Source organism: Ancylobacter oerskovii (assembly GCF_018390555.1).
Taxonomy (GTDB): Bacteria; Pseudomonadota; Alphaproteobacteria; order Rhizobiales; family Xanthobacteraceae; genus Ancylobacter; species Ancylobacter oerskovii.
Genome location: NZ_JAHBGB010000002.1, coordinates 734664 through 962851 on the forward strand (window position 1 = coordinate 734664; position 228188 = coordinate 962851).

198 protein-coding genes, 1 other RNA gene, 1 pseudogene and 2 riboswitches (2 of these 202 cut by a window edge) are annotated in these 228188 nt (G+C 69.8%); of the genes and pseudogenes, 93 read left to right on the top strand and 107 right to left on the bottom strand.

What is annotated here, in order from left to right:
* A protein-coding gene (gene sthA, locus KHC19_RS03670; protein WP_213350649.1) for a Si-specific NAD(P)(+) transhydrogenase crosses the window boundary here: on the bottom strand, window positions 1–636 show its start. 759 nt of this gene lie to the left of the window's left edge; only the first 636 of its 1395 coding nucleotides appear in the window; it begins with the start codon at window positions 634–636; its stop codon lies beyond the left edge, outside the window.
* Between the two features lie 205 nt (window positions 637–841).
* Here sthA and KHC19_RS03675 point away from each other — a divergent pair, with 205 nt between their 5' ends.
* The 5 genes from KHC19_RS03675 to glnT all read left to right on the top strand — a co-directional run bounded on the left by KHC19_RS03675 (window position 842) and on the right by glnT (window position 6320).
* Entirely contained in the window at window positions 842–1450 is a 609-nt protein-coding gene (locus tag KHC19_RS03675; protein WP_246548228.1) for a helix-turn-helix domain-containing protein, read from the top strand.
* Between the two features lie 272 nt (window positions 1451–1722).
* Window positions 1723–2604, top strand: coding sequence for a class II glutamine amidotransferase (locus KHC19_RS03680; RefSeq protein ID WP_213350652.1), 882 nt, complete (start codon window positions 1723–1725; stop codon window positions 2602–2604).
* Window positions 2601–3326 (top strand): GltB/FmdC/FwdC-like GXGXG domain-containing protein, encoded by a 726-nt coding sequence (locus KHC19_RS03685; protein WP_213350654.1) that lies wholly within the window; start codon window positions 2601–2603, stop codon window positions 3324–3326. The genes KHC19_RS03680 and KHC19_RS03685 overlap by 4 nt, the downstream gene beginning before the upstream one ends.
* A 123-nt stretch (window positions 3327–3449) precedes the next feature.
* Window positions 3450–4787, top strand: a complete 1338-nt coding sequence (locus KHC19_RS03690; RefSeq protein WP_213350655.1) for an FMN-binding glutamate synthase family protein — start codon at window positions 3450–3452, stop codon at window positions 4785–4787.
* A 231-nt stretch (window positions 4788–5018) separates the two neighbouring features.
* Entirely contained in the window at window positions 5019–6320 is a 1302-nt protein-coding gene (gene glnT, locus KHC19_RS03695; protein WP_213350657.1) for a type III glutamate--ammonia ligase, read from the top strand.
* A gap of 54 nt (window positions 6321–6374) precedes the next feature.
* Here the strand turns inward: glnT and KHC19_RS03700 are convergent, their stop codons facing one another.
* Entirely contained in the window at window positions 6375–7118 is a 744-nt protein-coding gene (locus tag KHC19_RS03700; protein WP_213350659.1) for a DUF1194 domain-containing protein, read from the bottom strand.
* Between the two features lie 127 nt (window positions 7119–7245).
* On the opposite strand from KHC19_RS03700, the gene KHC19_RS03705 reads away from it, so the two are divergent.
* Window positions 7246–7566, top strand: coding sequence for a winged helix-turn-helix domain-containing protein (locus KHC19_RS03705; RefSeq protein WP_213350661.1), 321 nt, complete (start codon window positions 7246–7248; stop codon window positions 7564–7566).
* A 40-nt stretch (window positions 7567–7606) separates the two neighbouring features.
* Here the strand turns inward: KHC19_RS03705 and KHC19_RS03710 are convergent, their stop codons facing one another.
* Window positions 7607–9052, bottom strand: a complete 1446-nt coding sequence (locus KHC19_RS03710) for a helix-turn-helix domain-containing protein (RefSeq protein ID WP_213351034.1) — start codon at window positions 9050–9052, stop codon at window positions 7607–7609.
* Window positions 9053–9420: 368 nt separating this feature from the next.
* On the opposite strand from KHC19_RS03710, the gene KHC19_RS03715 reads away from it, so the two are divergent.
* The 10 genes from KHC19_RS03715 to KHC19_RS03760 all read left to right on the top strand — a co-directional run bounded on the left by KHC19_RS03715 (window position 9421) and on the right by KHC19_RS03760 (window position 21938).
* Entirely contained in the window at window positions 9421–10953 is a 1533-nt protein-coding gene (locus KHC19_RS03715; RefSeq protein ID WP_213350662.1) for an acyl-CoA carboxylase subunit beta, read from the top strand.
* A 147-nt stretch (window positions 10954–11100) separates the two neighbouring features.
* Window positions 11101–13116 (top strand): acetyl-CoA carboxylase biotin carboxylase subunit, encoded by a 2016-nt coding sequence (locus tag KHC19_RS03720; protein WP_213350663.1) that lies wholly within the window; start codon window positions 11101–11103, stop codon window positions 13114–13116.
* Between the two features lie 177 nt (window positions 13117–13293).
* Window positions 13294–15159 (top strand): methylmalonyl-CoA mutase family protein, encoded by a 1866-nt coding sequence (locus tag KHC19_RS03725; RefSeq protein ID WP_213350664.1) that lies wholly within the window; start codon window positions 13294–13296, stop codon window positions 15157–15159.
* Between the two features lie 43 nt (window positions 15160–15202).
* The gene (gene scpA / locus KHC19_RS03730; RefSeq protein ID WP_213350666.1) at window positions 15203–17356 is read left to right on the top strand and encodes a methylmalonyl-CoA mutase; all 2154 of its coding nucleotides are present in this window, start codon (window positions 15203–15205) and stop codon (window positions 17354–17356) included.
* A gap of 258 nt (window positions 17357–17614) precedes the next feature.
* Window positions 17615–18370 carry a GntR family transcriptional regulator gene (locus KHC19_RS03735; protein ID WP_213350668.1) on the top strand — a complete coding sequence of 252 codons (756 nt, stop codon included), beginning with the start codon at window positions 17615–17617 and terminating at the stop codon, window positions 18368–18370.
* Between the two features lie 3 nt (window positions 18371–18373).
* Entirely contained in the window at window positions 18374–19171 is a 798-nt protein-coding gene (locus tag KHC19_RS03740) for a transporter substrate-binding domain-containing protein (protein WP_213350670.1), read from the top strand.
* Window positions 19172–19503: 332 nt separating this feature from the next.
* Complete coding sequence (locus KHC19_RS03745) at window positions 19504–20175, top strand: amino acid ABC transporter permease (protein WP_213350671.1); 672 nt, start codon at window positions 19504–19506, stop codon at window positions 20173–20175.
* Window positions 20176–20185: 10 nt separating this feature from the next.
* Window positions 20186–20845, top strand: coding sequence for an amino acid ABC transporter permease (locus KHC19_RS03750; RefSeq protein WP_213350673.1), 660 nt, complete (start codon window positions 20186–20188; stop codon window positions 20843–20845).
* Window positions 20823–21551: an amino acid ABC transporter ATP-binding protein gene (locus KHC19_RS03755; protein ID WP_213350675.1), complete on the top strand. Its 729-nt coding sequence runs from the start codon at window positions 20823–20825 to the stop codon at window positions 21549–21551. The genes KHC19_RS03750 and KHC19_RS03755 overlap by 23 nt, the downstream gene beginning before the upstream one ends.
* 45 nt (window positions 21552–21596) lie before the next feature.
* Window positions 21597–21938 carry a (2Fe-2S) ferredoxin domain-containing protein gene (locus KHC19_RS03760; RefSeq protein ID WP_246548134.1) on the top strand — a complete coding sequence of 114 codons (342 nt, stop codon included), beginning with the start codon at window positions 21597–21599 and terminating at the stop codon, window positions 21936–21938.
* A 2-nt stretch (window positions 21939–21940) separates the two neighbouring features.
* Here the strand turns inward: KHC19_RS03760 and KHC19_RS03765 are convergent, their stop codons facing one another.
* The 6 genes from KHC19_RS03765 to KHC19_RS03790 form a co-directional block, all read right to left on the bottom strand.
* Window positions 21941–22933 carry an FUSC family protein gene (locus KHC19_RS03765; RefSeq protein WP_213350677.1) on the bottom strand — a complete coding sequence of 331 codons (993 nt, stop codon included), beginning with the start codon at window positions 22931–22933 and terminating at the stop codon, window positions 21941–21943.
* Between the two features lie 3 nt (window positions 22934–22936).
* Window positions 22937–23917: an HlyD family secretion protein gene (locus KHC19_RS03770; protein ID WP_213350679.1), complete on the bottom strand. Its 981-nt coding sequence runs from the start codon at window positions 23915–23917 to the stop codon at window positions 22937–22939.
* A 92-nt stretch (window positions 23918–24009) separates the two neighbouring features.
* On the bottom strand, window positions 24010–25728 hold the full coding sequence (locus tag KHC19_RS03775; RefSeq protein ID WP_246548135.1) for a dipeptide ABC transporter ATP-binding protein: 1719 nt from the start codon (window positions 25726–25728) through the stop codon (window positions 24010–24012).
* Window positions 25729–25739: 11 nt separating this feature from the next.
* Window positions 25740–26615: an ABC transporter permease gene (locus tag KHC19_RS03780; RefSeq protein ID WP_213350680.1), complete on the bottom strand. Its 876-nt coding sequence runs from the start codon at window positions 26613–26615 to the stop codon at window positions 25740–25742.
* Window positions 26616–26625: 10 nt separating this feature from the next.
* Window positions 26626–27651, bottom strand: a complete 1026-nt coding sequence (locus KHC19_RS03785) for an ABC transporter permease (protein WP_246548230.1) — start codon at window positions 27649–27651, stop codon at window positions 26626–26628.
* Between the two features lie 451 nt (window positions 27652–28102).
* Window positions 28103–29731, bottom strand: a complete 1629-nt coding sequence (locus tag KHC19_RS03790; protein WP_213350681.1) for an ABC transporter substrate-binding protein — start codon at window positions 29729–29731, stop codon at window positions 28103–28105.
* A 212-nt stretch (window positions 29732–29943) separates the two neighbouring features.
* On the opposite strand from KHC19_RS03790, the gene KHC19_RS03795 reads away from it, so the two are divergent.
* Both KHC19_RS03795 and lhpI read left to right on the top strand, forming a co-directional pair.
* Window positions 29944–30615: a GntR family transcriptional regulator gene (locus tag KHC19_RS03795; protein ID WP_213350682.1), complete on the top strand. Its 672-nt coding sequence runs from the start codon at window positions 29944–29946 to the stop codon at window positions 30613–30615.
* A gap of 147 nt (window positions 30616–30762) precedes the next feature.
* On the top strand, window positions 30763–31695 hold the full coding sequence (gene lhpI, locus KHC19_RS03800; RefSeq protein ID WP_213350684.1) for a bifunctional Delta(1)-pyrroline-2-carboxylate/Delta(1)-piperideine-2-carboxylate reductase: 933 nt from the start codon (window positions 30763–30765) through the stop codon (window positions 31693–31695).
* Window positions 31696–31715: 20 nt separating this feature from the next.
* On the opposite strand, the gene KHC19_RS03805 is transcribed toward lhpI, so the two are convergent.
* The 5 genes from KHC19_RS03805 to KHC19_RS03825 all read right to left on the bottom strand — a co-directional run bounded on the left by KHC19_RS03805 (window position 31716) and on the right by KHC19_RS03825 (window position 36989).
* Window positions 31716–31937: a hypothetical protein gene (locus KHC19_RS03805; protein WP_213350685.1), complete on the bottom strand. Its 222-nt coding sequence runs from the start codon at window positions 31935–31937 to the stop codon at window positions 31716–31718.
* Between the two features lie 194 nt (window positions 31938–32131).
* Window positions 32132–32962, bottom strand: a complete 831-nt coding sequence (locus KHC19_RS03810) for an ABC transporter permease (RefSeq protein ID WP_213350687.1) — start codon at window positions 32960–32962, stop codon at window positions 32132–32134.
* A 375-nt stretch (window positions 32963–33337) separates the two neighbouring features.
* Window positions 33338–34189 carry an ABC transporter permease gene (locus KHC19_RS03815; protein ID WP_213350689.1) on the bottom strand — a complete coding sequence of 284 codons (852 nt, stop codon included), beginning with the start codon at window positions 34187–34189 and terminating at the stop codon, window positions 33338–33340.
* 312 nt (window positions 34190–34501) lie between these two features.
* A complete protein-coding gene (locus tag KHC19_RS03820; RefSeq protein WP_213350690.1) occupies window positions 34502–35788 on the bottom strand; it encodes an ABC transporter substrate-binding protein in 1287 nt (428 codons plus the stop codon).
* A gap of 106 nt (window positions 35789–35894) precedes the next feature.
* Window positions 35895–36989 carry an ABC transporter ATP-binding protein gene (locus KHC19_RS03825; protein WP_213350692.1) on the bottom strand — a complete coding sequence of 365 codons (1095 nt, stop codon included), beginning with the start codon at window positions 36987–36989 and terminating at the stop codon, window positions 35895–35897.
* Window positions 36990–37317: 328 nt separating this feature from the next.
* On the opposite strand from KHC19_RS03825, the gene KHC19_RS03830 reads away from it, so the two are divergent.
* A complete protein-coding gene (locus KHC19_RS03830) occupies window positions 37318–38322 on the top strand; it encodes a Bug family tripartite tricarboxylate transporter substrate binding protein (RefSeq protein ID WP_213350693.1) in 1005 nt (334 codons plus the stop codon).
* 61 nt (window positions 38323–38383) lie between these two features.
* Here the strand turns inward: KHC19_RS03830 and KHC19_RS03835 are convergent, their stop codons facing one another.
* The 3 genes from KHC19_RS03835 to KHC19_RS03845 form a co-directional block, all read right to left on the bottom strand.
* Complete coding sequence (locus KHC19_RS03835; RefSeq protein WP_213350694.1) at window positions 38384–39607, bottom strand: URC4/urg3 family protein; 1224 nt, start codon at window positions 39605–39607, stop codon at window positions 38384–38386.
* Window positions 39608–39667: 60 nt separating this feature from the next.
* Entirely contained in the window at window positions 39668–39970 is a 303-nt protein-coding gene (locus tag KHC19_RS03840; RefSeq protein ID WP_213350696.1) for an alkylphosphonate utilization protein, read from the bottom strand.
* Window positions 39971–40039: 69 nt separating this feature from the next.
* The gene (locus tag KHC19_RS03845) at window positions 40040–41308 is read right to left on the bottom strand and encodes a GTP cyclohydrolase II (protein ID WP_213350698.1); all 1269 of its coding nucleotides are present in this window, start codon (window positions 41306–41308) and stop codon (window positions 40040–40042) included.
* Between the two features lie 217 nt (window positions 41309–41525).
* Here KHC19_RS03845 and upp point away from each other — a divergent pair, with 217 nt between their 5' ends.
* From upp to hemA, 6 genes are all read left to right on the top strand, one after another.
* Window positions 41526–42188: a uracil phosphoribosyltransferase gene (gene upp / locus KHC19_RS03850; protein WP_213350700.1), complete on the top strand. Its 663-nt coding sequence runs from the start codon at window positions 41526–41528 to the stop codon at window positions 42186–42188.
* 19 nt (window positions 42189–42207) lie between these two features.
* A complete protein-coding gene (gene nikR / locus KHC19_RS03855) occupies window positions 42208–42639 on the top strand; it encodes a nickel-responsive transcriptional regulator NikR (RefSeq protein WP_213350702.1) in 432 nt (143 codons plus the stop codon).
* Between the two features lie 407 nt (window positions 42640–43046).
* Window positions 43047–43673: a HupE/UreJ family protein gene (locus KHC19_RS03860; protein WP_213350704.1), complete on the top strand. Its 627-nt coding sequence runs from the start codon at window positions 43047–43049 to the stop codon at window positions 43671–43673.
* A 98-nt stretch (window positions 43674–43771) separates the two neighbouring features.
* A riboswitch (guanidine-I (ykkC/yxkD leader) is annotated at window positions 43772–43905 on the top strand.
* Between the two features lie 91 nt (window positions 43906–43996).
* Window positions 43997–45202 (top strand): agmatinase family protein, encoded by a 1206-nt coding sequence (locus tag KHC19_RS03865; RefSeq protein WP_213350706.1) that lies wholly within the window; start codon window positions 43997–43999, stop codon window positions 45200–45202.
* Window positions 45203–45367: 165 nt separating this feature from the next.
* A complete protein-coding gene (locus KHC19_RS03870; protein WP_213350708.1) occupies window positions 45368–45883 on the top strand; it encodes a hypothetical protein in 516 nt (171 codons plus the stop codon).
* Between the two features lie 194 nt (window positions 45884–46077).
* Window positions 46078–47304 (top strand): 5-aminolevulinate synthase, encoded by a 1227-nt coding sequence (gene hemA / locus KHC19_RS03875; RefSeq protein ID WP_213350709.1) that lies wholly within the window; start codon window positions 46078–46080, stop codon window positions 47302–47304.
* A 41-nt stretch (window positions 47305–47345) separates the two neighbouring features.
* Here the strand turns inward: hemA and KHC19_RS03880 are convergent, their stop codons facing one another.
* The 9 genes from KHC19_RS03880 to KHC19_RS03920 form a co-directional block, all read right to left on the bottom strand.
* Window positions 47346–48461, bottom strand: coding sequence for an AbrB family transcriptional regulator (locus KHC19_RS03880; protein ID WP_213350711.1), 1116 nt, complete (start codon window positions 48459–48461; stop codon window positions 47346–47348).
* 114 nt (window positions 48462–48575) lie between these two features.
* Window positions 48576–49349 carry a glycosyltransferase family 2 protein gene (locus tag KHC19_RS03885; protein WP_213350713.1) on the bottom strand — a complete coding sequence of 258 codons (774 nt, stop codon included), beginning with the start codon at window positions 49347–49349 and terminating at the stop codon, window positions 48576–48578.
* A complete protein-coding gene (locus tag KHC19_RS03890) occupies window positions 49346–50305 on the bottom strand; it encodes a hypothetical protein (protein ID WP_213350715.1) in 960 nt (319 codons plus the stop codon). Before KHC19_RS03890 ends, KHC19_RS03885 begins: the two co-directional genes overlap by 4 nt.
* Window positions 50305–51090, bottom strand: a complete 786-nt coding sequence (locus KHC19_RS03895) for a hypothetical protein (RefSeq protein WP_213350717.1) — start codon at window positions 51088–51090, stop codon at window positions 50305–50307. The genes KHC19_RS03890 and KHC19_RS03895 overlap by 1 nt, the downstream gene beginning before the upstream one ends.
* A gap of 26 nt (window positions 51091–51116) precedes the next feature.
* Entirely contained in the window at window positions 51117–52190 is a 1074-nt protein-coding gene (gene galE / locus KHC19_RS03900; RefSeq protein WP_378296130.1) for a UDP-glucose 4-epimerase GalE, read from the bottom strand.
* A 21-nt stretch (window positions 52191–52211) separates the two neighbouring features.
* Complete coding sequence (locus tag KHC19_RS03905) at window positions 52212–53186, bottom strand: UDP-glucuronic acid decarboxylase family protein (protein ID WP_213350719.1); 975 nt, start codon at window positions 53184–53186, stop codon at window positions 52212–52214.
* A gap of 179 nt (window positions 53187–53365) precedes the next feature.
* A complete protein-coding gene (locus KHC19_RS03910) occupies window positions 53366–55288 on the bottom strand; it encodes a M10 family metallopeptidase C-terminal domain-containing protein (RefSeq protein WP_213350720.1) in 1923 nt (640 codons plus the stop codon).
* 44 nt (window positions 55289–55332) lie between these two features.
* The gene (locus KHC19_RS03915) at window positions 55333–56904 is read right to left on the bottom strand and encodes a protease (RefSeq protein WP_213350722.1); all 1572 of its coding nucleotides are present in this window, start codon (window positions 56902–56904) and stop codon (window positions 55333–55335) included.
* 539 nt (window positions 56905–57443) lie between these two features.
* The gene (locus KHC19_RS03920) at window positions 57444–59345 is read right to left on the bottom strand and encodes a M10 family metallopeptidase C-terminal domain-containing protein (RefSeq protein WP_213350724.1); all 1902 of its coding nucleotides are present in this window, start codon (window positions 59343–59345) and stop codon (window positions 57444–57446) included.
* Between the two features lie 290 nt (window positions 59346–59635).
* Here KHC19_RS03920 and KHC19_RS03925 point away from each other — a divergent pair, with 290 nt between their 5' ends.
* Together KHC19_RS03925 and KHC19_RS03930 are read left to right on the top strand one after the other, a co-directional pair.
* The gene (locus KHC19_RS03925; RefSeq protein ID WP_213350725.1) at window positions 59636–61438 is read left to right on the top strand and encodes a type I secretion system permease/ATPase; all 1803 of its coding nucleotides are present in this window, start codon (window positions 59636–59638) and stop codon (window positions 61436–61438) included.
* The gene (locus KHC19_RS03930; protein WP_213350726.1) at window positions 61435–62745 is read left to right on the top strand and encodes an HlyD family type I secretion periplasmic adaptor subunit; all 1311 of its coding nucleotides are present in this window, start codon (window positions 61435–61437) and stop codon (window positions 62743–62745) included. The genes KHC19_RS03925 and KHC19_RS03930 overlap by 4 nt, the downstream gene beginning before the upstream one ends.
* 55 nt (window positions 62746–62800) lie before the next feature.
* On the opposite strand, the gene KHC19_RS03935 is transcribed toward KHC19_RS03930, so the two are convergent.
* Window positions 62801–64702, bottom strand: coding sequence for a class I SAM-dependent methyltransferase (locus KHC19_RS03935; protein ID WP_213350727.1), 1902 nt, complete (start codon window positions 64700–64702; stop codon window positions 62801–62803).
* A 113-nt stretch (window positions 64703–64815) separates the two neighbouring features.
* Window positions 64816–66024: a pyridoxal phosphate-dependent aminotransferase gene (locus KHC19_RS03940; RefSeq protein ID WP_213350729.1), complete on the bottom strand. Its 1209-nt coding sequence runs from the start codon at window positions 66022–66024 to the stop codon at window positions 64816–64818.
* 306 nt (window positions 66025–66330) lie between these two features.
* Here KHC19_RS03940 and KHC19_RS03945 point away from each other — a divergent pair, with 306 nt between their 5' ends.
* Window positions 66331–66948, top strand: coding sequence for a class I SAM-dependent DNA methyltransferase (locus KHC19_RS03945; RefSeq protein ID WP_213350730.1), 618 nt, complete (start codon window positions 66331–66333; stop codon window positions 66946–66948).
* Between the two features lie 32 nt (window positions 66949–66980).
* Here the strand turns inward: KHC19_RS03945 and rfbB are convergent, their stop codons facing one another.
* Together rfbB and mscL are read right to left on the bottom strand one after the other, a co-directional pair.
* Window positions 66981–68036, bottom strand: coding sequence for a dTDP-glucose 4,6-dehydratase (gene rfbB / locus KHC19_RS03950; RefSeq protein WP_213350732.1), 1056 nt, complete (start codon window positions 68034–68036; stop codon window positions 66981–66983).
* Between the two features lie 1126 nt (window positions 68037–69162).
* On the bottom strand, window positions 69163–69582 hold the full coding sequence (gene mscL, locus KHC19_RS03955) for a large conductance mechanosensitive channel protein MscL (protein ID WP_213350734.1): 420 nt from the start codon (window positions 69580–69582) through the stop codon (window positions 69163–69165).
* Window positions 69583–69759: 177 nt separating this feature from the next.
* On the opposite strand from mscL, the gene KHC19_RS03960 reads away from it, so the two are divergent.
* Complete coding sequence (locus tag KHC19_RS03960) at window positions 69760–73338, top strand: PAS domain-containing hybrid sensor histidine kinase/response regulator (protein WP_213350736.1); 3579 nt, start codon at window positions 69760–69762, stop codon at window positions 73336–73338.
* Between the two features lie 649 nt (window positions 73339–73987).
* Here KHC19_RS03960 and KHC19_RS03965 read toward each other — a convergent pair.
* Complete coding sequence (locus tag KHC19_RS03965) at window positions 73988–74653, bottom strand: response regulator transcription factor (RefSeq protein ID WP_378296120.1); 666 nt, start codon at window positions 74651–74653, stop codon at window positions 73988–73990.
* Between the two features lie 178 nt (window positions 74654–74831).
* A complete protein-coding gene (locus KHC19_RS03970) occupies window positions 74832–75296 on the bottom strand; it encodes a secondary thiamine-phosphate synthase enzyme YjbQ (RefSeq protein ID WP_343207642.1) in 465 nt (154 codons plus the stop codon).
* A 366-nt stretch (window positions 75297–75662) separates the two neighbouring features.
* On the opposite strand from KHC19_RS03970, the gene KHC19_RS03975 reads away from it, so the two are divergent.
* Window positions 75663–76667: an alpha/beta hydrolase gene (locus KHC19_RS03975; RefSeq protein ID WP_213350740.1), complete on the top strand. Its 1005-nt coding sequence runs from the start codon at window positions 75663–75665 to the stop codon at window positions 76665–76667.
* 23 nt (window positions 76668–76690) lie between these two features.
* Here KHC19_RS03975 and KHC19_RS03980 read toward each other — a convergent pair whose 3' ends face one another.
* The 3 genes from KHC19_RS03980 to KHC19_RS03990 form a co-directional block, all read right to left on the bottom strand.
* Window positions 76691–77248 carry a hypothetical protein gene (locus KHC19_RS03980; RefSeq protein ID WP_246548136.1) on the bottom strand — a complete coding sequence of 186 codons (558 nt, stop codon included), beginning with the start codon at window positions 77246–77248 and terminating at the stop codon, window positions 76691–76693.
* Window positions 77249–77289: 41 nt separating this feature from the next.
* Entirely contained in the window at window positions 77290–77910 is a 621-nt protein-coding gene (locus tag KHC19_RS03985) for a 2-hydroxychromene-2-carboxylate isomerase (RefSeq protein WP_213350741.1), read from the bottom strand.
* Window positions 77911–78113: 203 nt separating this feature from the next.
* Window positions 78114–78542, bottom strand: a complete 429-nt coding sequence (locus tag KHC19_RS03990) for a MerR family transcriptional regulator (protein ID WP_213350743.1) — start codon at window positions 78540–78542, stop codon at window positions 78114–78116.
* Between the two features lie 378 nt (window positions 78543–78920).
* On the opposite strand from KHC19_RS03990, the gene KHC19_RS26290 reads away from it, so the two are divergent.
* The gene (locus KHC19_RS26290; protein ID WP_213350744.1) at window positions 78921–81953 is read left to right on the top strand and encodes an SEL1-like repeat protein; all 3033 of its coding nucleotides are present in this window, start codon (window positions 78921–78923) and stop codon (window positions 81951–81953) included.
* Between the two features lie 61 nt (window positions 81954–82014).
* On the opposite strand, the gene pdeM is transcribed toward KHC19_RS26290, so the two are convergent.
* The 3 genes from pdeM to KHC19_RS04010 all read right to left on the bottom strand — a co-directional run bounded on the left by pdeM (window position 82015) and on the right by KHC19_RS04010 (window position 86451).
* Window positions 82015–82740, bottom strand: coding sequence for a ligase-associated DNA damage response endonuclease PdeM (gene pdeM / locus KHC19_RS04000; protein ID WP_343207654.1), 726 nt, complete (start codon window positions 82738–82740; stop codon window positions 82015–82017).
* Complete coding sequence (locus KHC19_RS04005) at window positions 82724–85249, bottom strand: ligase-associated DNA damage response DEXH box helicase (RefSeq protein WP_343207643.1); 2526 nt, start codon at window positions 85247–85249, stop codon at window positions 82724–82726. Before KHC19_RS04005 ends, pdeM begins: the two co-directional genes overlap by 17 nt.
* A gap of 272 nt (window positions 85250–85521) precedes the next feature.
* Window positions 85522–86451, bottom strand: coding sequence for a class I SAM-dependent DNA methyltransferase (locus KHC19_RS04010; RefSeq protein ID WP_213350746.1), 930 nt, complete (start codon window positions 86449–86451; stop codon window positions 85522–85524).
* 116 nt (window positions 86452–86567) lie between these two features.
* Between KHC19_RS04010 and KHC19_RS04015 the strand changes: the two genes are divergently transcribed.
* Genes KHC19_RS04015 through KHC19_RS04030 form a run of 4 tightly spaced genes read left to right on the top strand, consistent with a single transcriptional unit; the run spans window position 86568 to window position 91100 of the window.
* Window positions 86568–87641, top strand: coding sequence for a ligase-associated DNA damage response exonuclease (locus KHC19_RS04015; RefSeq protein ID WP_213351040.1), 1074 nt, complete (start codon window positions 86568–86570; stop codon window positions 87639–87641).
* Entirely contained in the window at window positions 87638–89482 is a 1845-nt protein-coding gene (locus KHC19_RS04020) for a cisplatin damage response ATP-dependent DNA ligase (RefSeq protein ID WP_213350748.1), read from the top strand. The genes KHC19_RS04015 and KHC19_RS04020 overlap by 4 nt, the downstream gene beginning before the upstream one ends.
* 18 nt (window positions 89483–89500) lie before the next feature.
* Window positions 89501–89770: a DUF6460 domain-containing protein gene (locus tag KHC19_RS04025; RefSeq protein ID WP_213350750.1), complete on the top strand. Its 270-nt coding sequence runs from the start codon at window positions 89501–89503 to the stop codon at window positions 89768–89770.
* A gap of 4 nt (window positions 89771–89774) precedes the next feature.
* Window positions 89775–91100 (top strand): MATE family efflux transporter, encoded by a 1326-nt coding sequence (locus KHC19_RS04030; RefSeq protein WP_213350752.1) that lies wholly within the window; start codon window positions 89775–89777, stop codon window positions 91098–91100.
* On the opposite strand, the gene KHC19_RS04035 is transcribed toward KHC19_RS04030, so the two are convergent.
* Both KHC19_RS04035 and KHC19_RS04040 read right to left on the bottom strand, forming a co-directional pair.
* Window positions 91097–92173: a quinone-dependent dihydroorotate dehydrogenase gene (locus tag KHC19_RS04035; protein ID WP_213350754.1), complete on the bottom strand. Its 1077-nt coding sequence runs from the start codon at window positions 92171–92173 to the stop codon at window positions 91097–91099. The two genes, KHC19_RS04030 and KHC19_RS04035, sit on opposite strands and share 4 nt — an antisense overlap.
* Window positions 92170–92517 carry a DUF952 domain-containing protein gene (locus KHC19_RS04040; protein ID WP_213350756.1) on the bottom strand — a complete coding sequence of 116 codons (348 nt, stop codon included), beginning with the start codon at window positions 92515–92517 and terminating at the stop codon, window positions 92170–92172. The genes KHC19_RS04035 and KHC19_RS04040 overlap by 4 nt, the downstream gene beginning before the upstream one ends.
* Before the next feature lie 185 nt (window positions 92518–92702).
* Here KHC19_RS04040 and KHC19_RS04045 point away from each other — a divergent pair, with 185 nt between their 5' ends.
* On the top strand, window positions 92703–93329 hold the full coding sequence (locus KHC19_RS04045; protein WP_213350758.1) for a S24 family peptidase: 627 nt from the start codon (window positions 92703–92705) through the stop codon (window positions 93327–93329).
* Window positions 93330–93388: 59 nt separating this feature from the next.
* Here KHC19_RS04045 and KHC19_RS04050 read toward each other — a convergent pair whose 3' ends face one another.
* Window positions 93389–93652 carry a hypothetical protein gene (locus KHC19_RS04050; protein ID WP_378296114.1) on the bottom strand — a complete coding sequence of 88 codons (264 nt, stop codon included), beginning with the start codon at window positions 93650–93652 and terminating at the stop codon, window positions 93389–93391.
* 176 nt (window positions 93653–93828) lie between these two features.
* On the opposite strand from KHC19_RS04050, the gene KHC19_RS04055 reads away from it, so the two are divergent.
* A complete protein-coding gene (locus KHC19_RS04055; RefSeq protein ID WP_213350760.1) occupies window positions 93829–94464 on the top strand; it encodes a peroxiredoxin in 636 nt (211 codons plus the stop codon).
* Window positions 94465–94561: 97 nt separating this feature from the next.
* Here the strand turns inward: KHC19_RS04055 and KHC19_RS04060 are convergent, their stop codons facing one another.
* From KHC19_RS04060 to def, 3 genes are read right to left on the bottom strand one after another with little or no spacing between them, the layout of a single operon-like run.
* Window positions 94562–95005: a GNAT family N-acetyltransferase gene (locus KHC19_RS04060; protein WP_213350762.1), complete on the bottom strand. Its 444-nt coding sequence runs from the start codon at window positions 95003–95005 to the stop codon at window positions 94562–94564.
* On the bottom strand, window positions 95002–95922 hold the full coding sequence (gene fmt, locus KHC19_RS04065) for a methionyl-tRNA formyltransferase (RefSeq protein ID WP_213350763.1): 921 nt from the start codon (window positions 95920–95922) through the stop codon (window positions 95002–95004). The genes KHC19_RS04060 and fmt overlap by 4 nt, the downstream gene beginning before the upstream one ends.
* Window positions 95923–95961: 39 nt before the next feature.
* Window positions 95962–96507, bottom strand: coding sequence for a peptide deformylase (gene def, locus KHC19_RS04070; RefSeq protein WP_213350765.1), 546 nt, complete (start codon window positions 96505–96507; stop codon window positions 95962–95964).
* A gap of 100 nt (window positions 96508–96607) precedes the next feature.
* On the opposite strand from def, the gene KHC19_RS04075 reads away from it, so the two are divergent.
* The 3 genes from KHC19_RS04075 (at window position 96608) to KHC19_RS04085 (ending at window position 99094) form a co-directional block, all read left to right on the top strand.
* Window positions 96608–97780 (top strand): DNA recombination protein RmuC, encoded by a 1173-nt coding sequence (locus tag KHC19_RS04075; protein WP_213350766.1) that lies wholly within the window; start codon window positions 96608–96610, stop codon window positions 97778–97780.
* Between the two features lie 110 nt (window positions 97781–97890).
* A complete protein-coding gene (locus tag KHC19_RS04080) occupies window positions 97891–98790 on the top strand; it encodes a LysR family transcriptional regulator (protein ID WP_213350767.1) in 900 nt (299 codons plus the stop codon).
* Window positions 98791–98920: 130 nt separating this feature from the next.
* Complete coding sequence (locus KHC19_RS04085) at window positions 98921–99094, top strand: DUF1328 domain-containing protein (protein WP_213350769.1); 174 nt, start codon at window positions 98921–98923, stop codon at window positions 99092–99094.
* 174 nt (window positions 99095–99268) lie between these two features.
* On the opposite strand, the gene KHC19_RS04090 is transcribed toward KHC19_RS04085, so the two are convergent.
* Together KHC19_RS04090 and KHC19_RS04095 are read right to left on the bottom strand one after the other, a co-directional pair.
* Complete coding sequence (locus KHC19_RS04090; RefSeq protein WP_343207644.1) at window positions 99269–99823, bottom strand: sigma-70 family RNA polymerase sigma factor; 555 nt, start codon at window positions 99821–99823, stop codon at window positions 99269–99271.
* Complete coding sequence (locus KHC19_RS04095; RefSeq protein ID WP_213350771.1) at window positions 99820–100017, bottom strand: NepR family anti-sigma factor; 198 nt, start codon at window positions 100015–100017, stop codon at window positions 99820–99822. The genes KHC19_RS04090 and KHC19_RS04095 overlap by 4 nt, the downstream gene beginning before the upstream one ends.
* Before the next feature lie 247 nt (window positions 100018–100264).
* Here KHC19_RS04095 and KHC19_RS04100 point away from each other — a divergent pair, with 247 nt between their 5' ends.
* From KHC19_RS04100 to KHC19_RS04130, 7 genes are all read left to right on the top strand, one after another.
* Entirely contained in the window at window positions 100265–101068 is an 804-nt protein-coding gene (locus KHC19_RS04100) for a response regulator (RefSeq protein WP_343207645.1), read from the top strand.
* Between the two features lie 8 nt (window positions 101069–101076).
* Window positions 101077–102402, top strand: a complete 1326-nt coding sequence (locus tag KHC19_RS04105) for an HWE histidine kinase domain-containing protein (RefSeq protein ID WP_213350774.1) — start codon at window positions 101077–101079, stop codon at window positions 102400–102402.
* Between the two features lie 175 nt (window positions 102403–102577).
* A complete protein-coding gene (locus KHC19_RS04110; protein WP_213350776.1) occupies window positions 102578–103105 on the top strand; it encodes a hypothetical protein in 528 nt (175 codons plus the stop codon).
* Window positions 103106–103233: 128 nt separating this feature from the next.
* Entirely contained in the window at window positions 103234–103785 is a 552-nt protein-coding gene (locus tag KHC19_RS04115; RefSeq protein WP_213350778.1) for a PRC-barrel domain-containing protein, read from the top strand.
* A gap of 185 nt (window positions 103786–103970) precedes the next feature.
* On the top strand, window positions 103971–106838 hold the full coding sequence (locus tag KHC19_RS04120; protein ID WP_213350780.1) for a [protein-PII] uridylyltransferase: 2868 nt from the start codon (window positions 103971–103973) through the stop codon (window positions 106836–106838).
* 74 nt (window positions 106839–106912) lie between these two features.
* Window positions 106913–107338, top strand: coding sequence for a hypothetical protein (locus tag KHC19_RS04125; RefSeq protein ID WP_246548138.1), 426 nt, complete (start codon window positions 106913–106915; stop codon window positions 107336–107338).
* 113 nt (window positions 107339–107451) lie between these two features.
* A complete protein-coding gene (locus KHC19_RS04130; protein WP_213350781.1) occupies window positions 107452–109605 on the top strand; it encodes a transglycosylase domain-containing protein in 2154 nt (717 codons plus the stop codon).
* Between the two features lie 420 nt (window positions 109606–110025).
* Here the strand turns inward: KHC19_RS04130 and KHC19_RS04135 are convergent, their stop codons facing one another.
* Window positions 110026–110805 (bottom strand): M48 family metallopeptidase, encoded by a 780-nt coding sequence (locus KHC19_RS04135; protein ID WP_213350782.1) that lies wholly within the window; start codon window positions 110803–110805, stop codon window positions 110026–110028.
* 111 nt (window positions 110806–110916) lie between these two features.
* The gene (locus KHC19_RS04140) at window positions 110917–111426 is read right to left on the bottom strand and encodes a GcrA family cell cycle regulator (RefSeq protein ID WP_213350783.1); all 510 of its coding nucleotides are present in this window, start codon (window positions 111424–111426) and stop codon (window positions 110917–110919) included.
* 391 nt (window positions 111427–111817) lie between these two features.
* Here KHC19_RS04140 and KHC19_RS04145 point away from each other — a divergent pair, with 391 nt between their 5' ends.
* From KHC19_RS04145 to KHC19_RS04165, 5 genes are all read left to right on the top strand, one after another.
* On the top strand, window positions 111818–112198 hold the full coding sequence (locus tag KHC19_RS04145; RefSeq protein WP_343207647.1) for a GCG_CRPN prefix-to-repeats domain-containing protein: 381 nt from the start codon (window positions 111818–111820) through the stop codon (window positions 112196–112198).
* Between the two features lie 24 nt (window positions 112199–112222).
* Window positions 112223–112732 (top strand): Spy/CpxP family protein refolding chaperone, encoded by a 510-nt coding sequence (locus KHC19_RS04150; RefSeq protein WP_213350785.1) that lies wholly within the window; start codon window positions 112223–112225, stop codon window positions 112730–112732.
* Between the two features lie 209 nt (window positions 112733–112941).
* Entirely contained in the window at window positions 112942–114144 is a 1203-nt protein-coding gene (locus KHC19_RS04155) for an aspartate aminotransferase family protein (protein ID WP_213350787.1), read from the top strand.
* The gene (gene argF / locus KHC19_RS04160) at window positions 114141–115079 is read left to right on the top strand and encodes an ornithine carbamoyltransferase (RefSeq protein ID WP_213350789.1); all 939 of its coding nucleotides are present in this window, start codon (window positions 114141–114143) and stop codon (window positions 115077–115079) included. The genes KHC19_RS04155 and argF overlap by 4 nt, the downstream gene beginning before the upstream one ends.
* A gap of 102 nt (window positions 115080–115181) precedes the next feature.
* Window positions 115182–116231 carry an Hsp33 family molecular chaperone gene (locus KHC19_RS04165; protein ID WP_213350791.1) on the top strand — a complete coding sequence of 350 codons (1050 nt, stop codon included), beginning with the start codon at window positions 115182–115184 and terminating at the stop codon, window positions 116229–116231.
* Window positions 116232–116547: 316 nt separating this feature from the next.
* Here KHC19_RS04165 and argE read toward each other — a convergent pair whose 3' ends face one another.
* The 4 genes from argE to KHC19_RS04185 form a co-directional block, all read right to left on the bottom strand.
* Entirely contained in the window at window positions 116548–117711 is a 1164-nt protein-coding gene (argE, locus tag KHC19_RS04170; protein ID WP_213350793.1) for an acetylornithine deacetylase, read from the bottom strand.
* 71 nt (window positions 117712–117782) lie between these two features.
* Window positions 117783–119234, bottom strand: coding sequence for a TrkH family potassium uptake protein (locus tag KHC19_RS04175; RefSeq protein ID WP_213350795.1), 1452 nt, complete (start codon window positions 119232–119234; stop codon window positions 117783–117785).
* Window positions 119235–119335: 101 nt separating this feature from the next.
* On the bottom strand, window positions 119336–119728 hold the full coding sequence (gene apaG / locus KHC19_RS04180) for a Co2+/Mg2+ efflux protein ApaG (protein WP_213350796.1): 393 nt from the start codon (window positions 119726–119728) through the stop codon (window positions 119336–119338).
* 282 nt (window positions 119729–120010) lie between these two features.
* Entirely contained in the window at window positions 120011–121225 is a 1215-nt protein-coding gene (locus tag KHC19_RS04185) for an O-succinylhomoserine sulfhydrylase (protein ID WP_213350797.1), read from the bottom strand.
* Between the two features lie 47 nt (window positions 121226–121272).
* Window positions 121273–121354: riboswitch (SAM riboswitch) on the bottom strand.
* A gap of 187 nt (window positions 121355–121541) precedes the next feature.
* Here KHC19_RS04185 and KHC19_RS04190 point away from each other — a divergent pair.
* Window positions 121542–122684: a 2'-deoxycytidine 5'-triphosphate deaminase gene (locus KHC19_RS04190; protein ID WP_343207648.1), complete on the top strand. Its 1143-nt coding sequence runs from the start codon at window positions 121542–121544 to the stop codon at window positions 122682–122684.
* Between the two features lie 134 nt (window positions 122685–122818).
* On the top strand, window positions 122819–123346 hold the full coding sequence (locus KHC19_RS04195; protein WP_213350800.1) for a hypothetical protein: 528 nt from the start codon (window positions 122819–122821) through the stop codon (window positions 123344–123346).
* A 47-nt stretch (window positions 123347–123393) separates the two neighbouring features.
* On the opposite strand, the gene nudC is transcribed toward KHC19_RS04195, so the two are convergent.
* Both nudC and KHC19_RS04205 read right to left on the bottom strand, forming a co-directional pair.
* Complete coding sequence (gene nudC / locus KHC19_RS04200) at window positions 123394–124365, bottom strand: NAD(+) diphosphatase (RefSeq protein WP_213351046.1); 972 nt, start codon at window positions 124363–124365, stop codon at window positions 123394–123396.
* A gap of 11 nt (window positions 124366–124376) precedes the next feature.
* Complete coding sequence (locus KHC19_RS04205) at window positions 124377–124802, bottom strand: HIT domain-containing protein (RefSeq protein ID WP_213350801.1); 426 nt, start codon at window positions 124800–124802, stop codon at window positions 124377–124379.
* 222 nt (window positions 124803–125024) lie between these two features.
* On the opposite strand from KHC19_RS04205, the gene pip reads away from it, so the two are divergent.
* Window positions 125025–125993 carry a prolyl aminopeptidase gene (gene pip, locus KHC19_RS04210; protein ID WP_213350802.1) on the top strand — a complete coding sequence of 323 codons (969 nt, stop codon included), beginning with the start codon at window positions 125025–125027 and terminating at the stop codon, window positions 125991–125993.
* An 86-nt stretch (window positions 125994–126079) separates the two neighbouring features.
* Here the strand turns inward: pip and KHC19_RS04215 are convergent, their stop codons facing one another.
* Window positions 126080–127216, bottom strand: coding sequence for a PLP-dependent cysteine synthase family protein (locus tag KHC19_RS04215; protein ID WP_213350804.1), 1137 nt, complete (start codon window positions 127214–127216; stop codon window positions 126080–126082).
* Between the two features lie 131 nt (window positions 127217–127347).
* Between KHC19_RS04215 and ffs the strand changes: the two genes are divergently transcribed.
* From ffs to KHC19_RS04230, 3 genes are all read left to right on the top strand, one after another.
* An RNA gene (gene ffs / locus KHC19_RS04220) (signal recognition particle sRNA small type) lies at window positions 127348–127443 on the top strand.
* Between the two features lie 370 nt (window positions 127444–127813).
* Window positions 127814–129769, top strand: a complete 1956-nt coding sequence (locus tag KHC19_RS04225; protein ID WP_213350806.1) for a DNA polymerase III subunit gamma/tau — start codon at window positions 127814–127816, stop codon at window positions 129767–129769.
* Window positions 129770–129807: 38 nt separating this feature from the next.
* A complete protein-coding gene (locus KHC19_RS04230; RefSeq protein WP_213350808.1) occupies window positions 129808–130128 on the top strand; it encodes a YbaB/EbfC family nucleoid-associated protein in 321 nt (106 codons plus the stop codon).
* 11 nt (window positions 130129–130139) lie between these two features.
* Here the strand turns inward: KHC19_RS04230 and KHC19_RS04235 are convergent, their stop codons facing one another.
* Together KHC19_RS04235 and KHC19_RS04240 are read right to left on the bottom strand one after the other, a co-directional pair.
* Window positions 130140–130766, bottom strand: coding sequence for a TetR/AcrR family transcriptional regulator (locus tag KHC19_RS04235; protein WP_213350810.1), 627 nt, complete (start codon window positions 130764–130766; stop codon window positions 130140–130142).
* Window positions 130763–134176 (bottom strand): acyl-[ACP]--phospholipid O-acyltransferase, encoded by a 3414-nt coding sequence (locus tag KHC19_RS04240; protein ID WP_213350812.1) that lies wholly within the window; start codon window positions 134174–134176, stop codon window positions 130763–130765. Before KHC19_RS04240 ends, KHC19_RS04235 begins: the two co-directional genes overlap by 4 nt.
* 227 nt (window positions 134177–134403) lie before the next feature.
* Between KHC19_RS04240 and KHC19_RS04245 the strand changes: the two genes are divergently transcribed.
* The 4 genes from KHC19_RS04245 (at window position 134404) to cysG (ending at window position 137774) form a co-directional block, all read left to right on the top strand.
* Complete coding sequence (locus tag KHC19_RS04245; protein WP_213350814.1) at window positions 134404–134694, top strand: hypothetical protein; 291 nt, start codon at window positions 134404–134406, stop codon at window positions 134692–134694.
* A 66-nt stretch (window positions 134695–134760) separates the two neighbouring features.
* Complete coding sequence (gene msrA, locus KHC19_RS04250; RefSeq protein ID WP_213350815.1) at window positions 134761–135414, top strand: peptide-methionine (S)-S-oxide reductase MsrA; 654 nt, start codon at window positions 134761–134763, stop codon at window positions 135412–135414.
* 252 nt (window positions 135415–135666) lie between these two features.
* A complete protein-coding gene (locus tag KHC19_RS04255) occupies window positions 135667–136164 on the top strand; it encodes a TIGR00645 family protein (protein ID WP_213350816.1) in 498 nt (165 codons plus the stop codon).
* Window positions 136165–136262: 98 nt separating this feature from the next.
* Window positions 136263–137774 (top strand): siroheme synthase CysG, encoded by a 1512-nt coding sequence (cysG, locus tag KHC19_RS04260; protein ID WP_378296096.1) that lies wholly within the window; start codon window positions 136263–136265, stop codon window positions 137772–137774.
* A gap of 381 nt (window positions 137775–138155) precedes the next feature.
* Here the strand turns inward: cysG and hisG are convergent, their stop codons facing one another.
* From hisG to KHC19_RS04295, 7 genes and pseudogenes are all read right to left on the bottom strand, one after another.
* A complete protein-coding gene (gene hisG / locus KHC19_RS04265; RefSeq protein ID WP_425514509.1) occupies window positions 138156–139139 on the bottom strand; it encodes an ATP phosphoribosyltransferase in 984 nt (327 codons plus the stop codon).
* On the bottom strand, window positions 139136–140254 hold the full coding sequence (locus KHC19_RS04270) for an ATP phosphoribosyltransferase regulatory subunit (RefSeq protein ID WP_213350818.1): 1119 nt from the start codon (window positions 140252–140254) through the stop codon (window positions 139136–139138). Before KHC19_RS04270 ends, hisG begins: the two co-directional genes overlap by 4 nt.
* A gap of 385 nt (window positions 140255–140639) precedes the next feature.
* A pseudogene (locus KHC19_RS25760) lies at window positions 140640–141062 on the bottom strand (zinc-binding dehydrogenase); the annotation flags it as partial.
* A gap of 576 nt (window positions 141063–141638) precedes the next feature.
* Window positions 141639–143129, bottom strand: coding sequence for a histidine--tRNA ligase (gene hisS / locus KHC19_RS04280; protein ID WP_213350822.1), 1491 nt, complete (start codon window positions 143127–143129; stop codon window positions 141639–141641).
* A gap of 437 nt (window positions 143130–143566) precedes the next feature.
* Entirely contained in the window at window positions 143567–144367 is an 801-nt protein-coding gene (phnX, locus tag KHC19_RS04285; protein ID WP_213350824.1) for a phosphonoacetaldehyde hydrolase, read from the bottom strand.
* 76 nt (window positions 144368–144443) lie between these two features.
* On the bottom strand, window positions 144444–145565 hold the full coding sequence (locus KHC19_RS04290) for a TIGR03364 family FAD-dependent oxidoreductase (RefSeq protein ID WP_213350825.1): 1122 nt from the start codon (window positions 145563–145565) through the stop codon (window positions 144444–144446).
* Between the two features lie 93 nt (window positions 145566–145658).
* Window positions 145659–147656: a tetratricopeptide repeat protein gene (locus tag KHC19_RS04295; RefSeq protein WP_213350826.1), complete on the bottom strand. Its 1998-nt coding sequence runs from the start codon at window positions 147654–147656 to the stop codon at window positions 145659–145661.
* Window positions 147657–147917: 261 nt separating this feature from the next.
* On the opposite strand from KHC19_RS04295, the gene aptA reads away from it, so the two are divergent.
* From aptA to KHC19_RS04310, 3 genes are all read left to right on the top strand, one after another.
* Window positions 147918–149267, top strand: a complete 1350-nt coding sequence (gene aptA / locus KHC19_RS04300) for an omega-aminotransferase AptA (protein WP_213350828.1) — start codon at window positions 147918–147920, stop codon at window positions 149265–149267.
* Between the two features lie 111 nt (window positions 149268–149378).
* Window positions 149379–151865, top strand: coding sequence for an ATP-dependent helicase HrpB (gene hrpB, locus KHC19_RS04305; RefSeq protein WP_213350830.1), 2487 nt, complete (start codon window positions 149379–149381; stop codon window positions 151863–151865).
* Between the two features lie 205 nt (window positions 151866–152070).
* Window positions 152071–152256 (top strand): hypothetical protein, encoded by a 186-nt coding sequence (locus KHC19_RS04310; protein WP_246548141.1) that lies wholly within the window; start codon window positions 152071–152073, stop codon window positions 152254–152256.
* 43 nt (window positions 152257–152299) lie between these two features.
* Here the strand turns inward: KHC19_RS04310 and KHC19_RS04315 are convergent, their stop codons facing one another.
* Window positions 152300–153619, bottom strand: coding sequence for a hemolysin family protein (locus KHC19_RS04315; RefSeq protein ID WP_213350833.1), 1320 nt, complete (start codon window positions 153617–153619; stop codon window positions 152300–152302).
* Window positions 153620–153776: 157 nt separating this feature from the next.
* On the opposite strand from KHC19_RS04315, the gene aroC reads away from it, so the two are divergent.
* From aroC to KHC19_RS04330, 3 genes are all read left to right on the top strand, one after another.
* On the top strand, window positions 153777–154898 hold the full coding sequence (gene aroC, locus KHC19_RS04320; RefSeq protein WP_213350834.1) for a chorismate synthase: 1122 nt from the start codon (window positions 153777–153779) through the stop codon (window positions 154896–154898).
* A gap of 298 nt (window positions 154899–155196) precedes the next feature.
* Window positions 155197–156504, top strand: a complete 1308-nt coding sequence (gene ribB / locus KHC19_RS04325) for a 3,4-dihydroxy-2-butanone-4-phosphate synthase (protein ID WP_213350835.1) — start codon at window positions 155197–155199, stop codon at window positions 156502–156504.
* A gap of 183 nt (window positions 156505–156687) precedes the next feature.
* Entirely contained in the window at window positions 156688–157536 is an 849-nt protein-coding gene (locus KHC19_RS04330; protein ID WP_213350837.1) for a DUF1194 domain-containing protein, read from the top strand.
* A 224-nt stretch (window positions 157537–157760) separates the two neighbouring features.
* Here KHC19_RS04330 and KHC19_RS04335 read toward each other — a convergent pair whose 3' ends face one another.
* Genes KHC19_RS04335 through dxs form a run of 3 tightly spaced genes read right to left on the bottom strand, consistent with a single transcriptional unit; the run spans window position 157761 to window position 161805 of the window.
* Window positions 157761–159044 (bottom strand): class I SAM-dependent RNA methyltransferase, encoded by a 1284-nt coding sequence (locus KHC19_RS04335; RefSeq protein WP_213350838.1) that lies wholly within the window; start codon window positions 159042–159044, stop codon window positions 157761–157763.
* Window positions 159045–159046: 2 nt separating this feature from the next.
* A complete protein-coding gene (locus tag KHC19_RS04340) occupies window positions 159047–159847 on the bottom strand; it encodes a TlyA family RNA methyltransferase (RefSeq protein ID WP_213350839.1) in 801 nt (266 codons plus the stop codon).
* Window positions 159848–159864: 17 nt separating this feature from the next.
* Window positions 159865–161805 carry a 1-deoxy-D-xylulose-5-phosphate synthase gene (gene dxs, locus KHC19_RS04345; protein WP_213350841.1) on the bottom strand — a complete coding sequence of 647 codons (1941 nt, stop codon included), beginning with the start codon at window positions 161803–161805 and terminating at the stop codon, window positions 159865–159867.
* Between the two features lie 414 nt (window positions 161806–162219).
* Between dxs and KHC19_RS04350 the strand changes: the two genes are divergently transcribed.
* The 3 genes from KHC19_RS04350 to KHC19_RS04360 are packed head-to-tail and all read left to right on the top strand — an operon-like array spanning window position 162220 to window position 164419.
* Window positions 162220–163524 carry an alpha/beta fold hydrolase gene (locus KHC19_RS04350; protein WP_213350843.1) on the top strand — a complete coding sequence of 435 codons (1305 nt, stop codon included), beginning with the start codon at window positions 162220–162222 and terminating at the stop codon, window positions 163522–163524.
* Complete coding sequence (locus tag KHC19_RS04355; protein ID WP_213350844.1) at window positions 163521–164108, top strand: protein-S-isoprenylcysteine O-methyltransferase; 588 nt, start codon at window positions 163521–163523, stop codon at window positions 164106–164108. Before KHC19_RS04350 ends, KHC19_RS04355 begins: the two co-directional genes overlap by 4 nt.
* A 59-nt stretch (window positions 164109–164167) precedes the next feature.
* Window positions 164168–164419, top strand: a complete 252-nt coding sequence (locus KHC19_RS04360; RefSeq protein WP_213350846.1) for a DUF1272 domain-containing protein — start codon at window positions 164168–164170, stop codon at window positions 164417–164419.
* Here KHC19_RS04360 and KHC19_RS04365 read toward each other — a convergent pair.
* The 3 genes from KHC19_RS04365 to KHC19_RS04375 form a co-directional block, all read right to left on the bottom strand.
* Window positions 164385–164882: a DUF1284 domain-containing protein gene (locus KHC19_RS04365; RefSeq protein ID WP_213350847.1), complete on the bottom strand. Its 498-nt coding sequence runs from the start codon at window positions 164880–164882 to the stop codon at window positions 164385–164387. The two genes, KHC19_RS04360 and KHC19_RS04365, sit on opposite strands and share 35 nt — an antisense overlap.
* 36 nt (window positions 164883–164918) lie before the next feature.
* Entirely contained in the window at window positions 164919–165164 is a 246-nt protein-coding gene (locus KHC19_RS04370) for an exodeoxyribonuclease VII small subunit (protein ID WP_213350848.1), read from the bottom strand.
* A 62-nt stretch (window positions 165165–165226) separates the two neighbouring features.
* Window positions 165227–166156 carry a histone deacetylase family protein gene (locus KHC19_RS04375; protein WP_213350850.1) on the bottom strand — a complete coding sequence of 310 codons (930 nt, stop codon included), beginning with the start codon at window positions 166154–166156 and terminating at the stop codon, window positions 165227–165229.
* A 358-nt stretch (window positions 166157–166514) separates the two neighbouring features.
* On the opposite strand from KHC19_RS04375, the gene KHC19_RS04380 reads away from it, so the two are divergent.
* The gene (locus KHC19_RS04380; protein ID WP_378296088.1) at window positions 166515–167504 is read left to right on the top strand and encodes an L-threonylcarbamoyladenylate synthase; all 990 of its coding nucleotides are present in this window, start codon (window positions 166515–166517) and stop codon (window positions 167502–167504) included.
* A gap of 122 nt (window positions 167505–167626) precedes the next feature.
* A complete protein-coding gene (locus KHC19_RS04385) occupies window positions 167627–168988 on the top strand; it encodes a cell wall hydrolase (protein WP_213350852.1) in 1362 nt (453 codons plus the stop codon).
* 818 nt (window positions 168989–169806) lie between these two features.
* Here KHC19_RS04385 and KHC19_RS04390 read toward each other — a convergent pair.
* The 6 genes from KHC19_RS04390 to smc all read right to left on the bottom strand — a co-directional run bounded on the left by KHC19_RS04390 (window position 169807) and on the right by smc (window position 176447).
* Entirely contained in the window at window positions 169807–170289 is a 483-nt protein-coding gene (locus tag KHC19_RS04390) for a F0F1 ATP synthase subunit B family protein (RefSeq protein ID WP_213350853.1), read from the bottom strand.
* Between the two features lie 6 nt (window positions 170290–170295).
* Window positions 170296–170919, bottom strand: a complete 624-nt coding sequence (locus tag KHC19_RS04395; protein ID WP_213350855.1) for a F0F1 ATP synthase subunit B — start codon at window positions 170917–170919, stop codon at window positions 170296–170298.
* Window positions 170920–170992: 73 nt separating this feature from the next.
* Window positions 170993–171220: a F0F1 ATP synthase subunit C gene (locus KHC19_RS04400; protein ID WP_029350478.1), complete on the bottom strand. Its 228-nt coding sequence runs from the start codon at window positions 171218–171220 to the stop codon at window positions 170993–170995.
* A gap of 65 nt (window positions 171221–171285) precedes the next feature.
* Window positions 171286–172044 (bottom strand): F0F1 ATP synthase subunit A, encoded by a 759-nt coding sequence (locus tag KHC19_RS04405; protein WP_213350857.1) that lies wholly within the window; start codon window positions 172042–172044, stop codon window positions 171286–171288.
* Window positions 172045–172292: 248 nt separating this feature from the next.
* Window positions 172293–172673 carry an AtpZ/AtpI family protein gene (locus KHC19_RS04410; RefSeq protein WP_213350859.1) on the bottom strand — a complete coding sequence of 127 codons (381 nt, stop codon included), beginning with the start codon at window positions 172671–172673 and terminating at the stop codon, window positions 172293–172295.
* 273 nt (window positions 172674–172946) lie between these two features.
* Window positions 172947–176447 (bottom strand): chromosome segregation protein SMC, encoded by a 3501-nt coding sequence (smc, locus tag KHC19_RS04415; protein WP_213350860.1) that lies wholly within the window; start codon window positions 176445–176447, stop codon window positions 172947–172949.
* Window positions 176448–176860: 413 nt separating this feature from the next.
* On the opposite strand from smc, the gene KHC19_RS04420 reads away from it, so the two are divergent.
* The 3 genes from KHC19_RS04420 to KHC19_RS04430 all read left to right on the top strand — a co-directional run bounded on the left by KHC19_RS04420 (window position 176861) and on the right by KHC19_RS04430 (window position 179233).
* Window positions 176861–177412, top strand: coding sequence for an Lrp/AsnC family transcriptional regulator (locus KHC19_RS04420; RefSeq protein ID WP_213350861.1), 552 nt, complete (start codon window positions 176861–176863; stop codon window positions 177410–177412).
* 143 nt (window positions 177413–177555) lie between these two features.
* The gene (locus KHC19_RS04425; protein WP_213350862.1) at window positions 177556–178524 is read left to right on the top strand and encodes a DMT family transporter; all 969 of its coding nucleotides are present in this window, start codon (window positions 177556–177558) and stop codon (window positions 178522–178524) included.
* Window positions 178525–178579: 55 nt separating this feature from the next.
* Window positions 178580–179233 carry a methyltransferase family protein gene (locus KHC19_RS04430; protein WP_213350864.1) on the top strand — a complete coding sequence of 218 codons (654 nt, stop codon included), beginning with the start codon at window positions 178580–178582 and terminating at the stop codon, window positions 179231–179233.
* Here the strand turns inward: KHC19_RS04430 and KHC19_RS26295 are convergent.
* Window positions 179230–179991 (bottom strand): FUSC family protein, encoded by a 762-nt coding sequence (locus KHC19_RS26295; protein ID WP_343207650.1) that lies wholly within the window; start codon window positions 179989–179991, stop codon window positions 179230–179232. The two genes, KHC19_RS04430 and KHC19_RS26295, sit on opposite strands and share 4 nt — an antisense overlap.
* 29 nt (window positions 179992–180020) lie before the next feature.
* On the opposite strand from KHC19_RS26295, the gene KHC19_RS04440 reads away from it, so the two are divergent.
* The 3 genes from KHC19_RS04440 (at window position 180021) to KHC19_RS04450 (ending at window position 182249) form a co-directional block, all read left to right on the top strand.
* Entirely contained in the window at window positions 180021–180170 is a 150-nt protein-coding gene (locus KHC19_RS04440; RefSeq protein WP_213350868.1) for a hypothetical protein, read from the top strand.
* Window positions 180171–180413: 243 nt separating this feature from the next.
* Entirely contained in the window at window positions 180414–181604 is a 1191-nt protein-coding gene (locus tag KHC19_RS04445; RefSeq protein ID WP_213350870.1) for a site-specific DNA-methyltransferase, read from the top strand.
* A 39-nt stretch (window positions 181605–181643) separates the two neighbouring features.
* The gene (locus tag KHC19_RS04450) at window positions 181644–182249 is read left to right on the top strand and encodes a glutathione S-transferase family protein (protein WP_213350872.1); all 606 of its coding nucleotides are present in this window, start codon (window positions 181644–181646) and stop codon (window positions 182247–182249) included.
* A 60-nt stretch (window positions 182250–182309) separates the two neighbouring features.
* On the opposite strand, the gene KHC19_RS04455 is transcribed toward KHC19_RS04450, so the two are convergent.
* Complete coding sequence (locus KHC19_RS04455) at window positions 182310–182498, bottom strand: CsbD family protein (RefSeq protein WP_213350874.1); 189 nt, start codon at window positions 182496–182498, stop codon at window positions 182310–182312.
* A gap of 85 nt (window positions 182499–182583) precedes the next feature.
* Window positions 182584–183690 carry an A/G-specific adenine glycosylase gene (gene mutY / locus KHC19_RS04460; RefSeq protein WP_213350876.1) on the bottom strand — a complete coding sequence of 369 codons (1107 nt, stop codon included), beginning with the start codon at window positions 183688–183690 and terminating at the stop codon, window positions 182584–182586.
* 156 nt (window positions 183691–183846) lie between these two features.
* Between mutY and KHC19_RS04465 the strand changes: the two genes are divergently transcribed.
* On the top strand, window positions 183847–184338 hold the full coding sequence (locus KHC19_RS04465; RefSeq protein ID WP_213350877.1) for a DUF721 domain-containing protein: 492 nt from the start codon (window positions 183847–183849) through the stop codon (window positions 184336–184338).
* A gap of 140 nt (window positions 184339–184478) precedes the next feature.
* Complete coding sequence (locus tag KHC19_RS04470) at window positions 184479–185162, top strand: DsbA family protein (RefSeq protein WP_213350878.1); 684 nt, start codon at window positions 184479–184481, stop codon at window positions 185160–185162.
* A 697-nt stretch (window positions 185163–185859) separates the two neighbouring features.
* On the opposite strand, the gene KHC19_RS04475 is transcribed toward KHC19_RS04470, so the two are convergent.
* Both KHC19_RS04475 and KHC19_RS04480 read right to left on the bottom strand, forming a co-directional pair.
* Window positions 185860–186339, bottom strand: a complete 480-nt coding sequence (locus KHC19_RS04475; RefSeq protein ID WP_213350880.1) for a VOC family protein — start codon at window positions 186337–186339, stop codon at window positions 185860–185862.
* Between the two features lie 463 nt (window positions 186340–186802).
* Complete coding sequence (locus KHC19_RS04480) at window positions 186803–188065, bottom strand: PA0069 family radical SAM protein (protein WP_246548145.1); 1263 nt, start codon at window positions 188063–188065, stop codon at window positions 186803–186805.
* A 197-nt stretch (window positions 188066–188262) separates the two neighbouring features.
* On the opposite strand from KHC19_RS04480, the gene KHC19_RS04485 reads away from it, so the two are divergent.
* Window positions 188263–188844 (top strand): glycosyltransferase family protein, encoded by a 582-nt coding sequence (locus tag KHC19_RS04485; RefSeq protein ID WP_343207651.1) that lies wholly within the window; start codon window positions 188263–188265, stop codon window positions 188842–188844.
* Between the two features lie 61 nt (window positions 188845–188905).
* Here KHC19_RS04485 and moaB read toward each other — a convergent pair whose 3' ends face one another.
* The 4 genes from moaB to KHC19_RS04505 form a co-directional block, all read right to left on the bottom strand.
* Entirely contained in the window at window positions 188906–189484 is a 579-nt protein-coding gene (gene moaB / locus KHC19_RS04490; RefSeq protein WP_213350883.1) for a molybdenum cofactor biosynthesis protein B, read from the bottom strand.
* Between the two features lie 93 nt (window positions 189485–189577).
* Window positions 189578–190486 carry a KPN_02809 family neutral zinc metallopeptidase gene (gene ypfJ, locus KHC19_RS04495; RefSeq protein ID WP_213350885.1) on the bottom strand — a complete coding sequence of 303 codons (909 nt, stop codon included), beginning with the start codon at window positions 190484–190486 and terminating at the stop codon, window positions 189578–189580.
* A gap of 176 nt (window positions 190487–190662) precedes the next feature.
* On the bottom strand, window positions 190663–191319 hold the full coding sequence (locus KHC19_RS04500) for an alpha/beta hydrolase (RefSeq protein WP_213350887.1): 657 nt from the start codon (window positions 191317–191319) through the stop codon (window positions 190663–190665).
* Between the two features lie 70 nt (window positions 191320–191389).
* Window positions 191390–192334, bottom strand: coding sequence for a ring-cleaving dioxygenase (locus tag KHC19_RS04505; protein WP_213350889.1), 945 nt, complete (start codon window positions 192332–192334; stop codon window positions 191390–191392).
* Window positions 192335–192492: 158 nt separating this feature from the next.
* On the opposite strand from KHC19_RS04505, the gene KHC19_RS04510 reads away from it, so the two are divergent.
* A complete protein-coding gene (locus KHC19_RS04510) occupies window positions 192493–193449 on the top strand; it encodes a LysR family transcriptional regulator (RefSeq protein WP_213350891.1) in 957 nt (318 codons plus the stop codon).
* Window positions 193450–193452: 3 nt separating this feature from the next.
* On the opposite strand, the gene KHC19_RS04515 is transcribed toward KHC19_RS04510, so the two are convergent.
* Entirely contained in the window at window positions 193453–193902 is a 450-nt protein-coding gene (locus tag KHC19_RS04515; RefSeq protein WP_213350892.1) for a MarR family winged helix-turn-helix transcriptional regulator, read from the bottom strand.
* A gap of 220 nt (window positions 193903–194122) precedes the next feature.
* Here KHC19_RS04515 and KHC19_RS04520 point away from each other — a divergent pair, with 220 nt between their 5' ends.
* Both KHC19_RS04520 and KHC19_RS04525 read left to right on the top strand, forming a co-directional pair.
* Window positions 194123–195142 (top strand): sugar-binding transcriptional regulator, encoded by a 1020-nt coding sequence (locus KHC19_RS04520; RefSeq protein WP_246548147.1) that lies wholly within the window; start codon window positions 194123–194125, stop codon window positions 195140–195142.
* Between the two features lie 97 nt (window positions 195143–195239).
* Window positions 195240–196574, top strand: coding sequence for an NAD(P)H-dependent oxidoreductase (locus KHC19_RS04525; protein ID WP_213350895.1), 1335 nt, complete (start codon window positions 195240–195242; stop codon window positions 196572–196574).
* 823 nt (window positions 196575–197397) lie between these two features.
* On the opposite strand, the gene gndA is transcribed toward KHC19_RS04525, so the two are convergent.
* The gene (gndA, locus tag KHC19_RS04530) at window positions 197398–198831 is read right to left on the bottom strand and encodes an NADP-dependent phosphogluconate dehydrogenase (protein ID WP_213350897.1); all 1434 of its coding nucleotides are present in this window, start codon (window positions 198829–198831) and stop codon (window positions 197398–197400) included.
* A gap of 34 nt (window positions 198832–198865) precedes the next feature.
* Window positions 198866–199153: a hypothetical protein gene (locus KHC19_RS04535; RefSeq protein ID WP_213350898.1), complete on the bottom strand. Its 288-nt coding sequence runs from the start codon at window positions 199151–199153 to the stop codon at window positions 198866–198868.
* Window positions 199154–199770: 617 nt separating this feature from the next.
* On the opposite strand from KHC19_RS04535, the gene KHC19_RS04540 reads away from it, so the two are divergent.
* Entirely contained in the window at window positions 199771–199980 is a 210-nt protein-coding gene (locus KHC19_RS04540) for a hypothetical protein (RefSeq protein ID WP_213350900.1), read from the top strand.
* A 46-nt stretch (window positions 199981–200026) separates the two neighbouring features.
* Here the strand turns inward: KHC19_RS04540 and KHC19_RS04545 are convergent, their stop codons facing one another.
* On the bottom strand, window positions 200027–200689 hold the full coding sequence (locus KHC19_RS04545) for an exopolysaccharide biosynthesis protein (RefSeq protein ID WP_213350901.1): 663 nt from the start codon (window positions 200687–200689) through the stop codon (window positions 200027–200029).
* Between the two features lie 417 nt (window positions 200690–201106).
* Between KHC19_RS04545 and KHC19_RS04550 the strand changes: the two genes are divergently transcribed.
* A complete protein-coding gene (locus KHC19_RS04550) occupies window positions 201107–202561 on the top strand; it encodes a sensor domain-containing diguanylate cyclase (protein ID WP_213350903.1) in 1455 nt (484 codons plus the stop codon).
* 33 nt (window positions 202562–202594) lie between these two features.
* Here the strand turns inward: KHC19_RS04550 and KHC19_RS04555 are convergent, their stop codons facing one another.
* Complete coding sequence (locus tag KHC19_RS04555) at window positions 202595–203014, bottom strand: VOC family protein (protein ID WP_213350905.1); 420 nt, start codon at window positions 203012–203014, stop codon at window positions 202595–202597.
* A 177-nt stretch (window positions 203015–203191) separates the two neighbouring features.
* Between KHC19_RS04555 and KHC19_RS04560 the strand changes: the two genes are divergently transcribed.
* Entirely contained in the window at window positions 203192–203965 is a 774-nt protein-coding gene (locus KHC19_RS04560; protein ID WP_213350906.1) for a ferredoxin--NADP reductase, read from the top strand.
* 73 nt (window positions 203966–204038) lie between these two features.
* Here the strand turns inward: KHC19_RS04560 and KHC19_RS04565 are convergent, their stop codons facing one another.
* Both KHC19_RS04565 and KHC19_RS04570 read right to left on the bottom strand, forming a co-directional pair.
* Window positions 204039–204344, bottom strand: coding sequence for a hypothetical protein (locus KHC19_RS04565; protein ID WP_213350908.1), 306 nt, complete (start codon window positions 204342–204344; stop codon window positions 204039–204041).
* 18 nt (window positions 204345–204362) lie between these two features.
* On the bottom strand, window positions 204363–204545 hold the full coding sequence (locus tag KHC19_RS04570; RefSeq protein WP_213350909.1) for a hypothetical protein: 183 nt from the start codon (window positions 204543–204545) through the stop codon (window positions 204363–204365).
* On the opposite strand from KHC19_RS04570, the gene KHC19_RS04575 reads away from it, so the two are divergent.
* Window positions 204544–205041: a GNAT family N-acetyltransferase gene (locus tag KHC19_RS04575; RefSeq protein WP_213350910.1), complete on the top strand. Its 498-nt coding sequence runs from the start codon at window positions 204544–204546 to the stop codon at window positions 205039–205041. The two genes, KHC19_RS04570 and KHC19_RS04575, sit on opposite strands and share 2 nt — an antisense overlap.
* Window positions 205042–205326: 285 nt before the next feature.
* Here the strand turns inward: KHC19_RS04575 and ahcY are convergent, their stop codons facing one another.
* From ahcY to KHC19_RS04605, 6 genes are all read right to left on the bottom strand, one after another.
* A complete protein-coding gene (gene ahcY / locus KHC19_RS04580) occupies window positions 205327–206733 on the bottom strand; it encodes an adenosylhomocysteinase (RefSeq protein ID WP_213350912.1) in 1407 nt (468 codons plus the stop codon).
* Window positions 206734–207331: 598 nt separating this feature from the next.
* A complete protein-coding gene (locus KHC19_RS04585) occupies window positions 207332–207625 on the bottom strand; it encodes an HPr family phosphocarrier protein (RefSeq protein WP_213350913.1) in 294 nt (97 codons plus the stop codon).
* Window positions 207622–208023: a PTS sugar transporter subunit IIA gene (locus tag KHC19_RS04590; RefSeq protein WP_213350915.1), complete on the bottom strand. Its 402-nt coding sequence runs from the start codon at window positions 208021–208023 to the stop codon at window positions 207622–207624. Before KHC19_RS04590 ends, KHC19_RS04585 begins: the two co-directional genes overlap by 4 nt.
* 276 nt (window positions 208024–208299) lie before the next feature.
* Window positions 208300–208785, bottom strand: a complete 486-nt coding sequence (locus KHC19_RS04595) for an HPr kinase/phosphorylase (protein ID WP_213350916.1) — start codon at window positions 208783–208785, stop codon at window positions 208300–208302.
* A gap of 8 nt (window positions 208786–208793) precedes the next feature.
* A complete protein-coding gene (locus tag KHC19_RS04600; protein ID WP_378297090.1) occupies window positions 208794–210575 on the bottom strand; it encodes a stimulus-sensing domain-containing protein in 1782 nt (593 codons plus the stop codon).
* A 154-nt stretch (window positions 210576–210729) separates the two neighbouring features.
* Window positions 210730–211428: a response regulator transcription factor gene (locus tag KHC19_RS04605; protein ID WP_213350918.1), complete on the bottom strand. Its 699-nt coding sequence runs from the start codon at window positions 211426–211428 to the stop codon at window positions 210730–210732.
* Window positions 211429–211706: 278 nt separating this feature from the next.
* Here KHC19_RS04605 and KHC19_RS04610 point away from each other — a divergent pair, with 278 nt between their 5' ends.
* From KHC19_RS04610 to KHC19_RS04620, 3 genes are all read left to right on the top strand, one after another.
* Window positions 211707–212498, top strand: a complete 792-nt coding sequence (locus KHC19_RS04610; RefSeq protein WP_246548150.1) for a HugZ family pyridoxamine 5'-phosphate oxidase — start codon at window positions 211707–211709, stop codon at window positions 212496–212498.
* Between the two features lie 140 nt (window positions 212499–212638).
* On the top strand, window positions 212639–214171 hold the full coding sequence (locus KHC19_RS04615) for a phosphoenolpyruvate carboxykinase (ATP) (protein ID WP_213350920.1): 1533 nt from the start codon (window positions 212639–212641) through the stop codon (window positions 214169–214171).
* Window positions 214172–214264: 93 nt separating this feature from the next.
* Window positions 214265–214783, top strand: coding sequence for a DUF3016 domain-containing protein (locus KHC19_RS04620; RefSeq protein WP_213350922.1), 519 nt, complete (start codon window positions 214265–214267; stop codon window positions 214781–214783).
* A gap of 103 nt (window positions 214784–214886) precedes the next feature.
* Here the strand turns inward: KHC19_RS04620 and KHC19_RS04625 are convergent, their stop codons facing one another.
* A complete protein-coding gene (locus KHC19_RS04625; protein ID WP_213350924.1) occupies window positions 214887–216311 on the bottom strand; it encodes a sodium:proton antiporter in 1425 nt (474 codons plus the stop codon).
* 154 nt (window positions 216312–216465) lie between these two features.
* Here KHC19_RS04625 and recR point away from each other — a divergent pair, with 154 nt between their 5' ends.
* Window positions 216466–217086, top strand: coding sequence for a recombination mediator RecR (gene recR, locus KHC19_RS04630; protein WP_213350926.1), 621 nt, complete (start codon window positions 216466–216468; stop codon window positions 217084–217086).
* Window positions 217087–217137: 51 nt separating this feature from the next.
* Here recR and KHC19_RS04635 read toward each other — a convergent pair whose 3' ends face one another.
* The 7 genes from KHC19_RS04635 to KHC19_RS04665 all read right to left on the bottom strand — a co-directional run.
* On the bottom strand, window positions 217138–218208 hold the full coding sequence (locus KHC19_RS04635) for a D-alanine--D-alanine ligase family protein (RefSeq protein ID WP_213350927.1): 1071 nt from the start codon (window positions 218206–218208) through the stop codon (window positions 217138–217140).
* 137 nt (window positions 218209–218345) lie between these two features.
* Entirely contained in the window at window positions 218346–219533 is a 1188-nt protein-coding gene (locus KHC19_RS04640; RefSeq protein ID WP_213350928.1) for a GGDEF domain-containing protein, read from the bottom strand.
* Between the two features lie 50 nt (window positions 219534–219583).
* A complete protein-coding gene (locus KHC19_RS04645) occupies window positions 219584–220945 on the bottom strand; it encodes an AmpG family muropeptide MFS transporter (RefSeq protein ID WP_213350930.1) in 1362 nt (453 codons plus the stop codon).
* 119 nt (window positions 220946–221064) lie between these two features.
* A complete protein-coding gene (locus KHC19_RS04650; protein ID WP_213350932.1) occupies window positions 221065–222024 on the bottom strand; it encodes a transglutaminase family protein in 960 nt (319 codons plus the stop codon).
* 16 nt (window positions 222025–222040) lie between these two features.
* On the bottom strand, window positions 222041–224554 hold the full coding sequence (locus KHC19_RS04655; protein ID WP_213350933.1) for a circularly permuted type 2 ATP-grasp protein: 2514 nt from the start codon (window positions 224552–224554) through the stop codon (window positions 222041–222043).
* A 57-nt stretch (window positions 224555–224611) separates the two neighbouring features.
* The gene (locus KHC19_RS04660) at window positions 224612–227923 is read right to left on the bottom strand and encodes a transglutaminase family protein (protein ID WP_213350935.1); all 3312 of its coding nucleotides are present in this window, start codon (window positions 227921–227923) and stop codon (window positions 224612–224614) included.
* 245 nt (window positions 227924–228168) lie between these two features.
* Window positions 228169–228188, bottom strand: the end of a protein-coding gene (locus tag KHC19_RS04665; RefSeq protein ID WP_213350937.1) for an efflux RND transporter permease subunit. 3175 nt of this gene lie beyond the right edge of the window; 20 of the gene's 3195 nt are visible here — the last part of the coding sequence; its start codon lies off the right edge, out of view — the gene reads right to left on this strand; the stop codon is at window positions 228169–228171.

The following is a 228188-nucleotide window of genomic DNA, read 5'->3' on the forward strand; positions in this document are numbered from 1 at the left end:
GAAATCGAGGAAGCTGGAGCGCGGCTCGATCAGCGTCACCTGCACGTCGAGCGCGCTGAAGATGGTGGCGTATTCGACGCCGATCACCCCGGCGCCGATCACCGCCAGGCTGCGCGGCAGGCGCGGCAATTCGACGATCTCGTCGCTGTCGAAGACGCTGGTGCCGTTGAACGGCACATAGTCCGGCCGGAACGGCCGGGTGCCGACCGCGACGAGGATATGCGCGCCGGAGACCGTGGTGTGCTCGCCGGTCTCGCCGGTGATCTCGACGTCGTGCGGCGACACGAAGCGGGCCTCGCCGCGGGCGGTCCTGACGCCGTTGCGGCTGAACTGATGCTCGAGCACCTCCACCTCGTGGTCGAGCGTCTTGTGCAGCCGCGCCATCAGGTCGGGCGCGCCGATATCCTGCTTCACCCGGTAGGAGCGGCCATAGAAACCGCGCTCGCGCCAGCCCGACAGGTTGAGCACGGTCTCGCGCAGCGTCTTGGAGGGGATGGTGCCGGTATGCACGGAGACGCCGCCCACCCGGCGGCCTTTCTCCACCACCAGCACCGACTTGCCGAGCTTGGCGGCCTGCACCGCGGCGCGGCGCCCGGAAGGACCGCTGCCGATGACGATCATCTCATAGTCATGCATGCCCGGCGTCGCTCCTCATGGCCCATCTGCGCCAAATGCACGATGAATGCCAAGCCGGTATGACGTTCCGCGTTCCCGCCCGGGCATTTCCCGGCTAAAACGGCACCCACCAGCATGAGGGAGAGGTGCCTTGGCAGGACAGCGGCGGCAGGCTGAGGGCGGCGCGAAGACGGCCGACGCGGCGGAAGCGACCGGCGCGGACGAGCTGCGCACCGGCTCGGGGGCGCCGGCCACCAATGAGCGCACGCTGGAACAGGCGCTCGGCCTGCAGGTGCGCGCCATCCGCCGCGAGCTCGACCTCACGGTCTCCGATCTCGCCAGCGCCGCCGGCATCTCGGTCGGCATGCTGTCCAAGATCGAGAACGGGCTGATTTCCCCCTCGCTTGGCACCCTGCAGGCGATCTCAACCGTGCTGAACGTGCCGATCTCCAACCTGTTCGCCGGATTCGAGGAGAAGCGCGACTGCTCCTTCGTGCCGGCCGGACAGGGCGTGCATATCGAGCGGCGGGGCACCAAGGTGGGGCACCAATACGAGCTGCTCGGCCATGCGCTGGGCGGCGAGGTGGCGGTGGAGCCCTATCTCATCACGCTGAGCGAGGAAGCGGTGCCCTATACCGGCTTCCGCCATGCCGGGGTGGAGTTCCTCCACATGCTCAGCGGCGAGGTCGTCTACCGCCACGGCGACCGCACCTACCACCTGCGGCCCGGCGATTCGCTGATGTTCGACAGCGCCGCCACCCACGGCCCGGAAGAGCTGCTGGTGCGGCCGATGACCTATCTGTCGATCATCATCTACCCGCGCGATCCGCTCTGAGGGGTGACGCAGTTCTCGCTTTCCTCCCAGTCCCCCTCATCCTGAGGTGCCCGGCGCCAGCCGGGCCTCGAAGGATGGTCTCCGGGTGCGCCAAAGCGAGCCTCCTTCGAGGCTCGCCGCGCTCGCACCTCAGGATGAGGGTGTGTGGGTTGGCTGGAAGGTGAAGGCCCTGTTATTTCCTCACAGGAAAAATTTATTCCGCACAGATTGACGACCTGCCGGCTTGCCCGTACATGTCGATCCGACATCAAGTGCAGCGGGGAGACGCGCTCATGTGCGGAATTGTCGGCCTCTTCATCAAGGATCCGAAGCTGGAGCCGCAGCTTGGCGCATTGCTCGCCGAGATGCTCGACATCATGTGCGACCGCGGGCCGGATTCGGCCGGCTTCGCCGTCTATGGCAGCGGCAAGGACGGCACGGTGAAGCTCACCCTGCGCGGCCCGGCCGGCACCGACTTCGCCGCCATCGGCACCGCGCTCGGCCATGAGGTGACGCCGCGCGACACCCATGCGGTACTCACCGTGCCGGCCGCTGCCGAGGCGGATGTGCGCGCCGCGCTGAAGAGCCGGTTCCCGGCCATCGACGTGATCAGCACCGGCGCCCGCATGGAGCTCTACAAGGAGATCGGCCTGCCCGCCGACGTCGCCAAGCGCTTCAAGCTGGAGACGATGAGCGGCACCCACGCCATCGGCCACACCCGCATGGCGACCGAGAGCGCGGTGACGACGGATGGCGCCCACCCCTTCTCCACCGGCTCCGACCAGTGCCTGGTGCATAACGGCTCGCTGTCGAACCATGCCGGCCTGCGCCGCCGGCTGGAGCGCGAGGGGCTGACGCTGACGACCGAGAACGACAGCGAAGTCGCCGCCGCCTATCTCACCTACCGGATGCGCGAGGGTGATACGCTCGGCGAGGCGCTGGAGCATTCGCTCGGCGATCTCGACGGCTTCTACACCTTCGTGGTCGGCACCGAGAGCGGCTTCGGCGTGCTGCGCGATCCGATCGCCTGCAAGCCGGCTGTGATGGCCGAGACCGATCAATATGTCGCCTTCGGCTCGGAATACCGCGCGCTCGCCGGCCTGCCGGGCATCGAGAACGCTCGCGTCTTCGAGCCGGAGCCGGCCAAGGTTTATTTCTGGGACCGCGCAGCATGACCCTCTCCGTGACGCAGGCCGTTCTCGACGGCGCCAAGCTGGTCGACCTCTCCACCTCGAGCGTGCGCGAGCTGAACGCCGCGCTGCACGCCCTCGCGCCCGACAGCAACGAGACCTTCTGGAAGGTGGCGCATCCCAATGGCCGCCACGCCATCGCCGCCGGCCTCGACGCCGACATCGACATCGAGATCGACGGGCCGGTCGGCTATTACTGCGCCGGCATGAACAAGCGCGGCCGCGTCGTGATCAACGGCAATGCCGGTGTCGGCGTCGGCGAGAACATGATGTCGGGCTTCATCCATGTGAAGGGCGACGCCAGCCAGTCGGCCGGCGCCACCGCCCATGGCGGGCTCCTCGTCATCGACGGCAACGCCTCGGCGCGTTGCGGCATCTCGATGAAGGGCATCGACATCGTGGTGAAGGGCTCGGTCGGCCACCTCTCGGCCTTCATGGGCCAGGCGGGTTCGCTCGTCGTGCTCGGCGACGCCGGCGAGGCGCTGGGCGACAGCCTCTACGAGGCCAGGCTGTTCGTGCGCGGCACCGTCGCCGGCCTCGGGGCCGACTGCATCGAGAAGGAGATGCGCGACGAGCACAAGGCGCTGCTGGCCGAGAAGCTTAAGGCCGCCGGCATCCTCGGCGAGGTCGATATCGGCGAGTTCCGCCGCTACGGCTCGGCCCGCACGCTCTACCATTTCCACGTCGACAACGTGTCGAGCTACTGAAATGGCTTCATCCAAGTCCCTATCGGATCACGTCATGCCCGCGCTCGGCGCGGGCATCCACGCCTTGGCCGCGAATTCGTGGATGGCCGGGACATGCCCGGCCATGACGGAGGAAACAGCGCGATGAACGATCTCACCAACACGCCCCGCACCAAGCCCCGCGCCTCGGCGACCTTCGACGAGTACACGCTGTCGGAGATCCGCCGCGCGGCGGCGACCGGCATCTACGACATTCGCGGCGCCGGCGCGAAGCGCAAGCTGCCGCATTTCGACGACCTCCTGTTCCTCGGCGCCTCGATGTCGCGCTACCCGCTCGAGGGCTATCGCGAGAAGTGCTCGACCGAGGTGGTGCTCGGCACCCGCTTCGCCAGGAAGCCGATCGAGCTGAAGATCCCGATCACCATCGCCGGCATGAGCTTCGGCTCGCTCTCCGCCAACGCCAAGGAGGCGCTCGGACGCGGCGCCTCGGCGATGGGCACCTCGACCACCACCGGCGACGGCGGCATGACCAATGAGGAGCGCGGGCACTCGACCCAGCTCGTCTACCAGTACCTGCCCTCGCGCTACGGCATGAACCCGGACGATCTCAAGCGCGCCGACGCCATCGAAGTGGTGGTCGGCCAGGGCGCCAAGCCCGGCGGCGGCGGCATGCTGCTCGGCCAGAAGATCACCGAGCGCGTCGCCGGCATGCGCACTTTGCCGGTCGGCATCGACCAGCGTTCGGCCTGCCGCCACCCGGACTGGACCGGCCCGGACGACCTCGAGATCAAGATCGAGGAACTGCGCGAGATCACCGACTGGGAGAAGCCGATCTATGTGAAGGTCGGCGCGGCGCGTCCCTATTACGACACCGCGCTCGCCGTGAAGTCCGGCGCCGACGTGGTGGTCGTCGACGGCATGCAGGGCGGCACGGCGGCGACGCAGGAGATCTTCATCGAGCATGTCGGCATCCCCACCCTCGCCGCCGTGCGGCAGGCGGTGAAGGCGCTGCAGGATCTCGGCATGCACCGCAAGGTGCAGCTGATCGTCTCTGGCGGCATCCGCAACGGCGCCGACGTCGCCAAGGCGCTGGCGCTCGGGGCGGACGCGGTGGCGATAGGCACCGCGGCACTGGTGGCGCTCGGCGACAACGACCCGCACTGGCAGGGCGAGTACGAGAAGCTCGGCACCACCGCCGGCGCCTATGACGACTGGCACGAGGGCCGCGACCCCGCCGGCATCACCACGCAGGATCCCGAGCTGATGAAGCGGCTCGACCCGGTCGCCGCCGGCCGCCGCCTCGCCAACTATCTCGCGGTGCTGACGCTGGAGTGCCAGACCATCGCCCGCGCCTGCGGCAAGAGCCATGTGCACAATCTGGAGCCGGAAGACCTCGTCGCGCTGACCATCGAGGCGGCGGCGATGGCCAACGTGCCGCTGGCCGGCACCAACTGGATCCCCGGCAGCAACGGGAATTTCTGACCGCTTACTTTACCTCCCTCTCCCCGGTGGGGAGAGGTGGCCCGCGAAGCGGGTCGGTGAGGGGGAACCACATCGGGAAGCGTTGCTGCCCCCTCACCCCACCCTCTCCCCGCGGGGAGAGGGAGCAGGGTCGCCCATACGCCGCCCTTGAAGAAGGCCGGCAAGTAAATTGCACCACGATGATTACACGACACGAGCCCTAAATGGGTCGCAGGGGAACAGGACGACAGCATGGCCAACGATCTCGCCCACGCCGCCAAGGAACTCGGCATCAAGTATTTCCTGATCTCCTATGTCGACCTGTTCGGGGCCCTGCGCGCCAAGCTGGTACCGGCGCAGGCGATCGGCGGCATGCAGAAGGCCGGCGCGGGCTTCGCCGGCTTCGCCACCTGGCTCGACATGAGCCCGGCCGATGCCGACCTGTTCGCGGTGCCGGATGCCGACAGCCTGATCCAGCTGCCGTGGAAGCCGGAAGTCGGCTGGCTGGCCTCCGACCTCGTGATGAACGACGAACTGGTGAGGCAGGCGCCGCGCAACGTGCTGAAAAGCACCATGCTGGGGGCCGAATCCATCGGCTACCAGATGAAGACCGGCGTCGAGTGCGAGTTCTTCCTGACCACGCCGGACGGCACCAAGATCTCCGACGCTTCCGACGACGCCACCAAGCCCTGCTACGACCAGTCCGCCCTGATGCGCCGCTATGAGGTCATCAAGGAGATCTGCGACGGCATGCTCACTCTCGGCTGGGGGCCGTACCAGAACGACCACGAGGACGCCAACGGCCAGTTCGAGATGAACTGGGACTTCGACGACGCCCTCGTCACCGCCGACCGCCACGTCTTCTTCAAATACATGGCGCGCTCCATCGCCGAGAAGCATGGCCTGCGCGCCACCTTCATGCCCAAGCCGTTCATCGACCTCACCGGCTCGGGCTGCCACATGCACACCTCGCTGTGGTCGGGCGACACCAACCTGTTCGAGGACGAGGACGGCGAGCTCGGCGTCTCCGACCTCTGCTACAACTTCATCGGCGGCCTGATCCACTCGGCCGACGCGCTGTGCGCCTTCACCAACCCGACGGTGAACTCCTACAAGCGCATCAACGCGCCGCGCACCGTCTCCGGCGCCACCTGGGCGCCCAACACCGTCACCTATACCGGCAACAACCGCACCCACATGATCCGCATCCCCGATGCGGGCCGGCTGGAGCTGCGGCTGCCGGACGGCGCGGCGAACCCGTATCTGGCGCCGGCGGCGGTGCTGGCGGCCGGCCTCGACGGCATCCAGAACCAGCGCGATCCCGGCAAGCGCCTCGACATCAACATGTACACCGACGGCCACAAGGTGCGCGGCGCCAAGAAGCTGCCGCTGAACCTGCTCGACGCGCTGCGGGCGCTGGAGAAGTCCTCGGTGCTGAAGAACGCGCTCGGCGCGCCGGTGGTCGAGGGCTTCCTCAAGCTGAAGCACGAGGAATGGAACGCCTATTCGCGCCATCTCACCCAGTGGGAGCGCGACAACACGCTGGATATCTGAGCCTCGCCGACGATCGAGCCTCGCGGAACAGCGGGGCTCACGGGCCGGCCGACGTCACGGCCGGCTCTCCGCCATCCGGTCCGGCCTCGGCGCCCCCGCGATCTCGCGGATCAATTTCCGCCGGACCGCGGCGGGAAAGGCCTCGGCCGAGCGCACCGGCTCGACAAAAGCATTCTCCCCGCCGATCACCTCTTCGATGAAATAGCGGATGAGCTGATCGGGGGGGAAGGTCGTCTCGTCCTCCACCGCGTCCTTGTAGACCAGCGGCAGGCCGTTGATGGTGATGCCGCGCCTCACCACCTCGGCGCGGACCCGGGCGAGTGCGCGGCCGCGATTGCTCAGCCCATCGCCGGAAAGGTCGATCACCCGCCGCTCGCCGGCATAGCCGCCCCGCCCGAACAGGTCGGCGCAGAACCAGAGCGCATCGCCCATGGCGGTGCCATAGGTGAGACGCCCGGGCGAGACTCGGGCGAGGCGGTCGGCGAAATCGACGGAGGCCGCGGCACCGTCGATCAATGTCCAGGGCAGGACGATCTGCGCGCGCCTTTCCCCGCCCCACTCCACATAGGTGACGGCGATGCGCCCCCGGCGTCCCTGGCGGATGGCGCCGATGACGGCAGCGTCGCGAAACGCCGCCGCGAAGCCGGCAAGCTGGAGCTTCTTTTCCCCACGATCCATCGAGGTGGAGACATCGGTGGCCAGCAGCTCCAGATCGACCTCCATGGGCGGCCCCGCCTGTGCCGGTCGCGGCGGCGCCTGCGCGAGCGCCAGCGACAGCGCCAGCCAGCCCGCGAACACACACCACCTCCGCATGGCGCCCCCTCGCCTTTTGGACACGGGGATCAGCCCGCTGGGCCGGAACGTTGCGCGCCAATTGTTGCAGTAGTGTTTGAACTCCCGGCAGGGCGGGCAGGGGGACGGCGCGATGACGGGGCGCTCATTCGACGGCGTCACCTTCGACGAGGGGTTCCTGTTCGCCACCCGCGGGCCGGGCGACGAAATCCGCTTCACCCGTTCCGAGCGCGCCGTGCTGAGGGCACTGACCAGCAATGCGCGGCGGGTGATGAGCCGTGGCCAGTTGCTCGACGCCATCGCCGGCATCGATGCGAACTCCACCGACCGCAGCGTCGACTTCATCATCAACCGCCTTCGCGCCAAGCTCGGCGACCGGGCAAGGGCCCCGCGCTTCATCGCCACGCAATATGGCGAGGGCTATGTCTGGATCGCCCGGCCAAGTCGCATGTGAACGGCCGCATATGACCGGCGGTATGTGACCGGCCGCGCGCTCAGAAGCGCAGCTCGTCCTTCACCTCGAACGGCACCACGCCGCGCCGGTCGGGATCGAGCACGATCTCGCGGTCGAGCGGCGGGAAGGCCCGGTCCGGGCAGGAAGCGCGCGGGCAGATGCGGCAATTGACGCCGAGCGGCGCCACCGCCGCCGCCTTGAGGTCCAGCCCGTCGGCATAGACGATCTCCCCCGCATAGGAGAGCTCGCAGCCGATGCCGAGCGCGTAGCGCCGCTCGCGCTGGCCGAAGCGCTGGACAGGCTTCACCGTTCCCCGCGCCAGGCAGAGATAGCGCACCCCGTCCGGCATCTCGCCCAGTTGCGCCAGCGGCCGCGAGGGCTGCTCGAAGGCCTCGTGCACGTTCCACACCGGGCAGGCGCCGCCATAGCGGGCGAACTGGAAGCGGGTGGCGCTGTGCCGCTTGATGACGTTGCCGGCGCGATCCACCTTCAGGAAATAGAACGGCACGCCTTTCTCGCCCGGCCGCTGCAAGGTGGAGAGCCGGTGGCACACCTGTTCCAGGCTGGCGCCGGTGATGGAGGTGAGCAGGTCGAGATCGTGCCGCTTCTCGCGCGCCAGCCGCGCGAAGCGGCGATAGGGCAGGATGAGCGCGCCGGCATAATAGTTCTGCAGGGACAGGCGGCAGACCTCGCGGGCGGCGCTGCTGCGAAAGCCCGCCTCCGCCACGTGCCGGTCGATCAGTTCGCTTTGCTCGAAACGGGCGACGAGGGTGGCCAGGCGGAAGATCCGGCTGGCCGGATCCAGCCCCCGCGCCAATGTCGCCACCCGGCGGTGACGGTCGAAGCGCAGCAGCGGCGCCTCGACCGCATCCGGCGGCGCGCTCTCGACGCCGATGTCGTGACGCTCGCGCAGATGCCGCTCCAGCACGGCGCCGGCATCGGGGCGAGCGAAGAGATCGAGCGCGGCGCTCTTCTCCTCCGCCGCCCGGTCGAGGCCGTCGACGTAGTTGTCGATATAATGGAAATGGTCGCGCACCTCGTCATAGGGCGCGAGGTTGCGCGTCTCGCCATCCGCCTCGCCGCTGGCGACCGCCACCTCGTCGAGCGCGGCGCGGCGTTCCACCATCCGCCGCATCGCCCCGTGCAGGCGCAGGAAGGCATGGGCGAAGGCCGGGGCATGGGTGGTGGCGTTCTTCAGGTCCTGCAGGCTCGGCTCCAGGCCGCGGAACACCGGATCGGCCAGCGCCTCGCGCAGGTCGGCGACGATGCGGTCGAGGTCGTCGGCGCCGAAGCGGGTGATGTCGAGATCGAAGGTCCGGCCGATGGCGAGCAGCACCGCGGCGGTCAGCGGACGCTGGTTGCTCTCGATCTGGTTGATATAGCTCGGCGACAACGAAAGGCGGCGCGCGAAGTCCATCTGGGTAAGGCCCAGCCTTTCGCGCAGATTGCGCACCGCATGGCCGGCAAATACCTTCTTGGACATGATACCTCCGCGGAGATGATCGTGGGAACGCCGTCATCCGACCAGCTTCCCTCTCCCCGCCCGAACTCGGCTGCTGCCGAAGTCGGTTCCGGCAAGGTCGAAACTGGCAACATCCGGTTTCGACGGAGAGGTGGCCCGCGCAGCGGGTCGGTGCGGAGAGACGCCATTTGAGGGGTGTGGAAGGCCCCTCACCCCAGCCCTCTCCCCATTGGGGAGAGGGAGCAGGGCCGGCTCTCTCGCTTCGCGCATCGACCTTGTGAAATTTTTACAGTTTTACGATCCGCATTTTCACAGCTTATCGTGCGGGTCACAAGGGCTTAGAAGAGACGAAGCGACCGGGCGCCACATGCGCGCCCCGAAAGGTGCGGGCCATGAAGCATATTCTCGACGAACTCGACCACCGTCGCGCCGAGGCGCGTCTCGGCGGCGGCGAGAAGCGCATCGCCGCCCAGCACAAGCGCGGCAAGCTCACGGCCCGCGAACGCATCGAACTTCTGCTCGACACCGGCTCCTTCGAGGAGTTCGACACCTTCGTCGAGCATCGCTGCACCGATTTCGGCATGGAAGCGACCAAGATCCCCGGCGACGGCGTCGTCACCGGCTGGGGCACGGTGAACGGCCGGCAGGTCTTCGTCTTCGCCAAGGACTTCACCGTGTTCGGCGGCTCGCTGTCGGAAAGCCATGCCGCCAAGATCACCAAGATCCAGGACATGGCGCTGAAGACCCGCTCGCCGATCATCGGCCTGTTCGATGCCGGCGGCGCCCGCATCCAGGAAGGCGTCGCCGCGCTCGGCGGCTATGGCGAGGTGTTCAAGCGCAACGTCACCGCCTCGGGCGTCATCCCGCAGATCTCGGTGATCATGGGACCCTGCGCCGGCGGCGACGTCTACTCGCCGGCGATGACCGACTTCATCTTCATGGTGCGCGACACCTCCTACATGTTCGTCACCGGCCCGGACGTGGTGAAGACGGTGACCAACGAGACCGTCACGGCGGAAGAACTCGGCGGCGCCAAGGTGCACACGACGAAATCCTCGGTGGCCGACGGCGCCTTCGACAACGACGTCGAGTGCCTGTTGCAGATGCGCCGGCTGATCGACTTCCTGCCGGCCAACAACCGCTCCGGCGTGCCGCAATGGCCAAGCTTCGACGATGGCGAGCGGCTCGATCCCTCGCTCGACACGCTGGTGCCGGACAATCCGAACAAGCCCTACGACGTCAAGGAACTGATCGCCAAGGTGGTGGACGAGGGCGATTTCTTCGAGATCCAGCCCGCCTTTGCCGCCAACATCGTCACCGGCTTCGGCCGGGTGGAGGGGCGCACGGTCGGCATCGTCGCCAACCAGCCGATGGTGCTGGCCGGCGTGCTCGACAGCGACGCCTCGCGCAAGGCGGCGCGCTTCGTGCGCTTCTGCGACGCCTTCGAGATCCCGATCGTCACCTTCGTCGACGTGCCGGGATTCCTGCCCGGCACGGCACAGGAATATGGCGGGCTGATCAAGCACGGGGCCAAGCTGCTGTTCGCCTATTCGCAGGCCACCGTGCCGCTGGTGACGGTGATCACCCGCAAGGCGTTCGGCGGCGCCTATGACGTGATGGCGTCCAAGCATGTCGGCGGCGACGTCAACTATGCCTGGCCGACGGCGCAGATCGCGGTGATGGGCGCCAAGGGGGCGGTGGAGATCATCTTCCGCGCCGATATCGACGATCCCTCGAAGATCGCCGCCCGCACCAAGGAATATGAGCAGCGCTTCCTCTCGCCCTTCGTGGCGGCCGAGCGCGGCTATATCGACGAGGTGATCACCCCGCGCTCCACGCGCAAGCGCATCGCGCGGGCGCTCGCCATGCTACGTTCCAAGCATGTCGAGGCGCCGGCCAAGAAGCACGACAATCTGCCGCTGTGACACAACAGGGCACCGTCATGCCCGGGCTCGGCCCGGGCATCCACGACTTCCACCGCAACGCGCGTCCAGTCCAAGATGTGGATGGCCGGGCCAAGCCCGGCCATGACGTCGCCTCCAGTTGAAGCCGGGCATCCGAGGATCCGTCGCATGTTCAAGAAAATCCTCATCGCGAACCGTGGCGAGATCGCCTGCCGCGTCATCAAGACCGCCCGCCGCATGGGCATAAAGACCGTCGCGGTCTATTCCGACGCCGACAAGGACGCGCTGCACGTCGCCATGGCGGATGAAGCCGTGCCTATCGGCGCCGCGCCGGCCGCGCAGTCCTACCTGCTGATCGACAGGATCATCGACGCGTGCAAGCAGACCGGCGCCGAGGCGGTGCATCCCGGCTACGGCTTCCTCTCCGAGCGCGCCGCCTTCCCGCAGGCGCTCGCCGCCGAGGGCATCGTCTTCATCGGCCCCAATCCGGGAGCCATCGAGGCGATGGGCGACAAGATCGAATCCAAGAAGGCGGCCGCTGCCGCGAAGGTCTCGACCGTGCCCGGCTATCTCGGGGTGATCGAGGACGCCGAGCAGGCCGCGAGGATCGCCGACGAGATCGGCTATCCGGTGATGATCAAGGCCTCGGCCGGCGGCGGCGGCAAGGGCATGCGCATCGCCCATTCCCGCGACGAGGTGCAGGACGGCTTCGACCGCGCCCGCTCGGAGGCGAAGTCCTCCTTCGGCGACGATAGGGTGTTCGTCGAGAAGTTCATCGTCGATCCCCGCCACATCGAGATCCAGGTGCTCGGCGACAAGCACGGCAACGTCGTCTATCTCGGCGAGCGCGAATGCTCGATCCAGCGCCGCAACCAGAAGGTCATCGAGGAGGCCCCCTCGCCGCTGCTCGACGAGGCGACGCGCCGGAAGATGGGCGAGCAGGCGGTCGCGCTCGCCAAGGCGGTGAACTACGACAGCGCCGGCACGGTGGAATTCGTCGCCGGGCAGGACAAGAGCTTCTACTTCCTGGAGATGAACACCCGCCTGCAGGTGGAGCATCCGGTCACCGAGCTCGTCACCGGCATCGACCTCGTCGAGCAGATGATCCGGGTCGCCGCCGGCGAAAAGCTCGCCATCGCGCAGAAGGACGTGACGCTGAAGGGCTGGGCGGTGGAGAGCCGCGTCTATGCCGAGGACCCCTACCGCAACTTCCTGCCCTCCATCGGCCGGCTCACCCGCTACCGCCCGCCGGCGGAAGGGGTGCGCGAGGGCGTCACGGTGCGCAACGACACCGGCGTCTATGAGGGCGGCGAGATCTCGCTCTATTACGACCCGATGATCGCCAAGCTGATCACCCATGCGCCGACGCGGGCGGAGGCCATCGCGGCGCAGGCGGACGCGCTCGACGCCTTCGTGCTCGACGGCATCCAGCACAACATCCCCTTCCTCTCCGCGCTGATGGACCATCCGCGCTGGCGCGAGGGGCGGCTCTCCACCGGCTTCATCGCCGAGGAATACAAGGGCGGCTTCACCGGCGCCGCGCTCACGCCGGCGCTCGCCCGCACCCTCGCCGCGGTGGCGGCGGTGATCGACAATATCGGCAATGCCCGCAAGCGCTCCATCACGCACCAATTGCCGGGGCGCACGGTGATGTTCCAGCACCGGCGGGTGGTGCGGCTCGGCGAGGTGTCGCTTCCCTGCGAGGTGGACCGCGCCGCCGGTGGCTATATCGTCACCTTCCTCGACGAACATGGCCGGCCGGCCGGCACCCATGAGCTGCGTTCCGGCTGGAAGCCGGGCGAGCCGGTGTGGCAGGGCGTCTTCGACGACGAGCGGATCAGCGTGCAGGTGCGCCCGCGGCTCAACGGCGTGACGCTCGGTTATCGCGGCGTCTCGGTGGAGGCGGTGGTCTATACCGAGCGCGAGGCCGAGCTCGCGGCGCTGATGCCGGAGAAGGTGGCCGCCGGATCGGGCAAGCAGCTGCTGTGCCCGATGCCGGGCCTCGTCGTTTCCATCGCCGTCGCCGAGGGGCAGGAGGTGAAGGCCGGCGAAGCCCTCGCCGTGGTCGAGGCGATGAAGATGGAGAACGTGCTGCGCGCCGAGCGCGACGCCACGGTGAAGAAGGTGCTCGCCAAGGCCGGCGACAGCCTCGCGGTGGACGCCGTGATCCTCGAATTCGCGTGAGAACCTGACTCGTCGGGAGGGGAGTTGGCCAATGACAACGGTTTCTCCCTCTCCCCATTGGGGAGAGGGGTCTTCTTCGCTCCGCAATGTCGTCGCCCCTCACCGACCCGCGGCGCGGGCCACCTCTCCCCAACGGGGAGAGGGAAAGAAAGAGTCGGATTGCATGGAGCCACGTCCATGACCCTCGATCTCGACCTCGGCAGCTTCCCTGCCGCCAGCCGCGAGGATTGGCTGGCGCTGGTCGAGGGCGTGCTGAAGGGCGCGCCCTATGAGCGGCGCATGGTGGCGCACACGCTCGACGGGCTGGCGCTCGACGCGCTGCCGCCGCGCCGGTCGCACGCCGGGCCCGTCGCGGCGCGGCCGGCGGGGACGGCCTGGAAGGTGCTGACCCGCATCGACCACACCGACCCGGCCGCCGCCAATGCGCAGGCGCTCGAGGATCTGGCGAACGGCGCCGACGGGCTCGCCCTGATGTTCGCCGGCGCGCCCTCGGCCCGCGGCTTCGGGCTGCCGGTGACGCGCGAGGCCATCGCGGCGGCGCTCGACGGGGTGATGGCCGATCTCGTCACGCTGCGCGTCGAGGCCGGGCGCTTCCAGGGCCGTGACATCGCGCTGGCGCTGGCGGCGTTGCTGGAGCCGCACGACCCGGCGCGGCTCGACATCCGCTTCGGGCTCGATCCCATCGGCGACCTCGCGGCACTCGGCACCGCGCCGATCGAGTGGGACGCGCTCGGCGCCCGGCTCGGCCAGACCGTCGCCGCCCTGCGCTCGCGCGGCTTTGCCGCGCCGATGGTGCGGGCGGACGGGCGCCTCCACCACGCCGCCGGCGCCACCGACGCGCAGGAGCTTGCCGCCGTGCTGGCGACCGCCGTCGCCTATCTGCGGGCGCTGGAGGCTTCCGGCCTCGCTATCAAGGAGGCCGCGCCGCTGATCGAGGCGACGCTGACCGCCGATGTCGACCAGTTCCTCACCCTCGCCAAGCCGCGGGCGTTGCGGCTCCTCTGGGCGGCGGCGCTGGCGGCTTGCGGCATCGAGAGCCCGCCGCCGCTGGCGGTACATATGGAGACCGCCTGGCGCAGTCTCACCCGGCTCGACCCGCACACCAATCTGCTGCGCGGCACCCTCGCCGCCTTCGCCGCCGGGGTGGGCGGCGCCGACAGCGTGACGGTGCTGCCCTTCACGCAGGCGCTGGGCCTGCCGGACGGCTTCGCCCGGCGGCTCGCCCGCAACACCCAGTTGATCCTGATCGAGGAATCCAACCTGCACCGCGTCGCCGATCCCGGCGCCGGCGCCGGCGCCATCGAGGAGCGGACCGAACAGCTCGCCGCCGCGGCCTGGGACCTGTTCCGCGCGGTGGAAGGCGAAGGCGGCCTCGTCGAGGCCCTGCAATCCGGCAGCTGGCAGCGGCGGATCGCCCAGGCGCGGGCGGCGCGGGCGACGGACGTCGCCACCCGCAAGGCGCCGATCACCGGCACCTCGGAATTCCCGCTGCTCGGCACCGCGGTGCCGGCCGTGCTGGCGCCGCTCCCCCGGCTCGACGCCGCCCCGCCGGCGGAAGGCGCGCTGCTGGTGGAGCCCCTCGTTGCCCACCGCCTCGCCGAGCCCTTCGAGGCCTTGCGCGCCGCCGCCGAGCGGGCCGAACCGCGCCCGGCGATCTTCCTCGCCACGCTCGGCACGCCGGCCGACTTCACCGCCCGGGCCGGCTTCGCCCGCCACCTGTTCGAAGCCGGCGGCCTCGCCGCCCTGCCTCATGACGGCGCCGACGACGACACGGCATTGGCCACCACCTTCCGCGCCTCCGGCGCCCGGCTCGCCTGCCTGTGCTCCTCCGATGCGCTCTATGGCGACCGCGCCGCTGCCGTCGCCGGCGCGCTGAAGGCGGCGGGGGCGCTGCGGGTCTATGTCGCCGGCCGGCTGCCCGAGCGGGAGGACGGACTGCGCGCGGCCGGGGTGGACGGCTTCGTCTTTGCCGGCGGCGATGCGCTGGAGATGCTGCGCGCCGCCCATGGCGCGCTCGGGCTGAAGCCGGGAGCGGAACCATGACCGCCCGCCGTGCTTTCCTTTCCTGCGGTCTGGAGGCCTCTCGATGAGCCGTATCCCGGATTTCGCCGGCCTCGGCTGGCGCGCCCCGCGCCGGCCCGCCGTGCCGGCGACGGCGGCCCCGTGGCCGACCCCGGAAGGCATTGCGGTGAAGGGCGCCTACGGCCCGGCCGACCTCGCCGGCCTGCCCTTCGTCGACAGCTATCCCGGCCTCGCGCCGTTCCTGCGCGGGCCGTATCCCACCATGTACGCCACCCAGCCCTGGACGATCCGGCAATATGCCGGCTTCTCCACCGCCGAGGATTCCAACGCCTTCTACCGGCGCAACCTCGCCGCCGGCCAGAAGGGGCTGTCGGTCGCGTTCGATCTCGCCACCCATCGCGGCTATGACAGCGACCACCCGCGCGTCGCCGGCGATGTCGGCATGGCCGGGGTGGCCATCGATTCCATCCTCGACATGCGCACGCTGTTCGCCGGCATTCCGCTCGGCGAGATGAGTGTGTCGATGACCATGAACGGCGCGGTGTTGCCGGTGCTGGCGCTCTATGTCGTCGCCGCCGAGGAGCAGGGGGTGCCCCCGGCGCGGCTCTCGGGGACCATCCAGAACGACATCCTCAAGGAGTTCATGGTCCGCAATACCTATATCTACCCGCCCGCGCCCTCGATGCGGATCATCTCCGACATCTTCGCCTTCACGTCATCGGCGATGCCGCGCTTCAACTCGATCTCGATCTCCGGCTACCACATGCAGGAGGCCGGGGCGACGGCCGACCTCGAGCTCGCCTATACGCTGGCCGACGGCCTCGACTATGCCCGTGCCGGCATCGCGGCGGGGCTGCCGATCGACAGCTTCGCGCCGCGGCTCAGCTTCTTCTGGGCGATCGGCATGAACTTCTTCATGGAGGTCGCCAAGCTGCGCGCCGCCCGGCTGATCTGGGCGAAGCTGATGGCCGATCTCGGGGCGCAGAACCCGAAGTCGCTGCCGCTGCGCACCCATTCGCAGACCTCCGGCTGGAGCCTCACCGCGCAGGACGTGTTCAACAACGTCATGCGCACCATGGTCGAGGCGATGGCGGCGACGCAGGGGCACACCCAATCACTGCACACCAACGCGCTCGACGAGGCGCTGGCGCTGCCCACCGACTTCTCCGCCCGCATCGCCCGCAACACCCAGATTCTGCTGCAACAGGAGAGCGGCACCACCCGGGCCATCGACCCGTGGGGCGGCTCGTTCTTCGTGGAAAGGCTCACCGCCGATCTCGCCGCAAAGGCGAGCGCGCATATCGCCGAAGTCGAGGCGCTGGGCGGCATGGCGAAGGCCATCGAGGCCGGCATCCCCAAGCTGCGCATCGAGGAGGCGGCGGCAACCACGCAGGCGCATATCGATGCCGGCGCGCAGACCGTGGTCGGCGTCAACAAGTACCGCCCCGACCGCGAGACGCCGATCGACGTGCTGAAGGTCGACAACTCCGCCGTAAGGGCGGCGCAGCTGGAAAAGCTGAGGCGCCTGAAGGCCGAGCGCGACCCGCAGATGCTGGAGACGGCGCTCGACGCCCTGCGCGAGGGCGCCGCCGGCGGCGGCAACCTGCTGGCGCTCGCCATCGACGCCGCGCGGGCGCGGGCGACGGTAGGCGAAATCTCCGATACGCTGGAGAGCGTGTTCGGCCGGCACCGCGCGGAGATCCGCGCCGTGTCGGGCATCTATCGGCGGGAGGCCGGGCAGATGGGCGACAAGGTGGCGCGGGTGCGCCAACGGGTCGAGGCCTTCGAGGCCGAAGAGGGCCGGCGCCCACGCATCCTGGTCGCCAAGGTCGGGCAGGACGGGCACGACCGCGGCCAGAAGGTGATCGCCTCCGCTTTCGCCGATCTCGGCTTCGACGTCGATATCGGCCCGCTCTTCGCCACCCCGCAGGAAGCGGCGCGCCAGGCGGTGGAGAACGACGTCCACGTCATCGGCATCTCGTCGCTGGCGGCGGGCCATCTCACGCTGGTGCCGCAGGTGAAGGCGGCGCTGGACGCCGAGGGACGGCCCGACATCATGATCGTGGTCGGCGGCGTGGTGCCGCCGCAGGACCATGACGCGGTGCGCGCCGCCGGTGCCGAGGCGATCTATCCGCCCGGCACGGTAATCGCCGAGGCGGCGGAAGAGCTCGTCGAGGCCATTGCCCGCCGGCTCGGGCATAGCCGGGCAGCGGCATGAGCAGAAAAACGGCAGAAACCGACTGCTGATGCCGCGATAGGCATGGACCCGGCGGAGGGGGCCGGCGCCTCCTTCATCCGCTCCCGGCGGCAAGTAGCCGCGATAGAGCCGATGTCGCCGACGTATCCCCCGTAAGCGAGTTGCTCCCGCCTTAAGACCGCCTGACGACCGCGGCCACTGAGAGCAGCGTCCGCCCCTTCCGACTTTGGCACAACGCTTGCTTGACAGCCTTGTATACAAGGCTGCGAGCCCAGCGTGATGAACCCGTCCACCGCCAATATCGAGGAAGCCATCCTCTCGGCCATCCTCGCCGGCCGCATCCCGCCGGGAACCCGGCTCGGGGAGCAGAAGCTCGCCGACCTGTTCGGCGTCTCCCGCACCCGCGTGCGCGAGGCGATGATGCGGCTGGAGACGCGCGGCATCGTGCAGGTGAGCGCGCGGCGCGGCTGGTTCGTGGTCGAGCCCTCCGCCGACGAGGCGCGCGAGGCGTTCCAGACCCGTCGCGTCATCGAGACCGGGCTGTTGCAGACCGTGCGCGAAGTGCCGCCGCCGGTGCTGGCGAGCCTCAAGGAACATGTCGCCATCGAGCGGCAGGCCATCGAGACGGGAGACGTGTCGTCGCGCGCGTGCCTGCTCGGCGACTTCCACATCCACCTCGCCGATGCGCTGGGCAACCGGATGCTCACCGAGATCATCCGCGACCTCACCGCCCGCACCACGCTGATCTCCATGCTCTACCAGCCGACCGAGAAGGCGGCGGAATCCAGCCACGACCACGAGGACATCGTCGCGGCGATGGAGGCCGGCGACCTCGCCGCCGCCGCCCGGCTGATGGAGGAGCACATCGGCAAGGTGGAGGCGGGGCTCGACCTCTCCGCCAAGCCCGATCCGCTCGCCTCGCTGCGCGAATTGCTGACCCCGTCGACCTTCAACGACGTGGCTCCTTCCATGCCGCACGCCCATGGGGTCGCGGTGCCGCATGCGCCTCACCATCCATCGAAGACAGAGGACTGATCCATGAACCGCCGCACGCTTCTCGCCCTTCTCGCCGGCGCCGTGGTCGCCGCACAGGCGCTGCCCGCCCTGATCCCGCCGGCGCATGCCGACGCGCTGGCCACCATCGAGGCGGGCAAGGTCATCCGCATCGCCGTGCCGCAGGACTTCCCGCCCTTCGGCAGCGTCGGCGCCGACATGGCGCCCAAGGGGTATGACGTCGACGTCGCCAGGCTGATCGCCGACAAGCTCGGCGTGAAGCTGGAGCTGGTGCCGGTGACCAGCGCCAACCGCATTCCCTATCTCCAGACCAGCAAGGTCGACCTCGTCATCTCCTCGCTGGGCAAGAACGCCGAGCGCGAGAAGGTGATCGACTTCTCCACCGCCTATGCGCCGTTCTTCAACGGCGTGTTCGGTCCCGCCGATGCGGCGGTGAAGGAGGCCAAGGACCTCTCCGGCAAGACTGTCGGCGTCACCCGCGGCGCGGTGGAGGATCTGGAGCTGACCAAGATCGCTCCCGCCGATACCACCATCAAGCGCTACGAGGACAATAACGGCACCATCTCCGCCTTCCTGTCCGGCCAGGTCGACCTCATCGCCACCGGCAACGTGGTCGCCGCCGCCATCCTCGCGCGCAACCCGCCGAAGAAGCCGGAAATCAAGTTCCTGATCAAGAACTCCCCCTGCTTCATCGGCCTCAACAAGAACGAGCCGGCGCTGCTGGCCAAGGTCGACGCCATCATCGCCGACGCGAAGAAGGACGGCGCGCTCGACGCCATCTCGCAGAAGTGGCTGGGCGCCAAGCTGCCGGCGGATCTGTGAGGCTGCCGGGCCCGGCAGGGCGATGTCCTGCGCGGTACTTCCGCCGTAGGTATCTCCTGACAGCCAGCACGTCGGGATGAGGGTAAACGGACGCCATCAGCACCGGATCTCTTTCCTGCCCTCTCCCCGTTGGGGAGAGGTGGCCCGCGCAGCGGGTCGGTGAGGGGGGACGACACTGGGAAGCGCCGAGCCCCCTCACCCCACCCCTCTCCCCGACGGGGAGAGGGAGCATCCCGGTGGCCCCGTCGCCTGACACGCGTTCCCACGGGCTGGCCTCTTCCCCGGAGAGGCCTTCCAGCTTCCCATCACCCCACCAGCGGGAGTTCAGTGCCATGAACTACGCGTTCGATTTCGGCTGGCTGGCCGATTACTGGCCGGTGCTGCTCAAGGGCATCGGCATCACCGTCGAGCTCACGCTGGTCGGCGGCGTGCTGGGGATCGGCCTCGGCATCGCCTGCGCCTGGGCGCGGGCGCTCGGTCCCGGCTGGCTCAAGCCCATCGTCGCCGCCTATGTGGAGATGATCCGCAACACGCCGTTCCTGATCCAGCTGTTCTTCATCTTCTTCGGCCTGCCGGCGCTCGGGCTGCGCATGGGCGAATTACCGGCCGCCAACCTCGCCATGGTGATCAATCTCGGCGCCTATGGCTGCGAGATCATCCGCGCCGGAATCCAGGCGACGCCGCGCGGCCAGTTCGAGGCCGGCGCCAGCCTCGGCATGAGCCGGATCGAGACCTTCCGGCATGTGGTGCTGGTGCCGGCGCTGCAGCGCATCTGGCCGGCGCTGTCGTCGCAGATCGTCATCGTGATGCTCGGCTCGGCGGCGGTGTCGCAGATCGCGGCGGAGGATCTCACCTTCGCGGCGAACTTCATCCAGTCGCGCACCTTCCGCGCCTTCGAGACCTATGTCGCCGCGACGCTGATCTATCTGGCGCTGGCCATCGCGCTGCGCCAGCTGCTGCGCGGCATCGGCTGGACCATCTTTCCCAAGCGCGCGGCACGGTGAGGGAACGGCGATGAGCGACTTCACCACCTGGGACATCCTGCGCAACCTCCTCCTGTCGGCGCGCTGGACCGTCCTGCTCTCCATCGTCTCCTTCGTCGGCGGCGGCCTCGTCGGCGGCGCACTCCTGTTCGCGCGCATCGGCAAGGGGCGGCTCGGGCCGGCCTTCGCCAGGACCTATATCGAGCTGTTCCAGGGCACACCGCTGCTGATGCAGCTGTTCCTCGCCTTTTTCGGCCTCGGCCTGTTCGGCATCGACGTGCCGGCCTGGCTCGCCGCCGGGGTGGCGCTGATCCTGTGGACCGCCGCGTTTCTCGCCGAGATCTGGCGCGGCTGCGTCGAATCCATCGCCAAGGGCCAGTGGGAGGCATCCTCCTCGCTCGGCATGGGCTATCTGCAGCAGATGCGCTGGGTGATCCTGCCGCAGGCGCTGCGCATCGCCGTGCCGCCCACGGTCGGCTTCTCCGTCCAGGTGGTGAAGGGCACGGCGCTCACCTCGATCATCGGCTTCGTGGAGCTCTCCAAGGCCGGGACCATGGTGACCAACGCCACCTTCGAGCCCTTCACCGTCTACGGCTTCGTGGCGCTGATCTACTTCTGCCTGTGCTGGCCACTGTCCAAGTCCTCCCAGATCCTCGAGAGGAAGCTCAATGTCGCTCATCGAAATCACTGAGGTGAAGAAGCGCTTCGGCGACAACGAAGTGCTCAAGGGCATCAATATCGACGTCGAGCCGGGCGAGGTCATCGCCATCATCGGCAAGTCCGGTTCCGGCAAGTCGACGTTGCTGCGCTGCATCAACGGGCTGGAGACCATCGACGAGGGCTCCATCTCCGTCGCCGGCGCGCAGTTGCTGCCGGACGAGCTGCACCTCAAGGCGCTGCGCCTCAAGGTCGGGATGATCTTCCAGGGCTTCAACCTGTTCCCGCATCTCACCGCCGGCCGCAACGTCATGCTGTCGCAGATGGTGGTGAAGAAGACGCCGAAGGCCGAGGCCGAGGTGATGGCCAAGAAGATGCTGGAGCGCGTGGGCCTCGGCCACAAGTTCGACGCCTACCCGGACCAGCTCTCCGGCGGCCAGCAGCAGCGCGTCGCCATCGCCCGCGCGCTCGCCATGCAGCCCATCGCCCTGCTCTGCGACGAGATCACCTCGGCGCTCGACCCGGAGCTGGTCAACGAGGTGCTGGCGGTGGTGAAGGAGCTCGCGAGCGAGGGCATGACGCTGATGATGGTGACGCACGAGATGCGCTTCGCCCGCGACGTGTGCTCGCGCGTCGTGTTCATGCATCAGGGCCGGGTGCACGAGATCGGGCCGCCGGAGGAGGTGTTCGCCGCCCCGAAGACGCCGGAGCTCAAGCAGTTCCTCGGCGTGACGCACTGACGGACGGCGCTTCACTTCCGATCCGCCGCGTGGCAGACCGGCGCCATGAAACCGATGAAGCCCATCGCCTCCGACTGGACCGACGTGGTGCTGGTCTGCCGCAAATGCGCGAAGAAGCTCAAGAAGGGCTTCGGCGAGGAGGGCGACGACCGCCTCGCCCCGGCGCTGCGCGACGCGGTGGCCCGGCGCGAGGGCGGCAAGCCGGCCAGGAAGCCGCGCCGGAAGGGTGCCCATGTCGCCGTGGTAGAGGTGGATTGCCTCGGCGTCTGCCCGAAGGGCGCGGCGGTGGTGGTGCCGGCCGGCATGCCGGAGCGCTGGCGGCTGGTGCGGCGCGGCGACGACCTCGCGAGCCTTCTCGACGAGATTGCCCCGGCGCGCCGGCCCTGAGCTCAGCCCTTGCTCGCTTCCTCGGCGGCGATCTGCCGGGCGTTCAGCGCCCAGACCAGCGTCGTCATGATGCTGACGCCGATGACGATGCCGACCAGCCGCTCCACCGGCGGATCGAGCGTGACCGGCGGGCCGGTCGACACCAGCGTGACCAGATAGGCGATGGCCGACTGGGTACCGATATAGGTCTGCGCCGACTTGGCGAGATGGACGCGGGCGAAGAAGAACACGCCGAGGAACAGCGCCGTCGCCCACCACCATTCCTCGGTGGCGTCGAGGCCGATCACCACGAGCCCGGCGGTGCCGCCGATGATGCAGCCGACGATGCGCTGGAAGCCGCGATGGCGGGAGGCCACCGGGTCGGCGTCGATGAGCACGAGGCAGGAGATCAGCACCTGCGGCAGCTGCGGCAGCGCGAAAAGCGACCAGGCCACCACCAGCACCGATGTCCCGAGCGCGGCGATGAGCGATTGCTTCAGCGCCCCCTCATGCGTGGCGGTGGTGGGGGTGGCCACGAGATGGCCGAGCTCGCCGGCGCGCGGGCCCAGCGCCCAGTTCGCCAGCGTGCCGCAGGTGACGCCGATGCCGATCTCGTAGCAGCGGTTCCAGGCGAGGGAATAGAGGTCCTGCGGCTGCTGCATGGTGTAGAGCACCACCAGCGCGAAGGTGATCCCGCCATAGAACCAGGCATAGCCATAGGTGCTGCGCTGGCGCCCATAGGTGCTGATGCCGGCCGCCAGCGACGCGAACGCCATCTGCTGGACCGGCAGTCCCTCCAGCCACTGCCCGGCCAGATAGCCGAGCGACACCCCCACGATGGTGCCGGTGATGCGCAGCACCCCCTTGGTGAACAGCTGGTCGCGGTCGACATTGGCGATGATCATCACCGAGAGCGCCGCCCAGTAGGGATCGGCGAGCCCCATGGCGAGCGAGATATAGACCGCGGCGAGGACACCCGAGGCGGTGGCGAGGGCCTGGCGGGTGACGTCGTCCATCGCCTAGAACCAGATCAGCGTGCGCGCATCGGCGCCGTTGAACAGGCCGAGCCCGGCCGGCCAGTCGTCGAGGGTGATCTCGATGGGGAAGCGCTGCGGCAGCCGCACCCAGTCGGTCGTCGGCTCGACATAGGGCACCACCTGCGGATTGCTCGGCGAGCGCGACACCCCGGCGGCAACGCCGCTCACCCGCCCATAATGGATCACCCAGGGGTCCGAGCCGAGCGTCAGCCACACGCGCTGGCCCGGACGGATGCGGGCGAGGTGCCGCTCGGGCATGTTCGCCACGATCCGCCGGCGGCGGTCGGTCACGATCGCCAGCACCTCGGTGCCGGGGCTGAGATAGTCGCCCAGCCGGATGGTGAAGGGCGCGATGCGGCCGGCCTCCGGCGCCCTCATCGTGGTCTTGGAGAAATCGTACTGCGCCTTGTCCAGATCGGCCTTGGCCGAGGCGATGGTAGCGCCCGCCACCACCACCCGGCGGTTCGACACGTCGAGCGCCGCCTGGGCGGTCTGCACATTGGCGGTGGCGGTGGCGACGTCGCGGGTGGCGACGTCGAGCGACGCCTCGGGCGAGAAGCCCTCGGTGGACAGCGATTTCACCCGGCCGAGCTGGGCCTGCGCATTGGTCAGCACCGCCTGGGCCGAGGTGACGCCGGCCTTGGCCGAATTCACCTCGTCGCGGGCGAGCTCCAGGTCGGCCTGCGCCTGCTGCAGCGCCGCCTGCGTCTGCTCCACCTTGAGCCGATAGGGCGTCTTCTCGATCTCGAACAGCAATTGCCCGGCGGCGACCGACTGGTTGTTCTGCACCGCCAGCCGCGAGACCGGCCCCGCGATCTCCGAGGAGACCACCAGTATGTCGCTCATCACATAGGCATCGGCGGTATAGGCAAAGAAGCGGACGCTGATCTCGTACAGCACGAACAGCGCCACGATGACGCCGATGATGAGCTTCACCGGATGGCGCAGCAGAGCCGTGAACATGCAGACCGAATCTCCGCCGCCCCCGCGACGGGGCCCGCGGCATCATCGCGGCTTTGGCAGGTGAGCTCAATCCGCCGCGAGCGCTACCGCGCTCAGATCGGCGGATGCGGAATCGACGCCAGCAATTCGCGCGTATAGTCCGCCTTGGGCGCGGTCATCACCGTCTCGGTGGCGCCCGCCTCGACGATGCGCCCGGCGCGCATCACCATCACCCGGTCGCAGAGCAGGCGCACCACCTCGAGGTCGTGGCTGACGAAGATGTAGCTCATGCCCAGCCGCTGCTTGAGGTCCTGCAGCAGGTTCAGCACCACCGCCTGCACGGAGACGTCGAGCGCCGCCGTCGGCTCGTCGAGAATGACGAGATCCGGGTCCGGTGCGATGGCGCGGGCGATGCCCACCCGCGCCTTCTGCCCGCCGGAAAGCTGGTGCGGGAAGCGGTCGAGCAGGTTCACCGGCAGGCCGACGAGGCCGGCCAGTTCCTCCACCTTCGCCCTGAGCGCCTTGCCGGACAGGCCGGAACCCATCCGCAGCAGCGGGTCGGCGATGGCGCGGGCGGCGGTGTAGCGCGGGTTGAGGCTGTCGGTCGGGTCCTGGAACACCAGCTGGATGCGCGAGCGCCATTTCGAGCCGGCGAAGCGCCTGGCCGGAATGGCCGACAACTCCTCGCCCTTGAACACGATGCGCCCGGAAGTGGGATCGAGCAGCCGCATCAGCATCATCGAGGTGGTGGACTTGCCGCAGCCGCTCTCGCCGACGAGGCCGAGGCTCTCCCCGCGCGCCACCGAGAAGCTGATGCCGTCCACCGCGCGGAACGGATCGGCCGCCGCCCCCTTGATGCCGAACGCGCCGGCGAGCCCGGTTGCGGGCGCCTGGCGCGGATATTCCTTCACCAGGTTCTCGACGACCAGCAGCGGCGTGCCGGCACCTTCCACCGGCGCGGTCGGCGCGGCAGCGGCGGGCGCGGCGTCCACCGGCAGCAGGTCGCGCAGGGTGACGCCCCTGCGCGGCGTCGCCCGCATCAGCTTGCGCGTATAGGGATGCTGCGGGGCGCGGAAGATCTCGGCGGCGGTCGCGGTTTCCACCACCCTGCCCTTCTCCATCACCATCACCCGGTCGCAATAGGCGCTCGCGAGCCCGAGATCGTGGGTGATGAGGATGGTGGACATGTTGCGCGCGCGGGTGAGCTCGACCACGAGGTCCATCACCGCCTTCTGCGTGGTGACGTCGAGGCCGGTGGTCGGCTCGTCGGCGATCAGCAATTGCGGCCGGCAGGCCAGCGCCAGCGCGATGACGATGCGCTGGCACATGCCGCCGGACAGTTCGAACGGATAGGCGTGGTAGCGCTCCTCCGGCCGGGCGATGCGCACCGCCTTCAGCACCTCGATGGCCTTCTCCCTCGCATCGGAAGGCTGCGCCTGCACATGCTCGATCAGCACGTCCTCGATCTGCTTGCCCACCTTGCGGATCGGATTGAGCGCCGCGCGCGGGTTCTGGAAGATCATCGACATCTCCCGCCCGCGCAGGGCGCGCACCGCACCCTCCGGGGCCGTGCCGATGTCGACGCCGCCCAGGGTGATCGTGCCCTCGGCGATTCGGCCGGCGCGGTCGAGAATGCGCATCACCGCAAAGGACGTGACCGATTTTCCCGAGCCGGATTCGCCGACGATGCCGAGCGTCTCGCCCTTGGCCAGCGTCAGGTCGATCTTCTCCACCGCCCGCACCGTGCCGCGCCTTGTGGCGAATTCGACGGTGAGGTCGCGCACCTCCAGCAAGGGCGGCTGCATGTGATTGGCTCCGGCATGCATGTTCATGGGAGCTCTCCTCAGGTGCGCCGCTGCGGATCGACGAGGTCGCGCAGGCCGTCGCCGAGCAGGTTGAAGCAGAACACCGCCAGCATCAGCGTCACGCCGGGAAAGAAGGCGATCCACCATTCGCCGGAGATGATGAAGGAGGCGCCCTCCGCCACCATGATCCCCCATTCCGGGGTGGGCGGGCGCACGCCCAGCCCGATGAAGGAGAGGCCGGCCGCGTTGAGGATGGCGTAGCCCATGGTGAGCGACACCTGCACCATCATGATCGGCAATATGTTCGGCGCGATGTGGCCGAGGAGAATACGCATCTCCGAATTGCCGGCGAGCCGCGCCGCCTGCACGAAGCCGGCCTCGCGGCGGATATTCGCCTCGGCGCGGGCGACGCGGACATAGAGCGGGAAATTGATGATGGCGGTGGCGATGACGATGTTGGTCACCGTGTTGCCCAGCGCCGCCACGATGCCCATCGCCAGCACGAACAGCGGAAAGGCCATGATGGTGTCGGAGACGCGGCCGACGATGCGGTCGGTCCAGCCGCCGCAATAGCCCGACGCGATGCCGGCGAAGCCGCCGCCTACGAACACCAGCGCCACCGAGGCCACCGCGATGATCATGTCGAGCCGCGCCGCCACCACCACGCGCGAGAAGATGTCGCGCCCGAGCTGGTCGGTACCGAACCAGTAGGTGGCGGAGGGCGGCTGCAGCGCCGCCGAGGTGTTGCTCGCCAGCGGGTCGTGCGGCACCACATAGGGGCCGATCAGCGCGGCAAGCGCGAACAGCGCGAACAGGCCGAAGGCGAGGCCGGTGACCGGGTTCTCGGCGACGATGTGCCGGGCATGGGAGAACAGGCTGTCCTTGGGCGCGGCGTCGGTGGCGGCAAGGGTCATGGCGCCCTCCTCAGGCTTCGATGCGCACGCGCGGATCGACGAGGCCGTAGAGGATGTCGATCGCGAGGTTGAGCAGCACGTAGAGAATGGCCATGGCGAGCACGAAGCCCTGCACCGGCGCGTAGTCGGAGGTGATCAGCGCCTCGATGGCGTAGGAGCCGATGCCCGGCCAGGCGAACACCTTCTCCACCAGCACATTGGCGCCGAGCAGGAAGGAGAACACCATGCCGAGCGTGGTGATCACCGGCAGCAGCGCGTTGCGGAAGGCGTAGCCCATCACGACCTTGGAGGGCTTCAGCCCGCTCGCCCGCGCGGTGCGCACGAAATCCGAGGCCAGCACCGAGAGCATGGAGGCGCGGGTCATGCGGGCGATCGGCGCCAGCGAGAAGATGGCGAGCGTCACCGCCGGCAGCCAGATCTGCGACCAGGCGGCGCGGAACACCTCGAGATCGCCGGCGAGCAGGCTGTCGATCAGGTAGAAGCCGGTGACGGTGTCGGGCGCGGTGTAGAAGAAGTCGAGCCGGCCCATCGGCGCCGGCGCCCAGCCGAGCTTGTAGTAGAACACATAGACCAGCAGCAGCCCGGTGAAGAACACCGGCAGCGACACGCCGGCGGTGGCGATCACCCGGCACAGATGGTCGATCCACGAGCCCTGCCGCACGGCGGCGAGGATGCCGAGCGGCACCGACACCGCCACCGAGAGGATGAGGCCGAGCAGCGTCAGCTCGGCCGAAGCCGGCAGCCGGGCGCGGATATCCTCGAACACCGGCTGGCCGGTGGTGAGCGACATGCCGAGATTGCCGGTGGCGAGGTCCTTCACATAGGCAAGGAACTGCACCGGCAGCGGCCGGTCGAGGCCGAGCTGGGCCTTGATCTCGGCAATGGCCTGCGGGGTCGCCGCCGGGCCGGCGAAATAGGCGGCGGTGTCGCCGGGCAGCACCCGCGTCAGCAGGAAGGTGACGATGACAACGCCGATCAGGCTCGGGACGGCGGTGCCGAGCCGGCGGACGATCTGCTTGAACACGGTGGCCTCCATCCAATGGTCGATGAGATGTCCGGTACGCTCCGTCCCGTCGTCATGGCCGGGCTTGACCCGGCCATCCACGTCTTGCCGCCGCCGAAGTCGTGGATGCCCGGCCCAAGGCCGGGCATGACGGCCATCCACATGTTGCTCCCGCTACGCCTTCCACGGCGTGCGGCAGTGGGGTGCCGGCGCGACCGGCTCCCTCTCGCCGCACCGAACTCGGTTGTTGCCGAGTTCGGCACTCGGAGTAGTCGCCATCGGATGCATCCGGCGGTGACTGAGAGGGGTGGGGTGAGGGGTCTTCCTGGCTTCCCAATGTCGTCCCCCCTCACCGACCCGCTAACGCGGGCCACCTCTCCCCACCGGGGAGAGGAAAAGATAGGGAGCCGCCGTCACGCTGCTGTCTCGACCCGCAGCGCATCGATACATGAGGAGAGCGTCAAGGAGACCAATCCCTGCCTCCTCACGCCTTCCTGAGCGTGCGGTAGTCCAGCTGCCGGTGGAACCAGTATTGATAGCCGGCAATCGATTTCTGCATGGCGACGCTGAGATAGGGCTGGAACACCGGCACCCGCGGCATTTCGGCGAAGGCGAGGTCGATGAAGCCGGTGACATCCTTGTCGTAGACCGGCCAGTCGCCGGCCGCGGCGGCGGCGCGGGCGCCGTCGACCAGCCTGTCCATCTCCGAATTCTTGTAGCCCATGGTGTTGAACACCGCGTTCTGGCCGTGATAGCCCCAGAAGAAGAAATATTCCGGGTAGTCGAGCCAGCCGGAGAAGAAGTTGGAGATCAGCGGCATCTCCTTCTTGGTGATCTCGCCGCGCCAGTTGGCGCCCGGGACCTTGTTCAGCGTCACCTTGATACCGATCTGGCCGAGGCTCTCCTGCACCAGCGTGCACAGCGGCTCGTTCACCACGGCCGCGCCGAGATCGAAGGACAGCGTGGTCTCGAACCCCTCCGGGTAGCCGGCCTTGGCGAGCAATTCCTTGGCCTTGGCAAGGTCGGTATTGTAGCCATGCGCCTGCGGCCACACCGGCTGGCTCACCTTGTTGGACGCCGCGCCGAACAGCGGCTTGCCGAGGCCGAACAGCACCGCGTCCATGATCTTCTGGTAGGGAATGGCATAGGCCACCGCCTGGCGCACCTCCAGCTTGTCGAAGGGCGGCTTGGTGACGTTCATGCCGATATACTGGACGCCGTTGCTGACCGGGTTGGACACCACCTTCACCTTGCCGGCCTTGTCGAGCTCGACGAAGTCCTTTGCCGGCAGGTCGAAGGAGATGTCGGCATCGCCGCGCTCGATCAGCGCCCTGCGGTTTCCGGCGGACGGCACCATGCGCCACACCACCCGCTTGATCGAGGGCGTCGGGCCGCAGGCCCATGTATCGTTGCGCTCGAAGATCACCTCGGTGCCGGAGGTCCACTTCACCACCTTGTAGGCACCGCCGCCGGCGGTGTTCTGCTTGGTGTATTCCATGCCCCACTTGTCCTGCTCGGTGGCCTTGGACTGCACCAGCTTCGAGTTGAACACCGAGGGCACGATCACCGCGAGATCCGGCATGGTCAGCCGGTCGGGGCGGATGAAGTCGACGCGGAAGGTGTGGTCGTCGACCACCACGAACTGCTCCGGCTTCTCCAGCGAGCCGGCCTTCATCTGGAAGGTCGGGAAGCCGCCCACCGACACCGCGCGGTCGAACGACCACTTCACGTCCTGCGCGGTCACCGGCGAACCGTCGTGGAAGGTGGCGTTCCGGCGCAGCTTGAAGGTGGCGGAATTGGCGGAGACGTCCCAGCTCTCGGCAAGCTCGGGCACCAGCTTGTTCTGGTCGTAGCTCACCGAGCCGTCCGCCAGCGTCTTGGTGCCGTAGCTCATCAGCCGGTCGTAGCAGTTCCACGCCACCTCATAGCCGGGACGATTGGTGCCCACCCCGTGAATGTCGAGATTGTTCGGGCCGGATTCGCTCACCAGAAGCAGCGTCTCCGCCCGCGCCGACTGGGCGCGCGCCGACGACCACACCGCCGGTGCCGCCACGCCGGTGGCGGCGAGCGAGGAAAGGGCGGAGGCGGACTTCAGGAATTCGCGACGATTCATCAGGCGAAGCTCCAGGAATGAGGCCGGGCGGCGTGGCGATGGGAACAAGCGGGGGAATGCTGGGTTCGACAAATATTGTGCATGCAATTTTGAAATCTTGCGTGCTTAAATTGCCGTCATGGACGCTGAAATTCTGTGCTGTATGCCCAGGGCGATTCATGCGATGACATCGGGAGATAGGCGGGCAACCCTTCGAGCAGGCGCATTCCGGCATGGTCGATGAACGGCAGACGCGCACCGAGAAGCTGGCCGGCGAGATCGCCGACGCGATCATCGACGGGTCGCTGGAACCCGGCACGCGCCTCGACGAGCACATGCTGGCGGCGCGCTACGGCACCTCGCGCACCCCGGTCCGCGAGGCGCTGCGCAAGCTCGCCACCACCGGGCTGATCGAGCTGCGCCCGCGCCGCGGCGCCATCGTCGCCGAGATCACCTCCGAGCAGCTGGAGACCCTTTTCGTCGCCATGGGCGAGTTGGAGGCCACCTGCGCGCGCCTCTCCGCGCTCAGCATGACGCCGATCGAGCGGCGGCGGCTCGGCGCCCTGCACGACAGCATGGCGGACATGGTGGTGCGCGACGATGTCGAGGCCTATGCCGCCGCGAATATCGGCTTCCACACCCTGTTCTATGCCGGCTCGCACAATCCGGTGCTGGCGGATATGGCGGCGACGCTGCGGCGGCGGCTGGCGCCGTTTCGCCGCGCCCAGTTTCGCGCCCCCGGCCGGCTGGCGCTCTCACATTCCGAGCATGGGGCGGTGATGCGGGCGGTGCTTGCCGGCGATGCCGCGAGCGCCCATGCCGCCATGCTGCACCATGTCAGCCTGGTGGAGGATGCCTTCGAGCAGCTCGCCGCCCCGCCCGCCGCCCGACGGCAGGCGCTTTGACGCTCGGCCTGTCTGATCGGCGCCGACGCAGATCCCCCGGATGCCCCCGGCGCGCCGGGTACCGGGCGCGGCGAAAGCCGCATTCCGCCGGCGCGGAACATGCACTAGCTTCCCCCGGATTCTGCCGCACCTTCAGGAGACCCGCCGATGCGCTTCTACGCCGCCGAGGAAATCGAGGCCGCCCTCGACTATCCCCGCCTCATCGCGGCGCTGCGCGAGGCCTTCGCCACCCATGACGAAGCCCTGCCGGTTCGCGGCGCCTTCGACGTCGGCACCGGCGAGGCCCCCGGCCATCTGCTCACCATGCCGGCCTGGAAGCGTGGCGAGGCGATCGGCACCAAGCTCGTCACCGTGTTCCCCAACAATGCGGCGCACGGGCTCGGCGCCGTCGCCTCGCTCTATGTGCTGTTCGACGGCGTCACCGGCCAGCCGCAGGCGGTGATGGAGGGCGACGCGATCACCAATCGCCGCACCGCCGCCGCCTCGGCGCTCGCCGCCTCCTTCCTCGCGCGGCCGGACAGCCGCACCCTGCTGATCGTCGGCACCGGCCATGTCGCGGCGCAGCTCGCCGCCGCACACCGCGCCGTCCGGCCGATCGAGAAGGTGCTGGTGTGGGGGCGCCGCGCGGAGAAGGCCGACGCGCTCGCCACCGCCATCGCGGCCAGCGGTATCGAGGCCACGGCGGTGGACGCCCTGCCCGCCGCCCTCGCCGAGGCGGACATCGTCAGTTGCGCCACCACCTCGACCGAGCCGCTGGTGAAGGGCGCCGACATCCGCCCCGGCACCCATGTCGACCTGGTCGGCGCCTTCAACCCGGCGATGCGCGAAAGCGACGACGCCCTGGTCGCCCGCGCCGAGGTGTTCGTCGACACCCGCGCCGGCGCGCTCGCCGAGGCGGGCGACCTGCTGCAGCCGCTCAAGGCGGGACGCTGGTCGGCCGACGCCCTCCGGGCGGACCTGCACGACCTCGCCCGCGACCGCCATCCCGGCCGGCGGACGGCGGAAGAGGTGACGCTGTTCAAATCGGTGGGTGCGGCGCTGGAGGATCTCGCCGCCGCGCGCCTGGTGGTGGGAAGCTGATTCGCCTCAGCGGCGAAGGGTCAGCGGATGAACTCGATGGTATCGAGCGCGATCAGCTGGTTGCCCTGGTAGTTGTTGTCGTGCAGACGGCACAGCATGAAGCGATCCGCCACCTCGATCGGCCCATAGGCGGTGACGGTGTCGCCGCTGCGCAGCTTGATGATTAGCGCGTGCTTGCGGTCGTCCTTGGCCACTTCCCTGAGCAGATCGCAGATGGTGCGGTCCGTGGTGCAGATGTTCATGGCGTTTCTCCCATAACGTCCACGCCGCTTCGGCCCGGTGGGTTCCAGCCGCACGACTTATTCTGGACATCAACCCGCCACGAACTATCCGGTTCCTTGCGCCCCCCGGCAAGCACTTTCTGCGCAAGCCTCTGTGAGGCCGAATATTTCCGCAACGGCAGGACGATTCGGCGAAAATCGGGCGGCGCCGGGGGTCAGCCCGCCACCCGGCGCGCCCGGCGGCGCCTCATCACCGCGATGGCGACGAGCGCCAGCACGATGATCGCCATCGAGAACAGCGTCGTCACCGTGCCCAGCGCATAGAGCACCGGCGTGGTGACGTTGGTGGTCATGCCGTAGATCTCCAGCGGCAGGGTGTTGAAGGTGCCGGCGGTCATCAGCGAGCGGGCGAACTCGTCATAGGACAGCGTGAAGCCGAACAGGCCGACGCCGACCAGGCTCGGCAGGATGATCGGCAGCACCACATGCGCGAAGCTCTGCCACGGCGTGGCGCCGAGGTCGCGCGCCGCTTCCTCGTAGGCCGGGTTGAAGCGGTTGAACACCGCGAACATGATCAGCAGCCCGAAGGGCAGCGTCCAGGTGAGATGCGCCCCGAAGCCGGAGGAATACCAGGCGGTCTCCAGCCCGGTCACGTTGAAGGCGAGGCCGATGCCGAGCGAGACCAGGATGGAGGGCACGATCAGGCTGGCGATGGTGAGGTAGAACAGCGGCCCGGCGCCGAGGAAGCGCCGGCGGAAGGCGAGGCCGGCCAGTAGCGACACCACCACGGTCGCCGCCATGGTCATCAGCCCGAGGACGAGCGAGCGGGAGAAGGCGCCGCCGAAATCGCCCACCGCCTGCTGCTCGAACAGCAGGTTCCTGAACCAGTGCAGCGAGGTGCCGTTCATCGGGAAGGTGAGCCCGCCATTCGGCCCCTGGAAGGACAGGATGAAGATCGTCGTCAGCGGGCCGTAGAGGAACAGCACGAACAGCACGAAGAAGGCGGTGAGGACATAGAAGCCGGGGCCGCGCCGTTCCGAGTTCATGGTTCACTCCTTCCGTGTCCGGCCGTGCTGCCGGCGTCGACCGACCTGCGTGCGTCGAGGCGCGCCGGCGCTCGCGCCTCGACACGACGAGGAATGATCGAAGCCGCGGCCCGCGCCCGGCTCCCGCCGGGAGCGCCGTCGTCCCGAGAGCCTGACCGGCACGTCCTCCGAGGATGAAGAGGTGCGCCGTCATGGCCGGGCTTGTCCCGGCCATCCACGTCTTCCGGCCGGGTACAGGCGGAAGCCAAGGCGTGGATCCCCGGGACAAGCCCGGGGATGACGCTGCGCACAGAATGTCCGCTCAGGCTCCGAGGTGCCCGGCCAGCGGCCGGGCCTCGAGGGAGGCTCGCCTCGCACACCCGCCCCGCCCGCATCTCACAGCTCCTTGCGGATGTTGACGATGCGCAATATGCCGCCGACCAGCAGCAGCACGATGATCAGGAGGATCACCGCATTCGCCGCCGCCGCCGGGTATTGCAGCAGCGCGATCTGGTTCGCCATCATCAGCCCCACCGAGGCGGACTGGCCGCCGGACATGAAGCGCACGGTGATGAAGTCCCCCATCACCAACGTCACCACGAAGATCGAACCGATGGCGATGCCGGGCTTGGCCAGCGGGATGATGACGTTGGTGAGGATCTGCCAGCCATTGGCGCCGGCATCCCGCGCCGCCTCGATCAGCGCCCGGTCGATGCGCATCAGCGTGTTGAAGATCGGCGTCACCATGAACAGCGTGTAGAGGTGCACCATGGCGAGCACCACCGCGAAATCCGAGAACAGCAGGAACTCCAGCGGCTGGTCGATCAGCCCCATCTGCATCAGCGTCTGGTTCAGGAGCCCGTTGCGGCCGAGGAACGGGATCCAGGAGATCATGCGGATGATGTTCGAGGTCAGGAACGGCACGGTGCAGACGAGGAACAGCACCATCTGCGTCGTCGTCGAGCGGATGTGGAAGGCAAGGTAATAGGCCACCCAGAAGCCGACGAACAGCGTCGCCGCCCAGACGATCGCCGTGTATTTGAACGTGTTGAGATAGGTGTTCCACGTCACCGGCGAGGTGATCGTCTCCTCGTAATTGGTGAAGACGAAGGCCGGGAAGATCTGGATGGAATCATAGTCCCAGAAGCTCACCATCACGATGGTGGCGATGGGCAGCACCAGGAACGCCGCCAGGATCAGCGTCAGCGGCGTCGCCTGGAGATAGGGCGCGAAGCGTGAAAGCGTCATGCGGGCGTTCCGGTTCGAAGCAACGGCACGGCATTGGCGGGCAGAGACAGCGGCACGGTGCCCGGATCCTTCGAGGCTCGCTGCGTTCGCAGCTCAGGATGAGGGGCTCCTTCGGTCAGGCTCGGAGGACCAGGATGCCCGGGCAGGGATCGGAAGAAGGAAGGGGCGGACTTTCCCGTTCTTCCGCTCCTCATGCTGAGGTGCGAGCGACAGCGAGCCTCGAAGCACGCTGACGCTCGCCCCCCCTCACCCCACCCCTCTCCCCCCACGGGGAGAGGGAGAAGGAGGCGTTGCCTCGGCAGGCGCCCTTCCTCACGCGGCGATGAACTCGTTCCAGCGGCGGACCATGTAGCGGTCCTCGTCCATCACCGAGTTCCAGCAGGCGACCGCGCCCATGCGCTCCTTGAAGGAGCCGCCGTCGCGCACCGCGCCCGCCGTGTACATCACCTTGCCCTCCGGCGAGAGGATGTCGGCCTTGGCCGGCTGGCCGAGCATCCAGAACGCCCATTCGTCCGGGGTCATGTTCTTCTCGGCGGTGGAGAGCACCGCGGAATAGTAGCCCTGGCGGTTGAGATAGGCGCCGACCCAGCCGGACAGGTACCAGTTGATGTATTCATAGGCGGCGTCGAGCTGCGCGCCCTTGAGATGCTTGGCGATGCCGAGGCCGCCGCCCCAGGCGCGATAGCCTTCCTCCAGCGGCTGGTAGACGCAGGGGATGCCCTTGGAGCGCACCGCCGCCACCGCCGGCGACCACATGGACTGGATCACCACCTCGCCGGAGGCCATCAGGTTCACGCTCTCGTCGAAGGTCTTCCAGAAGGCGCGGAACTGGCCGGCCTTCTTGGTCTTGATCAGGAAATCGACGGTGCCGTCGATCTCCGCCTTGGTCATGTTGCCCTTGTCGCCATAGGTCATGATGCCGGCGCTCTCGCAGATCATCGCCGCGTCCATGATGCCGATGGACGGGATGTTGATGATCGAGGTCTTGCCCTTGAAGGCCGGGTCGAGGATGTCCTTCCAGTTCTTGATCGGCCGGCCGACGAGGTCGGGGCGGATGCCCAGCGTGTCGGCGTTGTAGATGGTGGGGATCAGCGTCATCCACTGGGTGGGCGCCTTGGCAAACACCTTGGAGTCCGGTCCCTCGACGAAGCCCACCGTGTTCGGCGCCGTGCCCTGGGCGATCTTCGATTCCGGCGTCAGCTTGCCGGTGGTGAAGATCGGCACGATCTGGTCGTAATACTTGATCTTGGTGACGTCCATCGGCTGCAGCGTGCCGGCCGGGAACACCTTCTTGCAGATCCAGTATTCGATGTCGGCGATGTCGAAGCTGTTCGCCTGCGTCACCACGCGCTGCGACACCGCGTCGGAATCGAGCGCGGTCATCTGCAGGGTGATGCCGAGGTCGGCCTTGCACTTCTCGGCGATGGCGTTGAGGTTCGAGACGCCGGTGCCGAACTGGCGCAGCGTGATCGGGTTCTGCGCCCAGATGGTGGGAAAGCCGGTGACGACGCCGGCACCGGCGGCGAGGCCGCCGGCCGCGGCCGCGCCCTTGAGCAGCTGGCGGCGGCTCACGCCCTTCGAGTTGGTCTTCTTCGTCATGTCTGTCTCCCGAGATGTCGTTTGGCCGGGATCTCGCGCCACGGCCATGTCTTCGTGTCGGCGTCTTCGTGTCGGCGTCTTGGTGTCGGCGTCTGTCGTGTCGGCGTCAGGCGGAAGGCGAAGGCTTGAGGAGGTGGATGTCGTCCGGCGTCCAGGCGAGCGGCACCGCGTCGCCGATGGAGAGCGGCCTGGCGAAGAAGGCGGATTCCGGCACCTGAACCGCGAAGTCGTCGACCCCGGGCGCGGCCAGCGCCACCTGCACCTTCTGGCCGTGATATTCGATGTTCTGCACCAGTCCGGTCAGGCCGCAGCCGGGCGTCGACGGCTCGCCGATGCGGATGCGGTCGGTGCGCACCGCGATCTCCACCGGCGCGCCGGCCTCCAATCCTTCCTCGTCCGGCGCCTTGAAGGTGGCGCCGCCCGGCACCTCGAAGGTGAAGCCGTCCCCCGCCCGCCCGGCGACCCGGCCGGCGATGACGTTGTGGTCGCCCATGAAGCGGGCGACGAAGGCGGTGGCCGGCCGGTTGAACACCTCGCGCGGCGTCGCCGCCTGCTCGATGCGCCCGCCATTCATCACCACCACCAGGTCGGAGAGCGCCATCGCCTCCTCCTGGCTGTGGGTGACGTGGATGAAGGAGATGCCGAGCTGCAATTGCAGCTTCTTCAGCTCCTGCCGCACCTTGATCTTGAGGAAGGGATCGAGGGCCGAGAGCGGCTCGTCGAGCAGCAGCGCCTGCGGGTCGGTGATCAGCGCGCGCGCCAGCGCCACCCGCTGCTGCTGCCCCCCGGAGAGCTGCGCCGGCCGCCGCTCGGCAAGGTGGTCGAGTTGCACCAGCTTCAGCATTTCCAGCGCCCTGCCGCGGCGCGTGGCCTTGTCGATGCCCCGCATCTTCAGCGAGAAGGCGACATTGTCGACGCTGTCGAGATGCGGGAACAGCGCATAGCTCTGGAACATCATCGCCGTGCCGCGCCGGGCCGGCGGCAGGTCCGTCACCACCGCCGGGCCGAGGCGGATGTCGCCTTCGGTGATGCTTTCATGCCCGGCGATCATGCGCAGCGTGGTGGTCTTGCCGCAGCCGGAAGGGCCGAGCAGGCAGCAATAGGTGCCGGCGGGGATCTTCAGCGTCACCGCGTCGACCGCCAGCGCCAGCCCGTAGCGCTTGGTCACCCGGATCAGCTCGATGTCGGCGCCCTTGCTCATCTGGCCTGCCACCCTCTCCGCTCGTCGGATCCGGGCATCGCAAGGCCTGTGCCAGTTGCCGCAGGGATGGGCGGGCGCCGGTTTCGGCGCCGGGCAGGCGCGGCGGGGAAAAGGAGCCGCCGGGCCGGCGCCCAGCTTTTGGGCATCCCGGGCCACGCTTGCCTAGATAGGATACGATTTTTCCACGGATCGAATACAATCGAAGAAAACTCGCCGTCCATTGGTCGAACTTGCCCGAGCAACCGTTGAGCCCGGCCGCCAAATCGGGGAACGTGGCGCAAGGGCACTCTCACAAGATGCCGCCATCCGTCCCCATGGGAGATCCGCCATGTTCCGCCTTCCGCCCCGCGCCGCCCTCGGCGCCACGTTCCGCGCGCTCCTCGCCGCCGCCGGCGCCGCGACCTTCGCGCTCGCCGCCGGTCCCGCCGGCGCCCAGGGCTTTCCCGAGCGCCCCGTCACCCTCGTCATTCCCTTCCCGGCGGGCGGCTCCACCGATCTCGTCGGCCGTCTGGTCGCCGAGCGCATGAGCGCCGAGCTCGGCCAGCCGGTGGTGGTGGAGAACAAGGGCGGGGCCGGCGGCAATCTCGGCGCGGCGCAGGTGGCGAAGGCCAACCCGGACGGCTACACCATCCTCATGGGCACCGTCGCTACCCACGCCCTCAACCCGGCGCTGTACAAGAAGATTCCCTACGACGCGGAAAAGAGCTTCGCGCCCATCTCGCTGCTGGTGGTGGTGCCGAACGTGCTGGTGGTGAACCCGGACTTCCCGGCGAAGACCGTGCCGGAACTCGTCGAGCTGCTCAAGAAGAACCCCGACAAGTACAGCTACGCCTCCTCCGGCAACGGCACGCCGCTGCATCTTTCCGGCGAGCTGTTCAAGAGCCTGGCCGGGGTGCAGATGCAGCACATCCCCTATCAGGGCGCCGGGCCGGCGCTGAACGACGTGCTGGCCAACCAGGTGCCGATCATGTTCGACAACCTCCCCTCCTCGGCCGGCCACATCAAGAGCGGCAAGCTGCGGGCGCTGGGCGTCACCACCGCCAAGCGCGCCCCGTCCTTCCCGGATATCCCGGCCATCGCCGAGACCATACCGGGCTACGAGACCTATACGTGGAACGCGCTGTTCGCCCCGGCCGGCACGCCGCCGGAAGTGGTCGCCAAGCTGAACGCCGCCGCCAACAAGTCGCTCGCCGACCCGAAGGTGCAGGCCCGCCTCGCCGATTTCAGCGCCACCGTCGTCGGCTCGACGCCCGAGGAGCTCGGCGCGCATGTGAAGGCCGAGCTCGCCAAATGGGCGCCGATCGTGAAGGCGTCGGGCGCCCAGGTCGACTGAGGCGCCCCTCCCGCAACAGCGTCATGCCCGGGCTCGTCCCGGGCATGTGCGTCTTCAGGGCCTAGAACACCGTGCCATCGGCATCGATGGCGATGGGGGGCGGGCCGCCCGGGCGCTTCTGCGCCGCGATCTGCCGGCCCGCCGTCCATGTCCCGCCCTGCAGCAGCTTGGCCAGCGGAAACGCCGCCGCATCCAGCCCCAGCCGCTCGCGCACCCGGTCGGCGAGCCGGTCCATCAGCGCCACGGTGAGCGCCCGCCACTCGACGATCATCTCCGAATCCACCGGATGCTTCTGCGCCGGGTCGACGGGCGCGCGCGGCACGATCAGCCCGAGATCCACCAGAAGGCCGCCATTGCGGTATTCCGGCAGCGCCGTGAGGTCGTCGAGGTCGACCACCGCCACGCCGGCCGCCTCGAAGGGCTCCAGCAGCGAGTAGGTCAGCCACTGCGACAGCTTGTGGAACGGCACCAGCCCGGCCGAGCGGTCGGGTACCACGATCGCCGGATGCCGGCCGACATCGCCCAGCACCACGCCGTCGACCACCAGCCCCGCCGGCCAGATCGAGGACAGCCCGTCGAGCAGCGCCTCCAGGATGCGGGCCGCCGGCAGCCGGCCGAGCCGCGCCTGCGGCAGCAGCGCGTCGATCAGCCCGCCCGGCCGCGTCGCACCGTCGCCGAACAGGTCCGGGCGAGCGGCCATCGCCGCGCCGAGCCGGTTGAGCAGCGCCACCCGCCCCTCGAGCCCCACCAGCGGGTTGTCGGGCCCCACCTGGAAATGCCGGGCCAGCGTCGTGGCGTCGAGACCGATGAGCGCCTGCGCGTCGACGCGCAACGGCACCGACGGATCGGAGGAGAACGCCCCCGCCTCGAACATGCGCAGGCTGGCGACCCCCAGCCCTTCCGAGCGCGTCACCGTCAGCCCGGTGGCCGCCTCATGGTAGCGCCAGGCGTCGCCCGCCCCGGCGTCGAGCAGCACGCTCGCCACCGCGAGGTCGACCATGATCCGCGCCGTCTCCAGCGGATCGGCCTCGAGCCGTGCGGCCAAGGCCTCCCAGCGGGCCACGCCGCCGGCATCGAAATGCCGCCAGCGGCTGTGATAGGGAATGTCGAGCGTGGGATAGGCGCGGCGCGTCACCTCCGCCACATAGTCCGCCACCGTGTCGAGCGCGCCCTCGTCGAGGGTGAAATACGGCGAGTTCCCCGCCTGCACATGGTCGAGCACGCTGTGGCTGCGGGCGCGCACGGCATGGGGGGAGCGCAGGGCGGCGAGTTCGGGCGGGATCATGCGGCGTCCTTGTTCGAATGACGGGAAGGCGGCGCTCGCCGCCTTCCGGGCCGGCGGTCCTCAGCGCTTGCGCACGAATTCCGTGCGCAGCACCAGGCCCTTGATGCTGTCGTGGCGGCAGTCGATCTCCTCGGGATTGTCGGTGAGGCGGATCGAACGGATCACCGTGCCCTGCTTCAGCGTCTGGCCGGCGCCCTTCACCTTCAGGTCCTTGACCAGCACCACCGAGTCCCCGTCGGCGAGGATGTTGCCGGCGGCGTCGCGCACCGCGCTCGCCAGCGCCGCCTCGGCCTTCACCTCGGAGGCCGGCCGCCACTCGCCGGTCGCCTCGTCATACACATAGTCTTCGTCGTCGCCGGCCATGCCCGCCTCTGCTGTTCAGGAAAACGCCCGACGCACGCAGGCGCCGGGCGCGGATGACAGGGGCCGCGGCTAGTCCTTCAACCCCCGCCCCTGCGTCGCATCATACTGGCTCTGGAAGCCGGCACCGTAATAGCCGGCCGAGACCTTGGCTTCCATCTCGACGCGCGCATCCGGCGGGATCAGCTCGTCGGGGATCGGCACCCGCTCGACCACCTCGATGCCGGCGCGGTCGAGCGCGTTGAACTTCATGTCGCTCATCGAGGCGAAGCGGTCGATCTTCGTAATGCCCAGCCAGTGGAACACGTCCGGCATCAGCTCCTGGAAGCGCATGTCCTGCACGCCGGCGACGCATTCGGTCCGCTTGAAATAGGCGTCCGGCCGGTCGCCGCCCTCCTGCCGCTTGCGGGCGTTGTAGACGAGGAACTTCGTCACCTCGCCGAGCGCCCGGCCCTCCTTGCGGTTGTAGACCACGAGGCCGGTGCCGCCCTTCTGCGCCATCTCCACGCACAATTCGATTCCATGCGCGAGATAGGGCCGGCAGGTGCAGATGTCGGAGGAGAACACGTCGGAGCCGTTGCACTCGTCATGCACGCGGCAGGCGATGGGGGTGACGCCGTCGCCGATCTTCGACGGGTCGCCGAACATGTAGAGCGTCATGCCGCCGATGGGCGGCAGGAACACCTTCAGGTCGCCGCGCGTCACCAGTTCGGGGAACATGCCGCCGGTATATTCGAACAGCGCCCGCCGCAGCTGCCCCTCGCCCATGCCAAAGCGCTGGGCGATGCCGGGCAGGTACCACACCGGGTCGATCGCCGCCTTGGTGACGCGCACATCGCCCTTGGGGCCGATGATGTCGCCGTCGATCCTCAGGCGCCCGGCGCGGATGGCGTCGCGGATCTCCGGCATGTCGATATGGGCGCGGGTCACTGCGATGGTGGGGCGCACGTCGAGCCCCTGGGCGATCAGATCGCCGAACGCCTCGCCGATCATGTGGCCATAGGGATCGATGGAGACGATCTTCGCCGGGTCGGCCCATTGCGGATGCGGGCCGATGAGATCCGACGGCGCGGTATTGGTGAGGTCGGCCTTGAAGTCGGCCGGCAGCGCCCCGGCGGCGATGGCGAGCGCGCGATACACCGAATAGCCGCCGCCATGGGTGCCGATGGCGTTGCGTCGCTTCGGATCGGTGAGGGTCGCCACCACCGGGCCGCGCTGGGCCGCGGTCGGCGCGCCCCAGTCGAGCGCGGGCGCGGTTCCCGACACGCCGGTCGGGGCGCCGTGGGAGGTGAGGACGATGTGATTGCGGGAACGACCGCCGGAACCGGTGGTGACGGACATGATGGGCTCGCTTCTCGCCCGGCCTTGGCGGCCGGTCCTCGGGAAGCACTGAATGTGAGCGCGATATGTGACGTTCTGCAAGAGGGGCGGCGCCGAACCGCGAAAAATTTCGGACGGACTGGTCCGAAATTTGTATCGCCGAATGTATCGTCCTTCGCGTTTCCGCTAGCTTGTGGAACTCTGCGTCGCGTTTCATCCAGCCTTCAGCGAGCATCCCATGGCCATGCCCGACACCGCCACCGTCACCGCCCCGGCCTCCACCGTCGTGGTCGATCACCCGCTGATCCAGCACAAGCTCACGCTGATGCGCCGCTCGCGCACGCCGGCCAACGAGTTCCGGCTGCTGCTGCGCGAGATCAGCATGCTGCTCGCCTATGAGGTGACGCGCGACATGCCGCTGGAGATGATCGAGATCGAGACGCCGCTTACCACCATGCAGGCGCCGATCCTGTCGGGAAAGAAGCTCTGCCTCGTCTCGGTGCTGCGCGCCGGCGGCGGCATCCTGGAAGGCATGCTGGAGATCCTGCCGGCCGCCCGCGTCGGCCATGTCGGCCTCTACCGCGACCCGGTGTCGCTGCAGGCGGTGGAATATTATCTCAAGCTGCCGCGCGACATTTCCGAGCGCACCGCCATCGTGCTCGACCCGATGCTGGCCACCGGCAATTCGGCGGCGGCGGCGGTCGACCAGGTGAAGGCGGCCGGCTGCCAGTCGATCAAGTTCGTCTGCCTCATCGCGGCGCCGGAAGGGCTGAAGGTGTTCCACGACGCGCATCCCGACGTGCCCGTCTACACCGCGGCGGTTGACAGCCACCTCAACGACCACGGCTATATCGTGCCCGGCATCGGCGACGCCGGCGACCGAATCTTCGGCACCAAATAAGGCTCCAGAGCGAGGCAGCATGCAGCGCGTGACCGTGACCATCGACGACGCGCTGCTCGCCGCCCTCGACGCCCATGCCGCGCGGCACGGCTACGGCAACCGTTCCGAGGCGATCCGCGACGCCCTGCGCACCGCCCTCCTCGGCACCGACGCCGCCCCGGCGGCGGACACCGCGCCCTGCGTCGCCACGCTCAGCTATGTCTATGAGCACGAGAAGCGCGAGCTCGCCCGCCGCCTCGCTCAGGTACAGCACGGCCATCACGACCTCACGGTGGCGGCGCTGCATGTCCATCTCGATCACGGCACCTGCCTCGAGGTCTCGGTGCTGCGCGGGCCGGCCGGCGAGGTGAAGCAACTCGCCGACGCCGTCGTCACCCAGCGCGGCGTCCGCTACGGGCAGTTGCATCTGGTGCCGGCCGGGGAGGAGCCGCACGCGCATCGGGACGACTGAGGCGCGTGCGGGGTCAGTGGAAACCGCGTGCGTGCTTCGAGACGCAGGGCTCCGCCCTGTTCCTCGGCAGGAGGAGGTATCCCGGCCACTCCTCGATGCTTTGCTCGAACAGCCATCCCGGCTCGCCCCAACTCCCCGGCATGAGAAGGTTCGACCTCCACTCGGCCCATCCTCATCCAGAGGTGTCCGGCGCAGCCGGGCCTCGAAGGACGCAGGCCCTTCCCCGCCCTCGCTCCCACCTCGTTCACTCCCGGTGAAAACCTCTTCGCAGATGCGAAAACCGGATTGACCCACCTCCACCCCGGCGTATGCTGATTCAGTCAAATCGTCATATGCAGACGTACGCACCGGGCCTCTCCCGCGCCGGGAATCCCCGAAGGCGGCCTGCCTGTCCAACGGGGCCTGTCATGTCGAATGCCGTCTCCACACGTCTCCGCCGCCACACCGCCCGTGCTGCGCTCGCCGCCGGCTTCGCGCTCGTCCCCGCCCTCGCCTTCGCCCATCCCGGCCATGGCGAGGCAGCCGGCCTCGTGCACGGCTTCCTGCATCCGATCGGCGGGCTCGACCATGTGCTCGCCATGGTGGCGGTCGGCATCTTCGCCGCCCAGCTCGGCGGCCGCGCCATCTGGGCGGTGCCGGCCACCTTCGTGGCGCTGATGGCCGCCGGCGGCGCGCTCGGCATGTGGGGCGTCGACCTGCCCTTCGTCGAGCTCGGCATCGTCGGCTCCATCGTGGCGCTCGGCCTCGTGGTCGCGCTGGGCTGGAAGAACGCGCCGCTCGGCGCCGCCATGGCGCTGGTCGGTTTCTTCGCGGTGTTCCACGGCCATGCCCATGGCACGGAGATGCCCACCGACGCGTCCGGCCTCGCCTATGCCGCCGGCTTCCTGGCCGCCACGACGGTGCTGCACCTCGCCGGCATCGGCATCGGCCTTGCACTCGGCAAGCTCGGCGAGACCCGCGCGCCGCGCCTCACCCAGGCGCTGGGCGCGGTGGTGGCGGTGGCCGGCCTCGGCCTGCTGTCCGGCGTGATCTGACGCGCGCGCCACTTCGCGTCGCCGCCGAAATTTTCGGCGTTCCGGCACGCAGGTGCCGCTATTCCGGGCTTCCGATCCATCGGGAGCCCGTTTATTTTCGGCACTGTCCCTAGGGTTCCGGCATCGGCGATGCGTCTGGTCCGAGAGGGACAACCCGGCGGCCGGAGCTTCCTCCCGGAGGTTCGCTCCACCACATGCGCCGGGTCCACGGCGGGATAAAAGCCCGGGAGGCTCGCGCGAGCGGTTCGCGGCGTGACCCTCCGGCTCATCCCGAGGGCTCTCCAAGGACCGGTCGCAAGGACTGATCGCAAGGAGAGAACCTGATGCGTTCCCATCCCACCCGTTCGACCCGTTTCGCCGGCCTCGCCCCGGCCCCCGCCCGCAAGCGCCGCCACCATCCCAATTTCGAGATCAAGGGAATGCAGGGCTGGAAGGCGCTGGAGGCCGAGGAAGGCCTCTCCGAGGCCGGCTGGCGCAAGGAACAGCAATGGGCGCTCGACATGGGCCTGCCCGGCGCCGACAGCATCACCGACAAGTCGATCCCGACCTTCGCGCGCGGCGAGCTGCCGCATTTCGCCGGCATCAACACCTTCCTCAAGGCGCCCTATGTCGAGAATGTCCGCGACGTCGGCAAATATGACGCCGCCGTCATGGGCATTCCGTTCGACAGCGGCACCACCTATCGCCCCGGCACCCGCTTCGGGCCGCAGGGCATCCGCCGGATCTCCGCGCTCTACACGCCCTACAATTACGAGCTCGGCGTCGACCTGCGCGAGCAGATGACGCTGTGCGACGTCGGCGACGTGTTCACCATTCCCGCCAATCTGGAAAAGAGCTTCGACCAGATCTCGCGCGGCGTCAGCCACGTCTTCTCCTCCGGCGCGCTGCCGATCATGCTGGGCGGCGACCATTCGATCGGCTTTCCCTGCGTGCGCGGCATCGCCGAATGCACCTCCAAGCGCATCGGCATCATCCATTTCGACCGCCACATCGACATCCAGGAGAAGGATCTCGACGAGCGGATGCACACCACGCCGTGGTACTGGGCGACCAACCTGCCCAACGTCTCGCCGAAGAACCTCGTCCAGCTCGGCATCGGCGGCTGGCAGGTGCCGCGCTACGGCGTGCAGGAGGCGAGGAAGCGCGGCACCAACGTGCTGACCATCGACGACATCGAGAAGATCGGGCTGGAGAAGGCCGCCGAGATCGCGCTGGAGCTCGCCTGGAAGGACGCCGACGCGGTGTACATCTCCTTCGACGTCGACAGCATCGACTGCGGCTTCGTGCCGGGCACCGGCTGGCCGGAGCCGGGCGGCTTCCTGCCGCGCGAGGCCCTGAAGATCCTCGGCCTCGTCGCCGCCGAGGGCCTGTGCGGGCTGGAGGTGGTGGAGGTCTCGCCGCCCTACGACACCTCCGACATCACCGCCCTGTTCGGGCTGCGCGTCGTCGTCGAGGCGCTCGGCTCGATGGTGGCGCACGGCAAGATGGGCGCCCACAGGCACATCATCGACAAGCCGGTGAATTTCTGAGGCGGTTCGTCGCTCTTCAAACAGTGCGCCGTCATGCCCGGGCTCGGCCCGGGCATCCACGACTTCAGCGAAGCACACCGGCGCAAGACGTGGATGGCCGGGTCAAGCCCGGCCATGACCGATCCTGTACCTGAGCCGTGACAGAACGAATAGGGACGTTTTCCAATGCATCGCGGACACGACCACGATCATCCTCACGACCACGGCGCGGGAAGCCACACTCACGGCCATGCCCACGCCCATGCCCACAGCCACTCCCACGCCGGGCACAATCACGGCCACGGCCCGGCCCGCGTCGCCCAGTGGCAGACCCCGCATTTGCCCGATGCCCCGCCGCCGGAGGATCACCATCACGACGAGCCCGATCTCGACCTCGTCGAGCAGGCCTTCGTCGAGGGCTTCGCGAGCGCCTCGGATCCCACCAGCTTCCTGCGCCTCGCCCGCGTGCCCTTCGACGCCCGCGCCGAGGACGGCACGCGCCTCAGCCTGCTGCGGGTGGAAAGCCATGCCGCCACCGATGTCGGCGCGGTGATGCCGCATCTGGGCGGCGGCAGCTTCCGCTACGATCCCTTGCCGAAAGCCATGGTGTCGCGCCGCCAGCAGCTGCGCTTCGTCTATTTCGACGGCGCGGCCACGCGCGCGCTGCCGCTGGCGCAAGTGCGCAAGCTGACGGAGATCTAAGCCGCGACAGGCCGTTCCGCTCGCGCAGTCGTGACATCGGCGTGTCGCAATGCCACGCGTCTGGGGGCCGTATGGGCGTTTTGTCCGGTTGATCGGAACCGATCCAAAGTTCATCTTGCCCGCGACGCCCGTCGGGGCGGGCGGCCGCCGGCATGACGGCCACGCCTGCCCGGCGAAGCAGAGTGGATGCATTGATGGATTATACCCGGATCTTCGAAGCCGCCGTCGAGACGTTGAAGAGCGAGCGGCGCTACCGCACCTTCGCGGAGATCGAGCGCGACGTCGCCCGCTTCCCGCGCGCCACCTGGCATTCGCCGAAGGGCGCCCGCGAGATCGTCATCTGGTGCTCGAACGATTATCTGGGCATGGGATGCCATGAGAGCGTCGTCGAGGCGATGTGCGCCTCCGCCCGCACGGTCGGCGCCGGCGCCGGCGGCACCCGCAACATTTCCGGCAACAGCCACGCCATCGTCGAACTGGAGCGCGAGCTCGCCGACCTTCACGGCAAGGAGGCCGGCCTCGTCTTCACCTCCGGCTACATCTCCAACGAGACCGGCATCTCGACCCTCGCCCGGCTGATCCCGGACTGCCTGATCCTTTCCGACGCGCTCAACCACAATTCGATGATCGAGGGCGTGCGCCATGCCGGGCGCGACAAGGCGGTGTTCCGCCACAACGACCTCGCCCATCTGGAGCAGCTGCTCGCGGGCGCCGGCGACCGGCCGAAGCTGGTGGTGTTCGAGAGCGTCTATTCGATGGATGGCGACGTGGCGCCGATCGGCGCCATCTGCGATCTCGCCGAGAAATACGGCGCCATGACCTATCTCGACGAGGTGCACGCGGTCGGCATGTACGGCCCGCGCGGCGCCGGCCTCGCCGAGCGCGACGGGGTGATGCACCGGGTCGACGTCATCGAGGGCACGCTGGGCAAGGCCTTCGGCGTGGTCGGCGGCTACATCACGGGCAAGCGGGCGGTGATCGACGCCGTGCGCTCCTATGCGCCGGGCTTCATCTTCACCACCGCCCTGCCGCCGGCGGTCGCCGCCGCGGCCGCCGCCTCGGTGCGCCATCTCAAGGCGTCGAGCGTCGAGCGCGACCGCCAGCAGGAGCAGGTCGCCAAGGTGAAGAACGCCTTCGAGGCCGCCGGCCTGCCGCTCGTCGTCACCGACACCCACATCGTGCCGGTGATGGTGGGCGATGCCGAGCTGTGCAAGGCCGCGAGCGACCTGCTGCTCGCCGAGCACGGCATCTACATCCAGCCGATCAACTATCCCACCGTGCCCCGCGGCACCGAGCGGCTGCGCATCACCCCCGGCCCGCGGCACGACGACGCCCTCGTCGAGGCGCTCACCGCGGCGATGGTGGATGTGTGGACACGGCTCGGCCTGCGCTTCGTCACGCAGGCGGAAGCGGCCGAATAGGCCGGAAGCAGGGAGCCGGCCACCCGCGCCGGCCGGGCGGGTCAGTCCTTCGGATCGGCATCGGGATCGGAGGTGCCGGGCTTGGGCACCGCCGCCGGGCCGAACACGAAGCGCACGACCAGCGGCAGCGCCAGCGACAGCCCGACGAAGCGCGCCAGATGGTGGGCGGCGACGAAGGCCGGATCGACGCCCAGCACGAAGGCCATGATGGTCATCGCCTCCAGCGCGCCGGGCACATAGGCGAGGAACACCTTGGGCAGCGGCTCGCCGGCGATCCAGGCCGCCGCGAGGGCGAACAGGAAGGCGACGCTCACCGCCACCGTCAGGGCCACCAGCCCGTCGATGAAGAAGCGCCGCAGCGTCGCCATCGAGGTGCCGGCGAAGCGCGCGCCGGAATTGGCGCCGAGGATCACGAAGCAGACGATCAGCAGCAGATCGGGCAGCCGGCCCTCCACGAGGCCGGCCCCGTGCAGCACGCCGCTGGTCAGCATGGCGCCGACCATGGCGCCGCCGGGAAAGCGTACCCGCTCGAACAGGAAGCCGCCGAGCGCCCCGGCGCCGAGCGACAGCAGGAGATTGTAGAGATCCGGCGCCACCGGGTTGATCGGCAGCGTCCCGGCGGGCTGGTGCCCGAGCCCGCCCATCGCCGCCGGCAGCAGCGCCACCAGCACGAACAGCCGCAGCGACTGGCCGAACACCACGCGCCGCACGTCGGCGCCCGAGGTCTCCGCCATGATCAGCACGGCGGACAGCGCCCCCGGCGCGGCGGCGAAGAAGGCGCTGCGCCGGTCCCATTTGGCGACCTTCTCCAGATAGAGCCCGACCGCCAGCATCATCGCCGGCAGCGAGATCATCAGGATCGCCATGGTGGCCGGCCAGCTGGCGATGCCGCGCAGCGTATCCGGCGACACCGCCGAGCCCATGGAGGTGCCGAGCAGCACGAAGGTGACGTCGCGCAGCCGGCGGCCGATCCCGACCGGCGCCCCGGCCAGCGAGGCGACGGCGCAGGCGACCAGCGCCCCCGACAGCCAGCCGGCGGGCATGCCGAGAAAGGCGAACAGCCCGCCGCCGGCCAGGGCCAGCGCCAGCGTCGCGGCGGTTCGGGCAAGTCCGCGCAGGCGGTTGCGGCGGGGTTCGGAAGACTGCGGATGCGGCATGAACGGCGATTTGGGTTGCTGGGGATCAATGCGCCACCCGGCACCGAAGGTCAATTTCGATGCCGGGCCGGCATGCGGTTTTTCCCGCCGGCCACCCTTCCCGTCACGCCGGCGCTACAGCCAGCCTATGTCGGGATGGTAGATGCGCCGCCCGTCGAAGCCGAGCGGCAGCCCGCTCTTGCGCTGGGCATAGACGCGCCGCATCTTCGAGTGGTCGAACTGGGTGGTCTGGATCATCGACAGCGGCGCGACGTGATAATAGCCCAGCACCATCGGCACGAAGACCAGCAGCCGGTCTTCCGCGCACAGGTGCAGCAGCAGCTCCCAATCCTCATGCGCCGCGGCGTGCTTGCCGTAATAGCCGCCGAGATCCTCGATCTGGTCGGCATCGACCAGCGAGAACGCATCGATATAGTTCATGTCCAGGATGCGCTCGTCGACGAAGTCGTTCGACAGCAGCCCGATCGAGCGCTGCCCGTTATGCATCACCAGATTGCCGTAGGTGATCGCCGCGCCGGTGTCCCGCGCCGCCCGCCAGAAATGATGCAGGTTTTCCGGCACCAGCTCGTTGTCGGCGTCCATGAAGCAGACATGCCGGTAGCGCGCATGGCGCATGGCGAGATTGCGGGTCGCCGCCAGCCCCTCATTGCCGGTGGCGAGGATCGGGTCGAGCACGCCGAGCCGGTCCGCCAGCGCCAGCGACGCCAGCAGGCGCTGCGAGCCGTCGCGGGAAAAATCGTCCACCACGATCACCTGGCAGCCGATTCCGCGGGCGCGCAGGTTCTCGGCGGCGCGCAAGGCGCTGCCGATCGACCGGCCGAGATAGTTGCGGTGGTTCCAGTTGGGAATGCAGATCGACACGCCGTCAGGATTGCGCCCGTCCATCATGGCGCGACCTCCGCGCCCCGCTCCGCCCCGGCGAGCTGGCGCGCCGCCGGGCACCAGGGGGCGATGGCCCGGGCGACATTGGCCGCCAGCCGGCCGTGCCGCTCGATGAAGTCGAACGCCGCCTGATACAGCGCCGCGAGCCCGAACCGCTCCTTCGCTTCCCGCACCGCCTGCAGATGCGGGTAGACCCAGGGCACATGCGCGAAATGCGCCGCGTTCAGCGGATCGACCTTGGCCGGCACGGCCCCGGCCGCCACCGCGTGCAGCGCCCGGAAACCCTCGTGATAGGGGAAGCTGTGGTGGCTGCTCCACAGATAGAGGTCGGCGCGCGCGAGCACGCGGGCGATCTCCGCCGCCTCCAGGCCGGATCGCCGCTCATAGGGGCGGTGCGGCGGCAGGAAGGCGAAGCCGTCGCCGCCCAGCGTCTCCATGGCGGCGGAGAGGAAGGCGGCCCGGTCGGCGGTGGCATGGCCGAGCATGGCCCATGGCAGCGGGCGGCCGGCCTGCCAGCGCCCGAGCGAGGCGCGCTCGCGGGCGGAAAACGCCTCCGGCGCCCAGGCATAGGGCACCCCGCGGATGAAGGGCACCTCCACCTGCCGCACCATGGTCAGGTCCACCACGGCGGTGACAGGAGCGGCATCATGCGGGAACTGGTTGCCGAACCAGTGCGAATAGACGGTGTCGTAATTGACGAGGATCCGGTGCTCGAACCGCTCCAGCGCCGCGTTGAGCTCGGCGCGCCGGCCGGCGCGTTCCGCCGCGATCAGGCATTCGGAATAGTTGACGATCAGCACCGTGTCGCCGGCCCGCGCGCGCAGCGCCGCGACGTCGGCGGACGCCAGCGCCGCCGCCGGCAGGCCGAAGGCCGTCAGGTCCTGCGCCAGGTTCTCCGCCTGGCTCTCATAGAACCAGTTGATGCCGAAAGGCGCGATGACGGGGAGCATGCCGTCGCTCATCAGGGCAGATCCGCGGCGCCGCCGAGATGCCGGATGCTCTCCTGCTGCAGCGTCGCATAGCGGCGCAGGCTGGCGACCTCGTGCTCCAGCTCGGCAATCCGCGCCTTCAGCGCCTCGGCGTCGTCGGGCGCCGCCTGCGGGCGACGGGCGGCGGCGCGCAGTTCCTGGATCTGGTCGAGCAGGAAGAACGGGTCGATGGCGCGGTCGGCCAGGAGCGTCGACAGCTGCGCCAGCAGGCGGTCGCGGTCGGCGCGCCGCTCGTCGGCGGCGAGCAGGAGCAGCGAGGATTTCCACAGCGCCGGCGACAGGCCCGCCAGCGGCCGGCCATGCACGCCCCCGACGGCGGCGCCCTCCAGGCCCTGCCAGTCGCGCCCGACGCCATGGACCAGCACCACCGCCCCGGCAGCGCCGAGCGCCGCCCGGCCGGCCCGTTCCATCGCCGCGGCCGGATAGAGCCGCACCTCGTCACCGGCCGGCGTCTCGTCCGCCGCCTCGACGAAGGAGATGGCGGGATCGACGCGGCAATGTTCGAGCCGGCGCGCCAGCTCGGCCTCCCCGACCGCCACCCTGCGGGCGCCGGCAAGCCGGGCGATCACGCCGGCGAGGAAGACGTCGACCTCGTTGAGGCCCGCGTCGCCGCCGGCCGTCTCGCTCAGTTCCCGCCAGTTGCGGCGGGCGTCGAGATGCAGGGCGAGCAGGTTCACCCAGGTCTGCCGCGGCTCGCGCCGGCTCGCGAGCGGCGGCAGCGGCGAGGCGTCCCGGGCGGGCCCGGAGGTGTCCGGCATGGCCGTCTCTCCCGAAAGCGCGTCCATCACCGGCTCGCGCGACGGCCGACGGCATCGGCGGCCACCACGTCGGCGGCCACCACCTCCGCCGCAACGGCGCCGACCGGCGCGTTGCGCCGGGGATGCGCGCGAAGATGCCACCGCCAGGCGGTCTCGATGATCTGCCGGAGGCCCGAATGCCGGGTCTCGAAGCCGAGCTCGTCGCGGGCGCGCGTCGCATTGGCCACCAATATGGCCGGATCGCCCGCCCGCCGGCCGCCGACCACCTCGGGCAGCCGCAGGCCGGTCACGTCCTCGATCACCCCCAGCACCTGCCGGATCGAATAGCCCTCGCCGGTGCCGAGATTGAAGGTGCCGCCGGTCTCGCCGCGCAGCAGCCGCTGCAGCGCCAGCACATGGGCGTCGGCCAGGTCCACGACATGGATGTAGTCGCGCACCGCGGTGCCGTCCGGGGTCGGGAAGTCGGAGCCGAACACGGCGAAGTCGTCGATATAGCCCTGCAGCGTCATCAGGGCGCGCGGGATGATGTGGGTCTCGGGGTCGCGTAGTTCGCCGAGCTCGCCGGCGAGATCGGCGCCGCAGGCGTTGAAATAGCGCAGCACCACCGATTTCAGGCCATAGGCCATGCCGAAATCCGCCAGCATGTGCTCGACCATGCGCTTGCTCTGGCCATAGGGATTGACCGGCACGGTCGGCACGCTCTCGTCGATCGGCATGTGCTCGGGCTGGCCGTAGACGGCGCAGGTCGAGGAGAACACCAGCTTGTCGCAGCCGGCGGCCCGCAACCCGTTGAGCAGCGACAGCGAGCCGACGACGTTGTTCTCGTAATATTTGGCCGGGTTGACCATGGATTCGCCGACATAGGCCGAGCCGGCGAAATGGATGGCGGCGACCGCCCCATGGGTGCGCACCGCGGCGGCCACCGCGGCGGCGTCCCGGATATCGCCCTCCACCAGCGGCCCCCAGCGCACGAAGTCGCGATGGCCGGTGGAGAGGTTGTCATAGGTCACCGGCAGGAAGCCCGCCAGCGCAAGCGCCTTGCAGGTATGAGCACCGATATAGCCGGCACCGCCGACGACCAGAATTCGTTCCGCTGTCACCGCGACCATCCCCGCGTTCGCTCAAACAGCGATAACACGCTGCACCAATCCTTGCGAAACGAGCGATTCGAAATAGGGAATCGTCCGCTTCACGCCCTCGCGCAACGGTACCGTTGCCTGCCAGCCAAGCTGTTCGCGCGCCCGGTCCACCTGCGGCCGGCGCTGGCGCGGATCGTCTTCCGGCAGCGGCCGGTGCACGATCCGGGACCGCGATCCGACGAGCTCGATGACGAGGCGGGCGAGCTCCAAAATGGTGAACTCGGCGGGATTGCCGAGGTTGATCGGCCCCGTCACCTCGGCTGGACTTTCCATAAGCTTGATCAAACCATCAATCATATCATCGACATAGCAAAAAGAACGCGTCTGCTCCCCACTCCCGTGGACCGTAATATCCCGATTCAGCAAAGCCTGCACGATGAAACTCGAGACCACGCGCCCGTCATTGGGATGGGTTCGCGGGCCATAGGTATTGAAAATACGGGCAACCTTGACCTGCAATTCGTGCTGGCGCCAGTAGTCGAAGAACAGCGTTTCTGCGCAGCGCTTGCCTTCATCATAGCAGGAACGCGGACCGATGGGATTCACATTGCCCCAATAGTCTTCCGCCTGCGGATGCACATGGGGATCGCCATAGACCTCGCTGGTGGACGCCTGCAGGATGCGGGCGTTGAGCCGCTTGGCCAGCCCCAGCATGTTGATGGCGCCCAGCACGCTGGTCTTGGTCGTCTGCACCGGGTCGCGCTGATAGTGCACCGGCGAGGCCGGGCAGGCGAGATTGTAGATCTCGTCCACCTCGACATAGAGCGGATGGGCGATGTCGTGCCGCAGCAGCTCGAAGCCGGAATGGCCGATGAGATGCTCGATGTTGCGGCGGGTGCCGGTGAAGAAATTGTCGACGCACAGAACCTGGCAGCCCTCGCCCAGCAGGCGCTCCGCCAGATGCGACCCCAGGAAGCCGGCTCCGCCGGTGATGAGGACGCGACGCTCGAGATGCATGAATCGGCTCCAGGTGCCGCCGGCGTGGACGGATTCGTCCTGCCTACAGCAGTCGCCATGAAGGTTTCGCTAAAATCACCCGATGTGAAACGGCCGCGTCCGGCAGTCGAACGCGGCCCTGCCCGCCCGCGACGCGCCGCAGAACCGGCCGCCGCGCCGGCCGGAGCGTCGAATGCCTGCTAGACGAAGATGAAATTGCTCGTCGTCAGTTCCGTCAGCTTGGCGTTCTGCAGCACGATGCCGTCGGCCCCGTCCCAGATCACCACGTCGGTGCCGCTCTGCAACGCCGCCGTCAGCACCGCGCCGATCGAGGAGAAGATGTCGCTGTCGAACGCCACCCGGTCCTGCGCCACGTTCCAGTCGACGAAATAGTCGACCCCGCCGCCCGTCTCGATGATCGCGTAGTCGTAGCCGGCACCGCCGTAATAGGCGTCGGTGCCGCGGCCGCCGGTCATGTAGTCGTTGCCCGCCTCGCCGAACAGCCGGTCATTGCCGTTCTTGCCATAGAGGCTGTCCGAGCCGCCGCCGCCATAGAGATTATTGCCGAGTTCGTTGCCGGTGACGATGTTGGCCTTGCTGTTACCGCCGGCATCTGTGGCGGTGCCGAACAGCACGATGTTCTCGAAATCGGCGTCCAGCCCGCGATTGACCGAGGTCCACAGCGTATCGGTGCCCTCGCCCGGCTTCTCGAACACGACGTCGGAAAGGCTGTCGACGACATAGGTGTCGTTGCCGAGGCCGCCGATCATGGCGTCCGCCCCGGTGCCGCCATCGAGCCGGTCGTTGCCGGCATTGCCGTAGAGCTCGTCGGCGCCGGCGCCGCCATGCAGGGTGTCGTTGCCGGCATTGCCGCCCATGAGATTAGCGCCGGAATTGCCCCACACCTCGATATTGCCGAAGCCTTCCTCGACCCTGGCCCGCTCGACATTGGCCGGCAGCACATAGCCGCTCACCCGCACATAGGCGATGTCGGTGCCCTCGCCCGCCGCCTCGACGATGATGTCGCCGAGATGATCGACGACATAGCCGTCATTGCCGGCCAGCCCGGTCATGGTGTCGGCGCCGGCGCCGCCGTTCAGCACATTGTCGGCGATGTTGCCGCGCAGCGTGTCGTTGCCGGTGCCGCCGATGGCGTTCTCGATCAGCGAGGCCGGGTTGTCCTCGAACAGATAGGCATTGTAGACGTTGCCGCGCGCATAGACGCCGTCGCCGAGAGAGGCGCGCCGCGACGCCGAGAACAGGCTCGCCCCGCCCGGCGCCAGGTCGACCGATACCGCGCTGCCATAGTTCGAGAAGTCGTAAGTATCGACGCCGCCGCCGTCCCAGATGGTCATGAAGACCTTGTTGCCGCCCGGTATGCCCTTGCCTTCGCCGTTCACCGACATCTGGCCGTTGGCGGGATCCCATGTATAGACGTCGTCGGTGGCGTAATAGCTGTAATCCGCGCCGTAGAGCGTCTGCAGCGCCAATATGTCGAGCGCCATGTAGGTCTGCGGGTTGTCCCAGGTTCCGGTGGTGTAGTCGGTGCTCGCGGGGCCGCCCGGATAGGAGCGGTGGCTCATCACCGTATATTCCAGCGCGTCCCGGTCCGCAGGCACCACGGTGTCGCCGGCGCCGCCGGCCGCGCTCGCCACCTTCAGCCCCAGCGCCGCGCCCACCATCTGCAGATGGATCAGATAGGCGTAATTGCCGAGCTGCGGGTTTTCGAGGTCGCGCGGCGTGCCGTCCAGGGCGGTGCCGAACACCACCTCGGCACCATCCGCGGAGGGCGGCGAGCCGGTCGCCAGGGGATTGGCCGCCGCCGAATTATAGATGAAGATGTCCCCGCCTTCGACGGACTTCTCCACCAGACTTATATTGGTGATCCCGGTCACATGGCCGTATCGCTGTACGTGATCCTCGTTGGTGTAGTAACTCCTTGCGATCAGGAAGGTCCTTATCACCTGCCTCTGCTGCTGGGAGGTATCGAGCACGGCGGGATCGTCGCTCGAGCCGTACCAGTCGCCGACGGTGAACGAGACCGGGCCCGACCATTTCGTGTCGCCCAGCAGCCCGTCAATATAGGGATTGCCGGTCGGATCGACAGTCACAACGCTCGCCATGAGATCCTCGTCATTCCGGGCGGCCCGGCACGCCCCTCGCGCGCCTATACGAACAGGAAGTTGCTGGTGGTCAGGTCGGCCAGCCTGGTGTTCTGCAGCACGACGCCGTCGCTGCCGTCCCAGATCACCACGTCGGTGCCGTTCTGGAACGCCGCGCTCATCGCCGCGCCGATCGAGGAGAAGATGGCGCTCTCGAACACCACCCGGTCTTCCGACGCCTTGAAGTCGACGAAGTAATCCACCCCGCCGCCGTTCTGGATGATGGCGTAGTCATAGCCCGCGCCGCCATAATAGGCGTCCCGGCCGGTGCCGCCGGTCATGTAGTCGTTGCCCTCCTCGCCGAACAGCCGGTCGCTGCCGACATGGCCGTACAGGCTGTCCGAGCCGGCGCCGCCATAGAGGTTGTTCGCCAGCGCATTGCCAGAGACGATGTTGTCGAGGCCATTGCCGCCGGCATCGGTCGCCGTGCCGAACAGCGCGATGTTCTCGAAATCGGCGTCGAGGCCGCGATTGACCGAGGTCCACAGCGTGTCGACACCGTTGCTCGGCTTTTCAAAGACGATATCCGCCAGGCTGTCGACGATATAGGTATCGTCGCCATAGTCGCCGATCATCTTGTCCGCTCCGGCGCCACCGTCGAGGTGATCGTTGCCCCCGGCACCATAGAGCGTGTCGTTGCCGGCATTTCCATAGAGCGCGTTGTCGGTATAGTTGCCGAACAGCACATTGTTCAGCGCATTGCCATGCAGGTCGAACACCCCGGCAATGTTCTCCGTCCTGCCGTTCTCGACATTCGCCGGCAGCACATAGGAAGCCAGCCGCGAATAGACGAGATCGGTGCCTTCGCCGCCGGCCTCGATCACCACGTCGCCGACATTGTCGACGACGTAGCTGTCGTTTCCGGCGAGGCCGGTCATGATGTCGGCGCCCACGCCGCCATTCAGCAGATTGGCGGCGATGTTGCCGCGCAGCGTATCGTTGCCCGACCCGCCCAGCGCGTTCTCGATCAACGATGCCGGATTATTGTCGAACAGGAAGGCGTTGTAGATGTTGCCCTGCGCATAGACGCCGTCGCCGAGCTGGGCGAGCTGCGCTTGCGAAAACATGCTGTGGCCGCCCGGCGTGAGATCGATCGACACCGACGTCTTGTAGGCCGACAGGTCGTAAATATCGATGCCGCCGCCGTCCCAGATGGTGCGGAGGATCTTTGTGCCCCCCGGCACACCCGACGACCAGCCGTTGACAAAGGTGTCCCCTTTCGCCGGATCCCAGCGATAGCTGGTGTTGCGATCATTGTAGCTGTAGTCGGCACCGCCATAGAGACTCTGCAGCGCCAGAATGTCCAGCGCCATATAGGATTGCGGATGTCCGTACTTCTCGACGGTATAGGCGCCGACAGGACCGCCCTCATAGGAGCGCCGGCTCATCACGGTGTATTCGAGCGAATCCATATCCGCCGGCACGGCGATATTGGCCACGCCGCCGAGGTCGCTGGCATATTTCAGGCCCAGGGAAATGCCGACGCCCTGCATATAGGTGAGATAATCAACATCTCCGATCTGGGGGTTATATGCAGGATCGAAAAGAATATCCCCACCATCGGCCGGAGAGCTCATGAATGGCGGAGCGTTCCACGCATTGCCGACACGAATATTTCCATCCCCAGATTGCGGAGATTCTTCATTATATTTTACGACGTACCGCAATTTTATATTAGTGATTGCGATTATATATTGATATTTAACGTGAACCGAATGTATGTAATCGTAGCTGACATACGGATTGGCATTATTGAATGAATACGTCGTATCCCCGGCCCATTTGCTGCCCTGCAGCAGGCCGTCGATATAGTCGTCGCCGGTCAGGCCGACATTGACAGGAAGTCCCACGCCCGCTCTCCTTGCCTAGCGCAACCGGCGCTCATCTGCCTTCCGCAGCATCATCCATGTTATGCCGGGCAAGACAACCGGCAGATGAAATAATGCGCGTGCCCGCACAGATCTTGTCGACGGTAACGTCAGGCGGCGCCTCGGCCTGCGGTGCCCCCCCCCGCGGGCGGGCCGGCGCGATCGCGCGCATGGCTCGACGCAGGCGTCGACAGCCCGGCTCCGCCGCCCTCGCACGGGCAGCGAGAGGCGCGATGCGGGAGGATGCCTCACGCGATGAGGAAGTTGCTCGTCGTGAGGTCGGCCAGCCTGGCGTTCTGCAACACGATGCCGTCGCTGCCGTCCCAGATCACCACGTCGGTGCCGTTCTGGAACGCCGCATCCATCGCCGCCCCGATCGAGGCGAAGATCGCGCTGTCGAACACCACCCGGTCGCGGCTCGCATTCCAGTCGACGAAGTAATCCACCCCGCCGCCTTCCTCCAGGATCGCATAATCGTAGCCGGTACCGCCATAATAAGCGTCGGTCCCCTTGCCGCCGGTCATGTAGTCGTTGCCGTCCTCGCCGAACAGCCGGTCATTGCCGTTCTTGCCATAGAGGCTGTCCGCGCCGCCGCCGCCATAGAGATTATTAGCCAGCTCGCTGCCGGTGACGATGTTGGCCTTGCCGTTGCCGCCGGCATCGGTCGCCGCCCCGAACAGCACGATGTTCTCGAAATCGGCGTCGAGCCCGCGATTGACCGAGGTCCACAGCGTGTCAACGCCCTCGCCCGGCGCCTCGTAGACGACGTCGGAGAGGTGGTCGACGACATAGGTATCGCTACCGAGACCACCGATCATCTGGTCCGGCCCGGTGCCGCCATCGAGGGTGTCGGCACCGGCCATGCCGTAGAGCACGTCAGCTCCCGCCCCGCCATGAAGCGCGTTATTGCCGGCATTGCCGGCGAGCAGATTGGCCTCGGCATTGCCCCAGATCTCGACATTGCCATAGCCTTCCTCGATTTTGGCCTGCTCGACATGGGCCGGCAGCACATAGCCGGTGGCTCGCACATAGACGGTGTCCGTGCCCTCGCCCGCCGCCTCGACCACCACGTCGCCGACATAGTCGACGACATAGCTGTCATTGCCGGCGAGGCCGATCATGGTGTCGGCGCCGCCGCCGCCATTGAGGATGTTGTCGGCGACGTTGCCGCGCAGCGTGTCGTTGCCGGAGCCGCCGATGGCGTTCTCGATCAGCGAGGCCGGATTGTCATTGAAAAGATAGGCATTGTAGACATTGCCCTGCGCATAGACGCCGTCGCCAAGATAGGCCAGCTGTTCCTGCGAAAAAAGACTGACCCCGCCGGGCGACAGATCGACGGATACACCCTCATCGTAATTGAGAAAACTATACGTATCCACCCCTCCGCCATCCCAGAGAGTCATGTATATCTTGTTGTAACCCGGCATCGAACCTTGCGCAGAATTGTTTACGGTCATCCGTCCGGTTTCGGAATTCCAGCGATAAACACTATCACTGCTGTTTCTGCCGTACTCCGCTCCGTAGAGCGTTTGCAACGCCAGAATATCGAGCCGCATGAACGTCTGAGGAAAATCGCGTTCTTCGCCCACATCATAGAGATCGGCCGGCCCACCGACATAAGAGCGCTGGCTCATTACAGTATATTCGAGAGAATCCTTGTCCTCGGGCACGACAACATCGCTCACGCCGCCGGGCGCGCTTGTCAGCTTCAGGCCTCGCGTGTAGCCAAGCGCCTGTGCGTGGATGAGATAGGCGAAATCGCCGGCGCTGGGAGAACCCAGATCCCGAGCGGTTCCCCTCCACAGCCAATTGAATCGTATGTCAATATGAACGGCCTGCCCGCCCAGCCATGGGTCGACCTCATCTTCAACAATGACCGGGGAAACATCAAAAGGCCCACCCGCGATTTCTTCATGCGTGAACCTCAAATTTCCATTGTTATAATAAACATAATCATCAATCTCGTCACTGTAGTGATGAGGCGGTTCGCGGTTGAGAAGACCGTGGTCTCCTCCCGTAGAAACCAGCCAGCCAATGGCCGGATTATAACCCCACGCACTGTATGTAGTCTTGCCTTCCCATTTGAACCCAGCAAGAATACCATCGATATAATCATCGCCCGTCGGGTCGACATTCACCACATCAGCCATAATGCGATTTCCCGCTGCACCTGATAACAGTCGACATGGTCGCTCGCCCGAACGCCGGCTCCGGTTGCGCAGGACATCGCTCGACCAGGCCGACACATGGATACGTCAGCCCGACAGGACGAACGTCTCGCGCCACTCACAAGATACTGGTTTTCAACTGGCTTGCCGGATATAGCGCAAGAAGAGGGCGTCATCTACAACTACGCGCAGGACCATGCGCTGCCTGCCGTTCGGCACCATGGATCAATCCGTATCGGGCATGGCCCGCCCGTCAGCAGGGTAGTCGCCTCATGACTTCCGACCTCGCCAAAGCCATGCAGGCCTGCCGCACGGCCTTCATCGGCATCGGGCTGATGACCGGCGTCATCAACATCCTCTACCTCACCGGCTCGATCTTCATGCTGGAGGTCTATGACCGGGTGCTGCCCAGCCGCAGCATTCCCACCCTGGTCGGCATCGCCCTCCTCGCGGCGATGCTCTACGCCTTCCAGGTGGCGCTCGACATTCTGCGCCTGCGCATCCTGTCGCGCATCGGCCTCGCCCTCGACGAGGGGATCGGCGCGCGGGTCTATGCCGCGGTGGTGCGGGCGCCGCTGCGCGCGGTGCCGGCCGGCGACGGCCTGCAGCCGATGCGCGATCTCGACCAGCTGCGCGGCTTCCTCTCCGGCCTCGGCCCGACCGCGCTGTTCGACCTGCCGTGGATGCCGCTCTACCTCGTCATCTGCTTCCTGTTCCACCCGCTCATCGGCGTCACCGCGCTCGCCGGCTGCCTCGTGCTCGTGGCGTTCACCGCCGTCACCGAGATGACCACCCGCAAGCCGGTGCGCCAGGCCATGCTGGAGATGACGGCGCGCAACGCGCTGTCGGAGGTCGGGCGGCGCAATGCCGAGGTGCTCGCCGCCATGGCGATGACCGAGCGCTTCGGCACCGTCTGGGCGGAGGCGAACCGGCGCTACACCCTGCAGCAGCAGCGCGCCGCCGATATCGGCAACGGGCTCGGCTCGCTGTCCAAGGGGCTGCGCCTCGCGCTGCAATCCACCGTGCTCGGCGTCGGCGCCTGGCTGGTCATCCGCGGCGAGGCGAGCGCCGGCATCATGATCGCCGCCTCCATCCTCAGCGCGCGGGCGCTGGCGCCGGTGGAGCTCGCCATCGCGCACTGGAAGGGCTTCGTCGCCGCCCGCCAGGGCTGGAAGCGGCTCGGCGAGCTGCTCCGGGCCTTCCCCGCCGCCGGCGAGCCGATCGCGCTGCCCCGGCCCCACAGGACGCTGGCGGTGGAGGCCATCTCCGTCGCCCCGCCCGGCAGCCGCCGGCTGGTGGTGCAGGAGGTCGGCTTCACGCTGGAGGCCGGCCAGTGCCTCGGCGTCGTCGGCCCCTCCGGCTCGGGCAAGTCCAGCCTCGTACGGGCGCTGGTCGGCGTCTGGCAGCCGGCGCGCGGCAAGGTGCGGCTCGACGGCGCCGCCTTCGAGCAGTGGCGGTTCGACGACCTCGGCGCCGCCATCGGCTATCTGCCGCAGGACGTCGAATTGTTCGCCGGCACGGTGGCGCAGAACATCGCCCGCTTCCACCCCGATCCCGACCATGGCGCGATCATCGCCGCGGCGGAGGCGGCCGGGGTGCATGCGCTCGTCCTCAGCCTGCCGCAGGGCTACGAGACGCCGATCGGCGAGGGCGGCGCCGCGCTCTCCGCCGGCCAGCGCCAGCGCATCGCCCTGGCGCGGGCGCTGTTCGGCGCGCCCTTCCTGGTGGTGCTCGACGAGCCGAACTCCAATCTCGACGCCGATGGCGAGGCGGCGCTCAACCAGGCGGTGGCCGGGGTGCGGGCGCGCGGCGGCATCGTCGTCATCGTCGCGCACCGCCACAGCGCGCTGGCCAGCATCGACAGGCTGCTGGTGATGCAGGAAGGCCGCCTCCGCGCCTTCGGCCCCAAGGAGCAGGTGTTGCGCAAGCTCGCGCAGCCCGCCGCCGCTCCGGTGCCGGCCGGCGGTGCCGACGTCGTCGTGATGAGCGGGCGCGGCGAGCGTCCGCCGCGGCCGGGCGCCGGGGCCGGAGCCGCCGGCGCGGAGCCGGCCGAGAAGGAGGGCCTGCTGCCGTGAGCGATCCGACGCCGGCCGGCCCCCATCGTTCCATCCGCCGCCATCTCGCCCTGGGGCTCGCTCTGGTCGTCGCCGTGGTGTTCGGCGTCGGCGGCTGGGCGGTGGCGACGCAGATCTCCGGCGCCGTCATCGCGCCCGGGCAGCTCGTGGTCTATTCCAGCCTCAAGAAGGTGCAGCACCCCACCGGCGGCATCGTCGGCGAGCTGCTGGTGAAGGAAGGCGACGAGGTGCGTGCCGGCGACGTGGTGCTGCGCCTCGACAAGACGGTGGCCGAGGCCAATCTCGCCATCCTCGCCAACAATCTCGACGAGCTGCAGGCCCGGCAGGCCCGCAACGAGGCCGAGCGCGACGGCATCGCCGAGCTCGGCTTCGCGCCGGAGCTGCGCGCCCGCGCCGAGCACCCCGATGTCGAGCGCATCCTCGTCGGCGAGCGCAAGCTGTTCGAGACCCGCCGCTTCCTGCGCGAGGGCCGCAAGGCGCAGCTGAAGGAGCGCATCGCCCAGCTCGGGGAGGAGATACGCGGCCTCGACTTCCAGCTCGGCTCCAAGGACCGGGAGATCGCGCTGATCGGCACCGAGCTCAAGAGCGTGCGCCAGCTCTGGACCGACAATCTCGTCTCCATTCAGCGCGTCACCGCGCTGGAGCGCGACGCCGCGCGGCTGGAGGGAGAGAAGGGCCTGCTGATCGCCAACATCGCCCAGACCAAGGGCCGCATCGTCGAGACCGAGCTGCAGATCCTGCAGATCGACCAGGACATGCGCAGCGAGGTCGCCACCGAGCTCGCCGACATCCGCGCCAAGCTGTCGGAGACACGCGAGCGCATCGTCACCGCGCAGGACCAGCTCAGCCGCGTCGAGATCCGCGCCCCGCAGGACGGCACCGTGCACCAGTTGGCCGTCCATACCATCGGCGGCGTGGTGGGCCCCGGCGAGCCGATCATGCTGGTGGTGCCGAAGAACGACCAGCTGGAGGCCGAGGCGCGGGTGGCACCGCCCTTCATCGACCAGCTGGCGATCGGCCAGCCGGCGGTGATCCGCCTCTCCGCCGGCGCGCAATGGGAGACGCCGGAGCTCAACGGCACCGTCAGCCGCATCTCGGCGGACATCGTGCCGGACCCCGTCACCGGCGAGGGCTTCTATTCCGTGCGCATCGCCCTGCCGCCGAAGGAGCTGGCCCGGCTCGACGGGCTGAAGCTGGTGCCGGGCATGCCGCTCGAGGCCTTCATCAAGACCGGCGACCGCACCGTGCTGTCCTATCTGGTCAAGCCGCTCACCGATCAGGTGGCGCGCTCCTTCCGCGGCCGCTGAGCCGGCGGACGCCTCGTCACGGAAGCGCGCCCGCGGCGGCGCGACGGCCGGCGGCTCAGCCGTGCAGCCCCGCGCCTTGCTCGGCCGGCGCGGGGCGCAGGCCGTAGCGCCAGAACCGGTCGGGCAGCGTGTCGGACAAGGCCGCGCTCGGCGCATGCAGCGAGCGTCCCTCGCGGAGGCCGTGGCGCAAATAGTGCAGCAGCGGGTTCTGGTCGGAGGGTACGTCGCGGTTGCCGCGGAAATAATCGGCAGTGCTGAACAGCAGGCTGGGATTGGCGCCCTGGCGAAAGCCGGTGTCGAGATAGTGCCGCGCCGCCTCGTGCGGCTCGACGCCATGGGTCTCGGCATACCAGGCCCTGTCGAACAGCGCGCTGGATTCCAGCAGCCGGATATCGTCGTCCTGCGGATCGGGCACCCGCGGCGCGATCTCCGCCGTCTCGGCGCTCGGCTCCACGGGCGGCGCGGGTTCGGCCGCCTCCCATGCGGCGAGCGGAGCGGTGATCAGGTGGCGCAGCTCCCGGCACTGGGCGAGGCAGTCCTGCGCCAGCCCGGCGGCCCGCTGCGCCGCCGCCTGCGCCACGGCGCCGGCGCGCCGCTCGCGCCCGGTGCGCCCGTTCAGCCGCAGCCGCTTGCGCAGGCGCGAGGGCACGCAGGAGACCAGCCGCTGCCGCAGGGTCTTGGAGCGGATCGAGAGCGCCCGGGCCTCCTCGCCATGGGCGGCATGCAGGGCGAGAACCAGCTGCTCGGCCTGCTCGATCCGCGGCGGCATGCCGGCGGCGAGCTCGGCCCGCTCCCGCTCCGCCGCCTGGCAGCGTGCGCGCAGTTCCCGGCACTCCTCCTCCAGCGCGACGATCTCCTGCCGGTGCGCCGCCTCCGCCTGCGCCAGCCGCGCCCGGCGCTCGGCCTCGACGGCGCTCTTCAGCCGGTCGATCTCGCGCGCCAGCACCTCGTCCTTCTCGGCGAGCCGGCGCAGCTGCGACAGGTGGGCCTCGCGCTGCTCGGCGATCACCGCCGCCTGCGCCTGGATCAGCGCCTGCCGCTCGTCGAGAATGCGCAATTGCTCGCGCAGCGTCGCCTCCTGGCCGGCCAGCCGTCCATCCTTCTCCGCGCCGGCCGCCTGCAAGGCCGCCACCTGCGCGGTGAGGCCGTCATAATCGGCGATGGCCTGCCGGCGCACGCCATCCAGCGTGCCGGCCAGCTCGTTGCCCCAGGCCTGCAGCGTCTCGATCGCCCCGGCGCCGCTGGCACCGCCGTCGATGAGAACCGAATCCGCCGGCACCGCCAGCGGCGCATCGGAGCAGACGGCGAGCAGGAACACCGGCCGGGCCGGCGGCAGCGGCGCCCGCGCCGGCGCCTCGCCGTGCAGCCACCACATGTCGGCGGCCCCGGCCCTTTCGTCGGCGGCGGCGATCATCGAGGCGAGCCCGACCGCCTGCCCGCGCAGCGCGACATGCGCGAAGAGCCGGCGCAGCTCGCCCTCGAACTCGCCGGCCGACAGCTCGGCGAGGTGGAACTGGTTGCGGTTGTTGAGGACGCCGGAATAGACGTCGCGGTCGGGGGTGGAGACGATCAGCGTCCCGCCCGGCTTCAGCACCCTTCGGAGCTCGGCGAGCGCCCGGCGCGGATCGGCGACATGCTCGACGGTCTCGAAGCTCACCACCGCGTCGAAGCTGTGGTCGGGAAAGGGCAGCGCGCCGACGTCGCCGGCCTCGAAGCCGAGATTGCCGATGCCGGCATAGCGGCGGGCGGCGTGGGCGACCGCCTGCGCGTCGAGATCGACGCCCACCACCCGACCGGCATGGCGGGCGAGGAACGCGGCGCCGTAGCCCTCGCCGCAGGCGACATCCAGCACCGCGCCCCCGGCGATCAGCCCGGCGGCGAAGGCGTAGCGGTGCTGATGCTCGGCGGCGATGCTGCCGGCGGTCCCGGGAATGAAGCGCTCGCCCGTGTCGTCCATGGTCCGTCCCCGCCCCGCCTGACGCGACGCCGCCCGGCGCGCCTCTTCATCCCATGGGTAATGCAAAGCCGCCGGCATCACCAGACATGGGGTGTCCGGCGGCCGCCTTCGGCTCAGCGGGTCAGCCAGGCCGCGAGGCGGCGGGTCGCCTCGGCCAGCTGCGCCTCGCCGCGGGCGAAGCACAGGCGGATGAAGTCCTCGCCGCCCGGCCCGAAGGCGGTGCCCGGCGCCAGGCCGATATTGGCCTCGTCGACCAGCTTCAGCGCCAGCTGGCGCATGTCGGTTTCGCCCTCGACGCCGAAGAAGGCGTAGAACGCCCCCGGCGGCCGGGCGAGCCGCACCCGGTTGGTGGGCAGCAGCCCGTCGGCGACGATGTCGCGCCCGCGCCGCGCCCGCTCGATCTGGTGGGCGACGAAGCTCTCGCCGCGCTCCAGCGCCGCCACGCCGCCGCGCTGCATGAAGGCGGCGACGCCGGAATTGGTGTACTGGATCAGGTTCTCGATGACGTCGCCGAGCGAGGGATGCGCCTCCAGCCAGCCCATGCGCCAGCCGGTCATCGCCCAGTTCTTCGAGAAGGTCTGCAGGAACAGGATGCGGTCCTCCGGCTCCATCACGTCATGGAAGGAGGGCGCGCGCCCGCCTTCGCCGGCCTCGTAGTAGAAGCGGCCATAGATCTCGTCGGCGATGATCCACAGCCCGTGGCGGCGGGCGATGTCGAGCACGCCGGCCAGCACCTCGTGCGAGGCGACGAAGCCGGTCGGGTTGGCCGGGGAGTTGATGAAGATGGCGCGGGTGCGCGGGCTCACCGCGTCCTCCAGCCGGCCGAGATCGAGCGAGAAGCCCTCCGCCGGATCGAAGCCGAACGGCACGAAGACCGGCCGCGCCCCGGCCGCCTGCGCCGCCGCCGCGGCATTGGGCCATTCCGGCGAGGGGATGATCACCTCCTCCTCGGCGCCGACGGTGAGCGCCAGCGCGATCTGGATGGCGTGCATGCCCGAGCCGGTGACGAAATAGCGTTCCGGGTCCTCGGCGATGCCGTAGAGCTTCGTCATGTAGCGGGCGATGGCGGCGCGCAGGTCGGGAATGCCGCGCTGCCAGGTGTAGAAGGTCTCGCCGGCGGCGAGCGAGCGGGTCGCCGCCTCGCTGATGAAGGCCGGCGTCGGCAGGTCGCCCTCCCCGGCCCAGAGCGGGATCAGCCCCTCGCGGGTGCGCCCGTAGTTGAACACCTCGACGATGCCGCTCTCCGGCAGCGCCAATGCCTGCGGACGCACGAAGTCGAGGAGCGAGGGGCTCGGCACGAAGGGGCTGGCGGCGACGGACATGAGGGCTTCCCGGCTGGTTCGGCGACGCTCCTACCATAGCCGCGCCGCGGCGTCCCATTCATCAAAAGCTGTGCGACGACCCATCTGCGGTGGTGATGGACGGCACCGCTCGCCGGCACCGCGCGTCCCCATCCCGCCCGCAGGCCCGATGGCGGCGCGGCGCGGGTAAACGGTCGTCCGTTGTGAAACGCGCCGGTGTCGCGTAAGCCCGTGTCGCGCAAGCCGGGCTCACGCCGGACGTCGCTTTCGGCCGGCCGTGGATTTCCGGCCGCGGCGCCTGCGAAAGCCGAGACAGGACGACGCCCCGTGACCGACCTCTCCGACCGGATCGTCGATCTCTACCGCCGCCATGCGCAAGCCTGGGCCGGCGCGCGCACCGCGATGCCGCCGGGCGCCTGGCTGATGGAGGAGGCGTGGCTCGCGCGGTTCCTGGCTCTCGTCACGCCCGGTGCCGCCCTTCTCGACATCGGCTGCGGCCCCGGCCTTCCCATTGCCGGCCACCTCGTCGCGCACGGCCATCGCGTCACCGGCATCGACAGCGCGCCGGAGATGATCGCGCTGTTCCGCGCCAACCTGCCGGAGGCCGAGGCCCGCGTCGCCGACATGCGCGAACTCGCGCTGGGCCGCCGTTTCGGCGGGCTGATCGCCTGGGACAGCTTCTTCCACCTGTCGCCGGGCGACCAGCGCCGGATGTTCGCGATCTTCGCCGCCCATGCCGAGCCCGGCGCGCCGCTGCTGTTCACCTCCGGCCCGGCGGCGGGCGAGGCGATCGGCACGCTCGAGGGCGAGCCGCTCTACCATGCCAGCCTCGATCCGGCGGAATACCGCGCGCGGCTGGACGAAGCCGGCTTCGACCTCGTCGCCCACCGCGCGGAAGACCCCGGCTGCGGCGGCCACACCGTGTGGCTGGCCCGCCGCCGCTAGCCCGGCGCCCGGAGCCCGCCGCCAGCGGGCCGCTAGCCGGCGGTGCCCAGCCGGGCGCGGTCGTAGCGCGCCTTCAGCGGCTCCCACCAGGAGGCGTTGTCGAGATACCAGCGCACCGTCTTCTCGATGCCGGTCTCGAAGGTCTCGGCCGGCGTCCAGCCGAGCTCGTCCTTCAGCTTGCCGGCGTCGATGGCGTAGCGCGCATCGTGTCCCGGCCGGTCGGTGACGAAGGCGATCAGCGCCTCGCGCGCGCCGATCCGCGCATCCGGCACCACCCGGTCCATGATGGCGCAGATGGTGCGGACGACATCGATGTTGCGGCGCTCATTGTTGCCGCCGACATTGTAGCTCTCGCCGAGCCGCCCGGTGGTGGCGATCAGCTCCAGCGCGGCGGCGTGGTCGTCGACATAGAGCCAGTCGCGCACATTCTCGCCGCGGCCATAGACCGGCAGCGGCTTGCCCTCCAGCGCGTTGAGGATGGTGAGCGGGATCAGCTTCTCGGGGAAATGGTACGGCCCGTAATTGTTCGAGCAGTTCGACATCACCACCGGCAGGCCATAGGTGTGGAACCACGCCCGCACCAGATGGTCGGAGGCCGCCTTGGAGGCCGAATAGGGCGAGTTGGGCTGGTAGGGCGTGTCCTCGCGGAACAGCCCGTCGGCGCCCAGCGAGCCGAACACCTCGTCGGTGGAGATGTGGTGGAAGCGGAAGCCCTTCTGCGCCCCGGCGTCGAGCCCGCGCCAGTAGCGCAGCGCCTCCTGCAGCAGGTTGAAGGTGCCGACCACATTGGTCTGGATGAAGTCGCCCGGCCCGTCGATCGAGCGGTCGACATGGGATTCGGCGGCGAGATGCATCACGAGGTCGGGGCGGAACGTGTCCAGCGCCTCGCGCATCGCCCGTCCATCGCCGATATCGGCCTTGAGGAAGCGGTAGTTCGGCCGGTTGTCGATCTCGTTCAGCGAGGCGAGGTTGCCGGCATAGGTGAGCTTGTCGACATTCAGCACCTCCCAGCCGTCCCTGACGAGCCGGCGCACCACTGCCGATCCGATGAAGCCGGCCCCGCCGGTCACAAGCACACGCCGCGTCATGTCGTTCCTGCCACGCCTGTCGAAGCTGGCGGACTATCACAGGGCGAAAGCGCTTGCCTAGAGGCGCCGCCGCGCACCGACCGCCACCGCCCACGCGCGCCCCGCCTCCGAACGCCCCGCCCGCCGGCGCGACCGGCCCCCTCTCCCCGCACCGAACCCGGCTTTTGCCGAGTTCGGCATTCCATAAGGTCAAAATCGGAGACATCCGATTTTGACGGAGAGGGCCGGGGTGAGGGGTCTTCACCTCTTCCCGATCGTCAGCCCCCCTCACCGACCCGCTGCGCGGGCCACCTCTCCCCAGCGGGGAGAGGGAAGAGAGCAGGAAGGAAACGCCCCTCAGCCGCCTTTTGGAAGCCACAAGCCCCCGAACGCCTCGCCCTCTCCGCCGGCGCGACCGGCGCCCTCTCCCCGTCGGGGAGAGGGCTGGGGTGAGGGCTCTTCCCGGCTTCCCAATCGTCAGACCCCCTCACCGACCCGCTGCGCGGGCCACCTCTCCCCAATGGGGAGAGGGAAAGGAGACAGGAAGGAGGCAGCCCTTCAGCCGTCTTTCGGAAGGAAGGAAACGGCCCCAGCCATCATTTCGGGAGCAGCAAGGCCCCGAACGTCCCGCCCTCTCCGCCAGCGCAACCAGCTCCCTCTCCCCATTGGGGAGAGGGGTGGGGTGAGGGGCCTTCTTCGCCCCCCAATCGCCAGACCCCCTCACCGACCCGCGGCACGGGGCACCTCTCCCCAATGGGGAGAGGGAAAGGGGACAGGAAGGAGGCAGCCCTCAGCCTCCTTTCGGAAGGAAAGCAACGGCTCCGGCCGCCTTTCGGAAGCAGCATGCGTCCCGCCCCGGAGCTTTCGAGGCAAGCAACAACGACCGAATGCGGAACAGCCCCCGCCATCCCCGACGACAGCCAGAGCGCCCTGAGAAGCATGGGCAAAGCCGCCCGCAGGCGTCACGCGTCGGCCGGGATGACGACAGAACGGAAAATCGACGAAGCCGAAAGCCCCCCGAGCCGCCATCCCATCCGGCACCGCACGGAACGTCGCACGGGACACCCCGCGCGCCGCCCGTATCGCGGCTCCACACCGGCTCCGTGCCCCGGCGACGCCCCGGTGCGGGGCGGTCGCCGGGCGGGCCTCAGGCCTTGCGGGCGAGGATGTCGCGAATTTCGCCCAGCAGCACCTCTTCCTTGGTCGGCGGCGCCGGCGGCGGCGGGGCATCGGCCTGCTTGCGGTGCAGCCTGTTGATCCCCTTCACCACCATGAACAGGATCCACGCGATGATGAGGAAGTTGATCACCACGGTGAGGAAGTGGCCATAGGCCAGCACCGCCCCCTGCTCGCGCGCGGCGGCCAGCGAGGTGGCAGTAACGTTGGAGGCGAGCGGCAGGAAGTAGTTGGAGAAGTCGAGGCCGCCGAAAATCGCGCCGACCACCGGCATGAAGATGTCGCCGACGATGGAGGTGACGATGGCGCCGAAGGCCGCGCCGATGATCACGCCGATGGCGAGATCGACAACGTTGCCCTTCATGGCGAATTCCCGGAATTCCTTGAGCATTTCTTTCCTCCGGCCGAATCGCGCGGCTCCCCATGGCCGCGTTGCCCGGATATTCTTACCCCGGTAGCGCAAGGCGGCAAGCCAGCGCCGCCCGCGCCCCCCGCCACCCGCTTGCCGCGCCCGGCCCGGCGGGCGCATAAAGGGCCACGTCGCCGCCCGCCCCTCACCGGAGATCCCATGCTTCAGGCCTGGGTCATCATCGCCGTCGCCCTCGCCTATATCGGCTTCCTCTTCGCCGTGGCGAGCTATGGCGATCGCCGGCAGGCGCGCGGCAAGGGGGGCACTCGCGGCCGGCCGGTGATCTATTCGCTGTCGCTGGCGGTCTACTGCACCTCCTGGACCTTCTTCGGCTCGGTCGGCCTCGCCACCACGCAGGGGGTGGACTTCCTCACCATCTATGTCGGGCCGATCCTGGTGTTCGCGCTCGGCGTGCCGCTGCTGCTGCGGCTGGTGCGCCTCGCCAAGGCGCAGAACATCACCTCCATCGCCGATTTCATCGCCGCCCGCTACGGCAAGAGCCCGGGCGTCGCCGCGGTGGTGGCGCTCGTCGCCATCCTCGGCTCGCTGCCCTACATCGCCCTGCAGCTGAAGGCGGTCGCCATCTCGCTGGTGGCGCTGCTCGGCGATTTCGAGGGGCTCGGGCTGCACTACCCGGTCATCGGCGACCTCGCCTTGCTGGTCGCCATGGCGATGGCGGTGTTCGCGGTGCTGTTCGGCACCCGCCACATCGACGCCACCGAGCACCAGGAAGGCCTGATGCTGGCGGTGGCGGCGGAATCCATCGTCAAGCTGGTCTCCTTCCTCGCCGTCGGCCTGTTCGTCACCTTCGTGATGTTCTCCGGGCCGTTCGACCTCGTCGCGCAGGCGCAGGAGAGGGACGTACTGCCGGTGCTGACCCGGCACTTCTCGCTCGGCGACTGGGGCACCATGTCGGTGCTCTCCGCGCTGGCCATCCTGATGCTGCCGCGCCAGTTCCACGTCGCGGTGGTGGAGAACACCTCGGAGGGCGAGCTGCGCACCGCCGCCTGGCTGTTCCCCACCTATCTCGTCGCCATCAACATCTTCGTCATTCCCATCGCCATCGCCGGCCTGGTCTCCTTCCCGCCCGGCTTCATCGACGGCGACATGTACGTGCTCGCCCTGCCGATGTCGGCCGGGGCGCAGGGCATCGCGCTGCTCGCCTTCGTCGGCGGCCTGTCGGCGGCCACCGCCATGGTGATCGTCGAGACGGTGGCGCTGGCGGTCATGGTGTCCAACGATCTCGTCATGCCGCTGCTGGTGCGCGCGCGACGCCATAGCGCCGAATCCGCCGCCATCCACGCGCCGCGGCCGGGCGGCCTGCCCGCCGACGCCGCGCCGCCGGCCTCGGATATGGGGCACAAGCTGCTGCTGGTGCGGCGGGCGGCGATCTTCGCCATCCTGCTGCTGGCCTATCTCTATTACCGCATCACCGGCGAGGCGCAGCTGGCGCAGATCGGCCTGCTCTCCTTCGCCGCGGTGGCGCAATTCGGCCCGGCACTGCTGCTCGGCCTGGTCTGGCGGCGCGGCACCGCGCTGGGGGCGATGGCCGGCATCGCCGCCGGCGTGGCGCTCTGGGCCTATACGCTGCTGCTGCCCAGCCTCGCCGATGCCGGCCTGGTGGCCCGCGCTTTGCTGACGGAAGGCCCGTTCGGCCTCGGCTTCCTGCGCCCGCAGGCGCTGCTCGGCCTGCACGCCGCGCCGCTCACCCATGGCGTGCTGTGGAGCCTCAGCGTCAACCTCATCGTCTTCGTCACCGTGTCGCTCATGCGCCAACCGAGCCCGATCGAGCGGCTGCAGGCCAGCGTCTTCGTCGAGGCGGACCGCAGCCCGTCGGCGCCGTCCTTCCGGCTGTGGCGCTCGCCGGTCACGGTGGGCGAGCTCACCGCCACGGTGGCCCGCTATCTCGGCGAGGAACGCACCCGCGCCTCCTTCGAGAGCGTGTCGGCGATGCGTGGCCTGTCGCTCGATCCCGCCCGCGAGGCGGATTTCCAGCTCATCCGCTATGCCGAGCACCTGCTCGCCTCGGCGATCGGCGCCGCCTCCTCGCGCCTCGTGCTGTCGCTGATGCTGCGCAAGCGCACCGTCTCCACCAAGGCGGCGCTGAAACTGCTCGACGATGCCTCCGCCGCCATCCAGTACAATCGCGAGATCCTGCAGACCGCGCTCGATCATGTGCGCCAGGGCATCGCGGTGTTCGACCGCGACCTGCGCCTGGTGTTCTGGAACCGGCAGTTCGGCGAGATGCTGGACCTGCCGGCCGAGGCGGTGCGCATCGGCGTGGGCATCGACCAGATCCTGCGGGTCAGCGCCAGCGGCGGGCTGTTCGGCCCCGGCCCGGTGGAGGAGCTGGTGCGCGAGCGGCTCGCCCGCTTCACCCGCCGCAACGCCAGCTTCATGGAGCGCCTGGCGCCGCGCGGCGTGGTGATGGAGGTGCGGGTCAACACCATGCCCGATGGCGGCGTGGTCGTGACCTTCACTGACATCACCCCGACGGTGGAGGCCGCCGAGGCGCTGGAGCGCGCCAACGAGACGCTGGAGAAGCGGGTGAAGGAGCGCACCAAGGCGCTCGAGCACCTCAACACCGCCCTCGCCCAGGCGAAATCGGAGGCCGAGGACGCCAACATCTCCAAGACGCGCTTCCTCGCCGCCGCCTCGCACGACATCCTGCAGCCGCTGAACGCGGCGCGGCTCTACGCCACCAGCCTGGTGGAGCGCGCCATCACCCCGGAGAATGTCCGCCTCGCGCAGAATGTCGACGCCTCGCTGGAGGCGGTGGAGGAGATCCTCTCCGCCCTGCTCGACATTTCCCGCCTCGACACAGGGGCGATGAAGCCGGAGCTGGCACCCCTGCGGCTCGACGACATGTTCCGCCAGCTGGAGGTGGAATTCGCGCCGCTCGCCAAGGAAAAGGGCCTGCGCCTCACCTTCGCCCCCACCACGGCGGCGGTGCGCTCGGACCGGCGCCTGCTGCGGCGGCTTTTGCAGAACCTGATCTCCAACGCCATCAAATACACCCCGCGCGGGCGGGTGCTGATCGGCGTGCGCCACCGGCGGGGCCGCGGGCGGCTGCGCATCCAGGTGTTCGATACCGGGCTCGGCGTCCCCGCATCCAAGCAGAAGCTGATCTTCAAGGAGTTCCAGCGCCTCGACCAGGGCGCCAAGGCGGCGCGCGGGCTGGGGCTGGGGCTCTCCATCGTCGAGCGCATCTCCCGCGTGCTCGATCATCCCATCGAGCTCGCCTCGCAGACCGGGCGCGGCAGCATGTTCGCGGTGGATCTGCCGGTCGCCCCGCCGATCCCGGCGGAAGCCGGGCCGGCTCCCCGCGCGGCGGCGGCGCCGGTCGCCGGGCTCCACGGGCTGTCGGTGCTGTGCATCGACAACGACCCCTCGATCCTCGACGGCATGGAAACGCTGCTGTCGGGCTGGGGCTGCCGGGTGTTCAAGGCCGCCGACGTGCCCGGCGCGCTCGCCATGCTGCGCGAGGCGCGGGCGCGGCCGGACGTGCTGCTGATCGACTATCACCTCGACGAAGGCGACGGCATCGAGGCGACCAAGCATCTGCGCTGGAAGCTCGACCAGTCGCTGCCGGCGGTGCTGATCACCGCCGACCGCTCGAAGAAGGTGCGCGACACCGCCAAGGCGACCGAGATGGAGGTGCTGAACAAGCCGGTGCGCCCGGCGGCACTCAGGGCGCTGCTCGCCCAATGGCGCGCCGCGCGGATGGCGGCGGAATAGGCCCGCCCCGCCGCCTCCGCTCTTCCCGCGTTCGCCTTCGCCAGTTCCCTCGTCCGAAGCGCCCCCTCCCGCCAGCACGACCGGCTCCCTCTCCCCGCACCGAACTCAGCTGTTGCCGAGTTCGGCATTCCATAAGGTCAAAATCGGAGACATCCGATTTTGACGGAGAGGGATGGGGTGAGGGGTCTTCTTCGCTCCCCGATCGCCAGAGCCCCTCACCGACCCGCTGCGCGGGCCACCTCTCCCCAACGGGGAGAGGGAAAGGGAGCAGGAAGGAAGCAACCCAGCCGCCTTTCGGAAGGAAGAAGCGGCCCCAGCCATTATTTTGGGAGCCACAAGCCCCCAAACGCCTCGCCCTCCCGCCGGCGCGACCGGCTCCCTCTCCCCGCACCGAACTCGGCTGTTGCCGAGTTCGGCATTCCATAAGGTCAAAATCGGAGACATCCGATTTTGACGGAGAGGGCTGGGGTGAGGGGCCTTCTTCGCTCCCCAATCGTCAGCCCCCCTCACCGACCCGCTACGCGGGCCCCCTCTCCCCAACGGGGAGAGGGAAAGGGAGCAGAAAAGAAGCAACCCAGCCGCCTTTGGAAGGAAAGGAGCGCCCTTGGGCCACTCCGCGCCAGGCCTCAACGCCGCCCGCCGGGGTCCCCTACCCCGCCACCTGCGACCACTGCCCGGCCTCGATCTTGGAAGCCGCGATCACCGCCTGGGTGCGGCTTTCCACGCCGAGCTTCTGCAGGATCGCCGAGACATGCGCCTTCACCGTCGCCTCGGAGACGCCGAGCTCATAGGCGATCTGCTTGTTGAGCAGCCCCTCGGACAGCATCATCAGCACCCGCACCTGCTGCGGGGTGAGCGTGGCGAGCCGCGCCACCAGCGCCGCCGCCTCCCGGTCGCTGCCGGCGGAGAGGTCGACATCCGGCGGCGTCCAGGTGCGGCCCTCCAGCACGGCGCCGATGGCCTCGCGCATGGTCTCCACCGCGCTGGTCTTGGGGATGAAGCCGGCGGCGCCGAACTCCATGCAGTGGCGGATCACCCCGGCCTCCTCATTGGCCGAGACCACCACCACGGGAATGGCGGGATATTGCGCGCGCAGGTACATCAGCCCGGAAAATCCCCGCACGCCGGGCATGGTGAGGTCGAGCAGCACGAGGTCCATCTCGCTCTCGCGCTCCAGCAGCGCTTGGAGATCCTCGAAGCCGCCGGCCTCGAACAGCTCCGCCTGCGGAAACTGCCGCGTCACCGCCTCGCGCAGCGCGCCGCGAAACAAGGGATGGTCATCGGCGATGGCCAGCCGGAAACTCGTCGTACCCACCTGCAAAAGGCCCCCTCGGTTTCAGCCGGCATACGCCATTGGTCGCATATGCCCCGCCGCGATCATGGTTCGGTCGCACCACGCATGCAAGCGCTGCCATTGCCTGAATGAGCGTCGGGATGCCCTATCCCGGGCCGCGTCGGAGGCAGGCTTGAACATTCGTCTCCGACGAAGAGCTTTAGTTGCCATCGCCGACGAATGCCACCGTCAATTCGCGGCGATGCGGCCGGACGCGGTGCTCCACCAGGTAGATCCCCTGCCAGGTGCCGAGCCGCATGCGCCCCTCCACCACCGGGATGGCGAGATGGATGCCGGTCAGCACCGCCTTCACATGGGCGGGCATGTCGTCCGGCCCCTCCATGTCGTGCACCCAGCCGGCATCCTCCGGCGCCAGCCGGTCGAGCGCGGCGAGCAGGTCGACCCGCACGTCGGGATCGGCATTTTCCTGGATGGTCAGCGACGCCGAGGTGTGGCGGCAGAACAGCGACACCTCGCCGTCGCCGGCGCCGATCCCGGCGAGGAACCGCGCCACCACGCGGGTGATGTCGGTAAAGCCGCGGCCCGGCGTTTCGATGACGAGTTCGGCGCTCACCCGCCGCGTCACCCGGGTCTCGCGCGGTTCGCCCTGTCGGATCTCGGCCACGGCCCGGCCTCCCTGTCTCGGTTGCATCTCTCGGCTGTCCGGCCTCAAAGCCCGACCGCGCGCGGCGAGGCAAGGCAAAATCGGCGGCTCGGGCGGGAAACGGGCGGAAAACCGCATTCCGGCCGGCAACCGCCTCCGCTGCCGTCGTCTTCGCCGGCGTCCTGGCCGGCGTCTCCCGGCCCGAAAGCCGCCGATCGAGGTCTTGCCGGCCATTCCTTTGCTGCACTGCACTGGACGAATGGGCGCCGCTGGGTTTGGATAGGGCGGAACCGCACCGGATGCACGCCTCGATCCGAACCCCCAAGGTCCACCTTGCGTCGGACCTCGATGTCCTCGGCCCACGCCATCATGGAGCGCACCCTGCTTATGGCTGCCCAGAGCTCTACGCCCGCTTCGGCCCTTCCGGGCCGCGACACGTCCCCCCTCCTCCTCGATCCCGCGCTGTTCGACCCGGCGGCGGTGTCGCCGGAAACCCGCGCGGTGAATGCCGGCATCGTCAAGGCGCTGGGCGCGGTGCCGGATCGCTGGGTGTTCCCCATGGCGCTGCTGCGCAAGCTGCGGCTGGACGGCAAGGGCCCCTTCCCGCTGGCGCCGGAAAGCCCCTATGCCAGCGTGGAGGAGATCGACGGCCCGCAGGGCCCGGTCTCGCTGCGCCTCTACACCCCGCCGGAGGCGCCGAAGGGCGTCTACCTGCATCTTCACGGCGGCGGCTGGTGTCTCGGCTCGGCGCGCGAGAATGACGGGCTGAACCACCGCCTGGTCGAGCGCACCGGCTTCGCCGTGGTCTCGGTGGATTACCGGCTGGCCCCGGAGCAGCCCTGGCCGGCGGCGCCGGATGATTGCGAGGCGGCGGCGCTGTGGCTGCTGCGCGAGGGCAAGGCCCGCTTCGGCACCGACCGCTTCGTCATCGGCGGCGAATCCGCGGGCGCCAATCTCGCGGTGGCGACGCTGCTGCGCCTGCGCGACCGGCACGGCCTCGCGCCGTTCCGCGGCGCCAGCCTGAACGCCGGCTGCTACGATCTCGGCCTCACCCCGAGCGCCCGCCGCTGGGGCGAGGAGCCGCTGGTGCTGAACACCCGCGACATCAACGTCTTCGTCGGCCATTACCTGCGCGAGGGCGGCGACGTGGCGACGCCGGACATCTCGCCGCTGCAGGCAGATCTCTCCGGCCTGCCGCCGGCGCTGTTCACCATCGGCACCCGCGACGCGCTGCTGGACGACACGCTGTTCATGGCGCCGCGCTGGCTCGCCGCCGGCAACCGCGCCGAGCTCGCCGTCTATCCCGGCGGCTGCCATGTCTTCATCGGCTTCCCCGGCTCCATCGCCAACCAGGCGCTCGCCCGCATCGCCGGCTTCCTCGCCGCCAGCTGAGCGGCCCCCGGAGGCGCCCGCCGTCAGAGCTTCTCGCCCTGCGGCGGGTTGTCCCTGAGCCGCTCCAGCATCTCGTAGAAGCGGCGGAACATCGTCTCCGCCCGGCGCATGGCCTCCTCCATCGCCGCGTCGAAGCGCCCGCGCTCCTCGTCCGGCTTGGCCGGCGGGGCGGCGTCCGGCGCCGGCGCGGCGGAAGGCGGCTCGCGCGGCGGCCCGGCAATGTCCGGCACGCCGCCACCGCCGGCCGCCAGCCGCTCGCGCAGCCGGGCGATCTCCGCCTCCAGCGCCGCCCGCTCGTCCGGCAGCGCCTCGCAGCGCCACACGCCGCCGCGGCTGGCGCAGAAGCTCATCGTCCCGGAGCGGGTGTCGAGCCGCAGCACCCCGCCCTCCACCGGCTGCATGGTGAAGTTCGGCGCCTCGCGGGAGGACGCGCCGGCGCCCGGCGGCGGAGGCGGCGGACCGCCGGGGGCCGGCTGGGCGCGGCCGGCGCTCGCGAGAGCCAGCGCCATCACGGTCGGTACCGCGATGTTGGCAAGGATGCGGCTGGCAAGCACCCGGCGAGCAAGGACGATACGAATCATGGGGGAGCCTCCCTCGTTGAGGCGGCGCCGCCGGCGCGCCTTCAGCCCTCCGGCGTGAACGGCGCCCGGCCACTCGACAACGCCGCGTCGAGAAGATCGATCCGATCCTGCCCCCAGAACACCTCGCCGTCGAGCACATAGGCCGGCGAGCCGAACACGTCGGCCTCCACCGCCCGCTGGCGGTTGGCCTCGTAGAGCGCGCCGACGGCCTCCGAGCCCGCCGCCTCCAGGAGCACCGCCGGCAGGCCGAGCTCCGCCAGCACCGCGGCGAGCTGCGCCGGGTCGGCCATGTCCTCCTGGCGCTGCCACACGCCGGAGGTCAGCCGCCGCACCAGCGGGTCGGCATCGTGCCCCTCCGCCGCGGCGGCGAGCACCAGCCGGTCAGCCAGGGCGCCGTCGAACGGCCAGTGCGCGGGGTGGAGATGGAGGTCGAGCCCGCGCGCGGCGCGCCAGCGCTGCAGCTCGACGAGGCGGTAATGCTGGCGCGCCGGATGCCGCTTGGGCAGCGGCAGGCCGCCGGTCTGCGCGAACAGCCCGCCGAGCTGCACCGGATGATAACGCACGGCGACCCCGTGGCGCTGCGCCACCGCCATGAAGGCGGCATGGCCGATGAACGCCCAGGGGCTGACAACGGAGAAGAAATAATCGATCGAACGGCTCATCCGCGCCTCGCTGGAGCCGGCGGGCCGGCGGCATGCCCGGACGCGCGAGGCCCTCATGTCCATGCCGGCGGCCGGGGCGGCCGCGGCGCCTCCTTTGAAGCGCAGTCGCAGCGGCGCATCAAGTCCGGCGCGGGCGGGAAGGTATGCCCGGAAACGAAAACGGCGCCCGTCGGGCGCCGCTTCGAAGGTCGGTGGCAGCGCGCTCAGGCGGCGTTGCGCACCGGATAGGAGGCGATCATCTGCTTCAGCTCGCCGATGGCTTCCTCGATCTCCGCCTTCTGCTGCTCGAGCAGGCCGAGCTGCTCCACGCACTTCTCGCGGGTCAGGGCGAGGCCGGCCATGGTGGCGGTGCCTTCGCGCAGGGCGACCATCGCCTTGATCTCGGCGAGGGTGAAGCCGAGCTTCTTGCCCTTGAGGATGATGGCGAGGCGCGAGCGGTCGGACGGGGTGTAGAGGCGGGTCAGGCCCTCGCGGCGCGGGGAGAGCAGGCCCTTGTCCTCATAGAAGCGCAGCGCGCGCAGCGTCACGTCGAATTCGCGGGCGAGGTCGCCAATGGTGAAATAGAGAGCATCGCCCGAGGAAGCGACGGCGGTGTCGACGGCACGATCCTGCTCGAAGGAAGTGAAGTCCATGGCGGGAATCTCCTGGTCGGTTGACGATACGCAAGGGGACGCCGAAGCGATCGCGTCAGCAGCGTTGTCCGAATGTGTACCGACCCACCTGCCGTAACGGGAGAAAGTAGCACCCTCCGTTAGGGAAACTTACTGTTAAACGTACATGTAAAGTCATGTTACATATCGATAAATACGATATTACCTTCATACGCGATCCCTTACCCTGGCGGCAGGTAAAGTCGGATGCCGCGCCCGAGGGGAGGTAGGAAGATGCCGGAGGCGGATCGGCATTAACCCGTCATTTACCAAGAACCGAAACAGTCGGCGCCAGCAGCCTCCAGCGTCGCGACGGGTGATTCTCCCGCTTCGCCGACGCCTGACGCGACGGAGAAGACGGTGAGGCAAGGCGCCCCCACCCAGGCCGGCGAGATCCCTACCGCCGCCTGGACCGCGATGAACGAAGCCGCCCGGCGCGCCGGCCTGCCGCTGGACGAGTGGCTGCACCAGCGCCTGCTCGGGCATCTCGGCCGCGACGAGCGCGGCGGAGCGGTCGGCGATATCGCCGATCTGCGCCGCCGCATCCGCGAGCTCACCAGCACCATGAGCCGCCTCGCGACGCCGCCGGATCCGGCCGGCGCGGTCGCCGCCGCCAGTTCGCGCGTCGAGGTCGCCCTCGACGACATCCGCTCGCAGCTCGATGCGCTGGTGGGCGATCCGCGGGCGCGCCTGCGCCCCGCCCTTTCCGCTTCCGCCGCGCCGTCGGCTCCGCCGCGCACCGCCGCGCCGCGCGAGGCCGCCACGCCCAGCGTCGCCAGCATCGAGGCCGCCGTCGCCGAGATCGCCGCCCGCCAGCGCGAGCTGGACGTCGCGCCGGCCGCCGAACGCGCCGCCGCCTCCCGATCCGCCGGGAAGCCCATGGCCGAGCGGGCCACGGCCCCCCGGCCGGGCCCGACGGCGACACCCGCTGCGGCGTCGCCTCCCGCCGATCCCGCCCCCTTTTTCACCGCCGCCCTCGACACGCTGCGCGGCGACCTCGCCGGCCTGCGCGCCGCGCTCGGCGCGATAGCCCCGCGCCAGGCGGTGGACGAGCTTCAGCGCACCGTCACCCGGCTGGCCGCGCGGGTGGAGGCTTCCGGCCTGCGCGACAAGGAGCTGTGCGCCACCCTGACGGCGCTGCGCGACATGATCGCCGCGCTGCGCCTGCCCGATTATCCCGCGGTGATGCAGGGCCGCCTCGACGCCCTGTCCCGCAAGCTCGATCTTCTCGCCGCCAAGCAGGTGGACGGCGCCGCCATCGCCCGCCTGCAGGCGCAGCTCGGCGAGATCCGCGGCGTCATCGGCCGCGCCCTGTCCAACGATACCGTGCGCCAGCTGGTCGAGCAGGTGACGCTGCTGGTCGGCCGCGTCAGCCGCGAGGCCGGCAGCCAGGAAGGCGCGCTCCGCCTCGCGCTGGTCGGCATCGAGGAGCGCCTCGGCCAGCTCGCCGCCCGCATCGAGGCCCAGGCGGCCCGGCCGGCGGAGGTCGATCTCGGCGGCGTCTATCGCCGCATCGACGATCTCAGGGAGAACATCGCCGAGAATTTTTCGGCGCTCCGCCGCGAGACGCCGCCGGGCATGGAGAAGCTGCTGCAGGGCCTCGACGCCCGCTTCGAGCGGTTCGGGCGCCAGGAGCGCCCCGGCGCCGCCACGACGCCAGCGCCCGACACCGCCGCCTTCGAGACGCTCGGCCGCCAGATCGCCACGCTGGCCGACCGGCTGGAGGCGCAGAACGCCCAGCCGAACCGGCTCGCCGGCATCGAGCGGGCGCTGAACGACCTGTTCATCCAGATGGAGGAAACCCGCGCCACGCTGGTGAGCGTTCCGCCGCCGCGCGCGCCCTCCGAGCCGACGCCCCCCGAGCCGACGCCCCCCGCGCCCTCCGGCCCGGCACCGGCGCCCGCCGCCGCGCCGACGGCCCCCGCGCCGACGGCCGCCATGGCGACGGCATCACCCGCGCCGCTGGCCGGGACAGCTCCCGCCGCCACAACGCCGGAGGCATCGGACCTCGCCGAAACCGCCGGTACGGTCGTGGCGGCAGGCTCCTCCCCCACCCCCTCCGCCCCGGCGGCGCCGCTGGTGACGCCGCCGCCGCGCGAGCCGTTCGTCGCCGAGGCCCCGGACGGCACGCCGGAAGCGCCGGCCGACGCCGCGGATCGCGAAAACCCGGAAGCCGGCGGCGGCGGCCCGGCCCGCATCGATTTCATCGCCCAGGCCCGCCGCGCCGCGCGCGGCCTCGCGCACCCCGCCTCGCCCGGCAGCCCGGCCACGGGTCCGGGGGCGGCTCACGTCGCGACGAAGGGACCGGCGCGCGGCGCCGTGGGAAGCGCCCTCAGGGGCGCCCTGCCCGGCCTGCCGCTGGGCCCCCGCATCGCCGAAGGACGCGGCAGCCGCGCCCGCTCCACCCGCTGGCTGGCCCGCTTGCGGGCGATGTTCCTGGTCGGCATTTGCGGCTCGGCGCTGGCCTTCGCCTCCTGGCACCTGCTCAGCGGCATGAAGGAAGGTCGCCTGCGCGCCAGCGCCCCCGCCGCCACCTCCACTGCCCGCTCGCTGCCGGCCGAGCCGACCCCCGACGACATCACCGGCTCGGTATCGCCGCGTCCCGCCGCCCCGCCTGCCACGCCAGAAGCGCCGGCCGGCCCGGAGTTGCCCGCCCTGCCGGCGCCGCCAGCCCCGCTGCCGGGCTCCTCCAGCCTCGACCTACCCTTGGGCGACCTACCCTTGGGCGACCTGCCGGGCGCCATCGGCAGCCAGGGGCTGCGGGTGGCGGCGCAGGGCGGCGATCCGGCCGCCGCCTATGAGGTCGCCCATCGCTTCCTGGAAGGCGACGGCATTCCGCCCAGCACGCCGCGCGCGGTGCAGTGGTTCGGCTTCGCCGCCGCGCATGGCTCGATTCCCGCCGCCTACCGGCTCGGCGCGCTCTACGAGAAGGGCACCGAAGGCCTGCCGCGCGACCTCGCCCGCGCCCGCGCCTTCTACGAGGCCGCCGCCGGCGGCGGCAATGTGCGGGCCATGCATAATCTCGGCGTGCTGCTCGCCGATGGCACGACGCCGGATTATGCCGGCGCCGCGGTGTGGTTCCAGAAGGCCGCCGGCTATGGCGTGCGCGACAGCCAGTACAATCTCGGCGTGCTGTATGCGCGCGGCTACGGCGTCGAGGCCGACCAAGTACAGGCGTGGCGCTGGTTCGCGCTCGCCGCCCAGCGCGGCGACCAGGAAGCGGGGCTCAAGCGCGACGAGATCGCCGCGCGCCTCGATGCCGACACCCTCGCCACCGCCCGCAAGGCGCTGCAGCTCTGGACGCCGGCGGTGGTCGACGCCAAGGCCAATAGCGGCTCCGGCCTGCCGGAGCTCGATCTCGCCCCGGCGCGCAAGACCGCCTCGCGCAGTTAAACGGTCCGCCTCGCGCAGTTGACGGTCCGCCTCGCGCAGCTGAAGCACCGCCGCCGGACGCTCAGCGATCCGGCACGCACATATGGTGGGCGATGCGGTAGGTGCGCGCGCCGCCGATCAGATGCGCCTCGAAGGACATGGCGAACAGCCCGGACAGCGCCCGATCGCGCACATTGAGGCCCCCCGCATAGGCGCCGAGCGCCGGCATGACGAGGCGCGCGCCGTCGGTGGCGAAGCAGCGCCGGCGCACCGAGCGCCCGCGCCGCACGATCCGCGCCACCGGATGCAGATGCCCGGCGATCTCCCCCGCCGCCGGCCCCGCGCCCGGCTCATGCCGCAGGACCAGCCCGCCGGTGCGGAGCTCCGGCAGATGCGTGCCGCCGAGCTCGGGCACCGCGTCGGGATCGTGGTTGCCGGCGACCCACACCATCTCCCGCCCGCGCGCGATCCCCGCCAGCAGCTCCCGCTCCACCGGCCCCAGTCGGGTGCCGGCGCGGCGGTCATGCAGCGTGTCGCCGAGCGCGAGCACGATGCGCGGCCGCCACCGCTCCACCATGTCCGCCAGCAGCATGAGGGTGGAGCGGCTGTCATAGGGCGGCAGGGCGATGCCGCGGGCGGCGAAGGAGGAGCCCTTTTCGAGGTGGAGATCGGCGACGATCAGCATCCGCTCGGCCGGCCAGAACAGCCCGCCGGCCGGATCCAGCCGCAATTCGATGCCGGCGAGCACCGCCAGCCCGGCCGGACCGGACAATTCGGCCGGATCATACACCTCACCGCACGCGGAAATCGCCACGCATCGCCTCCTCGACCAGTTCGTCCTCCGCCTCGGCGAGGAGGGCGTCCGCCGCCTCGCCGCCGACCATCTCGCGGCCGATCTCCAGCATCACCGGCACCGCCAGCGGCGACACCCGCTCCAGCGCGACATGATCGATTCGCCCGCGGATGCGCGTCAGCATGCCCGAGAGGCGCCGCAGGTCCATCAGCCCGGTGGCGGCGTCCTGCCGGGCGGCCCGCAAGAGCACATGGTCGGGCTCGTGGGAGCGCAGCACGTCATAGACGAGGTCGGTCGACATCGTCACCTGCCGCGAATTCTTCTCCTTGCCGGGGAAGCGCCGCTCGATCAGCCCGGCGATGATGGCGCATTGGCGGAAGGTGCGCTTCATCAGTGCGGCCTCGGCGAGCCAGGCCTCGAGATCGTCGCCGAGCATGTCGGCGTCGAACAGCACGCCGAGGTCGAGCCGCCCCTGCCCGATCGCCAAGGAGAGATCGGAAACCGCATAGATCGCAAGGGCATAGTCGTTGGCGACGAAGCCCAGCGGACGCAGCCGGGCCCGCTCCAGCCGTCGCGTCAGCAGCATGCCGAGCGTCTGGTGGGCGAGCCGCCCCTCGAAGGGATAGGCGACGAGATAATGCCGCCCGCCGCGCGGAAAGGTCTCGACGAGCAGGTCCTCGCGGCCCGGCATCCGCGAGCGCCGGCGCTGGATCTCCAGCCAGTCGCGGACCTGTGCCGGCAGGCTCTTCCAGCGCGCCGGGTCGGCCAGCATGGCCCGCACGCCGGCGGCGAGGAAGGTGGAGAGCGGAAACTTGCCGCCCTCATAGGAGGGCACCTTGGGCTCCCGAGCGGTGGAGCGCACCACCAGCACCGTGTCCTCGACAATGGCGCGGTATTCGAGGATTTCGCCTGCGAAAACAAAGGTATCGCCGGGGCTCATCGTCTCGACGAAATACTCCTCCACCTCGCCGAGCACCCGCCCGCCATAGCGGGCCGGCGACTTCCCCTTGCCGCCGACAAGGCGCACCTTCAGCATGGTCGCCTCGACGATGGTGCCGACATTCAGCCGGTATTGCTGCGCCACCATCGGGTTGGCCACCCGCCAGCGTCCGTCCTTCATCTGGCGGATGCGGGCGAAGCGCTCATAGGCGCGCAGCGCGTAGCCCCCCGTCGCATCGAAGGCCAGAACGTCGTCGAAATCCTTGCGCGGCAAGGCGGCATAGGGCTCGGCCGAGCGGACCTCCTCATAGAGCGCGTCGGCGTCGAACGGCCCGGCGCAGGCCATGCCGAGTACGTGCTGGGCAAGCACGTCGAGCGCGCCGGAGCGTTCCACCGCCGCGTCCTGCGCCCCGGCGCGCACCGCCTCCATGGCGGCGCGGCATTCCAGCACCTCGAAGCGGTTGGCCGGCACCAGCACGGCGCGCGAGGGCTCGTCGAGCCGATGGTTGGCGCGCCCGATCCGCTGCATCAGCCGCGAGGACCCCTTGGGCGCCCCGACATTCACCACGAGGTCCACCGCCCCCCAGTCGATGCCGAGGTCGAGCGAGGAGGTGCACACCACCGCCTTCAGCCGTCCCTCGCCCATCGCCGCCTCGACGCGCCGACGCTGCGCGACGTCGAGCGAACCGTGATGCAGGGCGATGGGGAAGTTCAACTCGTTGATATGCCACAGTTCCTGGAACAGCAGCTCCGCCTGCATGCGGGTGTTCACGAACACCAGCGTCGTGGTGTTGGCGGCGATCAGCGTGTAGATTTCGCTCAGGGAATGCTTGGCCGTATGCCCGGCCCAGGGCACATGGGCGGCACTGTCGAGCATGGACAGTTCCGGCGCCGCCCCCGCCTCGGCGATGACGAGGTCGCCCATTTCGAGCTCCCCTCTTTGCGGCACGAGCCAACGGCGCAGCGTGTCGGGATCGGCCACCGTCGCCGACAGGCCGACCGTCTGCGCCTCAGGTGCCAGCGCCCGGATGCGGGCGAGGCCGAGCGAGAGCAGGTCGCCGCGCTTGGAGCCGGCGAGCGCGTGCAGTTCGTCGAGCACGATGCGCCGGAGGTCGCCGAACAGGTGCGGCGCGTCGGCGGAAGCGAGCAGCAGCGCGATCTGCTCGGGCGTGGTGAGCAATATGTCCGGCGGGTCGCGGCGCTGGCGCTGGCGCCGCGAGGCCGGGGTGTCGCCGGTGCGGGTCTCCACGCGGATCGGCAGCGCCATCTCCGCGGCCGGCCGCTCCAGATTGCGGGCGACATCCACCGCCAGCGCCTTCAGCGGCGAGATGTAGAGCGTGTGCAGGCCGGGTGGGCGCACGCTGTTGCGCTTTCTCGGCCGCTCGGCGAGTTCCACCAGCGTCGGCAGGAAGCCGGCCAGCGTCTTGCCGGCGCCGGTCGGGGCGATCAGCAGCGTCGAGCGCCCCTGCCGGGCGTGCTCCAGCAAGGCGAGCTGATGCGCGCGCGGCGCCCAGCCGCGGCCGGCGAACCAGCTGCGGAACGGCTCGGGCAGGTCGCCGCCATGGAGAGGGTTGGGTGTCGTCACGCGCGTGAAGCTAACGCCTCCGGCGCAAAAAGCGAGGGTAAAACGGGAACAACTTTCGTTTTCCCGCACACCGCTGCCACGGCTTGGGGCGCCGTCCTCCCCCAAGCCCGGCGAAAAGGCATGGATGGCCGGACCAAGTCCGGCCATGGCGTGGCATGGGTGAAAAAGGCGCCGGGAAGCTGTACCCGTCATGCCCGAGCTTGGCCCGGGCATCCATGTCTTCGGCCGGGAACAAGCCTGCGTCGACGGAGACGGCGAAACCGGCCGCCGCCTTAACCCTCCCGCATCGCCGCGACCACCAGCCCCGGCACCGGCACGCCCTTTTCGGTACGGGTGGAGGCGGTGTCGCAGGAGAGCAGCGCCAGCCCCGCCGCCTCCAGCGCCTGCCGCACATAGTCCTCCGCATGGGCGTAGCGCAGCGTGTCGCGCAGCAGAATGCCGTCGCCCGCATGCGTTTCGGCGGTGAAGGCGAGAAGCCCGCCGCCCTCCAGCACCCGCCGGCTCTCGGCGAGCACCGGGCCGAGATCGCCCAGATAGCAGAAGGCGTCGCCGGCGAAGACGAGGTCCGCCTCGCGGGCCGGCAGCGCCGCGAGATACTCCACCATGTCGCCGGCCACCAGCCGGTCGTAGAGGCCGCGTTCCCGGGCGAGCGCGATCATGTTGGGCGAGAGGTCCACCCCGTCCATGCCCCCGACATGATCGGCGAGACGCACCCCCACCAGCCCCGTTCCGCAGCCGAGATCATGCGCACGCGCAAAGGCGAAGGATCGCCCGAGCCCCGCGCAGGCCGCCGCCAGCGCGCCGTGGATCAGCTCCGGCCCGCGATAATCGAGCCGCTCCAGCGCCTGGTCGAAGCGCCCCGCATATTGGTCGAACAGGGTGCGGACATAGGCGGCGCTCATCTCGGGCGGCTCCTCCCGGCCGAGGCGGGCGAGACGCAGCGCGACGCCGAGCCGGTCCTGCGGGTCGAGCGTCCGGGCGCGGGCATAGGCGTCGCCCGCCCCCGCGGCATCGCCCAGCGCCTCGCGGGCTTCGCCGAGCAGGAACCAGCCGGGCAGGAACCCCGGCGCACGCAGCGTCACCTCGTCGAGCAGCGCCGCGGCGTCGGCGGCGTTGCCTTCCGCCAGCAGCGCGCGCGCCCAGTCGACGCGGCGATCGAGGGTGGGATCGCCGGACGAAAGCAGAAGCGGGGCGCCAGCCATGGGAGGTCTCTGTAGCCGACATCGCGGCAAATCGCGGGGCGACGCCCTATATCCTCCCTCGACCCGCTTGATAAGAGAGTTTCGCAAGGCCCATGGCATCTCCCACGCGTTCCACGATGCGCCCGGAAGAGCTGCTGCGCTCGACGCCGCAGGGCCTCTATTCGCCCGCCGGCGATTTCTTCATCGATCCGATGCGGCCGGTCCCGCGCGCGCTGGTCACGCACGGCCATTCCGATCATGCCCGCGCCGGCCATGGCGCGGTGCTGGCGACGCGCCAGACGCTCGACATCATGGCGATCCGCTATGGCGAGGGCTTCGCCGGGCGCACGCAGGCCATCGCCTATGGCGAGAGCGTCGAGGTCAACGGCGTGAAGGTCGCCTTCTTCCCGGCCGGGCACATCCTCGGCTCGGCGCAGATCCGCGTCGAAAAGGACGGCTGCCGCATCGTCGCCTCCGGCGACTACAAGCCCGGCCGCGATCCCACCTGCGCGCCCTTCGAGCCGGTCTCCTGCGACGTGCTCATCTCCGAGGCCACGTTCGGCCTGCCGGTGTTCCGCCATCCCGATCCGACGGAGGAGATGGGCAAGCTCATCGCCTCGCTCGCCCTGTTCCCTGAGCGCACCCACATCGTCGGCGCCTATGCGCTCGGCAAGGCGCAGCGGGTGATCGCGCTGCTGCGCGCCGCCGGCCACGACAGGCCGATCCTGCTGCATGGCGCCATGGAGCGTCTCACCGCCTATTACGAAGCCCAGGGCGTCGCGCTCGGCCCGGTGAAGCTCGCCCGCGAGGCGGCGGCGGACGAGCTTCCCGGCGCCGTCGTCATCGCCCCGCCGGGCTCGCTCGCCGAGGTGTGGTCGCGGCGCTTCGCCGATCCGGTGACCGCCTTCGCCTCCGGCTGGATGCGCATCCGCGCCCGCGCCCGCCAGCATGGCGTCGAGCTGCCGCTGGTCATCTCCGACCACGCCGATTGGGACGATCTGCAGCACGCCATCCTCGCCACCGGCTGCAATGAGTTGTGGGTGACGCACGGCCAGGAGGACGCCCTGGTGCATTGGGCGGGACAGGCCGGGCTGGCCGCCCGCCCGCTGCACCTCGTCGGCTATGGCGAGGAGGAGGAGGCGGAGAGCGGTGGCACCCCGGCCACGGACAAGGAGAACACGGCATCGCCCGGGGAGGCCCCCGCGTCGTGAACCGCTTCGCCGCCCTCATCGACCGCCTCGCCTATGAGCCGCGCCGCAACGGCAAGATCCGGCTGATCGCCGATTATTTCCGCCATGTGCCGGACCCGGACCGCGGCTATGCGCTCGCCGCGCTCACCGGCGCGCTGTCGTTCCGCAACGCCAAGCCGGGGCTGATCCGCCAATTGATCGCCGAGCGCACCGACCCGGTGCTGTTCGCGCTCTCCTACGACTATGTCGGCGACCTCTCCGAGACGGTGGCGCTGATGTGGCCGGCGCCGGCGCGGCTGGAAGGCCCCTCACCCCACCCCTCTCCCCGACGGGGAGAGGGAGCCGGGCGCACGGCTTCAGAAGCCCTCTCCCCGGCGGGGAGAGGGTTGGGTGAGGGGGAAGCGCGCTTTCACGAGGGGGAGGCTCGCCCCACCCCCGGCATCCCCCTCGCCGAGGTCGTGCACATCCTCACCCATATGGGCCGCACCGAAATGCCCGCCGTGCTCGCCGGCCTGCTCGACCGGCTCGACGAGACCGGCCGCTGGGCGCTGCTCAAGCTGATCACCGGCTCCCTGCGCATCGGCGTCTCCGCCCGCCTCGCCAAGACGGCGGTCGCCGCGCTCGGCACGCTCGCCCCGGACGACATCGAGTTGGTCTGGCCCGGCCTCGCCCCGCCCTATGAGGAACTGTTCGCCTGGGCGGAAGGACGCGGCCCGCGACCGGAGACGGAGGACCCGACGCCGTTCCGCCCGGTGATGCTGTCGCACCCTCTCGAGGAAGCCGACCGCGCCGGCCTCGACCCGCAGGCCTTCCGCGCCGAATGGAAATGGGACGGCATCCGCATCCAGGCCGTGCGGGCGCGCACCGCGGACGGCCTCGCCACCACCCGCCTCTACAGCCGCACCGGCGAGGACATCTCCGGCGCCTTTCCCGATCTCGCCGAGGCGCTCGCCTTCGAGGGCGCGGTGGATGGCGAATTGCTCATCCTGCGCGAGGGCCGGGTGCAGTCCTTCAACGTGCTGCAGCAGCGGCTCAACCGGAAGGTGGTCTCGACGAAGCTGATCGCCGAATTCCCGGCGCATATCCGCGCCTATGACCTGCTGGTCGACGGGACCGAGGATGTGCGCGACCTGGCTTTCGACGCCCGCCGCGCCCGGCTGGAGGCGCTGGTCTCCGCCCATCCCGCCGATGGCCGGCTCGACCTCTCGCCATTGGTGCCGTTCGCGAATTGGGACGAGCTGGCCGCCGCCCGCGCCGATCCGGCGTCCCACGGCGCCGGCGTCGACGCGGAGGCGGTGGAAGGCGTCATGCTGAAGCGCGCCGACAGCCTCTATGTCCCCGGCCGGCCGAAAGGCCCGTGGTGGAAATGGAAGCGCGACCCGCACAGCGTCGACGCGGTGCTGATGTACGCCCAGCGCGGCCACGGCAAGCGGTCGTCCTTCTATTCCGACTACACCTTCGGCGTCTGGACGGGAGAGACCTCCGGCGAGGGCGAGCTGGTGCCGGTCGGCAAGGCCTATTTCGGCTTCACCGATGCCGAGCTCGCCGAGATCGACCGCTTCGTGCGCCGGAACACGGTGAACCGCTTCGGCCCGGTGCGGGAAGTGGTCCACACCGCCACCGAGGGCCTGGTGCTGGAAGTCGCGTTCGAGGGATTGGCCCGCTCCGCCCGCCACCGCTCCGGCGTCGCCATGCGCTTTCCCCGCATTGCGCGGCTGCGCTGGGACAAGCCGCCCGGCGAGGCCGACCGGCTGGCGACGCTGGAAGCCCTGCTGCGTGCCGAAGGCGCGGAACCCGATCCGCAGGACACGGCGCGGCCCGCCTCCCGCCGCGCGCCCCGGCGTGATACGCAAGCATCCTGAACCGGGAGTGCCGATTCCATGTCCGACAACCAGATTTCGCGGCTGATGGGCGGCTCGCCGCTCTGGGTGCTGGTCCGCCTCGTCATCCTCTCCGTGGTCATCGGCGTGATCATGAGCGCCCTCGGCCTCGATCCACTCAACATCCTCGACAGCCTGGAGCGGCTGGTGCGCGGGCTGTTCAGCTTCGGCTTCGAGGCGTTCGGAAAGCTCTGGCGCTACTTCCTGCTCGGCGCCGTGGTGGTGGTGCCGCTCTGGCTGATCATGCGCGTCGCCCAGCGCGGTCGGTGAGTCCATGAGCCTCGCCGCCGCCGGCCGGGTCGAGGTCACGCACCGGCGCTTCCTCGCCATCGCCCTGCCGGCCACGCTCGCCCAGATGACGACGCCGCTGCTCGGCCTCGTCGCCACCGCGGCGGTCGGCCGCCTCGGCGACGCGGTGCTGCTCGGCGCGGTGGCGGTCGGCGCCCTGTTGTTCGATTTCCTGTTCTGGGTGTTCGGCTCGCTGCGCATGGGCACGGCCGGGCTGACCGCGCAGGCGCTGGGGCGCGGCGATGCGCTGGAGGTGCGCGCCACCCTCGCCCGCGCGCTGCTGCTCTGCGGCGCCATCGGCCTCGTCATCATCGTCCTGCATGTGCCGGTCGGCGCGCTCGCCTTCCGCCTGATGGGCACCAGCGAGGCGGTGACCGCCGCGGCGGCGGTCTATTTCTCCATCCGCGTGTTCTGCGCTCCCTTCGCCATCGGCAATTTCGCGCTGCTCGGCTGGCTGGTCGGCATCGCCCGCACCGATGTCGGCCTCGGGCTGCAGGTCTTCATCGCCGCGATCAACGCCGTGCTGACCCTGCTCCTCGTCCTGCACTGGGACATGGGCATCGCCGGCGCCGCGCTGGCCAACGCGCTCGCCGAGCTGGCCGGCACCGTCGCCGGCCTCCTCGTCGCCCGGCGGCTGATCGGCCCGGCGTGGCGGCTACCGCTGGCCACCGTTCTCGACCGCGCGCGCCTCGTCGAAACCATCGGGGTGAACGGCGACATCATGATCCGCACCGGGCTGCTGATGCTGGTGCTCATGTTCTTCACCGCCCAGGGGGCGCGGGCGGACGACGTGACGCTCGCCGCCAATGCCGTGCTCTACAACATGGTGATGGTGACCGCCTTCTTCCTCGACGGCTTCTCCACCGCCGCCGAGCAGATCTGCGGCCAGGCCGTCGGCGCCCGCGACCGCGAGGGCTTTCGCCGCTCGGTCGGCCTGGTACTGTTCTGGGGCTTCGGCTTCGCGGTGCCGGCGACGCTGGCGCTGCTGCTGGGCGGCGGCGCGGTGATCGACGCGCTCACCAGCAATCCCGCGGTGCGCGAGGTGGCGCGCGCCTATCTGCCGCTCGCCGCGCTCACCCCGGTCATGGGGGTGACCGCCTTCGCCTATGACGGCATCTATGCCGGCTCCACCTGGTCGCGCGACATGCGCAACCTCATGCTCGGGGCCGCCGTGATGTTCTTCGCCGCCTGGTGGATCGGCCGGCCCTTCGGCAATACCGGCCTGTGGTGCGCCTATCTCGCCTTCATGGCCGGCCGCGGCGTGCTTCAGGCCCTGCGCGTGCCGGCGCTGATCCGACGCACCTTCGCCTAGCCGGGGAACGGCTCCGCCACGCGCTCGCGCGCCGTGGTTCCCACGAGTTCCGACAGCAGCCGGCCATCGGCGGCGAGATAGGCGGAAAGCCCGTCCCGGATGCGCCCGACAAGGCCCAGCCCCTCATAGACCAGGGCGGAATAGAGCTGGACCAGCGTCGCCCCGGCCTCGATCTTGGCGATCGCCGCCTCCGGGCTGTCTATGCCGCCGGCGCCGATCAGCGGGAAGGCACCCTCCGCCCGCACATAGGTCTCGGCCAGCATGCGGGTGGCAAGCGGGAAGAGCGGCCGGCCGGAGAGCCCGCCCGTCTCCTTCCGGCGCGCCGAGCGCAGGCTCGCCGGGCGGGAGATGGTGGTGTTCGAGACGATCAGCCCGTCCACCCGGCGGCGGCGCGCCACCTGCACCACCGCGTCGAGATGGGCGAGCCCGAGATCGGGCGCGATCTTGATCAGCAGCGGCACGCCCGGCGCGGCGCGCTCGCGCGCGTCGAGCAGATGCGCGATGAGGCTGTCCAGCGCCCGCTCCTCCTGCAGGTCGCGCAGGCCCGGCGTGTTGGGCGAGGAAACATTGGCGGTGAAGTAGCTGGCGACGTCCCCGAACGCCTCGACGCCCGAAACATAGTCGACGACCCGGTCGGCGGCTTCCTTGTTCGCCCCGATATTCACCCCGACGATGCCCGGGCGGCCGCGGCGGTCGTGCAGGCGCTCGCGCGCCGGGTCCTGGCCGCCGCTGTTGAAGCCGTAGCGGTTGATCACCCCGCGATCCTCGGCGAGGCGGAAATTGCGCGGCCGCGGATTGCCCGGCTGCGGCCGCGGCGTGATCGTGCCGACCTCCACGAAGCCGAAGCCGAAGCCGAGCATCACGTCCGGTATCTCGGCCTCCTTGTCGAAGCCGGCGGCAAGGCCGATGGGATTGGGAAAATCGAGGCCGAAAGCCCGCACCGCGAGGCTCGGATCGTCCGGCGGCGGCGTTCCCGCCGGCAGGCAGGAAAGCGTGCGGATGGCCAGCCCATGCGCCGTCTCCGGGTCGATCAACCGGGCGAAGGGCAAGGCGAGGTCGAGCAGGGCGCTCATGCGATCTCTCCGAACTGGTGCGTGCCGTCCGGGCCCAGCGGCAGGTCGCGGACGAAGGCCACCGCGCTCATCGGCAGCGGCGCGTAGAGATGCGGGAAGAGAGCGCCGCCGCGCGAGGGCTCCCAGCGCAAAGCGAGCGGATCGAGCGCCTCCACCCGAATCGCCGCGAGAACGAGATCCGCCTGGCCGGAAAAATGCCTGGCAGCGGTCTCGCGAACCTGGTTCGCGGTGGAAAAATGAATGAACCCGTCGGCAAGGTCGACCGGCGCGCCGTCGAAACGGCCGGCGGCCTCGGCCTGCGCCCACGCCCCGCGGGGGGAGATCTTGTAGATGAAGCCGGCCATGCACGATCCCATCATCCGGCCTTGCCCGTCACGCGAGCCGGCCGCCCCGTTCCCCACCGCCCGCCCGTATGGCGCCTGTAACCCCGCGGGACGTCGCTTGCAAGCGGCACTGGACGGCTCGGGCAATAGGGTATAATTCCTAATCTTGGATTGCATTAACCATAATAACACCTCTGGATTGCATCATGCTCACCCATGCCCAGATCTGGCGAGCGGTAGACCGGCTCGCCGAGCGCCACGGTCTGACGGCATCGGCATTGGCCAAGCGAGCGGGGCTGGACGCCACCACCTTCAACCGTTCCAAGCGCGAAGCGCCGGACGGGCGCCCGCGCTGGCCCTCGACCGAGAGCATCGCCAAGATTCTCGACGCGACCCGCACCAGCATCGACGACTTCATGCATCTGGTACAGAGCCCGCAGGGCGGGCGGCGGATTCCGCTGATCCGCCTGGCCCAGGCCGGCAACGGCGCCTTTTTCGACGAGGCCGGGCTGCCGGTCATCGGCGGCGGCTGGGAGGAAACCTTCTTTCCCGATCTCGCCGAGGACCACGCCTATGCGCTGGAGATCGCCGGCGACGCCTTCACGCCGCTCTATCGCGATGGCGACATCGTCATCGTGTCGCCCACCGCCGCGGTCCGGCGCGGCGACCGGGTCATCGTCAGGACCCGCCGCGGCGAGGTGATCGCCAAGGAACTGAAGCGGCGCACCGCCCGCACGCTGGAACTGCGCTCGCTCGCCCCCGGCCTGCCCGACCAGATCGTGCCGACGGCCGACATCGCCTCGGTCGCGCGGGTGCTCTGGGCAAGCCAGTAGAGGCCCGACGCGCGAACGGCCCCCGGTCGGGGGGCCGCCCGCTTCACATGTGCCGGCGATCAGCGGCAGGGCACGCTCACCGTGCGACCCCAACGGTCCCGCGCATAGCAGTCGCCCGGCGAGGTCGCCGCGCCGATGACCGCGCCGGTGCCCGCGCCGATCGCGCCGCCCACCGCCGCGCCAGTGCCGCCACCGGCGATGCCGCCGATGATGGCGCCGGTGCCGCCGCCGATCAGCGCCCCACCGGTCGCGCGGCGCTCGGTGGTGGTGCAGGCCGCGAGGCTGAGCGCCACGGCGGAAATGGCAAGAATCTTGATCATCATGGTCTCTCTCCAGAACACCCAGCGGTGGAACGAGGTTCCACCGGTAGTAACGTCATCCCCCGGCATCGGTTCCCTCCGTAAGATACCGCAGTAACGACGATCTTCTTCCCCAAAGCATGATCGTGGTTTATAATATATATACACGATTTATTTGTGGATAAGTTTGGAGCCTTCCGATGAGCATCCGCCTTGGCGACGTCGTGCCCGATTTCGAAGCCCAGACCACCGAGGGGCCGATCCGGTTCCACGAGTGGCTCGGCGACAGCTGGGGCGTGCTGTTCTCCCACCCGAAGAACTTCACGCCGGTCTGCACCACCGAACTCGGCCAGGTCGCCCGGCTGAAGCCGGAATTCGACCGCCGCGGCGTCAAGGTGATCGGCCTCTCGGTGGACCCCCTCGACGCCCACGCCAAATGGTCGCAGGACATTGCCGAGACCCAGGGCTACGCGCCGAACTTCCCGCTGATCGCCGATCAGGACCGCACCATCTCCGGCCTCTACGACATGATCCATCCCAACGCGTCGGACACCATGACCGTGCGCTCGGTGTTCATCGTCGGGCCGGACAAGAAGCTGAAGCTCTCGCTCACCTATCCGGCGAGCGCCGGCCGCAACTTCGACGAGATCCTGCGGGTGATCGATTCGCTGCAGCTCACCGCCCGGCACTCCGTCGCCACCCCGGCGAACTGGAAGGACGGCGAGGACGTGATCATCGTTCCCTCGGTGAGCGACGAGGCGGCGAAGGAGAAGTTCCCCGAGGGCTGGAAGACGCTGAAGCCCTATCTGCGCGTCGTTCCCCAGCCGGGCAAGTGAGCCCGGCGCCGGCCAGAACGGCAGGATACGGACCGCCGGCTTCCGTGCCGACCGGGACGGCATCGATCGAACGGGCGCGCTTCCGGCGCGCCCGTTTTCATTCGCCGGTCAGCTGGCGGTACTGAATGAAGCCGGGCCGCTCGGCCACCGCGTTGTAGAGCCGTTGCGCGGTGAGGTTGGTCTCGTGGGTCAGCCAGTACACTTCCGGCGCCCCGCGTGTGGCGGCATCGGCATGGACATGGGCGATCAGCTCGCGCCCGAGCCCCTTGCCGCGCTGGCTGCCGTCCACGAACAGATCGTTCAGGTAGCAGACGTCGCCGATGCTCCAGGTGGAGCGGTGGAACAGCCACTGCACCAACCCGACGGCCTGCCCCGCCGCATCGAAGGCCAGCGCGCCATGCACCGGCTCGGCGGGATCGATCAGCCGCTCCCAGGTGGTGCGCGTCACCGGCGCCGGCAGTTCAGCCTCGTAGAAGGCGAGATAGGCCTGCCACAGCGGCAGCCACGCCTCGTGATCGTCGGCCCGTAACGCCCGGATCATCCGTTCACCCCGTCGCCCGGCTTCAGCGCGTGTCCGCGCAGGAATTCCTCCGCCGGCATCGCCTTGCCGCCGGCCTTCTGCACCTCCACCAGCCGCACCGCGCCGGTGCCGCAGGCGATGGTGAGCTGATCGTCCAGCACCGTGCCGGGCACGCCGGCGCCCTCACCGCGCGTCGAGCGCAGCACCTTCACCCGCGCGCCGTCCAGCTCGAACCAGGCGCCGGGAAAGGGCGACAGGCCGCGAATATGATTGTGCACTGCGTCCGCCGGCCGGCTCCAGTCGATGCGGGTCTCGCCCTTGTCGATCTTGGCGGCATAGGTGACGCCGTCTTCCGGCTGCGGCGTGAAATTCAGCGCCCCGCGCTCCAGCGCCGCCAGCGCCCGGCCCATCAGGTCGGCGCCGATCGCCATCAGCCGGTCGTGCAGCTCGCCGGCGGTCATGTCGGGGCCGATGGCGACGCGCTCGACGAGGCCGACCGGGCCGGTGTCCAGCCCCGCCTCCATGCGCATCGCCGCCACCCCGGTCTCAGCATCCCCCGCCATGATCGCCCGCTGGATCGGCGCCGCGCCGCGCCAGCGCGGCAGCAGCGAGGCGTGCAGGTTGAGGCAGCCGAGCGCCGGCGCGGCTAGGATCGCCGGCGGCAGGATGCGGCCATAGGCCACCACCACCGCCACGTCGGCATTATGGGCGGCGAAGGCTTCCGCCGCCGCCTCGCCCTTCAGCGAATGCGGGTGCAGCACCGGGATGCCGAAGCGCTCGGCGGTGCGGTGCACCGGCGAGGGCACGAGATCGAGCCCGCGCCGCCCCGCCGCCGCCGGCGCGCGGGTATAGGCCGCGACCACCTCGTGGCCGGCGCCGACGATCTCGACCAGCGTCGGCACCGCGAAATCCGGCGTTCCCATGAAGACGACACGCATGAGAGCCTCCGCGCCGGTGAAAGGGGGATGGGAGGCGCGTCAGCCGCGCTCGCGCTCCCTGGCGACCTTGGTGAACTTCTTGATCACCCGGTCGCGCTTGAGCTTGGAGATGTGGTCGATGAACAGCACGCCGTTGAGATGGTCGATCTCGTGCTGCACGCAGGTGGCGAGCAGGCCGTCGGCGTCGATCTCCCGCGTCTCGCCATCGAGGTCCATGTAGCGCACCCTGACGCGCGCCGGCCGCTCGACATCCTCGTAATAGTCGGGGATCGACAGGCAGCCTTCCTGATAGACCGACAGCTCCTCGGAGGCGGAGACGATCTCCGGGTTGATCAGCGCGATCGGGTTCTTCTCGCCCTCCTCGTCGCCGTCCTCCTCCTTCGCGCGGCGCTTGCCGACATCGACGGTGACGATGCGCTCGGGCACGCCGATCTGCACGGCGGCGAGGCCGATGCCCGGCGCGTCGTACATGGTCTCGAACATGTCGTCGACGAGCGCGCGCACGCGCGCGTCCACGCGCACGATCGGGTCGGAGACGAGGCGCAGGCGGGTGTCGGGGATGATGACGAGAGGGCGCACGGACATGCCCGGGAGATAAGCGAGGCGACGCCGCCGGTCAACGGTCTCGAAACCACGATGTTCTCATTTCGTTCGCAAGCCGGGCGAAATCTGCTAGAAGCGGGGCATGGATCAGCTTCTGTTCGTCCTTGCCGGGCACGCCGTCACCGTCGCCGAGTTCGCGGCCGGCGCGGCCGCTCTCGCCTTCCTGCTTCTGGTCGCGGTGCTGCTGGCGGTGTCGCGGCAGGCGCGCGCCCGCGCCTATGAGGCCGAGGAGCAGGCGCGGCGCGCCGAGGAACTGGAGGACCGGCTGATCGAGCTCGCCCGCAACCAGTCGGAAACCGCCGGCCGGGTGCAGTCGATGGGAGAGACCCTCGCCCATCGCCAGAGCGAGCTCGCCCGCGCGGTCGCCGAGCGGCTCGACGCCACCTCCTACCGCATGGGCGAGAGCCTGGCGCGCGCCAACGAGGCGACGCACGAGAACCTGATGCGGCTCAACGAGCGGCTGGCGCTGGTCGACCAGGCGCGGGCGAGCCTCGGCGAGCTCTCCGGCCAGGTGATGAGCCTGCGCGAGACGCTGGCCAACAAGCAGGCCCGCGGCGCCTTCGGCGAAGGCCGGCTGCAGGCGATCATCGCCGATGCGCTCCCGCGCGAGACCTTCGCCTTCCAGCACACGCTGGCCAATGGCCGCCGCGCCGATTGCGCCGTCTTCCTGCCCGGCGACGCGCGGCCGCTGCTCATCGATTCGAAGTTTCCGCTGGAGGCCATCACCGCCTTTCGCGAATCCGCCGCCCCCGAGGCCCGCCGGCAGGCGGAGACCCGGCTCAAGCAGGATGTCGGCAAGCACATCGCCGACATTGCCGAGCGCTATCTGGTGGCCGGCGAGACCCAGGACGTCGCGCTGATGTTCGTGCCGTCCGAGTCGGTCTATGCCGACCTGCACGAGCATTTCGACGAGATCATCCAGCGGGCCTTCCGGGCCCGGGTGGTGCTGGTGTCGCCCTCGCTGCTGATGCTGGCGGTGCAGGTGGTGCAGGCCATCGCCAAGGATGCGCGCATGCGCGAGCAGGCCGATCGCATCCGCGCCGAATGCGGGGCGCTGGTGGAGGACGTGAAGCGGCTGCGCGAGCGCGTGGGCAATCTTTCCCGGCATTTCGCGCAGGCGAGCGAGGATGTCGCCCAGGCGCTGACCTCGGCCGACAAGATCGCCCGCCGCGGCGGGCGCATCGCCCAGCTGGAATTTTCCGATCCGCCAGAGGCCCCCGGCGCCGGGGCGGAGCTGCGCGGCGCCGCCGAGTAGCGCCTGCGGGCGCGGTGCGGCGAAGCATCGCTTTTTTCAACTGTCTAATTCGCAAAAGCTATCGCCTCTGATAGACAGGTGCTTTCGCCCATTTGCCTGGAAGCCTCCGCGTGATCGACCGTTTCGAACTGTTGCTCGCCCTTGCCAAGGAACGCCATTTCGGCCGCGCCGCCGAAGCCTGCGGCATCACCCAGCCCACGCTGTCGGCCGGGCTGAAGCAGCTGGAGGAGGCGCTCGGCGTGCGCCTCGTCGAGCGTGGCTCGCGCTTCATCGGCTTCACGCCGGAGGGCGAGCGGGCCCTCGAATGGTCGCGGCGCATCATCGCCGACACCCGCGCCATGCGCCAGGAGATCGCCACCCTGCGCAAAGGCCTGTCCGGCCACATCCGCATCGCCGCCATCCCCACCGCCATGCCGATGCTGAGCGAGCTGACGACGCCGTTCCACCAGAAGCATGCCGACGTCCGCTTCACCCTCATCTCCGCGAGCTCCAACGAGGTGCTGCGCCTGATCGAGAATCTCGAGGCGGATGCCGGCGTCACCTATCTCGACAACGACCCGCTCGGCCGGGTGAAGACGGTGCCGCTCTACAAGGAAACCTATCGTTTCCTCACCTCGGTGAGCGCGCCGCTGGGCGACCGGCAGAAGGTGAGCTGGGAGGAGATCGGCCGGGTGCCGCTCTGCCTGCTTACCCCCGACATGCAGAACCGCCGCATCGTCGATCGGCAGTTGCGCGAGGCCGGCCAGCTGGCCGAGCCGATGCTGGAGGCCAACTCGACCATCGCGCTGCTGTCGCATGTGCGCACCGGCCAGTGGTCGAGCGTGGTCGCCAAGGCGCTCGCCGACGTCTTCGCCTTCCCGAACTCCATCCGCTCGATCCCGATCGGCGAGCCGGAGATCGTGCATCAGATCGGCCTGGTGGCGCTCGACCGCGAGCCGATGACGCCGCTGGTCGCGGCGCTGATCGCCGAGGCCAAGGCGGTGGCCCCCGACCTCGCCAAGCGCCTCTGAGCCGCCGGTCCTCTTTGTAAGCCGGATACGGAACTCCCGAGCCGTCCCGCCCGTTGATGCGGCAGGGCGGCATCATGCCCCCGCATCGGCGAAGGCGGCCCTGCGCCGCCGCACAGCTGGGAGTTCTGCCATGCTCGGATGGGCCCTTACCTTTCTCGTCATCGCCCTGATCGCCGCCGTGCTCGGCTTCGGCGGCATTGCGGGCACCGCGATCGAGATCGCCAAGATCATCTTCTTTGTCGCGATCATCCTTTTCGTCATCTCGGCGGTGCTGGGAATGCTCCGCGGCCGACGCGCGCCCTAGGCGCCCTAGGCGCCCTGCGGCCGGGCAAAGACACCCCGCCTGCCGGCAGCGGCAGGCGGGGTGTCTTTCGTCTCACCGCGCGTGACGCAACCGGCACGACGCGCGAAGGCCGGCGGGACGCGATCACCGCATCCCGCCGGCCTTCGGTGCTGGCGATCTCGTCGGGACGTAGGGTCAGAGACGCTCGGTGGAAGGAATCGACACACCCAGCGGCTTCTCGGGAACGAGGTCCTCGGCGGCATCGAGGGCGAGCAGTTCGCCGAGACGATTGCGGGCACGATTGACCCGGCTCTTGATGGTGCCGACCGCGCATTTGCAGATATCCGCCGCTTCCTCATAGGAAAAACCGGACGCCCCGACGAGCACCAGCGCCTCGCGCTGGTCGGGCGGCAGCTTGTCCAGCGCCGTGCGGAAATCCTCGAAGTCGAGATGGCTGTTCTGGTCGGGATTGGTGGTCAGCGTCGCCGCGAAGGCGCCATCGGGATCGGGCACCTCGCGCCGCCGCTTGCGGTATTCCGAGCGGAACAGGTTGCGCAGGATGGTGAAGAGCCACGCCGACAGGTTGGTGCCGGGGTTGAAGCTCGAAATATTGGCGAAGGCGCGCAGCAGCGTCTCCTGCACGAGATCGTCGGCCCGATCGACGCTGCCGCTCAGCGAAATGGCGAACGCGCGCAGATTCGGGATTGCGCCGATGATCTCGTCGCGCAGCCCGGGATCGAGGGTGCTCACGAGCCGGCTCCTCCCCCCGACTTCTTGCCAGTCTGGCCGGAGGGCTTGTCGAGCTGGGCCAGCAGGTCGAGGAAACGATTGGGCACGCCCTGGCGCACCACATCGTCATACATCGCACGCAGGTGCTGGCCGATCTTGGCCTGGATGTCGCTATCCAGAGCGCTCGCCGGCGTGCGCGGCGGAGATGCGGCCATGATGTCGCCCCTCGTTTCCCGCCCCTCATTTTCGTCGTCTGTCGTCATATTATCTTTTCCCGACATCGAGCCTCCAACACCGTCTGGACAGGAGCCTCCGTCGCTTCATGCCGGCGATAACCGGCGAACGGCGAGGGAGTTCCAGCATTCGCGAAAAATTTGAAAGAATGTTGAGCAACCCGGAACCTTGACCCGCCTCGAGCGTTGACGTTCGCTTGGCTGAATGCATTTCCCGGAGAGACGCGTTGTGAGCACCTCACAGATCGTTGCGCAGCATTTGCCCTTCCTGCGCCGCTATGCCCGCGCGCTGAGCGGCAGCCAGACCGCTGGCGACGCCTATGTCACGGCCCTTTTGGAGACGCTGATCGCCGAACCCGGCGTTCTCGACAATCCGGCGGGACCGCGCATCGCGCTCTACCAGCTCCTTACCCGCCTGTGGAACTCGGTCACGCTGAACGGCCGTGCCGAGCCCGGGCCGCCGCCCATCAAGGGAGAGCAGCGCCTCAGCCACATAACGCCGCCGGTCCGCCAGGCGTTCCTTCTGGTCTCGCTGGAAGGCTTCACCGAGGAAGAAGCGGCGGCGGTGCTCGATATCGACGTGGCCACGCTGCGCAATCTCGTCGAGGAGGCGGGGCGCGAGCTGGCGGCCGAGATCGCCACCGATGTCCTCATCATCGAGGACGAGCCCTTCATCGCCCTCGATCTCGAGGGGCTGGTGGAGAGCCTCGGCCACCGCGTGACCGGCATCGCCCGCACCCATTCGGAGGCGGTCAGCCTCGCCCGCCGCAAGCCGCCGGGGCTGGTGCTCGCCGACATCCAGCTCGCCGACGGCAGCTCCGGGCTCGAGGCGGTGAACGAGCTGATCGAGAATGTCGAGGTGCCGGTGATCTTCATCACCGCCTATCCCGAGCGCTTCCTCACCGGCATCCGCCCGGAACCGGCCTTCCTGATCGCCAAGCCCTTCCAGCCGTCGATGGTCGCCGCCGTCATCAGCCAGGCCCTCTTCTTCGAGCGCAAGGCGCGGCCGCGGGAGCAGCGCGCTACCGCCTGAGCTGAGGCATGCCGTTCATCGATTTCAACCTTGTGGACGACATGGCGCGCGTCGTCAGCGTCGTGTCGTCCTTCGCCATGACGCTCGCGCTGGTGCGGCTGCTTTATCTGCGCCGCGACATGTCGCTGCGCCTGCGCTTCCTCGTCTTCCTGCTCGCCGCGCTGATGCTCACCGTCGGCATGCTGTCGCTGGCGGCGGCGATCGATTACGAGGGCGTGGCCGCCTGGGTGCAGACCACCATCCGCTTCGGGCTGGCGATGCTGAACGTGGTCGGCGCGGTGGCGCTGTGGACCAATCTCAAGGCGCTGGTCTCCCTGCCCTCGCCCGTCTATGTGGCGAGCGAGCAGCGGCGTCTCGCGCTGGAGCTGGCCACCGCGCTGCAACGCTACGAGATGGCGCTGCGCGGCTCCAACGTGTCGATCTTCACGCAGGACCGGGAGCTCCGCTACACCTCCATCAGCAAGCCGCTGTTCGGCTTCCCGGTCGAGCAGGTGCTGGGCGCCAGCGATGCCGAACTGCTCGGCGAGATGCGCGCGCGCTCCCTGGTCCTGCTGAAGCGGGAGGCCCTCGCCAGCAACGAGCCGCGCAAGGGCGAGGTGGAGGTCGAGGAGTCCGGCACGCAGATGTGGTACGACGTCCACATCGAGCCGCTGCGCGACCTGTCGGGCACGACGGTGGGGCTCACCGGCGCCGCGGTCGACATCACCGAGCGCAAGGAGAACGAGCGGCACCTGCGCCTGCTGATGCGCGAGCTGACGCACCGCTCCAAGAACCTGCTCGCCGTCATCCAGGCGATGGCGCGGCAGACCGCCCGCCACGCTGCCACCATCGACCATTTCGTCGAGCAGTTCAGCGCCCGCCTGCAGGCGCTGTCGCGCTCGCACGACCTCCTGGTGCAGGAAAGCTGGCACGGCGCCTCGCTGCACGACATGGTCCGCTCGCAGCTCGGCCATCATCTCGACCCGGACAGCAACCGCATCTCCATCGCCGGCCCCGAATTGTTCCTCAAGCCGGAAGCGGCGCAGAACATCGGGCTCGCCCTGCACGAGCTCTCCACCAATGCGGTGAAGTACGGCGCCCTTTCGGTGCCGGCCGGCAAGGTGGCGATCCATTGGGCCAGGCGCCAGCCCGAGGCGGGCGGCGGCTTCGAGCTCAGCTGGAAGGAAAGCGGCGGCCCGCCGGTCAAGCCGCCGACCGCCCGCGGCTTCGGCTCGCTGGTGATCGAGCGCAATCTCGCCCGTGGCCTCGACGGCGAGGTCGAGCTCGCCTTCAACCCGGACGGGCTGGCCTGCCACGTCTCGGTTCCCGAGCACCATCTTTCGCTGCCTCGCTGATTCGCGGCGGGAACCACTTCCTTAGCTGTGCGTTAACCATGCAGCCGCGACGCCGGTGGCACGGCAGGCCATGCGTCGGCGGCATTCGCTCAACGCTCGTGGGACTTCCCGACGAGGACGCGACGCGCGCCCTCGCGCGACGCCCGTCACGCGCCTTCGCCGGAGGGTTCGAGACATGATCAGCCGCCACGTTCCAGGCCCCGCCGCTTCGGGCGCCGCCGCAAGGGCCGGCATCGCCGGGACCGCCTTCATCTTCGGCGCCGCGCTCGGCCTGGCGGCCGCGCTGCCGCTCGCCGCGCTGGCCTTCACGCCCGAGCGCATGCCCGCGCCGATGCCGCGGGCCATCGAGGCTCCGGCGATCACCCAGTCGCCGATGGTGAACCGCACCGCCAAGGGCCCCCGGCTCGACCTCTCCGCTCCGGCAGCCGCTCGCGTGGCGCCCTCACCGGCCCAGACCCAAGAACCCGGCTTCGCACCCGGCCTCGCACCCGACCCCGCCCGCGAACCCGCCTTGGCGCGGGACGTGCCGCCGGTCCCGCAGCCCGCGCTCGACATGAAGGCGCCGGCCGCCCCGCGGGCGCCCGCCGGCGCCGCCCCCGGCCCCATGCCGCGCGGCTGCCTGTCCGCCCTCGGCGGCATCCGGCCGAACATCCCGACCGAGAATCTCACCGTCTGCATGGCCGATATCTCGACAATCGATTGAGCGAAAAAGTATTATCGCACCTGTAGTTAGTAAAAACTTCGGAACCGAATTGTATCGACCCGGTTATATGTCCAGACGGTCGCAGGACCGCAGCAATATCGGATTGATATATTGACGGGAGTACGATGATGACGAACAGGATTGTCACCTATACCGCTCTCGCGGCCCTGTCTCTCGCCCCCGCCGTGGCGTTTGCCCAGAGCCCCGCGCCCAGTTCCCAGCAGCCCGACGCCGCCAACCAGCAGACTATGCCCAACACGGCGTCGCCCTCGCCGGCCTCGCCGAATGCACCGGCCTCCACCATGCCGGATGCCAGCGCGGCCACCACGGCGGTGCCGACCACGCCGACCTTCGTCAGCGCCCAGACCGGCACGCAATGGCTCGGCTCGGACCTGATCGGTACCGATGTCGTCACGGCGACCGACGAGAAGCTCGGCTCGATCAGCGATGTGGTGGTGGAGCGTGACGGCTCCGTGGTCGCGGCGGTGATCGATGTCGGCGGCTTCCTCGGCATCGGCGCCAAGCCGGTCGCGGTTTCCTTCAAGTCGCTGACCGCCACCCCGACGCAGGACGGCGAGAAGATCGTGCTGGCCCTGACCAAGGAAGAGCTGAACTCGGCCCCCGAGTTCAAGACCCTGGAGCAGAGCAACAGCGCGGCGGCGGCGCCCAAGACCCAGTGACCCACGCCGGGCTCCATGGAGCCCGGACGGTTCACCCGCCGCGAACTTCCCCCCGACGACGACATGCCCGGCCTCCCGCCGGGCATGTTGCGTTTGGAGGCGTCCCGCCACGGGGGCCTTTCGCCGACGATGACGGCGGCGGCGGGATCGGATAAAGCGGTAGACCCCTCACGCCGGACCCCGCCATGACCGAAACCCGCCGTCGCCGAACCGACCAGCCCTTCCGGGACCTGTTCGACATCGACGCCCTGCGCGGCGAGCTCTTCGCGCTCGCCGACGAGATGGTCGGCGGCGGCAAGCCGGGCCGGGAGATCGAGCTGCGCAGCGCCGTCGCCCGGCGGCTGAAGGTCGCCTATGCCGAGGGGCACAAGACCGCCGAGAAATGGCTGATGGCCGATGGTTCGGGGCGCCGCTGCGCCGAGCGGCTGTCGCGGCTGCAGGACGAGATCCTCCAGCTCGTGCACGAGCTCGTCGTCCGCTACCTCTACCCGGCCGACAACCCCTCCACCGCCGAGCGCATGGCGATCGTGGCGGTGGGCGGCTATGGCCGCGGCCTGATGGCGCCCGGCTCGGATACCGACATCCTGTTCCTCCTGCCCTACAAGCAGACCGCCTGGGGCGAGAGCGTCGCGGAATCCATCCTCTACGTGCTGTGGGACATGGGGCTGAAGGTCGGCCACGCCACCCGCTCGGTCGACGAGTGCATCCGCCAGGCGCGCGGCGACATGACCATCCGCACCGCGCTGCTGGAAGCCCGGCTGCTGCTCGGCGAGGAAGCGCTGTTCGACGAGCTGATCCGCCGCTTCGACGCCGAGGTGGTGGAGGGGACCGCGGCGGAATTCGTCGCCGCCAAGCTCGCCGAGCGCGAGGAGCGCCACAAGCGGGCCGGCGCCTCGCGCTATCTCGTCGAGCCCAATGTGAAGGACGGCAAGGGCGGCCTGCGCGACCTGCACACGCTGTTCTGGATCGCCAAATATGTCTACCGCGTGCGCGAGACCCGCGATCTCGCCGCCAAGGGCGTGTTCACGCCCGAGGAGGCGAGCCTGTTCCGCCGCTGCGAAAGCTTCCTGTGGTCGGTGCGCTGCCATCTGCACTTCCTCGCCGGCAAGGCGGAGGAGCGCCTCTCCTTCGACCTGCAGCGGGAGATGGCGGAGCGGCTCGGCTACACCTCGCATCCCGGCATGAAGGATGTCGAGCGCTTCATGAAGCACTATTTCCTCATGGCCAAGGATGTCGGCGACCTCACCGCCATCGTCTCGGCGGCGCTGGAGGAGCGGCACGACAAGCCGGTGCCGCGGCTCAACCGCATGATCGCCCGGCTGCGCCGCTCGCCCAACCGCAAGCTGAAGGAAAGCCCGGACTTCATCGTCGACCACGACCGCATCAACGTCGCCGATCCCGAGGCCTTCGCCCGCGACCCGGTCAACCTCATCCGCATCTTCCATTACGCCGGCAAGAAGGGCCTCGCCTTCCATCCCGACGCGATGCGCCTCGCCACCCGCTCGCTGAAGCTGATCGATGCCGGCGTGCGCGAGAACCCGGAAGCCAACCGGCTGTTCCTCGACATCGTCACCGCGCGCGACACCGCCGAGATCGTGCTGCGGCGGATGAACGAGACCGGCGTGCTCGGGCGCTTCGTGCCGGAATTCGGCAAGATCGTCGCGATGATGCAGTTCAACATGTACCACTCCTACACGGTGGACGAGCATCTCATCCGCGCCATCGGCGCGCTTGCCGCCATCGAGCGCGGCGACCGGCCCGAGCTCGGCCTCGCCAACGAGTTGATCCACCAGATCAAGAACCGTCAGCTCCTCTATGTCGCGGTGTTCCTGCACGACATCGCCAAGGGGCGGCCGGAGGATCATTCGATCGCCGGCGCCCGCGTCGCGCGCAAGCTGTGCCCGCGCTTCGGCCTGTCCGCCGCCGATACCGATACGGTGGCCTGGCTGATCGAGGAACACCTGGTCATGTCGACCATCGCCCAGTCGCGCGACCTCTCCGATCGCAAGACCATCGAGAATTTCGGCGCCGTGGTGCAGAGCCTCGAGCGGATGAAGCTCCTGCTCATCCTCACCACCGCCGACATCCGCGCCGTCGGCCCCGGCGTGTGGAACAACTGGAAGTCGCAGCTGCTGCGCACGCTCTATTACGAGACCGAACCGGTGGTCACCGGCGGCTTCTCCGATTCCAACCGCAACCAGCGGGTCGGGCGCGCGCAGGCCGAGTTCCGCACCGCCATGCTGCAGCCCGCGGCGGCGGGCGCGGCCTCGGGCTGGGAGCCGGAAGCGCTGGAGCGCTACATCGACCGGCTCTATCCCAGCTACTGGCTGCGGGTCGACCTCGCGCACAAGGTCGAGCACGCCAACTTCATCCTGGCGGCGGAAGCCCAGGGCCGGGCGCTGGCCACCGTCAGCCGCACCGACCCGACGCGCGGCATCACCGAGCTCACGGTCTTCGCACCCGACCATCCCAAGCTGTTGGCGGTGATCGCCGGCGCCTGCGCGGCGGCCGGCGCCAACATCGTCGACGCACAGATCAGCACCACCACCGACGGGCGGGCGCTCGACACCATCTCGCTCACCCGCGCCTTCGAGCAGGACTCGGACGAGATCCGCCGCGCCGACCGCATCGCCTCGGCGATCGAGAAATCGCTGTCGGGCGAGATCCGGCTGCCGGAAGTGGTGGCGAAGAAGATCCCCAAGCGCCCGCGCGCCTTCACCGTCGAGCCGGAGGTGACGCTCAACAATTCGTGGTCGAACCGCCACACCGTGGTGGAAGTGACCGGGCTCGACCGGCCCGGCCTGCTCTACGGCCTCACCCAGACGCTGTCGCGGCTCAACCTCAACATCGCCTCCGCCCATGTCGCCACCTTCGGCGAGCGGGTGGTGGACGTGTTTTACGTCACCGATCTGATGGGAGCGAAGATCATCGGCGCCGCCCGTCACTCGGCGATCCGGCGCGCATTGCTGGCGGTCCTCGATGCCGACGACGAGGCCGGCGCCATGGCGGGCAGCTCGGCGGTCAGCTCGGCCGGCAGCTCGCCGGCCGCCTGAGCGCGGCAGCCCGGCAAGGAACGCCTCGCCTCCAGAACCGTTTCTCCCTTGACGGAACGTCAAAGGAGGACGTCATGAAGACGAGGATCCTGCTTCTGGGCGTCGGCCTCGCCGCCTTCGCCACCGGCGCGCAGGCCGGCCCCTGCACCGACCGCATCAATTCGATGGAAAAGTCGCTCTCCACCACCGATGCCGGCTCGGGGCCGACGCAGGCCACCCCGGCGCCGACCAGCCCGCCGGCCGCCGGCGTGCCGAAGGCCGGCGAGGTGCCCGGCACCGGCGGCACCGCCGGCATGAACGCCACCGTCGGCAACAAGGCGACGTCCCCCGCCGACGTCCGCGCCCAGACCTCCGGCGGCACCACCGCCGCGCAGGGCGGCGCGACCTCGGCAAAGCCGCTCAGCGATCTGCTGAAGCAGGCCAAGGCCGCCGATCAGGCGGGCGACGCCGCCGCCTGCACCCGCGCGCTCGACGAGGCGCAGCGCCTCCTGCCCGGCTAGCCGCAGGCTTTGCCGAACGCCGGGCGGCCGCCGCGATTTCGCCCTTAACCCCACGTTTAAACGCCGCGGTTTAGAGTTCGTTTACCGACGGTTTTCGGGGGCGGTCCGCGCGTATGGTGCAGCGTAACGGCAGGATGGAGCGGCGCGAGCCGGTGCTCGGCGCGTCGGCGGCGATGACGGCGCATGGCGACATGCGCCTGTCGCCCGAGGACCGTCCCACCACCATGGCACGCAATGGCGGCGGCTCGTCGCGCAAGTCCGGCGCCGGCGCCTCGGACGGCAAGCGCACCGGCACGCGCTCCTCATCCGGGCGCGGCGGCGGGCGCAAGCCGCGACGCGGCCTGCTGTCGCGGCTGTTCTACTGGAGCTTCGTGCTCGGCATCTGGGGCGTGGTCGGCGTCGCCGGCCTCATCTTCTACGAGGCGAGCCAGCTGCCGCCGATCCAGAACCTCGCCATTCCCGAGCGGCCGCCCACCATCATCATCCAGGCCGCCGACGGCAAGACCATCGCCACGCGCGGCGAGATGCGCGGCTCGGCCGTGCCGCTGCGCTCGCTGCCGCCCTTCGTGCCGCAGGCCTTCGTCGCCATCGAGGACCGGCGCTTCTATTCGCATTTCGGCATCGACCCGATGGGCCTCGCCCGCGCCCTCGTCACCAACCTCACCTCCGGGCGGCTGCGCGAGGGCGGCTCCACCCTCACCCAGCAGCTCGCCAAGAACCTGTTCCTCACCCAGGAGCGCACGCTCTCGCGCAAGATCCAGGAACTGATCCTGTCGATCTGGCTGGAGACGAAATATTCCAAGAACGAGATCCTCGAGCTCTATGTGAACCGCGTCTATTTCGGCGCCGGCGCCTGGGGCATTGAGGCGGCGGCGCAGCGCTACTTCAACAAGCCGGCGCGCCAGCTCACCCTCGCCGAGGCGGCGATGATCGCCGGCCTGGTCAAGTCGCCCTCCTCCCTCGCCCCGACCCGCAATCTGGAAGCCGCGCAGCAGCGCGCGAGCGTGGTGCTCGACGCCATGGTCGACGCCCGCTTCATCTCGCCGGACATGGAACAGGCGGCGCTCGCCAAGCCCGCGACGGTCGCGAAGAACAACTCCTCCGACGTCGCCGGCTATGTCGCCGACTGGGTGGCTGACCAGCTCAAGACCATCCTGCCCAGCATCGAGCATGACGTGATCGTGCAGACCACACTCGACATGTCGCTGCAGGCGGTGGCCGACAAGGCGCTGAAGGACGCGCTGGCCAGGAACGGCAAGAAGCTCGGCGTCGAGCAGGGCGCCATGGTCATCATGGACACCGAGGGCGGCGTGCGCGCGCTGGTCGGCGGGCGCTCCTATGAGGAGAGCCAGTACAACCGCGCCGTCACCGCCCGCCGCCAGCCCGGCTCCTCCTTCAAGCCCTTCGTCTATCTCACCGCGCTGGAGACCGGCATGTCGCCCGCCAGCGTGCGCGAGGACGCGCCGGTGCAGATCAAGGGCTGGAAGCCGGAGAATTTCAGCCGCGACTATCGCGGGCCGGTCGACCTCACCACCGCCATCGCTCTGTCGCTCAACACGGTCGCGGTGCGCCTCGCGCTCGAGGTCGGCCCCGCCGCGGTGATCAGCACCGCCCAGCGCCTCGGCATCAGTTCCAAGCTGGAGCCCAACGCCTCGATCGCGCTCGGCACCTCCGAGGTCTCGGTGCTGGAGATGGCGGATGCCTATGTGCCCTTCGCCAATGGCGGCTTTGGCGTCGCCCCCCATGTGATCAGCCAGGTGAAGGACAGCGCCAGCGGCAAGCTGCTCTACACCGCCCCGTCGGCGGAGCGCGGCAGCGTGATCGCCCCGCCGCATCTGGCGATGATCGACCGCATGCTGCGGCAGGTGGTGCTCACCGGCACCGCCAAGCGCGTCGACCTGCCCGGCTGGCAGGTGGCGGGCAAGACCGGCACCAGCCAGGACTATCGCGACGCCTGGTTCATCGGCTTCACCGGCAAGCTGGTCGGCGCGGTGTGGATCGGCAACGACGATTCCTCGCCGACGAAGAAGGCGTCGGGCTCCGGCGTGCCGGTGGAGATCTGGAGCCAGGTGATGAAGGCGGCCCACAAGGACATGTCGCCGGTGCCGCTGCCCGGCGCCGGCACCGAGACGCCGCCGGCCGCCGCCCCGCCGGGCCTGCCCCCCGGCGAGGTGCCGGAGGACCCCGTCGTCACCGGCGGCCCGCAGGCGCAGCGCAAGCCGGCCACCATCGACAACTGGCTGCTCGACAAGCTGTTCGGCGGCTGAGGCCGCTCGTCACGCCGCCCGCGCGACCTGCTCCCTCTCCCCGCCGGGGAGAGAGGCCTCCGACGCTCCACGCCCGTCACATGCGGCGGAGGGCGGATCGGGCAAGGCCAGACGTTGCCGGAAGGCGGCGACAACACCCGGATCCCCCCGAACGGCCGGCATGGCGCCGCCTTATGACGCCCGCTTCGCCAGCCCCTTCCCTCTCCCATCTCCGGGAAAGGGCACCGCAAGGGAATTTCCGCTCGTCACGCCGCCGCCCGCCCGCGCGACCTGACTCCCTCTCCCCGTCGGGGAGAGGGGTGGGTGAGGGGCCTCCGACACTCCAGGGTCATCGAGCCATTCCGCAACCCATTGCGGCTGTCCTTGCAAAGAAGCCTGACGCCCCCAGGCCTCCACCCTCGGCCGATCCGCCGGCGGCCGTCACTCCCCGCCGCCGAACCGGTGCAGTTCCGCCCCGCGCCGCTTCAGCCACGCCTCGGCCTCGCGCCGGCCGGGGAACAGCCGGTCCACCGTCGCCCAGAAGCGCGGGCCGTGGTTCATCTCGCGACGATGCGCCACCTCATGGGCGGCGAGATAGTCCAGCACCTCCGGCGGCGCGAGGATCAGCCGCCAGGAATAGGACAGCGCGCCGGTGGAGGAGCAGGAGCCCCAGCGGCTCGCCGTGTCGCGCAGGGTGATGCGGCTGATGGTGACGCCGAGGGCCGCCGCATGGCGCCGGCTCGCCTCGGTGAGGTCGCGCCGCGCCTCGCGCTTGAGGAAATCGGCCACCCGCCGCGCCAGATGCGCCGCCTCACCGGCAACGCAGATGAGCGCCTCGCCCTGCGCGTCGGTCTCGGTCCAGACGGTGCCGCGCATGCCCGGGCGATGCACGATGCGATGCGGGGTGCCGCGCAGCGGCACCGTCGCTCCCGCCTCGAAGGCGACGACGACCGGCAATTGCGCGAGGCGGACGGCGATCCAGCCGGTATGGCGCTCGAGGAAGGCGGTCGCCTCCTTGAGGCTGCCGCGTGCCGGCAGGGTCAGCACCACGTCGCGGGTGGCGGCGCGGACCCGCAGCGTATAGCGCCGCGCCCGCGCATCCCGGCGCAGGGCGACGATCACTTCGCTACCGTCGACGCGCAAGGCAAGCGAGGTCGCCTCGCGCCGCGCCGGCGGCTGTCGCTTCTCTAGGGGGAGTGTCGGCGGCCTTCGGAACAGCATGCTCGGACCGGGGATGGATGCGCTCCAATATGGTGCCGATCCACGCCCGCGCCAACGCTGTCCCGGCACCGGCGGCCGAGGTCCGGCCGCCGTGCCTCCAAGGCGCTCGCGTCAGCGCGCCACGCGGCGGTCGCGGCGGCGATCCTGCACCGGCTGGTAGGCGATGCGGGCGTGATAGGCGCAGTAAGGCAGGCCGGTCTTGGTGCGGCTGCCGCAATAGTAGAAGTCGCCCTTGCCCGGCTCGCCCACCGGCCAGCGGCAGGTGAACTCGGTCAGGTCGAGAATGGTGCAGCGATCCGCCATCGGGATGACGTTGGCGACCGGATCCGGCAGTTCCTCCGGCTCGGCCTCGATCACCGGGCGGATGACCGGCGCCAGCACGGTGTTGCCAGCGACCATCGGGCGGGCCGGCGCGGCGACCGCCGTCACCGGGCGCGGCTTGCGCGGGCGGGGCGCCGGCGCGGGTGCCGCCTTGGCGCGGCCGGAAAGGCCGAGGCGGTGCACCTTGCCGATCACCGCGTTGCGCGTGACCCCGCCGAGCTCGGCGGCGATCTGGCTGGCGGAGAGTCCTTCGGACCACAATTTCTTGAGGAGCTCGACGCGCTCGTCCGTCCAGTTCATCGCTGTTCCTCCTTGAGCTCATCGACCGTGCAGGCAAAATCCCACGGCTTTCCGGCCGAAGACGATCGGCCGGATCATTGCCGCTGACGCCACGATGGATTGTCGCCGCACGAGATGTCGTATCTGACGGTCGGGAGGCTACAATATGCGTAGACTCTCGCCCAGTCTGTTCAGAGCCGAAACGATTGTTTTCCCCAGTTGAGAGTCCGCGGCGCAACACTCGGTTAAGGAAATGAGTCGGATCAACGACTTGAATCCGTGCCGTCCGCGTCCCCGATCGCAATCGGTTTGGAACGGCTCTGAAATGAGCCTCTTCCCCTTGCGGGGCATTGTTCCGGCCCGCCCGGCATGCATCCATGGCGCCGCCTGATTTGCCCCGATGGAGCAACCGATGACGCCTCACCCTCATACCGCCGCCCCGGCGCCGGCCCGCCGCGCCGCCACATTCGCCTCTGCCGTGCTTGCCGCCGTCGCCACCGGCTTCCTCGCGCTGCCGGCCGCGGCGGCGCCGGTCTCGCCGGCCCTGCCCACCCCCGACGCGCTGGTGACCAAGGTCGCCCAGGGCTGCGGCATCGGCGCCTGGCGCGGGCCGTGGGGCGGCTGCCGCGACACCCCCTATGTCGGGCCGCTGCCGGGTGGCGGCTATGCCCCGCCGGCGGGCGCACCGGTCTATTACGGCAATGGCTGCCCTCCCGGCTGGTGGCGCGGCCCCTGGGGTCACTGCCGCGATACCCCCTACCATGGCCGCCTGCCCGATGGCGGCTGGCAGTGAACCCGGCCTGAGCGGAGACCCATCATGACCCGTATCCTTACCCGCCTTTCCGCCCTCGCCCCGGTCGTCGCCGCCGCCGCCCTGCTGGCGGGTCCGGCCATGGCCCAGACCACCCCGCCCGCCGACGCGCCGCCGCTGGTCGACCTCTACACGCCGGCCGATGCGCAGGCGGTGCTCGACGCCCGCCTGATCGCCCTGAAGACGGTGATCGGCCTCACCCCCGACCAGGCCAAGCTCTGGGACCCGGTGGAGGCCGCCATCCGCCAGGCGGCGAAGAACGGCGCCGCCCGCGCCGCCGAGCGGGCCAAGGCCGAGCCGGCGACCGACTTCCTCATCGTGCTGGAGCGCCTCGCCGATGCCGAGGCGGCGCGCGCCGCCGACCTCAAGAGCGTGATCGCCGCGGCCAAGCCGCTGGTGGCCTCGCTGACGCCGGAGCAGAAGCGCCGCGTCCCCGGCTTCCTCGGCATGACCGATGTCGCCGGCAAGCCGCAGCCGACGCTGGAACTGTGGATCTTCGAGGACGAGCAGGAGTGAGGCGTCGCGCCTGATCCGCCGACACGACAGACCGGCCGGCGGCCCCCTGCCGCCGGCCGCTTGTTGTCGGGCCGTCATGTTGCGCAGCCATGTTGACCGCCGGCGGCGATCCTTTAAAATCCGCCGCATCGGGTGCCGCCCCCGCAAGGGCGGCACGTTTCGTTTTGGGCCCAGGCTTTCAAGAGCCGTCATCAATAGAGGAGGGGCAGGTGATCGACCCCGTCCTGCCGACCTATAATCGTGTCGACCTGGTTTTCGAGCGGGGCGAAGGCGCCTGGCTGTTCACCAAGGACGGGCAGCGATATCTCGACTTCACCGCCGGCATCGCGGTGAATGTCCTCGGCCATGCGCATCCGCACCTCGTCGCGGCGCTGACCGAGCAGGCTGGCAAGGTGTGGCACCTGTCCAACGTGTTCCGTATCGAGGGCGCCGAGCGGCTGGCCCGCCGCCTCGTCGAGGCGACCTTCGCGGACACCATGTTCTTCACCAATTCCGGCGCGGAAGCGCTGGAATGCGCGATCAAGATGGCGCGCAAGTACCACTACGCCAACGGCGCGCCGGAGCGCAGCCGCATCGTCACCTTCGAGGGCGCCTTCCACGGCCGCACGCTGGCGACCATCGCCGCCGGCGGCAACGCCAAGTATCTCGAAGGCTTCGGCCCGGCGCTGGAAGGCTTCGACCAGGTGCCCTATGGCGATCTCGACGCGGTGAAGGCCGCCATCGGCCCCGAGACCGGCGCCATCCTCATCGAGCCGGTGCAGGGCGAGGGCGGCGTGCGCTCGGCCTCCTGGGCGTTCCTGCGCGCCCTGCGCGCGCTGTGCGACGAGAAGGGCCTGCTGCTGGTGCTGGACGAGGTGCAGTGCGGCGTCGGGCGCACCGGCAAGTTCTTCGCCCATGAATGGGCCGGCATCACGCCGGACATCATGGCGGTGGCCAAGGGCATCGGCGGCGGCTTCCCGGTCGGCGCCTGCCTGGCCACCGAGGAGGCCGCCAAGGGCATGACGCTCGGCACCCACGGCTCCACCTATGGCGGCAACCCGCTCGCCATGAGCGTCGCCAATGCGGTGCTGGACGTGGTGCTGGCCGACGGCTTCCTCGATCAGGTGCAGGCCACCGCCGCGCGGCTGCGCCAGCGGCTGGCCGAGCTGAAGGACCGCCACCCGGCCGTCATCGCCGAGGTGCGCGGCGAGGGCCTGCTGATCGGCCTGCGCACGCTGGTGCCGAATGGCGACCTCATCGCCGCCATGCGCGAGGAACACATGCTCGCCCCGGCGGCGGCGGAGAACGTGGTGCGCCTGCTGCCGCCGCTGAACATCGGCGACGCGGAGATCGACGCCGCCTTTGCGAAGCTGGACGCCGCCTGCGCGCGCGTCGCGGCCTCGCTCACCGCATCGGAAGGAGCGGCGGCATGAGCACCGACAGCAAGAACGGCGTGAAGCACTTCCTCGACCTCGACACCCTGCCGGCCGGCGAGCTGCGCGAGCTGATGCGCTTCTCGCACGACCTGAAGAAGCGCCGGCAGAAGGTGGCGCTGGAGAAGCCCTTTGCCGGCAAGGTACTGGCGATGGTGTTCGACCAGCCCTCCACCCGCACCCGCATCTCCTTCGACATCGCCATGCGCCAGCTGGGCGGCGAGACCATCATGCTCACCGGCGCCGAGATGCAGCTCGGCCGCGGCGAGACCATCGCCGACACCGCCAAGGTGCTCTCGCGCTATGTCGACGCGATCATGATCCGCATCCTCGACCATGCCGCGCTGGAAGAGCTGGCCGCCCATGCCACGGTGCCGGTGATCAACGGCCTGACGCGCGACAGCCATCCCTGCCAGATCATGGCCGACGTGATGACCTTCGAGGAGCACAAGGGCGCGATCCAGGGCCGCACCGTCGCCTGGACCGGCGACGCCAACAACGTGCTGGCCTCCTGGGTGCAGGCGGCCGAGCGCTTCGACTTCGCGCTCAACGTCGCCACCCCGCCGGAGCTCGCCCCGCGCCCGGCGCTGGTCGACTGGGTGAAGAAGACCGGCGCCAGGGTGCGCTTCGGCACGCGGGCGGAAGAGGCCGTGGAGGGCGCCGACTGCGTCGTCACCGACACCTGGGTGTCGATGGGCGATGTCGAGGCGGAACGGCGCCACAACCTGCTCAAGCCCTACCAGGTCAACGGCGCGCTGATGCGCCGGGCGGCCAAGGACGCCATCTTCATGCACTGCCTGCCGGCGCATCGCGGCGAGGAAGTCACCGACGAGGTGATGGACGGGCCGCAATCGGTGGTGTTCGACGAGGCGGAGAACCGCCTGCACGCGCAGAAGGGCATCCTCGCCTGGTGCCTGGACGGCGCGTCGATCTGAGCGTTCGGGGCGCCCTGCGGGGCGCCTCTTCGTTTCGGCCCCGCGGGGAGGAGGCCCTCCCCCTCGCGCAACGCCATCTTCGCACCCATATGGGCGGGCGACATGACACACTCCATTCCCACTCCCGATCCCGACCTGACCTCTCGCCTGCCGCTCGCCGAGGCGGTGGACGACCAGGTCACCCCCTTCCACGTCGACGGCCTCGACGCGCGCGGCCGCGTGGTGCGCCTCGGCACCGCGCTCGATGCCGTCATGGCGCATCACGACTATCCGCCGGTGGTCAAGCGGCTGCTCGGCGAGGCGGTGGCGCTCACCGTGCTGCTCGGCTCGACGCTGAAGATTTCCGGCCGCTTCATCCTGCAGACCCGCACCGACGGGCCGGTCGACCTTGTGGTGGTCGACTTCACCGCGCCGCAGGACGTGCGCGCCTATGCGCGCTTCGATGCCGAGCGCCTCGCGGCGCTGCAGGCGTCGCTGGCGCCCGGCCAGCGGCTGGACAGCGGCAAGCTGCTCGGCGCCGGCCATCTCGCCATGACCATCGACCAGGGCCTGAGCGTCAATCGCTACCAGGGCATCGTCGCGCTGGAAGGCGGCAATCTCGAGGATGCCGCGCATCGCTACTTCGCCCAGTCGGAGCAGATCCCCACCCGCGTGCGCCTCGCGGTGGCGGAGGAGGTGCATCCGGGCGCCGCCGCTTCGTCCTGGCGCGCCGGCGGGCTGATGGTGCAGTTCCTGCCCACCGAGGGCGGTCGCATCCGCGCGGTGGACCTGCATCCCGGCGACGCGCCGGAGGGCGCCGAGCTGCCGCAGGCGCAGGAGGACGACGCCTGGACGGAGGCGCAGTCGCTGGTCGGCACGCTGGAGGACGTCGAGCTCGTCGACGGCGATCTCTCCGCCGAGCGGCTGCTGTTCCGGCTGTTCCACGAGCGTGGCGTGCGGGTGTTCGAGCCCGAGGACATCGTCGCGCGCTGCTCCTGCTCGCGCGAGCGCGTCAGCAACGTGCTGGCGAACTTCTCCCGCGAGGAGCGCGAAAGCCTCGTCGAGGACGGCAAGGTGGTCGTCACCTGCGAGTTCTGCGGCCGCTCCTACGACTTCAAGGCCGAGGAGATCGTCACCCCGGAAGAGCCGGAAGCTTCGTCCGACGAGGCGTGAGCCGCCAGGACGACCTGCTCCCCCCTCTCAAACGTCATCCCCGACGCCCCCCCCCGACGATCCGCGATCGCGCGAGCTTCCGGGAGCAACCCGCCCCCTCTCCCCGTCGGGGAGAGGGCTGGGGTGAGGGGGAGCAGCGGCGAGGGAAAAGAACCGGCGAGGAAGCAGCAACCCGCAACAGGCCATAGCTGAGGCGCCGCGCCCCTCGGCAAAACCCTCTCACCGCCCTATAGCCGGAGCCAACCCTCGCCAGCCGGGGAGGCAGCGCCGACAGGACCGCTCGGACAAAACCGCCCCGGCGCCCCGCGCCGCGCCCCTACCCCGCGCACTCGGCGATCAGCCCGTCGAGGAAGCGCTCGCAGGCCCGCAATTGCGCCACCGCGATGAACTCGTCCGGCTTGTGCGCCTGGTCGATGGAACCCGGCCCGCACACCACGGTGGGAATGCCCTGCGCCTGGAAATGCCCGCCCTCGGTGCCGTAGGAGACGGTGTGGGTGGCGTTCTGCCCGGCGAGCCGCATCGCCAGCACCTCGGCCGGCGAACCCGGCTGCGGCGCCAGCGGCGGCACGCGATAGGTGAAATGCGTCTCGATCGCCGCCTCCGGCGCCTCGACCTTCAGCTTCGGCAGCACCACCTCCTGGGCGAAGCGGTCGAAGCGGGCGACGAGCCCCTCCTCGTCGAAATCCGGCAGGCCGCGCAGGTTCCACTTCACCACGCAGCGGCGCGGCACGATGTTGCCGGCGGTGCCGCCCTCGATGCCCACCACCTGCAGCGTCGAGTTCGGCGGGTCGAAGCGCCCGGAGGCGTCGCCGGCGGCGATCAGCTCGACCCGCAGCCGGTCCAGCTCGGCGATCAGCTCGGCCGCCGCGAAGATGGCGTTGGCGCCGAGATGCGGCATGGAGGAATGCGCCTCGCGGCCGGTCACCGTCGTCACATAGCCGACGCCGGATTTGTGCGCGTCCACCACCTTCATCAGCGTCGGCTCGCCGACGATGCACGCGCGGGGCAGCGGCAGGTCGACGCCCAGCTTGCGCACGGCGGGGATCACCCCGGTGCAGCCCAGCTCCTCGTCATAGGAGATCAGAATATGGATCGGGGTCGACAGCCGCGCCGCCACCATGTCCGGCACCTTGGCGAGGCAGGTGGCGACAAAGCCCTTCATGTCGCAGGAGCCGCGGCCATAGAGGCGGTCGTCCTGCGGCGTCAGGGTGAAGGGGTCGGTGGTCCAGGGCTGGCCGTCCACCGGCACCACGTCGGAATGGCCGGACAGGCAGATGCCGCCCACGCCCTGCGGGCCGATGGTGGCGAACAGGCTGGCCTTCTCGCCGTCCTCGCTCGGCACCAGCACCGAGGCGACGCCGAAGGCCTCCAGATAGTCGCGCACGAAGCCGATCAGCCGGAGGTTGGAATTGCGGCTCGTGGTGTCGAAGCCCACCAGATAGGCCAGCAATTCCTCGGTGGTGGTACGGCCTGCCAGCATGGACGCTCCCGGATTGCGCGCGTTCGAACCGCCCGAGCATAGACGGCATCGCCCGGTCTACGCCAACTCGTTCACCGTCGCCAGAAGCTCGGCAGGAACAGCACGAGGACGGTGAACAATTCGAGGCGCCCGAGCAGCATGCCGAAGGACAGGATCCAGATCACGCTGTCCGGCAGGCCGGCGAAATTGGTCGCCGGGCCGACATGCGGGCCGATGCCGGGCCCGACATTGCCGATCGCGGTGATGGCCGCCGACAGCGCGCTCGCGAGGTCGAAGCCGAGCGCGTTCAGCGCGATGCCGACCACCGCGAAGCCGGCGAGATAGAGAAAGACGAAGGACAGCACCGAGGCCACCACCGCGTCGTCCACCGGCGCGCCGCCATAGCGCACCGGGAACACCCCGTTCGGGTAGACGATGCGCTTCAGGTGCTGCACCAGCGCCGAGCCGAGAATGGCGAGGCGGAAGGTCTTCATGCCGCCGGAGGTCGAGCCGGTGCAGCCGCCGAGAAACAGCAGGATGAAATAGAGCGCGTCGGTCGGCGGCCCCCAATGGGTGAAGTCGACGGTGACGAAGCCGGTGGTCGACATCAGCGACACCACGTTGAACAGCGCGTTGCGCAGCGCCGTCTCGCCGCCGGCGATGCCCCCGCGCACCTGCTCGAATGTCGAGATCAGGGTGAACATCACCACGAGGCCGAGGAACAGCCGCACCTCGGTATTGGCGAACAGCCGCGAGAAGTCGCCGGCCAGCACCCGCACATAGAGCAGGAAGGGCAGCGAGCCGGCGATCATGAACACGATCGCCACATACTCGATGGCGGCGCTGTGGAAATAGCCGAGCGAGGCGTCGTGGGTCGAGAAGCCGCCGGTGGAGATGGTCGACATGGCGTGGGTCAGCGCGTCGAAGGCGTCCATGCCGGCGAGGAGATAGGCGAGCCCGCAGATGAAGGTCAGCGCCACATAGGTGCCGAGGATGCCCTTGGCGAGCTGGGCCGCGCGGGGCAGCACCTTCTCGGACTTGTCCGAGGATTCCGCCCGGAACAGCTGCATGCCGCCCACCTGCAGCATCGGCAGGAAGGCCATGGCGAACACGATGATGCCGATGCCGCCATACCAGTGCAGGAAGGCGCGCCAGATCAAAATGCCCGGCGGCCGGTCGTCGAGATGGGAGATCACCGTCGCCCCGGTGGTGGTCAGCCCGGACATCGCCTCGAAATAGGCGTCGGCGAAGGTGAGCCGCGTCTCCGACCACATGAAGGGGATGGCGGCGAAGAAGGAGAGCAGCACCCAGCTCAGCGTGGTCAGCACGAAGGCCTGCCGCAGGCCGAGCAGCTCCACCTCGCCGGTCCGCCCGGCCAGCCACAGCGACAGGCCGACGAAGACGGTGATCGCCGAGGTGGCGGCATAGACGATGAAGTCCTTCTCCCCCGCCAGCACGTCGACGAGGGCCGGAATCATCATGGTGGTGCCGAGGACGGCCAGCAGCACGCCGAGCACGGCGGCGATCGGGCGGAAATCGATCACGGAAGCGAGGACTCGGCTCGTCACGGCGGGTTGCACGGAGCGTGAGCATAGCCGCTTCCCGGGTGCGCCGGAAGCGGCAAGCCTGCGGTCGGCGGCGCCGTTCAGTTCAGCGTGCGGGAGGCGCCGGGCATGTCCAGCGAGAAGGCGGGCACCTCGACGTCGAACAGGCGGCCGCCCTCGTCCACCAGCCCGTAGCTGCCCTCCATCGATCCGGTGGAGGTCGGCAGCGGCACGCCGCTGGTATATTCGAAATGCGCGCCGGGCGGCAGCACCGGCTGCTCGCCCACCACGCCGGCGCCGCGCACCTCCTGCACCCGGCCGAGCGCGTCGGTGATGATCCAGTGGCGGGTCATCAACTGCACCGTGCCGGCGCCGAGATTGACGATCTCGATGGTGTAGGCCCAGAAATACTGGCTGCGCGCGGGATCCGAGCGTTCCGGCGCGAAACGGGGCGTCACCGTCACCTGCACGCCGCGCGTGGTCGCTCGATACATTCCGCCCTCCCGAATCCGGCCGGTGCCAGTGAAAGCCGAATGGCCGGCGAGGGCAAGGCGGCTGTCTCCCGGCCCCTTTCCCCTCCCCGTCGGGGAACGAGATGGCGGCCTTCCTTCCCTCTCCCCGACGGGAGAGGGAGCCGCCCGACACCGCCAGCGCCACGTCGACAGCCGGGTCGCGAAGAGCCCGCCCATCCCCTTCCTTATCTTCTCCCCGACGGGGAGAGGCAGCCGCCCCGGCCTCCCTCGGGCGGCCGGGAGCCGCGCGCCCGGCGCCCGCCCTCACACCGCCTTCAGCGCGCGGCGGATGTCGTCGGTGAGGTCGTCGACATGCTCGAGGCCGACCGACAGCCGCACCATGCCGTCGGAGATCCCCATCTCCGCCCGCGCCTCGGGGGTGAAGCGCTGATGCGTCGTGGTCGCCGGATGCGTCACCAGGCTCTTGGCGTCGCCGAGATTGTTGGAGATGCGCACCACCTTCAGCTCGTTGAGGAAGCGGAAGGCGCCGGCCTTGCCGCCGTCGACCTCGAAGGTCACCAGCGTGCCGCCACCGCGCATCTGCCGCTTGGCCAGCGCGTGCTGGGGATGGTCGGCGCGGTAGGGGTAGATCACCTTGCCGATCTTGGCCTCGCCGGCCAGCCGGTCGGCCAGCGCCGTCGCGCTGGCCTGCGAGCGCTCGACGCGCAGCGGCAGCGTCTCCAGCCCCTTCAGCATCACCCAGGCGTTGAACGGCGACACCGAGGGGCCGGTCTGGCGCAGGAAGGTCTGCAGATGGTCGGTGAGGAACTGCTGCGAGCACAGGATCACGCCGGCAAGGCAGCGGCCCTGCCCGTCGATGTGCTTGGTCGCCGAATACACCACGATGTCGGCGCCGAGCGCGATCGGGCTCTGCAGCATCGGGGTGGCGAACACGTTGTCGACCACCAGCCGGGCGCCGGCGGCGCGGGCGATCGTCGCCACCGCGGCGATGTCCACCAGCTCCAGCATCGGGTTGGTCGGGCTCTCCAGGAAGAACACCCGGGTTTCCGGCGTCACCGCCGCCTGCCAGGCGGAAAGATCGGTGCCGTCGACCAGCGTCGTGGTCACGCCGAAGCGCGGCAGCAGCTCCTCCACCACATAGCGGCAGGAGCCGAACAGCGCGCGCGCCGCCACCACATGGTCGCCGGCCTTCAGCTGGCACAGCATGGCCGATGTGACCGCCGCCATGCCGGAGGCGGTGGCGCGCGCCACTTCCGCGCCCTCCAGCAGCGCGAGGCGGGCCTCGAACATCGCCGTGGTCGGGTTGGAATAGCGGGTATAGATGAAGCCCGGATCGTCGCCCTTGAAGCGCGCCTCGGCCTGCTCGGCGGTGTCGTAGACATAGCCCTGGGTGAGGAACAGCGCCTCGGAGGTCTCGGCGAAGGGCGAGCGCAGGATGCCGCCATGCACGAGGCGGGTATCGGGACGCAGCTCGGCGATCTCGGCGGCGGTCAGCTTTTCGGCGGGGGCTTCAGACATTAGGCGGCTCCGGGTTCATCGATAGACCGGGGTCGCCCACGCGCATACGTCGCGCGGCCCCGACCTTTTTAGCAACCTTGTTTAGCGTGGCGGCAAGCCGGTCGGCTCCAAATGACCACGTGGTAGTGCGGACTTACTCCCGCGCGACGCGTCCCGTCAAGGCGCATCTTCGTCGCCGAAACCGCGCCGCAAGCCCTTGTCCGGCTTGGCGAGGCGCCGGTGGTCGTCTAAAGCGGTGATGGAAAGCATCCATCGTCAGGACATCAGCGACGGAAATCATCCATCGCGGAGATCCGCAACCTTCTCAGGGTCGAGCGTGTCAGAACTGGGTCTGCCCGAAACGGGCGACGGCATCCTGCCGGACAGCGCCATCGTCGCGCTCCATGCCGCCGGCGCCATCCGCACCGCCTCCCCCTTCGACGGCGACCAGGTGCAGCCGGCGAGCCTGGATCTGCGCCTCGGCGACACCGCCTGGCGGATCCGCGCCAGCTTCCTGCCCGGCGCCGACGCCGATGTCGCCGACCGGCTGTCCCGGCTCGCCTTGCACAAGCTGGACCTCGCCGGCGGCGAGGTGCTGGAGACCGGCTGCGTCTATCTGGTCGAGCTGCAGGAGGCGCTGGCGCTGCCCGCCGGCATCGCCGCCTCCACCAATCCGAAGAGCTCCACCGGCCGGCTCGACGTGTTCACTCGCGTCATCGCCGATCGCGCCCGCTCCTTCGACATCATCCCGGCCGGCTATGCCGGCAAGCTCTATCTGGAGATCAGCCCCCGCACCTTCCCGATCCTGGTGCGCAAGGGCTCGCGGCTGTCGCAGATCCGCTTCCGGCGCGGCGACGCCCGGCTCGGCGAGGCCGAGACCGCCGCGCTCAACGCCGCCGAGCGCCTCGTCGATACCCGCCTGCCGGACGTCGCCGGCGGCGGCATCGCGGTGAGCGTCGATCTGTCGGGCGCCGGTTTCGGCGGCCTGCTCGGCTTCCGCGCCAAGCGCCACACCGGCCTCATCGACGTAGACAAGCGCGCGCAATGCGACGTCGAGGATTACTGGGAGCCGCTGGTGACGCGCGGCCGGCGCGAGCTGGTGCTCGATCCCGACGCCTTCTACATCCTCGCCTCCAAGGAGGCCGTGCATGTGCCGCCGAGCCATGCGGCGGAAATGGTGCCGTTCGATCCGCTGGTCGGCGAGTTCCGCGTCCACTATGCCGGCTTCTTCGATCCCGGCTTCGGCCATGCGGCGGCGGGCGGGCACGCCAATGCGCATGGCGGCGCCCGCGCGGTGCTGGAGGTGCGCTCGCGCGAGGTGCCGTTCATCCTGGAGGACGGCCAGATCGTCGGCCGCCTTGTCTATGAGCGCATGCTGGCGCGGCCCCGCTCGCTCTATGGCGAGGGCCTCGGCTCCAACTACCAGGCGCAGGGGCTGAAGCTGTCCAAGCATTTCCGCCCGTGGACGCGCGAGGGGTGAGCCGCGGCCAGACGAAGGTCTCGGCCGGCAAACCTTTGGATATGCTCGGCAAAACCACCGTCTGATGGTGGATGTCGCGCTGCGATGAGAGGCTCCCGGCGGTCCGAAAGGCGGACCCCAGCAGGAGCAGGATCATGGCCGGAGCCATTCTTTCGCAGTCGTCCTTCACCGCGATCATCGACGCGCCGTTTGAGAAGATCGACATCCCCGCCTGGCTCTATGCGCTGCCGACCGCCGAGTACAAGCGCTGCTCGCCGGACCACATCGCCTGCGGCGCCACCTTCGCCGATGACGGCACCCGCATGTCGATCAATGTGGAGCGCATCGGCGGCGCGCTCCTGGTGCAGAACTATGTCGAGCGCCATGCCGACCCGCACGACCTGAAGCTCGTCTCGATCACCGATGTCTTCGGCCCCCAGGGCCGCACCACCTCGGAAGTCACCTGGGAGCTCTCCGCGCGGCGGCTGGAAGACGGCCGCGTCGAATACCGCAACAGCGTCATCGCCCGCGCCACCGACGCCTTCGACGCCTTCATCAAGGAGCACGGCATCGCCTTCGCGGAGGCGGCCGCCGCCCGCCAGAAGGCCTCGTCGGTGCACAATCAGGGCGAGACGCCGCTTTTCGCCAGGAGCATCGAGAAGGCGGCATTGGCCAAGCGTTGACGTGCCAAACGTTGACCCGCTAACCGCTCCCCTCCCGCGCGGCGGGTTCACCCCGCCGGCGGGTCGCGCCCCTCGACGAAGGCGCGGATGAGATGGTGGGCGATCGCCATCGGCGGCGGCGCCACCAGCCCGTCGGGATGGGTGCGGGTGAGCAGCAGGCGCGCCTCGTCGCGGTGGAACCAGCGCGCGCCTTCCAGCTCGTTGTCGTCGATGCGGATCTCCCGGCTGGCGGCCTGGAGATGGAAGCCGATCATCACCGACATCGGGAACGGCCAGGGCTGCGAGCACAGATAGCGCGCCGCGCCGGTGCGGATGCCGGCCTCCTCCAGCGTCTCGCGCCGCGCCGCCTCCTCGAAGGTCTCGCCCGGCTCGACGAAGCCGGCGAGGCACGACCACATGCCCGGCGCGAAGCGGGCGGAGCGGCCGAGCAGGCACTCATCGCCGTCGATGGTCAGCATGATCGCCACCGGGTCGGTGCGCGGGAAATGCTGCGCGCCGCAATGCGGGCATTCGCGCCGCCACCCCGCCTCCGCCACGGTGAGCCGGGTGCCGCAATTGGAACAGAAGCTCCGCCGCGCGTGCCAGGCCAGCATCGCCTTGGCGCAGGCGAGCTCGGCGAGCTCGTCCGGCGGCACCAGCCCCTGCACCGCGATGGAGCGCAGGTCGGTGAGCAGGAACTCTTCCCGCTCGGCCAGCGCCCCGGCCGAAGCCGCATGCAGCGGCAGCACCATGTGCGGCACCGCCTCGCTCCCCTCGCCGTCGAGGCCGAGCAGGCAGGCCTCGCCGGTGCGCCCGCCCAGCGCCAGCGCCTCGGCCAGCGGCATGAGCGCCGAATGCGACGCCGCGGAGGCGCCTGCCGCCCGCGGCACCAGCACCACCGTCTCGCCGGCGATCAGGCAGGCACGGGCGCGCGGGTCGGCGAGGAATTCCGGCATGCGGGCGCGCCGGTCGCTCGCGCGGTCGAGCCGGAAGGCGCTGTAGCCGAGATGCGGCCATTCGCCGAGGCCGGCGGCATCCATCTCGTCCACGCTCACGCGACGTCCTCCAGCGCGGCCCTGAGCGGCGCGATCAGGTCCTGCGCCGCGGCGCTGGCATAGGGCACCGGCGAGCCACGCCCCCAGACCGGGTTCGGCCAGGCGGCATCGGCCTCGAAGCGGGCGATGACGTGGAGGTGCAGCTGCCGCACCATGTTGCCGAGCGCCGCGACGTTGAGCTTGTGGCAGTTCGTCAGCCGCTTCAGCTCCCGCGCCACCCGGTCGAGCTCATGCATCACCCCCGCGCGCACCGCCGGGTCGAGGTCGATCAGCTCGACGGCGCCGGGCACCCGCGGCACCAGGATCAGCCAGGGATAGCGGGCGTCGTTCATCAGCAGCAGCGTCGAGCGCCGCAGTTCCATGACCGGAAAGCTGTCGGCCGCGAGGCGGGGATCGAGGGCGAAGATGTCGGATGTCGTCATGTCGTCGTACCGTCCCGGGTCCGGTGCAAGCCGTCTGTGAGCCAGCGGTCTCTGTACAGGCCTTCTCTATAGACGCGGAACGCCGGCGCGGCCACGTCTCGCAAGGAGATCTCGCGCAAGGACATCTCGCGCAAGCGCCCCCATCGGGCGGAAAGGATACGCTTACAAACCGGCCCGCCCCGGTTAAGCCTTGCCATCCTGTCCCGATTCGGTGAGTCCCCGATGACCGACCAGCCTGCGGCGCTGCGCACCCTCTACCCCGCCATCGAGCCCTATGAGACCGGCCATCTCGATGTCGGCGACGGCCATGTCCTCTATTACGAGCGCGTCGGCACGCCGGGCGCGACGCCGGCGGTGTTCCTGCATGGCGGGCCCGGCGCCGGCATCAGCGAGAGCCACCGCCGCCTGTTCGATCCCGCCCGCTACGATGTCGTGCTGTTCGACCAGCGCGGCTGCGGCCGCTCGACGCCCTATGCCGGGCTGGAGGCCAACACCACCTGGCACCTCGTCGCCGACATCGAGCGGCTGCGGGAAAAATTCGGCCACGCGCGATGGGTGGTGTTCGGTGGCTCCTGGGGCTCGACGCTGGCGCTCGCCTATGCCGAGGCCCATCCCGAGCGCGTCTCGGCGCTGATCCTGCGCGGCATCTACACGATGACGCCCGCCGAGATCGACTGGTACTACCGTTTCGGCGTCTCGGAGATGTTCCCGGAGAAATTCGAGCGCTTCCTCGCGCCCTTGAAGACGGAGGCCGAGCGCGCCGACCCGGTGCGCGCCTATCGCGCCTTGCTGACCGGCGACGACGACGCCCGGAAGCTGGAAGCCGCCAAGGCGTGGACGATCTGGGAGGGCGAGACCATCACCCTGTTGCCCAACCCGGAGCTGACCGCGCCCTATCATGACGGCCATTACGCGCTGGCCTTCGCGCGGGTGGAGAACCACTATTTCTTCCACGATTCCTGGCTGGAGGACGGCCAGCTGCTGCGCGACGCCCCCAAGCTCGCCGGCATTCCCGGCGTCATCGTGCATGGCCGCTACGACATGCCCTGCCCGGCGAAATATGCGTGGCTGCTGCACAAGGCATGGCCGGAGGCCGAGTTCCACCTCATCGAGGGCGCCGGCCACGCCTATAGCGAGCCGGGGATACTGGACCGGCTGATCCGGGCGACGGACCGTTTCGCCGGCACCTAGTCCCCCGCGAAGCCCGGCCGAAAATGCCAAGAGAGCGGCAAAGCCCCCTCTCCCCGTGAGGGAGCGGGATGGAAAGGGCGGCCCCTTTACGGCAGCGCCAGGATGCCGGTGTCGAGGAAGCGCTCTATCGCCGCGCGATGGGGCGCGATGTCGAGGCCGCTCGCGGCGAGCCAGTCGGGGTTGTAATAGGTGGCGGCATAGCGGTCGCCGCCGTCGCAGATCAGCGTCACCAGCGATCCCCGGCGCCCCTCGCGCAGCATGCCGGCGGCCAGCTGGCACAGCGCGTGGAAATTGGTGCCGGTCGAGCCGCCGACCCGGCGGAACAGCCGCTCCGACAGCACATGGGCGGCGGCGATGGAGGCGGCGTCCGGCACCCGGATCATGTGGTCGATGACGCCGGGGATGAAGGACGGCTCCACGCGCGGCCTTCCCACCCCCTCGATGCGCGAGGCGCGCGGGCAGGTCACCGAAAGATCGCCGGAATGATAGGCGTCGAAGAAGGCCGAGTTCTCGACATCGGCGACGCAGAGCCGCGTCGTCAGGTTGCGGTAGCGTATGTAGCGGCCGATGGTCGCCGAGGTGCCGCCGGTGCCGGCGCTCATCACCACCCAGTCGGGCACCGGGTCCGGCTCGGCGCCGAGCTGGCCGAAGATGCTCTCGGCGATGTTGTTGTTGCCGCGCCAGTCGGTGGCGCGCTCGGCATTGGTGAACTGGTCGAGATAGTAGCCGCCGGCCTCGGCGGCGAGCCGCGCCGCGGTGCCGTAGACCTCCGCCGGGCTGTCGACGAAATGGCAGCGCGCGCCGAAGCGCTCGATGGCCTCGACCTTGGCCGGGCTGGTGGAGCGCGGCATCACCGCGATGAAGGGCAGGCCGAGCAATTGCGCGAAATAGGCCTCGCTCACCGCGGTGGAGCCGGAGGAGGCCTCGACCAGCGTGGTGCCCTCGTCGATGCGGCCGTTGCAGATGCCGTACAGGAACAGCGAATGCGCCAGCCGGTGCTTGAGGCTGCCGGTGGTGTGGGTGGATTCGTCCTTGAGATAGACCGAGATGCCCGCCAGCCCGGTGAAGACGGGTTTCAGCAGATGCGTGTCGGCCGAGCGCCGCCGGTCGCCCTGCAGCAATTCGATGGCCCGGCGCGTCCAGGCGCGGTCGCGGCAGGCCGGCAGGGCGAAGAGGCCGACGGGAGGGTCGACGGTGTGGTCGGTGGGCTGATCCGCGCTCATGGGTGATGGCCGCCCTGATGATCGCCGGCTACGAGATCCGGTTCCGCTGGCATAGCGCGCGGACGGGGGATGGACAATCGCCCCTTGGCGCCCCCTTGCATCGCCGGCGCATCTGCCCGATATAGGCGGCGGGAGGTTGGCGGTGGACGAGCCACTCGCCAACCGGGTCAGGTCCGGAAGGAAGCAGCCCCAACGAGCCCGTCTCGGGTCGCATGTCAGCCTCCCACCCTTGCGTCGCCTTCCCGCTTCGGGGAAGGCCTTCCCGGAAAATCGAGAGCCGCCGCCATCCGCCCCATCGCCGTGGGTCGGCTTTCTGCGCGCGCCGGCCGGGGATGCCATGTCGCCGACCGGCCGGGCGCCTGCCGCTCGCAGCACGCCCGCAAGGCCGCGCGGCAGCCTTCCCGCCGCCCTTGGGCGCGAGGCCGCGCAGAACCTCGTCGAAAGCTCCCGCCGCTTCGTCCGCGCACGGATCGACGGCGCCGAGGCCTTTGCCAGCCTGCATCGACCGGGCCGCCTCACCTCGCCTTCCCCGGATTTTTCCGTCCATCCGCCCGGCGGCGTTGCATTGCCGCCCCCCCGCGATGCTATGAAGGCACCATGAGCGCGGATCGCCCCGACCTACCCGCCGACGACGACGCCATGCCCGGCCTCGGTCTCGCCACCGTCCCGGCGGCTCCGGCCGCGACGCCCTATCGCGTGCTCGCCCGCAAGTACCGGCCGCAGACCTTCACCGATCTGATCGGGCAGGAGGCGATGGTGCGCACGCTCTCCAACGCCTTCGCGTCGGGGCGCATCGCGCAGGCCTATATCCTCACCGGCGTGCGCGGGGTGGGCAAGACCACCACCGCCCGCATCCTCGCCCGCGCGCTCAATTACGAGCCGGCGGACGGGCCGGCGGGCGGCGGCGCGCCGACGCTGGACATGCCCGTGCTCGGCCGCCATTGCCGCGACATCATCGAATCGCGCCATGTCGACGTGCAGGAGATGGACGCCGCCTCCAACACCGGCATCGGCGACGTGCGCGAGATCATCGAGGCGGCGCGCTACAAGCCGGTGCTGGCGCGCTACAAGGTGTTCATCATCGACGAAGTGCACATGCTCTCCACCGCGGCCTTCAACGGCCTGCTGAAGACGCTGGAGGAGCCGCCGGAGCATGTGAAGTTCGTCTTCGCCACCACCGAGATCCGCAAGGTGCCGGTGACGGTGCTCTCGCGCTGCCAGCGCTTCGACCTGCGCCGCATCGACAGCGGCGTGCTCGCCAATCACCTGCGCGGCATCTGCGAGGCGGAAGGCGTCACCATCGATGCCGAGGCGCTCAGCCTCGTCGCCCGCGCCGCCGAGGGCTCGGTGCGCGATTCGCTGTCGCTGCTCGACCAGGCGATCGCCCATGGCGGCGGCACCGTGCATGCCGAGCAGGTGCGCTCGCTGCTCGGCCTCGCCGATCGCGGCCGCGTCATCGATCTGTTCGAGGCACTGATGAAGGGCGACGTCGCCACCGCCCTCGTCGAGCTGCGCGAGCAATACGACACCGGCGCCGACCCGGCGGTGGTGATCGCCGACCTCGCCGAGTTTACCCATCTCGTCACCCGGCTGAAGATCCTGCCGCAGGCGGCGGACGACGCGGCGCTGGTGGAGGCCGAGCGGGTGCGCGGCCGGGCGCTCGCCGAGACGCTGTCGATGCGGGTGCTGGCCCGCGCCTGGCAGATGCTGGTCAAGGGCCTCGCCGAGGTGCAGCAGGCGGCCAAGCCGATGCAGGCGGCGGAGATGGCGCTCGTCCGCCTCGCCTATGCCAGCGACCTGCCGACCCCCGACGAGGCGCTGCGCAGGCTGCGCGACACGGACGGCGCCCCGGGCGGAGGCGGCGACGCCCCCTCGCCTCGCCTCGGTGGCCCCGGCCCCGGGCCGCAGGCGCGCGGAGCCGGCCCGGCGAGCGCCGTGGCGATGCAATCGGCCCCGATTTCGAAGCAGATGGCCTCACCGGCCATCGCCGCCGCTCCGTCGGCCGCATCGTACACCGCACCGGCCTCGCATCTGGCCGTCGCCAGCCGCACCGAAGCCCCCCGCCCGGCCGTCCGCCCGGTGGAGACGGCGCCTGCCATCCGCATCGAGACCATGGCGGACCTGGTGGCCCTCGCCTCGGCACGGCGTGACCTCAAGCTCAAGTTTTCATTGGAGAATCACGTCCGGCCGGTCGCCTTCGAGGAAGGCAAGCTGGAGATCGCCCTCACTCCCGAGGCCGGCCCGAGCCTCGTCGCCGAGCTGCAGAACAAGCTCAGCGACTGGACCGGCCGCCGCTGGCTGGTGGCCCTCTCCCGCGAAGAAGGCGAGCAAACCGTTGCGGAGAAAGCGAAATCCGCCCGCGAGACCCTGCTTTCCGACGTGCAGGCGAACCCTCTGGTGGAAGCGGTCCTCTCGCGCTTCCCGGGCGCCAAGATCGTCGATGTCCGCACCACGGCGGAGATCCCGCCCGCGCTCGACGACTATGCGAGCGACGACGAGCTCATGGCCGCCCGCGACGACGGCCCGGGCGCCGATGACGAGATCGAATTCTAACCACCTGACAATCCACGATTTTTCTTGAGGATTTCCGCATGAAAGACCTGCTTGGCATGATGTCCAAGGTGAAGGAGATGCAGGCCCGCATGGAGCAGATGCAGGCCGAGCTCGATGCCATCGAGGTCGAGGGCGTCTCCGGCGGCGGCATGGTGAAGGTGGTGATGAGCGCCAAGGGCGCACTGAAGGGCGTCACCATCGACCCCAGCCTGCTGAACCCGGAAGAAGCTGAAATCCTTGAGGATTTGATCGTCGCCGCGCATGGCGACGCCCGCGGCAAGGGCGAGCGGCTGATCCAGGAGCGCACCCAGGCGCTCACCGCCGGCCTACCGATCCCGCCCGGTCTCAAGCTGTTCTGATCGCTCGCCTTTCAGGCGCCGTCGCCTCCCTCGATCGGGGCAAGGCCCAGCGCCCGCAGCATCGCCTCGCTGATGGCTGGCGCGTGCCGCATCAGCGGGCCGTCGAGCCGGCCATAAAGCGCGAACACCGCCGGCTGGACCAGAAGGCCCAGCACCATGGCCGCCGCCAATGCCGGCGGCTGCGGCGGCGCGGAGCCGCCGGTCTCCAGCAGCACCGCCAGTGCCGACACCGCATTGCGCTCGGGATCGTCCGGCACATGGGCGAGGTGGTCGTGCTGGTTGATGAGCAGATAGGCGAACAGCGCCGGCTCCTCGTCGAACAGTGCGCAGCCGAGCTCCACCACTCGCCCCAATTGCCGAGACAGCGGCATATCCCGCTGTTTCAGCTTGAGAATCTGCTGCGCCAGATCGGCATAGCGCTCGAGGAACAACGCGCGCGCCAGCTCCTCCTTGGAGGGGAAATGGCGATAGAGCGCGCCTTCCGACACCCCGACGGCTTCGGCGATGTCGCGCACCGAGGTGCCCGCCACCCCGCGGGAGGCGAACAGCCGCAGCGCCGCTTCCTCGATCCGAAGGCGGGTGCGGGCGCCGCGTCCTTCCGGCCCTCGTCCTTGGGAGGGACCGCCGGGCGTGCTCACGCCTGTCCCTCCCGCGAGGAGACGCTGCGCGCGGCCACCGCCTCCAGCGCCTTGTTGCGCGCCGCCATGAAGTCCACCTTGCCCGAACCGAGCAGGGGCAGGCTGTCCATGAAGAGGATCTCGGCCGGGATCATCAGCTCGGTGGCGCCGACCTCGCGGCCATGCGCCTGCAGGGCCGCGCGGGTGAGATCGGTGGCGGTGGTGAGCAGCAGGATGCGCTCGCCCTTCCTGGCGTCCGGCACCGCCACGGTCACGTGCTCGGCGTCGGGCCGCAGGGCCGACACCATGGCATCGACGGCGGCGAGCGAGACCATTTCGCCGGCCACCTTGGCGAAGCGCTTGGCACGGCCGCGAATGGCGACGAAGCCTTCCTCGTCGATGGCGACGATGTCGCCGGTGTCGTACCAGCCGGCCTCCGGGGGCTGCATGTGGCCCGGCTCCTCGGCCCGCAAATAGCCGAGCATGATATTCGGCCCCTTCACATGCAGCCGCCCCCCGTCTTCAATCCCGGGGACCGGCTCGAGACGACGGCGGATTCCCGGCAGGATGCGCCCGACCGTGCCGGCCTTGTTGAACATCGGCGTGTTCACCGCCACCACCGGCGAGCATTCGGTCACACCGTAGCCTTCCAGGATGCGATGGCCGAAGCGCTCCATCCACACCCGCCGCGTCTCCGCCTTCACCGGCTCGGCGCCGGCCACCACGAAGCGCAGCGAGCGGAAATCGTAGGGATTGGCCGTACGGGCATAACCGGCGAGGAAGGTGTCGGTACCGAAGATCGCGGTGGCGTTGGTGGCGTAGACCAGCTCCGGGATGATCCGGTAGTGCAGCGGCGAGGGATAGAGATAGGTCTTGGTGCCGGACACGATCGGCAGCACCAGCCCGCCCAGCAGGCCGAAGGAGTGGAACACCGGCAGCACGTTGAAGATGATGTCGGCCGGCGAGAAATCGATGCGCGCCGCCACCTGCGCCACATTGGCGAGCATGTTGCGGTGGCTCAGCACCACGCCCTTCGGCACGCCTTCCGAGCCGGAGGTGAACAGGATGAAGGCCGGCCCGTCGGGATCCATCCGCACCGGCAACCGTGCAGGCAGCATCCCCTTCAGCTTGTCGAAGGCGGTGATGCCGCCGCGGATGTCCTCCGTCATCACGATGCGCACATGCTTTGCGAGCTCGGCGATCTCGTCCTCCAGCCGCGCCTTCTCGATGAAGGCCTTGGAGGTGACGATGGTGGTGAGCTTCGCCGTCTTGCAAGCGGAGACGAGATTGGCGGCGCCGGCGGTGTAGTTGAGCATCGCCGGCACCCGGCCATGGCGATGCAGGCCGAGCAGCACCACGATGATGCCGGCCGCGTTCGGCAACAGCACGCCCACGGCCTCGCCCGGGCCGGTCAGCGCGGCGAGCTTGGCGCCGAGGATCTTCGCGCCGAGGAACAGCTTGCGGTAGGTGAGCTGGGTGCCGAGCGGGTCCTCGACGATCAGCCGCTTGCGGCCCAGACGATCGGCGGTCGCCTCCACCGCCTCATAGAGCGTCGTGCCGGTATGGCTGGTCTCGAAGACGAGGTCGCTCATCACGTCGTAGAGCGCGGCTCCTGCCGCCCGGCGGCGCTTGCGGCCGAACAGTTCCTTGTCGACCTGCAGCCGGCGCGGCGGCAGGATGGTGACGCGCACCTTGGGGAACCAGCGCTTGCGGGTCTGATCCGCGGTGAGGCGCGAGAACGGGGTCTGCTCCAGCCCCTCGATGCGCACCGGCACGATCTGCGCGTCGGACTTGTCGGCGATCAGCGCCGACCCGTCATAGATCTTCATGATCGAGCCGGTGACGGTGATGCGCCCCTCGGGGAAGATCACCAGCGTCTCGCCCTGCTGCACCAGCCGGATGAGATCGCGCGTGGCGAGCGGCCGGGTCGGGTCGAGCGGGAAGGCACGTACCAGTTTCAGGAACGGCTTGATCCACCAGCGCTGGGCGATGCCGGCATCGACCGCGAAGATCGGGTCGTTGTCGAGCAGCGCCATGATCAGCGGTGCGTCGAGGAAGCTCACATGGTTGATCGCCACCACGGTGCGCTCGCCGGAGGCCCGCAGATGCTCGGCACCCGTCACCTCGACACGGAACAGCACCCGGAAGATGACGCGGATCAGATCGCGCATCACATGGCCCTGGAAGGCGCGCCCGACCGCGACGGCCACCAGCAATGTCGAGAGGCCGACCAGCGCCATCAGCAGCGGCACGCCCGCGCCGGCGACCTGCAGCAGCGCCACCACCACCGCGGCGGCGGTCATGAAGGCGGCGTTCAGCACATTGTTGGCGGCGATCACGCGGGCGCGCTGGTCTTCCGGCGCCTCGCTCTGCACATAGGCGAAGGTCGGCACCACGAAGGCGCCGCCCGACGCCGCGAGCCCCGTCAGCGCGAGCGCGATCCACGGCCCTGAGCCGGTCGCGAGGAATTCCCGCCACCCCATCAGCCCGGCCGCTGCCGGCTCGCCGGCGATGCCCCAGGCGATGAGCAGCGCGAAGATGCCGAGCGTGATGCCGGAGAACGGCACCAGCGCCAGCAGGATGTGCCCCTCCGACAGCTTGGCCGCCAAAGTGGAGCCGATGGCGACACCGACGGTGAACAGCATGAGGAACAGGGTGACGACCCCCTGGTCGCCGCCGATATTCTCGCGCACCAGGGTGGGCAGCAGCGACAGCACCACCGCCCCGACCAGCCAGAACCAGCTGACGATCAGCGCGCCGATCCACACCGGCCGGCGAACCTTCAGCTCGGCCAGCAGCCGGGCGGTCGCGCGGAAGATGTTGGCGTCGATACGCAGGTCCGGTGCCGCCGGGCCGGTCGGCGGGATGAAGCGGGCCGCGAGCCAGGAAAAAACGGTGACGGCGAAGGTGAAGACGGCGACCAACCATTCCCCGGTATGGGTGATGGCGATGGCACCGCCCACCGTGCCGGCGAGGATGGCGATGAAGGTGGCCATCTCGATCAGCGCGTTGCCGGAGACCAGTTCCTCCTTGGCGAGCTGGTCGGGCAGGATGCCGTATTTCACCGGCCCGAACAGCGCGCTCAGCGCGCCCATGAAGAACAGCCCGACGAACAACAGCGGCAAGGACTGCAGCACGAAGCCGATGACCGCCACGAGGATGATCCAGATCTCGGCGAACTTCAGCCGGCGCGCCACCAGCGCCTTGTCGTAACGGTCAGCCAACTGGCCGCCGAGGGCCGAGAGCAGGAAGAAGGGCAGGATGAACACGCCGCCGGCGGCGGTGACGAGGGCGCCCCCATGCGTCTCGCCGAGTCCGTAGAGGATCAGCAGCGCCATGGCGTTCTTCACGAAATTGTCGTTGAAGGCGCTGAAGAACTGGGCCCAGAACATCGGCGCGAAGCGCCGTGCCGTCATCAGCCGCGTGAACATCCGGCACACCCTCTTCAAATATGTTAGTGAACGATCACTTACAAAATTTGCGCCGTAACGTCAATGCCGGAAACGGGAGCCGAGGCTGCGCGAACGGCAGGCCCGTCCCCGACGCCGGCACCCCGCCGGCACCCCGCCGGTGCTTGCCAGCCCGGCGGGGCTCGCCTAGACCGGAGGCTCGGGCGAGCGGCGCCGGCGCCGCGGCTTCGAGTGGCGAAAGAGAGGACATGATCAGGTTTCTGCTGCGCTTTCTCGGACTTTGGCTGCTTGCCGGCGGCTTCGTGGCGCTGGTGCTCGACGGGGTGCGCTCCATCGCCTCCTCGCGGCTGCTCTACACGCCCCTGGGCGATGCCTGGGCGGCGGCGAGCGCGACCAGCCTCGGGCAGGCACTGGGCGACGCCGATCTGCCGGCCGGCGGCTGGAGCCACCTCGCCGCGCCGCTGCTGCAAGCGCCGCTGGCGGCGGTGCTGATCGTCCTCGGCCTGCTGCTGCTCCTCGCCGGGCGCAGGCGCGCCTGACGCCTCCCCTCGCAATCGCGACGGCGGATCACCATATTGAGGCGCGGAAAAGCGAGGGACGTAAACATGTTCTTCTTCAAGAAATCGCTGGAACTGCCCACCCCGTCCGAGGCGCTGCCGGGACGGGCAAGTCCGTTGCCGACGGCCTCGACGCATTTCGTCAATGGCCATGCGCTCAAGGGGCCCTATCCCGAGGGACTGGAAACCGCCGTCTTCGCGCTGGGCTGCTTCTGGGGCGCCGAGCGCAAATTCTGGCAGACGCCCGGCGTATGGGTGAGCGCGGTCGGCTACATCAACGGGCCGACGCTCAACCCGACCTATGAGGAGGTCTGCTCCGGCCGCACCGGCCATACCGAGGCGGTGCTGGTGGTCTTCGATCCCAAGGTGGTGAGCTACGACGAGTTGCTGAAGGTGTTCTGGGAATCGCACGACCCGACCCAGGGCATGCGCCAGGGCAACGATATCGGCACCCAGTACCGCTCCGGCATCTACACCTTCTCCCCCGAGCAGCAGGCGGCGGCGGAGGCGAGCCGGGCGGCCTATGGCGCGGCGCTGGCGGCGAAGGGCTACGATCCCATCACCACCGAGATCGTGCCGGCCCCGGAATTCTATTTCGCCGAGGGCTATCACCAGCAATACCTCGCCAAGAATCCGAGCGGCTATTGCGGGCTCGGCGGCACCGGCGTCTCCTGCCCGATCGGCACCGGCGTCGGCGCCTGAGAGCGCTCCTTTCCTGCGGATGAAGGCGACGGCCGGGACATCTCCCGGCCGTCGTCGTGTCGGCTCCCCGGCCAGGATCGGGCCACCCGGCCATGCGGGCAGCTCCGCTCGCCCCGAGGTGCGACAACCTTCCCGATCCGCCACGGCCCCCCTTGAACCCGCCGCCGCGTCATGCCACCCCTCTTCGCATCTGCGAGAAGGCGGCGCCGGCGAGCGGCGCGCCGAACGGGGCAGGCGGAGAATGGGCCAGACATGGAAAAACTGATCGAACGCTTCATCTTCGTCAGCCGCTGGATCATGGCGCCGTTCTATATCGGCCTCGTCATCGCGCTGGCGGTGCTACTGTACAAGTTCGGCATCGAGCTGTGGCATTTCGTCAGCCATGCCAACGGCTTCGACGAGAACGACACCATTCTCGGCATCTTGGCGCTGATCGACCTCACCTTCACCGGCAGCCTGGTGATCATCGTCATCTTCTCCGGCTATGAGAACTTCGTCTCCAAGATCGACGCCGAAGGCCATGCCGACTGGCCGGAATGGATGACCAAGGTCGACTTCTCCGGGCTGAAGCAGAAGCTGCTCGCCTCCATCGTCGCCATCTCGGCCATCGCCCTCCTGAAGGCGTTCATGAACCTCGACCGCGGCGTCGACGAGAAGCAGCTGACCTGGCTGGTGATCATCCATGTGGTGTTTGTGGTCTCCGGCGTGGTGCTGGCCTGGACCGACAAGCTTTCCGAAAAGAGCCACTGAGGCCCGGCGCTGCCGGCATTCATCGCCGGCGACACCATGGTATATTGGCGGTTTACCGCGCAGCCACGCTGCGCTCCGGCACGACGACGAGACAACCCATGGCCGACCCTACGGGCGAATCCCCTCCCCCGCGCCGCCCTGCCGAACAGGGCGGCGGGCGTATGGCGCCGCTCGCCCGGCTGCCGGTGTTCTTCGCGCTGGAGGGGCGTCGCGTGGTGCTGGCCGGCGGTTCCGACGCCGCCGCCTGGAAGGCCGAACTGATCGCCGCCACCGGGGCGCGACTCGATGTCTATGCCGCCGAGGCGTCGCCGGCCCTCGCCGGCCTCGTGGCCGAAACCGATGGCCGCGTCACGCTCCATGCGCGCGACTGGACGCCGGAAGACCTGAAGGGCGCCACGCTCGCCATCGGCGCCATCGAGGATGACGCGGAAGGCGCACGCTTCGCCGCCGTCGCCCGCGCGACCGGCGTGCCGGTGAACGTGGTCGACAAGCCGGCCTTGTGCGACTTCGCCTTCGGCGCCATCGTCAACCGCTCGCCGCTGGTGGTCGGCATCTCCACCGACGGGGCGGCGCCGGTATTCGGCCAGGCGGTGCGGGCCAAGATCGAATCGGTGGTCCCGCAAGGTTTCAAGCAGTGGGCCGAGGCCGCCCGCAGCTGGCGCCCCTTCGTCGCCGCGCTCGAACTCGGCCATCACGGCCGGCGACGCTTCTGGGAACGCTTCACCCGCCACGCGCTGGAAGCGCCCGACACGCTGCCGGACGAGGCCTTGCGCGAGGATCTGCTCGCTCGCGCCCGCAGCGCGCGCGAGCAAGACGGCCGCGGCTCCATCACCCTGGTCGGCGCCGGGCCGGGCGACCCGGAGCTTTTGACGCTGAAGGCGGTGAGAGTGCTGCAATCGGCCGACGTGGTGCTCTATGACGACCTCGTCGCCCCGGCGGTGCTCGACGTCGCCCGCCGCGAGGCGAAGAAGACGCTGGTCGGCAAGTCCGGCTACAAGCCCTCCTGCAAGCAGGACGACATCAACGCGCTGATGGTGGCTCTGGCGCAGCAGGGCAAGCGCGTGGTGCGGCTGAAGGGGGGCGACCCGATGGTGTTCGGCCGCGCCGGCGAGGAGATCGCCGCCGCCCGTGCCGCCGGGCTGCCGATCGACGTGGTGCCGGGCATCACGGCGGCGCAGGGCGCGGCGAGCCGGATGACGGTGTCGCTGACCCATCGCGACCATGCGCGCCGGCTGCAATTCGTCACCGCCCATGCCCGCGACGGCAAGCTGCCTGTCGACCTCGACTGGACGGCGCTCGCCGACAAGGCGGCGACCACCGTGGTCTACATGCCCCAGCGCACCTGGGGCGAGCTCGCCGGAAAGGCGATGGCCGCCGGCCTCGATCCGCATACCCCCGCCCTCGCCGTGTTCTCCGCCACCCGCCCGGAGGAATTCCGGGTGGCAGCGACGGTCGCGACGCTGAAGGATAGGCTCGATGCGGCGGTGGCGGACAAGTTCGGCGGCCGCCCGTCGGGACCGTGCCTGATCCTGTTCGGCTTCGCCCTCGGCGAGGCGGAAGAATTCGCGCTGGCGGAAGCCGAAGCGCAGGGGCTGGCGGCGCAGGGGTGAGCGGCGCGCCCCTCGCTCGATACGACACTTTCACCGTCAGGCCGTCATGCCCGCACCGTCAGGCCGTCATGCCCGGGCTTGTCCCGGGCATCCACGCCTTGGGGCCCTGCGCCGGACCGCGCCAAAGACATGGACGGCCGTGCCGAGCCCGGCCATGACGTCGTTCTCGTGGCCTAGCTGCACCCGGATGCGCATCCGCCGTCGCCTGCATCGGCCGCCTGCGTCCTTCAGGGCCTGGGCTACGCCCCGGGCACCTCAGGATGAGGAAGGTCGGTTGACAGCGAAAACCTTCGGCTCAGCTTTCCTCATGCTGAGGTGCGAGCGGCACCGAGCCTCGAAGCACACAGGCCCGTTGCCAGCAGGCCCGTTGCCATCCGCCCCTCAGCCGATCCGCGCCTCCAGCTTCTCGTAAAGCGGGTTTTCCGCCGCGAAGACATAATCGAGCGGGCCGACCGAAACCGTCGCCGCGCCCTTCTCGCGCAGGAACACCGCAAGGCCGTGCAGCGTGTCCGGCGGACAGTGCAGCGTCACCATGCCGGAGGAGGTCGGGGCACCGAACGGCGCGACGGCGCGGAAGCGCTGCACCGCCTCGGCGACCACGGCGGTGTCGCAGGCGGAAAAGCGCGTCTTCACCTCGCGCATGGTGGCGGCACGCTTGGCCGCGGTGACGCGATCCAGCAGCGCCCGCGCCGCGGCGCGGGCTTGCGGCGTCCAGGCGGCGTTCAGCGAGGCGACCAGATTGGCCTCCGAGCGCAGCATCACCCCGTCGTCGATCACCTTCAGCGCATTGGCCGCCAGCGTCGAGCCGGTGGTGGTGATGTCGACGATCAGCTCCGCCGTGCCGGCCGCCGGGGTGCCCTCGGTGGCACCGAGGCTCTCGACGATGCGGTAATCGACGATGCCGTGGCGAGCGAAGAAACTGCGGGTGAGATTGAGATATTTGGTCGCCACCCGCATGCGGCGGCCTCGGCTGGCGTGGAAATGCGTCGCCACGTCGTCGAGGTCGCGCATGGTGCGCACGTCGATCCAGGCCTGCGGCACCGCCACCACGACATTGGCGTGGCCGAAGCCGAGGCCTTCGACCAGCAGCACCTTGGAATCGGCGTCGGGGATGGTCTCGCGCACCAGATCCTCGCCGGTGACGCCGAGATGCACGGCGCCGGAAGCCAGCTGGGAAGCGATCTCCGAGGCGGAGAGGAAGGCGACCTCGACCCCCTCGACCCCCGACAGCGTGCCGCGATAGTCGCGGGCGCCGCGCGACTGGGCGAGCGTCATGCCGGCGCGACCGAAGAAGGCGCTCGCATTTTCCTGCAGGCGGCCCTTGGAAGGAACCGCGACGACAAGCGAGCTCATCTTTGCGCTCATGAACGAGCCTCCAGGGCATCGAGCCGGCCGAGCCAGACCGCGAAGCCGACCGCCGGTATCGGATAGGGCGCGCCGAGCCGGGCGAGCAGCCCGTCATAGCGCCCGCCGGCCACCAGCGGGGTGTCGCCGCCATTGTCGTGCAGCTCGAACACCATGCCGGTGTAGTAGTCGAGCGGACGGCCGAAGGCGGCGGCGAAATGCAGCCGCTCCACCTCGACGCCCTGGGCGGCGAGGAAATTGGTGCGGGTCTCGAAGGCGTCGAGCGGGGCGGAAAGATCCAGCCCGGCATCAGCGGCCAGCGCCCGGAGCGCCCGGGCGGCGGCGTCCGGCTCGCCGGCAACCGCCAGATAGCGCTCCAGCACCGCCACCTTTTCCGGCGGCAGGCCCTCGGCATCGCCGGAGGCGGCCTGTTCCAGGAAGCGCTCGGCGATCTCCGACACCGAGCGCCCGGCCACCGTCGAGATGCCGGCGATGGAGATGAGGTCGGTGACGAGGGCGTGCGCCGCCGCCTTGTCGGAGCCCGCCAGCGCCTTCAGCACGCCGGCATGGGCGGCGACACCGCCGCCGTCTGGGCGCTCGCGCAGCATGGCGAGATCGGCGCCGAGATCGCCGGAGCGGGCGAAATCCTTGACCAGCCGCCGCCGCCAGCCGGGCGGCAGGTCGAGCGCGTCGAGCAGCGCGGCGAACAGGCCGGCATCGCCGAGGCGGACATTCGGCTCGGTGACGCCCCACAGCGCCGCGGTTTCGAGGCCGAGGGCGAGCAGCTCGGCATCGGCCGCCTCGCGGTCCGCGCGGCCGAAGGATTCGACGCCGGCCTGCAGGAACTCGCCATTCGGCGCATCCGAACGGAACACCGGGCCGAGATAGGCGAAGTCGCGCGGCTGGGCGGCGCCGTCGGCGATATAGAGCCGGCACACCGGCAAGGTGAGGTCGGGGCGCAGGCAGAGCTCGCTGCCATCCTCGCCGGTGGTGACGAACATGGTGCGGCGCATCGCTTCGCCGGACAGGTCGAGGAAAGCGTCGGCCGGCTGCAGCACCGGCGGATCGACGCGCTCATAGCCGGCGCGGGCATAGAGCGCGAGCAGCTCCTCGGCATGGGTGGGGGCGGCGGTCATGGTCTCGTCTCTGGCATGCGCCGGCCCAAGGGCGGCATCGGTCCGCGGCTTCTAGCAAAGCGGGCCGGCCGGGTCCATGCACGGCATGTGACATGGTTGCCGCGCGGAGGTGCAACGCAAGCGCCGAAAGCTCCCCGCCGCGAGCGGCCGGAGTTTGCGGGAGGCACGCTTCGCCGCGTGACCGGCGGGAAGGCCGGCCGGGAATACAGGGCTTGGGCGGCCATGAACCGGGTGCGTTACGCCCGCTCCATGGCCACCGCCCTCCGCCCGCGCGATCGGCCGCTGCGGTTGCGCCCCTTCATCGAGCGAGGTGCAGGGAGGATAAGGCCGGGCGGAGGGAGTGCGGATCAGTTTTCTCGCGCCGCGACGACGGCCGAGCCGGCGCTCAGGGAACCGTGATCACCAGCTTGCCGGCGACATGGCCGCGGGCGCTGACCTCATGAGCCTCCGCCGTGCGCGCGAACGGAAACCGCCGGTCGATATTCACGCGCAGATGGCCGTCCGCCCACAGCCGCACCGCCTCGGCGAGCACGCGGTCCGGGTCGCGCGGCGGCCCGGCGGAAAACCGCGCGCCGTAGCGGGAAGCGGAGAAATCCGCCACGGAGACGACGCGGGACGACGCGCCGACGATCTCGATCAGCTCGGGAAGGATGCCCGATCCGGCGACGTCCAGCGCCGCATCGATGCCCTGCGGGGCCAGGGCGCGCACCCGCTCCTTCAGCCCCGGCCCATAGGTTGTCGGGGTCGCGCCGAGATCGCGCAGATAGTCCTGATTGGCCGCGCCCGCCGTGCTGATGACGGTGATGCCGCCCTCGGAATCAAGCGTTGTCCCTAGTAAGACAGCTTCAAGCACGCCCCGATATCAGCGGGAAACGCTCAGCCCGTCGGTTGGGCGCTGGAATCGCAAAAACATTTTGTACGAAATCGGAGAAAAATGTGAACGGGTGCCCCCTAGAGCGCAATTCTTGCGGACTCTTCCTATGCACACCTGTAAAGTTGACTGGCCGGCGCTGAAAAGCGTCCGTAGCAGGGGCCTGCCATGGCAGGCCCCTGCGTTTCGGGGACGCCCCTTAACGGGGCGGTTTGGGGGCGTCGTCGTGTCACCGGGGGCGCCCCCCTTCCTCGCCAGAGCGAGAAACTCTCAGCAACTTGAGCAGAGTCCAATCACCGCCTCAGCTGCGAAGCTGTAAGACGGGAACTGCCGACCGGACATCTTGTACGGTAACGACATTCACAACACAGGACGGCCACGACAGCAAGACATCCAAGTTGTGAATTGATTCACTTTTTTCTTTAGTGATCGTTTGACTTTTTCGAGCCGACTCCGTCGATATAATTTTCACTTATATATTAACAACTTACGCATCGGTTCAGCTTAGAGGCCTCAGCTCAGCGCGGCCCCGTGCGGCACGCCGTGATGGTCGAGCAGCTCGCGCACTTTTTCGACCAGCTCGGCCTCGCTAGAGGCGAACTGCGCCGGGCGCGACGAGCGCCACTCGGCATTGTCGGTGATGGCGGCGGCGGCCTTGGCGCCCTCGATCAGGTCCTTGATCTGCACCTGCCCGGCAGCCCGCTCGTCCGAGCCCTGGATCACCACGCAGGGCGAGTTGCGGCGGTCGGCATATTTGAACTGGTTGCCGAGATTCTTCGGGTTGCCGAGATACATCTCGGCGCGGATGCCGGCGCTCCGCAACGTCGCGACGAGGCCCATGTAATGGGCGGTCTGGTCGCGATCCATCACCACCACAACGACCGGGCCGTATTCCGGCGCCGCCTCGGCGGACTTCAGATAGCTCAGCGCCGAGGCGAGGCGAGAGACGCCGATGGAGAAGCCGGTGGCCGGCACCGGCTCGGAACGGAAGCGGCCGACAAGGCCGTCATAACGCCCGCCGCCGCCCACCGAGCCGAAGCGCACCGGGCGGCCCTTCTCGTCCTTCACCTCGAAGGTCAGCTCGGCCTCGAAGACCGGGCCGGTGTAATATTCGAGGCCACGCACCACGGAGGGGTCGATCTTCACGCGGCCCTCATAGCCGGCCGCCGTGACCAGAGCCGCGATCTCGTCGAGCTCGGCGAGGCCGGCGGCATAGGTCTCGTTCGCCGGTTTCTCATAGGAAGCCTGCCGGTCGAGCAGCGACAGCACGACCGCCGCCTGCGCCTCGTCCAGGCCGGCGCCCTTGGTGAAGTCGCCGCTCTTGGCGGCCGGGTTCTCCCAGCGGCCTTCGCCGAGCAGATCCCGCACGCCCTCGATGCCCACCTTGTCGAACTTGTCGATTGCGCGCAGCACGGTGAGCCGGCGGCCGGCATTCTCCTCGCCACCGAGGCCGATGGCCTCCAGCACGCCGTCGAGAACCTTGCGATTGTTGACCTTGATCACATAGTCGCCGCGCGCGATGCCCAGCGCCTCCAGCGTGTCGGCGGCCATCATGCAGATCTCGGCATCGGCCGCGACGGTGGGGGCGCCCACCGTGTCGGCGTCGAACTGCATGAACTGGCGGAAGCGGCCGGGACCGGGCTTCTCGTTGCGGAACACCCAGCCGGCGCGGTAGCTGCGGAACGGCTTGGCCAGGCGGTCGAAATTCTCCGCGACGTGGCGGGCGAGCGGGGCTGTGAGGTCGTAGCGCAGCGACAACCACTGCTCGTCGTCATCCTGGAAGGAGAACACGCCCTCGTTCGGGCGGTCCTGGTCGGGCAGGAACTTGCCGAGCGCGTCGGTGTATTCGATGAACGGCGTTTCCAGCGCCTCGAAGCCGTAGAGCTCGTAGACCTTGCGGATGGTCTCGAGCATGGCGCGGGTGGAGGCGAGCTCGGCCGGGCCGCGATCGGCGAGGCCGCGCGGCATGCGCGCCTTGAGCTTGGTGGGCTTGTCCTTGGCCATGATGGGCGCCGTCCTTCGAAGAGGTGTTGCGGCGCGGTTTAGAGGATGGCACGCGCGGCGGCAATGGCGGGGTACGCTGGGCGCGGGTCGCGCGCGGGGCTGCGTGGGACCCGCGCCCCGGTGGACGATGGTGGCGGGAGGGGATGCCCCTCTTTCAATAGGCGGCGGTCACGGAGCTGTGCGGCTCCCTCTCCCCGACGGGGAGAGGGAAAGAACGAGGACGTCCTTCCTGTGACCGCATACCTGCCGCCGGCTGCATCGGTCTCTCACGGGATCCCCGTCATGCCCGGGCTTGTCCCGGGCATCCACGCCTTGGACCGGACGCGCCGTGCGGGAGCGAAGACGTGGATGGCCGGGACAAGCCCGGCCATGACGTTCATCCGCCGGGAATGTCGCTCACGGACGAAGCCCCGCGGCCAGACGCGCAAGCTTCCGCGTCACGGACGAAGCCCCGCCGCGAGGCGGGCTTCTATGGCCTCCAGCACCGGCGGCAGCTCGGCGATGGTATCGACCACGAAATGCGCGCCGGCACCGTAGAGCCGGGCGGAGGCGCGGGCGCGCAGATGCGCCCGCTCGTCAGGGGCCAGCGCCGCCAGCTCGTCCTTGGACAGGCCGGCGGCATTGCCGGACAAGGCGAGCCCGACGGTCCAGGTGCCGGCGGCCAGCCCCTCGGCGATGCCGGGCTCGGTGTCGTCGATCTTCACGCACTCGTAAGGCGGCCAGACGCCGAGATCGGCGAAGGTGCGGTACATCATCAGCGGCGACGGCCGGCCGGCGGCGAGATCGCCGGCGCACACCACATTGTCCGGCGCGTAGCCCGCTTCCGCGGCGAGCGGCATCAGCTTCTCCATGATCGGCCGCGTGTAGCCGGTGGTGGAGCCGATCTTCAGGCCGCGCGCGCGGGCACCCGCCACCACGTCGAGCAGGCCGGGGATGAGGTCGGCGTGGCGCGGGATCACCTCGACGTTGAGCGGCTCGAAGATCGCCAGCACCCGGTCGACATCGGCCTCGGTCGGGGCGGCGCCGTAGAGCGCCTGCCAGCGTTGCGAGACCGAAGGGGAATAGATGAGCGCCGCCACATGGTCGCGCTTGGGCAGGCCCATCGGGCCGCGCGCCTCCTCGATGGTGAGCGGGATTCCCACCTGCGCGAACGCCTCGACGAAGGCACCCATCGGTGCGCGCGAGCCGAAATCGACCGCTGTGCCGGCCCAATCGAGAATGAGTGCCTTCAGCGCCATGCGATGTCCCCCGAGGTCTGGCCCCTGTTGCGAGATCCTGTTGAAAGGTCCTTTTGAGACGCCCTGATGAAAGGCGTCAGTCGAAAAGCTCGGCCACCGCCTCCTCGGCGATGGCGAAGCCGGTGGAGGCGCCGGTGCCGCTGGTCACCACCACCAGGCGGATCGTCGGGTCCGGCCGGTCGATGAAGGCGAGCCGGTCGGGCGCCGAGGCATAGGTGCCGGTCCAGCGCTCGACGATGCCGGCCGGACGGCGGCCGAACACCGCCTCATATTCGTCGAGGATCAGCGCGTCGACCTGCTCCGGCGCGAACGGGTCCGGCGTCGCCGCATAATGATGGCTGTCGCCGACCACCAGCGAACCGTCCGCCGACTGGACGACGATGAGATGCACACCATTGTCGAGCAGCTCGCCCTGCTCGGCGCGCAGCCGGGCCTTGAGCGGCTCGGCCTCGGGCAGCTCCGAATAGCCGAGATAGCGGCCGAGCGAGAGGTCGCTCATGACGGAACCCGGCAACTTGCCGAGGGCGGGATCGGCGACGCGCAGCATGTGCAGCTTGCAGCGGGTGAGATTGTAAGCCTCGAAGCGCTCCGGCAGCAGGGTGCGGAAATCGTCGCCCGGCGCCACCACGATGCGCGCGGCCTCGATGGTGCCCGACGCCGTGCGGACGCGGCCGGGCTCGACGCCGGTGACGGCGGTGCAGCGGTGGAAGACGACGCCTTTGGCCTCCTCCAGCCAGCGGGCGAGCTGCGGGATCGCCCGGCGCGATTCCACCCGCATGTCGTGCGGGCTCCACAGCGCGGCGAGCTGCTGCCCGTCGAGCGCCGGCAGACGGGCCCGCGCCTCGGCAGCGGAAAGCAAGGCGCAGCCCTCTCCCATCTCGGTGGCGAGGAAGGCTTCCAGCACCGCCACCGCCTCCGGCCGGCGAACGCTGACGAGGAGGCCGCGATGCACCACCTCGATGCCGGCCTGCGGCGCCACCTCGGCCCAGATGTCGCGCGAGCGCATGGCGCGGCGCCAGCACTCGCCGCGCTGCTGGCCGGTGACGGTGACGAAGCCGAAATTGCGGATGGAGGCGCCGTTGGCCTGGGCATCGCGGTCGATCACCACCACGCGCAGACCCCGGCGCACGGCGGCCAATGCATGGCCGAGGCCGACGACACCGGCACCGACGACGGCGAGATCGAAAGCCTGCGACATGAGAGCGTTCCGGCGCGGTGGAAGGATACTCTTCCCTTAGCCTGCCGGCCGCGCTGACGCCACGCGACGTTTGGCCCGTGACACTGCGGCAGGTCAGGGCGTGGGGGCGCCGAGGCCGAGAGCGGCGAGGTCGGCGCCGACCTGTCGGGCGATGTGCGGGGCGGGGAAGAAGCGCGACAGCAGGGCGGCGGTGTCGGTCTTCCACGCCGGCACCAGCGCCACCAGCTTGTCCACGTCCATACGGGCGGTGGCCTCGTCGCCGGCGAGATGGGTGGCGAGGGCGCGGGCGAGCAGGCCCGGCGCGAAGACCTCGCCCATGAGCCGGTCGGCCGCGGCGGCGGCGCCGGCGGCATCCCCGCGCAGATAGGCGGCGACGACCCGGTAATAATCCACGGTCGGCGGCATGGCCGGCGCCGCCTTGAGCGCGCTGGCCAGCATCGCCTCGCCGCGGTCCAGCTCCCCGAAGGTGATCAGCCGGCCGCCATAAGCGGCGAGCGTATCGACGTCGTAGGGGTTCAGCTGCAGGGCGAGATCGCCTTCCGCCAGCGCAGCGCCGCGCTCGCCGCGATAGGAATGCACGTCGAGCGCCACGCGGCGGAAGAAGCCGCTGGTCGGCGACAGCTCGATGGCCTGCTCGACGGCGGCCAGCGCCCGGTTGACCGCCGGCGGCGTGGAGCGCGGATTGGCGCCGTTGCGGATCTCGTCGAGATAGAGCTCCGCGAGCAGGGCGTAGCCCAGCGCGAAGGTGTTGTCCGTCGCCACCGCCTTTTCCAGGCAGGCCCGGGCCGCCGCGTGATCGGCCGGCAGGTAGCTGCGCCAGTAATCATAGGCGAGCAGCACGCAGCCATAGGGACCGGCCTTGGCCGCGCCGCCCGACGACATCACCCGCGCGCGGGCCCGCGCCTGGATCACGCCATAGGGCTCGGCGAGCGAGGCCATGATCTCGCGCACCAGCTCGTTCTCGACCGCGATGGGGTCTTCGGTGGGCCGCAGCGCATCGAAATCGCGCGACCAGACGATGGTGCCGTCGCACAGATCCGACAGGCGCAGCAGCAGCGAGAAGGAGCCGTCCTCATGGTTCTCGACGAGGCCGCCCAGTGCGAAGGCCGAATGCGGCGAGGCGCCGCCAATGCCGCATTCGAGCCGCGGCCGGGCATCCGGGCTCGCCAGCACGTCGAGCAGGTCGAAGCGGGCGAGCGCGTCGCGGATGCGCATCTCCAGCCCGCGCGCCGGCAACTCCCCGCCCGGCGGGCGGGCCGCCGGAGCGGCCGACGGCGCCCCCGCGGCCGGTGCGAGAGCGGCGGCGGCGACCGGCATCGAGCCGGCAATATCGAAGGCCCGCACCTCGACCATGGGAATGCCGAGCCGGTTCGACCGCTCGATGGGGCGCAGGGCAAAGCCCGGGAACAGCGCCCGCAGGCTCGACGTCTCCACCACGTCCACCGCCATCATGATGGCGGTGGCGAGGACGAGCAGCAGCACGAGACCGCCGATCCATCGCCAGGCGCGGACGCCGCCGGCGCGGGGCTGAACGCCCGGAAGGAAGACCGGCAGGGCCGCGGCATCGGCGGGCGCCTCGTCCCCGGAGGCCGCCTCCTGCGGTTCGGCGCCGGGCGGGCTGCCGCCGGGCGCGCCACCCTGGGCATCCTGCCGGCGCGGCACGAAGAGCGGCACGTAGGAGCCGCGCGGAATGACGATCTCGATCTCGTCGTCGGCACCGGCGCCGGCGTAGTAGCGCTGCAGCGCGCGGCGCAGGCGGGTCGCCTCGACGCGCACGATGGGATCGATCTGCGGATCGAAGGACGGATCGCGCCCCAGCGCTTCCACGGCGATGGTGTAGCCCTTGATCGCCTCGCGACGCCCGTCGAGCGTGGCTTCGACCACGAAGCGCAGGATCGTGGAAAGCTGCGGCGAGGCGCGCAGTTCCTCCGCTTCCAGCACGCGGGCGAGCGCCTCCCGTGCCTGGAGCGGACTTGCCCCGGCCTGCTCGACCGACGCCGTCCCCGGCGACGTGCCGTCGGAACCGAGAGCGGCCTGCTCCTCGCCCTCGGGCATATCCGTCGGAGTGGATAGGGACAGGGTGTCGGTCACGGAGGTTCCTTCAAGCGGGAATCATTCCCTTTGTCGATCAAACCCCCGGCGGGCGGAATATATGACGTTACGTGACAATGTCACGGGGCAAAGTTGATGAACGCCGCCCTCCCCGGGGTCAAGCACGCGCAGGTGGATTTCCCGGTTCGGCAGAAGCGGAGCCGATCACATCATCGAATTTTTTCGTGAGCGGGACGCTGCCCAAGCATTATACATGACCAAAATCACGGCCCTCGCAGGGCCACTTCCCCGGAGCGGTTCATGTCCCTCGCCTATGATCTCGATGCCGTCGGCAGCGCGGCGCCCAACGATCTCGAAGCCTTCTGGATGGGCTTCACCGCCAATCGCGCCTTCAAGGCCCGCCCGCGCATGGTCGCGCGCGCCAAGGACATGCACTACTTCACCCCCGAGGGCCGGCCGATCCTCGACGGCTCTGCCGGGCTGTGGTGCTCCAATGCCGGCCACAACCGGGATTCCATCGTCGCCGCCATCCAGAAGCAGGCGGCGGAGATGGACTTCGCCCCCACCTTCCAGTTCGGCCACCCGCTGGCGTTCAAGGCGGCCTCGCGCATCGCCGAGCTGGCGCCGGGCGACCTCGACCATGTGTTCTTCTGCAATTCCGGCTCGGAAGCCGGCGACACCGCGCTGAAGATCGCCCTCGCCTATCACGCCGTCACCGGCAAGGGCACCCGCACCCGGCTGATCGGCCGCGAGCGCGGCTATCACGGCGTCGGCTTCGGCGGCATCTCGGTGGGCGGCATCTCGCCGAACCGCCGCTTCTTCGGCGGCCTGCTGGTCGGCACCGACCACCTGCCGCACACCTATGACCGCGACAAGCAGGCCTTCTCCAAGGGCGAGCCGGACTGGGGCGCCGAGAAGGCCGACGCGCTGGAGGGCCTTGTCGCCCTGCACGACGCCCAGACCATCGCCGCCGTCATCGTCGAGCCGATGGCCGGCTCCACCGGCGGCCTGCCGGCGCCGAAGGGCTACCTGAAGCGGCTGCGCGAGATCTGCGACAAATACGGCATCCTGCTGATCTTCGACGAGGTCATCACCGGCTTCGGCCGCCTCGGCTTCCCCTTCGCCGCCGAGCGCTACGGCGTGGTGCCGGACATGATCACCTTCGCCAAGGGCGTGACCTCCGGCGCGGTGCCGATGGGCGGCGTGATCGTGCGCAAGCACATCCACGACGCCTTCATGAACGGCCCGGAGCACGTCATCGAGCTATTCCACGGCTACACCTATTCCGGCCATCCGCTGGCCTGCGCCGCCTCGCTAGCGACGCTCGACCTCTACCGCGACGAGGCGCTGTTCGAGCGCGCGCGGGCGATGGAACCGATCTTCGCCGACGCGGTGATGGGCCTGAAGGGCAAGCCGGGCCTGCTCGACATCCGCACCGTCGGCCTGGTTGCCGCCTTCGACATGGCGCCGGCCGCCGAAGGGCCGGGCAAGCGCGGCTACCAGGCGATGGAGCACGGCTTCCACGACGAGGGCGTGATGTTCCGCGTGACCGGCGACACCATCGCGGTAAGCCCCCCGCTGATCATCAACGAAGCGCAGGTGGGCGAGCTGGTGGAGAAGATCGGCAAGACCATCGACGCGGTGATGTGAGGCACCCCGTCGCTTTGCCCCGCAGAATGCGACGCCCCGGCCACCGGCCGGGGCTTCCGCTTTCCGGCCGGCGGATGACATTGGCTGCCGTCGGCCTTATGTGCGGACGCCATGCGCGCCTTCGACACCCATCTGCCCATAGACGACGCCCTGCCGGAGCTGGCGGCGGCCTTGTCCGCCGGTTCCCGCGCGGTGCTGGTGGCGCCGCCCGGCGCCGGCAAGACCACGCGGGTGCCGCTGGCGCTCCTTGACGAGCCATGGGTGGAGGGGCGCAGGATCCTCGTCCTGGAGCCGCGCCGGCTCGCCGCCCGCGCCGCCGCCGAGCGCATGGCCTCCACCCTCGGGGAACAGGCCGGCCAGACGGTCGGCTATCGCGCACGCTTCGGCTCCAGGATCGGCCGGGCCACGCGTATTGAGGTGATCACCGAGGGCATCTTCACCCGCATGATGCTCGACGACCCGGAGCTTGCCGGCGTCGCGGCGGTGCTGTTCGACGAATTCCACGAGCGCTCGCTCGACGCCGATCTCGGCCTCGCCCTCGCCCTCGACGCGCAATCCGCGCTGCGCGAGGACCTGCGGCTGCTGGTCATGTCGGCGACGCTCGACGGCGCGCGAGTGGCCAGGCTGCTCGGCGATGGGCGACGGGATGCGGCACCGGTGATCGAGAGTCTCGGCCGCGCCTATCCGGTGGAGACCCGCTATGCGGGGCGCGACCCGCGCGCGCCGATCGAGCGGCAGATGGCCGAGGCGGTGCGTCGCGCGCTGGCGGAGGAGACCGGCTCGGTGCTCGCCTTCCTGCCCGGCGCGGCGGAGATCCGGCGCACCGAGAACCTGCTGCGCGAGGCGATAGCGGATCCGAGGGTCGAGATCGCCCCGCTCTACGGCGCGCTCGACGCCCGCGCGCAGGACCGGGCGATCGAGCCGGCGCCGGCGGGCACGCGCAAGGTGGTACTGGCCACCTCCATCGCCGAGACCAGCCTCACCATCGAGGGGGTGCGCCTCGTGGTCGATAGCGGGCTCGCCCGCGTGCCGCGCTACGAGCCCGGCGTCGGCATGACCCGGCTGGAGACGGTGCGGGTCTCCCGCGCCGCGGCCGACCAGCGGCGCGGCCGCGCCGGCCGCACCGAGCCGGGCGTCGCCATCCGGCTGTGGAACGAGGCGGAGACCGCCAGCCTGCCGGCCTATGCGACGCCGGAGATCCTCGCCGCCGACCTCGCCGGCTTCGTGCTCGACCTCGCTCTATGGGGGGTGAGCGACCCGTCCACCCTCGCTTTCCTCGATCCGCCGCCGGCGGCGGCGCTCGCCGAGGCGCGGAGCCTGCTCGCCGCGCTCGGCGCGCTCGACGCCGACGGGCGCGTCACCGGGCACGGGCGGGCCATGGCGCGGCTGCCGCTGGAGCCGAGGCTGTCGCGCCTGGTACTGGAAGGCGCGCGGCGCGGCGGCGGCGAAAAGGCGGCGCGCATCGCCGCCGTGCTGTCGGAGCGCGGGCTGGGCGGCCTGGATGTCGATCTCGCCCACCGGCTCGATCTGCTGGCGTCCGATCGCTCGCGGCGCGGCGAGGAGGCGCGGCGCATGGCGGCGCGCTGGGCGGAGGAAGCCGGCCGACTGGTGGAACGGGACGCGGCGGCGACGCCCTCCCCCGCCGCGCTGCTCGCCCATGCCTTCCCCGACCGGCTCGCCCGCACCCGTGGCGACGGACGGCGCTTCGTGCTGGCGAACGGGCGCGGCGGGGCGCTGGACCCGGCCGCACCGCTCGCCCGCGCGCGGTTCCTCGCGGTGGCGGAGATGAGCGGCAGCGCCGAGGAAGCGCGGATATTGCTCGCCGCCGAGATCGACGAAGCCGAGATCGAGGCCGAGTTCGGCGACCAGATCACGGAGGCCGAGGAGACCAGCTTCGACGCCGCCGCCGGCGCCCTGCGGGCGCGAAAGGTGCGGCGGCTGGGTGCGCTGGTGCTGTCGGAAAAGCCGGCGCGGGTCGCGGCCGGCATGGCGACCGGCCGGGCGCTCGCCCGCGCGGCGGCGGCGCGGGGGATCGAGCGGCTCGCCTGGTCGGCGGCGCAGCGGCAATGGCTCGATCGGGTGCGCTTCCTGCACACCGCCGCGCCGGAGACCTGGCCGGACCTCTCCGACGCCGCGCTGGCGGCGAGCGTCGAGGACTGGCTGGCGCCGCTGCTCACCGAGGCAACCAGCCTCAACGCCCTCGACGCCGAGCTCCTGGGCCGCGCGCTGCCGGGATTGCTCGACTGGGAGCTGGCGCGCCGGCTCGACGCCGAGGCGCCGACGCATTTCGAGGCGCCGACCGGCTCGCGCCTGCCGGTCGACTACGCCGCCGAGGGCGGGCCGACCATTTCGGTGCGGGTGCAGGAGCTGTTCGGGCTCGGCACGCATCCCGCGCTCGCCGGCGGGCGGGTGCCGCTGGTGCTCGCCTTGCTCTCGCCGGCGCACCGGCCGATCCAGGTGACGCGCGACCTGCCTTCCTTCTGGGCCGGCTCCTGGAGAGAGGTGCGCGCGGAGATGCGCGGGCGCTATCCGCGTCATCCCTGGCCGGAGGACCCGGCCAGCGCCGAGGCGACGCGGCGGGCCAAGCCGCGCGGCTGAGCGCCTCACGCCCCCGCGAGCGGGCGGACGCAAAGCATTAACCACGGAATCGGCTGCCGTCGCCGCCACCCCCCGCCTTAAGGACCGGTCAACATCTGCGGCGCCAAGGTGCTCCCACAATAAAATCTGTCCCCAGGCAGATATCGGCGAGATGAGCGCAAGCAGAGAGACGGCGATGAGAGAGGCAGCGGTGAGAGAGCCGGCGATGCGGGACATGTCCCATCGCCGGCGCGCAGCGGTAGCCCGTCGCCCGCAGGGCACCGGGCTGGAATACGGCCTGATCGCCGCCGCCCTGGCGGTAGCGATCGTCACGGTGGTGGCCGGGCTCAGCGCCCGCTATGGCGAACGCGCCTCCGCCGCCACTCCCCAGATCGTGCAGACGATACGCTGACGACCGTCGGGCGGCGCGCCGCCCGACGCCTTCCGAGGCGCCGTCAGGTGCCCAGCGGTGCCCGTCGGCGCGGCACCACGGCGCGCGAGACCAGCAGCTTGTCGATGCGCCGCCCGTCCATATCCACCACCTCGAAGCGCCATCCCTTGGCGGTGAAGGCGACGCCTTCCTGCGGGATCGCCTTCAATTCGTGCAGCGCATAGCCCGCCGCGGTGTGGAAGCCGGAATCCTGCGGGATGCTGATGCCGAGCAGATCGGCGAGCTCGTCGGTCGGCGTGGCACCGGCGACGAGATAGGAGCCGTCCTCGCGCTCTACCGCATGCGGGCCGGAGACGCCGGCCTCGTCCACCATCACCGTGCCGGCGATGGCGTCGAGCAGGTCGGCCGGGGTGAGGATGCCGACCATGGTGCCGTATTCGTTGACCACCAGCGCCAGCGGCGATTCCGCGTGCCGCAGCTGCTTCATGGCGTCGAGCGCCCCGGCGGTCTCCACCAGCACCGCGCCCTGCTTGACCAATTGGCGCGGATCCGGCGTCACGCCCTGGAGATAGGCCTCCAGGAGGTCGCGTATGTCGATGACGCCGACCGGCTCGTCCGGCGAGCCCTCGCAGGCCGGCATGCGGGTGTGGCGGGTCTCGCGTATGGTCTGGCGCACCACTTCCGGGTCGTCGTTGAGGTCGATCCAGTCGATGTCGTGGCGCGGCGTCATCACCGCCCGCACCGGGCGGTCGGCGAGGCGCATGACGCCGGCGATCATCCGCCGCTCCTCGGGATCGATGACGCCGGCGGTCTCGGCCTCGGCGACGATGGCGCGGATCTCCTCGTCGGTGACGTTGTTGTCGCCGCCGCCGGCGCGATCGCCGATCAGCCGCAGCACCAGCCGCGAGGACAGGTCGAGCAGCCACACCGCCGGGGCGGCGACGCGCGACAAGATCATCATCGCCGGGGCGACAAGGCTCGCGAGCTGCTCCGGGTTCTGCAGGGCGAGGCGCTTGGGAATCAGTTCGCCGATGATCAGCGAGACATAGGTGATGGCCGCGACGACGATGACGTAGCCGAGGCCCTCGGCGAGGTTGGGCGAGACGCCCTGCGTCTCCAGCCAGTCGCCGAGCATGTCGCCCAGCGTGGCGCCGGAGAACGCACCGGCGAGGATGCCGATCAGCGTGATGCCGATCTGCACGGTGGAAAGGAAGCGGCCGGGATCGGCGGCGAGCTGGAGGGCGGCGCGGGCGCCGGAGGAGCCTTGCTCGGCGCGCGAGCGCAGCCGGGCCGGACGGGACGACACGACCGAAAGCTCGGCCATGGCGAGAACGCCGTTCAACAGGACGAGGAGAACGACGACAGCGATTTCAAATAAGGGCATCGGTTCCAGATGGGGGACAAGCCACACCCACCCTATAGCACAAAGCCGGCGATTTGCGATGCGTCTGGCATACACGACCCGCGACGGACGGTTTGACGGGGGCCGGCATGGCGCCTAGAAGCCCATGCAACGGCCCCGTTCAGCGTGATTTCCGGCGATGTCCTTCAACAGTTTCGGCCAGTCTTTCCGGGTGACCACCTTCGGCGAGAGCCATGGCCCCGCCATTGGCGGCGTCGTTGATGGCTGCCCGCCCGGCATCGCCTTCAGGCTGGAGGAGATCCAGGCGGCGCTCGACCGGCGCCGGCCCGGCCAATCGCGCTTCACCACCCAGCGGCGCGAGCCCGACGAGGTGAAGGTGCTCTCCGGCGTGCTGCCCGGCGAGGACGGCCTGCTCACCACCACCGGCACGCCGGTCGCCTTCCTCATCGAGAATGTCGATCAGCGCTCCAAGGACTATTCGGCGATCTCCGAGAGCTACCGGCCCGGCCATGCCGACTATGCCTATGACGTGAAATACGGCCTGCGCGACCATCGCGGCGGCGGGCGCTCCTCCGCCCGCGAGACGGCGGTGCGCGTGGCGGCCGGGGCGCTCGCCATGAAGGTGCTGCCCGGCGTCACCGTGCGGGGCGCGCTGGTGCAGATGGGCGACATCCATATCGACCGCGCCAGCTGGAACTGGGACGAGATCGGCAACAACCCGTTCTTCTGCCCGGACGCGCAAGCGGCGGCGCGGATGGCCGACTACCTCGACGGCATCCGCAAGTCCGGCTCCTCGGTGGGGGCGGTGATCGAGGTGGTGGCCGACGGTGTGCCGCCCGGCCTCGGCGCGCCGATCTACGGCAAGCTCGATGCGGATCTGGCGGCGGCCTTCATGAGCATCAACGCGGTGAAGGGCGTCGAGATCGGCGAGGGCTTCGCGAGCGCCGCGCTCACCGGCGAGGACAATGCCGACGAGATGCGCATGGGCAATGACGGCAAGCCGATCTTCCTCGCCAACCATGCCGGCGGCATATTGGGCGGTATCTCCACCGGCCAGCCGGTGGTGGCGCGCTTCGCGGTGAAGCCGACCTCCTCGATCCTGACGCCCCGCAAGACGGTGACGCGCTATGGCGAGGACGCCGAGATCCTCACCAAGGGCCGGCACGACCCCTGCGTCGGCATCCGCGCCGTGCCGGTGGGCGAGGCGATGATGGCCTGCGTGCTGGCCGACCATGTGCTGCGGGCGCGGGCGCAGGTGGCGGTGCCGCCGGCGTGGCCGTTCGCCCGGCCGGAGGCCTGAGGGCGGGGAACCTGAGGGCGGGGGCTGGCGCCGGCGGGCACATGCTCCGGCCCTGCTGCATAAGCCGCCCGCGTCCTTCGAGGCCCGGCCAAGGCCGGGCACCTCAGGATGAGGAGCCCTGCCTCGTGGCATGAACCTTCCCTCCCGGCTCCCCACCCTTCCCAACGCTCCTCATGCTGAGGCGCGAGCGCAGCGAGCCTCGAAGCACGCAGCCCCCAGCATTCGCGCAATTTCAGTACGGCTGAAAATGCAATGTTATTTCATTGCAGCTGAACCCGCCCGCTTCTATAATTTCCGCATGAAACTGGCGGATTGGCTCACTTCGACCGGCACCACGCGCAGCGCTTTCGCCCGCGCGTGCGGCCTGTCGCCGGCGAGCATCACCGCCCTGTGCAAGGACGACCCGGCCTGGGTCTCGCGGGAGGCGGCGGCGCGCATCGCCGCGGCGACGGGCGGCGCGGTGACGCCGAACGACTTCCTCGGGCTCGACATCAGCGAGGTGAAGACCATGACCGACAATCTCCAGGCCCGCGTCCAGGCGGCCATCGAGGCCTTTGCCCGCGGCGACATGCTGGTCGTCACCGATGACGACGACCGCGAGAACGAAGGCGACATCATCCTCGCAGCCGTCCACGCCACCCCGGAAAAGCTCGCCTTCATCGTTCGCCACACCTCCGGCATCGTCTGCACGCCGATCACCGCCGAGCATGCGCGCAAGCTGCGGCTCAACCCGATGGTGAGCGACAACGACGCCCCGCACTCCACCGCCTTCACCATCTCCATCGACTACAAGCACGGCACCACCACCGGCATCTCGGCCGAGGACCGCACCGCCACCGTGCGCGGCCTCGCCAACCCCAATGCGGGGGCCGCGGACTTCGTGCGGCCGGGCCACATCTTCCCGCTGATCGCCCGCGAGGGCGGGGTGCTGATGCGCTCCGGCCATACCGAGGCGGCGGTGGATCTGTGCAAGCTCGCCGGCGTCGAGCCGGTCGGCGTCATCTGCGAACTGGTCAATGACGACGGCACGGTGATGCGCGGGCCGCAGGTGAGCGACTTTGCCAATGCCCACAAGCTGACCCGCGTCTCGGTGGCCGACCTGATCGCCTATCGCCAGTCGCGCGAGAAGCTGGTGACGCGTGCTGCCGAGTTCACCGCCCCCACCGTGGTCGGCGACATGCACGGCATCTCCTATGTCACCCCGTTCGAGCCGGTGAACCACCTCGCGCTGGTGCACGGCAAGATCGGCGACGGCCGCAACGTGCTGGTGCGGCTCCACCGCGCCGACCCGATCGGCGACGTGTTCACCGGCGGCAAGGCGATCCAGACCTCGCTGGAGCGCATCAAGGCGGAAGGGCGCGGCGTACTCGTCTATCTGCGCGACGGCACCGCCGGCGTGCCGACCACCTCGGTCGGGCAGGAGGAAGGCAAGACCGAATCGACGCGGCTGCGCGACGAGGCCTGGCGCGAGGTCGGGCTGGGGGCGCAGATCCTGAAGGATCTCGGCATCACCTCGATTCGCCTCATCGCCTCCCGCACGCGCACCTATGTCGGCGTCGCCGGCTTCGGCATCGAGATCGTCGGCACCGAGGTACTGGATGTCTGACGGTATCTGATAACCCCCGACCACTTCTCCGGCCATTCCCGCTCACGCGAACGGCATCGAAAGCCTGGCGGTGGCGCCAATTTCGGCTTTCGGCGGCGGCGACCCTCGTGCCACCATGACATGGACGGTTCATCGAGCCGTCATCGTGCCGTCGTCGTGGTGCCCTCTCGGACGGAGGTCGCAATGCCGGATGTGCGTGTGGTGCGGTCGACTCTCGCCGCGTTCCTGGCGGTGCTGGCAGCGGGACTGGCAGCAGGACTTGGGCTGGCGCCGCCCGCGGCGGCGGCGGACGCGACCGTCGATGTCGAACTGGTGCTGGCGGTCGACGTCTCCTATTCGATGGACCTCGACGAGCTGGCGCTGCAGCGCGACGGCTATATCGGCGCAGTGACCTCGCCGGAATTCCTCAATGCGCTCAAGCTCGGCCCCAATGGCAAGGTGGCGCTCGCCTATGTGGAATGGGCCGGCGCCGAGGACCAGAAGCTGGTGGTCGACTGGACCGAGATCGGCAGCGAGGCGGAGGCGCGGGCCTTCGCCGCTGCCATCCGCGCCGCGCCGCTGCGCCGCGTCTACCGCACCTCGATCTCCGGCGCGATGAGCTTCAGCGCCGAGCTGATCAGGAACAACCGCTTCAAGGGGCTGAAGCGGGTGATCGACATTTCCGGCGACGGCACCAACAATCAGGGCCCGCTGGTCGACGCCACCCGCGACGAGGTGGTCAAGCAGGGCATCACCATCAACGGCCTGCCGCTGATGATGAAGGAGCCGGCCGGCTCGATGCTCGATATCGGCCAGCTCGACGTCTATTACGAGGACTGCGTCATCGGCGGGCCCGGCGCCTTCGTGGTGCCGGTGCGCGGCATGCATGAATTCGCCACCGCCATCAAGACCAAGCTGGTGCTGGAAATCGCCGGGCTGCGGCTGCCGCCGCCGCGCATCGGCCCGGTGCCGGAGGTGCATCCGGTGGCCGGCGAGAAACGGGTCTCCTGCTCGATCGGCGAGCGCATGTGGATGGAGCGCTGGGGGAACTGAGGCGCGGCGGCGGGGATCGGCCTCCGATTTCCAGCCTGCCGCTACCGGGAGAACGTCGTCATGCCCGGGCTTGACCCGGGCATCCACGACTTGGACCGGAGCACCAACCCCGCACCGCGCGCCGGCCGGGACGGGAAGACGTGGATCCCCGGGCCAAGCCCGGGGATGACGGTGTGCCTATGGGCACAGGTCCGGCCAGATCGTGGCCGGCCATTACAGTGGGATCAGCGCCGGAACACGCCGACCAGCTCGACATGGGAGGAATAGCGGAACTGGTCGACCGGCGTGACCCGCTCCAGCCGGTAGCCGCCCTTGACCAGCAGCGCCGCGTCGCGCGCGAAGGTGACGGGATCGCAGGACACGCCGACGACGAGCGGCACCTTGCTGGCCGCCAGCTGCGCCGACTGCGCCTCGGCGCCCTGCCGCGGCGGATCGAACACCACGGCGTCGAAGGCCTTCAATTCCAGAGGCAAGAGCGGCCGGCGGAACAGGTCGCGCGCCTCGCCCGTCACCGGCTTGAGGCCGGACGTGCCGCGCACCGCCCTGCCCAGCGCCTCGATGGCTGGCGCGGAGGATTCATAGGCGGCGACCCGCGCCCGCTCGGCAAGGCGCAGCGCGAAGGTGCCGACGCCGGAAAACAAATCGGCGATGGATTTGGCGCCGGCCGTCGCCTCCCCCACCAGCGCCGCCAGCGTCGCCTCGCCGGCGGCGGTCGCCTGCAGGAAGGAGCCCGGCGGCAGCGGCACGCGGGCGCGGCCCATGGTGAGCAAGGGCGGTTCACGCTGCAGCACCAGCTCGCCATGACGGGTGAGCCGGGCCAGCTTGTGGGCGCCCGCGAGCTCCGCCAGCGCCGCGACGCTCCTCGGCTTCAGCGGCCCGGAGCCGCGCACGTCGACATCGAGGCCGGTCTCGCTGGCGGTGACCTGGATATCGAGCGGCTTGGCCACCGGGGCCAGCGCCTGCGCCAGCGCCCAGGCGGCCGGCAGCGCGCCATCCAGCGACGGCGCCAGGATCGGGCAGGTATCGATGGCGACCACCGCATGGCTGCGCCAGCCGGCGAAGCCGACGGCCAAGGTGTCACGCCCTTTCGGTGCGGATCCGCCGGTGCCCCGCGCGTGGAAGGTGGCGCGGCGGCGGCCCTCGCCATGGGCATCCACCAGCGCGGCGACCTCGGTGTCGATGCCAACGCGGGCCAGCGCCTCCACGACGAGGCCGCGTTTCCAGGCCCGGTAGGGCTCGGCCTGCCAGTGCTGGAAGGCGCAGCCGCCGCACACGCCGACATGGCGGCAGAACGGGTCGATCCGCTCCGGGCTCGGCTCGATCACGGAGACGAGGCGCGCGCGCTCGCCCTGCCGTTCCACCTCGACCCACTCGCCGGGCAGCGCCAGCGGCACGAAGACCGGTCCCTCGGGCGTATCGGCGATGCCGTCGCCGCGATGGCCGAGCCGGTCGATGCGCAGCGTGGCGAGGCCGGACGGGGAAACGCCGTGCACAGACGGGGCGGACATGCTCAACCTTCGCTCAGTGTGACGTCGATCAGCGGCGCGGCGGTACGCGCGGCGACGACGAGATGCTCCTCATTGCCGTCGCCGCCGAGGATGGGCGAGACGAGGCGGTGCGTCGCCAGCCAGCCGAGCTCGCCGAGCCGTGCGACCACCCGGTCAACGGCGGCCAGGCGAACGGCGCGGTCGCGCACGATGCCGCCCTTCGACACATGTTCGCGCCCCACCTCGAATTGCGGCTTCACCAGCGCCACGAGCCAGGCATCCGGCGCGGCATGGGCCAGCGCGGCGGGAAGCACCTGCTCCAGCGCGATGAAGCTGACATCGATGGTGACGATCTCCGCCGGTGGCACCTCGCCGATGGCGAGCCTGCGGATGTCGGTGCCCTCGAGCGAGACGAGGCGCGGATGGATGCGCAGCTTCTCGGCAAGCTGGTCGCGCCCGACATCCACCGCATGCACGCGGGCGGCGCCGCGCGCCAGCAGCACCTGGGAGAAGCCGCCGGTGGAAGCGCCGACATCCAGCGCCTCCAGGCCGGTGACGTCGAGCCCGGCGGCGTCGAGTGCCGCCTCCAGCTTCAATCCGGCGCGGGAGACCCATTCATAGGCCTCGCGCGCCTCGATGACCGCATCGACGGCGATGGTCTCGGAAGGCTTGGCGACCACCTTGCCGTCGGCGGTGACGAGCCCGGCCTCGATGGCCGCCTGGGCGCGGGCCCGGCTGTCGAACAGGCCGCGCTCGACCAGCACCCGGTCGGCGCGCTGGCGCTCGCTGCGGGGAGGCTTGGGGACCGGTGCGGCGTCCGCCATGGCAGGGTTCCCCGGGCCTAGCCCCGGAGAAGGGCCGGCGGCACGTCCTCGGCGCGGCCGAGGGCGGCGAACACGCCGCGCACGATGCCCTCAGCGTCGAGGCCGGCGTCGCGCAGCTGGGCGGCCGGGGTGTCGTGATCGATGAAGCGGTCCGGCAGCTGCAGCGTGCGGATCTTCAGCCCGCGCTCCAGCGCCCCCGCCTCGGCGAGTAGGGTCAGCACATGCGAGCCGAAGCCGCCGACCGCCCCCTCCTCCACCGTCACCAGCACCTCATGCTCGCGCGCGAGGCGCAGGATAAGGTCGCGGTCGAGCGGCTTGGCGAAACGGGCATCGGCGACGGTGGTCGACAGGCCGAAGCCGGCCAACTGGTCGGCGGCCGCGAGGCAGGGCGCGAGGCGCGTGCCCAGCGACAGCAGCGCCACCTTGGAGCCCTCGCGCACGATGCGGCCACGACCGATTTCCAGCGGTACGCCGTGCTCGGGACGCTCGACGCCGACGCCCTCGCCACGCGGGTAGCGGAAGGCGATGGGGCCTTCGTCATAGGCGGCCGCGGTCGCCACCATGTGGACGAGCTCGGCCTCGTCGGCGGCGGCCATCACCACCATGCCGGGCAGGCAGGCGAGCATCGGCACGTCGAAGGCGCCGACATGGGTGGCGCCGTCGGCCCCCACCAGCCCGGCACGGTCGATGGCGAAGCGCACCGGCAGGCGCTGGATGGCGACGTCGTGCACCAGCTGGTCATAGGCGCGCTGCAGGAAGGTGGAATAGATGGCGCAGAACGGCTTGTAGCCTTCGGTGGCGAGGCCGGCGGCGAAGGTCACGGCGTGCTGCTCGGCGATGCCGACGTCGAAGGTCCGTTCGGGGAAGGCCTGCTCGAACAGGTCGAGCCCGGTGCCGGCCGGCATGGCGGCGGTCACTGCGACGATCTTCGGATCGCGCCGCGCCTCGTCGATCAGGCTGTCGGCGAAGACGCGGGTGTAGGACGGGGCGTTGGAGATCGCCTTGGCCTGCGCGCCGGTGGCGACGTCGAAACGCTGCACGCCGTGATATTTGTCGGCCGAGGCTTCGGCCGGCGCGTAGCCCTTGCCCTTCTGGGTGACGACATGCACCAGGATCGGCCCGGTGTCGCTGTCGCGCGCATTGCGCAGCACCGGCAGCAGGTGGTCGAGATTATGACCGTCGATGGGGCCGACATAATAGAAGCCGAGTTCCTCGAACAGCGTGCCGCCGGTCCAGAAGCCGCGGGCGAACTCCTCCGCCCGCGCCGCCTGGCGCTCGAAGAATTTCGGCAGGTTGCCGGCCAGCTGCTTGGCGGTTTCCCGCAGCGAACGGTAGGTGCGCCCCGACAGCAGGCGGGCGAGATAGGCCGACATGGCGCCCACCGGCGGGGCGATCGACATGTCGTTGTCGTTCAGGATGACGATGAGGCGGGAATCCATCGCCCCGGCATTGTTCATCGCCTCATAGGCCATGCCGGCGGACATGGCGCCGTCGCCGATGACGCAGACCACGTTGCGTCGGGGCGCGGCGGGATCGCCCTCCGCCTCGAGGTCGCGCGCCACCGCCATGCCGAGGCCAGCGGAGATCGAGGTGGAGGAATGCCCGGCGCCGAAGGGATCGTAGGGGCTTTCGGCGCGGTTGGTGAAGCCGGACAGGCCGGCCCCCTGGCGCAACGTACGGATGCGCTCACGCCGGCCGGTGAGGATCTTGTGCGGGTAGCACTGATGGCCGACGTCCCAGATCAGCCGGTCGCTCGGCGTATCGAAGACGTGATGCAGCGCGACGGTGAGCTCGACCACACCGAGACCGGCTCCGAGATGGCCGCCGGTCACGGAGACGGCGGAGATCGTCTCCTCCCTGAGCTCGGCGGCGAGCTGGGGCAGCTGCTCGTCCGCCAGCCGGCGCAGATCCGCCGGTTCGCGGAGGGTGTCGAGAAGCGGCGTGGAAGGGCGGGTCAAGTACTACCTCGGTGCTCGCCGTCCGAACGCGCGGGGCGCTCCACCGCCCGCCGGACGAAGTTCTAGGGCATACACGCTGGCGCGCAGCCACGCAACGCGGGCCGCCTCACGCACCGGGGAGCCGGCCGCGTCGCCGGCGATTCACCCCGGCGCCCGCGGCGAGCACCCGTTACAGGGTAGGTGGCGCGCAGCGGGCGGAAATCAACCGCCCCGCCGCCGGCGGCACGCGGAACCGCCCGGCGCCGGACCTACGCCCTCCAGTTGTCCGCTCCCGCGGGCCGCGGCCCGCCCCATGGCGCCCAAACCATGTGGAGACCGTCGCCGAACGGCGCGACGGACATGGAAACGCCCGCCCGCATACATTAGAACCACGCCATGACAGTAGGGGCCCCTCCCGACTCGAACGACCCCAACGTGCCGCTTCCTGCCGCTCTCGACGGTGGGCGACGCCTGGTGCTGTTCCTGCCCGGCCATGATCCGACGGACATGGACTATCATCACGGCCGCTTCGCCAACCAGGCGGGGCGCTTCGCCACGTTGTGGTCCTGCCGGACCGAGGTGTCGGGGCGCCGCGACGAGCCGGACCAGCCGGTGAGCCTGTGGAGCGCCCGCAGCGAAGGGCCCAACTGGCGGCAGGACACCGATTTCGCCGTGCTGCGCTGGGACGACATCGTGGTGGCGCTCGACGAGCGCCTCGCCCTGGTGCGCCTCTGGCGCGGGCTGGCGGCGCTCTACGAATTCGCGCGCAACGGCACCAGCCGCCGCTATTTCAAGGCGACGCTGCGCTACGGCATCTTCTGCCTGTTCCCGGTGGCGATCCTGGTGCTGCTGCTGCTCGGGGGGCTGCTGGCCGGGCTGGCCGGCGCCTTCATCGCCGACCTCCTCATCCCGCCGGACGTCGGCGGGCACCCCGCCACGCTCGCCGGGCTGGTGGTCGGATCGCTGGTTTTTCTCGGCCTGTTCCACCAGCCGGGGCGGCGATGGCGACTGCATCAGGCGCTCGACGACTGGGACCTCGCCCGCGACTATCTGCACGGGCACACCCCGGTGCTGGACGAGCGGCTGGGGCGTTTCGCCGACTACCTCGTGGAGAAGGTCCGCACCGGCGGCTATGACGAGGTGATCCTGGTCGGCCACAGCCTCGGCGCCACGCTGGCGCTGCGGGTGCTGGTGCAGGCTTTCGCGCGCGATCCCCAGTTCGGGCGGCGCGGCACGCGGCTGAACCTGCTGACCTGCGGCGCCACCATCCCGAAATTCGCGCTGCATCCCGGCGCCGGCGCCATACGCGCCGAGGCCGAGGCCATCGCCCGCCGGGGCGATCTGGTCTGGACCGAATACCAGGCGCGGCACGACGCCATCAATTTCTACAAGTTCCATCCGGTGAAGCTGCAGCGGGCGGAATTCGACACGGCGGAATACGGCCAGCCAGTGCTGAAGAACGCCAATCTCAAGCAGATGATCTCGCGCGAGAAGCTGCGGGCGCTGCGCTGGCACATCATGCGCCTGCACTACCAGTTCCTGCTGGCGAACGAGATGAAGGCCCCCTACGACTTCTTCATGATCGCCCTCGGCCCGGTGCCCTTCGCCGAGCTGTGCGCCTCGCGCAACGGACCGATCAGCCTGTTCGCCGAGGACGGCTCGGTCCTGCCGCCGCAGAACCCCACGGATACCAGGAACGAGGCCTCCGCGCCGCAGGACGCCCGAGAGGACGCTTCATGAACCTCATCATCGCCGCCAAGATCATCTGGGCCATCGGCGTCGTCGGCTGGTACGTCATCCGCATTCCCTTCGAGCAGAAGGTGAAGCGCGAGAAGGTGGTCGACGCCCGCCACAAGGTGCGCGAGCTGATCCTCCTGTCCTGCTCGACCTGCGGGCTCGGCATCATCCCGCTGTTGTGGGCGACCTCGGACCTGTTCGACTTCGCCGACTATCCCTATTCGGCGGCGCAGCTGGTACTCGGCGCGCTCACCTTCGCCTTCTCGCTCTGGCTGTTCCGCCGCACCCATGAGGACCTCGGCAAGAACTGGTCGGTGACGCTGGAGATCAAGGACACCCACAAGCTCATCACCGGCGGCGTCTACCGCTATGTGCGCCACCCGATGTATTCCGCCTTCTTCCTGTGGGCGCTGGCGCAGCTGATCCTCATCCCCAACTGGATCGCTGGCCCGGCCGGGGTGATCGGCTTCGGCATCCTCTATCTCTTCCGCGTCGGCCGCGAGGAGGCGATGATGCTCGACACTTTCGGCGACGAATACCGCGCCTACATGGCCCGCACCGCCCGCATCGTGCCGGGCGTGCTCTAGGTTTTCCTTGCGCGAACCGGCATCCGCTTCGCGCGAAAAGACTGCAGGGAGAGGCCCCCATGCTGGAACTGCGCCCGGGCTGCGAGTGCTGCGACCGCGATCTGCCGCCGGCGTCGCGGGAGGCGATGATCTGCACCTTCGAATGCACCTTCTGCGCCGATTGCGCGGACAGGGTGCTCGGCGGCATCTGCCCCAATTGCTCGGGCGAGCTGGTGCGCCGGCCGGTGCGGCCGGAGGCGGCGCTGGCACGGAACCCGGCTTCGACGCGGCGGGTGTTCAATCCCGACTGCGCGACCCGCAAGGCAGGCTGATATCCGGCAGGCTGATATCCGGCGCACCGCTTTCCGCCGGCGTGCCCTTCAGGCGCACCCGGCGGAAGCCACCGGCGGCGATGTCGTCGCACAATCGCGTCCACTGGCAGCCGACACAGGCGGCCCGGCTGGCGCCGCTGGCAAAGGCCGCGCGCATCGCCGCGAGCCGCGGCGCCGACAGGTCGAGACGATCGCCCGGCGCGAAACCGCCGCCAAACAGCCCGGCCAGCGCGGCGCGTGCCCGCGCGTCGCGTGCGACGACACTGTCGTTCAGGCAGTGATGGCCGGCCTCGCCCAGCATCGGCGTGCAGATATCGTCCGGCCCCTCGACCAGTTCGGCCGGCTCGCCGGCATCGAGGCGGAGGACGAGGGCGTCGTAATGGGCGGTGAAGGCCGGCGTGTAGCCCCGGCCGACATAGGTCATCAGGCAGAGCAGATGGTGGCCGCGCAACCGGATGCTCATCCGCGAACGCTCATCCGCGCGGGCGTCCCGGCCGCCTCACTCGCCGTCCAGCGGCACGGTGCCGGCCGGACGACCGTCGGCACCGAGCGTGATCTTCTCCACCCGCGCCTCGGCATCCTTCAGCAGCGCGTCGCAGCGCGCCTTCAGCGCTTCGCCGCGGGCATAGAGGACGATGGATTCCTCCAGAGGCACATTGCCACCCTCGAGCTTGCCGACGATGGTCTCGAGCTCCGCCAGCGCCTTCTCGAAGCTCAGCGTCGCGACATCCGCAAAATCGGTCATGGCATCCTCCGCTCGTGCGAGAGGCTCGAATCGGCGCCCCTCGCGTCCCGCCTTATACCCGATCAGCCACGCATCAAGGTCAGCACATGCTGCTCGGCCGAGCGGGTGAGGCCCTCCAGGTCGTAGCCGCCCTCCAGCACCGAGACGATGCGCCCGCCGCAATGCTTCTCGGCGAGTTCCATCAGCTTGAGCGTCACCCAGCGGTAATCGTCCTCCAGCAGACAGATATTCGCCAGCGGGTCGCGCACATGCGCGTCGAAACCGGCGGAGATGATCACCAGTTCCGGCCCGAACGCCTGCAGCCGCGGCAGGATGCGGCTCTCGAAGGCCTCGCGGAAGCGCTCGCCGGTGTCGCCCGCGCGCAGCGGCGCGTTGACGATATTGTCCGAGGTGCCGCGCTCGCCCACCGAGCCGGTGCCGGGAAACAGCGGCATCTCATGCGTCGAGGCGTACATCACGCTGGGGTCCGACCAGAAGATCTCCTGCGTGCCATTGCCGTGATGCACGTCGAAATCGACGATGGCGACGCGGCCGAGGCCGTGCACCGCCTGCGCGTGGCGGGCGGCGATGGCGACATTGTTGTAGAGGCAGAAGCCCATCGGCGTGCGCGTCTCGGCATGGTGCCCCGGCGGGCGCATGGAGACGAAGGCGTTGGCGACCTTGCCGGTGACGACTTCGTCCACCGCCAGCACCGAGCCACCCACCCCGCGGGAGATCGCCTCGCCGGTGCCGGGCGACATCACCGTATCGCCGTCGATGCGCACCAGCCCCTCTTCGGGACTGGCCTCGGCCAGCGCGTCCACATAGTCGGCCGGATGCACGCGGATGATGTCCTCGCGGCTGGCGAGCGGCGCCTGCACGCGCACCAGCGTGGCGAACTCCTCCTTCTCGAACAGGCGGTTGAGCACCCGCACGCGGTCGGGACGCTCCGGGTGGCCAGGCGGCGTGACATGGTCGAGGCAGGCGTCGTGCGCGATCAGCAGCGTGTTCATGGGCATCCTTGGACGGTCGTTTCACCGCCTCGATGAAACGACGAAGCGTTCGGGTTCGTGGCTCTCCGCATTTTCTGCAGGCGAACCGGCATGCGCTTCGCTCGAAAATGCACCGGGGCGGACGGCGTTTATCGGTTTTCTGGAGCCATCCGATGGTGGACGATATGCCACGCCGACCCGGCAGGCCAGCGCGGCAGCGTGAGATCGCCGGCTTTTTTCACCGCCCCCGATCCGGCCGGCACCGCATGCGGCCCCTGAACCTCCATCGCTTCCGCCGCGCCGGTTCGGCGGCGAAAGCCATTCCACTTTCGCGGAACATGCTCTAAGCGGAAGCGGATTTTCCCCCGAGGACCGCGCCGTGACACTGGCCACCCCGATCATTGCCACCCGGCTGGTGCCGGCGGACGAGGACGGCATTGCGGAGACGGCGCAGGTGCTGCGCGAAGGCGGGCTTGCCGCCATCCCCACCGAAACGGTCTACGGCCTTGCCTGCGACGCCACCGACCCGCATGCGGTGGCGAAGCTCTACGCGGCCAAGGGGCGGCCGAGCTTCAACCCGCTGATCGCCCATGTGCCGGATATCGAGGCGGCGCTGAAGGTGGGCCGCTTTTCGCCGACCGCCACGGCGCTCGCCCAGGCCTTCTGGCCGGGACCGCTGACGCTGGTGGTGCCGGCCATCGAGGAGGCCACCTCGCCGCTCGCCCGTGCCGGCCTGGCGAGCGTCGCCGTCAGGGTGCCGGCGCACAAGGTGGCGCGGGCGGTGCTCAAGGCGGCCGGCCGGCCCATCGCGGCGCCGAGCGCCAACCGCTCCGGCCATGTCTCGCCCACCACCGCCGGCCATGTGATGGCCGATCTTCTCGGCGCCATCGACCTGGTGCTCGATGCCGGCCCGGCGCCGGTGGGGGTGGAATCCACCATTCTCGACTGCACCGGCGAAGTACCGGCGATGCTGCGGCCCGGTGGGCTGGCGCGCGAGGACATCGAGGCGGTGCTCGGCCATCCGCTCGCCCTGCCCGAGCGCGTCACCGACGAGGAAACGCCGCAGGCGCCCGGCATGCTCGCCTCGCATTACGCACCCTCGGTGCCGGTGCGGCTCCAGGCCGGCGAGCTGCATGAAGGCGAGGCGCTGCTGACCTTCGCCGGGCGGGCGCTGCACGGCACGCCACCCGTGCGCACCCGCGACCTCAGCCCCGTGGGCGACCTGGTGGAAGCCGCCGCCAATCTCTACGCCTATCTGCGCGAACTCGACGCGCCCGGCGTCGCCGGCATCGCGGTGGTGGAGCTCCCCTCGCAGGGTCTCGGCGAAGCCATCGCCGACCGTCTGCGGCGGGCGGCGGCGCCGCGTTAACCGCGCAGCAAGGTTAATACGCGACAACCATGAGGCCCGGCGCGCGGGGCCTTGCCTGATGCGCGGCCGCCACGCCGGGCGGGTCGGGCCGCGGAGCGGCCATGTTGCGTAGGCGCCGCGTCATGAAGGTTTCGCATCGGTCGGTCTGGACATCGCGCTGGCAACACTGGCGACGCCAGCGCCTCATCGCCGGCCTCGCCTTGGCCGGCGTGGTCACGCCCTTCCTCGCCAGCGGCATCGGCCACCAGGACATCGCTGCCCTGCTCACCCACAATCCTGGCGTGGTGGCCAAGGTGCGGCTCGACGTGCTGCCCGGCACCTTCCGCACCCTGAAGGCCGCGACCTTCGCCTGGCCGGCCACCTCCTCGCTGCCGCCCGGCTCGGCCATTCCCTCGCCGCCACGGCTCGCCCCGCTTGCCATCGACATCGACCGCTCCGGCAAGGGCGACCGGCTCCCCGGGCAGGAGCCCGCCGAACCCGGCCTGCCCGACGCCCTCGCCGCGGCGGGTACGGCGAGCCTCGCCGCTCCCGCCGGCACGGGGACCGGCTCGGCCCCGACCGCCGCCGGCATGGGGACCGGCACCGGAGTCGGCACGGCGCTCGCCCGTTCGGGAACCGGCACCGATCCCTATGAGGCCGGCGAGGACGTCGCCGACGCCAACGACCTCGCCGCCTATTCCGGCGACGCCGGCGACCCGACCGGCGACCCCACCGAGCTGGAGAACGCCGCCAGCGCCGGTGACGACGCCATCGTCGCCAGGCTCGGAGAAGGCGGTCTGACCGGGCCCGCCTATGCCGATCCCTTTGCCAGGACCGATGGCGGGCGGCTCGGCGCGGCCGAAGGCGCGCTGCCGATCTACCGGCAGGCCAGCCTGATCTTCGGGCTGGACGGCACGCCGGCACAGCGCTTCCTCGGCGGCGATGAGACCCCGGATGACGGATCGGGCAGCTCGGTAGCGGCGAAGGATGCCGATGACCCGGAGGATGCCGACGACGTGGACGGCGCCGACACCCCGACGCTCGGCCAGATGGCCGGCGCCTCGCCGGCCGAGAGGCTCGGGCTTGACGGCCGCCGCCGGGCAAGGGCCGAGAAATGCCTCGCCGAGGCGGTGTATTTCGAGAGCCGCGGCGAGCCGGAGCGCGGGCAGATCGCCGTGGCGCAGGTGGTGATGAACCGGGTGTTCTCCGGCTACTACCCCGCCGATGTCTGTCGCGCCGTCTACCAGAACGCCCGGCGCAAATTCGCCTGCCAGTTCACCTTCGCCTGCGACAATATCCGCGACGTCGTCACCGAGCCGCGCCTGTGGAAGCAGGCCGAGCGCATCGCCGCCGACATGCTGGACGGCAAGCTGTGGGACACCAGGGTCGGACGCGCGACCCATTATCACGCCCGCTCGGTCCGCCCGTTCTGGATCCGGGAAATGCGCAAGCTCGACCGTATCGGCGAGCACACCTTCTATCGTCCTCGGCGCTGGACCAGCTGACATCCCGAAACTCGAGGCGGCGCCCGCCGACAAAAGCGGAAGACTTTTTTGCCGTCGTGGGGAATCCGGGCAGATCGCGGTCCGAGCCTAATCCGATGCGGCGGAAAGCCACCTCCCATTACATCCGAAGAATGCATGGGACTCCGGCGGATCGCTCCGGCGACCAGCCTCACGCCATGGTTTGACGGGCGGCGCAAGCCTGCTCCCCTCCGCAGCCTCGCATGCGTCGCTTCGTGAGGCCTCTTGCGGCCCATCCTCGAACATCGCCGTCCCCCGACATGGAGTGAGTTGCCTCGGGAGATGACCCTGGGACAGGACCGCAGACCCGTCCACGCGGCGGGCCATATACAGTGCGCCGAGCCCCCAGCCCGCACCTCGGCCAGCCGATCGGTACTCCGGCGACGCCTCCGCGAGAAATGAGGCCGGTGGCCAACTGGCCAATCCGGACGGCGCAGATGGATGCACGGCGATAATGCGGTGTGGCTGGCCAAAGGAGAGGCGTCCATCGGAGAGTCGTGAAGGCAGCGAGATCATGCCCTGAACGACCTGGCGAGACGATATGCTCCCGAGCCGGCAGAGCGCGGCGCCCTCCCCCGCCGGCGATGAGCGGCCAGCCGAGATGGCCGAGCCCTCCACCCTGGTCGGCGACGCGCGACCTCGGCACCACGGCGTGAGCCGCTCCGCATGGCCGGCGAGCGCAGCCTGCGCGCTGTCGGGCGGCTGTCCGCGCCGTACCCTCGCGCCAAAAGCAAAAGCCCGGCACAGGGCCGGGCTCTCGGATCGTCAGGTCGGCGGCGCGAGCCACCGGCGTGCGCCGCTCAGTTGAGCCGCGACTTCACCTCGGCAACCGCCGAATCCAGCAGCCGATCGGCGGTTTCGCCGACGACATTCGCCGCCAGCACCACCTCGGCCGCCTTCACCGCCGCATCGGCGGCGGCAGCGCGCACATCGGCCAAGGCCTGCGCTTCGGCCTGGGCGATCTTCTGCTCGGCCATCTTGGTGCGACGGGCGATCAGGTCTTCCAGCTTCGCCTTGGCCTCGGCGGCGAGGCGCTCGGCCTCCGCCTTGGCGGTGGTGACGATCGCCTCGGCCTCGGCTTCCGCCTCATGCTGCTTGCGGCGATATTCCGCCACCAGCTTCTGGGCCTCTTCCTTCAGCCGGCGGGCTTCCTCCAGCTCGGCGCGGATGCGTTCGCCGCGGGAATCGAGCTTGGCGGCGATGCCGGAGAAGGCGCCGAACTTGGCCACGATCGCCATGAAGATGACGAAGGCGACCAGTACCCAGAAAGTATCGCTACCCATGGCGCGTCAGCTCCCGATGGCCTTGTCGACCGCCGCTTCCACCGCCTGGGGGGCGGGGGCGGCACCGGTCAGCTGGTTGACGATGGCGCCGGCCGCGTCGACGGCGATGCCGCGCACATTGGTCATGGCGCTCGTCTTGGTCGCCGCGATCTTGCTCTCGGCATCGGTCAGCTTGGCGTTGAGCTCGGCTTCGAGCGACTTGCGGCTCGCCTCGGCTTCCGCCGTCAGCTTGTCGCGGGTCTCGCTGGCGATGGAGGTCGCCTTGCCGCGGGCACCGGCCAGCGCCTGCTCATAGGCCTTGGCCGCCGCCTCGCTCTCCGCCTTCAGCTTGCCGGCCTCCTCGAGATCGTCGGCGATGCGATCGTGACGTTCTTCGAGAATGGTGGCGATGCGCGGGAGCGCGACCCGGCTCATCAGCCAGTAGAGCGCGACGAAGGCGATCGCCAGCCAGATCAGCTGCGAGGGGAATGTCGTTGCATCGAAGGGCGGGAATCCGGCGCCATGGGCTTCCGCGGGGGGCACGCCGATCTCCACGCCACTATGGGTGCCCGTACCGGGCGCCGGCGCCTCGGGCGTCGCGCTGGTCTGGGCGATGATGAAGGTACCGGCCGGACCGTGGGTCTCGGACATGGTGCGGGCTTCCTCGGAGGATAGGGCCAGCGGGCGCGCGAAACAAGCGCACCCGCCGCCTCAAGTCAGGACGTCAGACCACGAACAGCAGGACGAGGGCGACGACGAGCGAGAAGATGCCCAGACCTTCCGCGAGCGCCGCGCCGATGAAGGCGCGGGCGAACTGGCCGTCGGCCGCCGACGGGTTGCGCAGGGCGCCCGAGAGGAAGTTGCCGAAGATGTTACCGACGCCGATGCCGGCGAGGCCCATGCCGAGACAGGCGAGACCGGCGCCGAGGAACTTGGCGGCTTCCGCTTCCATGATCTTCTCCTATTGAATTCGCAAGATTGAGTTGAAGGCTTTAAGGGGTCCCGCGAGCGCGCCGATCAGTGACCCGGATGCAGCGCGTCGTTGAGATAGATGCAGGTCAGCACCGCAAACACATAGGCCTGCAGGAAGGCGACCAGGAATTCGAGGGCGGTGAGCGCCACCACCATGGCCAGCGGCAGCACCGCGCCGAGGAAGCCGGCGACGCCGCCCGCGGTCATCATCACGATGAAGCCGGCGAACACCTTCATGGCGATATGGCCGGCCAGCATGTTGGCGAAGAGACGCAGCGACAGGCTGATCGGGCGCGAGAGGAAGGAGATGACCTCGATCACCACCATGAAGGGCAGCAGGAAGGCCGGCACGCCCGACGGCACGAAGAGGTGCAGGAAATGCGTGCCGTGGCGCACAAAGCCGTAGGTGATCACGGTGCCGATCACCACCAGCGCCAGCGCGGCGGTGACGATGAGATGGCTGGTCACCGTGAAGGCATAGGGGATCATGCCGACGAAATTCGCGACCAGCACGAACATGAACAGCGAGAAGACGAGGGGGAAGAACTTCATGCCCTCGTTGCCGGCCGTCGTGCGGACCGTGGAGGCGACGAACTCGTAGGAGAGCTCGGCCAGCGACTGCAGCCGCCCGGGCACCAGCGTGCGCCCGCGGGTGGCGAAGGTCAGGAAGAAGAAGATGACGGCCACGATGCCGAACATGAAGGCGGCGGAATTGGTGAAACCGAGATGGACGCCGCCCGGCGCCCCCAGATCCACGATATTGAAGATCTGGAACTGATGGATCGGATCGATCTCGACTGCCATCGCCGGTCGCTGCCCTCGTCCCGGGTCGCCCCGCCATGGAGCCCCGCCCTGCCTGACCGCACCGCCCGGACGGGCGGCACGCATGAATTCACCGATCCGAAGCGACACCGGCGGCCCCGACCACCCGGCCCTTCAGGCGCCGCCCACGGGCGGCGTCTTCGTCAACTTCACGCCACCTTTCGGCGGCAGCCTCGACCCACGCACCGCATCGCGGCGGGATCCGGCCGGCGCCCGGCGGCGCCCTGGTCCTAAGCGCCGCCCTTCGGCGGCGTCTTGCGGCCGAACTCGCCGGCCGCCCGCATCATGTTCACCACGCTCGCCCCGAAGCCGAGCAGCAGGAACACGATCATTCCCCACGGCGTGGTGCCGAGGACGTAATCGATACCCCAGCCGAGGCCGGCACCGACGAGCACCCCCGCCACGAACTCGGCGCCCAACCGGAAGGCAAGCGCCATGCCGGAAGCCGCGGACGTCGGATCCGCCTTCGGATCCGCCGCCTCGGCCTTGCGGTCGGCCTGCACCCGCTGGAGTGCCGCGCCGAGGCCGCTGAGCCGGCCGGAGAGTTCGGAATCGGAAGGCTCAGCCCGAGCCCGGCCGCCCTGGTCGTCCGATTTATCGCGGTCGCCCATGATCCGTGCTCGGTCCTGACCGGAGACGATTTCCCTACCCCGAAGTCGGCCGCACCATAGTGATCGCCCCCTAGGGTGTCAAGGCGACGCGCGCATCTTTCAAGTCATTGAAAATGATCGATAAAACTCTCAAGGGGACGCCGTGTCGCAGGTGTTTTGCACGCCTCCCCGCACCAAGGGAAGCTGTCCGCTGTGTTTTTGGCATGCCAGAGACCGCGATTCTGGCATGCCAGAACGCCGCCCCGAGGCAAGGCGACCTCGCGGCGGCCGACCTCAGCTCGCCTCGCGGTAGCTTTCCGCGGTCGCGAGATCGACCGACACCAGCCGGGAGACGCCGCGCTCGGCCATGGTGACGCCGAACAGCCGGTTCATGCGGCTCATGGTGATCGGATTGTGGGTGATGGTGACGAATCGGGTCTGTGTGAGACGCCGCATCTCGTCGAGCAGGTTGCAGAAGCGCTCGACATTGGCGTCGTCGAGCGGCGCGTCCACCTCGTCGAGCACGCAGATCGGCGACGGGTTGGTGAGGAACACCGCAAAGATGAGCGCCATGGCGGTCAGCGCCTGCTCGCCGCCCGACAGCAGCGACAGCGATTGCGGCTTCTTGCCCGGCGGCTTGGCGATGATGTCGAGGCCGGCTTCCAGCGGGTCTTCCGAATCGGTGAGCACCAATTGCGCCTCGCCGCCGCCGAACAGCGTGCCGAACAGCTGGCGGAAATGCCCGTCCACCACGGCGAAGGAGGCGTTCAGCCGCTCGCGCGCCTCGCGGTTGAGGCTGGAAATGCCCTGACGCAGCCGCTTGATCGCCTCGGTGAGGTCGTCGCACTCGGCGGCGAGGCCCTGCTGCTGGCCCTCGACCTCGGCAAGCTCCTCCTCCGCGCGCAGATTGACCGCGCCGAGGCGCTCGCGCTCGCGCTTCAGCCGGTCGAGATCGGCCTCCACCGCCTGCGGATCGGGCAGGTCCCGAGGTGAATCGGTCTCGATGCCGGCGATCTGCCGGGCGCTTTCCGGCGGGCCGTCCAGCGTGTCGGCGATCTCGCGGATCAGGTCCTCGCGGCGCTGGCGGGCGCCCTCCAGCCGGGTTTCGGCCCGGGCCGACGCCTCGCGCGCCGCCGAGAGCGCCTCGAGCGCGGCGCGGGCGTCCTGCTCGGCCTGGCGGCTGGCCGCCTCGGCGGCGACCAGCGAATCGGAACGGTCGCGGCGGGCGGCCTCGGCCCGCTCGATGGCGGAGAGCAGCTCGCGGCGGCGGGCGGCGAAAAGTGCGGGCGCGTCGTCGAGATCGGCCCGCTCGATCGCCGCCTCCTCGCGGCGGGCCTCGATGGCGTCCACCCGCTCGCCGGTGCCGGCGGCGCGGCCCTTCCACGATTCGCGTTCGTGCAGGATGGCGTCGAGCCGGCGCCGGCGCTGGTCGCGCTCGCGCACCAGCCCCTCCGCCGCGGAACGGGCCTCGGCCAGGGCGGCGCGATATTGCGCGACGGCGAGCCGGGCTTCCGCCAGCAGCGCCTCCGCGGCGCCGGGCGGAGGGAGCGCGGCCAGCGCCTCGTGCGCCTCTTCCAGCGCGACCGCGTGCTGCTCGCGCTCCGCCGTGGCACGTTCCAGATTGGCGTCGAGCGCCGCCTTGCGGGCGGCACGCTCGGCGCCGGCGCGCTCGGCCCGGGCATAATCCTCGCGCGTGGCCTCCGTGGCGCGCAGGGCCGCCCGCCGTGCCTCGCGGGCGTGGCCTTCCCTCGAACCGGCGGCGCGCAGGGCCTGCTCGGCGGCGTTCAGCGCCGCGCGATGGGTGGCGACCTCGTCGCGGGCGGCGGCGAGCTGGGCGTCGAGGTCGGCCAGACGGTTGCGCTCGGCAAGACGGCGGGCGGCCATGGTGGGTGCGTCGGCGGCGGCGGCGAAGCCGTCCCAGCGCCAGAGGTCGCCCTCGCGGGAGACCAGACGCTGGCCGGGAGCGAGACGGGCGAGCAGATGCGGGCCGTCCGCCCGCGCGACCACGCCGATCTGCGCCAGGCGACGGGCCAGGACGGCAGGCGCCTGGACATGGACGGCCAGCGGCTCGGCCCCCGGCGGCAAGGCGGAATCGGCGGGACGCGGCGGCTGCAGCGGCAACTCGCCCTGCCCGGTCGGCGACCATCGCACCGGCGCCTCGCCGGCCGCGGCGAAATCGACGGCCGGCGCATCGAGATCGTCGCCGAGCGCCGCGCCGAGCGCGGTCTCGAAACCGCGCGCCACCGAAATCTGGTCGAGCACCGGCGGGAAGCGCTTGGGGGTGCCGACATCCAGGAGCTTCATCAGCGTGCGCTGCTCGGTATCGAGCCGCTGGGCGGCGCGTTCCGCCTCGGCGAGCGGGCGACGCGCATGATCGAGTGCCGCGCGGGCCGCCGCATGCGCGGCCTCCACCTCGCCCACCAGGGCCTCGGCCTCGGCGAAGGCGGCCGCGGCCGCCTCGGCGGCCGCGCGGCGCTCCTCCAGCCGGTCGGCGTCGGCGGAGGCCGCGAAGGCGCGGGCCTGCTCGGCCAACTGCGCCAGCTCGCGGTCGAGCCGGGCGAGGCGATCGGTTTCCTCGCGCAGCACCCGCTCGGCGCCGGCGCGGCGGGCGCTGCCCTCGGCGTTGGCGGCGGTGGCCTCGGTGAAGGCCGCCTCGGCACCGGCGAGCGCCTCCTCGGCGATCACCCTCTCCTCCTGCGCCACCTCGAGAGCCTCGGTCGCGCCGGCCTCGATCTCCTGAAGCGCCGCCGTCTCCTCCTCCAGCCGGGCCAGCATGCCGTCCGCGTCGGCGGCGAGCGCGGCCTCGCGCTGCAGGTCGCCGGCGAGCTGGGCGAGGCGACGGTCCAGTTCGGCGACGCGGGCGCTGGCGCGCGCCTCCTCGCCGTCGAGCTCGCCGCGCGCCAGGGTGAGGCGCTGCAGCGCGGCGGCGGCGGCGGCGTCCGCCTCGCGCAGCCCCGGCAAGCCATGGGCGGCGACGGCGGCGGCGCGCGCGGCCTCGCCCTGCGCCGTCGTGCAGGCGGCCACCTCCCGCACGGCGAGGTCGAGGGTACGGCTCGCTTCCGCCAGCGCGCCGGCCGCTTCCGACCAGCGCAGCCACAGCAGCGTCGCCTCCGCCTTGCGGATGTCGCCGGAGATCGCCCGGTAGCGCACCGCCTGCCGCGACTGCCGGCGCAGCGCGTCGAGCTGGGTGCCGATCTGGCCGATCACGTCCTCGAGGCGGGCCAGGTTCGCCTCGGCGGCGCGCAGCCGCATCTCCGCCTCGTGGCGACGGGCATGCAGGCCGGCGACGCCGGCGGCCTCCTCGAGGATGCGGCGACGGGCGGTCGGCTTGGAGCCGACGATCTCGCCGATCTGCCCCTGCCGCACCATGGAGGGCGAGCGCGAGCCGGAGGAGGCGTCGGCGAACAGGATCTGCACGTCGCGGGCACGCACCTCGCGGCCGTTGATGCGATAGGAGGAGCCGGCCTCGCGCTCGATGCGGCGGGAGACCTCCAGCCGGTCGGCATCGTTGAAGATCGCCGGCGCGGTGCGGTCCTCGTTCTCGATGACCAGCATCACCTCGGCGGTGTTGCGCGCCGGGCGGGTGGTGGTGCCGCCGAAGATGACGTCGTCCATCCCCTCGGCGCGCATCGCCTTGTAGGAGTTCTCGCCCATCACCCAGCGCAGCGCTTCGACGAGGTTCGACTTGCCGCAGCCGTTCGGGCCCACCACGCCGGTCAGGCCGGGCTCGATGAGCATCTCGGTCGGCTCGACGAAGGTCTTGAAGCCGAGAAGGCGCAGCCGGGTGAATTTCATACCCCTAGGGTGCGGCGCGGGAGCCACAAGTTCAAGTGGTCGCCGGCGCGCGATCCACGACATGTTGGGGATTTCCGCCGCTCGGCGCCGTCATGAGGGCGTTCGGCTCCGGCCTGGATGGCCCGGCCGGGAGGGTGGCGAGGGATGGAGGGCCGGGCACGCCGTCATGGCCGGGCCTCCATCCCTCCGGTTCCGACGGCGCATCCGGTCCACGTCGTGGATCCCCGGGACAAGCCCGGGGATGACGGCCTGCCCTGCGACGGCAGCGTGTGGGGAATGACGGCGTGCCCCCGGGGAGGCTGCGAAATGTCAGCCTTCCTGACCGAAAGGCCAATGGACCTCTAGCGGGTTCTGCCGGCAAACTCCTCCTCGTCGGCCGATCCTGCCGCAATCCGCCTCCATGGAGACAGAGCATGCGCCCTCCCGTGGTCGATACGTTCGATATGCGCATTCTCAGGGAATTGCAGGAGGACGGACGGCTGACCAATGCCGAGCTGTCCGAGCGCATCGGCCTGTCGCCCTCGCCCTGCCTGCGGCGCACAAGGCGCCTCGAGGAAGAGGGGCTGATCGCCGGCTATCAGGCGCGGCTCGATGCCATGAAGCTGGGGCTCGGCGTGCTCGCCTTCATCCAGGTACATCTGGAGCGGCAGGTCGAGGAAGCGGCGCGGGATTTCGAGGCGGCGGTGCTGGGCCGGCCGGAGGTGATCGCCTGCTACAGCGTCACCGGCGACAGCGACTACCTCCTGCATGTGGTGTGCGAGGATCTCGACGGCTTCGCCCACTTCGCCCATGACGTGCTCATGGGCCTGCCGGGGGTGCGCGGCGTGCGTTCCTCGCTGGCGCTGAAGCGGGTGAAGGAAAGCGGCACCCTGCCGCTCGGCCATCTACGCCCCTCGCCGGTGGCGCCCGAATCCGTTGCCGAAAAGATGGGCACCGACAGCGGCAAGCCAAAAATGCGGCGCTGACGGCAGAATCTGCCGCGCAACGCCGCCGCCCTCCCGCAGAACGCAAGGACATGCCGGGCATAGGTCAACTATACTGACCTATATCGGTGATCCGCGGTGACATCCACCGCCCCGGCGTTTCCTGAAAGCGAGGAGGCAGCGTCATGGCATTCGTGGCAGACACGTTGAATCCGCTCATCTCCGGCACGGCAAGGCACCGCGAAGCTGGTCGCCCGCAGCTGCCACCGGCCAGCTTCGCCGCCCTGGCGCTCACCGGCGCGGCGCTGCTGTGGTCCGGCAATTTCCTTGCCGGGCGCATGGCCGCCGAGGTGCTGCCGCCGGCCACCTTCTCCGCCGCCCGCTGGGCTCTCGCCCTCCTGCTGCTGTTGCCCTTCACCTTCCGCGAGATCCGCGCCAAGGCCGACGAGCTGAAGCGCCGCTGGCCGCTGTGGATGGCGGCGGGCGTGCTCAACATCGCGGTGTTCACCGTGATGATCTATGCCGGCCTCGCCCATACCACCCTCGTCAACGGCTCGATCATCGGCTCGGCGGCGCCGATCCTGGTCGGCCTGCTCGGCTGGCTCATCCTGCGCGAGCGCACCAGCCGCCGGGCACGGCTGGCGCTCGGCATCTCCACCCTCGGCGTGGCGCTGATCGTCACGCGGGGCAACATCGCCAACCTCGCCGGCCTCGCGCTCAACCCCGGCGACCTCGTGCTGTTCGGCGGCATCAGCGCCTTCGCGCTCTATGCGGTGCTGCTGAAGCGCTTCCCCGGCGGGCTGTCCGCCGCCGCCGCGCTGGCGGTGTCGATCCCCTTCGGCCTCGTCGCGCTGGCGCCCTTCGCCGCCCTCGAGATGGCGCAGGCCGGAGCGGGTACCGCCCATGCGGGAGAGATCGCGCTGCTGATCGCCTATACCGCCGTCTTTCCTACCCTTGGCTTCGTGCTGTGGGCCCGCGGCGTCGCGGTGCTCGGCCCGACCCGCGCCGGCCAGTTCCTGCAATTGATGCCGGTATTCGGCGCGGCGCTGGCGGTCGGCCTGCTCGGCGAGGAACTGCATCTCTATCACGTCGCCGGCCTCGCCTTGGTCGCCGCCGGCCTCGCCTTGCGCGACAGGCGGGTGACGATGGCCTGAAATTCGCCGCAAGCGGGGTTTAGTGGCCGGCTACCTTTCTCGGGAACCAGCCGCCATGAACGACAAGTCCTCGCCGGTGGGCCAGCCGACGCCGAGCATCGATCTCGGGTCCGTGCAATATCTGCGCAAACTCGCCCTGTTCGGCCTCGGCGCCCTCGCGGTGCTGGTGCTGCTCACCGGCCATTCGCTGTGGCCGGACAGCGAGGACAGCCTGCACGAGATCATCGAAACGGTGGGCCTCGCCCTGCTGTTCGTGGCGATCGCCGGGCGCACCTGGTGCTCGCTCTATATCAGCGGTCGCAAGAAATCGGAGATCGTGGCCCTCGGCCCCTATTCGATCTGCCGCAACCCGCTCTACGTGTTCTCCTTCATCGGCGCCGCCGGCGCCGGCGCCCAGTTCGGCAGCCTGACCGCCGCGCTGGCCGCGACGCTGCTGACCTGGGCGGTGTTCTCGATCGTGGTGCGCAAGGAAGAGCGCTTCCTCGCCGAGCGCTTCGGCGAGACCTATCTCGCCTACAAGGCGCGGGTGCCGCGCTTCTGGCCAAACTTCCGGCTGTGGCAGAACGTCGACACGCTGGAGATTCGCCCGCGCATGGTGATGCAGACCTTCGTCGACGCCTGCGTGTTCCTCGCCGCCATTCCGCTGGCCGAAGGCATCGAGATGGCGCAGGCCGCCGGCTGGCTGCCGGTGCTGTGGCTGGTGCCCTAGCCGGAACCCCGGCCCCGGCATAGCCGCGCGAGGCCCCGCTGGCCCAGCCGGTCGATGCCCAGCGCCAGCAGGGCGAAGCCGCAGCCTATGGCGACATCGACCAGCCGCTCGGCCATGGCGGTGGCGGCATCGCCCACCGTGCCGGCGATCACTTCCAGGAACAGCATGATGAAGGCGGTGAGCGCGGCGGTGCCGAGCATGCCGCTGAGCTGCTGGAACGGCCAGCGCAAGAGCGCCGCCACCGCCATGCCGACCAGCAGCAGCGAATGCTGCGGCAGGTCGAGGCCGCGCCGGCGCAGCTCCGTGGCGCCGAGGCCGTAGAACAGCGCCGCGGCGATGCCGAGCGCCGTGCCGAGCAGCATCTGCCCGATCAGCCGCCAGCTCGACAGCGCATCCGCCCGGAGCACGATCACCACGGCCATGAGCGCCCAATAAGGGGTGGCGCAGCCCCAGCGCATGGCTGGCGAGATAGGCGAGCGGAACGGTGAGGGCGACCGCGAGGGCAAACATCCACCGGTCCCGCTTGGTCGCCCGCAGCCGGGCGTAGATATCGCGCAGCGCCGGTGCCGTGGAAGCGCGCAGCCTGCCGCCCAGCGCGTCCCAGAACAGCGACACCAGCCAGGCATAGGCGACGAAGCCAGCCACCACCCCGACATCCCTTGCATCGAGCGGCGTATAGAGGGCGCCGACCGCGAAGGTGAGGCACAGGAAGCGCGCGCCGACCGCCATATGGTCGTCGAGGCGCTCGACCAGCGCATAAAGGACGCCGGCAAGACCGAAGCCGGCCATGATCAGCGCCGGCGTGCCGGCCGCCAGCGTGCCGAGCCCGGTGCCGAACACCACGATGGCGCCGGCCGATCCCATCCAGGCCAGCCGCCGCAGCGCCGGCCCGCCGGTATCGAGCGCGAAGGCGAGGATGCCGGTGATCATCGCATAGACGAGCCAGACATCGACCCCGACCGTCAGGGCGGCGCCGATCGGCGCCATCACCGTCAGCGCGAAGCGGACGGAGCGGGCGGCGAGGCCGTCGCCGTGCCAGGAGGAGGCGGAGGCGGAGGTGGGGGCGGCCACTTGCTTCAAATCCAATCGGAACCCTTTACCCGACCTTTACCCTGACCGGCGGAGATTGTGGATCGTGCTGTTGCGTTCCAGTCTGCGTTCAAGCGTCGGGTGCCGTTCCATGAAAGTCGTGCCGAAGGCCGAGGCCGTCGAGGCCGCTCCCCGCCTCGCCTCCCGCTCATCCTCCCGCGTCGCGCGGGCAGATGCCGGTACCCTCCCCCTCGACACCATCCTCAATGGCGACTGCGTCGCGGAATTGTCGCGGCTGCCGGCCCGGTCGGTCGACCTCGTCTTCGCCGACCCGCCCTACAACCTCCAGCTCCAGGGCGAGCTGAAGCGCCCCGACGAGAGCCGGGTCGATGCGGTGGACGACGAATGGGACCAGTTCGAGAGCTTCCAGGCCTATGACGCCTTCACCCGCGCCTGGCTGCTGGCGGTGCGCCGGGTGCTGAAGCCCACCGGTACGCTGTGGGTGATCGGTTCCTATCACAACATCTTCCGCGTCGGCTCGATGCTGCAGGACCTCGATTTCTGGATCCTCAACGACATCGTCTGGCGCAAGTCCAACCCGATGCCGAATTTCCGCGGCCGGCGCTTCACCAATGCGCATGAGACGCTGATCTGGGCCGCGCGCGAGCCCAATGCGCGCGGCTACACCTTCAATTACGAGGCGATGAAGGCGGCCAACGAGGACGTGCAGATGCGCTCCGACTGGCTGTTCCCGATCTGCTCGGGCGGCGAGCGGCTGAAGGATGCCGAAGGGAACAAGCTGCACCCGACCCAGAAGCCGGAGGCGCTGATCGCCCGCATCCTGCTCTCCGCCTCCAAGCCCGGCGACGTGGTGCTCGACCCCTTCCTCGGCTCCGGCACCACCGCCTCGGTGGCGAAGAAGCTGCGCCGGCACTTCGTCGGCATCGAGCGCGATCCCGCCTATGCCGAGGCGGCGCGCGCGCGGGTGGACGCCACCACGCCGCTGCCCGACGCCGCTCTCGTCCCGGCGCCGTCGGCACGCGAAGCGCCGCGCGTCGCCTTCGCCTCGCTGGTGGAGCGCGGGCTGGTGACGCCCGGCACCCTGCTCACCGACGCCCGCGCGCAGGTGAAGGCGATGGTGCGCGCCGACGGCACACTGTCGCTGGAGACCGCGCCCGGCCTCGGCACCGTGGGCTCCATCCACCGTGCCGGCGCGGCGGCGCAGGGCGCCGGCGCCTGCAATGGCTGGACCTACTGGCACATCGAGACCAGCGAGGGACTGAAGCCCATCGACAGCCTGCGCGCCGTGGTGCGCTCGGAAATGGCGATGGCGGCGGAATAGCTTTTCGATAAGCTGCCGGCCTAGACTGGGGGGCCGCCGATGATCACGCTCTACGACATGCCGGACTCCGGCAACAGCTACAAGGTACGCTTGGCCGCCGCCCATCTCGGGCGGCCGCTCAGGCGGGTAACGATGTCCTCGCGCGACGGCTCGACCCGCAGCCCGGACTTCCTCGCCAAGAACCCGATCGGCAAGCTGCCGACCCTCGAACTGGAGGACGGCCGCTTCCTCGGCGAATCCAACGCCATCATGCTCTATCTGGCGGAGGGGTCGGCGCTGGTCCCCGCCGACGCCTATGACCGCGCCAAGATGTATGAGTGGCTGTTCTTCGAGCAGTACAGCCACGAGCCGGCCATCGCGGTGCGTCGCGCGCTGTTCGTCTATGAGGAACGCCGGCACCTGGCGACGCCCGAGCGGCTCGCCCAGCTGCTCGAGGCCGGCAACCGGGCGCTGGCGGTGATGGAGACGCGGCTCGCCGGCCATGGCTGGCTCGCGGGCGATGCCTTCAGCCTCGCCGACATCTCGCTCTACGCCTACACCCACACGGCGGAGGAAGGCGGCTACGATTTCGGCGCGTTCCCCGGCATCCGCCGCTGGCTCGACCGGGTGGCGGCGCGGCCCGGCCATATCGGGCTGGCGGACTGAACCCGCTTCTGAAAACGAAAAGGCCGCCTCGCGGCGGCCCTTCCTCGCTCACGGCCGGGCTCAGTGAGGCGCCGCTTTCTTCACGGCGTCCTTCGCCTTGCCCATGGCCTTCTGGCCCTCGCCCTTCAGCTCCTGCCCCTTGCCTTCGGCCTGGAGCTTCTTCGAGCCCGCCATCTTGCCGACGGCCTGCTTGGCATGGCCCATCGTCTCGTTGGCATGGCCCTTGGCCTTGTCCATCGCGCTACCCATGGTCATCGTCTCCTGATCGCCTGCAACCCGTGCAGGCCGAGCCGATAACGCGCGAGCGGCGCGGAGGTTCGCTCCCCGCGGCGAATTAGTCGATGTATTCCAATACCTTGACCATCACGCTGGGAAAGGCTTCCGCCTCGAAGCCCTCCCGCTTCACCCAGCGGTGGCCGGCCGGCGCCGGCGTGCCGGCGGCCACGCGGGCGCGCCAGACCGTGAGTTCCAGCGCGAAATGGCTGAACACATGGCCGACCGTCCCGTTGAGGGCCTGCCAGGGCGCGGCCAGCGGCGCATGGGCGGCGGGATCCGCCGGCTCCCCCTCCAGCCACGGCGTCGAGGGCACCTCGCTCATACCGCCCAGCAGACCCTTTTCCGGGCGGCTGCGCACCAGCACCGCGCCATCGGCCCGCACCGCGAGGAAGGCGACACCGCGCCGTGTCGGCCGCGCCGCCTTGGCCGCCTTGACCGGGTAGGCCTCGGGATTGCCCTGCGCCTGCGCCACACAACTCCCGCGCCAGGGGCAGAGGATGCAGGCCGGCTTTCGCGGCGTGCACACCGTGGCGCCCAGATCCATCATCGCCTGCGCGAAATCGCCGAAGCGGGCGTCGGGGAGCAGCGTTTCCGCCAGCGCCCGCAGGCGCTTCCTCGCCTTGGGCAGCGCTTCCTCCACCGCGAAGAGGCGGGCGACGACCCGCTCCCAATTGCCGTCCACCGGCGCCGCCCGTCGCTCATGGGCGATGGAGGCGATCGCCGCGGCGGTGTAGGGGCCGATGCCCGGCAGCGCGAGCAGTCCCGCCTCGGTGTCGGGAAACACGCCGCCATGCGCGTCGGCGACGGCGCGGGCGCAGGCATGGAGATTGCGGGCGCGCGCATAATAGCCGAGCCCGGCCCAGGCGGAGAGCACCTCCTCCAGCTTCGCCGCCGCCAGCGCCGCCACCGTAGGCCAGCGGGCGAGAAAGGCGGCGTAATAGGGCCGCACCGTCACCACGGTGGTCTGCTGCAGCATGATCTCCGACAGGAACACCCTGTAGGAATCTTGCCGCGTGCCGGGCGCGGCGCGCCAGGGCAGCTCGCGGCGATGCCGGTCGTACCAGCGCAGCAACGCGCGCGGATCCGGCGCGGCAAGGGCGACGTCGCCACGGCCGGCCGGCTTTGTCGGCGGCGAAACGGATGCTAGGCTCGCGCGTGCGGGCATGGATGCGGTGCGGAAGCTCCCTCGGATGCCTGCCCAAGGTGGGTGCGCGCCTCGCCCCCGGCAAGCCCGCCGGTGCCGCCGCCCACAGCCTATCCGGCTCGCACGAGCCGGCCGTCTCGTTCCCCGGCTTCCTCGAGCCCGCTTCAGCTGACCGCCATGCCTCCCCGCTCCCACCCCAAACCGCTCGCCGACCTCATCGACGCGACCATCGCGGCGAGCTGCAAGCAGCGCGGCCTCGCCTCGGTGGAGATCGTCACCCGCTGGGCCGACATCATCGGCGACGACCTCGCCCGCCGCGCGCAGCCGATCAAGCTCGCCTGGCCCTCGCGGCCGGACAGCGAGGAGCCCGGCGTGCTGCATGTGCGGGTGGAGGGCGGCTACGCCATCGAATTGCAGCATCTGGCGCCGGTGGTGATCGAGCGGGTGAACCGCTATTTCGGCTGGCGCTGCATCGGCCGGCTCAGCCTGAAGCAGGGGCCGGTCCCCGTTCTCGCGCGTCCCCGCCGGCGGCCCGAGGAGCCCGGCGCGGAGGAATGCGCCCGCGTGGGCGCCCGCATCGGCCGCTTCGGCACCATCGAGGACCCGGCGCTCGCCGCCGCCCTGGCCCGGCTCGGCGCGCTGGTGGCGCGCGAGCGCAATCGGAAATGACCTTGCGTAAGACGCAAAAACGCTTCACGCAGCAGTGACCAAAGGCGGAGCTGCCGTACCGTTGCCATGATCGCAGGCTCGCTGTAGGCGCATGACTTGTCCGGGCGAGCCTTTCGGCCGCCTCCGATCTGGAGAGACTCATGATCGACCGCCGCCGCTTCCTCGAAGGCACCGGCACCGTCCTTCTCACCGCGGCGGCGCTGCTGGCGCTTTCCGGCCCGCGCGGCCTCGGCCTCGGCGAGCTCGGCTTCGTCGGCCAGGCCGATGCGCAGACGGTCGACGCCGCCAAGCTGCTGGAGGCCGGCCCACTGCCGGACCAGTGGCTCGGCAAGGAGGACGCGCCGGTCACCATCGTCGAATATGCCTCGATGACCTGCGGCCATTGCGCGCATTTCCACGCCACCACCTGGCCGGTGCTGAAGGAGAAGTACATCGACACCGGCAAGGTGCGGTTCGTGCTGCGCGAGTTCCCGCTCGACATCGTCGCCAAGGCCGCCTTCATGCTGGCGCGCTGCTCGGGCGAGGGGAAATATTACCCGATGGTCGACACGCTGTTCGACAACCAGAAGAACTGGGCCTTCACCAACAATCCGGCGCAGGCGCTGCTGGCCATCGCCAAGCAGAGCGGCATGACCGAGCAGCAGTTCAACGCCTGCCTGTCGGACGCCAAGCTGGCCGGCGAGATCGACCAGTCCGCCAAGCGCGGCGCCGAGCTCGGCGTCGATTCGACCCCGACCTTCTTCATCAACGGCAAGAAGGTGCCCGGCGCCCTCAGCCCCGAGGACCTCGACAAGGAACTGGCGCCGCTGCTCGGCTCGAACTGACCGCGGATGACAGGCCCGGGAACCGCGTCTCCCCGGCGGCCTCGGCGGCGGGATCGGGGGTAGATCCCCGGGGCCTTCATCAACGGCAAGAAGGTGCCCGGCGCCCTCAGCCCCGAGGACCTCGACAAGGAACTGGCGCCGCTGCTCGGCTCGAACTGACCGCGGATGACAGGCCCGGGAACCGCACCTCCCCGGCGGCCTCGGCGGCGGGATCGGCGTCGATTCCATCCGGGCCTTCATCAAGGGCATGGAAGTGCCCGGCGCCCCCCGCCCGGGGAACTCGACAAGGAACTGGCGCCGCTGCTCGGCTCGAACTGACCGCGGACGGATGGCCCGGGAGCCGCGTCTCCCGGGCGGCAGGATCGGCGGGATCGGCGTCGATTCCATCCGGGCCTTCATCAAGGGCATGGAAGTGCCCGGCGCCCCCCGCCCGGGGAACTCGACAAGGAACTGGCGCCGCTGTCGGCTCGAACTGAGCAAAGGCGACCGATCCAGAAACCGCGCCTCCTGGACCGGCTGCCATGGTCGGCACTTTCAGGAGCGGGACGGATGCCCGGCCATGCCGCCGGCATCCTGTGCCCGCCTCGAAGCCGGAGGCCGGCAAGAAGCGGCCGGCCCGGCCTCGATGACTTTCACGCTCGCCGGGCGGACAGGCCGGCATGAGCCGAAGGCCCGCCTCGCCCGGCGCGGCGAGGGGTCATTCCGGCAAGATCACCCGCCCCTCGCTATCGAGGGGGAAGGCCGGATTGTGGGCGATCTCCCACGGATGGGCATCCGGGTCGGCGACATAGCCGGAATAGCCGCCCCAGAAGGTTTCCTGCGCCGGGCGCAGCGCCCGCCCGCCGGCGGCCACCGCCCGGGCCAGCGTCGCGTCGACCTCGGCCCGGCTCGACCGGTTGCAGGCGAGCGCTATGCCGCCGAAGCTGCCGAACCGGCCGGGGATCACCCCGGCATCGGCGGCGAGCTCATGGCGGGGATAAAGCGCCAGCACCACGCCGCCGGCACCCGGCCGCCGCCGGCCATCCGCCTGGAAGAACACCACGCCGGTGGTGCCACGGTCGCGCCGCACCATGCCCAGCGCCTCATAGAAGGCCGCCGATCGGGCGAGATCCGCGACGCCCAGCGTCACCAGCGACAAAGCGAGCGGCGGCACCTCCGCGATCTCCTCCCTTCGCATTCTCCCGGCTCCCACAGCCAAACCCGAACATTCCATCGCAGCCTCCCCTGCCTGCATTTCCGCCCCTCCGCGCCGATCCCGCATTGGCAGGAAAGGCGGCGGAGAGAGCCTGCAACGCCCCGGAGGCCATTGCTGGCAGCATCACCTTCCACGCCCGACTCGTCGCGACCGAGACCTGCTCCCTCGTCGGCACGGCCGGTGCCCGTCCTCCCGCAACACGGCGGAGGTCCATGCTCTCGCGAATCTCGCCCGCCTCGCCGCCGGCCGGATCCCTTCGCAAGGCCAGGCCTTCCGCCATGCCGGCAAGGGGCCGACGGGGACAGGCGAAGACCCCTCCACCACGCAATGTCCACCGCCATCCGCCACATGCCGTCCGCCATGTGCCGTCCGCCATGTGCCGTCCGCCACATGCCATTCACCACGTGCCATCCGTCGCTGGCCGCCTCCTTCCCGGCGCCGGCGGTCATCCCGGCTCGCCGAACAGCGACAGCTGCTCGCCCTTTTGCGGCGGGCGGCGGAAATGCCGGGTGGTGAGCCGCACGCTGCGCCGGTTCAGCTCCAGGCGCCGGACGGCGAGCTCGAAGCGGCGCCCCACCGTCCAGGCATAGGGGCCTGAGCCGGTCATGCGCTGGCCGAAGGCGGCGTCGTATTCCTTGCCGCCGTGCAACTCCTTCACCAGCGACAGCACATGGCGGTAGCGGTCGGGGAAATGCGCCAGCAGCCATTCCTTGAACAGGTCGCGGATCTCCAGCGGCAGCCGCAGCATCACATAGCCCGCCTCCCCCGCCCCGGCCGCCGCCGCGGCGTCGAGGATGCGCTCGAGCTCGGCATCGTTGACCGCCGGAATCATCGGCGCCGCCAGCACCGCCGTCGGCACCCCGGCCTCGGAAAGGCGGCGGATGGTCTCGATGCGCCGCATCGGCGTGGCCGCGCGCGGTTCCATGATGCGCGCCAGCTTGTGGTCGAGCGAGGTCACCGACAGCGCCACCTTGACCAGCCCCCGCTCGGCCATCGGCGCGAGAATGTCGAGGTCGCGCAGGATCAGCGCCGATTTGGTGACGATGCCCACCGGATGGCCGAAATCGCTGAGCACCTCGAGGAGGCGCCGGGTCAGCCGCCACTCCTTCTCGATCGGCTGGTAGCTGTCGGTGTTGATGCCGAGCGCGATGGTGCGCGGCTCGTAGCCCGACCTGGACAGCTCCTTGACCAGCAGTTCCGGCGCATCCGGCTTGGCGAACAGCTTGGTCTCGAAGTCGAGCCCGGCGGAATAGCCCTGATAGGCATGGGTCGGCCGCGCGAAGCAATAGACGCAGCCATGCTCGCAGCCGCGATAGGGATTGATCGAGCGGTCGAAGCCGACATCGGGGGAGGTGTTGCGGGTGATGATGGTGCGCGCCCGCTCCGCCGTCACCGTGGTCTGGAAGGCCGGCAGGTCGTCGAGGCTCTGCCAGCCATCGTCGAACGCTTCCCGCGCATGCGGCTCGAAGCGGCCGGCGGCGTTGGAGAGCGCCCCGCGCCCGCGGCGGCGCTCCGTCTCCACCGCCGGCAGGTCGCCCTCGCCCGCCGGCAGGTCGAGATCGGCGGCCGCGGCGCGCTCGCGCCGCGCAGCCTCTTCCGCCGCGCGCCCGGCACGCCGCTCCTCCGCCAGCTGCCCGAGATGCTTCGGGGCCGGCGGGGGCCGCAGCGGGGCGGCGGGATCGGCAGGGGGCGTGAGGCGGCGTTCCATGTTCCCAAGCTAGCGGAATGACGAGAACATATCAAGAACGTCATGCGTTTTCATCGCACGCACCGCTTCACCTGCCCGAGCTTGTGTTGTAGGCAACGCAAGGATTTGCAGGAGCCGCCGCCGGCGGCGGCTTCCCGATTGCGACAACGGCCGGCAGTTTCGGCGCACAAAAGGGACGGGCGGACCGCGTGATTTCGGTGGTGATTCCGACACGCGAGTCGGGCGGCCTTCTCATACCCACCCTCGCGGCGCTGGTTCCCGGCGCCGCCGCCGGCCTCGTGCGCGAGGTGCTGCTGGTCGATGGCGCCCCGGAATCCTCCAGCGAGATCGCCGAGGTCGCCGATGCCGCCGGCTGCGAGTATTTGCCCGGCCCCGCCGATACCGGCGCCCGGCTCCGCCTCGGCGCCGAGGCGGCGCGCGGGCCGTGGCTGATGTTCCTCGAACCTGCCGGGCTGCTGCAGGAAGGCTGGACGCGCGAGGTGCGCAGCTTCATCGACCAGGCGGAACGGACCGGCAGCGCCGGCAGCCGCGCCGCCAGCTTCCGGCCCGCGCTCGACGGCTTCGGCCTCGGCACCCGGCTGCGGGAGGCCACCACGATGCTGTGGCAGGTCACCACCGGCCGCACCCGGCCGGCGCAGGGCCTGCTGATCCATCAGCGCCTCTACCGCCAGCTGGGCGGCCATGAGGAGGGCGAACGGGCGCCGCACAGGCTGATCGCGCGCCTCGGCCGCGGCCGCATGGTGCTGCTGCGCTCGCACATGCTGATGCCGGTGCGCTAGCCGCGCCTCCGCCGCCGCATCCTCCCGGGCCGCATCGTCCCGTGCGGCATCCTCCCGCGCGTCAGCTCTTCGCCTTGTCGCGCTTCAGGTGCTCGTCCAGCCGGGGCAGGATCTCGACGAAATTGCAGGGCCGGTGGCGGATGTCGAGCTGCTTGACCAGGATCTCGTCCCAGCCGTCGCGACAGGCGCCCGGCGAGCCGGGCAGGCAGAAGACGTAGGTGGCGTTGGCCACCCCCGCGGTCGCCCGGCTCTGCAGCGTCGAGGTGCCGATCTTGGCGAAGGACACCATGTGGAAGACGGTGGAGAAGCCCTCCATCCGCTTCTCGAACAGCGGCTCGACCGCCTCCGGGGTGACGTCGCGGCCGGTGAAGCCGGTGCCGCCGGTGGTGATGACCACGTCGATGCCGGCATCGGCGATCCATCCGGCGACGCGGCTGCGGATCGCCTCGACATCATCCGGCACGATGGCGCGGTCGGCGAGACGATGCCCGGCCGCCTCGATGCGGGCCGCCAGCGTGTCGCCGGAGCGGTCGTCGGCCAAAGTGCGGGAGTCGGAGACGGTCAGCACCGCGATGGCGAGCGGCACGAAGGGCCGCTCGGCGGCGGCAGGCGATGGCTGGAACGTCGTCGGGTGGGACATGGCAACGGCCTCGAAAGCGTCGGGGGGATACCGATATGTGGTGGCCATCGCCACCTTTCGAGCCCCGGCCGCCGGCGGCCGGGGCCTTTCCCCTCAGATGTTGCCGCTGCCGAAGGTGTTGCACTGCTGCAGCGAGCCGGATTGCAGCCCGCGCTTGAACCAGCTCACCCGCTGCGCCGACGTGCCATGGGTGAAGCTGTCCGGCACGGCATAGCCCTGCGACTGCTTCTGCAGCCGGTCGTCGCCGATGGCGGAGGCGGCGTTCAGCGCCTCCTCGATGTCGCCGTCCTCGAGGATCTTGAAGCGCGCATCGGCGTGGTTGGCCCACACGCCGGCCAGGCAGTCGGCCATCAGCTCGACCCGCACGGACAGCTGGTTGGCCTCGGCGCGCGACACCTGCTGCTGGCGCTCCTGCACCTTGGCGAGCAGGCCGATCTGGTTCTCGACGTGATGGCCGACCTCGTGGGCGATCACATAGGCGGCGGCGAAGTCGCCGGAGGCGCGGAAGCGGGTCTTCATCTCCTGGAAGAAGGAGAGGTCGAGATAGACCTTCTGGTCGAGCGGGCAATAGAACGGCCCCATCGCCGATTGCGCCGCGCCGCAGCCCGAGCGGGTGGAGCCGGAGAACAGCACCATGCCGGGGTCCTTGTAGGTCTTGCCCTGCTGCTTGAAGATCTCCGACCAGACGTCCTCGGTCTGGGCGAGCACGGTGGCGGCGAATTGCCCGAGCTGGTCGTCCGGCGCGCCGCGATTCGCACTCTGGCTCGGCTGTTGCTGCTGCTGGGACTGGCCGCCGCCGCCCATCAGGATCTCGGCGCCGCCGATCAGCACCGCCGGATTGATGCCGGTCGCCCAGGCGATGAGGCCGACGATGATCAGCCCGCCAATGCCGAGGCCGCCGCGTCCACCGGGCACCCGCCCGCCGCCGAGGCCGCCGCCGAGGCCGCCCTGGCCCCGCCGATCCTCGACATTGTCGCTGCGCCGGAAATCTTCCCACCGCATGGTCGCCTCCTGCACCCGTCACTCGCCGGCCATAACGGTCCGAACCCGGACCATAATAGGGGGAGCGGCGGTGATCCAGCCACACCCGTGCAGCAATGCGCGGAGCCGCCGCCGGTTCCATGGTCCGGCGGCGGTCTTCGCTACAGGCAGGCCGGATCGGACCGGCGCGTCGCGGCTCACGCCGGGACGGAAAGTCCGGCCACGAAGCGGTGCGTCAGGCCGAGATCCGGCGAGGACAGGCCATGGCCGGCCGGCAGTACCTGGCGTGTCACCTCCGCGCCGGCGCCCTTCAGCGTGGCGGCGAGGCGGGCGGCGTCCGCTGCCGGCACGATCGGGTCGGCATCGCCGGACAGTAGCAGCACCGGCGTGCCGGGGATCGCCGCCACCGGATCGGCGAAGCGCGAGTTCTCCGCAAAGGGCGACATGGCCCGCAGCAGCACCGCGCCGGCGAGCGTTCCGGGCCGCAGGAGCAGCATCGCCGCGGCGATGTTGGCGCCGTTGGAGAATCCGATCGCCACCGGCGCCGGCACGTCCTCCTGCGCGCGGATCGCGTCGACGAAATCGGCGAGCTCATGGGTGCGGGCGGCGAGGTCCTCCTCGTCGAACACCCCTTCGGCGAAGCGGCGGAAGAACCGGTTGGCACCGCCTTCGCGCACCTTGCCGCGCGGCGAGATCAGCGCCGAGCCCGGCGCCACCCGCTCGCCGAGCCCGAGGAGGTCGTCCTCGTTGCCGCCGGTGCCGTGCAGCAGCAGGATCGGCGGGCGGCCCGGCGCGGAGGCCGGCACATAGCGGTGGACGAAGGTCGAGGGCGCGGCGGCGCGGGCGGCGGTCATGTCAGCCTCCTGTCGGAGAAGAATGAAGGAACCGCCCCGTCCCCGATTGCCGGGGGCGGGGCGGCAGAGGTCAGGCGACGTCCGGCAGCACCGCCTCGATATTGGCGCGGCGGCTCTCCAGGAAGTCGGGCAGCTTCAGCGCTTCGCCGAGATGGGCCACCGGCTCGTCGGCGGCGAAGCCGGGGATGTCGGTGGCGATCTCGAACAGCACATGGCCGGGTTCGCGGAAGTAGACGGACCGGAAGTAGTTGCGGTCCTTCTGCTCGGTGGTGCGAATGCCGTGATTTTCCTGCAGCTTCCTCACCATCTCGAACTCGGCCGCGTCGTCGGCGGCACGGAAGGCGATGTGATGCACCGAGCCGCCGCCCATGCGCGCCGGCAGGAAGCCGCCGGCCTCATGGATGTCGACGATGCTCCCCATCTGGCCGCCGGCATCGCTGCCTTCCGCCTGGAAGCGCACCAGCGAACCCTCGCGGCCGACCTCCCTGAAGCCGAGCACGTCGGTCAGGATGGCGCCGGTGGGCGCCGCCTCGGCGAGCAGCAGGTTCACCGAGTGGAAGCCACGGATCGCATGCTCGGCGGGGACGTCGGCGCCGAGCCAGGCCGGCTCGTTCTCGACGCCGGGCACGCCGACCAGGGCGAGACGCATGCCGTGCGGGTCCTTGAAGCTCAGCACGCTCTGGCCGAAGCGCTTCACCGGCGCCTGATAAGCGACGCCCTTGTCGGTGAAGCGGTGCGTCCAGTAGCCGATCGAGGCCTCCGGCACGCGGAACGCGGTCTCCTGCGTCTCGCCGATGCCGAGCCGGCCGGGCGCCACATGGTCCCACGGGAAGAAGGTGAGGATGGTGCCGGGCGAGCCGACCTCGTCGCCATAATAGAAGTGATAGGTGCCGGGATCGTCGAAATTGACGGTCTTCTTCACCAGACGCAGCCCGAGGGTGCGGGTGTAGAACTCGACATTGCGACGCGCGTTGCCGGCGATCGCGGTGACGTGGTGGATGCCGTTGCGGTTCATGGCTCTGTCCTCTCCGGTGCGCCGGCCGATATGCGCCGGCGCTCTCTCGTGGCTCTACAAATATGCCCGGAACTCCGGCTTGCCACGTCATTTCAATTGCATTGACGCAATCGACGCTGTGCTGATATGTAGGCGGGGCTGCAAGGGGGGCATGGACCATGGCCGATCCGTTCAAGAATCTAGCCTGGGACGATTTCCGCCTGATCAAGGCGGTGGCCGACGCGAAGGGCCTGCCGGCGGCGGCGGCGCAGATCGGCGTCAACCATTCCACCGTGTTCCGGCGGCTGAAGCAGATCGAGGACGCGCTCGGGACCACGCTGTTCGAGCGCCACCGCACCGGCTACGCGCTCACCCCCGCCGGCGAGGAACTGGTGGGCCTCGCCCAGCGGCTCGACGAGGAGATCACCTCCACCGGCCGGCGCATCGCCGGGCGCGAGCCGGCCCCCTGCGGCGAGCTGCGCGTCACCACGCCGGATTCGCTGCTGATCCACCTCCTGATCCCGATGATGGCGGATTTCCGCCGCCGCTACCCGCAGGTGCAGCTCGACATCGTGCTGTCCAACCAGGCGCTGAACCTGTCGCGGCGCGACGCCGACGTCGCCATCCGCGCCACCGACAACCCGCCGGAGAATCTGGTCGGGCGCCGGCTCGCCCGCATCGCCTGGGCGCTTTACGGGCGGGCGGAGGACTTCCCCGAGCCGGCGGCGGTCGACGAGGCCCGCCTGTTCGCCTGCAACTGGGTGGCACTGGGCGAGACCATGGGAGCGCTCAAGGCCGTCAAATATGTCGAGAAGCACGTACCGCCGGAAAATCTCGGCTACCGCGTCAACACCGTGCTCGGCCTCGCCGAGGCGGTGGAGGCCGGGCTCGGCATCGGCCACATACCCTGCATGATCGGCGACGCCCGCCCCTCGCTGGTGCGGCTCACCCCGCCGGTGCCGGATTTCGCCGCCGACCTGTGGCTGCTGACCCATCCCGACCTGCGCCATGCGCCGCGGGTGCGCGCCTTTCTCGATTTCCTCGCCGAGCAGATCGGCAAGCACCGCCGCTTCATCGAGGGCAACGGCCTGTCCGTGGACGCGCCCGCCCCGGCCGCCGCGGAAAGCGCGGCGTAGGGCTCAGCTCTTCACCTTGGCGAGCAGCGTGTCGCGCAGGGCCGCGAGCTCGCCGGTCAGCTGCTGCACCGCCTGGCGGTCGCGGGCGAGGCAGAGGCCCATCTCCTTCGGCACCGCCAGCGCCTCGGCCTTCAGCGAGCGCCCCTTCTCGGTGAGATGGATGCGCACCTGCCGCTCGTCCTGCGCGTCGCGCACCCGGCGCACCAGCCCGGCGGTCTCCAGCCGCTTCAGGAGCGGGGTCAGCGTGTTGGTCTCCAGGAGCACCTTGTCGCCGATCTGGCCGACGGTGAGGCCGTCCTGCGCCCACAGCGTCACCATGGCGAGATATTGCGGATAGGTGAGCCCCAGCCGGTCGAGCAGCGGCTTGTAGACGCGGTTGAACGCATGGTTCGCCGAATAGACGGCGAAACACAGGAAATCGTCGAGTTTCAGCTTGTCTGCGGTGTCGGGCATGACGGGAGACTCTGCCCCCGATCGCGGGCCACCTCAAGCGGGATTTCGCGTCCTCGACAGCCTGCGCGCGATCCCGCGCGCGCCCGGCGGCGCGGTGTGGCGCGGCGCGATCGCCGAATTTCCGCTCGGCGGAAATCGTACCCGCCCTGCGGACAGCATTTGAAGATGCGGGGCCTCTCCTCTATAGCATCCGGGACGGAACGAAGGGGGAATGGGTCAGATGTCCGAAGGCGACGCGAAAGCCGGCCCCGCCTCCCCTTCCGCCGAGGCCTATGCCGGGCTCAGCGCCACCGGCCGGCGTTCGGCGCGGCTGCGGCTGCGCGCCGCCTGGATGTATTACGTCGAGGGTATGACGCAGAGCGCCATCGCCGAGGCGCTCGACATCGGCCGCGTCACCGTGGTGCGCCTGCTCGCCGATGCCCGCAGCCTCAACGAGGTGAAGATCTCGCTGTCGCGCGAGATCGCCGAACTGCCGCGGCTGGAGATGGGGCTGCAGAAGACCTTCGGCCTCAAGGAGGCGATCGTCGCCCCGGTCTCCGATCCGCAGGCCGACCCCACCCATGCCATCGGCGCCGCCACCGGCCAGTTCATCTCCGAGCTCATCCGCTCCGACATGACCATCGGCTTCGGCTGGGGCCGCACGCTGATGCGCGCACTGGGCTTCATCGACGAGAAGTCGGTGACGAACCTGTCGGTGGTCTCGCTGCTCGGCGGCATCACCAAGGCCAAGCAGTACAACCCGTCGGAATTCGCCTGGCAACTCTCGCGGCTGTTCCAGGCCGACTGCCACCTCATCGCCGCCCCCGCCATCGTCGACAGCGTCGAGACCAAGCGGGCGCTGATCGAGCGCTGCGGCCTCTCCAACGTCTATAACCGCGCCCGCGAGATGGACGCGGTGGTGCTGAGCGTCGGCGAGATGGAGGAGACCAGCACCTCGCTGCGATTCGGCTTCTTCTCCCCGGCCGACTGGGAGTCGCTGGTGGCGGCCGGCGCGGTGGGCGACATCGCCTACAACTTCATCGATCTGGAGGGCCGGCCGGTCGACCATCCGATCAATTCGCGGGTGATGTCGATCCCGCTGGAGACGCTGTGCGCCACCCCGCAGCGCATCCTCACCTCCGGCGGACCGGGCAAGACCGAGGCCATTCTCGGCGCCCTGCGGCTGCTGCGCCCCACCGTGTTCATCACCGACGAGGCCACCGCGGCGCGTGTCCTGACGGCAGCGGGCGCGCATTTCTGAGCGCGAAAGTCACATCCGCATTTGACTCAGAACAAATGTCGGGTAACCGAAGGGCGCTGATGTGCGGTTCACGGCCGCGCCGCCCCGGGAGTTTGCCATGCACGTCGATAACAGGATCGCGCGGTCGGGTCTCGCCGCCGAACTGGATAGGTGGACGCAGGCGCATGGCCCGGTGACGATCGGCCTCGCCGGCGCCGGGCAGATGGGCACCGATCTCGTGGTGCAGGTGGCGCTGATGCCGGGCGTGCGGATCGGCGCGATCTCCGAGATCGACGCGCAGAACGCCATCGACGCGGCGCTGATGGCCGGCCATGAGCGGGACAGCCTCGTCGCCGCCTCCAGTCCCGCCGCCGTCGACCGCGCCATCGAGGCCGGCCAGATCGCCATCACCGACGATTTCCGTGCCTTCTGCGCCGCCGGCCGCATCGACGTGGTCATCGACGCCACCGGCAATCCCAATGCCGGCACCGAGGTGGCGCTCGACGCCATGCGCCACGGCAAGCATGTGGTGATGCTCAATGTCGAGGCCGACATCACCATCGGCCGCTGGCTGAAGCAGGAGGCTCGCAAGGCCGGCGTGGTGCTCACCGGCGCCGCCGGCGACGAGCCGGCCGCCACCATCGAGCTCATCGGCTTCGCGCAGTCGCTCGGCTTCGAGATCGTCGCCGCCGGCAAGGGCAAGAACAACCCGCTGAAGTTCGACGCCACTCCGGACGAGTTCGAGGCCGAGGCCCGCGCGCGCCACATGAATCCGCGCATGCTGGTGGAGTTCGTCGACGGCTCCAAGACCATGGTGGAGATGACCGCGCTCGCCAACGCCACCGGCCTGGTGCCGGACGTGCCGGGCATGCACGGCCCCACCGCCACCCGCGAGGAACTGGCGCAGGTGCTGTGCACGAAGGAGGATGGCGGCCTGCTCTCGCGCTCCGGCGTCGTGGACTATTCGATCGGCAAGGGCGTGGCGCCCGGCGTGTTCTGCGTGGTGAAGCCGCGGCATCCGCGGGTGATCGAGCGCATGGCCGACCTCAAGGTGGGCCCCGGCCCCTGCTTCGCGCTGGTGCGCCCCTATCATCTCACCAGCCTGGAAGTGCCGCTCTCGGCGGTGCGCGCGGTGCTGCACGGCCGGCCGGACATGGAGGTGCTCGACCATCCGGTGGCCGAATGCACGGCGGTGGCCAAGCGCGACCTCAAGCCGGGGCAGGTGCTGGGCAAGATCGGGGAATATGATTATCGCGGCTTCGCGATGGAATGGCGCGAGGCGCGCGACAGCTTCGCCCTGCCGCTCGGCCTCGCCGAGAAGGCGCGGGTGCTGAAGCCGATCCGCGCCGGCGAGCGGCTGACCTACGAGAACTGCGCCCCCGACGAGGCGCTGGTCGTCACCCAGATGCGCCGCCGCCTCGACCAGTCCGACGCGCAGTACATCGCGGCATAGGCGAGCGGTCGCTCCGGCGGGCGGCGCGAAGCTTCGCCCTTCCCGGGAGCCACCTCCCGAACCCGAGAGCCACCTCATCCCGAGGCGCCCGGCCGCCGGCCCGGCCTCCCCACGACCACCGTCATGCCCGGGCTTGTCCCGGGCATCCACGTCTTGGGCCGGGTACGCCCTATGGAAGGCGTGGATCCCCGGGACAAGCCCGGGGATGACGGCGCGGGCGTCAAACCGGCCGTGACGATGCGGACGCAAGGCGCCATGTCCGCGCCGGGCCGGCACCCGAGAGCGCCTCGCCTCCCCATGAGCAGCGTCATGCCCGGGCTCGGCCCGGGCATCCACGTCCTGGGCCGGGCACACCCCAGGGAAGGCGTGGATCCCCGGGACAAGCCCGGGGATGACGATGCTGGCGTCGAACCGACCGTGACGACGATGCGGACGCAAGGCGCCATGGCCGCGCCGGGCCGGCACCCGAGAGCGCCTGGCCTCCCCATAAGCAACGTCATGCCCGGGCTCGGCCCGGGCATCCACGTCCTGGGCCGGGCACGCCCCCGGGAAAGCATGGATCCCCGGGAACAAGCCCGGGGATGACGGCGCTGGCGTCGAACCGGCCGTGACGACGATGCGGGCGCAAGGTGCCATGCCCGCGCCGGGCCGGCACCCGAGAGCGCCTCGCCTCCCCATGAGCAACGTCATGCCCGGGCTCGGCCCGGGCATCCACGTCTTGGGCCGGGTACGCCCTATGGAAGGCGTGGATCCCCGGGACAAGCCCGGGGATGACGATGCATAAGCGGCTGCCGTCGCCGGGGAACGGCGGCGGCCCCTCCCCTCACGCCTTCACTTCGCTGCCGTCCTGCGCCCAGCGCGTGTGGTACTTGCCGGGCCGGTCGAGCCGTCCATAGGTGTGGGCGCCGAAATAGTCGCGCAGGCCCTGCAACAGGTTGGCCGGGCCACGGGCGCGGCGCAGCCCGTCATAATAGGCCAGCGCCGAGGAGAAGGCCGGGGTCGGCACGCCCGCCGCGATCGCCTCGCCCACCAGCTTGCGCCATTTCGGCTCGGCGGCGAGCACCGCCTCGCGGAAATACGGCTCGAACAGCAGGCTCGACACCTCCGCCCCGTCGCCATAGGCCTCGCGGATGCGGTTGAGGAAGCGGGCGCGGATGATGCAGCCGCCGCGCCAGATGGTGGCGAGGTCGCCGAGCTTCAGCTTCCAGCCATATTCCTCGGACGCCACCTGCAATTGCTGGAAGCCCTGCGCATAGGCGACGATCTTCGAGGCGTAGAGCCCGGCGCGGATCGCCTCGATGGCTTCCGGGGTGGCCGGCGTCACCGGCGGCCTGGCGTGGGTGAGCAGCCCCTCCGCCTCGATGCGCTGGCCGCGCCGGCTCGACAGCACGCGGGCGAACACCGCCTCGGTGATGGCGGTGAGCGGCACGCCGAGATCGAGCGCCGACTTCGAGGTCCACAGCCCGGTGCCCTTCTGCTCGGCCTCGTCGGTGATGAGGTCGACCAGCGGCCTGCCGGTCGCGGCGTCGATCTTCTTGAGCACCTCGGCGGTGATCTCGATCAGGTAGGAATCGAGCTCGCCCTTGTTCCATTCGGCGAAGATCTCGCCGATGGCCGGCGCCTCCAGCCCGTGCAGGGTCTTGAGCAGGTCGTAGGCTTCGGCGATCAGCTGCATGTCGGCATATTCGATGCCGTTATGCACCATCTTCACGTAATGGCCGGCGCCGTCCGGGCCGATATGGGTGCAGCAGGGCTCGCCATCGACCTGCGCCGCCATGCGGGTGAACATCGGCGCCACCCGCTCATAGGCTTCGACCTCGCCGCCCGGCATCATGGAGGGGCCGATCAGCGCGCCCTCCTCGCCGCCGGACACGCCCATGCCGACGAAGCGCAGGCCCTTGCCCTTGAGATAGGCGTTGCGGCGCGCGGTGTCGGTGAACAGCGAATTGCCGCCGTCGATGATGATGTCGCCGGCATCGAGATGCGGCAGCAGTTCCTCGATCACCGCGTCGACCGGCGCGCCGGCCTTCACCATGATCAGGATCGGCCGCGGCCTGGCGATGGCGGCGACGAAATCGGGAATGGAGCGCGCCGGCACGAAGCTGCCCTCGCCACCATGCTCGGCGATGAGCTCGTCGGTCCGCTCGTGGTTGCGGTTGGCCACCGCCACCGTGAAGCCTTTGCCGGCGGCGTTGCGGGCGAGATTCGCGCCCATGGTGGCGAGGCCGTAGACGCCGATATCCGCGAGCTTGGTCATGGAGGCACCGTTCTGCTGACTGAAGGGGAAAGGATCAGGCGCGGCCGACGGTGGAGAAATGCGCGTCGGCCAGACGCGCCTCCGCCTCGGCCAGGGCATTGGCGAGCTCGCGCACCTGCTCGGGGCGCAGCACCAGCTGCAGCGCCGGCACCGGCTCGCCGGGCTTGGGCGGGGCGCCGATCTCGAGCCGCAGGCCCACCGCCTCGCCATTCATCAGCGCGGTGGTGAAGGCCTGGAGCGGCCACATCTTCAGCCGGCCCTGGTCGTCCTTGTCCCAGCTGGCGAAGGCGGCGATGGGGGAAAGCGCGGGGGCGTCGCTCATATCGGTCTCCTCGGGGCTTGTGGGGCGCGGCTGACGCAGGGGCCCAGCCGGCCGGTGCCGGTTTGGCCCGACGAGTAGCACCAAATGCAGGGCTTGTGACCCGCGCAGGCCGCAGGGCTCGGCCACGTTCGCGCAGAGCGGGCGGCTGCCGCGACACGCCGATCCTGCCGATCACGCGCTCGTGTGCCGTTCCGCCGCGGCTGCGCGAATTTCATATCGCCTCAGATCATATCGTATGCGATACATATCGCCAACAACCCCGATCGGAACGGCCCGCCCGCCGATCGCCCTCATCGAGGAGCCCGTCATGCTGAACGCCACGATCATCGTCCTGTTCGCCGCCTTCATCGCGCTCGCCGCCCTCTCGGCGGGGCACATCGTCCGCGACGAGCCGGCCCGCCGGCCGCAGCGCTGCGACGCCTGAGCCGACCTTCCCGCCGGGGGCCGCCCCCTCCCCGGCAGGCAGCGGGCGGGCGCGGGATCTTCCTCCCCCGCGCCCGCCCTTCCGCTCTCGCCCGGGAGCGGCGGGACCAGCGGTAAGCGGAGGATGGCGTTAACCAATTGCCGGCAAGGTTTCGGGAAGCGCAGCCGCGTGATTCGCCCAGCCGAGTGCCGTGATGAGTAATGTGATTCCCTTCCCCGTCCGGGTGTCGTCCCCTGATGCCGAGCCGGAGATCGACCTGATGACCGCGGTGGATGTCGCCATTCGCGACCTGCGCGACCTTGCCCAGCGGCTGCGCGGCGACGCGGTCGGGCAGGAACAGGCCGAGGAGTGCCTGGAGATGCTGTCGCGGGCGCTGGCCAATGCGCAGGCGGTCGCCGGCTGAGGCGCGGCGCCCCGGCCAGCTTGTCGGGCCGGCTTGCCCCGGCGGCTCAGCCGAGGAAGCTCTTCAACAGATAGAGCCCGGCCTTCACGAAGCCCCAGACCACGCCGGACACCACGCCGAGCGAGGCAAAGGCCACCGCCATGCCGGCGAGCACCCACAGCCCGTCGCGCTCCAATATGCCGAGCGCGAGGACACAGATCGCCAGCGCAGGCAGCATGTTGCCGAGCGGGATCGGCAGCACCAGCACCACCGCCAGCACCAGGCTCATCACCCCGACCACATATTCCGCCGGCGGGTGCGCCAGCGCCCCGAAGCGCGGCCGCAGCAGCTTTTCCGCCTTGGCGAGCCACGGCACCGCCTTGGTGACGAAGGCGGCGAAGTCCCGCCGGGCGATCGAGCGGCGGGAGATCAGCGGCGGCAGCCAGGGATTGCGGCCGAGAGCCAGCTGGGCGGTGAGGAAGATCAGCGGCGCGCCGAGCACGGTGGAGGTGCCCGGCGGCGTCGGCAGCACGTTGGGCAACGCGAAGACCAGCATCAGCGGCCCGAAGGCACGCTCCTGCATCGCCGCCAGCAAATCGCCGATGGCGATGCGCTCGCGCGTCTCGTCCGACGCGATGGCGGTAAGGACATCCGACAGCCGCGTGGCCTCATTGTCGAGATCGACCGTCTCGTCGGCGGTGGCGCCACCCGTCGATTTTTCGCCCTGCACGACCTGAACCGCTCCTCCTGCCCCCCTCCGAACGGGGGGCTCACCCTGCCACCGTCCCCACAGATAGGCGGCAAATGTGACAAAGACCAGAAGCGGCGCGCGATCAGGTCCAGCTGAACAGAAACGCCCCGACCGCCAGCAGAAGAATCGCCAGCGCGGCGATCCAGTGTCGGGCGGTAAAGTCATGCATGGTCATGTCGTCTCTCCCCCTCTGCGCGCCGGACCGGATCAAGATACCTCAGTCATTCGCGCAATATCGAAATTTTATCGAAACAGTCCCAGTTTGCATTCGAACATATTCGTTTGCGTGTGAAACGTGGTAAATGCTCGTTCAGGCGTTGCGCAACCTGACATGATGCCACCGGCCTCCTGCGACCGGGGCGTGACGCGGCCAAGCATCGGACGAGTGAAGCACGGATGCTGCAGCAGCAGACCCTCCCGCCGGCGGCGGACCGCAGCTCCGGGTTCGACGACAGCCAGATGTTCGATCTGGCGCCGATCCCGATGTGGCTGGAGGATTTCAGCGAGGTCAAGGCCCTGTTCGACGGCTGGCGCCGTGCCGGCGTCACCTCGCTGCGCGATCATCTCTGGGAGGACGAGCGCCGGGTTATGGCCTGCGCCAGCCGCATCCGGGTGCTGAAGGTCAACCAGGCGACGCTGGACCTGTTCGAGGCCGACAGCCTCGACCACCTCGTCGCCCATCTCGACCGGGTGTTCCGCAGCGACATGCTGCGCACCCACATCGAAGAGCTGTCGCAGCTCTGGGACGGCAAGACCCAGTTCGCCAGCAACACCGCCAACTACACGCTCTCCGGCCGCCGGCTCGACGTCCAGCTCCGGGGCCATGTGCTGCCCGGCCATGAAGAGCGTCTCGACCGGGTGCTGCTGTCCACCGAGGACGTGACCGACCGCGAGAATGCCCGCCGCGCCGCCGGCAAGGCGGAGGAATACGCCCGCGGCCTGTTCGAGCATTCGCCGGTGTCGCTGTGGGTGGAGGATTTCTCCACCATCAAGCAGTTGATCGACGACCTGCGCCATCGCGGCATCGAGGATCTGCGCGTCTTCACCGATGTGCACCCGGATTTCGTGCAGCGCTGCATCAGCGAGGTGCGCGTCATCGACGTGAACCAGCACACGCTCGACCTGTTCCAGGCGGCCGACAAGAAGGCGCTGTTCGCCGGCATGGACCGGGTGTTCCGCGAGGACATGCACCGGCATTTCCGCGAGCAGTTGATCGATCTGTGGAACGGCAAGCTGATGCACCAGCGCGAGGTGGTGAACTATTCGCTGGCCGGCGACGAGATCAACCTGCTGCTGCAATTCTCGGTGCTGCCGGGGCGCGAGCACGACTGGTCGCTGGTGCAGCTGGCGCTCACCGACATCACCGCCCGCAAGAAGGCCGAGGCTTATCTCGAATATCTCGGCAATCACGACGTGCTGACGCGGCTCTACAACCGCTCCTTCTATGTCGACGAGCTGAACCGGCTGGAGCGGCGCGGCCCCTTCCCCGTCACCGTGGTGATGATCGACCTCAACGACCTCAAGCAGGTCAACGACCAGCTCGGCCACGCGGCCGGCGACGCGCTGCTGCGCCGGGCCGGCGAGGTGCTTGCCAAGGCGATCGACAAGCCCAACGTCGCGGCCCGCATCGGCGGCGACGAGTTCGCCGTGCTGCTGCCGGGCGTCGATGCCGACGGAGCCGGAGCGATCATGGCCGAGATCGCCGAGCTGATCGCGATGAACAACCAGTTCTATTCGGCGCAGGCGCTCAGCGTTTCCATGGGCATGGCCACCAGCGAGCCGGGTGAGCGCCTGGAAGCGGTGGTGCGGCGCGCCGATCTGCACATGTACGAGAACAAGCGCGGCCAGTAACCGGCCCCGAAGATCGGTACCCTGGGCCGCTCGTCACGCCGGCGCCGTCCGTCCCTCCAGCCCGCCGGCATGGACGAAGCACAGCTTGTTGCCCTCGGGGTCGCGGCCATAGGCGCCGTAATAGTCGGGATCGTAATGCAGGCGCAGCCCCGGCGCCCCCTCATCCGTGCCGCCGCTGGCCACCAGCGCCCGCCAGGCGGCGTCCACCGCCGCCGGCGAGGGCGCGGCGAAGCTCACCTGCGTCCCGTTGCCCCAGGTGGCCGGCAGGCCGTTGAACGGCAGCTGCACGAAGAATTGCGGCCAGCGCCGGCCGGGCATCACCCACATCGAACCGGGCGGCCCGCCATCGTCGGCAAGATCCAGCCGCTCGAGGCCGAGCGGCGCCAGCACGGTGTCGTAGAAGGCGGTCAGGCGCGGCAGGTCGCGCGCGCCGAGGATGATGTGGGTGAACATGGCGTCCTCGTCGGCCCCGTCTGTGTCCCATTGGGACCGGCGGAGCCGCCCTGCGCAAGGCGCAACACGGAAATGTCACGGACTGCTCGACAGCGGCGCCGTTGCGCAGTAAACCCCGCCGCAGAGAATTACATGACTTCCGGCTTGTTTGGAAGTTTTCACAAAAACGGTTCGTAAATGAGCAACCTGCATCACGAGCGCGTCCTGTCGGTGCACCACTGGACCGACAACCTGTTCACCTTCACCACCACGCGCGACCCGGCGCTGCGCTTCAAGAACGGCCAGTTCGTGATGATCGGCCTGCCGGTGAACGGCAAGCCGCTGCTGCGCGCCTATTCCATCGCCAGCGCCAATTACGAGGAGACGCTGGAGTTCTTCTCGATCAAGGTACCGAACGGCCCGCTCACCTCGCGGCTGAAGAACCTGAAGATCGGCGACGAGGTGATCGTCGGGCGCAAGCCCACCGGCACGCTGCTGGTCGATTATCTGGTGCCCGGCCGCCGGCTCTATCTGCTCGCCACCGGCACCGGCCTGGCGCCGTTCATGAGCCTGATCAAGGACCCGGAGACCTACGAGACTTACGAGAAGGTCATCCTGGTGCACGGCGTGCGCACGGTGGGTGAGCTCGCCTATCAGGACTTCATCGAGAAGGAGCTGCCGGACAACGAGTATTTCGGCGAGCTGGTGCGCGAGAAGCTGGTCTATTACCCGACCGTCACCCGCGAGCCCTATCGCAACCAGGGCCGCATCACCGACCTGATCACCTCGGGCAAGCTGTTCGCCGATCTCGGCCTGCCGCCGCTCGACAAGGAGGACGACCGCGTCATGCTGTGCGGCAGCCCGCAGCTGCTCGACGACATGCGCGTCATCCTCAAGGATCTCGCCTTCGAGGAGGGGTCGACGACCGAGCCCGGCGATTTCGTGATCGAGAAGGCCTTCGTCGAGAAGTAAGCGCCTCGATCAGCATTCCGACCAGTTGCACCCCGGCCCGCACCAGCGCCCCGACCATTCCCATGGCCGGGCCTCAGCGCAGCCGGCCGGGGTCGCGCGGCATGTCGCGATCCCGCGCCGCCTCCTCGGGCGAGAGCACGCGATATTCCGCATCGATCACCGTGGTGTCGCCGGCAGGGCGCCGCGGCTTGACGCCGAACAGCTTGTAGGCGAGGCCGGCGATCAGCAGCACCGGCGCCACCACGATGAACACGCTTGCCGCCACCAGCGCCAGCGCCGTGCCGATCGCCAGCGCCACGGCGACGACGATCGCCACCTGCCACCAGCTCACCCGCCGCACGCTGAACCGCATCTGGCCGAACGGATCGTTCGCGTTCATTCCTGTCCCTTCCCTGGCTCACGGTCGCCCCGTGCCCCGGTGATATGGGATGAAACCCTGCGGGTTCCAGACGAGCGCGGCTGAAATTCCCGTGGGCGCGACATTGCGCGCGACGGCGAAGCCGCGATAGACCGTTCCGATCGCGGCGCTGCCGGCGGCCGGCACGGCCCCGGGGCCCGCCGGAAGCGAAAGAACCATCATGCGGCTTCGCCATGCGCAGGAGCGCGACCTCGTCGGCATCCTCGACATCTATAATCGCGCCGTCCTCACCTCCACCGCCATCTGGAACGACACGCTGGTCGACCTCGCCAATCGCCGCGCCTGGCTCATCGACCGCGTCTCCAAGCGCTATCCGGTGATGGTGGCGGTGGACGAGAACGCCGACGACGCCGTGCTCGGCTATGCCAGCTTCGGCGATTTCCGCCCCTTCGACGGCTACCGCATCAGCGTCGAGCATTCCGTCTATGTGGCGGAGGAGGCGCGGGGACAGGGGATCGGCGGCCAATTGGTGGAGACGCTGTTCGAGCCGGCCCGCGCGCTCGGCAAGAAGGTGATGATCGGCGCCATCACCGGCGGCAATGCGCCGTCCCTCGCCTTGCACAGGCGGCTCGGCTTCGAGGAGAGCGGCCATCTGCGCGGCATCGGCACCAAGTTCGGCGAGCGGCTCGATCTGGTGCTGGTGCAGAAGGAATTGTGAGGGCGAAAGTCGCCCTCGCTCCGACCCACGAAACCACCTGCCGCCTACCACCTGCCGCCTACCACCTGCCGCCTGCCGCCTGCCGCCTGCCGCCTGCCGCCTGCGCAACGTCATGCCCGGGCTTGACCCGGGCATCCACGTTTTGGAAAGGCGCGCCCGGCGGGAAGACATGGATGGCCGGGCCGAGCCCGGCCATGACGTTCCTCGGGCAGCCACTCCGGCCGGAAACGCAGAAAGCCGGGGCAAGCCCCGGCCTTCGCATGATCCGTCGGAAACCGTCGCCGCTCAGTAGCGGTAATGGTCCGGCTTGAACGGCCCCTCGACCGGCACGCCGATATAGTCGGCCTGCTCGGGGCGCAGCTTGGTCAGCTTCACGCCCAGCTTCTCGAGGTGCAGCGCCGCCACCTTCTCGTCGAGCACCTTCGGCAGAGTGTAGACCTTCTTCTCGTACTTGCCGGAATGGGCCCACAGCTCGATCTGCGCCAGCGTCTGGTTGGAGAAGGAGGACGACATCACGAAGGAGGGGTGGCCCATGGCGTTGCCGAGGTTCACCAGCCGGCCTTCCGACAAGAGGATGATGCGGCTGCCGCCCGGGAACTCGATCTCGTCGACCTGCGGCTTGATGTTGGTCCACTTGAAGTTGCGCAGGCCGGCGACCTGGATCTCGTTGTCGAAGTGGCCGATGTTGCAGACGATGGCCCGGTCCTTCATCTGCCGCATGTGATCGACGGTGATGATGTCCTTGTTGCCGGTGCAGGTGACGTAGATGTCGGCGCGCGAGAAGGCGTCCTCGATGGTCGCCACCTCGTAGCCTTCCATCGACGCCTGCAGGGCGCAGATCGGATCGACCTCGGAGACGATGACGCGGGCGCCGGCCTGGCGCAGCGAGGCGGCCGAGCCCTTGCCGACATCGCCGAAGCCGGCGACGAAGGCGACCTTGCCGGCCAGCATCACGTCGGTGCCGCGGCGGATGGCGTCGACCAGCGATTCGCGGCAGCCATAGAGGTTGTCGAACTTCGACTTGGTGACGCTGTCGTTGACGTTGATCGCCGGGAACAACAGCTTGCCCTGCTCGGCGAGCTTGTAGAGGCGGTGCACGCCCGTCGTCGTCTCTTCCGACACGCCCTTGATCGCCTTGGCGACCTCGGCGAACCAGCCCTTCGGCTTCTCGGCGAGCAGGCGCTTGATCAGCGCAAAGAAGATTTCCTCTTCCTCGGAGCCGGGGGTGTCGAGGAAGCCGGTGTCGCCGCCCTCGGCCTTGAGGCCGTAATGCACCAGCATGGTGGCGTCGCCGCCATCGTCGAGGATGAGGTTGGGAACGCCACCACCGTGCCAGTCGAACAGCTTGGCGGTGTAGTCCCAGTACTCGGTCAGTGTCTCGCCCTTATAGGCGAAGACCGGGATACCGGCCTGCGCGATGGCGGCGGCGGCATGGTCCTGCGTCGAGAAGATGTTGCAGGAGACCCAGCGCACATCGGCGCCGAGCGCCTTCAGCGTCTCGATCAGCACCGCGGTCTGGATGGTCATGTGCAGCGAGCCGGCGATGCGCGCGCCCTTCAGCGGCTGCGAGGGGCCGTATTCGGCGCGGATCGCCATCAGGCCCGGCATTTCGGTCTCGGCGAGCTCGATCTCCTTGCGGCCGAAGCCGGCGAGGCCGATGTCCTTGACGATGTAGTCGCTGGCAAGCGCCATGGTCGGGTTCCTTGTGCCTGAGGGACCGCGAGCCGCCTCCATGCCGACGGGCCTGGACGAAGCGGCCCCGGTCCGGTGGATCGAAGCTCGGCCAGGTTGATAGCAGCCCCGGCCGAAGGTTTCAATAACGATATAAAGATGTCTTTATATGACAGAGGCGGAGACACAGAACCCGTCACGCGCCGCCCCCCCTCGCTTGATCCTCCCCCCAATCGGGAGAGGGAGCCCCCGCGCACCGACCCCGCCCAGCCGGTCCCCTTGATTGATCCTCTCCCCGTTGGGGAGAGGTGGCCCGCGCAGCGGGTCGGTGAGGGGCCACGACATCGGGAGGCGCTGAGCACCCCTTACCCCACCCCTCTCCCCGTCGGGGAGAGGGGGCCCGGCGCACCGGCCCCCACCCAGCAGGTCCCCTTGCCCCTCCCCTTGGCGGAGGAGGAGCCGCCGCGCCCAGCCCATTGGACACCGTCCCGCGAGGGATCGATCCGGTCCACATCCTGAGAGGATGACCGGCAAGCACGTCCCAGGAGGATGAACCAATGGAAGATAGCCGCGAGCCCGACACTCCCGGTCGAGCGCCCGCGCGGCCCGAGCGGCCGGCCTACTCGCCTTCGCCGAAGCGGTCGCCCACCAGCTCGGTCAGGGCGTCGAGCGCCGCTTCCGCCTCGCGGCCCTCGGCGGCGACCATGATCGATGTTCCCGGCGCCGCCGCCAGCATCATCAGGCCCATGATGGAGGTGCCGCTCACCGTTTCGCCGCAGCGCGTCACCTGCACCGTGGCGTCGAAGCGCTCCACCGTCTGCACGAACTTGGCGGAGGCACGGGCATGCAGGCCGCGCTTGTTCAGTATGGGCAGTTCGCGCTGCAGGGTGGCGGAGGTGCTGGCCAAGGTCATTTACCCGCGAGCACCCGGCTGGCGATGTTGATGTATTTGCGCCCGGCCTCCTGCGCCTGGGCCACCGCGGCCTCCATCGGCACCTCGGCGCGCACCGTGGCGAGCTTCACCAGCATCGGCAGGTTGATGCCGGCCACCACCTCGATGTCGGGCTCGGTCATCACCGAGATGGCGAGGTTGGACGGGGTGCCGCCGAACATGTCGGTGAGGATCACCACGCCCTCGCCGCTGTTCACCGCCTTGACCGAGGCGACGATGTCGAGGCGACGCTGCTCGATGTCGTCGTCGGGGCCGATGGTGACGGCCTCGATCTGGGACTGCGGTCCCATCACATGTTCCAACGCCGCACGGAACTCGCTGGCAAGGCGTCCGTGGGTGACGAGTACAAGCCCTATCATTCTGCTCCGCCGTGCGCTGACCGGCACGAAACCGGGCGCGTCCCCTCCGACATCGCCCAAGGCTTTCGAGGCAAGCGGGTCCTCCCCCGCTCCCGTGGGGGAAGCATCATCGTTGCGCTGCACATAAATGGCAAGTGCGCCGCGTGAAAGGCTGGGGATGACGCGGCGGGCCCGCCGCGCGGCCGGCATCGCCGCAAGTCGCGGAGATTGCTCGCCTATCCGCCGGCGCCCCGGCGGCACGCACGCAGGACGCCGGCAAATTCCCTCGAATATGCTTTAAGTTTCCTGAAGTCCGCTCTCGGTCGAGAGCATCGCCAGCACCTGGTGCACCGCATCGCCGCGATCATAGACCGGCAACCGGGTGAGCGTGACGCCGCCGAGCGCAATGCGGCAATCCTCCGGGCGCGGCAGCCGGGCGCCGTCGGTGGTGGCGAGATCGACCACCAGCGCCACCTCCACCTCCTCGACATAGGGCACCCGGCGCAGCCCGGCGCCGCGCACCTCGATGAGGCCGGCGAGCACCGGCACCGGCGCGGCGATCAGCCCGTCGCCGCGTCGCTCCAGTATCAGGCGGTCGTCGCCGACCAGCACCGTCTCGGGGATCAGCCCGGTTCGCCCGGCCAGCAGCAGCGCGAAGGCGAGATGCGACTTGCCGGCGCCGGAAGGCCCGCGGATCAGCACCCCGGCCTCGCCCACCCGCACGCAGGAGGCGTGATGGGTGGAGCTGAAATGCGGGTCGGCGAGGCGTTCGTTCTCGGCCATCTCTTCCCTCACGCGCAGGGCAGGCGCACGACGAAGCGCGCGCCGCCGCTTGCCCCCTTCTTCGCGGTGCGGCGGCGCTTGCGGGTGCCGTCCGCTGCCGGCTCGGGCTCCGGAGGCGGGGCGGGCGGGCGGTTCTCCGCCCAGATGCGCCCGCCATGCGCCTCGACGATCTGCTTGGAGATCGACAGACCGAGGCCGGAATTCTGGCCGAAGCCCTGCTCCTCCGGGCGATCGGTGTAGAAGCGCTCGAAGATGCGGGCCAGCGCGTGCTCGGGAATGCCCGGCCCGTCATCGTCGACCATGATCTCGACGCCGCCCTTCACCTTGTGGCAGCTCACCCGCACCTCCCCGCCCCGCGGCGAGAAGGAGCGGGCATTGTCGATGAGGTTGTTGATCACCTGCCCGAGGCGGGAATCGTGCCCCGCCACCACGAAGTCGACCGGCCGGCCGCCCTCGGCCTCCGGCTCGAAGACGAGCTTCACCTTCACCTCGTCGCCGCGCACCACGTCGTTCTGCACGCCGCACACCGTGCCGAGCAGCCGGCGCAGGTCGACCGGCTCGGCCTCCTGGCGCTGCAATTCGGCGTCGAGGCGCGAGGCGTCGGAGATGTCGGTGATCAGCCGGTCGAGCCGCTTCACGTCGTGCTGGATCACCTCCATCAGCCGCCCGCGCGAATTGTCGGTCTTGGCCAGGGGCAGGGTCTCCACGGCGGAGCGCAGCGAGGTCAGCGGGTTCTTCAGTTCGTGCGAGACGTCGGCGGCGAAGCTCTCGATCGCCTCGATGCGGGAGTAGAGCGCGTCGGTCATGTCGCGCAGCGCCCCCGACAGATGCCCGATCTCGTCGGAACGGCCGGTGAAGTCGGGGATCTCGACGCGCTGGCGGGTGCGGCGCCGCACCCGCTCCGCCGCGTCGGCGAGACGGCGCACCGGGCCGGCGATGGTGCCGGCGAGCAAGAGCGACAGCACCACCATCACCACCATGGCGACGAGGAACACCCGCACGATGACCAGGCGTTCCGCCGCCACCGCCTCGTCGATCTCGCCGCCCTGGGTGGAGAGCAGCAGCGCGCCGAGAACGGCGCGGAAGCGCTGGATCGGCACCGCCACCGACACGATGATCTGGCCGCGCTCGTTCACCTGCACCGCGCTGGCCTTCTGGCCGAGCAGCGCGCCGACCACCTGCGGGTAGCCCTTGCCGTTATTGGGGCCGAGCTCGCGATAGAGCGGCAGTTCGCCGCGCTCGAACCACATCTTCACGCTGTTCCAGCCATGCTCCATCCAGTTGGGCGGACGGGCGGTCGGTTCGGGCAGCTCGAAGCGCAGGATGTCGCCGCGCGAATAGAGCGAGCGCGAATCGAGCACCAGGATGCCGTCGCGGTCATAGATGCGGGCGCGGGTGCCGGTCGGCTCCACGAGGCGCTTCAGCACCGGGGCGACGCGCTCCGGGTTGATCGGGAACTCCAGCGGCGCGAAGCCTTCCTCGCCCGGCCCGTAGCTCTCGCCGGCCTGCAATTCGAGCAGCCGCTCGGGATCGATGGTGATGGCGTTGGTCTCGACCTGCGCCGAGCCGGCGATGGCGGCGGCGATGATCTCGCCCTGCACCAGAAGGCTCTGCACGCGGGCGTCGATCAGCCCGGCGCGGAACTCCGACAGATAGAGGATGCCCGCCACCAGCGCGCCCATGCCGGCGAGGTTGAGCAGCACGATGCGGCGGGTGAGGCTCGACGAGCTCTTCTGCGCCACGAAATGCCGCAGCCGGCGCAGCCCGGCGAGGAAGCCGCCCCCGAACAGGCCGGCGCCCAGCGGGCCGGCGCCGAGCGCCCCCCGCAGGCCCCTGCGCCGTCGGGGGGTCTCGGCCGCCGTCTCGGTCACGGCCTCGTCCTGCTCCTCGGGGTCCTCCCCCGGCGGCAGGTTCCGCGTCGATTCCGGGTCGAGCAAGAGCCGCCTACTCCTTGAAGCGATAGCCGACGCCGTAGAGGGTCTCGATCATCTCGAAATTGTCGTCCACCACCTTGAACTTCTTGCGAAGCCGCTTGATGTGGCTGTCGATGGTGCGGTCGTCGACATAGACTTGGTCGTCATAGGCCGCGTCCATCAGCGCGTTGCGGCTCTTCACCACGCCGGGGCGGGTGGCGAGCGCCTGCAGGATCAGGAACTCGGTGACGGTCAGGGTGACGTTCTCACCCTTCCAGGTGCAGGTGTGGCGCTCGGGATCCATGCGCAAGAGGCCGCGCTCCAGCACCTTGGCGCTGTCGGTCTCGCGCGGCGCGGCGCCGTCCTTCGGCGCCACCCGGCGCAGCACCGCCTTCACCCGTTCCACCAGCAGGCGCTGCGAGAACGGCTTCTTGATGAAGTCGTCGGCGCCCATCTTCAGGCCGAACAGCTCGTCGATCTCGTCATCCTTGGAGGTGAGGAAGATCACCGGCATGTCGCTCTTCTGGCGCAGGCGGCGCAGCAGCTCCATGCCGTCCATGCGCGGCATCTTGATGTCGAAGATGGCGAGGTCCGGCGGGTTGCTCTTGAAGCCGTCCAGCGCGGTGGCGCCGTCGGTATAGGTCTGGATGCGGTAACCTTCGGATTCGAGGGCGATCGAGACGGAAGTCAGGATGTTGCGGTCGTCGTCGACGAGAGCGATGGTCGGCATCTACATGTTCCTGTTCGGCGGCGGATGTCGCACCCGGCGGTGAACCGTGCCGGCGTGGCCAGAATGTGACACGCAAGCAGACTCAGATAGAAATAGCGCGTTTCGAGGCGGTTAGCCAATGCGCGCCCCGCCGGTAGGTGGGGATGACGGCGCCCGCGCGCCCCGCTTGCGCCGCCGGCGGCCCCGGTTTCGCCCGCCGCGATCGGCCGCACTTGACGCTGCGGCCCGGCTTCGTCACTGAAACGGCCGGCCGGGACAGCCAAACGGGAGACCTTCCCATGAACGACATGAATGCCGCCGGCTTCGACGCCGCCGCCGCGGTGAAGCGCCTCCTGCGCGAGGGCCGCACCGGCGCCCTCGCCAGTCTCGACCGCGACGGCTGGCCCTATGCCTCGCTGGTGCAGATGGCCACCCTGCACGATGGCGCGCCGGTGCTGCTGCTGTCGCAGCTGGCCCGCCACACCCGCAACATCGCCGGCGACCGGCGCGTCAGCCTGCTCATCGACGAGCAGCGCGCCGGCGACGAGCTCCAGGGCGCGCGCGCGAGCTTCAAGGGGCGCATCTTCCGCGTCGAGGGCGAGGAGGAGATCGCCGTCGCCCGTCGCCGCTTCCTCGCCCGCCATGCCGATTCGGCCGGTTTCGCCGGTTTCGCCGATTTCGGCTTCTACCGGATCGAGCTCGAGAGCGCCCACATCGTCGCCGGCTTCGGGCGCATCGCCGAGGTGCCGGCCGCCGAATTCCTCACCGATCTCGGCGGGGCCGACGAGGCGCTGGCGAGCGAGGAAGGCGCCATCGCCCATATGAACGAGGACCATGCCGACGCCATCGGCCTCTACGCCACCGCGCTGCTCGGCGCGGCGCCGGGCGAGTGGCGCATGACCGGCATCGATCCCGAGGGCTGCGACCTCATCTCCGGCCACGTCGCCCGCCGCCTCGCCTTCGACCGGCGCATCGTCAGCGGCCGCGACGTGCACCGCATCCTGGTGGAACTGGCGGTGAAGGCTCGCGAAATCGCCGGCGTGCCGGCGCCGCGCCGCGACGGCGGCGGCGAAACCCACGAGCACCGCTGAGCCGAAGCGGTATCGGGGTGAAGCAGGACCGCCACCGCGGCGGCCTGCTTTCGCCACGGTTTCGACCCTATATGACAGACAAATGGCCTGAGTGCTCCGTCAGTTTGCCGCCCCGGCGGGTATACGAGAAGGAGTAACACATGCTGGAAACCGGCATGCGCAACCCGGAGAATGCCGCGGCAGCCGCGGGTCTTTCCGGTTCGGGCAAGGTGTTTTGGAACCTTGCCGGCCCCACCCTCTACGAACGGGCGATCGCCCGTGGCGAGGCGCGCCTTTCCGCCGCCGGCGCGCTGGTGGTGGAAAGCGGCGCCGCGAGCACCGCGCCCTTGCCGCGCCACCTGCTCGGCGAGGCGAACGAGCCGACCAATGCGCCGGACGGCGTCGCCCGGCTCGATCCCGAGACCTTCGAGCGGCTGAAGCAGGAAATGCTGGCCCATGCCGCCGGCCGCACCCTGTTCGCGCAGGATCTGCATGTGGCCACCGCCGCCGGCGAGGCCCGCCGCCTGCGGGTGTTCGCCGAGCATGCCTGGCAGGCGCTCGCCATCCGCAACCTTATGCAGCAGCCCGCCTCCGAGGCCATCGCCGGCTTCGTGCCGGACATCACCCTGTTCTGCCTGCCGCATTTCCGGCCGGACGCCGACCGCCACGGCATCGCCGGCCCCGGCGTGATCGCGGAGGATCAGGGCATCGGCCTGGTGCTGGTGGGTGGCACGCTCGATCTCGGCCATGTCGAGCAGGCGCTCGTCGCCCATCTCGGCGACCTGCTGGCCGGCATCGGCACGCTGACGCTGAACGGGGCCGCCTCGCTCGGCACCGAGGGCGAGCTCGCGCTGTTCCTCGGCCCGCCGGACAGCGGCAAGAGCGCGCTCGCCGGCGCCTTCGCCGCCGATCCGCGCTTCACGCTGATGGCCGACGGCCCGCTGGGCTGGAACCGCGACGGCGTGTTCGGGCTGTTCGCCGGCCGCCGCCGGCGGGTGCACCAGCTCGACGCCAGGGGTGGCTTCGGCACGGTGCTGGAAAACGTGCCGCTCGACGCCGACAGCCGCGAGCCCGATCTCGCCGGTGCCGCCGCCGCCCGCGCCATCCTGCCGGGAACGCATGCCGGCAGCGCCGGCGCGCCGCGCACGCTGGTCCTCGCCAGCTGCGACGGCTTCGGCGTGCTGCCTTCCATCGCCCGGCTCAGCCCGGAGCAGGCGGTCTATCACCTCCTGTCCGGCTACACCGCGCCGGCGGACGACGGCGAGGCGCCGCGCGCCCGCTTCGCCGCCGCCCACCCGCCGGCGGCGGGGGCGCATCTGCTGCGCGAGCTGATCGCCGGCGGCGAGACCCAGTGCTGGCTGGTCAATACCGGCTGGAGCGGCGGGCAGGCCGGGCGCGGCGCGCGCATCCTGCCGGAAGCGACGCATATGCTCGTCGCCGCCGCCCTGGACGGCTCGCTGGCGGCCGGCGCGTTCCGTGCCGATCCGCATTTCGGCTTCGAGGTGCCGGTGGAGGTCGAGGGCGTCGATGCCAAGCTGCTCGATCCGGTCGAGGCCTGGGCCAATCGCCGCGAGCATGCGACCGCGGCGAAGCGGCTCGTCGACCTGTTCGCGGAGAACTTCGCCCGCTTCGAGGCGGAGGTCGACCCGGAAGTGCGCGACGCGCAGCCGCGTATGGCCATCGCCGCCGAATGACGGCAGGCTGTCCGCGGCCCGCCCCGGCGGCGGCCGGCGGCGGGTCCGCCGGCCGCGCCGTCATCTGAAGGGGCGGCAGCAGGAGGACCGTCCATGCGCCCGCCCCTCGTTCCGCTCGTCACCCTGCTGGCAGCGCTCACCGCCGCCGGCCCGGCTTCCGCCGGCACCCGCGCCGCCTCTCCGGCCGTGGCGCGGGTGAATTTCGTCGCGCCGCAGAACTATGTCGACGGCAACCTGCAATGGTCCAGCGTCGACCAGCGCCTCACCTTCGAGGGGCTGTCGCGCCTCTTCGACCGCGAGGCGCGCCGCGCTTTGCCGCCGGGCACGACTATCGAGATCGACATCCTCGCCCTCGACCTCGCCGGCAGGATCGATCCCCTCGCCTCGCGCACCGGCGAATTGCGGGTGATGCGTCCCGACACCTGGCCCTCGCTCCCCCTGCGCTACCGGCTCCTCCGCGACGGGCGGGTGATCGGGCGCGGCGAGGAGACGCTGCGGGCGATGAACTATCTCATGGACCCGGTTGCCGCCCGCTCCGGCGCGCCGCTGCGCTACGAGCGGGCGATGATCGCCGGCTGGTTCCGCACCCGCTTTGCCGGAGCGTCGTCCTGAAGCCGTGAACGCCGCCCGCCCGAGCGCCGAAGCCCCCTCTCCCCATTGGGGAGAGGGATGGGGTGAGGGGCCTCGCCCGACTCAGGTGAGGGGCTCGCCCGGCTCAGCGGAAATACAGGAAGGTCAGCAGCGCGAAGCAGGGCAGCAGGAAGGCGCCCGACCACGCCATGTAGCCGAAGAAGCTCGGCATCTTCACGCCGCGGCTCCTGGCGATCGCCAGCACCATGAAATTGGGCGCGTTGCCGATATAGGTCAGCGCGCCCATGAACACCGCGCCGGCGGAGATCGCCTCCAGCGTCACCGCATGGGTGGTCATCAGCGCCTGCGCGTCGCCGCCGGCGAGGTTGAAGAACACCAGATAGGTCGGGGCGTTGTCGAGGAAGCCGGAAAGCAGGCCGGTCATCCAGAAATAGCCGGCATTCACCGGCTCGCCATTGGCGTCCGTCACCAGCGCCACCAGCGGTGCCAGCGCGCCGTCGGCGCCGGCCTTCAGGATGGCGATCACCGGGATGATGGTGAGGAAGATCGCCGCGAACAGCTTGGCCACCTCGCGGATCGGCTCCCAGTCGAAGCCGTTGCGCTCGCGGATATAGGCGGGGGTGATGAGGATGGACACCGCCGCGAGGCCCAGGAGGATGATGTCGCGCGCCACCGAAGGCAGCGGCAGGGCCGTCCCGGCGACGTGGAACTCGATGTCGGGCTTCCACAGCGCGCTCATCAATATGGCGGCGATCACCCCGACGAGCAGCGGCAGGTTGGACAGCCCGCGCAGGCCGATGCGCTCGGTGTCCGGCGTCGGATCGGGCGGCGGCGGCAGGCCTTCCTCGCGGGCGTGGAACCAGCGGTCGAGCAGGTAGTAGGCGGCGAGCAGCAATACCACCACCAGCACGGTGTCGTGGAACAGGTGGCTGGTGGTCCAGAAGAAGTCGACCCCCTTGAGGAAGCCGAGGAACAGCGGCGGGTCGCCGAGCGGGGTCAGCGAGCCGCCGATGTTCGAGACCAGGAAGATGAAGAACACCACGGTATGGACATTGTGCCGCCGCCCGTCATTGGCGCGCAGCAGCGGGCGGATCAGCACCATGGAGGCGCCGGTGGTGCCGATCAGGCTGGCGAGCACGGTACCCACCGCCAGCATCGCCGTGTTCACCGCCGGGCTGCCGCGCAGATTGCCGGTCACCAATATGCCGCCGGAAATGGTGAACAGCGTGAACAGCAGCACGATGAAGGGGATGTATTCCAGCAGCGCCGCGTGCGTCACCTCGTAGACGGTGACGCCGGTGCCGGCGAACGCCACGAAGGGCACCAGCACCGCCAGCGCCCAGAACAGCGCCACCTTGCCATAGTGGTGGTGCCAGAAATGCCCGGCGACCAGCGGCAGGATGGCGATCGAGAGCAGCATGCCGGCGAAGGGGATGCCCCAGGCCAGCGACAGGCTCGCCCCGTCGAGGCCGGCGCCCTCGGCGGCCAGCGCCGGGCCGGCGGACAGGAGAGCGAGGAGGATCGCCGTCACCGGCCCCATGAGCTTCATCGTCGCGTTCCCCCGGCGCTTGTGAACCCTGCGTCCGGGTTAGCAACCCGCTCCGGCACTGTCGAGCGAATCCGGGTGCCGCGGGCGCGGCACGGCCCTTGCGCCCTGCGGCGCCGGCGGCCTAATCATCGGCTGCGCTTCAGGAGGACTCACCATGGCCCGCGCCGTCGCCGGCCCCGAAATCGAACGCCTCGTCCAGCTGCTCGCCCGCGTGCCCGGCCTCGGCCCGCGCTCGGCGCGCCGCGCGGCGCTGCAACTGATCAAGAAGCGCGACTCGCTGATGGCCCCGCTCGCCGGCGCCATGCAGGAGGTGCTCGGCAAGATCGAGACCTGCCCGGTCTGCGGCAATCTCGACGTCCGAAGCCCCTGCCTCGTCTGCGCCGACCCGACGCGCGACCCGACCCTGATCGTCGTCGTCGCCGACGTGTCCGACCTGTGGGCGCTGGAACGCGCCGGGGCGATGAACGCCCGCTACCATGTGCTGGGCGGCACGCTGTCGCCGCTGGACGGCATCGGCCCGGACGAATTGAACATGGCGAGCCTGGCCGGCCGGGTGCGCCAGCCGACCGCCGGCGGCGGCACCGTCGCCGAGGTGCTGCTCGCCCTGCCCGCCACCGTGGACGGGCAGACCACCGCGCATTACGTCACCGAGCTCCTGCGCGAGACCGGGGTGAAGGTCACGCGCCTCGCCCATGGCGTGCCGGTGGGCGGCGAGCTCGATTATCTCGACGAGGGCACGCTGGCGGCGGCGATCCGCGCCCGCACCGCGCTCTAACCCAACAGGCTCCCGGCGGTCGGGAACGGCTCCGCGCTTGGCGGGACTGCCCTACCGCCCCGCCCGTGCCAGCCCGTGCGCCACCAGCCGGTCGATCAGCTCGGGATAGCTCACCCCGCTGGCGGCCATCGCCTTGGGGTACATGCTGATATTGGTGAAGCCGGGAATGGTGTTCAGCTCGTTGACGAGCACGCGCAGATCCTCGGTCACGAAGAAGTCGGCGCGGGCCATGCCATCGCAGCCCAGCGCGCGGAAGGCGTCGGCGGCCATCGCCTGCAGCTGCGTCTCCACCTCGGCCGGCAATTGCGCCGGCACGATGATCGCCGCGCCGTCGGCATCGATGTATTTGGCGTCGTAGCTGTAGAAGCCGTGGCTCTCGGCCGGGCGGATCTCGCCGGGGCGGGAGACGAACAGCGTGCCGTCCGGCTGCTCCAGCACGCTCAGCTCGATCTCGCGGCCGCGGATGAACTCCTCGGCGATGAGCTTGCGGTCGTGGCGGAAGCCCTCGGTCAGCGCCGCCGCATAGTCGGCCTCGCTCGCCACCTTGCTCACCCCGACCGAGGAGCCCTGCCGCGCCGGCTTGATGAACACCGGCAGCCCCAGCGTCGCCGTCAGCTCGGCGAAGCTCGGCTCGGCGCCGGGATGGATGGTGACGGCACGGGCGGTGGCCAGCCCGGCCTCGAGATAGAGCCGCTTGGCGATGTCCTTGTCGAGCGCGGTGGCCGAGCCGAGGATGCCGCAGCCCACCAGCGCCACGCCCGCCACCTCGGCCAGCCCCTGCACCGAGCCGTCCTCGCCCGGCAGGCCGTGCAGCACCGGGAAGAGGAGGTCGATCGCCGGCAGTTCGTGCGGCACGCCGCCGGCCGGCAGCGCCACGAGGCGCCCCTTGCCGCCCGGCACCAGCGTGAGCTCGGTACCGCTCTCCGGCGTGTCGAGCACGCCGCCCTCGAAGCGGCTGGCCAGCCAGCGGCCGTCGCGGGTGATGAACACCGGCACGGCGTCGTATGTCTCCGGGTCGAGCGCCCGCATGACATTGGTGCCCGACATCACCGAGACGTCGTGCTCGGCGGAGCGTCCGCCGAAGAGCACCGCGATGCGCAGGCGGGTCGAGGAGGTGGTCACGGCGGGACTCCGATGAAATGAGGAGGGTGCTGGCGGCGCACGCGTGGCGGAAACGTTCGAGCCACCGGGGTTAATGATGGGTTAAGGCCCCGGCATGGCGGCGCGGGATCCGGCCCTCTTCCACCGCCGCTTCGGTCTCAGGGGGCGTCGGTCACGATCCGGTCGCGCCCGTCCTGCTTGGCCCGGTACAGCGCCCGGTCGCAGCGCTCCATCAGCGCCGGGAAATCCGTTTCCCCGGCGGCGTTCACCAGCCCGATGCTCACCGTGACATGGAGCCGGAGGCCGCCCTCCAGCACCACCGGCTGGCGAATCGCCTCCTGCAGCCGCGCGGCCACCTGCCCGGCCTCATCGGTCGAGGTAGCCGGCAGCAGCACGGCGAATTCCTCGCCGCCGATCCGCGCCATCAGGTCGGCCGCCCGCAGCTGCGCGAGGCTGCGCTGGGCCACCCCTTGCAGCACCGCGTCGCCGGCGCCGTGGCCGTGGCGGTCGTTGATCTGCTTGAAGTGATCGATATCGATGAGCAGCAGCGAGCAGGGCGCGCCGTCGCCGGCGCTGTCGTCCATCGCCGCCGCACCGGCGTCGAGCAGGCGGCGGCGGTTCCACAGCCCGGTCAGCGGGTCCGACCCCGCCAGCATGCGAAGCTGCTCCGCGGTTTCGCGTTCCGACGTCACGTCCCACAGGGCGAGCACATAGACGCCGCCGACCCGGCGATAGCGGAACTGCACGATACGGGTCGAGCCGTCGCGGCAGCGCACCGACCATTCGCTGAACTGGATGCTGTCCGGCTCGTCCCGCAGGCGGGCGAATTTCTGCTGCCATTCGGCGAAGGCGGCCGCACGCTGCGCGGGATCGGGGAAACCCAGCTCCCACCACTCGTCATGGTGCAGCACGACCTTCTCCTCATACAGGAAGAGGTCGTCGGACATCCGGTTGTAGAAGATGGCGTTGAGATTCTCGTCATAGATCTCGATGGCGACCGGCAATTCGTTGAGAATGTCGGTCATGCGGTCCTGCAGCGTCCCCTCCGGCGTCGCGTTCAGGCTCACCAGGACATGGCGATCGGTGAGCCGCCGCACCGCGCCCTCCACCGGCCGGTCGGCATGGAGCGGGCGCAGCGGCAGCTTTTGCGCCGCGGCGGGGGGCGACTGCAGCAGCTCCGCCAGACGCGCATCCGGCGCCAGCACCCCGGCGAGCGGCAGCGGCAAGGCGGCATCCGGCGGCAGGTCCAGCGCCCGGCGCGCCTTCGGCGCCAGGGCGACGACGTCGAGGGCCTGCAGGTCGATCACCAGAAGCGGCTCGGCGCTGTCGTCCACCCATCGAAACATCGCCGCGGCCTTCCCTCGCCCGTATCCGCCGTACCGCCACGGAGGCGGCGCTACCCCCGGAGCGCGACCTGTTGCGCCGCCAATTGCCGGAAGTGCCCGCGCGCCTGCAGGAAGGCCAGCAAGGCCAGCCCCGGCAGCGCCGCGAGCGCGGTAAGCGCGAAGAACCACATCCAGCCGGTGCTCTGGGCGATGAACCCCGCCCCGGAGGCGAGGAAGGTGCGTCCCACCGCCGCCAGCGCGGTGAGCAGGGCGTACTGCGTCGCGGTGTGCGCCCGCGCGCCGCACAGCGCCGAGATATAGGCGACGAAGATTACCGTGCCGATGGCGCCGGTGAAGTTCTCGACCACGATGGTCAGCGTCAGCGCTGCGAGATCGACGCCCACCCAGGCCTGCCAGGAAAAGACGAGGTTGGAGAGCATCTGCAGGATGCCGGCGATCCACAGGCTGGGGCCGAGCGGCAGCGCGCGGGCGATGAGCCCGCCGGCGAAGCCGCCGATCAGCGCCGCCGCGAAGCCGACGCCCTTGACGATGCCGGCATAGGCCGCCTTGTCGAAGCCGATGTCGATGACGAAGGCGCCGGTCAGCACCCCGGCGAAGGCGTCGCAGAACTTGAAGAATACCACGAACAGCAGGATGGCGATGGCGTCGCGGCGCAGGAGCATGTCGGAAAACGCGCCGACGGCGGTGTCCCAGACGCGCCGGGCCACATTGGCCTCGCGCGGCACGGCGTCCCCGCCGGCCGGCTCGCGCGCGCAGAGCGCGGCGACGAGCCCGACGCCCACCATCGCCGCCGCCGCCGCGTAGCCCCAGGCCCAGACATCGGCGCGGTCGACGCCGATCGCCTCGAACCAGGCGACCAGCAGGATCACCCCGGCGCCGGAGGCGAGCATGCCGACCCGGTAGGCGGCGACATAGCCGGCCATGCCGGCCGCCTGCTCCCGGGTCTCCAGGCTCTCGACGCGGAAGGCGTCGACCACGATGTCCTGCGTCGCTGAGGCGCAGGCGACCAGGAACGCCCCGAGCGCCACCTGCCAGGGCGCCGCCACCGGGTCCTGGAAGCCGAGCCAGAGGATCGCGACCACCAGCAGCAGCTGGGTGAACACCAGCCATCCGCGCCGCCGCCCGAGCAGGCGCGAGAGCACGGGCACGTCGAGCGCGTCGACCAGCGGCGCCCAGACGAATTTGAAGTTGTAGGGCACGCCCACCAGCGCGAACAGGCCGATGGTGGCGAGGTTCACCTTCGCCTCCGCCATCCAGATGGTCAGCGTCGCCCCGGAGAGCGCCAGCGGCAGGCCGGAGGAGAAGCCGAGCAGGATGACGATCAGCACCCGCGGGCGCAGATACACCGCGAGGCTGGCGAGGAAGCCGTCGGTCTCTTCGGCGGGAGCGGAGCGGCTGGCGGTCTCGGTCATCGGCGAGGCCTCGGTCGTCGGCGAACAGGATGGCGGCGATTCGCGGCGCCGCCGCCAATGTCTAACCCGTCGCCCTCGCGCTGTCGCGCCGGCCCGGCCCGGCAGCGCATATCGGTGCGTCAGCCGGGGTTTTCGGTCGCATCGTCCATCCCACCGGCCTCGCCGGCGATGCCCGCGCGCGGCATCGCATCCGGCGTCTCCTCCGGCATCGGGATGACGTCGACGGCGACGGAGAGCTTCTGCCGCCCGGAGCCGACCAGCACCCCGCCGATCGGCGCGACATCGGTGTAGTCGCGCCCCACCGCCAGCACCACATGGTCGGAGGACACGACGAGGGCATTGGTGGGGTCGAGCCCGACCCAGCCGATTTCCTCGCCGCACCAGACGCTTACCCAGGCATGGGTGGCGTCCGCCCCCTGCAGGCGCTCCTTGCCGGGCGGCGGCTCGGTGCGCAGGAAGCCGGAGACATAGGCCGCCGGCAGGCCCAGCCCGCGCAGGCCGGTGATCATGATATGCGCGAAGTCCTGGCACACGCCCCGCCGCATCTCGAAGGCCTCGATGGCCGGCGTCGAGACATCGGTGGCGCGGCTGTCATAGGCGAACTCGTCATAGAGGCGGCTCATCAGCTCGACCGAGGCTTCCAGCATCGGCCGGCCGGCAGGAAAACTCTTTCTTGCCCAATCGGTTATCTCCGCCCTGAGCGGCACCGCCGGGCTGGGATAGGCCTGGTGTACCGGGGAGAGCGGCGAGAGGTCGCCGCTCTCTCCCACCGCCTCGCGCACCTGCTCCCAGCTCGGCCCGCCGGCGGGATCGCGTTCCGGCGCCGGCTCGACCTGAACCCGCGCCGAGGAGCGCACCGTGAAGCGCGTATGCGCGGTCTCGAGGCGGATATGCGCCACGAGGTTGCCGAAGAAATCCCGCGTCTCCACCCATTCCGCCGGTTCGGGATCGACGGTGATGTGGCTGTCCGTCACCCGCTGACCGGGCCGGCTGACCGGCACCATGCGCAGGATATGCCGCGCCACCGGCACCGGCTGGGCGTAGCTGTAGGCGGTGGTCTGGTGGATGTCGTATCTCATGACCCGCCCCTCCGCCTCACGCCGAGAGGTCCCACGGCGTCTCCACCGGCGAGCGATGGATGAAATAGCGCTCGGCGATGTCGTTGGAGAGCTCCATCAGCTGCGCCTCCACCTCGGTGAGCCGGGCATCGTCGAACTCGTTGGCGCCGAACGCCTTCATCGAGGCGAGCAGCCGCGCCGCCAGCCGCTCCTCCGGCAGCGGCAGCTCGTCGCCATGATGGCCGGGCAGTTGGTCGAGATGCTCGGCGATGGCGTCGATCTGGTAGGCCAGCGAGCGCGGATTGACCGGGTCGAGCAGCACGAGGTCGAGCACCGGCGCCCGGCTCTCGGTCATCACATAGCGCGAGCGGTAGGTGATCTGGCTGTCGCACAGCTCCAGCAGCACGTCGAGCGTCGAGGCGCTCACCGCCTCGCCCACCAGGACGCGGGCGAGGCGGGCGGTGGCGATGCCGCGCTCGATGCGCCGGCCGAGGTCGAGGAAGCGCCAGCCGGCCTGGCGGTTCATGTTCTCCGAGGCGAGGCCGGAAAAGGCGGAGAGCGCGCGCAAGGCCCGCTCCAGCCGCTCATGGGCCTCGGCATCCGCTCCCTTGGCGGGCACCGGCTCGGCCAGCATCAGCGCGAGGTCGGCCAGCGTGCGCCAGGCATCGGGCGACAGGCGGTCGCGGATCACCGAGGCGGTGTGGCGCGCCGCCTCGACGAGGCTCGGCAGGGCGCCGGAGAGGTCGCGGCGCGACAGGGCCGCGAAGGCATGGCGGGTGGTGTGGGCATGGGCGAGGCCGGTCGGCACCGCTCCCCAGGATTGCAGCAACTGGGTGAGCTTCGCCACCGAGGCGCTGTCGCCCTCTATGGTCGAGGACAGGCGGCCGACCAGCGTGCGCAGCAGCCTCAGGGTGAGCTCGGCACGCTCCACATAGCGGCCGAGCCAGAAGAAATTGTCGGCGGCGCGGCTCGGCAGCGGGCCGATCTGGCGGCGCACCTCGGCGGCGCCGGGCGCCGGCAACAGGGTCGTCTGCTCCACCGGCCCGGTGCCGAGCACCCACACATCCGCCGAGCGGCCGCCGCGCTGCATGGTCACGGCGCGGGAATCGCGGTTGTCGGAGACGCGGCAGAAGCCGCCGGGCATCACCTGCCACCCCTTCTCGGTGGCGGCGACGAACAGGCGCAGCGTGAAGGGGCGCGGCTCGAGCTGGCCGTTGCGCCACACCGGCATGGTGGAGAGCCGCACCGCCTCCTGGCCGATGAAGTCCACCCCGCGGGTGCGGATCGCCTTCACCAGCGCCTCGCGGCGGGCGGGCGTCAGGTCGGCGCCGATCACCGGCCCTTCGTCCAGCAGGCCGGGCAGCGTGCGCTGGAAGGCGGGCGCGATGACGAGATCGTCGAGCCCGTCCAGCACCCGCTCGCGCGCCGCCGCCTGCCCGCACCACCAGGTGGCGACATTGGGCAGGGCGAGGTCCTCGCCGAGGATGCGCGGGCCGATCTTCGGCAGGAAGCTCATCATCAGCGGCGCCTCGATCAGCCCGGCGCCCAGCGCGTTGGCCAGCGCCACCCCGCCGGCGCGCACCGCCTGCACCAGCCCGGGAATGCCGAGATGCGAGCGCGGGTTGAGCTCCAGCGGGTCGGCAAAATCGGCATCGAGGCGGCGCAGCAGCACGTCGACGCGCTTGAGCCCCGCCACGGTGCGCACATAGACGGCGTTGTCGCGCACCGTCAGGTCCTCGCCCTCCAGCAGCACGAAGCCGAGATAGCGGGCGAGATAGGCATGCTCGAAATAGGTCTCGTTGAGCGGGCCGGGGGTGAGCAGCCCCACCCGCCCCTCGCCGGAACGGTCCAGCTTGGTCAGGCCGGCCCGCAATCCCTGGAAATAGCCCGCCAGCCGCACGACGTTCATCGAGCGCGACAGCTCGGGCAGCGAGCGGGAGATGGCGATGCGGTTCTCCAGCGCGTAGCCGGCGCCGGAAGGCGATTGGGTACGGTCGGACAGCACCCACCAGCGCCCGTCCGGCCCGCGGCCGAGATCGGCGGCGTAGAGCCGCAGGAAGCTGCCGCCATGCGGATCGACGCCCACCAGCGGGCGCAGGAATTCCGGGCTGCCGGCCACCGCCGCCGCCGGCAGCGCCCCGGAACGTACCAGCTCGCCGTCGCCATAGAGATCGGCCAGAACCGATTCCAGCATCTGCACCCGCTGGATCAGCCCCTGGGACAGCGCCTGCCATTCGCTCTCGTCGATGAGGAGCGGCAGATGCGCCAGCGGCCAGGGCCGCTCGCCGCCGCCCGCATCGTCATAGACGCGGTAGAACACGCCGGAGCGGTGGAGATAGCGGTCGGCGGCGGTGAAGAGACGGTTGACCTCTTCCACGCCCATCTCGGCCAGCCCGGCAAGCAGGGGCCCCCAGTGCGGACGCAGCTTTCCCTCGGCATCGACGAGCTCGTCATGCACGCCGGGCAGCAGCCGATAGCCGGCCAGCAGCGATTCCGCCGCTTCGGCCTCGAAGCGGCGCGTCAGCGCCTGCAGCTCGCTCCCTCCCGCCATGGCCTCCTCGTTTCAGCCGCCGCCTCTCCTACACGGCATCGCGGCGGCCGGCGAGCCTCAGATCCGCGCCGGCCTCCTGAGGTCGAGGGTCGCGGGGAATTCCGGTGTCGGCTCCTCAGGTGGCACGAACAGATAGCCGGGAGTGTGGCCATAATCCTGGAAGCGCGCCAGACGCCGGGCCTGCGCCTCGTAGGAATTCACCGGAAAAGTCTCGTAATTGCGCCCACCCGGATGGGCGACATGATAGACGCAGCCGCCCAGCGAGCGGTTCGACCACAGATCGACGATGTCGAAGGTGAGCGGCGCATGCACGGGAATCGTCGGGTGCAGGCCGGAGGCCGGCTGCCACGCCTTGAAGCGCACGCCGGCGACATATTCCCCGAAGCGGCCGGTGGGAATCAGCGGCATACGGCGGCCATTGCAGGCGATGACATGGCGGGCGGGATTGAGCCCCTCCGCCCGCACTTGCAGCCGTTCGACCGAGGAATCGACGAAGCGCACCGTGCCGCCGACGGCGCCCTCCTCGCCCAGCACATGCCAGGGCTCCAGCGCCTGGCGCAGCTCCAGCTGCACGCCGCCATGCTCGACCTGGCCGAAATAGGGGAAGCGGAACTCGCGCTGCGCCTCGAACCAGGCCGGATCGACGTGATAGCCGGCGCGGCCGAGATCGGCGAGCACGTCGAGGAAGTCGGCCCAGACGAAATGCGGCAGCATGAAGCGGTCGGCCAGCGCCGTGCCCCAGCGGGTGAGCCCGCCTTCCTGCGGCTCGCGCCAGAACCAGGCGATCAGCGCCCGCAGCAGCAATTGCTGGGCGAGGCTCATGCGCCAGTCCGGCGGCATCTCGAAGGAGCGGAACTCGACGAGGCCGAGCCGCCCGGTCGGCCCGTCCGGCGAGAACAGCTTGTCGATGCAGATCTCGGAGCGGTGGGTGTTGCCGGTGACGTCGGTCAGCAGGTTGCGGAACAGCCGGTCCACCAGCCAGGGCGGCGGCGTGTAGCCCTTGCCCGGCGCCGGCACGTTGGAAAGCGCGATCTCCAGTTCGTAGAGGCTGTCATGGCGGGCTTCGTCGATGCGCGGCGCCTGGCTGGTCGGGCCGATGAACAGGCCGGAGAACAGGTAGGACAGCGAGGGGTGGCGCTGCCAGTAGAGCACCAGGCTCTTGAGCAGGTCCGGCCGGCGCAGGAACGGGCTGTCCGCCGGGGTGGCGCCGCCCACCACCACATGGTTGCCGCCGCCGGTGCCGGTGTGGCGGCCGTCGACCATGAACTTCTCGGTGCCGAGCCGGGTCTGGCGGGCGTCCTCGTAGAGGTCGCGGGTGATCTCGACGCAGGTCTTCCAGTTCACCGCCGGATGGACGTTCACCTCGATGACGCCGGGATCGGGCGCCACGCGGATGACGTTCAGCCGCGGATCGACCGGCGGCGCGTAGCCCTCGATATGCACCGGCAGCTTCAGCTCGGCGGCCGTGACCTCGATGGCGGCGAGCAGTTCCAGATAATCCTCCAGCCGCTCGGTGGGGGGCATGAAGATGCAGAGGCGGCCATCGCGCGGCTCCACCGCCAGCGCGGTACGCACCGAGCCGGTGCCGGTGAGGATCTGGTCGACCTTCTCCTGGTGGCCGTCGTCATTGTCGACCCGCTGATAGCGCTGGTGCAGCGCCTCGGCGTCCGGCAAGTCGCCGGTGATCGCCATCGGGTCGGCGGGGTTCACGTAAGGGTACAGCGCCGGCGGCACCCAGGGCAGGCTGGCGAGCGGCAGGCGGTAGCCGACCGGGCTGTCGCCCGGCACCAGGAACAGCTTGCCGCGCCGGAACTGCCAGAACTCGCTGGTCCAGCCGAGATCGGCGCGGGCCTGCCAGCGCTGCACCGGCAGCACATAGCCGCTCGGCCGGCTGAGGCCGCGCGAGAAGACGCGCGCCAGCCGGGCCCGCTCCTCGGCGTTCTCCAGCTTGGAATCGAGCGCGTCGACATTTTCCGGCAGGTCGGCTTCCTTGAGGATCCAGTGCGCGGCGTCCTCATAGGCGGGCTGAGCGTACCCCTTGGCGAGACCGAGCCGGTCGGCGAGGTTCTCGGTGAGGATTCTGGCCTGATCGATCACCGCACCGGTATGGGTTTCGGTGGCGATCAGGGCGGGGTCCCGCCAGATCGGCTTGCCGTCCTTGCGCCAGTAGAGCGAGAAGGTCCAGCGCGGCAGGCTCTCGCCGGGATACCATTTCCCCTGGCCGTAATGCAGCATGCCGCCGGGCGCGAAGCGCTTGCGCAGCCGGCGGACCAGGTCGTCCGCCCGCATGCGCTTGGTGGGCCCCACCGCAGCGGTGTTCCATTCCGGGCTCTGATAGTCGTCGATGGAGATGAAGGTCGGCTCGCCGCCCATGGTGAGCCGCACGTCCTGCGCCGCGAGATCGGCGTCCACCTTGTCGCCGAGCGTATCGAGCGACGCCCAGGCATCGTCGGAGAAGGGCAGCGTTACGCGCGGCTTCTCGGCGACGCGCGTGACCTGCATCTCGAAGTCGAACTCGGTCTTCGTCCCTTCCTCGGCGCTGAATCCGCCGGAAATCGGGGCGGCGGAGCGATAGCTCGGCGTGGCGCAGAGCGGCAGGTGGCTCTCGCCGCAGAGCAGGCCGGACGTGGGATCGAAGCCGATCCAGCCGGCGCCGGGCAGATACACCTCGCACCAGGCGTGCAGGTCGGTGAAGTCGACATCGGTGCCGGTCGGCCCGTCCAGCGCCTTCACGTCGGGCTTGAGCTGGATCAGGTAGCCGGAGACGAAGCGGGCGGCGAGGCCCAGCCGGCGCAGGATCTGCACCAGCAGCCAGCCGGAATCGCGGCAGGAGCCGGCCTTGAGGCTCAGGGTCTCGTCAGGCGCCTGCACGCCGGGCTCCATGCGGATGAGGTAGCTCACATCCGACTGGAGCTTCTGGTTGAGGTTCACCAGGAAATCGACGGTCGGCTCCCCGTCCTGCGGCCGCACCTTCTCGACATAGGCGTCGAGCAACGGCCCCCCTTCTTCCGGTTCGAGATAGGGGATCAGTTCCTTGGCGAGGTCGGGCGTGTAGGCGAAGGGCAGCTTCTCGGCATATTCCTCGACGAAGAAGTCGAAGGGATTGTAGACCGTCATGTCGGCGATCAGATCGACCTCGATGCGGAACTCCCTCGCCGGCTCCGGGAAGACGAAGCGGGCCATCCAGTTGCCGAACGGATCCTGCTGCCAGTTCACGAAATGGGTCGAAGGCGTGACCTTGAGCGAATAGCTCTTCACCGGCGTGCGGCAATGCGGCGCCGGCCGCAGCCTGATGATCTGGGGACCGAGCGTGACCGGGCGGTCGTATTTATAGGCCGTGACGTGATGCAGGCTGGCGAAAATGGTCATGGCACCAACTGGAACGTGACAACGCGGACACGGGGAAGCCAGCCTACGCCGACGCTCCCCCCTGCCGGAAGGGGCAAGCGCCTTCCGTCGCACGATCCACGCACGAATCGTGCCGATCCCACGGGGCGCTACGTAAGGACCGGCCGGGATCGGAGCGCTCGCCGCTCAGGCAATCGCCGACCACATGCCTGTTATCGAGGCAGCAAGGGCGCCTGCCGCGGCGCGGACCAACGCCGCGCGCGCCGTCAGGCGACCGGCGTCGCCC

Excerpts from the sequence above, each read along its gene's own strand:
- KHC19_RS04110 (WP_213350776.1), top strand. The coding sequence starts at position 102,578 with ATGATCAGCCGCCACGTTCCAGGCCCCGCCGCTTCGGGCGCCGCCGCA.
- KHC19_RS03760 (WP_246548134.1), top strand. The coding sequence starts at position 21,597 with ATGAAACCGATGAAGCCCATCGCCTCCGACTGGACCGACGTGGTGCTG.
- KHC19_RS03770 (WP_213350679.1), bottom strand. The coding sequence starts at position 23,917 with ATGTTCACGGCTCTGCTGCGCCATCCGGTGAAGCTCATCATCGGCGTC.
- KHC19_RS04075 (WP_213350766.1), top strand. The coding sequence starts at position 96,608 with ATGGATCAGCTTCTGTTCGTCCTTGCCGGGCACGCCGTCACCGTCGCC.
- recR (WP_213350926.1), top strand. The coding sequence starts at position 216,466 with ATGGCCCGCGCCGTCGCCGGCCCCGAAATCGAACGCCTCGTCCAGCTG.
- ypfJ (WP_213350885.1), bottom strand. The coding sequence starts at position 190,486 with ATGCGGTGGGAAGATTTCCGGCGCAGCGACAATGTCGAGGATCGGCGG.
- lhpI (WP_213350684.1), top strand. The coding sequence starts at position 30,763 with ATGCGCTTCTACGCCGCCGAGGAAATCGAGGCCGCCCTCGACTATCCC.
- KHC19_RS04030 (WP_213350752.1), top strand. The coding sequence starts at position 89,775 with ATGAGCCTCGCCGCCGCCGGCCGGGTCGAGGTCACGCACCGGCGCTTC.
- KHC19_RS04455 (WP_213350874.1), bottom strand. The coding sequence starts at position 182,498 with ATGGGTAGCGCGATGGACAAGGCCAAGGGCCATGCCAACGAGACGATG.
- KHC19_RS04245 (WP_213350814.1), top strand. The coding sequence starts at position 134,404 with ATGATCAGGTTTCTGCTGCGCTTTCTCGGACTTTGGCTGCTTGCCGGC.
- KHC19_RS04185 (WP_213350797.1), bottom strand. The coding sequence starts at position 121,225 with ATGTCTGAAGCCCCCGCCGAAAAGCTGACCGCCGCCGAGATCGCCGAG.
- KHC19_RS04135 (WP_213350782.1), bottom strand. The coding sequence starts at position 110,805 with ATGCTGTTCCGAAGGCCGCCGACACTCCCCCTAGAGAAGCGACAGCCG.
- KHC19_RS04390 (WP_213350853.1), bottom strand. The coding sequence starts at position 170,289 with ATGGGTAGCGATACTTTCTGGGTACTGGTCGCCTTCGTCATCTTCATG.
- upp (WP_213350700.1), top strand. The coding sequence starts at position 41,526 with ATGGCCATGCCCGACACCGCCACCGTCACCGCCCCGGCCTCCACCGTC.
- KHC19_RS04450 (WP_213350872.1), top strand. The coding sequence starts at position 181,644 with ATGATCACGCTCTACGACATGCCGGACTCCGGCAACAGCTACAAGGTA.
- KHC19_RS04010 (WP_213350746.1), bottom strand. The coding sequence starts at position 86,451 with ATGGCTGGCGCCCCGCTTCTGCTTTCGTCCGGCGATCCCACCCTCGAT.
- KHC19_RS03915 (WP_213350722.1), bottom strand. The coding sequence starts at position 56,904 with ATGAGCTCTCCGGCCGATGGTGGGGATATTCTTTTCGATCCTGCATAT.
- cysG (WP_378296096.1), top strand. The coding sequence starts at position 136,263 with ATGGCCGACCCTACGGGCGAATCCCCTCCCCCGCGCCGCCCTGCCGAA.
- KHC19_RS03865 (WP_213350706.1), top strand. The coding sequence starts at position 43,997 with ATGCGTTCCCATCCCACCCGTTCGACCCGTTTCGCCGGCCTCGCCCCG.
- KHC19_RS04585 (WP_213350913.1), bottom strand. The coding sequence starts at position 207,625 with ATGACCTTGGCCAGCACCTCCGCCACCCTGCAGCGCGAACTGCCCATA.
- KHC19_RS03715 (WP_213350662.1), top strand. The coding sequence starts at position 9,421 with ATGAAGCATATTCTCGACGAACTCGACCACCGTCGCGCCGAGGCGCGT.
- KHC19_RS03815 (WP_213350689.1), bottom strand. The coding sequence starts at position 34,189 with ATGACGCTTTCACGCTTCGCGCCCTATCTCCAGGCGACGCCGCTGACG.
- KHC19_RS03725 (WP_213350664.1), top strand. The coding sequence starts at position 13,294 with ATGACCCTCGATCTCGACCTCGGCAGCTTCCCTGCCGCCAGCCGCGAG.
- KHC19_RS04040 (WP_213350756.1), bottom strand. The coding sequence starts at position 92,517 with ATGGCCGGCTTCATCTACAAGATCTCCCCCCGCGGGGCGTGGGCGCAG.
- KHC19_RS03795 (WP_213350682.1), top strand. The coding sequence starts at position 29,944 with ATGGTCGATGAACGGCAGACGCGCACCGAGAAGCTGGCCGGCGAGATC.
- msrA (WP_213350815.1), top strand. The coding sequence starts at position 134,761 with ATGTTCTTCTTCAAGAAATCGCTGGAACTGCCCACCCCGTCCGAGGCG.
- KHC19_RS03690 (WP_213350655.1), top strand. The coding sequence starts at position 3,450 with ATGAACGATCTCACCAACACGCCCCGCACCAAGCCCCGCGCCTCGGCG.
- KHC19_RS04270 (WP_213350818.1), bottom strand. The coding sequence starts at position 140,254 with ATGACCGCCGCCCCCACCCATGCCGAGGAGCTGCTCGCGCTCTATGCC.
- KHC19_RS04570 (WP_213350909.1), bottom strand. The coding sequence starts at position 204,545 with ATGATGGTTCTTTCGCTTCCGGCGGGCCCCGGGGCCGTGCCGGCCGCC.
- KHC19_RS03925 (WP_213350725.1), top strand. The coding sequence starts at position 59,636 with ATGACTTCCGACCTCGCCAAAGCCATGCAGGCCTGCCGCACGGCCTTC.
- KHC19_RS04060 (WP_213350762.1), bottom strand. The coding sequence starts at position 95,005 with ATGATCCGGGCGTTACGGGCCGACGATCACGAGGCGTGGCTGCCGCTG.
- KHC19_RS03835 (WP_213350694.1), bottom strand. The coding sequence starts at position 39,607 with ATGATCCCGCCCGAACTCGCCGCCCTGCGCTCCCCCCATGCCGTGCGC.
- KHC19_RS03820 (WP_213350690.1), bottom strand. The coding sequence starts at position 35,788 with ATGACGAAGAAGACCAACTCGAAGGGCGTGAGCCGCCGCCAGCTGCTC.
- KHC19_RS04420 (WP_213350861.1), top strand. The coding sequence starts at position 176,861 with ATGCGCCCTCCCGTGGTCGATACGTTCGATATGCGCATTCTCAGGGAA.
- KHC19_RS04430 (WP_213350864.1), top strand. The coding sequence starts at position 178,580 with ATGAACGACAAGTCCTCGCCGGTGGGCCAGCCGACGCCGAGCATCGAT.
- mutY (WP_213350876.1), bottom strand. The coding sequence starts at position 183,690 with ATGCCCGCACGCGCGAGCCTAGCATCCGTTTCGCCGCCGACAAAGCCG.
- KHC19_RS03885 (WP_213350713.1), bottom strand. The coding sequence starts at position 49,349 with ATGATGGACGGGCGCAATCCTGACGGCGTGTCGATCTGCATTCCCAAC.
- KHC19_RS04515 (WP_213350892.1), bottom strand. The coding sequence starts at position 193,902 with ATGCCCGACACCGCAGACAAGCTGAAACTCGACGATTTCCTGTGTTTC.
- fmt (WP_213350763.1), bottom strand. The coding sequence starts at position 95,922 with ATGCGTGTCGTCTTCATGGGAACGCCGGATTTCGCGGTGCCGACGCTG.
- KHC19_RS04330 (WP_213350837.1), top strand. The coding sequence starts at position 156,688 with ATGCCGGATGTGCGTGTGGTGCGGTCGACTCTCGCCGCGTTCCTGGCG.
- KHC19_RS04590 (WP_213350915.1), bottom strand. The coding sequence starts at position 208,023 with ATGATAGGGCTTGTACTCGTCACCCACGGACGCCTTGCCAGCGAGTTC.
- KHC19_RS04500 (WP_213350887.1), bottom strand. The coding sequence starts at position 191,319 with ATGACCGCCGCCCGCGCCGCCGCGCCCTCGACCTTCGTCCACCGCTAT.
- KHC19_RS04015 (WP_213351040.1), top strand. The coding sequence starts at position 86,568 with ATGCGCCCGGAAGAGCTGCTGCGCTCGACGCCGCAGGGCCTCTATTCG.
- KHC19_RS04205 (WP_213350801.1), bottom strand. The coding sequence starts at position 124,802 with ATGACGACATCCGACATCTTCGCCCTCGATCCCCGCCTCGCGGCCGAC.
- KHC19_RS04540 (WP_213350900.1), top strand. The coding sequence starts at position 199,771 with ATGAGTAATGTGATTCCCTTCCCCGTCCGGGTGTCGTCCCCTGATGCC.
- KHC19_RS04115 (WP_213350778.1), top strand. The coding sequence starts at position 103,234 with ATGACGAACAGGATTGTCACCTATACCGCTCTCGCGGCCCTGTCTCTC.
- KHC19_RS03845 (WP_213350698.1), bottom strand. The coding sequence starts at position 41,308 with ATGTCCGTCACCACCGGTTCCGGCGGTCGTTCCCGCAATCACATCGTC.
- glnT (WP_213350657.1), top strand. The coding sequence starts at position 5,019 with ATGGCCAACGATCTCGCCCACGCCGCCAAGGAACTCGGCATCAAGTAT.
- KHC19_RS04400 (WP_029350478.1), bottom strand. The coding sequence starts at position 171,220 with ATGGAAGCGGAAGCCGCCAAGTTCCTCGGCGCCGGTCTCGCCTGTCTC.
- KHC19_RS04370 (WP_213350848.1), bottom strand. The coding sequence starts at position 165,164 with ATGACCGATTTTGCGGATGTCGCGACGCTGAGCTTCGAGAAGGCGCTG.
- KHC19_RS04440 (WP_213350868.1), top strand. The coding sequence starts at position 180,021 with ATGATCAGCGCCGGCGTGCCGGCCGCCAGCGTGCCGAGCCCGGTGCCG.
- KHC19_RS04165 (WP_213350791.1), top strand. The coding sequence starts at position 115,182 with ATGACACACTCCATTCCCACTCCCGATCCCGACCTGACCTCTCGCCTG.
- KHC19_RS04640 (WP_213350928.1), bottom strand. The coding sequence starts at position 219,533 with ATGTTTCGATGGGTGGACGACAGCGCCGAGCCGCTTCTGGTGATCGAC.
- KHC19_RS04130 (WP_213350781.1), top strand. The coding sequence starts at position 107,452 with ATGGTGCAGCGTAACGGCAGGATGGAGCGGCGCGAGCCGGTGCTCGGC.
- KHC19_RS03680 (WP_213350652.1), top strand. The coding sequence starts at position 1,723 with ATGTGCGGAATTGTCGGCCTCTTCATCAAGGATCCGAAGCTGGAGCCG.
- KHC19_RS03705 (WP_213350661.1), top strand. The coding sequence starts at position 7,246 with ATGACGGGGCGCTCATTCGACGGCGTCACCTTCGACGAGGGGTTCCTG.
- KHC19_RS03740 (WP_213350670.1), top strand. The coding sequence starts at position 18,374 with ATGAACCGCCGCACGCTTCTCGCCCTTCTCGCCGGCGCCGTGGTCGCC.
- hemA (WP_213350709.1), top strand. The coding sequence starts at position 46,078 with ATGGATTATACCCGGATCTTCGAAGCCGCCGTCGAGACGTTGAAGAGC.
- KHC19_RS03960 (WP_213350736.1), top strand. The coding sequence starts at position 69,760 with ATGCTTCAGGCCTGGGTCATCATCGCCGTCGCCCTCGCCTATATCGGC.
- KHC19_RS04035 (WP_213350754.1), bottom strand. The coding sequence starts at position 92,173 with ATGAGCGCCCTGCTCGACCTCGCCTTGCCCTTCGCCCGGTTGATCGAC.
- KHC19_RS04105 (WP_213350774.1), top strand. The coding sequence starts at position 101,077 with ATGCCGTTCATCGATTTCAACCTTGTGGACGACATGGCGCGCGTCGTC.
- KHC19_RS04605 (WP_213350918.1), bottom strand. The coding sequence starts at position 211,428 with ATGCCGACCATCGCTCTCGTCGACGACGACCGCAACATCCTGACTTCC.
- KHC19_RS04555 (WP_213350905.1), bottom strand. The coding sequence starts at position 203,014 with ATGTTCACCCACATCATCCTCGGCGCGCGCGACCTGCCGCGCCTGACC.
- KHC19_RS04475 (WP_213350880.1), bottom strand. The coding sequence starts at position 186,339 with ATGCGAAGGGAGGAGATCGCGGAGGTGCCGCCGCTCGCTTTGTCGCTG.
- argF (WP_213350789.1), top strand. The coding sequence starts at position 114,141 with ATGAGCACCGACAGCAAGAACGGCGTGAAGCACTTCCTCGACCTCGAC.
- KHC19_RS04340 (WP_213350839.1), bottom strand. The coding sequence starts at position 159,847 with ATGGCGGACGCCGCACCGGTCCCCAAGCCTCCCCGCAGCGAGCGCCAG.
- KHC19_RS03810 (WP_213350687.1), bottom strand. The coding sequence starts at position 32,962 with ATGAACTCGGAACGGCGCGGCCCCGGCTTCTATGTCCTCACCGCCTTC.
- KHC19_RS03775 (WP_246548135.1), bottom strand. The coding sequence starts at position 25,728 with ATGAACATGCATGCCGGAGCCAATCACATGCAGCCGCCCTTGCTGGAG.
- KHC19_RS03785 (WP_246548230.1), bottom strand. The coding sequence starts at position 27,651 with ATGGAGGCCACCGTGTTCAAGCAGATCGTCCGCCGGCTCGGCACCGCC.
- KHC19_RS04655 (WP_213350933.1), bottom strand. The coding sequence starts at position 224,554 with ATGGCGGGAGGGAGCGAGCTGCAGGCGCTGACGCGCCGCTTCGAGGCC.
- mscL (WP_213350734.1), bottom strand. The coding sequence starts at position 69,582 with ATGCTCAAGGAATTCCGGGAATTCGCCATGAAGGGCAACGTTGTCGAT.
- KHC19_RS04140 (WP_213350783.1), bottom strand. The coding sequence starts at position 111,426 with ATGAACTGGACGGACGAGCGCGTCGAGCTCCTCAAGAAATTGTGGTCC.
- KHC19_RS03830 (WP_213350693.1), top strand. The coding sequence starts at position 37,318 with ATGTTCCGCCTTCCGCCCCGCGCCGCCCTCGGCGCCACGTTCCGCGCG.
- KHC19_RS04145 (WP_343207647.1), top strand. The coding sequence starts at position 111,818 with ATGACGCCTCACCCTCATACCGCCGCCCCGGCGCCGGCCCGCCGCGCC.
- KHC19_RS04615 (WP_213350920.1), top strand. The coding sequence starts at position 212,639 with ATGCTGGAAACCGGCATGCGCAACCCGGAGAATGCCGCGGCAGCCGCG.
- def (WP_213350765.1), bottom strand. The coding sequence starts at position 96,507 with ATGTCCGTGCGCCCTCTCGTCATCATCCCCGACACCCGCCTGCGCCTC.
- hrpB (WP_213350830.1), top strand. The coding sequence starts at position 149,379 with ATGCGCGCCTTCGACACCCATCTGCCCATAGACGACGCCCTGCCGGAG.
- KHC19_RS03805 (WP_213350685.1), bottom strand. The coding sequence starts at position 31,937 with ATGAACATCTGCACCACGGACCGCACCATCTGCGATCTGCTCAGGGAA.
- KHC19_RS04385 (WP_213350852.1), top strand. The coding sequence starts at position 167,627 with ATGAAGGTTTCGCATCGGTCGGTCTGGACATCGCGCTGGCAACACTGG.
- phnX (WP_213350824.1), bottom strand. The coding sequence starts at position 144,367 with ATGGCGCTGAAGGCACTCATTCTCGATTGGGCCGGCACAGCGGTCGAT.
- KHC19_RS04650 (WP_213350932.1), bottom strand. The coding sequence starts at position 222,024 with ATGAGATACGACATCCACCAGACCACCGCCTACAGCTACGCCCAGCCG.
- KHC19_RS03720 (WP_213350663.1), top strand. The coding sequence starts at position 11,101 with ATGTTCAAGAAAATCCTCATCGCGAACCGTGGCGAGATCGCCTGCCGC.
- KHC19_RS03985 (WP_213350741.1), bottom strand. The coding sequence starts at position 77,910 with ATGAGCCGTTCGATCGATTATTTCTTCTCCGTTGTCAGCCCCTGGGCG.
- KHC19_RS04465 (WP_213350877.1), top strand. The coding sequence starts at position 183,847 with ATGCCTCCCCGCTCCCACCCCAAACCGCTCGCCGACCTCATCGACGCG.
- smc (WP_213350860.1), bottom strand. The coding sequence starts at position 176,447 with ATGAAATTCACCCGGCTGCGCCTTCTCGGCTTCAAGACCTTCGTCGAG.
- KHC19_RS04660 (WP_213350935.1), bottom strand. The coding sequence starts at position 227,923 with ATGACCATTTTCGCCAGCCTGCATCACGTCACGGCCTATAAATACGAC.
- KHC19_RS04355 (WP_213350844.1), top strand. The coding sequence starts at position 163,521 with ATGAACCTCATCATCGCCGCCAAGATCATCTGGGCCATCGGCGTCGTC.
- KHC19_RS04335 (WP_213350838.1), bottom strand. The coding sequence starts at position 159,044 with ATGTCCGCCCCGTCTGTGCACGGCGTTTCCCCGTCCGGCCTCGCCACG.
- KHC19_RS04290 (WP_213350825.1), bottom strand. The coding sequence starts at position 145,565 with ATGTCGCAGGCTTTCGATCTCGCCGTCGTCGGTGCCGGTGTCGTCGGC.
- KHC19_RS03755 (WP_213350675.1), top strand. The coding sequence starts at position 20,823 with ATGTCGCTCATCGAAATCACTGAGGTGAAGAAGCGCTTCGGCGACAAC.
- KHC19_RS04510 (WP_213350891.1), top strand. The coding sequence starts at position 192,493 with ATGGCCGATCCGTTCAAGAATCTAGCCTGGGACGATTTCCGCCTGATC.
- KHC19_RS03920 (WP_213350724.1), bottom strand. The coding sequence starts at position 59,345 with ATGGCTGATGTGGTGAATGTCGACCCGACGGGCGATGATTATATCGAT.
- hisG (WP_425514509.1), bottom strand. The coding sequence starts at position 139,139 with ATGAGCGCAAAGATGAGCTCGCTTGTCGTCGCGGTTCCTTCCAAGGGC.
- KHC19_RS04255 (WP_213350816.1), top strand. The coding sequence starts at position 135,667 with ATGGAAAAACTGATCGAACGCTTCATCTTCGTCAGCCGCTGGATCATG.
- KHC19_RS04360 (WP_213350846.1), top strand. The coding sequence starts at position 164,168 with ATGCTGGAACTGCGCCCGGGCTGCGAGTGCTGCGACCGCGATCTGCCG.
- KHC19_RS04625 (WP_213350924.1), bottom strand. The coding sequence starts at position 216,311 with ATGAAGCTCATGGGGCCGGTGACGGCGATCCTCCTCGCTCTCCTGTCC.
- KHC19_RS03825 (WP_213350692.1), bottom strand. The coding sequence starts at position 36,989 with ATGAGCAAGGGCGCCGACATCGAGCTGATCCGGGTGACCAAGCGCTAC.
- KHC19_RS04225 (WP_213350806.1), top strand. The coding sequence starts at position 127,814 with ATGAGCGCGGATCGCCCCGACCTACCCGCCGACGACGACGCCATGCCC.
- KHC19_RS03685 (WP_213350654.1), top strand. The coding sequence starts at position 2,601 with ATGACCCTCTCCGTGACGCAGGCCGTTCTCGACGGCGCCAAGCTGGTC.
- moaB (WP_213350883.1), bottom strand. The coding sequence starts at position 189,484 with ATGTCCCACCCGACGACGTTCCAGCCATCGCCTGCCGCCGCCGAGCGG.
- KHC19_RS04595 (WP_213350916.1), bottom strand. The coding sequence starts at position 208,785 with ATGGCCGAGAACGAACGCCTCGCCGACCCGCATTTCAGCTCCACCCAT.
- KHC19_RS04045 (WP_213350758.1), top strand. The coding sequence starts at position 92,703 with ATGCTCACCCATGCCCAGATCTGGCGAGCGGTAGACCGGCTCGCCGAG.
- KHC19_RS04315 (WP_213350833.1), bottom strand. The coding sequence starts at position 153,619 with ATGCCCTTATTTGAAATCGCTGTCGTCGTTCTCCTCGTCCTGTTGAAC.
- gndA (WP_213350897.1), bottom strand. The coding sequence starts at position 198,831 with ATGACCAAGCTCGCGGATATCGGCGTCTACGGCCTCGCCACCATGGGC.
- KHC19_RS04560 (WP_213350906.1), top strand. The coding sequence starts at position 203,192 with ATGAGCAACCTGCATCACGAGCGCGTCCTGTCGGTGCACCACTGGACC.
- KHC19_RS04125 (WP_246548138.1), top strand. The coding sequence starts at position 106,913 with ATGAAGACGAGGATCCTGCTTCTGGGCGTCGGCCTCGCCGCCTTCGCC.
- hisS (WP_213350822.1), bottom strand. The coding sequence starts at position 143,129 with ATGGCCAAGGACAAGCCCACCAAGCTCAAGGCGCGCATGCCGCGCGGC.
- KHC19_RS04480 (WP_246548145.1), bottom strand. The coding sequence starts at position 188,065 with ATGGAACGCCGCCTCACGCCCCCTGCCGATCCCGCCGCCCCGCTGCGG.
- apaG (WP_213350796.1), bottom strand. The coding sequence starts at position 119,728 with ATGTATCGAGCGACCACGCGCGGCGTGCAGGTGACGGTGACGCCCCGT.
- KHC19_RS03735 (WP_213350668.1), top strand. The coding sequence starts at position 17,615 with ATGAACCCGTCCACCGCCAATATCGAGGAAGCCATCCTCTCGGCCATC.
- ribB (WP_213350835.1), top strand. The coding sequence starts at position 155,197 with ATGAAACTGGCGGATTGGCTCACTTCGACCGGCACCACGCGCAGCGCT.
- KHC19_RS04195 (WP_213350800.1), top strand. The coding sequence starts at position 122,819 with ATGGCCGGAGCCATTCTTTCGCAGTCGTCCTTCACCGCGATCATCGAC.
- nudC (WP_213351046.1), bottom strand. The coding sequence starts at position 124,365 with ATGGATGCCGCCGGCCTCGGCGAATGGCCGCATCTCGGCTACAGCGCC.
- KHC19_RS04240 (WP_213350812.1), bottom strand. The coding sequence starts at position 134,176 with ATGTTCACGCGGCTGATGACGGCACGGCGCTTCGCGCCGATGTTCTGG.
- KHC19_RS03880 (WP_213350711.1), bottom strand. The coding sequence starts at position 48,461 with ATGCCGCATCCGCAGTCTTCCGAACCCCGCCGCAACCGCCTGCGCGGA.
- KHC19_RS03780 (WP_213350680.1), bottom strand. The coding sequence starts at position 26,615 with ATGACCCTTGCCGCCACCGACGCCGCGCCCAAGGACAGCCTGTTCTCC.
- KHC19_RS04395 (WP_213350855.1), bottom strand. The coding sequence starts at position 170,919 with ATGTCCGAGACCCACGGTCCGGCCGGTACCTTCATCATCGCCCAGACC.
- KHC19_RS03790 (WP_213350681.1), bottom strand. The coding sequence starts at position 29,731 with ATGAATCGTCGCGAATTCCTGAAGTCCGCCTCCGCCCTTTCCTCGCTC.
- scpA (WP_213350666.1), top strand. The coding sequence starts at position 15,203 with ATGAGCCGTATCCCGGATTTCGCCGGCCTCGGCTGGCGCGCCCCGCGC.
- KHC19_RS04550 (WP_213350903.1), top strand. The coding sequence starts at position 201,107 with ATGCTGCAGCAGCAGACCCTCCCGCCGGCGGCGGACCGCAGCTCCGGG.
- KHC19_RS03935 (WP_213350727.1), bottom strand. The coding sequence starts at position 64,702 with ATGGACGACACGGGCGAGCGCTTCATTCCCGGGACCGCCGGCAGCATC.
- KHC19_RS03905 (WP_213350719.1), bottom strand. The coding sequence starts at position 53,186 with ATGCATCTCGAGCGTCGCGTCCTCATCACCGGCGGAGCCGGCTTCCTG.
- KHC19_RS04025 (WP_213350750.1), top strand. The coding sequence starts at position 89,501 with ATGTCCGACAACCAGATTTCGCGGCTGATGGGCGGCTCGCCGCTCTGG.
- KHC19_RS03765 (WP_213350677.1), bottom strand. The coding sequence starts at position 22,933 with ATGGACGACGTCACCCGCCAGGCCCTCGCCACCGCCTCGGGTGTCCTC.
- aptA (WP_213350828.1), top strand. The coding sequence starts at position 147,918 with ATGTCCCTCGCCTATGATCTCGATGCCGTCGGCAGCGCGGCGCCCAAC.
- KHC19_RS03860 (WP_213350704.1), top strand. The coding sequence starts at position 43,047 with ATGTCGAATGCCGTCTCCACACGTCTCCGCCGCCACACCGCCCGTGCT.
- KHC19_RS26295 (WP_343207650.1), bottom strand. The coding sequence starts at position 179,991 with ATGCGCTGGTCGAGCGCCTCGACGACCATATGGCGGTCGGCGCGCGCT.
- KHC19_RS04425 (WP_213350862.1), top strand. The coding sequence starts at position 177,556 with ATGGCATTCGTGGCAGACACGTTGAATCCGCTCATCTCCGGCACGGCA.
- KHC19_RS03910 (WP_213350720.1), bottom strand. The coding sequence starts at position 55,288 with ATGGCGAGCGTTGTGACTGTCGATCCGACCGGCAATCCCTATATTGAC.
- KHC19_RS04405 (WP_213350857.1), bottom strand. The coding sequence starts at position 172,044 with ATGGCAGTCGAGATCGATCCGATCCATCAGTTCCAGATCTTCAATATC.
- KHC19_RS03840 (WP_213350696.1), bottom strand. The coding sequence starts at position 39,970 with ATGGCCGGCGACGACGAAGACTATGTGTATGACGAGGCGACCGGCGAG.
- KHC19_RS04470 (WP_213350878.1), top strand. The coding sequence starts at position 184,479 with ATGATCGACCGCCGCCGCTTCCTCGAAGGCACCGGCACCGTCCTTCTC.
- rfbB (WP_213350732.1), bottom strand. The coding sequence starts at position 68,036 with ATGACGCGGCGTGTGCTTGTGACCGGCGGGGCCGGCTTCATCGGATCG.
- KHC19_RS04535 (WP_213350898.1), bottom strand. The coding sequence starts at position 199,153 with ATGAGCGACGCCCCCGCGCTTTCCCCCATCGCCGCCTTCGCCAGCTGG.
- KHC19_RS04120 (WP_213350780.1), top strand. The coding sequence starts at position 103,971 with ATGACCGAAACCCGCCGTCGCCGAACCGACCAGCCCTTCCGGGACCTG.
- KHC19_RS04095 (WP_213350771.1), bottom strand. The coding sequence starts at position 100,017 with ATGGCCGCATCTCCGCCGCGCACGCCGGCGAGCGCTCTGGATAGCGAC.
- aroC (WP_213350834.1), top strand. The coding sequence starts at position 153,777 with ATGTCCTTCAACAGTTTCGGCCAGTCTTTCCGGGTGACCACCTTCGGC.
- KHC19_RS04505 (WP_213350889.1), bottom strand. The coding sequence starts at position 192,334 with ATGAACCGCAACGGCATCCACCACGTCACCGCGATCGCCGGCAACGCG.
- pip (WP_213350802.1), top strand. The coding sequence starts at position 125,025 with ATGACCGACCAGCCTGCGGCGCTGCGCACCCTCTACCCCGCCATCGAG.
- KHC19_RS03890 (WP_213350715.1), bottom strand. The coding sequence starts at position 50,305 with ATGAGCGACGGCATGCTCCCCGTCATCGCGCCTTTCGGCATCAACTGG.
- KHC19_RS03870 (WP_213350708.1), top strand. The coding sequence starts at position 45,368 with ATGCATCGCGGACACGACCACGATCATCCTCACGACCACGGCGCGGGA.
- KHC19_RS04565 (WP_213350908.1), bottom strand. The coding sequence starts at position 204,344 with ATGAACGCGAACGATCCGTTCGGCCAGATGCGGTTCAGCGTGCGGCGG.
- KHC19_RS04230 (WP_213350808.1), top strand. The coding sequence starts at position 129,808 with ATGAAAGACCTGCTTGGCATGATGTCCAAGGTGAAGGAGATGCAGGCC.
- nikR (WP_213350702.1), top strand. The coding sequence starts at position 42,208 with ATGCAGCGCGTGACCGTGACCATCGACGACGCGCTGCTCGCCGCCCTC.
- KHC19_RS04085 (WP_213350769.1), top strand. The coding sequence starts at position 98,921 with ATGCTCGGATGGGCCCTTACCTTTCTCGTCATCGCCCTGATCGCCGCC.
- KHC19_RS04310 (WP_246548141.1), top strand. The coding sequence starts at position 152,071 with ATGCGGGACATGTCCCATCGCCGGCGCGCAGCGGTAGCCCGTCGCCCG.
- KHC19_RS04520 (WP_246548147.1), top strand. The coding sequence starts at position 194,123 with ATGTCCGAAGGCGACGCGAAAGCCGGCCCCGCCTCCCCTTCCGCCGAG.
- KHC19_RS03980 (WP_246548136.1), bottom strand. The coding sequence starts at position 77,248 with ATGATTCGTATCGTCCTTGCTCGCCGGGTGCTTGCCAGCCGCATCCTT.
- KHC19_RS03975 (WP_213350740.1), top strand. The coding sequence starts at position 75,663 with ATGGCTGCCCAGAGCTCTACGCCCGCTTCGGCCCTTCCGGGCCGCGAC.
- ahcY (WP_213350912.1), bottom strand. The coding sequence starts at position 206,733 with ATGGCGCTTGCCAGCGACTACATCGTCAAGGACATCGGCCTCGCCGGC.
- KHC19_RS04445 (WP_213350870.1), top strand. The coding sequence starts at position 180,414 with ATGAAAGTCGTGCCGAAGGCCGAGGCCGTCGAGGCCGCTCCCCGCCTC.
- KHC19_RS04050 (WP_378296114.1), bottom strand. The coding sequence starts at position 93,652 with ATGATGATCAAGATTCTTGCCATTTCCGCCGTGGCGCTCAGCCTCGCG.
- KHC19_RS04620 (WP_213350922.1), top strand. The coding sequence starts at position 214,265 with ATGCGCCCGCCCCTCGTTCCGCTCGTCACCCTGCTGGCAGCGCTCACC.
- KHC19_RS03940 (WP_213350729.1), bottom strand. The coding sequence starts at position 66,024 with ATGTCCGTCGCCGCCAGCCCCTTCGTGCCGAGCCCCTCGCTCCTCGAC.
- KHC19_RS03745 (WP_213350671.1), top strand. The coding sequence starts at position 19,504 with ATGAACTACGCGTTCGATTTCGGCTGGCTGGCCGATTACTGGCCGGTG.
- KHC19_RS04575 (WP_213350910.1), top strand. The coding sequence starts at position 204,544 with ATGCGGCTTCGCCATGCGCAGGAGCGCGACCTCGTCGGCATCCTCGAC.
- KHC19_RS04645 (WP_213350930.1), bottom strand. The coding sequence starts at position 220,945 with ATGACCGAGACCGCCAGCCGCTCCGCTCCCGCCGAAGAGACCGACGGC.
- KHC19_RS03990 (WP_213350743.1), bottom strand. The coding sequence starts at position 78,542 with ATGGACTTCACTTCCTTCGAGCAGGATCGTGCCGTCGACACCGCCGTC.
- KHC19_RS04365 (WP_213350847.1), bottom strand. The coding sequence starts at position 164,882 with ATGAGCATCCGGTTGCGCGGCCACCATCTGCTCTGCCTGATGACCTAT.
- KHC19_RS03895 (WP_213350717.1), bottom strand. The coding sequence starts at position 51,090 with ATGCCGGACACCTCCGGGCCCGCCCGGGACGCCTCGCCGCTGCCGCCG.
- KHC19_RS04410 (WP_213350859.1), bottom strand. The coding sequence starts at position 172,673 with ATGGGCGACCGCGATAAATCGGACGACCAGGGCGGCCGGGCTCGGGCT.
- KHC19_RS04055 (WP_213350760.1), top strand. The coding sequence starts at position 93,829 with ATGAGCATCCGCCTTGGCGACGTCGTGCCCGATTTCGAAGCCCAGACC.
- KHC19_RS04375 (WP_213350850.1), bottom strand. The coding sequence starts at position 166,156 with ATGAACACGCTGCTGATCGCGCACGACGCCTGCCTCGACCATGTCACG.
- KHC19_RS04610 (WP_246548150.1), top strand. The coding sequence starts at position 211,707 with ATGAACGACATGAATGCCGCCGGCTTCGACGCCGCCGCCGCGGTGAAG.
- argE (WP_213350793.1), bottom strand. The coding sequence starts at position 117,711 with ATGCTGGCAGGCCGTACCACCACCGAGGAATTGCTGGCCTATCTGGTG.
- KHC19_RS04525 (WP_213350895.1), top strand. The coding sequence starts at position 195,240 with ATGCACGTCGATAACAGGATCGCGCGGTCGGGTCTCGCCGCCGAACTG.
- KHC19_RS03750 (WP_213350673.1), top strand. The coding sequence starts at position 20,186 with ATGAGCGACTTCACCACCTGGGACATCCTGCGCAACCTCCTCCTGTCG.
- KHC19_RS04215 (WP_213350804.1), bottom strand. The coding sequence starts at position 127,216 with ATGAGCGCGGATCAGCCCACCGACCACACCGTCGACCCTCCCGTCGGC.
- KHC19_RS04150 (WP_213350785.1), top strand. The coding sequence starts at position 112,223 with ATGACCCGTATCCTTACCCGCCTTTCCGCCCTCGCCCCGGTCGTCGCC.